203 protein-coding genes, 4 tRNA genes and 1 pseudogene (2 of these 208 running past the window's edge) are annotated in these 230,686 nt (G+C 56.1%); 83 read left to right on the top strand and 125 right to left on the bottom strand.

Annotated features, from left to right (window positions below; all coding sequences use genetic code 11):
* Nucleotides 1-827, bottom strand: the 5' portion of a protein-coding gene (locus tag RBB44_RS02005) for a M42 family metallopeptidase (protein WP_306148201.1). It extends 217 nt beyond the left edge of the window; 827 of the gene's 1,044 nt are visible here — the first part of the coding sequence; it begins with the start codon at nt 825-827; its stop codon lies off the left edge, out of view.
* A gap of 285 nt (nt 828-1,112) precedes the next feature.
* Between RBB44_RS02005 and RBB44_RS02000 the strand changes: the two genes are divergently transcribed.
* Both RBB44_RS02000 and mepA read left to right on the top strand, forming a co-directional pair.
* Nucleotides 1,113-2,198: a patatin-like phospholipase family protein gene (locus RBB44_RS02000; RefSeq protein WP_306148200.1), complete on the top strand. Its 1,086-nt coding sequence runs from the start codon at nt 1,113-1,115 to the stop codon at nt 2,196-2,198.
* A gap of 149 nt (nt 2,199-2,347) precedes the next feature.
* Nucleotides 2,348-3,352 (top strand): penicillin-insensitive murein endopeptidase, encoded by a 1,005-nt coding sequence (mepA, locus tag RBB44_RS01995; protein ID WP_371932263.1) that lies wholly within the window; start codon nt 2,348-2,350, stop codon nt 3,350-3,352.
* 20 nt (nt 3,353-3,372) lie between these two features.
* On the opposite strand, the gene RBB44_RS01990 is transcribed toward mepA, so the two are convergent.
* Entirely contained in the window at nt 3,373-3,891 is a 519-nt protein-coding gene (locus RBB44_RS01990; protein ID WP_306148198.1) for a GNAT family N-acetyltransferase, read from the bottom strand.
* A 241-nt stretch (nt 3,892-4,132) separates the two neighbouring features.
* Between RBB44_RS01990 and lepA the strand changes: the two genes are divergently transcribed.
* Nucleotides 4,133-5,938, top strand: coding sequence for a translation elongation factor 4 (lepA, locus tag RBB44_RS01985; RefSeq protein ID WP_209172353.1), 1,806 nt, complete (start codon nt 4,133-4,135; stop codon nt 5,936-5,938).
* A 151-nt stretch (nt 5,939-6,089) separates the two neighbouring features.
* On the opposite strand, the gene RBB44_RS01980 is transcribed toward lepA, so the two are convergent.
* Nucleotides 6,090-6,260, bottom strand: coding sequence for a hypothetical protein (locus RBB44_RS01980; RefSeq protein WP_306148197.1), 171 nt, complete (start codon nt 6,258-6,260; stop codon nt 6,090-6,092).
* Nucleotides 6,261-6,361: 101 nt separating this feature from the next.
* On the opposite strand from RBB44_RS01980, the gene RBB44_RS01975 reads away from it, so the two are divergent.
* The 5 genes from RBB44_RS01975 to RBB44_RS01955 all read left to right on the top strand — a co-directional run bounded on the left by RBB44_RS01975 (nt 6,362) and on the right by RBB44_RS01955 (nt 13,125).
* Nucleotides 6,362-7,297, top strand: a complete 936-nt coding sequence (locus RBB44_RS01975; RefSeq protein WP_306148196.1) for a LysR substrate-binding domain-containing protein — start codon at nt 6,362-6,364, stop codon at nt 7,295-7,297.
* A 328-nt stretch (nt 7,298-7,625) separates the two neighbouring features.
* Nucleotides 7,626-8,708: a phenylalanine--tRNA ligase subunit alpha gene (gene pheS / locus RBB44_RS01970; RefSeq protein ID WP_306148195.1), complete on the top strand. Its 1,083-nt coding sequence runs from the start codon at nt 7,626-7,628 to the stop codon at nt 8,706-8,708.
* Nucleotides 8,709-8,735: 27 nt separating this feature from the next.
* Nucleotides 8,736-9,401, top strand: a complete 666-nt coding sequence (locus RBB44_RS01965) for a phenylalanyl-tRNA synthetase subunit alpha (RefSeq protein WP_306148194.1) — start codon at nt 8,736-8,738, stop codon at nt 9,399-9,401.
* A gap of 56 nt (nt 9,402-9,457) precedes the next feature.
* Nucleotides 9,458-11,875, top strand: coding sequence for a phenylalanine--tRNA ligase subunit beta (gene pheT / locus RBB44_RS01960; protein ID WP_306148193.1), 2,418 nt, complete (start codon nt 9,458-9,460; stop codon nt 11,873-11,875).
* Nucleotides 11,876-12,468: 593 nt separating this feature from the next.
* The gene (locus RBB44_RS01955) at nt 12,469-13,125 is read left to right on the top strand and encodes a nucleotidyltransferase family protein (RefSeq protein ID WP_306148192.1); all 657 of its coding nucleotides are present in this window, start codon (nt 12,469-12,471) and stop codon (nt 13,123-13,125) included.
* Between the two features lie 8 nt (nt 13,126-13,133).
* On the opposite strand, the gene pabB is transcribed toward RBB44_RS01955, so the two are convergent.
* The 5 genes from pabB to RBB44_RS01930 form a co-directional block, all read right to left on the bottom strand.
* Nucleotides 13,134-14,993: an aminodeoxychorismate synthase component I gene (gene pabB / locus RBB44_RS01950; protein ID WP_306148191.1), complete on the bottom strand. Its 1,860-nt coding sequence runs from the start codon at nt 14,991-14,993 to the stop codon at nt 13,134-13,136.
* A gap of 228 nt (nt 14,994-15,221) precedes the next feature.
* Nucleotides 15,222-16,712: a methyl-accepting chemotaxis protein gene (locus tag RBB44_RS01945; RefSeq protein WP_306148190.1), complete on the bottom strand. Its 1,491-nt coding sequence runs from the start codon at nt 16,710-16,712 to the stop codon at nt 15,222-15,224.
* Entirely contained in the window at nt 16,712-17,032 is a 321-nt protein-coding gene (locus RBB44_RS01940; RefSeq protein ID WP_306148189.1) for a hypothetical protein, read from the bottom strand. Before RBB44_RS01940 ends, RBB44_RS01945 begins: the two co-directional genes overlap by 1 nt.
* Nucleotides 17,033-17,243: 211 nt before the next feature.
* On the bottom strand, nt 17,244-17,909 hold the full coding sequence (msrA, locus tag RBB44_RS01935; protein WP_306148188.1) for a peptide-methionine (S)-S-oxide reductase MsrA: 666 nt from the start codon (nt 17,907-17,909) through the stop codon (nt 17,244-17,246).
* Nucleotides 17,910-18,053: 144 nt separating this feature from the next.
* A complete protein-coding gene (locus RBB44_RS01930; protein ID WP_306148187.1) occupies nt 18,054-18,509 on the bottom strand; it encodes a hypothetical protein in 456 nt (151 codons plus the stop codon).
* Between the two features lie 358 nt (nt 18,510-18,867).
* On the opposite strand from RBB44_RS01930, the gene RBB44_RS01925 reads away from it, so the two are divergent.
* Nucleotides 18,868-18,957: transfer RNA gene (locus tag RBB44_RS01925), tRNA-Ser, on the top strand.
* 168 nt (nt 18,958-19,125) lie between these two features.
* Here RBB44_RS01925 and RBB44_RS01920 read toward each other — a convergent pair.
* Nucleotides 19,126-21,543 carry a hypothetical protein gene (locus RBB44_RS01920; protein WP_306148186.1) on the bottom strand — a complete coding sequence of 806 codons (2,418 nt, stop codon included), beginning with the start codon at nt 21,541-21,543 and terminating at the stop codon, nt 19,126-19,128.
* A 518-nt stretch (nt 21,544-22,061) separates the two neighbouring features.
* Between RBB44_RS01920 and RBB44_RS01915 the strand changes: the two genes are divergently transcribed.
* Nucleotides 22,062-23,351, top strand: coding sequence for an Hsp70 family protein (locus RBB44_RS01915; protein ID WP_306148185.1), 1,290 nt, complete (start codon nt 22,062-22,064; stop codon nt 23,349-23,351).
* Nucleotides 23,352-23,403: 52 nt separating this feature from the next.
* On the opposite strand, the gene RBB44_RS01910 is transcribed toward RBB44_RS01915, so the two are convergent.
* From RBB44_RS01910 to RBB44_RS01900, 3 genes are all read right to left on the bottom strand, one after another.
* Nucleotides 23,404-24,810 carry a PepSY domain-containing protein gene (locus tag RBB44_RS01910; protein WP_306148184.1) on the bottom strand — a complete coding sequence of 469 codons (1,407 nt, stop codon included), beginning with the start codon at nt 24,808-24,810 and terminating at the stop codon, nt 23,404-23,406.
* A gap of 86 nt (nt 24,811-24,896) precedes the next feature.
* Nucleotides 24,897-25,298, bottom strand: a complete 402-nt coding sequence (locus tag RBB44_RS01905) for a DUF2946 family protein (RefSeq protein WP_306148183.1) — start codon at nt 25,296-25,298, stop codon at nt 24,897-24,899.
* 102 nt (nt 25,299-25,400) lie between these two features.
* Nucleotides 25,401-25,919: a glycine cleavage system protein R gene (locus RBB44_RS01900; protein WP_209179072.1), complete on the bottom strand. Its 519-nt coding sequence runs from the start codon at nt 25,917-25,919 to the stop codon at nt 25,401-25,403.
* A 248-nt stretch (nt 25,920-26,167) separates the two neighbouring features.
* Between RBB44_RS01900 and RBB44_RS25495 the strand changes: the two genes are divergently transcribed.
* The 9 genes from RBB44_RS25495 to RBB44_RS01850 all read left to right on the top strand — a co-directional run bounded on the left by RBB44_RS25495 (nt 26,168) and on the right by RBB44_RS01850 (nt 34,639).
* Nucleotides 26,168-27,730, top strand: coding sequence for a PP2C family protein-serine/threonine phosphatase (locus RBB44_RS25495; protein WP_371932256.1), 1,563 nt, complete (start codon nt 26,168-26,170; stop codon nt 27,728-27,730).
* A 472-nt stretch (nt 27,731-28,202) separates the two neighbouring features.
* Nucleotides 28,203-28,448: a DUF6732 family protein gene (locus RBB44_RS01885; protein WP_306148182.1), complete on the top strand. Its 246-nt coding sequence runs from the start codon at nt 28,203-28,205 to the stop codon at nt 28,446-28,448.
* 89 nt (nt 28,449-28,537) lie between these two features.
* Nucleotides 28,538-29,203, top strand: coding sequence for a precorrin-8X methylmutase (locus RBB44_RS01880; RefSeq protein ID WP_306148181.1), 666 nt, complete (start codon nt 28,538-28,540; stop codon nt 29,201-29,203).
* A gap of 1 nt (nt 29,204) precedes the next feature.
* Nucleotides 29,205-29,435 (top strand): hypothetical protein, encoded by a 231-nt coding sequence (locus RBB44_RS01875; RefSeq protein ID WP_306148180.1) that lies wholly within the window; start codon nt 29,205-29,207, stop codon nt 29,433-29,435.
* The gene (gene cbiE, locus RBB44_RS01870; protein ID WP_306148179.1) at nt 29,432-30,631 is read left to right on the top strand and encodes a precorrin-6y C5,15-methyltransferase (decarboxylating) subunit CbiE; all 1,200 of its coding nucleotides are present in this window, start codon (nt 29,432-29,434) and stop codon (nt 30,629-30,631) included. Before RBB44_RS01875 ends, cbiE begins: the two co-directional genes overlap by 4 nt.
* Nucleotides 30,628-31,353 (top strand): precorrin-2 C(20)-methyltransferase, encoded by a 726-nt coding sequence (gene cobI, locus RBB44_RS01865; protein WP_306148178.1) that lies wholly within the window; start codon nt 30,628-30,630, stop codon nt 31,351-31,353. The genes cbiE and cobI overlap by 4 nt, the downstream gene beginning before the upstream one ends.
* Nucleotides 31,323-33,167 (top strand): precorrin-3B C(17)-methyltransferase, encoded by a 1,845-nt coding sequence (gene cobJ, locus RBB44_RS01860; RefSeq protein ID WP_306148177.1) that lies wholly within the window; start codon nt 31,323-31,325, stop codon nt 33,165-33,167. Before cobI ends, cobJ begins: the two co-directional genes overlap by 31 nt.
* Nucleotides 33,164-33,937, top strand: coding sequence for a precorrin-4 C(11)-methyltransferase (gene cobM, locus RBB44_RS01855; protein WP_306148176.1), 774 nt, complete (start codon nt 33,164-33,166; stop codon nt 33,935-33,937). The genes cobJ and cobM overlap by 4 nt, the downstream gene beginning before the upstream one ends.
* 72 nt (nt 33,938-34,009) lie before the next feature.
* Complete coding sequence (locus RBB44_RS01850) at nt 34,010-34,639, top strand: class I SAM-dependent methyltransferase (protein ID WP_306148175.1); 630 nt, start codon at nt 34,010-34,012, stop codon at nt 34,637-34,639.
* Here the strand turns inward: RBB44_RS01850 and RBB44_RS01845 are convergent.
* Both RBB44_RS01845 and cobA read right to left on the bottom strand, forming a co-directional pair.
* The gene (locus RBB44_RS01845) at nt 34,612-35,949 is read right to left on the bottom strand and encodes a cobyrinate a,c-diamide synthase (RefSeq protein ID WP_306148174.1); all 1,338 of its coding nucleotides are present in this window, start codon (nt 35,947-35,949) and stop codon (nt 34,612-34,614) included. The genes RBB44_RS01850 and RBB44_RS01845 overlap by 28 nt on opposite strands.
* Entirely contained in the window at nt 35,939-36,805 is an 867-nt protein-coding gene (gene cobA / locus RBB44_RS01840) for a uroporphyrinogen-III C-methyltransferase (RefSeq protein WP_306148173.1), read from the bottom strand. The genes RBB44_RS01845 and cobA overlap by 11 nt, the downstream gene beginning before the upstream one ends.
* Before the next feature lie 120 nt (nt 36,806-36,925).
* Between cobA and RBB44_RS01835 the strand changes: the two genes are divergently transcribed.
* The 3 genes from RBB44_RS01835 (at nt 36,926) to RBB44_RS01825 (ending at nt 39,968) form a co-directional block, all read left to right on the top strand.
* A complete protein-coding gene (locus tag RBB44_RS01835; RefSeq protein WP_306148172.1) occupies nt 36,926-38,020 on the top strand; it encodes a cobalt-precorrin-5B (C(1))-methyltransferase in 1,095 nt (364 codons plus the stop codon).
* On the top strand, nt 38,010-38,765 hold the full coding sequence (locus RBB44_RS01830; protein WP_306148171.1) for a cobalt-precorrin-6A reductase: 756 nt from the start codon (nt 38,010-38,012) through the stop codon (nt 38,763-38,765). Before RBB44_RS01835 ends, RBB44_RS01830 begins: the two co-directional genes overlap by 11 nt.
* Before the next feature lie 180 nt (nt 38,766-38,945).
* Nucleotides 38,946-39,968 (top strand): glycoside hydrolase family 5 protein, encoded by a 1,023-nt coding sequence (locus tag RBB44_RS01825; protein ID WP_306148170.1) that lies wholly within the window; start codon nt 38,946-38,948, stop codon nt 39,966-39,968.
* A gap of 15 nt (nt 39,969-39,983) precedes the next feature.
* Here the strand turns inward: RBB44_RS01825 and RBB44_RS01820 are convergent, their stop codons facing one another.
* From RBB44_RS01820 to RBB44_RS01805, 4 genes are read right to left on the bottom strand one after another with little or no spacing between them, the layout of a single operon-like run.
* On the bottom strand, nt 39,984-40,778 hold the full coding sequence (locus tag RBB44_RS01820; RefSeq protein ID WP_306148169.1) for a class I SAM-dependent methyltransferase: 795 nt from the start codon (nt 40,776-40,778) through the stop codon (nt 39,984-39,986).
* Nucleotides 40,775-41,833: a glycosyltransferase family 4 protein gene (locus RBB44_RS01815; protein ID WP_306148168.1), complete on the bottom strand. Its 1,059-nt coding sequence runs from the start codon at nt 41,831-41,833 to the stop codon at nt 40,775-40,777. The genes RBB44_RS01820 and RBB44_RS01815 overlap by 4 nt, the downstream gene beginning before the upstream one ends.
* A 1-nt stretch (nt 41,834) precedes the next feature.
* A complete protein-coding gene (locus RBB44_RS01810; RefSeq protein WP_306148167.1) occupies nt 41,835-42,233 on the bottom strand; it encodes a 6-carboxytetrahydropterin synthase in 399 nt (132 codons plus the stop codon).
* Between the two features lie 40 nt (nt 42,234-42,273).
* Entirely contained in the window at nt 42,274-43,287 is a 1,014-nt protein-coding gene (locus RBB44_RS01805; RefSeq protein ID WP_306148166.1) for a zinc-binding alcohol dehydrogenase, read from the bottom strand.
* Between the two features lie 97 nt (nt 43,288-43,384).
* Between RBB44_RS01805 and mdoH the strand changes: the two genes are divergently transcribed.
* The gene (mdoH, locus tag RBB44_RS01800; protein WP_306148165.1) at nt 43,385-45,217 is read left to right on the top strand and encodes a glucans biosynthesis glucosyltransferase MdoH; all 1,833 of its coding nucleotides are present in this window, start codon (nt 43,385-43,387) and stop codon (nt 45,215-45,217) included.
* Between the two features lie 61 nt (nt 45,218-45,278).
* Here mdoH and ptsN read toward each other — a convergent pair whose 3' ends face one another.
* The 11 genes from ptsN to RBB44_RS01745 form a co-directional block, all read right to left on the bottom strand.
* Nucleotides 45,279-45,746: a PTS IIA-like nitrogen regulatory protein PtsN gene (gene ptsN, locus RBB44_RS01795; protein WP_133948951.1), complete on the bottom strand. Its 468-nt coding sequence runs from the start codon at nt 45,744-45,746 to the stop codon at nt 45,279-45,281.
* Between the two features lie 68 nt (nt 45,747-45,814).
* Nucleotides 45,815-46,402 (bottom strand): ribosome hibernation-promoting factor, HPF/YfiA family, encoded by a 588-nt coding sequence (hpf, locus tag RBB44_RS01790; protein WP_306148164.1) that lies wholly within the window; start codon nt 46,400-46,402, stop codon nt 45,815-45,817.
* A gap of 302 nt (nt 46,403-46,704) precedes the next feature.
* Nucleotides 46,705-48,267, bottom strand: a complete 1,563-nt coding sequence (gene rpoN / locus RBB44_RS01785) for an RNA polymerase factor sigma-54 (protein WP_306148163.1) — start codon at nt 48,265-48,267, stop codon at nt 46,705-46,707.
* A gap of 82 nt (nt 48,268-48,349) precedes the next feature.
* The gene (gene lptB, locus RBB44_RS01780) at nt 48,350-49,132 is read right to left on the bottom strand and encodes an LPS export ABC transporter ATP-binding protein (RefSeq protein WP_209179432.1); all 783 of its coding nucleotides are present in this window, start codon (nt 49,130-49,132) and stop codon (nt 48,350-48,352) included.
* Between the two features lie 96 nt (nt 49,133-49,228).
* Nucleotides 49,229-49,810, bottom strand: coding sequence for an LptA/OstA family protein (locus tag RBB44_RS01775; protein WP_306148162.1), 582 nt, complete (start codon nt 49,808-49,810; stop codon nt 49,229-49,231).
* A complete protein-coding gene (lptC, locus tag RBB44_RS01770) occupies nt 49,807-50,454 on the bottom strand; it encodes an LPS export ABC transporter periplasmic protein LptC (protein WP_306148342.1) in 648 nt (215 codons plus the stop codon). The genes RBB44_RS01775 and lptC overlap by 4 nt, the downstream gene beginning before the upstream one ends.
* A 65-nt stretch (nt 50,455-50,519) precedes the next feature.
* On the bottom strand, nt 50,520-51,140 hold the full coding sequence (locus RBB44_RS01765) for a ribonuclease D (protein ID WP_306148161.1): 621 nt from the start codon (nt 51,138-51,140) through the stop codon (nt 50,520-50,522).
* A 138-nt stretch (nt 51,141-51,278) separates the two neighbouring features.
* Nucleotides 51,279-51,740 carry a cytochrome c gene (locus tag RBB44_RS01760; protein WP_306148160.1) on the bottom strand — a complete coding sequence of 154 codons (462 nt, stop codon included), beginning with the start codon at nt 51,738-51,740 and terminating at the stop codon, nt 51,279-51,281.
* A gap of 121 nt (nt 51,741-51,861) precedes the next feature.
* Nucleotides 51,862-52,260, bottom strand: coding sequence for a Cu(I)-responsive transcriptional regulator (gene cueR, locus RBB44_RS01755; protein ID WP_306148159.1), 399 nt, complete (start codon nt 52,258-52,260; stop codon nt 51,862-51,864).
* Nucleotides 52,261-52,573: 313 nt separating this feature from the next.
* Nucleotides 52,574-57,790, bottom strand: a complete 5,217-nt coding sequence (locus RBB44_RS01750) for an ExeM/NucH family extracellular endonuclease (RefSeq protein ID WP_306148158.1) — start codon at nt 57,788-57,790, stop codon at nt 52,574-52,576.
* 780 nt (nt 57,791-58,570) lie between these two features.
* Nucleotides 58,571-58,657, bottom strand: a tRNA-Leu gene (locus RBB44_RS01745).
* Nucleotides 58,658-58,832: 175 nt separating this feature from the next.
* Between RBB44_RS01745 and RBB44_RS01740 the strand changes: the two genes are divergently transcribed.
* Nucleotides 58,833-59,813, top strand: coding sequence for a complex I NDUFA9 subunit family protein (locus RBB44_RS01740; protein WP_306148157.1), 981 nt, complete (start codon nt 58,833-58,835; stop codon nt 59,811-59,813).
* A gap of 114 nt (nt 59,814-59,927) precedes the next feature.
* The gene (locus RBB44_RS01735) at nt 59,928-61,181 is read left to right on the top strand and encodes an MFS transporter (protein ID WP_306148156.1); all 1,254 of its coding nucleotides are present in this window, start codon (nt 59,928-59,930) and stop codon (nt 61,179-61,181) included.
* 24 nt (nt 61,182-61,205) lie between these two features.
* On the opposite strand, the gene RBB44_RS01730 is transcribed toward RBB44_RS01735, so the two are convergent.
* Nucleotides 61,206-61,442 (bottom strand): DUF1127 domain-containing protein, encoded by a 237-nt coding sequence (locus RBB44_RS01730; RefSeq protein ID WP_306148155.1) that lies wholly within the window; start codon nt 61,440-61,442, stop codon nt 61,206-61,208.
* 148 nt (nt 61,443-61,590) lie between these two features.
* Between RBB44_RS01730 and RBB44_RS01725 the strand changes: the two genes are divergently transcribed.
* Nucleotides 61,591-62,616 (top strand): YafY family protein, encoded by a 1,026-nt coding sequence (locus RBB44_RS01725; RefSeq protein WP_306148154.1) that lies wholly within the window; start codon nt 61,591-61,593, stop codon nt 62,614-62,616.
* On the opposite strand, the gene RBB44_RS01720 is transcribed toward RBB44_RS01725, so the two are convergent.
* Nucleotides 62,608-63,414, bottom strand: a complete 807-nt coding sequence (locus tag RBB44_RS01720; RefSeq protein WP_209172272.1) for an undecaprenyl-diphosphate phosphatase — start codon at nt 63,412-63,414, stop codon at nt 62,608-62,610. The two genes, RBB44_RS01725 and RBB44_RS01720, sit on opposite strands and share 9 nt — an antisense overlap.
* A gap of 191 nt (nt 63,415-63,605) precedes the next feature.
* Between RBB44_RS01720 and RBB44_RS01715 the strand changes: the two genes are divergently transcribed.
* The 3 genes from RBB44_RS01715 to RBB44_RS01705 all read left to right on the top strand — a co-directional run bounded on the left by RBB44_RS01715 (nt 63,606) and on the right by RBB44_RS01705 (nt 67,751).
* Nucleotides 63,606-64,298 carry a glutathione S-transferase family protein gene (locus tag RBB44_RS01715; protein ID WP_306148153.1) on the top strand — a complete coding sequence of 231 codons (693 nt, stop codon included), beginning with the start codon at nt 63,606-63,608 and terminating at the stop codon, nt 64,296-64,298.
* A gap of 18 nt (nt 64,299-64,316) precedes the next feature.
* Nucleotides 64,317-65,456 (top strand): tRNA epoxyqueuosine(34) reductase QueG, encoded by a 1,140-nt coding sequence (queG, locus tag RBB44_RS01710; protein ID WP_306148152.1) that lies wholly within the window; start codon nt 64,317-64,319, stop codon nt 65,454-65,456.
* A 183-nt stretch (nt 65,457-65,639) separates the two neighbouring features.
* On the top strand, nt 65,640-67,751 hold the full coding sequence (locus tag RBB44_RS01705; RefSeq protein WP_306148151.1) for a hypothetical protein: 2,112 nt from the start codon (nt 65,640-65,642) through the stop codon (nt 67,749-67,751).
* 69 nt (nt 67,752-67,820) lie between these two features.
* On the opposite strand, the gene fdhF is transcribed toward RBB44_RS01705, so the two are convergent.
* The 19 genes from fdhF to RBB44_RS01610 all read right to left on the bottom strand — a co-directional run bounded on the left by fdhF (nt 67,821) and on the right by RBB44_RS01610 (nt 87,099).
* Nucleotides 67,821-70,592, bottom strand: coding sequence for a formate dehydrogenase subunit alpha (gene fdhF, locus RBB44_RS01700; protein ID WP_306148150.1), 2,772 nt, complete (start codon nt 70,590-70,592; stop codon nt 67,821-67,823).
* Nucleotides 70,585-71,064 carry a GNAT family N-acetyltransferase gene (locus tag RBB44_RS01695; protein ID WP_306148149.1) on the bottom strand — a complete coding sequence of 160 codons (480 nt, stop codon included), beginning with the start codon at nt 71,062-71,064 and terminating at the stop codon, nt 70,585-70,587. Before RBB44_RS01695 ends, fdhF begins: the two co-directional genes overlap by 8 nt.
* 4 nt (nt 71,065-71,068) lie before the next feature.
* Entirely contained in the window at nt 71,069-72,739 is a 1,671-nt protein-coding gene (locus tag RBB44_RS01690) for an NAD(P)H-dependent oxidoreductase subunit E (protein WP_306148148.1), read from the bottom strand.
* Between the two features lie 136 nt (nt 72,740-72,875).
* The gene (locus RBB44_RS01685; RefSeq protein WP_306148147.1) at nt 72,876-73,406 is read right to left on the bottom strand and encodes an RNA pyrophosphohydrolase; all 531 of its coding nucleotides are present in this window, start codon (nt 73,404-73,406) and stop codon (nt 72,876-72,878) included.
* 56 nt (nt 73,407-73,462) lie between these two features.
* Complete coding sequence (locus RBB44_RS01680) at nt 73,463-74,614, bottom strand: divergent polysaccharide deacetylase family protein (RefSeq protein ID WP_306148146.1); 1,152 nt, start codon at nt 74,612-74,614, stop codon at nt 73,463-73,465.
* 104 nt (nt 74,615-74,718) lie between these two features.
* Nucleotides 74,719-76,050, bottom strand: coding sequence for a S41 family peptidase (locus RBB44_RS01675; protein WP_306148145.1), 1,332 nt, complete (start codon nt 76,048-76,050; stop codon nt 74,719-74,721).
* Nucleotides 76,047-77,429, bottom strand: coding sequence for a murein hydrolase activator EnvC (locus RBB44_RS01670; protein WP_306148144.1), 1,383 nt, complete (start codon nt 77,427-77,429; stop codon nt 76,047-76,049). The genes RBB44_RS01675 and RBB44_RS01670 overlap by 4 nt, the downstream gene beginning before the upstream one ends.
* Before the next feature lie 180 nt (nt 77,430-77,609).
* The gene (rlmH, locus tag RBB44_RS01665) at nt 77,610-78,092 is read right to left on the bottom strand and encodes a 23S rRNA (pseudouridine(1915)-N(3))-methyltransferase RlmH (RefSeq protein ID WP_306148143.1); all 483 of its coding nucleotides are present in this window, start codon (nt 78,090-78,092) and stop codon (nt 77,610-77,612) included.
* Between the two features lie 83 nt (nt 78,093-78,175).
* Complete coding sequence (gene rsfS, locus RBB44_RS01660; protein ID WP_286182741.1) at nt 78,176-78,559, bottom strand: ribosome silencing factor; 384 nt, start codon at nt 78,557-78,559, stop codon at nt 78,176-78,178.
* A gap of 236 nt (nt 78,560-78,795) precedes the next feature.
* Nucleotides 78,796-79,425, bottom strand: coding sequence for a nicotinate-nucleotide adenylyltransferase (locus RBB44_RS01655; RefSeq protein ID WP_306148142.1), 630 nt, complete (start codon nt 79,423-79,425; stop codon nt 78,796-78,798).
* Nucleotides 79,422-80,702 (bottom strand): glutamate-5-semialdehyde dehydrogenase, encoded by a 1,281-nt coding sequence (locus RBB44_RS01650; protein ID WP_306148141.1) that lies wholly within the window; start codon nt 80,700-80,702, stop codon nt 79,422-79,424. Before RBB44_RS01650 ends, RBB44_RS01655 begins: the two co-directional genes overlap by 4 nt.
* A 52-nt stretch (nt 80,703-80,754) precedes the next feature.
* Nucleotides 80,755-81,894: a glutamate 5-kinase gene (gene proB, locus RBB44_RS01645; RefSeq protein WP_306148140.1), complete on the bottom strand. Its 1,140-nt coding sequence runs from the start codon at nt 81,892-81,894 to the stop codon at nt 80,755-80,757.
* Entirely contained in the window at nt 81,894-82,940 is a 1,047-nt protein-coding gene (obgE, locus tag RBB44_RS01640; RefSeq protein WP_306148139.1) for a GTPase ObgE, read from the bottom strand. The genes proB and obgE overlap by 1 nt, the downstream gene beginning before the upstream one ends.
* Nucleotides 82,941-82,986: 46 nt before the next feature.
* A complete protein-coding gene (locus RBB44_RS01635) occupies nt 82,987-83,532 on the bottom strand; it encodes a GNAT family N-acetyltransferase (protein WP_306148138.1) in 546 nt (181 codons plus the stop codon).
* A complete protein-coding gene (locus RBB44_RS01630; protein WP_306148137.1) occupies nt 83,529-84,098 on the bottom strand; it encodes a GNAT family N-acetyltransferase in 570 nt (189 codons plus the stop codon). The genes RBB44_RS01635 and RBB44_RS01630 overlap by 4 nt, the downstream gene beginning before the upstream one ends.
* Entirely contained in the window at nt 84,095-84,700 is a 606-nt protein-coding gene (locus RBB44_RS01625; RefSeq protein WP_040451371.1) for a GNAT family N-acetyltransferase, read from the bottom strand. The genes RBB44_RS01630 and RBB44_RS01625 overlap by 4 nt, the downstream gene beginning before the upstream one ends.
* A gap of 141 nt (nt 84,701-84,841) precedes the next feature.
* On the bottom strand, nt 84,842-85,111 hold the full coding sequence (gene rpmA, locus RBB44_RS01620; protein WP_008192734.1) for a 50S ribosomal protein L27: 270 nt from the start codon (nt 85,109-85,111) through the stop codon (nt 84,842-84,844).
* A 57-nt stretch (nt 85,112-85,168) separates the two neighbouring features.
* Nucleotides 85,169-85,765: a 50S ribosomal protein L21 gene (gene rplU, locus RBB44_RS01615; RefSeq protein WP_306148136.1), complete on the bottom strand. Its 597-nt coding sequence runs from the start codon at nt 85,763-85,765 to the stop codon at nt 85,169-85,171.
* Nucleotides 85,766-86,106: 341 nt separating this feature from the next.
* Nucleotides 86,107-87,099: a hypothetical protein gene (locus RBB44_RS01610; RefSeq protein ID WP_306148135.1), complete on the bottom strand. Its 993-nt coding sequence runs from the start codon at nt 87,097-87,099 to the stop codon at nt 86,107-86,109.
* Between the two features lie 320 nt (nt 87,100-87,419).
* Between RBB44_RS01610 and RBB44_RS01605 the strand changes: the two genes are divergently transcribed.
* Nucleotides 87,420-87,509: transfer RNA gene (locus RBB44_RS01605), tRNA-Ser, on the top strand.
* Between the two features lie 406 nt (nt 87,510-87,915).
* On the top strand, nt 87,916-89,661 hold the full coding sequence (locus tag RBB44_RS01600; RefSeq protein WP_306148134.1) for a hypothetical protein: 1,746 nt from the start codon (nt 87,916-87,918) through the stop codon (nt 89,659-89,661).
* Between the two features lie 294 nt (nt 89,662-89,955).
* On the opposite strand, the gene RBB44_RS01595 is transcribed toward RBB44_RS01600, so the two are convergent.
* Both RBB44_RS01595 and RBB44_RS01590 read right to left on the bottom strand, forming a co-directional pair.
* Nucleotides 89,956-91,095, bottom strand: coding sequence for a hypothetical protein (locus tag RBB44_RS01595; RefSeq protein WP_306148133.1), 1,140 nt, complete (start codon nt 91,093-91,095; stop codon nt 89,956-89,958).
* Complete coding sequence (locus RBB44_RS01590; protein WP_306148132.1) at nt 91,092-92,984, bottom strand: DNA cytosine methyltransferase; 1,893 nt, start codon at nt 92,982-92,984, stop codon at nt 91,092-91,094. The genes RBB44_RS01595 and RBB44_RS01590 overlap by 4 nt, the downstream gene beginning before the upstream one ends.
* Nucleotides 92,985-94,601: 1,617 nt before the next feature.
* On the opposite strand from RBB44_RS01590, the gene RBB44_RS01585 reads away from it, so the two are divergent.
* The 3 genes from RBB44_RS01585 to RBB44_RS01575 all read left to right on the top strand — a co-directional run bounded on the left by RBB44_RS01585 (nt 94,602) and on the right by RBB44_RS01575 (nt 97,743).
* The gene (locus tag RBB44_RS01585) at nt 94,602-95,309 is read left to right on the top strand and encodes a hypothetical protein (RefSeq protein WP_306148131.1); all 708 of its coding nucleotides are present in this window, start codon (nt 94,602-94,604) and stop codon (nt 95,307-95,309) included.
* A 180-nt stretch (nt 95,310-95,489) separates the two neighbouring features.
* Complete coding sequence (locus RBB44_RS01580) at nt 95,490-96,758, top strand: plasmid recombination protein (RefSeq protein WP_306148130.1); 1,269 nt, start codon at nt 95,490-95,492, stop codon at nt 96,756-96,758.
* 625 nt (nt 96,759-97,383) lie between these two features.
* Complete coding sequence (locus RBB44_RS01575; protein WP_306156086.1) at nt 97,384-97,743, top strand: hypothetical protein; 360 nt, start codon at nt 97,384-97,386, stop codon at nt 97,741-97,743.
* A 266-nt stretch (nt 97,744-98,009) separates the two neighbouring features.
* Here RBB44_RS01575 and RBB44_RS01570 read toward each other — a convergent pair whose 3' ends face one another.
* The 8 genes from RBB44_RS01570 to RBB44_RS01535 all read right to left on the bottom strand — a co-directional run bounded on the left by RBB44_RS01570 (nt 98,010) and on the right by RBB44_RS01535 (nt 107,580).
* Entirely contained in the window at nt 98,010-99,071 is a 1,062-nt protein-coding gene (locus RBB44_RS01570; protein WP_306148128.1) for a bifunctional transcriptional activator/DNA repair enzyme AdaA, read from the bottom strand.
* Between the two features lie 71 nt (nt 99,072-99,142).
* Nucleotides 99,143-100,210 (bottom strand): hypothetical protein, encoded by a 1,068-nt coding sequence (locus tag RBB44_RS01565; RefSeq protein WP_306148127.1) that lies wholly within the window; start codon nt 100,208-100,210, stop codon nt 99,143-99,145.
* Nucleotides 100,211-100,491: 281 nt separating this feature from the next.
* On the bottom strand, nt 100,492-101,301 hold the full coding sequence (gene panB, locus RBB44_RS01560) for a 3-methyl-2-oxobutanoate hydroxymethyltransferase (RefSeq protein WP_306148126.1): 810 nt from the start codon (nt 101,299-101,301) through the stop codon (nt 100,492-100,494).
* A gap of 38 nt (nt 101,302-101,339) precedes the next feature.
* Nucleotides 101,340-102,191 (bottom strand): pantoate--beta-alanine ligase, encoded by an 852-nt coding sequence (panC, locus tag RBB44_RS01555; protein WP_306148125.1) that lies wholly within the window; start codon nt 102,189-102,191, stop codon nt 101,340-101,342.
* Nucleotides 102,192-102,569: 378 nt separating this feature from the next.
* Nucleotides 102,570-104,186, bottom strand: coding sequence for a thiamine pyrophosphate-binding protein (locus RBB44_RS01550; protein WP_306148124.1), 1,617 nt, complete (start codon nt 104,184-104,186; stop codon nt 102,570-102,572).
* 6 nt (nt 104,187-104,192) lie between these two features.
* Nucleotides 104,193-105,464: a CaiB/BaiF CoA-transferase family protein gene (locus RBB44_RS01545; RefSeq protein ID WP_306148123.1), complete on the bottom strand. Its 1,272-nt coding sequence runs from the start codon at nt 105,462-105,464 to the stop codon at nt 104,193-104,195.
* A gap of 130 nt (nt 105,465-105,594) precedes the next feature.
* A complete protein-coding gene (locus RBB44_RS01540; RefSeq protein WP_306148122.1) occupies nt 105,595-106,428 on the bottom strand; it encodes a PHB depolymerase family esterase in 834 nt (277 codons plus the stop codon).
* 369 nt (nt 106,429-106,797) lie between these two features.
* Complete coding sequence (locus RBB44_RS01535; protein ID WP_209172226.1) at nt 106,798-107,580, bottom strand: ion transporter; 783 nt, start codon at nt 107,578-107,580, stop codon at nt 106,798-106,800.
* A 218-nt stretch (nt 107,581-107,798) separates the two neighbouring features.
* Here RBB44_RS01535 and RBB44_RS01530 point away from each other — a divergent pair, with 218 nt between their 5' ends.
* A complete protein-coding gene (locus tag RBB44_RS01530) occupies nt 107,799-108,560 on the top strand; it encodes an SDR family oxidoreductase (RefSeq protein ID WP_306148121.1) in 762 nt (253 codons plus the stop codon).
* A gap of 277 nt (nt 108,561-108,837) precedes the next feature.
* Here RBB44_RS01530 and RBB44_RS01525 read toward each other — a convergent pair whose 3' ends face one another.
* Complete coding sequence (locus RBB44_RS01525; RefSeq protein WP_306148341.1) at nt 108,838-109,308, bottom strand: DUF302 domain-containing protein; 471 nt, start codon at nt 109,306-109,308, stop codon at nt 108,838-108,840.
* 109 nt (nt 109,309-109,417) lie between these two features.
* Nucleotides 109,418-110,569, bottom strand: a complete 1,152-nt coding sequence (locus RBB44_RS01520; protein ID WP_306148120.1) for a YeeE/YedE family protein — start codon at nt 110,567-110,569, stop codon at nt 109,418-109,420.
* A gap of 243 nt (nt 110,570-110,812) precedes the next feature.
* On the opposite strand from RBB44_RS01520, the gene RBB44_RS01515 reads away from it, so the two are divergent.
* Nucleotides 110,813-112,198: a tetratricopeptide repeat protein gene (locus RBB44_RS01515; RefSeq protein ID WP_306148119.1), complete on the top strand. Its 1,386-nt coding sequence runs from the start codon at nt 110,813-110,815 to the stop codon at nt 112,196-112,198.
* Nucleotides 112,199-112,318: 120 nt separating this feature from the next.
* Nucleotides 112,319-113,530, top strand: coding sequence for an OpgC family protein (locus RBB44_RS01510; RefSeq protein WP_371932262.1), 1,212 nt, complete (start codon nt 112,319-112,321; stop codon nt 113,528-113,530).
* Nucleotides 113,531-113,593: 63 nt separating this feature from the next.
* Here RBB44_RS01510 and RBB44_RS01505 read toward each other — a convergent pair whose 3' ends face one another.
* Both RBB44_RS01505 and RBB44_RS01500 read right to left on the bottom strand, forming a co-directional pair.
* Nucleotides 113,594-113,878, bottom strand: a complete 285-nt coding sequence (locus RBB44_RS01505; RefSeq protein ID WP_133949052.1) for a DUF1150 domain-containing protein — start codon at nt 113,876-113,878, stop codon at nt 113,594-113,596.
* Between the two features lie 33 nt (nt 113,879-113,911).
* Nucleotides 113,912-114,340, bottom strand: coding sequence for an Hsp20 family protein (locus RBB44_RS01500; RefSeq protein WP_133949054.1), 429 nt, complete (start codon nt 114,338-114,340; stop codon nt 113,912-113,914).
* Here RBB44_RS01500 and RBB44_RS01495 point away from each other — a divergent pair.
* From RBB44_RS01495 to RBB44_RS01480, 4 genes are all read left to right on the top strand, one after another.
* Entirely contained in the window at nt 114,330-114,533 is a 204-nt protein-coding gene (locus RBB44_RS01495) for a hypothetical protein (RefSeq protein ID WP_306148346.1), read from the top strand. The two genes, RBB44_RS01500 and RBB44_RS01495, sit on opposite strands and share 11 nt — an antisense overlap.
* A 211-nt stretch (nt 114,534-114,744) precedes the next feature.
* Nucleotides 114,745-115,104 carry an MmcQ/YjbR family DNA-binding protein gene (locus RBB44_RS01490; protein WP_306148117.1) on the top strand — a complete coding sequence of 120 codons (360 nt, stop codon included), beginning with the start codon at nt 114,745-114,747 and terminating at the stop codon, nt 115,102-115,104.
* Nucleotides 115,088-116,290: an MFS transporter gene (locus tag RBB44_RS01485; protein ID WP_306148116.1), complete on the top strand. Its 1,203-nt coding sequence runs from the start codon at nt 115,088-115,090 to the stop codon at nt 116,288-116,290. Before RBB44_RS01490 ends, RBB44_RS01485 begins: the two co-directional genes overlap by 17 nt.
* 66 nt (nt 116,291-116,356) lie before the next feature.
* Nucleotides 116,357-116,989 carry a glycoside hydrolase family 25 protein gene (locus tag RBB44_RS01480; RefSeq protein WP_306148115.1) on the top strand — a complete coding sequence of 211 codons (633 nt, stop codon included), beginning with the start codon at nt 116,357-116,359 and terminating at the stop codon, nt 116,987-116,989.
* 17 nt (nt 116,990-117,006) lie between these two features.
* On the opposite strand, the gene RBB44_RS01475 is transcribed toward RBB44_RS01480, so the two are convergent.
* Nucleotides 117,007-118,137: a DNA alkylation repair protein gene (locus RBB44_RS01475; protein ID WP_306148114.1), complete on the bottom strand. Its 1,131-nt coding sequence runs from the start codon at nt 118,135-118,137 to the stop codon at nt 117,007-117,009.
* Nucleotides 118,138-118,442: 305 nt separating this feature from the next.
* On the opposite strand from RBB44_RS01475, the gene RBB44_RS01470 reads away from it, so the two are divergent.
* On the top strand, nt 118,443-119,204 hold the full coding sequence (locus RBB44_RS01470) for a hypothetical protein (protein WP_306148113.1): 762 nt from the start codon (nt 118,443-118,445) through the stop codon (nt 119,202-119,204).
* A gap of 146 nt (nt 119,205-119,350) precedes the next feature.
* Here RBB44_RS01470 and RBB44_RS01465 read toward each other — a convergent pair whose 3' ends face one another.
* The 7 genes from RBB44_RS01465 to RBB44_RS01435 all read right to left on the bottom strand — a co-directional run bounded on the left by RBB44_RS01465 (nt 119,351) and on the right by RBB44_RS01435 (nt 125,205).
* On the bottom strand, nt 119,351-120,427 hold the full coding sequence (locus RBB44_RS01465) for a sn-glycerol-3-phosphate import ATP-binding protein UgpC (protein WP_306148112.1): 1,077 nt from the start codon (nt 120,425-120,427) through the stop codon (nt 119,351-119,353).
* A gap of 8 nt (nt 120,428-120,435) precedes the next feature.
* A complete protein-coding gene (gene ugpE / locus RBB44_RS01460) occupies nt 120,436-121,278 on the bottom strand; it encodes a sn-glycerol-3-phosphate ABC transporter permease UgpE (protein WP_133949066.1) in 843 nt (280 codons plus the stop codon).
* Between the two features lie 10 nt (nt 121,279-121,288).
* Nucleotides 121,289-122,170, bottom strand: a complete 882-nt coding sequence (locus RBB44_RS01455; protein ID WP_133949068.1) for an ABC transporter permease subunit — start codon at nt 122,168-122,170, stop codon at nt 121,289-121,291.
* A 106-nt stretch (nt 122,171-122,276) separates the two neighbouring features.
* Nucleotides 122,277-123,587 (bottom strand): extracellular solute-binding protein, encoded by a 1,311-nt coding sequence (locus RBB44_RS01450; RefSeq protein ID WP_133949070.1) that lies wholly within the window; start codon nt 123,585-123,587, stop codon nt 122,277-122,279.
* A 499-nt stretch (nt 123,588-124,086) separates the two neighbouring features.
* The gene (locus RBB44_RS01445) at nt 124,087-124,509 is read right to left on the bottom strand and encodes a YqaA family protein (protein WP_133949072.1); all 423 of its coding nucleotides are present in this window, start codon (nt 124,507-124,509) and stop codon (nt 124,087-124,089) included.
* A gap of 78 nt (nt 124,510-124,587) precedes the next feature.
* A tRNA-Ala gene (locus RBB44_RS01440) sits at nt 124,588-124,663 on the bottom strand.
* Between the two features lie 149 nt (nt 124,664-124,812).
* Complete coding sequence (locus RBB44_RS01435; RefSeq protein ID WP_306148111.1) at nt 124,813-125,205, bottom strand: TIGR02300 family protein; 393 nt, start codon at nt 125,203-125,205, stop codon at nt 124,813-124,815.
* A gap of 266 nt (nt 125,206-125,471) precedes the next feature.
* On the opposite strand from RBB44_RS01435, the gene aroA reads away from it, so the two are divergent.
* The 3 genes from aroA (at nt 125,472) to rpsA (ending at nt 129,414) form a co-directional block, all read left to right on the top strand.
* Complete coding sequence (gene aroA, locus RBB44_RS01430; protein WP_306148110.1) at nt 125,472-126,827, top strand: 3-phosphoshikimate 1-carboxyvinyltransferase; 1,356 nt, start codon at nt 125,472-125,474, stop codon at nt 126,825-126,827.
* Entirely contained in the window at nt 126,824-127,444 is a 621-nt protein-coding gene (cmk, locus tag RBB44_RS01425; RefSeq protein ID WP_306148109.1) for a (d)CMP kinase, read from the top strand. The genes aroA and cmk overlap by 4 nt, the downstream gene beginning before the upstream one ends.
* Nucleotides 127,445-127,716: 272 nt before the next feature.
* Nucleotides 127,717-129,414, top strand: a complete 1,698-nt coding sequence (rpsA, locus tag RBB44_RS01420) for a 30S ribosomal protein S1 (RefSeq protein ID WP_209172203.1) — start codon at nt 127,717-127,719, stop codon at nt 129,412-129,414.
* A 110-nt stretch (nt 129,415-129,524) separates the two neighbouring features.
* On the opposite strand, the gene RBB44_RS01415 is transcribed toward rpsA, so the two are convergent.
* The gene (locus RBB44_RS01415; protein ID WP_306148108.1) at nt 129,525-131,540 is read right to left on the bottom strand and encodes a bifunctional UDP-sugar hydrolase/5'-nucleotidase; all 2,016 of its coding nucleotides are present in this window, start codon (nt 131,538-131,540) and stop codon (nt 129,525-129,527) included.
* 207 nt (nt 131,541-131,747) lie between these two features.
* Nucleotides 131,748-132,974: an MFS transporter gene (locus tag RBB44_RS01410; RefSeq protein WP_306148107.1), complete on the bottom strand. Its 1,227-nt coding sequence runs from the start codon at nt 132,972-132,974 to the stop codon at nt 131,748-131,750.
* A 22-nt stretch (nt 132,975-132,996) separates the two neighbouring features.
* Here RBB44_RS01410 and RBB44_RS01405 point away from each other — a divergent pair, with 22 nt between their 5' ends.
* The 6 genes from RBB44_RS01405 (at nt 132,997) to RBB44_RS01380 (ending at nt 137,672) form a co-directional block, all read left to right on the top strand.
* A complete protein-coding gene (locus RBB44_RS01405) occupies nt 132,997-134,334 on the top strand; it encodes an SLC13 family permease (protein ID WP_306148106.1) in 1,338 nt (445 codons plus the stop codon).
* Between the two features lie 136 nt (nt 134,335-134,470).
* Nucleotides 134,471-134,899: a peptidylprolyl isomerase gene (locus RBB44_RS01400; protein ID WP_133949084.1), complete on the top strand. Its 429-nt coding sequence runs from the start codon at nt 134,471-134,473 to the stop codon at nt 134,897-134,899.
* Nucleotides 134,900-135,023: 124 nt separating this feature from the next.
* Nucleotides 135,024-136,010 (top strand): signal peptide peptidase SppA, encoded by a 987-nt coding sequence (gene sppA / locus RBB44_RS01395; protein WP_306148105.1) that lies wholly within the window; start codon nt 135,024-135,026, stop codon nt 136,008-136,010.
* Between the two features lie 15 nt (nt 136,011-136,025).
* Nucleotides 136,026-136,325 (top strand): integration host factor subunit beta, encoded by a 300-nt coding sequence (locus RBB44_RS01390; RefSeq protein ID WP_008191762.1) that lies wholly within the window; start codon nt 136,026-136,028, stop codon nt 136,323-136,325.
* Nucleotides 136,326-136,387: 62 nt separating this feature from the next.
* On the top strand, nt 136,388-136,753 hold the full coding sequence (locus tag RBB44_RS01385; RefSeq protein WP_306148104.1) for a DUF1049 domain-containing protein: 366 nt from the start codon (nt 136,388-136,390) through the stop codon (nt 136,751-136,753).
* A gap of 10 nt (nt 136,754-136,763) precedes the next feature.
* The gene (locus tag RBB44_RS01380; RefSeq protein ID WP_306148103.1) at nt 136,764-137,672 is read left to right on the top strand and encodes an ornithine cyclodeaminase; all 909 of its coding nucleotides are present in this window, start codon (nt 136,764-136,766) and stop codon (nt 137,670-137,672) included.
* 291 nt (nt 137,673-137,963) lie between these two features.
* On the opposite strand, the gene RBB44_RS01375 is transcribed toward RBB44_RS01380, so the two are convergent.
* The 16 genes from RBB44_RS01375 to RBB44_RS01300 form a co-directional block, all read right to left on the bottom strand.
* A complete protein-coding gene (locus tag RBB44_RS01375) occupies nt 137,964-138,338 on the bottom strand; it encodes a VOC family protein (RefSeq protein ID WP_306148102.1) in 375 nt (124 codons plus the stop codon).
* A gap of 90 nt (nt 138,339-138,428) precedes the next feature.
* Nucleotides 138,429-139,040, bottom strand: coding sequence for a trimeric intracellular cation channel family protein (locus RBB44_RS01370; RefSeq protein WP_306148101.1), 612 nt, complete (start codon nt 139,038-139,040; stop codon nt 138,429-138,431).
* 76 nt (nt 139,041-139,116) lie between these two features.
* Nucleotides 139,117-139,752: a nucleotide exchange factor GrpE gene (gene grpE / locus RBB44_RS01365; RefSeq protein ID WP_209172194.1), complete on the bottom strand. Its 636-nt coding sequence runs from the start codon at nt 139,750-139,752 to the stop codon at nt 139,117-139,119.
* 151 nt (nt 139,753-139,903) lie between these two features.
* Nucleotides 139,904-140,224 (bottom strand): thioredoxin, encoded by a 321-nt coding sequence (gene trxA, locus RBB44_RS01360; RefSeq protein ID WP_008194002.1) that lies wholly within the window; start codon nt 140,222-140,224, stop codon nt 139,904-139,906.
* Nucleotides 140,225-140,309: 85 nt separating this feature from the next.
* Entirely contained in the window at nt 140,310-143,825 is a 3,516-nt protein-coding gene (gene addA / locus RBB44_RS01355) for a double-strand break repair helicase AddA (protein WP_306148100.1), read from the bottom strand.
* On the bottom strand, nt 143,822-146,962 hold the full coding sequence (gene addB / locus RBB44_RS01350) for a double-strand break repair protein AddB (RefSeq protein WP_306148099.1): 3,141 nt from the start codon (nt 146,960-146,962) through the stop codon (nt 143,822-143,824). The genes addA and addB overlap by 4 nt, the downstream gene beginning before the upstream one ends.
* A gap of 3 nt (nt 146,963-146,965) precedes the next feature.
* A complete protein-coding gene (locus RBB44_RS01345) occupies nt 146,966-147,706 on the bottom strand; it encodes a nucleotidyltransferase family protein (protein WP_306148098.1) in 741 nt (246 codons plus the stop codon).
* 39 nt (nt 147,707-147,745) lie between these two features.
* Entirely contained in the window at nt 147,746-149,272 is a 1,527-nt protein-coding gene (gene tsaE, locus RBB44_RS01340) for a tRNA (adenosine(37)-N6)-threonylcarbamoyltransferase complex ATPase subunit type 1 TsaE (protein WP_306148097.1), read from the bottom strand.
* A 13-nt stretch (nt 149,273-149,285) separates the two neighbouring features.
* Nucleotides 149,286-151,799, bottom strand: coding sequence for a PAS domain-containing sensor histidine kinase (locus RBB44_RS01335; protein ID WP_133949105.1), 2,514 nt, complete (start codon nt 151,797-151,799; stop codon nt 149,286-149,288).
* Between the two features lie 250 nt (nt 151,800-152,049).
* Nucleotides 152,050-153,438, bottom strand: coding sequence for an adenosylhomocysteinase (gene ahcY, locus RBB44_RS01330; RefSeq protein ID WP_306148096.1), 1,389 nt, complete (start codon nt 153,436-153,438; stop codon nt 152,050-152,052).
* 264 nt (nt 153,439-153,702) lie between these two features.
* A complete protein-coding gene (locus RBB44_RS01325; RefSeq protein WP_306148095.1) occupies nt 153,703-154,977 on the bottom strand; it encodes a cyclopropane-fatty-acyl-phospholipid synthase family protein in 1,275 nt (424 codons plus the stop codon).
* Nucleotides 154,978-155,047: 70 nt separating this feature from the next.
* A complete protein-coding gene (locus tag RBB44_RS01320; RefSeq protein WP_209178923.1) occupies nt 155,048-155,317 on the bottom strand; it encodes an HPr family phosphocarrier protein in 270 nt (89 codons plus the stop codon).
* A 21-nt stretch (nt 155,318-155,338) separates the two neighbouring features.
* Complete coding sequence (locus RBB44_RS01315; protein ID WP_008193884.1) at nt 155,339-155,743, bottom strand: PTS sugar transporter subunit IIA; 405 nt, start codon at nt 155,741-155,743, stop codon at nt 155,339-155,341.
* A gap of 120 nt (nt 155,744-155,863) precedes the next feature.
* A complete protein-coding gene (locus tag RBB44_RS01310; RefSeq protein WP_306148094.1) occupies nt 155,864-156,331 on the bottom strand; it encodes an HPr kinase/phosphorylase in 468 nt (155 codons plus the stop codon).
* Nucleotides 156,328-158,151, bottom strand: coding sequence for a sensor histidine kinase (locus tag RBB44_RS01305; protein WP_306148093.1), 1,824 nt, complete (start codon nt 158,149-158,151; stop codon nt 156,328-156,330). Before RBB44_RS01305 ends, RBB44_RS01310 begins: the two co-directional genes overlap by 4 nt.
* A 32-nt stretch (nt 158,152-158,183) precedes the next feature.
* Nucleotides 158,184-158,882 (bottom strand): response regulator transcription factor, encoded by a 699-nt coding sequence (locus RBB44_RS01300; RefSeq protein WP_133949114.1) that lies wholly within the window; start codon nt 158,880-158,882, stop codon nt 158,184-158,186.
* A gap of 739 nt (nt 158,883-159,621) precedes the next feature.
* Between RBB44_RS01300 and RBB44_RS01295 the strand changes: the two genes are divergently transcribed.
* From RBB44_RS01295 to RBB44_RS01265, 7 genes are all read left to right on the top strand, one after another.
* Complete coding sequence (locus RBB44_RS01295) at nt 159,622-161,232, top strand: phosphoenolpyruvate carboxykinase (RefSeq protein ID WP_306148092.1); 1,611 nt, start codon at nt 159,622-159,624, stop codon at nt 161,230-161,232.
* Nucleotides 161,233-161,360: 128 nt separating this feature from the next.
* Nucleotides 161,361-161,696, top strand: coding sequence for an XdhC family protein (locus RBB44_RS01290; RefSeq protein ID WP_306148090.1), 336 nt, complete (start codon nt 161,361-161,363; stop codon nt 161,694-161,696).
* Between the two features lie 13 nt (nt 161,697-161,709).
* Nucleotides 161,710-162,339, top strand: coding sequence for a LysE family translocator (locus RBB44_RS01285; protein WP_306148089.1), 630 nt, complete (start codon nt 161,710-161,712; stop codon nt 162,337-162,339).
* A gap of 1 nt (nt 162,340) precedes the next feature.
* Complete coding sequence (locus RBB44_RS01280; protein WP_306148088.1) at nt 162,341-163,036, top strand: XdhC family protein; 696 nt, start codon at nt 162,341-162,343, stop codon at nt 163,034-163,036.
* Nucleotides 163,037-163,049: 13 nt separating this feature from the next.
* Nucleotides 163,050-164,669, top strand: a complete 1,620-nt coding sequence (locus tag RBB44_RS01275; protein ID WP_306148087.1) for a molybdopterin-binding/glycosyltransferase family 2 protein — start codon at nt 163,050-163,052, stop codon at nt 164,667-164,669.
* Between the two features lie 289 nt (nt 164,670-164,958).
* Nucleotides 164,959-165,165, top strand: a complete 207-nt coding sequence (locus RBB44_RS01270) for a hypothetical protein (RefSeq protein ID WP_133949130.1) — start codon at nt 164,959-164,961, stop codon at nt 165,163-165,165.
* A gap of 328 nt (nt 165,166-165,493) precedes the next feature.
* Nucleotides 165,494-168,115 (top strand): PAS-domain containing protein, encoded by a 2,622-nt coding sequence (locus RBB44_RS01265; protein WP_306148086.1) that lies wholly within the window; start codon nt 165,494-165,496, stop codon nt 168,113-168,115.
* Between the two features lie 96 nt (nt 168,116-168,211).
* Here the strand turns inward: RBB44_RS01265 and RBB44_RS01260 are convergent, their stop codons facing one another.
* The 6 genes from RBB44_RS01260 to RBB44_RS01235 form a co-directional block, all read right to left on the bottom strand.
* Nucleotides 168,212-168,619, bottom strand: coding sequence for a F0F1 ATP synthase subunit epsilon (locus RBB44_RS01260; RefSeq protein WP_040451346.1), 408 nt, complete (start codon nt 168,617-168,619; stop codon nt 168,212-168,214).
* Between the two features lie 103 nt (nt 168,620-168,722).
* The gene (atpD, locus tag RBB44_RS01255) at nt 168,723-170,147 is read right to left on the bottom strand and encodes a F0F1 ATP synthase subunit beta (protein ID WP_133949136.1); all 1,425 of its coding nucleotides are present in this window, start codon (nt 170,145-170,147) and stop codon (nt 168,723-168,725) included.
* A 25-nt stretch (nt 170,148-170,172) separates the two neighbouring features.
* Complete coding sequence (locus tag RBB44_RS01250; RefSeq protein WP_209172164.1) at nt 170,173-171,057, bottom strand: F0F1 ATP synthase subunit gamma; 885 nt, start codon at nt 171,055-171,057, stop codon at nt 170,173-170,175.
* 33 nt (nt 171,058-171,090) lie between these two features.
* Complete coding sequence (gene atpA / locus RBB44_RS01245; protein WP_133949140.1) at nt 171,091-172,620, bottom strand: F0F1 ATP synthase subunit alpha; 1,530 nt, start codon at nt 172,618-172,620, stop codon at nt 171,091-171,093.
* Complete coding sequence (locus RBB44_RS01240; RefSeq protein ID WP_040451344.1) at nt 172,620-173,180, bottom strand: F0F1 ATP synthase subunit delta; 561 nt, start codon at nt 173,178-173,180, stop codon at nt 172,620-172,622. The genes atpA and RBB44_RS01240 overlap by 1 nt, the downstream gene beginning before the upstream one ends.
* 395 nt (nt 173,181-173,575) lie before the next feature.
* Nucleotides 173,576-175,771 carry a primosomal protein N' gene (locus RBB44_RS01235; protein WP_306148085.1) on the bottom strand — a complete coding sequence of 732 codons (2,196 nt, stop codon included), beginning with the start codon at nt 175,769-175,771 and terminating at the stop codon, nt 173,576-173,578.
* Between the two features lie 274 nt (nt 175,772-176,045).
* On the opposite strand from RBB44_RS01235, the gene fsa reads away from it, so the two are divergent.
* Nucleotides 176,046-176,699, top strand: a complete 654-nt coding sequence (gene fsa, locus RBB44_RS01230; RefSeq protein WP_133949144.1) for a fructose-6-phosphate aldolase — start codon at nt 176,046-176,048, stop codon at nt 176,697-176,699.
* A 315-nt stretch (nt 176,700-177,014) separates the two neighbouring features.
* Entirely contained in the window at nt 177,015-178,868 is a 1,854-nt protein-coding gene (locus tag RBB44_RS01225; RefSeq protein ID WP_306148084.1) for a dihydroxy-acid dehydratase, read from the top strand.
* Between the two features lie 77 nt (nt 178,869-178,945).
* Here RBB44_RS01225 and RBB44_RS01220 read toward each other — a convergent pair whose 3' ends face one another.
* A complete protein-coding gene (locus RBB44_RS01220) occupies nt 178,946-180,094 on the bottom strand; it encodes a pyridoxal-dependent decarboxylase (RefSeq protein WP_306148083.1) in 1,149 nt (382 codons plus the stop codon).
* A gap of 234 nt (nt 180,095-180,328) precedes the next feature.
* Between RBB44_RS01220 and RBB44_RS01215 the strand changes: the two genes are divergently transcribed.
* The 6 genes and pseudogenes from RBB44_RS01215 (at nt 180,329) to RBB44_RS25490 (ending at nt 185,230) form a co-directional block, all read left to right on the top strand.
* Nucleotides 180,329-181,324: a nitronate monooxygenase family protein gene (locus RBB44_RS01215; RefSeq protein WP_306148082.1), complete on the top strand. Its 996-nt coding sequence runs from the start codon at nt 180,329-180,331 to the stop codon at nt 181,322-181,324.
* Between the two features lie 18 nt (nt 181,325-181,342).
* Nucleotides 181,343-182,125, top strand: coding sequence for an enoyl-CoA hydratase/isomerase family protein (locus RBB44_RS01210; protein ID WP_306148081.1), 783 nt, complete (start codon nt 181,343-181,345; stop codon nt 182,123-182,125).
* Entirely contained in the window at nt 182,122-182,625 is a 504-nt protein-coding gene (locus tag RBB44_RS01205; RefSeq protein ID WP_306148080.1) for a helix-turn-helix domain-containing protein, read from the top strand. Before RBB44_RS01210 ends, RBB44_RS01205 begins: the two co-directional genes overlap by 4 nt.
* Nucleotides 182,622-183,506 carry a haloalkane dehalogenase gene (locus tag RBB44_RS01200; RefSeq protein WP_306148079.1) on the top strand — a complete coding sequence of 295 codons (885 nt, stop codon included), beginning with the start codon at nt 182,622-182,624 and terminating at the stop codon, nt 183,504-183,506. The genes RBB44_RS01205 and RBB44_RS01200 overlap by 4 nt, the downstream gene beginning before the upstream one ends.
* A 90-nt stretch (nt 183,507-183,596) precedes the next feature.
* Entirely contained in the window at nt 183,597-184,241 is a 645-nt protein-coding gene (locus tag RBB44_RS01195) for an NADPH-dependent FMN reductase (protein ID WP_306148078.1), read from the top strand.
* A gap of 99 nt (nt 184,242-184,340) precedes the next feature.
* Nucleotides 184,341-185,230 (top strand): annotated as a pseudogene (locus tag RBB44_RS25490) (DUF5996 family protein).
* An 11-nt stretch (nt 185,231-185,241) separates the two neighbouring features.
* Here RBB44_RS25490 and RBB44_RS01180 read toward each other — a convergent pair.
* Nucleotides 185,242-185,664: a helix-turn-helix domain-containing protein gene (locus RBB44_RS01180; protein ID WP_306148076.1), complete on the bottom strand. Its 423-nt coding sequence runs from the start codon at nt 185,662-185,664 to the stop codon at nt 185,242-185,244.
* A 74-nt stretch (nt 185,665-185,738) separates the two neighbouring features.
* Between RBB44_RS01180 and RBB44_RS01175 the strand changes: the two genes are divergently transcribed.
* Nucleotides 185,739-186,407, top strand: coding sequence for a cation transporter (locus RBB44_RS01175; protein WP_306148075.1), 669 nt, complete (start codon nt 185,739-185,741; stop codon nt 186,405-186,407).
* A gap of 57 nt (nt 186,408-186,464) precedes the next feature.
* On the opposite strand, the gene RBB44_RS01170 is transcribed toward RBB44_RS01175, so the two are convergent.
* Both RBB44_RS01170 and RBB44_RS01165 read right to left on the bottom strand, forming a co-directional pair.
* A complete protein-coding gene (locus tag RBB44_RS01170) occupies nt 186,465-186,698 on the bottom strand; it encodes a hypothetical protein (protein WP_306148074.1) in 234 nt (77 codons plus the stop codon).
* A 114-nt stretch (nt 186,699-186,812) separates the two neighbouring features.
* Nucleotides 186,813-187,244: a serine/threonine protein kinase gene (locus RBB44_RS01165; RefSeq protein WP_133949735.1), complete on the bottom strand. Its 432-nt coding sequence runs from the start codon at nt 187,242-187,244 to the stop codon at nt 186,813-186,815.
* 145 nt (nt 187,245-187,389) lie between these two features.
* On the opposite strand from RBB44_RS01165, the gene RBB44_RS01160 reads away from it, so the two are divergent.
* The gene (locus tag RBB44_RS01160) at nt 187,390-187,896 is read left to right on the top strand and encodes a GNAT family N-acetyltransferase (protein WP_306148073.1); all 507 of its coding nucleotides are present in this window, start codon (nt 187,390-187,392) and stop codon (nt 187,894-187,896) included.
* Between the two features lie 7 nt (nt 187,897-187,903).
* Here RBB44_RS01160 and RBB44_RS01155 read toward each other — a convergent pair whose 3' ends face one another.
* A complete protein-coding gene (locus tag RBB44_RS01155) occupies nt 187,904-188,857 on the bottom strand; it encodes a tyrosine recombinase XerC (RefSeq protein ID WP_306148072.1) in 954 nt (317 codons plus the stop codon).
* Nucleotides 188,858-188,934: 77 nt separating this feature from the next.
* The gene (locus RBB44_RS01150) at nt 188,935-189,816 is read right to left on the bottom strand and encodes a LysR family transcriptional regulator (RefSeq protein WP_306148071.1); all 882 of its coding nucleotides are present in this window, start codon (nt 189,814-189,816) and stop codon (nt 188,935-188,937) included.
* Nucleotides 189,817-189,935: 119 nt separating this feature from the next.
* Between RBB44_RS01150 and RBB44_RS01145 the strand changes: the two genes are divergently transcribed.
* Nucleotides 189,936-190,505 carry an NADPH-dependent FMN reductase gene (locus RBB44_RS01145; RefSeq protein ID WP_306148070.1) on the top strand — a complete coding sequence of 190 codons (570 nt, stop codon included), beginning with the start codon at nt 189,936-189,938 and terminating at the stop codon, nt 190,503-190,505.
* Nucleotides 190,506-190,579: 74 nt separating this feature from the next.
* Here the strand turns inward: RBB44_RS01145 and lpdA are convergent, their stop codons facing one another.
* The 12 genes from lpdA to RBB44_RS01085 all read right to left on the bottom strand — a co-directional run bounded on the left by lpdA (nt 190,580) and on the right by RBB44_RS01085 (nt 204,782).
* Nucleotides 190,580-191,983, bottom strand: coding sequence for a dihydrolipoyl dehydrogenase (lpdA, locus tag RBB44_RS01140; protein WP_306148069.1), 1,404 nt, complete (start codon nt 191,981-191,983; stop codon nt 190,580-190,582).
* Nucleotides 191,984-192,089: 106 nt separating this feature from the next.
* On the bottom strand, nt 192,090-192,704 hold the full coding sequence (locus RBB44_RS01135) for a LysE family translocator (RefSeq protein ID WP_306148068.1): 615 nt from the start codon (nt 192,702-192,704) through the stop codon (nt 192,090-192,092).
* Nucleotides 192,705-192,744: 40 nt separating this feature from the next.
* The gene (gene odhB / locus RBB44_RS01130) at nt 192,745-194,271 is read right to left on the bottom strand and encodes a 2-oxoglutarate dehydrogenase complex dihydrolipoyllysine-residue succinyltransferase (RefSeq protein WP_306148067.1); all 1,527 of its coding nucleotides are present in this window, start codon (nt 194,269-194,271) and stop codon (nt 192,745-192,747) included.
* 63 nt (nt 194,272-194,334) lie between these two features.
* Complete coding sequence (locus tag RBB44_RS01125) at nt 194,335-197,322, bottom strand: 2-oxoglutarate dehydrogenase E1 component (protein ID WP_306148066.1); 2,988 nt, start codon at nt 197,320-197,322, stop codon at nt 194,335-194,337.
* Nucleotides 197,323-197,542: 220 nt separating this feature from the next.
* Nucleotides 197,543-198,451 carry a succinate--CoA ligase subunit alpha gene (gene sucD, locus RBB44_RS01120; protein WP_209172144.1) on the bottom strand — a complete coding sequence of 303 codons (909 nt, stop codon included), beginning with the start codon at nt 198,449-198,451 and terminating at the stop codon, nt 197,543-197,545.
* Nucleotides 198,452-199,651 (bottom strand): ADP-forming succinate--CoA ligase subunit beta, encoded by a 1,200-nt coding sequence (gene sucC, locus RBB44_RS01115; protein WP_306148065.1) that lies wholly within the window; start codon nt 199,649-199,651, stop codon nt 198,452-198,454.
* Nucleotides 199,652-199,722: 71 nt separating this feature from the next.
* Nucleotides 199,723-200,685 carry a malate dehydrogenase gene (mdh, locus tag RBB44_RS01110; RefSeq protein WP_306148064.1) on the bottom strand — a complete coding sequence of 321 codons (963 nt, stop codon included), beginning with the start codon at nt 200,683-200,685 and terminating at the stop codon, nt 199,723-199,725.
* Between the two features lie 173 nt (nt 200,686-200,858).
* Entirely contained in the window at nt 200,859-202,016 is a 1,158-nt protein-coding gene (gene zapE, locus RBB44_RS01105) for a cell division protein ZapE (protein ID WP_371932261.1), read from the bottom strand.
* A gap of 310 nt (nt 202,017-202,326) precedes the next feature.
* Nucleotides 202,327-203,073 carry a hypothetical protein gene (locus tag RBB44_RS01100; protein WP_306148062.1) on the bottom strand — a complete coding sequence of 249 codons (747 nt, stop codon included), beginning with the start codon at nt 203,071-203,073 and terminating at the stop codon, nt 202,327-202,329.
* A 112-nt stretch (nt 203,074-203,185) separates the two neighbouring features.
* Nucleotides 203,186-203,719 (bottom strand): protease inhibitor Inh/omp19 family protein, encoded by a 534-nt coding sequence (locus RBB44_RS01095; RefSeq protein ID WP_306148061.1) that lies wholly within the window; start codon nt 203,717-203,719, stop codon nt 203,186-203,188.
* Nucleotides 203,720-203,818: 99 nt separating this feature from the next.
* Nucleotides 203,819-204,274 carry a low molecular weight phosphatase family protein gene (locus RBB44_RS01090; protein ID WP_306148060.1) on the bottom strand — a complete coding sequence of 152 codons (456 nt, stop codon included), beginning with the start codon at nt 204,272-204,274 and terminating at the stop codon, nt 203,819-203,821.
* A 133-nt stretch (nt 204,275-204,407) separates the two neighbouring features.
* Entirely contained in the window at nt 204,408-204,782 is a 375-nt protein-coding gene (locus RBB44_RS01085) for a carboxymuconolactone decarboxylase family protein (RefSeq protein WP_306148059.1), read from the bottom strand.
* Nucleotides 204,783-204,908: 126 nt separating this feature from the next.
* Here RBB44_RS01085 and RBB44_RS01080 point away from each other — a divergent pair, with 126 nt between their 5' ends.
* The 3 genes from RBB44_RS01080 (at nt 204,909) to recQ (ending at nt 208,290) form a co-directional block, all read left to right on the top strand.
* A complete protein-coding gene (locus tag RBB44_RS01080; RefSeq protein WP_306148058.1) occupies nt 204,909-205,286 on the top strand; it encodes an MAPEG family protein in 378 nt (125 codons plus the stop codon).
* Between the two features lie 116 nt (nt 205,287-205,402).
* Nucleotides 205,403-206,302: a GNAT family N-acetyltransferase gene (locus RBB44_RS01075; protein ID WP_209172136.1), complete on the top strand. Its 900-nt coding sequence runs from the start codon at nt 205,403-205,405 to the stop codon at nt 206,300-206,302.
* A 98-nt stretch (nt 206,303-206,400) separates the two neighbouring features.
* On the top strand, nt 206,401-208,290 hold the full coding sequence (gene recQ, locus RBB44_RS01070; RefSeq protein ID WP_306148057.1) for a DNA helicase RecQ: 1,890 nt from the start codon (nt 206,401-206,403) through the stop codon (nt 208,288-208,290).
* A 34-nt stretch (nt 208,291-208,324) separates the two neighbouring features.
* Here the strand turns inward: recQ and msrA (RBB44_RS01065) are convergent, their stop codons facing one another.
* Nucleotides 208,325-208,969, bottom strand: a complete 645-nt coding sequence (gene msrA, locus RBB44_RS01065) for a peptide-methionine (S)-S-oxide reductase MsrA (protein ID WP_306148056.1) — start codon at nt 208,967-208,969, stop codon at nt 208,325-208,327.
* A 177-nt stretch (nt 208,970-209,146) separates the two neighbouring features.
* A complete protein-coding gene (gene creD, locus RBB44_RS01060; protein ID WP_306148055.1) occupies nt 209,147-210,565 on the bottom strand; it encodes a cell envelope integrity protein CreD in 1,419 nt (472 codons plus the stop codon).
* 529 nt (nt 210,566-211,094) lie between these two features.
* Between creD and RBB44_RS01055 the strand changes: the two genes are divergently transcribed.
* The 5 genes from RBB44_RS01055 (at nt 211,095) to RBB44_RS01035 (ending at nt 216,942) form a co-directional block, all read left to right on the top strand.
* Nucleotides 211,095-212,288: an S-adenosylhomocysteine hydrolase gene (locus RBB44_RS01055; protein WP_306148054.1), complete on the top strand. Its 1,194-nt coding sequence runs from the start codon at nt 211,095-211,097 to the stop codon at nt 212,286-212,288.
* Entirely contained in the window at nt 212,285-213,070 is a 786-nt protein-coding gene (locus RBB44_RS01050; protein WP_306148053.1) for a class I SAM-dependent methyltransferase, read from the top strand. The genes RBB44_RS01055 and RBB44_RS01050 overlap by 4 nt, the downstream gene beginning before the upstream one ends.
* 242 nt (nt 213,071-213,312) lie before the next feature.
* Nucleotides 213,313-214,695 carry a glutamate decarboxylase gene (locus tag RBB44_RS01045; RefSeq protein ID WP_371932260.1) on the top strand — a complete coding sequence of 461 codons (1,383 nt, stop codon included), beginning with the start codon at nt 213,313-213,315 and terminating at the stop codon, nt 214,693-214,695.
* 4 nt (nt 214,696-214,699) lie between these two features.
* The gene (locus RBB44_RS01040; protein ID WP_306148052.1) at nt 214,700-216,190 is read left to right on the top strand and encodes an amino acid permease; all 1,491 of its coding nucleotides are present in this window, start codon (nt 214,700-214,702) and stop codon (nt 216,188-216,190) included.
* 239 nt (nt 216,191-216,429) lie between these two features.
* Nucleotides 216,430-216,942 (top strand): hypothetical protein, encoded by a 513-nt coding sequence (locus RBB44_RS01035; RefSeq protein ID WP_306148051.1) that lies wholly within the window; start codon nt 216,430-216,432, stop codon nt 216,940-216,942.
* A 95-nt stretch (nt 216,943-217,037) separates the two neighbouring features.
* Here RBB44_RS01035 and RBB44_RS01030 read toward each other — a convergent pair whose 3' ends face one another.
* Nucleotides 217,038-217,238: a hypothetical protein gene (locus RBB44_RS01030; RefSeq protein ID WP_306148050.1), complete on the bottom strand. Its 201-nt coding sequence runs from the start codon at nt 217,236-217,238 to the stop codon at nt 217,038-217,040.
* A gap of 264 nt (nt 217,239-217,502) precedes the next feature.
* On the opposite strand from RBB44_RS01030, the gene RBB44_RS01025 reads away from it, so the two are divergent.
* Nucleotides 217,503-218,627 (top strand): FAD-dependent oxidoreductase, encoded by a 1,125-nt coding sequence (locus RBB44_RS01025; RefSeq protein WP_306148049.1) that lies wholly within the window; start codon nt 217,503-217,505, stop codon nt 218,625-218,627.
* Nucleotides 218,628-218,710: 83 nt separating this feature from the next.
* On the opposite strand, the gene RBB44_RS01020 is transcribed toward RBB44_RS01025, so the two are convergent.
* Nucleotides 218,711-220,408 (bottom strand): methyl-accepting chemotaxis protein, encoded by a 1,698-nt coding sequence (locus RBB44_RS01020; protein ID WP_306148048.1) that lies wholly within the window; start codon nt 220,406-220,408, stop codon nt 218,711-218,713.
* A 243-nt stretch (nt 220,409-220,651) separates the two neighbouring features.
* Here RBB44_RS01020 and RBB44_RS01015 point away from each other — a divergent pair, with 243 nt between their 5' ends.
* The 5 genes from RBB44_RS01015 (at nt 220,652) to RBB44_RS00995 (ending at nt 224,480) form a co-directional block, all read left to right on the top strand.
* A complete protein-coding gene (locus RBB44_RS01015) occupies nt 220,652-221,629 on the top strand; it encodes a DUF808 domain-containing protein (protein WP_306148047.1) in 978 nt (325 codons plus the stop codon).
* A 142-nt stretch (nt 221,630-221,771) separates the two neighbouring features.
* Nucleotides 221,772-222,101 (top strand): PepSY domain-containing protein, encoded by a 330-nt coding sequence (locus tag RBB44_RS01010; protein WP_306148046.1) that lies wholly within the window; start codon nt 221,772-221,774, stop codon nt 222,099-222,101.
* An 88-nt stretch (nt 222,102-222,189) separates the two neighbouring features.
* A complete protein-coding gene (locus RBB44_RS01005; RefSeq protein WP_306148045.1) occupies nt 222,190-222,873 on the top strand; it encodes a response regulator transcription factor in 684 nt (227 codons plus the stop codon).
* A complete protein-coding gene (locus tag RBB44_RS01000) occupies nt 222,857-224,164 on the top strand; it encodes a HAMP domain-containing sensor histidine kinase (protein ID WP_306148044.1) in 1,308 nt (435 codons plus the stop codon). Before RBB44_RS01005 ends, RBB44_RS01000 begins: the two co-directional genes overlap by 17 nt.
* Nucleotides 224,165-224,243: 79 nt before the next feature.
* Complete coding sequence (locus RBB44_RS00995) at nt 224,244-224,480, top strand: hypothetical protein (RefSeq protein WP_306148043.1); 237 nt, start codon at nt 224,244-224,246, stop codon at nt 224,478-224,480.
* A gap of 148 nt (nt 224,481-224,628) precedes the next feature.
* Here the strand turns inward: RBB44_RS00995 and RBB44_RS00990 are convergent, their stop codons facing one another.
* The 7 genes from RBB44_RS00990 to sdhC form a co-directional block, all read right to left on the bottom strand.
* Nucleotides 224,629-225,141 carry an Hcp family type VI secretion system effector gene (locus RBB44_RS00990; protein ID WP_306148042.1) on the bottom strand — a complete coding sequence of 171 codons (513 nt, stop codon included), beginning with the start codon at nt 225,139-225,141 and terminating at the stop codon, nt 224,629-224,631.
* 491 nt (nt 225,142-225,632) lie between these two features.
* Nucleotides 225,633-226,415 carry a succinate dehydrogenase iron-sulfur subunit gene (locus RBB44_RS00985; protein WP_133949223.1) on the bottom strand — a complete coding sequence of 261 codons (783 nt, stop codon included), beginning with the start codon at nt 226,413-226,415 and terminating at the stop codon, nt 225,633-225,635.
* A 73-nt stretch (nt 226,416-226,488) separates the two neighbouring features.
* Nucleotides 226,489-227,334 carry an FkbM family methyltransferase gene (locus RBB44_RS00980; RefSeq protein ID WP_306148041.1) on the bottom strand — a complete coding sequence of 282 codons (846 nt, stop codon included), beginning with the start codon at nt 227,332-227,334 and terminating at the stop codon, nt 226,489-226,491.
* Nucleotides 227,331-228,221: an FkbM family methyltransferase gene (locus RBB44_RS00975; protein WP_306148040.1), complete on the bottom strand. Its 891-nt coding sequence runs from the start codon at nt 228,219-228,221 to the stop codon at nt 227,331-227,333. The genes RBB44_RS00980 and RBB44_RS00975 overlap by 4 nt, the downstream gene beginning before the upstream one ends.
* A gap of 20 nt (nt 228,222-228,241) precedes the next feature.
* On the bottom strand, nt 228,242-230,068 hold the full coding sequence (gene sdhA, locus RBB44_RS00970; RefSeq protein ID WP_209178870.1) for a succinate dehydrogenase flavoprotein subunit: 1,827 nt from the start codon (nt 230,066-230,068) through the stop codon (nt 228,242-228,244).
* A gap of 5 nt (nt 230,069-230,073) precedes the next feature.
* A complete protein-coding gene (sdhD, locus tag RBB44_RS00965; RefSeq protein WP_306148039.1) occupies nt 230,074-230,457 on the bottom strand; it encodes a succinate dehydrogenase, hydrophobic membrane anchor protein in 384 nt (127 codons plus the stop codon).
* Nucleotides 230,458-230,467: 10 nt separating this feature from the next.
* On the bottom strand, nt 230,468-230,686 hold the 3' portion of the coding sequence (gene sdhC, locus RBB44_RS00960; protein WP_209178869.1) for a succinate dehydrogenase, cytochrome b556 subunit. Its footprint extends 180 nt past the window's final position; only the last 219 of its 399 coding nucleotides appear in the window; the start codon falls outside the window, past its right edge; it ends in the stop codon at nt 230,468-230,470.

Below are 230,686 nucleotides of genomic sequence, written 5' to 3'. Positions count from 1 at the left end.
ATCTCTTTCACCAGATCACGGTCGGCGATGAAACTGGAATCCTTGACATGGAGGCCGAACCCTTCGCCCTGCACCGTGGTTCGGTCCTGTTCCGGAACTCCCGGCGTATCGCAGGCCAGTGTTACGTCGATGCCCAGCCCGATGTCCGGTTTGATAGCAAACGATGCTGTGCGTGCGCCCCGCAGACCCACCTCTTCCTGGCAGGTGAAGGCGACATGGATTTCACATTCGTGCTTGGACTTGCCCAGCGCCTTGATGGCCTCGATCCCGAGCCAGCAGGCAATCCGGTTGTCCAACGCCTTTGACACGATCTTTTCGCCGATTTCGATCAAAGGCTCATCCATGGTGACCATATCACCGACCTTGATGAGATCCTTGGTGCTCTCTCCAAGACCCAAGTCCACAACAAAGTCCTTGGGCTCCGGAACCTTCTTGCGTTCCTCGGGAGAAGAAATATGGATCGGCTTGCCGCCTGGGTTCATGACACCCTTGTAGTCGCCATCGTCCGTCGAGACGAGCACGCGGCGGGAGAACAGGTTGCGCGCATCAAAGCCGCCGACCGGCTGAACATGCACAAACCCCTTGTCGGTCACATGCGAAACCAAAAAACCGATCTCGTCCATGTGACACAGCAACATGACCTTCTTCGGATCCCCTTTCTTCGGCTTCTTGCGAGAGTTCCGGCGGCAAAGCAGCGAGCCCATGGGGTCCGTTGTCACCTCATCAAAGAGCCCTTCGATTTCGGATTTGATCAAGTCCCGAACCCGATGCTCATGACCCGGCACACCTGGTGTTTCACAAAGACGTCGAAGCAGATCGATATTCATGGAATGTCCTGTTTGATATGAAAATCGCCGCGATCCTAATCTGAAATTTCAGCCTGGACAAAGGCTGAGTGGAAACATGCCACCTGCTCTCGCGGCAAAAAGCGCCACATGCCGCGCAGTGATTTACCAAAATCAAGTTATGTCGGCATTTTGCGGCTGAATCTCACCAACTGCCATTGCTGTGACGCAATTCCCGTCAAATAATTGATTTTGGTATAACAAGGCATTCAGACGACGTCACGGCAGATCGACTGGAAACCCATCAATTGAACAAGGGGATTTTTCATGACCCAGAAGAAGCGCTTCATACTCTCCATAGATGGTGGTGGTGTCCGGGGTCTGATCCCGTTGCGCATTCTGGAGTCCCTGGAGAGCCGCCTCGTGCACCGTGGCGTCACGCAGCCGATGCACGAGCTCTTCGATCTCATGGCCGGCACCTCGACCGGCGGTTTGATTGCAGCCGGACTCTCCGCCCCGAGGCCTGGCGGCAACAAGGGGGAAGCCGCAGCAACGATCTCAGAACTTAGGACATTTTATGAGCGCGATGCCCGCGAGGTTTTTTCATATTCGCTAAGTGCACGCCTTGCCCGTGCATTCACCAATCCGCTTGGTCTGTTCGATGAAACGTATGATGCCCGTCCTCTCGAAAAGATCCTGAAGGAGCAATTCGGGTGGACCTCCATGGCAAGCGGCCTGTGCAAGCTGGTTCTCACCGCCTACGACATTGAGCAGCGCAAAGCCGTGTTCATGACCAATGGACTGGAGCAAAACGGCAGCCGGCCTGACGATTATTATTTCTGGCAGGCCGTGCGGGCGACAACCGCAGCCCCCTCCTATTTCGAACCGGCAAAAATCGAAAACCTGACCCGCAAGCGCGAAGAACCCATGGTGGACGGCGGCGTCTTCATGAACGACCCAACCATTGCGGCCTATCTGGAAGCGCGCAAACTGGGTTGGGATACTGAAGAACTGGTCATCATTTCACTCGGGACGGGACGGGCCCAGGAACGAACCTTCTCCTATCAGGAGGCCGTTGGTTGGGGAGCCCTTGGTTGGATGCAGCCATCAAAGGGTGTGCCTATCCTTTCCATCTTCTCAGATGGCCAAACCCAGACGGCATCTTACCAGGCGACCCACTTGTTCAATGAGTTGCCCAATGTCACCTATCACCGGATCGAAGGGGAGCTTGAGGCGAGCGCTGAAGACTTCGACAACGCACGACCGGGCAACATTTTGACCTTGAACGGTGCGGCCGATCGCATGATCCGAGACAATACCGTGCTTCTGGATAACCTTGCTGATCTGTTGAAGGATCACGTGGAAACGCGCGAAAAAGATGCCAGCGATGCCGTTTTGGGGCATGCTGCATAAAAGGGCGCTCGAAACCTCAGGAGCCAGCATCTTTGTGCACTTGGTTTCGGCCACAGAGCATGAGGTCCGCCGTGACGCATCGCAACTTCGCAAGCCGGAAGAAAACCACACTTAAGGCAATCGTCTTTGCTTTTGGCGCACTGCCGTTTTTGCCTTTGAAAGGTGTTGCGGCAGAACCCGTTCCGTCTGCAAAACCCGGCACAGTCAATCCACCGGCGGCTTCAACGGTCCAGAAGGTAGCCGGAATACCAATCCCGGCTGAAAAGCGGGCCGTCCCGGAGGGGTATCAACCATCCAAGCCCAAACTCGTGTTGCGTGGCAGTCAGCCGGCCAAGGACTATTTTGGCTATGTGGACGGACCAGCCCCTTTGAAAGCCCGCGCCATTGGCTCTTATGCAAAGGGATGTCTTGCCGGCGGCGCCATGCTGCCAACCGATGGACCGACTTGGCAAGCAATGCGCTTGTCACGCAATCGCAACTGGGGCCATCCAGAGTTAATCGATTTTCTGAAAGACCTTGCCAAGGACGCACCGGGCCTAGGCTGGAACGGACTTCTCGTGGGTGACCTTGCACAGCCGCGCGGTGGGCCTATGGTGTCGGGACATGCCAGCCACCAGATTGGTTTGGATGCCGATATCTGGCTGACCGAGATGCCGCAACGGCGGCTGACACCCGAAGAGCGGGAACAGATTTCGGCAATTTCCATGCTGAAAGGCCGCCTTGATGTGAAAGGGGCGGACCGCAGCGTCGATCCGAAGAAATGGACCGATATACATGCACGGCTGATCCGGCGCGCTGCATCAGACAAACGTGTTGCCCGGATCTTCGTGAATCCAACCATCAAAAAGGCACTGTGCGAGTTTGAAACCAGCCGCGACCGGGCCTGGCTTCGCAAGGTGCGCCCATGGTGGGGACATCATTACCACTTCCATGTGCGGCTCTCCTGCCCGTCAGGAAGCGGCGGCTGCAAAAACCAAAACCCGCCGCCACCGGGCGATGGATGCGGTGAACACCTGACCTACTGGCTCTCCGATGAGCCTTGGGTTCCAAAGAACCCGCCCAAAGCCGGTGAAAAACCGAAAGTCGTCAAGAAACGCCCAATGGCCCTGGCAGCGTTACCAACGGCTTGTCAAAGTGTTCTGACTGCGAACTGATAGGGGCAAAATGCTCACCTTCACACGTCAGGACTGTCCAAGCCGGGCGTGACGATTTTCGTCAAGAAAACCAGATCAAGCCAGCGACCAAACTTTGTTCCAGCCTCCGGCAACCTACCGGCGACTTCAAATCCAAGCGTCTTGTGAAGAGCAATTGACGCGGCGTTGTCTCCATCGACCACCCCAACAAGCACGTGCACCTCTTGTGTCTGCGCCTTTTCGATGAGCTTTTGCAAAAGCTTTGCCCCGATCCCCTGCCCTTGGAACTTAGGATCAACATAGACTGTGTGTTCGAGGGTCTTGCGATATCCCTCCCGCGGGCGAAACGCTCCATAGCTGGCAAAGCCAATCACTTTGTCTTCCGGGCTGGTCGCGACGATGACCGGCCAGCCTGCGTTCTGACGCGTTTCGAACCAGGTGATGCGCTCATCCAGAGTTTCTTCTTGTGACGTCCAAGCCGCTGTTGTTTCCCGGACGGCTTGATTATAAAGCGCAAGAATCGCCGGTATATCGCCCGGCTCGGCATCTCTGAGCGGCATAAAACGATCATCTTTTTTGTAAAGGCGCACGACAGAATACCGACGGCCACATGTTTCGTGCCTGATCGTAATGGTCGAGCCGAAATTACGCAATAATGTCAGGCATCCGCGGCCAATACGCGCACCTTGAACGAGGTGCCGAGCCTGAAAACAGAATCCAGCATAATTATTCCTTCGCTTTTCCGCAGTAACGCGCCGCAATCCTCTGGTAGAAACGGGATTGCGGTGGTAAATGGGCGCCATGACGACGAAGACGCTTTCCAACATCCGCAATTTCTCAATCGTTGCCCACATCGATCACGGCAAATCGACCCTTGCTGACCGGCTGATCCAGATGACAGGCACCGTGACCGATCGGGAAATGACCGAGCAGCTTCTCGATTCGATGGACATCGAGCGTGAGCGCGGCATCACAATCAAGGCGCAGACCGTGCGGCTGATCTACGATGCCAAGGACGGTCAGCAGTATATCCTGAACCTGATTGACACTCCGGGTCACGTCGACTTTGCCTACGAAGTGTCTCGCTCGCTGGCGGCCTGTGAAGGCTCCCTGCTTGTGGTCGATGCCTCCCAGGGCGTGGAAGCGCAGACCCTTGCAAACGTTTATCAGGCAATCGACAACGACCACGAAATCGTTCCGGTCCTGAACAAGGTCGACCTGCCAGCGGCAGAGCCGGAACGGATCCAGGAGCAAATCGAGGATGTGATCGGTATCGACGCGTCCGAAGCTTGCATGATTTCGGCAAAGACCGGGCTCGGTGTCGAAACGGTTCTGGAAGCAATCGTCGAAAAACTGCCTGCCCCGCAAGGTGACCCGGACGACACGCTGAAGGCGATGCTGGTTGACAGCTGGTATGACACCTATCTCGGGGTGATGGTTCTGGTACGCGTGATCAATGGCTCGCTCAAAAGGGGCCAGAAGATAAAGATGATGGGCACTGGTGCTGCCTATGACGTCGACCGGGTCGGTGTCATGACACCGAAATTCATGCAAGTTGACGAACTGAAAGCGGGTGAGATCGGTGTGATCACCGGGTCCATCAAGGAAGTGGCCGACACACGCGTCGGCGACACCATCACCCTTGAGAAGAAACCTTGCACAGAGGCACTTCCCGGCTTCAAACCGGCTCAGCCGGTGGTCTTCTGCGGCCTCTTCCCTGTGGATGCCAACGACTTTGAAGACCTGCGAGCGGCGATGGGCAAGCTTCGCCTCAACGACGCCAGCTTCTCCTATGAAATGGAAACGTCGGCAGCGCTCGGCTTCGGCTTCAGGTGCGGTTTCCTCGGCCTCTTGCACCTTGAGATCATCCAGGAACGTCTGTCCCGTGAGTTTAATCTCGATCTGATCGCGACAGCGCCATCAGTGGTCTACGAAATGACCATGACGGACGGCACCGACATTGATCTGCATAACCCGGCCGACATGCCGGAAGTGGTGAAGATCTCTGAAATCCGCGAACCCTGGATCCGCGCGTCCATCATGACGCCGGACGAATATCTTGGCGGCATTTTGAAATTGTGCCAGGAACGGCGCGGCATCCAGGTGGATCTTTCCTATGTGGGCAGCCGTGCGCTGGTTGCTTACGATCTGCCGCTCAACGAAGTGGTGTTTGACTTTTATGACCGGCTGAAGTCGATCTCCAAGGGCTACGCGTCCTTCGACTACCAGATCTCCGACTATCGCGCGGGCGATCTCGTGAAGATGTCGATCCTTGTCAATGAGGAACCCGTCGATGCCTTGTCCGTTCTGGTTCACCGCTCGCAAGCTGAGCGCCGCGGCCGGGCGATGGTGGAGAAGCTAAAAGAGCTAATCCCACGGCACATGTTCAAGATCCCAATCCAGGCGGCCATCGGCGGCAAGGTGATTGCCCGTGAAACCCTGTCTGCGCTGCGCAAGGACGTGACCGCCAAATGTTACGGTGGCGATGCGACGCGTAAGCGGAAGCTTCTGGAAAAGCAGAAGGCGGGTAAGAAAAAGATGCGCCAGTTCGGCAAGGTGGAAATCCCGCAAGAAGCGTTCATTCAAGCTCTTAAGATGGATGAGTGAGCGGATCCAATTCCAATTCCAATTCTATAGAATAAAACAGAAACGGCGCCGGGTATCTACCGCGGCGCCGTTTTCTATTTTTTCTGGGTGTTACCGACCGGCCATGGCCGATCAGAAGTCTTGAGGCCGGTTCGAAAACCGGCCGGTTGGCTTAGCGCCGGTTAAACGGCAGATCTGCCAGTTCACGCGGACTCATGCGCTGGATTGCCGGGTGCGCCAGCGGGTCGCAGCGGTCAAGGCTGTTTCCAGATTGAGCAGTCAAATGACGACGTTTAAACAAATTCAACATGATCATTATTTTCCTTCTTGTTGTTTTTCTCATGGCCAAATTCCTTAATTTTTGAATTTAGCATGACTATATATAGGCGCATATTTTCCAAATAAAAATCGACTTATTCTGATTTTCAGTTTAGATTTTCTAATATGAAAACACTCAATCAAGTGCATTTGTCAGGCCTGCGCGCTGTGGAAGCTGTCGGGCGCCTGGGCTCTGTTAAAGCGGCAGCAAACCTGCTGGGCGTGACCGTCGGAGCGGTCAGCCAGCAGATCCAGAAAACAGAAGCCCAGCTGGGCGTTCAGCTGTTTGAACGGAAGAACAGACTGCTCGTCCCGACCCCGCATCTTCAGGCAATGCAACCCCATCTGACGTCCGGCATGTCCTCCCTCTCAACGGCCGTTGCGATTACCCAGCGCGGCCGCGAGGATTCATTGACGATATCTGTCGCGCCGGTTTTCGCCGGTAAGTGGCTCGTCTGGCATCTGAAACATTTCAACAAAATGCACCCGGGCATTCGGGTCCGCGTGGAAGCAACCGTCGATCTCGTGGACCCGAACACAAGTGATGTCGATCTTTGCATCCGCGTGGGCAACGGCCCCTACCCGGACGTGAATGCGGAAAAACTACTCAATCAACGGGTCTTCCCGGTCTGCAGCCCTGCACTGGCGGAACAGATCAAGCGCCCTGAAGACATTGGCAAGCTGCCCATTATTCGCGACCCCGGCCAGATGTTTACCTGGAAGACCTGGTTGGACCTCTTTGACCTTGACGAAAGCATACTGCAGGATGGCCCCAGTTTTTCCGACGGCTCTTTATGCATGGACGCTGCAATCGCGGGCCAAGGGGTTTTCCTCGCATGGGAAACACTGGCCGTTTACGCCGTCAGTTCCGGGCAGGTGATCGCACCATTTCCTGAACGGCCAGCCACGGGTCTCGGCTATTGGCTGATCAGCGGCAAGAATGTGCCTCGGACACGAGCAAAGGATGCATTCGGCTCCTGGCTCACGAGCGAACTGCAGCGATCGATTGGCCGTCCCAAGGGAAGCGATGTGGCCCCGGCGCAACGCCAGGTCCCCGACTGATCCCCCGCTGATGTTTCTTCTTGTTTTGATCAAGCATCTGCTTATGCTGACTGCATGATTTATCTGGTCCACACAGACGCATCTGCTTGCCATATATGCGCTCCGGTTGCTGACGCATCGGGGAGGCGGCAGTTTGCCGAGTGCCAGGGTCCCGCTTGCGGGCGATTTATGCGCTGACGCGCCAGATTTCTCCAGCGCGAACGTCATCCTTGGGGCTCCCGCAATAATGCGTTTGAAGCCGTGGCATTGTGCGCCATTATTCGCTAAAAGACCCCGACTTTCTGTTTCGAAGACACCGCGCACCGCGCGCGAACCGACCTGAGCACGCATGTCCAATCTCGATACTCTTGAATCCGAACTCCTCACAGCCATTGAAAACGCCGGCTCCGAATCCGCACTGGAAGAAGTGCGGGTCGCCGCGCTTGGCAAGAAAGGCAGCATCTCCGAGCAAATGAAGACGCTCGGTAAGATGACGCCGGAAGAACGCCAGGTGATGGGACCGGCGCTGAATGGCCTCAAGGCGAAAATCACTGATGCCGTCGCGGCCCGCAAAGACGTCCTTGCGGAAGCCGCGCTGGAAGCCCGGCTGGCAAGCGAGACAGTCGATGTCACATTGCCGATGCGGCCGTCCCCGACCGACACCGGACGCATTCACCCGGTCAGCCAGGTCATCGACGAACTGACCGCAATTTTCGCCGATATGGGCTTTTCGATTGCGGAAGGTCCGGACATTGAGACGGATGAACTCAACTTCACCGCTCTCAATTTTCCGGAAGGCCACCCTGCAAGGGAAATGCACGACACCTTCTTCTTCAATGAAAAAGAAGACGGTGAGCGTTTGCTTTTGAGAACCCATACGTCGCCTGTTCAGATCCGCACCATGCGTACCGAGGAACCGCCGATCCGTGTGATCATTCCCGGCCGGACCTACCGCTGTGACAGCGACCAGACCCATACGCCGATGTTCCACCAGGTCGAAGGCCTCGTGATCGACAAGGAAAGCCACCTCGGTCACCTGAAGTGGATTCTGGAAGAATTCTGCAAGGCGTTCTTTGAAGTCGACGACATCAAAATGCGCTTGCGCCCGAGTTTCTTCCCGTTCACCGAACCGTCCATGGAAATCGACATCCAGTGCGACCGGTCCGGCGGGGAAGTCAAAATCGGCCAGGGCGATGATTGGCTGGAAATTCTCGGCTGTGGCATGGTGCATCCGAACGTGATCCGCAACTGCGGACTGGACCCAGACGTTTACCAGGGTTTTGCCTGGGGCATGGGCATCGACCGGATCGCCATGCTGAAATACGGTATGCCCGATCTGCGCGCGTTCTTTGATGCAGATGTCCGCTGGATCCAGCACTATGGTTTCCGGCCGCTCGACTTGCCGACCCTGTTCGGCGGGCTGTCCAGCTAACTTGGGATCTTTAAAGGGGCATTCTTCATGTCAGTCCTGACCCGCCTTTGTGTCGCAACTGTTTTGATTGTCGCAAGCCTTCTGCCGGCGGCCGCACAGACAGCAAGCCAAACGTCTGATCGTGACGCGCGCGTTGCTGCACCCACGTCGTTCCTGGAGGCCTGTGCCGAGAAGATCGAAGAACGTGGCCGACTTCGTTTCTGTGACACCTATTTTCGCGACAAGCTCGGAACTGAAGCTGACGCGCTACTGTACCTCAGAGACCGGATCACACGTCTGCGGGCTTCTCACGAAACCAGTTCTGCCGATAAGTACGAGAGCTTTCTGCAAGCGATCTATATCGTGGCGTTCCTGACGATCGCCTCGATCGTGCTGATTGCGAGTGAACGCCGTATTGGCGGCACTGCAAAGTGGGCAAGCCTGTCCAGCACAGCCGCTTTGCTTGTGATGGTGATCATCGTTGCCATGGGCTGGCTCGGTAAGTATCGGGCCGAATACGCTGCTCAAGTCGAGCTTGGCATCTTGCGTGACCGGATCGAAACGGAAGCAGCACAGTCGATCGCAACTGGTCAGCAAATCACACCGGCAATGGTAACCGACTGGACACGCGACTTGTCCGCAATCGGGCGCCGGTTTGCGGAGAACTACGGCGAAGCAACGGTTATCCCGGAAGTGGACCGCTTTAGCCAGTAAGCGCTTCTAGAACAAAATTCGCGGCCTGCGCCGCATGATTGATAAAGAGACTTGTTATGAAATTCACTCTGTCCTGGCTCAAGGACTATCTGGACACGGATGCCAGCCTTGAGGACATCTTGGACCGCTTGAACATGATCGGCCTGGAGGTGGAAGAGGTTACGAACCGCGCCGACCGCCTCAAGCCTTTCAAGATCGCGAAAGTCCTGGAAGCCGAACAACATCCGAACGCAGACCGTCTGCGCGTCTTAAAGGTCGATATCGGGGACGGCGAGCCGGTTCAGGTTGTCTGCGGTGCGCCCAACGCCCGTGCAGGCCTCGTCGGTGTTCTTGGAAAACCTGGCGACTATGTACCCGGCCTGGATGTTACGCTATCCGTCGGCAAGATCCGCGATGTGGAAAGCTTCGGGATGATGTGCTCGGAGCGCGAGTTGGAGCTTTCCGACGAGCATGACGGCATCATCGATTTGCCAGACGATGCCCCTGTTGGTGTGAACTATGCCGAATGGGCAGGTCTGGACGAACCTGTGATCGAGATCGGCCTGACGCCGAACCGTCCTGATTGTACTGGCGTTTACGGTATTGCGCGCGATCTCGCGGCGGCCAGCCTTGGCAAGCTGAAGGAACGCTCGCATGAGCAGATCCGCGGCGCTTATCCCTGCCCCGTCGACGTGACGTTCGACTTCGGCGACACCAAGCCGATGTGCAAGGCTTTCGGTCTGCGGATGGTCAAGGGCGTCAAGAACGGCCCGTCACCACAGTGGCTTCAGGACCGCTTGGTGGCGATCGGCTTGCGGCCGATCAACATCCTGGTCGACATCACCAACTACATCACCTTCGACCAGGGGCGCCCACTTCACGTTTTCGATGCGGACAAAGTGCACGGCAACCTTGTTGTGCGCCGGGGCAAAACTGGCGAGAAGATCGACGGCCTCAATGCAAAATCCTATGACGTCGACGACACAGTTTGCGTGATCGCGGATGACAATGGCGTGGAAAGCCTTGGCGGGATCTTGGGCGGCGAACCCTCCGGCTGTACTGAGGAGACGGTCAACGTACTGATCGAGTCTGCGCTTTGGGACGAGGATGATATTGCGGCCACCGGTCGGAAACTGGGCGTCAATACGGATGCCCGCTACCGCTTTGAGCGCGGTGTCGATCCGGACTACATGATGCCTGGTCTCGAGTACGCGACCCGCATGGTGCTGGACCTGTGCGGTGGTGAGCCGTCCGAAGCCATTCGCACCGGTGACATCCCCGACAGCACAAACATCATCGATTTCCCGTATTCCGAGATCAGACGGCTGTCTGGCATCGACCTCACACCGGCTGAGGCAAACGTCACCTTGAAGGCGCTCGGTTTCTGGATTTCCGGTTCCGGAGACACTGTCAAAGTGGCCGCACCCAGCTGGCGCCCGGATATTGAAGGCAAGGCCGATCTGGTTGAAGAAGTGACCCGGATCGTCGGCCTGGATCGTGTCCCGTCAACGCCTCTGCCACGCCTGGGCACTGTCACCAAGACCGTGCTGACACCGAGCCAGATCCGCCGCAACAAGGCACGCCGTGCCCTGGCCGCACGCGGGTTCAACGAATCCGTCACATGGTCCTTCATTCCAAAAGACCATGCCGTTCTGTTCGGTGGCGGCAACGAAACGCTCGCTTTGGCCAATCCGATCTCACCGGAGATGTCAGACATGCGTCCGAGCCTGCTGCCTGGCCTTTTCATGGCAGCGCAGCGAAATGCCGATCGCGGCTATGGTGATGTCGCTCTCTTCGAAATCGGCCAGGTCTTCGAATCCGATGCCCCAGAGGGACAAAAGATCGTGGCTGCTGGCGTGCGCCGTGGAACCGCGAAGATGTCTGGAAGCGGACGCCATTGGTCCGGCACATCAGCCTCAGTTGATGTATTTGATGCCAAAGCGGACGCGGAAGCAGCGCTGGCAGCAATTGGCGCGCCAGTCGACAAGCTCCAGGTATTCACCGATGCTCCGGATACATTTCACCCTGGTCGCTCCGGGTGTTTGAAGCTTGGTCCAAAGAACACGCTTGCCGTGTTCGGTGAAGTCCATCCGCGCATTTTGCAGAAGATGGACATCGAAGGGCCGCTCGTTGCTTTCGAAATCCATCTTGATGCTTTGCCGCAGCCAAAAGCCAAGGCAGGCCGCTCCAAGGGGTCCCTGAATGCTTCCGATTTGATGCCGGTTCGCCGCGATTTTGCGTTCCTCGTAGATAGCACGGTCACCGCCGACAAGATCCTCAAGGCCGCCCGCGGGGCCGACAAGAGCCTCATCGAAGACATTACACTCTTTGATATCTACGAAGGGGCCGGTGTTCCAGAAGGGCAAAAGTCTGTTGCGATCGACGTTGTTCTGCAACCCCGCAAAAAGACGCTGACGGATGAAGAAATCGACGCGGTTGCCAAGAAGGTGATCGCCAACGTTGAGAAAGCCACCGGCGGCACGCTGCGCGGCTAACATTTATTGCGCTGCCGCACGTTGATCGTTGCGGCAGCGCAAATCATTTGGTTCCGGCCTTACGGGACCGAAAACGGTGTAATGCTTTCACAGCGTTTCACCGCGCACTTCTTTTTGTCCTTCGTAGGAATGAAGTCGGTTTTCGCATACTCGTTGACCTGACAAGACCCACGATCATTGACGTAACGGTCAAATGTGTTCGGACCGGTGTTCATCAGCACAGCGCCGCGCTGAGCAATCAAAGATTGCGCTTGCGCGCAAGTCAATGATGTAGAATTCGCGCGCCGGCTCTGTGCATCTGCCGGAAGGGTCAGGATTGCTGTTGCGACCAACGCTGTTACTGCGGGAACGGCCCGGGACCAAAACCGCTTAGATGTATTTCTGAATTGCCGTGCCATAGGCGCCTCCTCAAAATCAAGATGAAACAACATTGGCGCCGTGGCCAATCAGATCAAGTTGAAACACCGCGTCAATTTTAACCGCTCTGCCACTGCGTGAAAGCAGGTTTGGTAGCTGGCGTGCACAAGCCTGCGTGAAGACAGGCAGGCGAGAATCGCCTAACGATAGATGCCTTTCTCGCGTAAGGACATCGCATGCTCCCTTCCGAAACGTGCACAAGAGACTTTTGTCTTCTTGCGGATATTGCCGCAACAACGGAGCTCGAGCGCGTCGAAGCGTTGGCCGATATTCTCCAGGAAATACCGCGTGTTATGGATATTCTCCGATGCATCAGGGATCTCCAGATTCGCGATGGCTGGCTTGTATCGGGCGGCATTTACCAGACCATCTGGAACGTCATCACAGACAGACCTATAGATCTCGGGATAAAGGACTACGACGTCATTTATTTTGATGGACGCGACCTTTCTTACGAAGGTGAGGATGCGGTGATCCAACAGGTGCAGTCCGCACTTCCGGACCTTCGAGAGCTCTTGGAAGTCCGCAATCAGGCCCGTGTCCACCTCTGGTATGAACAAAGATTCGGAAGGCCCTACAGGCCGCTCGATTGTGCGATGGATTCGCTCACGACTTACGCCGCGCGGACCCATGCTGTTGCTGCGCAACTCGGTAAGGACGACCAGATTTGCATCCACGCGCCATTTGGAATTGCAAACATTTTCGCGATGCGGCTGGTCCCAAACTATAGCCAGCCCAATCCGGAAACCTACGCGGAAAAGGCGACACGAATGAAGGCGCTATGGCCCGAACTGGAAATTGTCCCGTGGGATGTATCAGCAGCATCAGGCTGACAGCAGAATTATCCCAAGCGCCGTGTCTCTTGCACCGGAATGCCCTCAAGTGCCGACGATGACGGTTCGGCTTTCTCGGCCGCAATCATGCGAGCCCTGACCAAACCGCGGACAGAGTTTCCGACAAACACCGCCTCGGCTCTTTCCAAATCTTCCGGCGTCATATCGGCCTCAACTGCATAACCGGCCTCCAGCAGCCCCGCACGAAACGTTCCGGGTAATACGCCGTGTTCCAGCGCCGGTGTCAGCAGCTTGCCGTCGACCTTGAGGAACAGTGTTGTATAGGACCCTTCAGTGAGATAGCCGCTTTCATTCAAGAAAATAACTTCCTGGCACCCTGTATCGGCTTGATACCTAGTTCGGGTCTCGTCGTAGAAGGACCGGTTGGTCGTCTTGTGATAGAGGAACCTATCACTGGAACGCGTGGTTTCTGTTGCGAGCACCAAATTGAAAACAGATCCGCGGTCCGCCGGCGGCAACTCGGTTGCTGATATGGAGATGTCGCCTGCACGGCCCAACAACAGCCGGACACGTTGCGAGCCGCGACAGGCTTCGCCGGCGGTCTCCAGTCGATCCAGAACGGTTTGCAAATCAAACTGAAACCCGAAGTATTCTGCGGACTTTTGTAGCCGCTGCATATGACGCTCAAGCAGCAGGTACCCAACGTCTGGATCATACGCCATGGTCTCTATGAGGTCGAACTCAGGCAGATCTTCCGTCATGAATTTCAATTTCAAAGCACATTCGTCGTATTCGTGCTGCGCCTTGGAATCAAAAACAACGCCGGATCCGGTCCCAATTTCTCCCGTTCCATCTTGCCGCAGAACCAGTGTGCGGATCGCCACGTTCAAGCAGAAATCACCAGTTGGTGCGAGAAATCCAATCGAGCCGGTGTAAACCCCGCGCGGTGCCGTTTCCAGGTTATGAGCGATCTGCATGGCGCTTAGTTTAGGTGCGCCTGTGATGGAACCACACGGAAACAAATGCCGGACGATATCGGAAAATCCGGTTGTCGCCGGAACCTGAGCCTCGATGGTCGACGTCATCTGCTGGACGCTCTGATACCGCTCAACATCGCATAGTTTCGTGACCTTGACGGATCCTGTTTCTGCAATTCTGGAAAGATCATTGCGCATCAGGTCAACGATCATGATGTTCTCAGATCGCTGCTTGGGATCCTGAGCAAGGTCTCGTGCAATGCGGGCATCTTCAGATGCGAACCTGCCGCGCGGCTCTGTGCCTTTCATGGGCCGTGTCCGCAGCGTGGTCCCTGTGCGCTCCAAGAAGAGCTCCGGTGACAACGACAATACGGTCCGGTCTTCCAACTTCAAATAAGCTGCAAACTCCACCGGCTGGCGTTTCAGAAGGTCCTGGAACAACAGCGCCGGGGCGCCTTGATGGCCGAATTTGGCCCGGAGCGTCAGATTGACCTGATAGATATCACCTTTTGAAAGGTGATCCTGGACCTGTGCAAACGCACGTTCGTAGTCTTCGATCGCCATATCGAAAGATGGCTTGTTGAAGCCTCGCGGAGCATCCGCGGTGTCCGCGTTCAGGACGTCAAAAGCCTCATCGAGAGTGAGATCCTGGCGCTCTTCATACAGGCCAAACCATAGAAGCGGCTCGCCGGTTTCTTCAAAGCGCGTTTTTAGTTTTTCCTCAAAGGCAAACCCGAGTTCATACGCCAGATAACCAGCACAATGGTAACCGTCCTGCTGCGCACGCTCAATCTGCCTTAGGCAATCGTCGACCTCTTCCAAACGCGCGCAGGTCACCACGTCGACCGGCGCTTCGAACAAGGTCGCCGTCTGGCGCTTCAAAACGTCGAGCAGCAAGACTGATCCGGTTTTCATAGTGCGCGTTGACATCTGCTGACGCCGAGGTTCGAGAGGGTGGTTTATGCCGTAAATTAGACCGAACTTAGCGAAGACCAACGGTCCATAAGAGGCGGCAGATTGCACTCATGCGTCATGTGGTCAAGTCTTTCGTCCCGGAAATACGAAAATGACCGGCAAAACTCTTTGCCGGCCATCTAATTGTTTAACACGCAACTGGACATGAGCCGCTGCAGTCAGATCAAAATAGTCCGTTGCGGTTTAGGCAGCAGCAACGTCCTTCAGGAAGGTATCAATTGCACGCTTCACATCATCAGCTTCTTCGTTGAGCATCTGGGTTGCATCAACCATCAAGCGCGCCGAGGCGCCCGTACGTTCTGCCGATTCTCGAACATCGCCAATGTTGGTCGCCACTCGGCCGGTGCCGTCCGCAGCTTCAGCAACATTGCGCGAGATCTCCTGTGTGGCACCACCTTGCTGCTCAACCGCGGCCGCGATGGCCGCAGTGTAGCTGTTAACCTCATCCATTGTGGACGCGATGGCCCCGATGGATTCAACGGCACCTTTGGTTTCCTCCTGGATGGCGGAAATCTGTGCCCCGATTTCTTCCGTTGCTTTGGACGTCTGAGTTGCCAGTTCTTTGACTTCAGCCGCAACAACAGCAAAGCCCTTGCCCGCCTCGCCGGCACGTGCGGCCTCGATCGTGGCATTGAGCGCCAGCAAGTTTGTTTGCTCAGCGATTGCCTGAATGAGGGTCACAACCTCGCCAATCCGGTTCGCAGCTTCTGCAAGCCCAGCAACTTTCTGGTTGCTGGTCTGTGCGTTTTCAGTCGCCTTCATCACGATGCCGGTCGTCTGTTCAACCTGACGCGAAATCTCGCTGATCGAACTGCTCAGCTCTTCGGCCGCTGAAGCAACTGTCTGGACATTGGACGAAGCCGTTTCGGAGGCATCAGAGACAGAAGTGGCTCGAACCGTCGTGTCTTCGGCAATTTGGCCCAGTTCCTGTGCTGAGCCGCGCATCTCTTCGACTTTCGCCGTTACGCCGTTCAGCTTTGTAGCAATCTCCGACTGGAACTGCCCGATGCGTTCTGTAATGGCCATTTGCTTGGCACGCTCGACTTCTGCGCGTTCCTCGTCCTGCGTTTGCAGAGACTGTGTTTCAGCTTGCGCGGCCTCGGCTTCCTCGCGAGCTTCATCCGATGCTGCGAATGCCTTTGCGATGAAATCTGTGATCCACCAAAGCGCAGCTACCTCGGCAACAACGATGATCGCATGGAAGACCACCCGGCCAAAGTCTGCCCCCGCCGGAAACACCGCCCAAGGCATTGCAAAGTTCAAACCCAGGTGATGCACAGCGACCACGCCCGCGTATGCCACAAGAGCGCGCCAGTCGACCCACCCCGTCAACACCGCCAGAACGGCAAAGAAATACATGTGCCCATCAAGTTGGTAAGAGGCTTCGACATTCGGTGTGTGAAGTGCTGCAACGAACAAGGCCGCCAATCCAGCCAGTGACATAGCAGTTGCCAAACGCGTTTCCACGCCAATGCCAAACCGGACCCAGGTGGCTGTTGCTGCAACGCCCAGCAAAAGTGCGCCGCCGCACATGGTCACGAAAGAGACATTCCCCACGACCCACGCAGTTCCGATGACCAGAAAGACGTTAAACCATGTGAAAAAAATCACGATCCGGGAGAACTTTTCCCGTAAGACGTCCAGGCCAGATGCGGCCGATACCATGTTGTTCATTACTGGGTCTCCATGGGTGTGCCAGTTATTCGTGCACAGGCATAGGCAACGGCAGAGGACGCAACAAACCCTGCGCCCGACTGATAGAGGCGCTGAACAAAATCACTGTCTGCACTTTGGCTCAAAGCAAACCAGGTTGCAGTTGGCGCCGCCATGATCCGACCTTCCGCTTTCGCGACAACCTCAAGGGCGGATGCCCCCCATGGCTTCGCAAATACGATCACCGGACCGTTCCCTGATGGCACCAATGTCCCGAGAAGCACGATAAAACAGCTTCCCAGGAAATAAAGGGCCACGAAGCGCTTTGTGGAATTGCTCAACTTTTTGCCAAATCACCAACACGTTTTGGCGTAATTATCCCTGCGGCAATTTAATAAACTCTGAAATTTCGGAACTTTATGTTTGGACACACATGCCGGATTTTCGCCGCTTCCAAGCGCTTTGTCACAGTTGAAAACGGCCTGACGAATTCGTCAGGCCGTCTGAAAAAACCCATTTTAGAACCGGGATGCGGCTCGTCCAAGACCGCTCCTATTCAGCCGAGGTGAGCCCAACTGGACACGCGACACCGGTTCCACCGATCCCACAATATCCGCCCGGATTTTTCGCAAGATACTGTTGATGGTAATCTTCGGCGAAATAGAACTCGTCGAGCTTCTTGGTTTCAGTCGTGATCGCATTCTTGATACCGCTGTCATGGAGCGCTTTCTGATACGCGACCATGGATGCATTGGCTTCACTCAACGCCGCGTCCGTCGGAACGTATATCGCCGAGCGGTACTGGGTGCCGGTATCATTGCCCTGCCTCATGCCTTGTGTTGGATCGTGATTTTCCCAGAAAACCTTCAAGAGATCTCCAAGCGTGACCTGAGCGGGATCGTAAACGACCAGTACTGCCTCCGTGTGCCCTGTCCGGCCGGTGCAGGTTTCATGGTAGGTTGGGTTCGGTGTGATCCCGCCTGCATAACCGACAGCTGTCACATGGACGCCGGGCAACGTCCAAAACAGGCGTTCAGCGCCCCAGAAACATCCCATCCCGAATAGAACGGTTTCCAACCCTTCCGGATACGGCCCCGTCATCGAATTTCCATTCACAAAATGCGCCTCACCCGGCACAATGGCCTCTGCGCGGCCTGGAAGTGCCTCTGCAGAGGTCGGAAGTGAAAACTTTTTGCTCAACATTGTCATGAAAGACATGATCGCGCTCCAGGTTTTGATGACAGGCGTACGCACCTGCGATCCAGAGCAGGCGAATACCGATTGACGGATTATGTGGATCTATTTTGCAGCTTGTCTACGGTCAGACGCCAATGCTCACTGAAGCTCACTACGCTATACACGCTAAGCATAGCGAAAACGGCGCTTTTGCCTTCTGGCGCCGATGAGCAAGAATAGCACCCCGATCCCAGCAAAGACGGCCCATGCCGGCCACGTCAAAACCGTTTGAAGCATCGGATCCCAAACAGTTGGATGGACATACCGCTGAATCACAGCTTGAGATAAATTAAGCGTTTCAGGTGACATCTCGAACCAAAGCTGCCCGAGTGGCTTGAACATAATTTGCGATTCTGCAATCGAACGGCTTGCGTCTGCAATGCCAACAACAATCGCAATTGCTAGCAACCCGAAACCGAACATGCGTAATAAAAACTTCACAATACTTATCATTGCCGTACCGTCATATTTTATATTTTGCTGTGTTATTTCAAAATTCCAGATCTGACCTTGTTTGCTGCACATATGCAATTTGACTAAAGGCGAACAGACCTCAAATAATATCGTTAATTTCTTGATCAAGTATTGTCAGCTAACACTTTTGTGTTTCCGGCTTTAGCACTGCAATCATGCTCTGCCCTAACGTTATGATGGGCATGGCTATTGGACCACCGAGATTCCATCGACCAAATGAGTTCGATCATAATAGCCAACTCACATCCATAGGAGCGCCTGCTTTCAGCGAAAATCTCCGACTTCATTGCTTCAAAAATCAGATAATCAAACCCGCATTTTTCGGCATAAATTCAAACATTTCGCCGTGTTCCAATCAGCTATCCCCAAGCTCAGACCGATTGGATAAAAAAAACTTCATGAGATGCTTGCCTTCATCCGCCGCATCAGTATATTGCGCCCACTCAAGCGGGACACTGCTTGCAACGGACAGGTGGCCGAGTGGCTGAAGGCGCACGCCTGGAACGCGTGTATACGGGCAACCGTATCGAGGGTTCGAATCCCTCTCTGTCCGCCATTACCTCTTAAAACTGAATTTAGAAAACACCGCTGATTATTGCAGGCGGTGGCATTTGGCATGACTTATGAACCGCCCGAAGACGGGTCCGGTGCCAAGAATTCGTTCAAGACTTCCCAAAAAATTGCCCGCCAGGTTATGGAGACCCGACGGGCAACGATCTTACGCTTAGTCGAACATCAACGAGTGTGCAGCGAAGTTGTCGTAGTCTGCTGCCGTCATGCCGACACTTGCAATCGTATTGACGGTGTCTGTGGCGTCTAGGAGGTTGTTGCCACCCAGATCGTCGACATATCCGATAATCGCGGCACCAGCATCCGAATCAAAATACGTGACAAGAACTGCGGTGTCAGCGGCCAAGGCTCCACCATCATTGACATCAACAGTTCCAGCACCGATTGCGTCCGCGAAGCTTATGCCACTGGTATCAGTGAAGTTGATGATATGGTGCTCTGCGGCATCATCGACATCAGCGCCCGCAGCAACATCCAGAACGGACACGGAGCCACGATCGATCAATGCAGATATGTCGGTATTGGCCTCATCGCCGTGAATGGTCGAGAAGGTGAGCTCTGTCGTATCACCAAAGTCCACATCGTCTCTAGAGAATGAGATTGCGTCGCCGGAACTTGGATCAACTCCAACCGTGAACCCGTTGATCGTGTCTGCTCCGAAGACAAGCGTGCCGTTTTCGACTTCGACAATCTGCACCACATCATCACCGCTGCCCAGCGTGGCGGTATCCGCGCCCGCACCGAGGATGATGAAGTCCCCGAAGTTCGAGCCAAGCACTTCAAGAGCTCCATCAAGCTCATCGCACCCGCAGAAGAACAATCCACCGGTAAGACCAGAGGCATCAAATACCGTTGTTGCGCCAGATGCGGTGGTATTGTCGGAAATGATCAGTCCCTGATCACCACCTGTCAATTGGATGGTTTCAAAGTTTCGAACGGCATCCAGATCAAACGGATCTTCAAGCTCATCCGCCATTATCAGTGTGTCAGTGCCATTGCCGCCATCGATAAAGCCGCCATCGTCAGCGACATAGAAGGCATTCTCTGCGCTCAGGGTCAGCGAGTCGTTGCCGGAGGACAACAACACCCCGCCTGCGCCTCCAAAGCCCAAACCGGAGAGGTCAACATCATACCTTGAAAAGTCAATGTCCCCTTCTGCCGTCAGCACAAGAGTTTTCGCTGCACCTGTGTCTTCGAAGTTGGTCTCAAAGATGTTGTTCCATTGGTCTGCGGTACCGTAAATCCAACTGTCTTGGGGTCCACTTCCCTCAAACACGCCGAGAAACCTGATACCATCAAAGAGATCGACCGACGTTGTGTGCGAATCGTCTTCATAGATGTCCAGGTATTCAATTCCGCTTGCATCGGTGAAGACATAATGCGTGTCCTCAGTGATATCCGCGTCAATGATCAACGCATCCTCGCTGCCATCGCCACCGATTATCGTGGCAGTTTCCGCAGCTTCGGCACTCACGACAATCAAGTCGTCTCCGCCACCAGCATCAACGTAGGCATCTCCGGTCTGGAGGGAGATGATGAAATCATCACTTGCCCCAAGCGTAACGGACAGGTTGGAATGATCTGACAGAAAAATCTCGGAATAAAAACTCCCACTTGTGTTCTCGACAACCAAAGTCTGGCCATCGGCTTTCGTAAGAGCTTCCAAGGCACCGGATTCGCCCTGAACTTCTATGTTTTCACCGTTGTGTTTATCCTCGATGTCGACCTCACCGATCACATCCTCAAAGATAATGTTTTCAACGGAGGTCAAGCTCATATCAAGTTGGTCGGACACGTCAGTTGCGTCGTCCGTCCGGACATCGTCGATTATGAAGGTGTTGAAGCCGGTGATGATGAGTGTATCCTCACCATTTCCGGCGTCGATAACACTCAGATCCGCATTGTCGAATGTGCTGTAAATCGTGTCGTTCAAATCCGTTGCGGAGTTTGTTGCATTCACCGGCACGCCGCCCACCAACACTTCAGATACTCCCGCTTCGAGAATGATCGTATTGCCGGTCGGGCTGCTTCCGCCGCCGCCACCGCCACTGCCGGTACTGCCACCAGTATCGCCATCATCGGGATCGCCATCGCTCCCCAAAGGCGTGTCCAGAACTATGGACGACAGATCCGTCCCGCTTAAAGTTTGTGCGCCATCCCGGTTCTCGAACTGACCGTAAAGCACCCAATGCTGATAGGCCGTGAACGATCCGGCATCAACAGCCGCCTGGACGTCTGGATTGGCGGCAAGATACGTCGCAGAATCGAAGGCATCGTCGCCACCACCAATCTCAGGTTGGCCCAAGAGTGTATCAATTGTTTGGTTCGGGATGCGTCCCTCAGCCGCGCCGTAAGTCCAAAAATGGTCCAGCGGATTGACACCAGCGGCCGCCACATCCGGATTCTCAGAGAGATAGAACGATGTATCGAAATTCTCGTTTGGGTCACGCCCTTCTGACCAACCGAACAGATTGAAGTGTTCTTCTGCGGACTGGAACAGGCCCGCATCAATTGCGGCAGCTACATCCGGATTGTTCGCAAGGTAATACGCTTCGTTGAACGCAATAGACATTTTATTCCTTTGTTATTCGACACGATTACCCCCTGCCGGGTTTCGCTTAGTCCCAATGAGAGCCGCATCGTCCCTATGCGGTTAGGGCTTTTATAACCTTAACAAGACCTTAAGTGGCTAAAAATTTAAATTAATGCGATGTATTTTGAACAACTTCGTAAACACGCCTCAACAACAATTATTTTTTGAGCCGTTAACTATAAATTTTGGCGCGTTTTCTTCTTACCGTTTTGAGCTCAAAATACCTTTTATTTCGAAAATTCGAATTTATTTATCTTTTTAACGCTGCAGTTTTGCTTTGAAGTTCCAGTCGTATAGGAATCCATTAAGGCGGTCACCAAAGACGAGCCAGGCGGCTATCACTGCGAGCCGATCATTCGAGGTGTTAACGCCTCGCTTGCCTTTCGCATCAAACAAGCGTACTCCGCACGGCCCATATTACTGACACGAAGACTGCGCAACTGATCGTCATTATCGCGATCGGTCTTTATTACGCGTTTCAGAAGGACACCGCTTTCATGAACACCGTCGGTCTTGATTTCGGCACATCGAACACCGTGGCGATGACGGCTTCCATGTCCGGCACTCCAGAAGCGGTCACATTTCTCTGCGACCGGGAAACCGTGACCTCGTTGCCATCCGTCCTGAGCTTTCTCGACAAGGGAGCCGCAAAAGCGCCCCACCCTGAAGTCGGCCCCTGGGCGATCCGTCAGTTCCTTGATAGTTTCGGTGATGTTCGTTTCATTCAGTCACTGAAAACCTTTGCGGCGAGCGCGGCTTTTAAAGGAACGGGCATTTTTGGCGTCCCGTTTGACTTTGAGAGCCTGATGGCGACGTTCTTGACGGCCGCTTTTGAGCGCGCCCATCCTCAGATCAATCCATCTCAAACCCGATTGGTGGTAGGTCGGCCCGTTGAGTTTGCCGGCCACAATCCGGATGAACAGCTCGCGATGAAGCGGTATCGCTCAGCTTTCCGCAAACTCGGCTACGACGACATCCTTTTTGTCATGGAACCTGTTGGCGCCGCATTTTCCTACGCTCAGTCCCTCAAGCAGGATACGACCATCCTGGTGGCGGACCTTGGCGGCGGCACCACAGACTATTCGCTCATGCGGTTTGAGACCTCAGCAGGTCATATGCACGCGCACCCGCTGGGGCGTGGCGGCATAGGCATCGCGGGAGATACCTTTGACTACCGGATCATTGATAACGTTGTATTGCCGAAACTCGGCAAAGGGTCTCAATACAAAAGCATGGGCAAGACACTGGACATTCCACCCAACCTTTTCTCAAACTTTGCCCGCTGGCACATGCTGTCCATCTTCAAGACATCCGATGATTTCAAGGAGATGAAAAAGCTGCTCCGCTGGTGCCTCGACCCAGACCAGATCGAGTTGTTCATTGAGCTCGTCGAGGAAGATCAAGGCTATCCGCTCTACAAATCGGTTTCGGAGACAAAGGCACTTCTTTCAGCAAACGAAGAGGCCGGACTTACCTTCAAACCACTCGGCCCTGATTTCAAAGCAAGCGTTGCGCGGAAGGACTTTGAGAGCTGGATCGCTCCGGATCTCTTGAAGATGAATCGCGCACTCGACAGCACACTGGAACGCGCCAAGTTGAGCGAAGACGACATTGACCGGGTGTTCATGACCGGCGGCACGTCGTTCGTGCCTGCGGTGCGGAAGATGTTCGCAGACCGTTTTGGTGCCGAGCGGATTTCAGGCGGCAATGAACTGACATCAGTGGCCAACGGCCTTGCTCTCATCGGCGCCCGACAGGATGCGGCAGATTGGTCGGTGGCAGCATAAAACGGTCTGATTAAGACAGACCGGGCTCTCAGAAGAGAGCCCGGTCCATCCATTAGCCAAAGGCCTTTCTGAGAACCGGTATGCGCTTGACCAACACATAATCGAGCGCCAGGACTGTCAAAAGGGTCACTCCGGCAAGCGGAAACGCCAGCGACAGAAACAACATTAAAATCATGGCGCCACGCCAATGCGGCATGTTTTCCGGTGTCTTCGGCGCGATGATCCGGAGTGCTGCACCTTTCGGGCGGCGCATCCACCACATGACAACACCACTCACACACAAGAAGATCACGGACAGGCACGCGAGTGTGTTGAGCACCAGGTTCCAAAGTCCCACCAATCCCATATGCAGGGGTATGCCAACAGCCATTGCTTTTGCGGCAAGCGAATAGTCGGCAAACCCAACAGACGCCAGAATCTTGCCGGTATACTGATCAATGTGGACAGTGCGATCTGAGAAGGGATCTTCAGCATCAGAACTCATTGTGTCCTGATTGATGGTCCACACACCCGTGTCTCCTTGGGGAGAGGAAATACGGTATCGGGCATTGAAGCCGATTGCCGCCGCCAAATCCGCGATGCTGTCGATCGTCACAGGAACGCCCTCGGGCGTTCCGGAAACCCCGGATCCTGAGCCGGAAGCCGGCATTGGTGTCTGCTCCAGAGCCCAGGGCACTTCACCAACGGGACCGTGGTTCATTGCAGCGTGTGTGCTGTCGGACAAGGGAACATTGTTCCATTTTTCCGCAGGAAACGTGTTCCAAGCCTGAACGATCTTGCTTCCCCAAATACCGGTCCAGGCCATGCCGGTGATCAAGAACGCCAGCAAAACAACTGACACATACATCCCGATACAGGAATGAAGCCCCTTCCAGAAGTCGCGTCCCCTGGCGGTCAAGTTTGGAACGACGGACTGGACAAAGGACCGGTCACGCGGCCACCAAAGGTAAAGACCCGTTACCACCAACACGATCGACAATCCGGCTGCAATCTCCAGAAGACGGTCGCCGGGTGTTCCAAGCAGGAGATCACTGTGGATGCCGTCAGCAAAGTCGTACCAGCCTTTTCGCCGTTCCCAGCTTTCAACCACGTCTCCAGTATACGGATCGACAGCCACCATTGACTGAACACCGTCGGCTTTGACGCGGAAAACAGAGACGTTGTTGTCAGCGCGCCCCTTGAGCCACTCCACTACAATCCCGTTTGGGTGTTGCTTGAGGGCGTAGCTCGCTTGTTCGGACACACTCAACATCTGAACATTTTGAGGGACGGACACAGTAATTTTTTCGCCGTCACGTCCATCTATGTAACCGATGAACATCATCATCATGCCTGTGACCGCGAGGATCATAAGGAAGGGCACGACAAACAATCCGGCATAAAAGTGCCAACGCCATGCAGCGCGATAGAACGCGTTCGGTGCAGACGTACCTCGAACGTCATGTGAGATATCACTCATGGGATCTCCATACCGGATGCCCCACCATTCAAAGACAGTTGGAGGCAGTCCGGTTCATATCAATTTCAAAATGGATTTCGGGAAGATCAGATCCCAAGAGGCGGAGCGCGTGCCCCGTTCTGGCTGCGGTTCAGCGAGCTTGTCCGTGGCGCTTCGGCAAAGAACGGAATTGCCAGCGAAGCGAAGACCGGTAAGGCGCTGTCCGATGCCAAGACCGGCACGACCACCGCTCCAACACCGGAAAATACACAGTGGTTTGATGCTTTGCCTTCATCATCACCCATCGGTCCAGACGGCAGTTCTTTACCGTCGGCATCTAGGGTGATGGTTCTCATGCCGTCCGGTGTACACAGGACGACCGTAAAGCCCTGATCCTTTTGCAGCGATGGCATGAAGCCTTGCGGCAAAAGGGCAGACAGCAGGAATGGCAGCAGCAGCACAAACACTGCTGCATTCATTTTCCGGATGTTTTGCCGGAGTTCGCCCAAGTTCCTGATGCCCCTCAATTCAGAACGGCTGAGTGCTTAAGGTAGATCCCGAGCAAAGACAATTCTAAAAATCAGATGTGCCGGAACAGCCAGCCTGCCGCCTTACTCGGCAAGGCTGATGTCGGCCATCAGATCCGCCGCTGTTGCTTGCAGTGCGTCGCTCAATTGAGCAGGTGTCAGTCCGGTTGGGAGCCTCAAATCCGCCGAGGCCTTGAACAGGAAACCACCCTGCATCGATCCCGCTTCAACAGACGTTTCCAGGTGCTCGATGCTGACCTTGTGCTCGCTGAGAATGTGGGTGATATCGCGCAATATACCCGGGTGATCCTGCGACACCAGATCGAGGTGGGCGGACGCTCCAAGCGCTTCATTGTCGCTGCCCTGGCCGGACCGCAGCGTGATATCGATCCCATCTGATCCAAGTGCCTCCAGCGCCGCAGTCAACTGGCTGGCGTTTTCGGCAGGAACTGAGATGCGGACGATGCCGGCAAACTCGCCACCAAGTCGGGCCATTGAACTCTCGATCCAATTCCCGCCTGCGCCTGCGATGACGTCAGCGATCTTCTCGACAAGCCCAGAACGATCTTCGGCAATGACTGTGAACACGAGATGGTCTTGCATGATACGGCACCCGTTTGATCGAGGTTGTTACAGTTCTTGTTGACATTTCAGGATTGAGAAAACAAGGGACTGCGCAAAATAGCTAAGGACACCGTCCGTCTCTATAACGTCTCTAATGCGACCCGGGATCCGCGGTTTCAACAGTGGTCATTTAGAATTTACCAGGGCACCCCTATATTCATTTCGAGGCGCAGACATGTACAAAACAGCCAAATACAGATGGCACTTCAGAGAGCGATAAACGCAGTATGCAGACCCACAACAGTTTGAAAACACTGGATCGCTTCTGGCTCAAATTCATGGACCGCCCGCTTGTCTTCGCAGTGGTTGTTCTGCTGGCGCTCGCTTTGTTGCCGATCGCCGTTTGGATGGACCTGCGCACGATTTCCGACCAGTCTCTCCGCTCTCAAGCCATTGATCTCGACAAGGCAATCACCGAGATCCGGACGTACTACGCCCGCAATGTCGTCGGGCGCGTGCAAAGCGCAAGTGGTGACATTCAACCAACGCATGAATACCACGAACGGGATGGCGGAATTCCCATTCCAGCAACGCTGTCAATTGAGCTCGGGGACGTCATCGGCGATCAAGGTACGCTTGAATACCGGTTCGTCTCCGATCTGCCGTTCACAGAACGCGAGCCCTACGAACTCACCGCTTTTGAGCAAAAGGCCTTGGCTGACTTCCGGGAGACCCGGGATCCCAAGGACCTGGAGATCGGCTTCACGGGTTCCTTGTTCGACCGCCAGGTTCAAATCGCCTCTCCTGTCTACATGGGAGCTTCATGTGTCGCTTGCCACAATACGCATCCTGAGAGCCCAAAAACGGACTGGGTGGTCGGCGATATCCGCGGCATCCAAGCCATCACAATTGACCAGCCCATCGCGGAAAATCTTTGGTCCTTCAAGTATTTACTGACCTATTTCGCAGGCGCTGGTGCTTTCGGGATTGCATTTGCCGGTTTGCAATGGCGTCAGGCGTATCGTTTCCACAAGATGAACGGCGACCTAGAAGCGGCGAACTCTGAAATCAGCCACCTGAACGAACAGCTGGCTTCTGAAAATGTCCGTCTCGGAGCCGAAATCGAAGTTGCGCGGCAGATCCAGATGATGGTCCTACCCACGCAAAACGAATTGGGTGAGATTGATCAGCTGGAAGTCGCCGCCTTCATGGAACCCGCCGATGAAGTTGGCGGAGACTACTATGACGTTCTGCAACTTGGGGACCGCGTCAAAATCGGCATCGGCGATGTCACCGGGCATGGTCTTGAAAGCGGCGTCCTCATGCTGATGGTGCAGTCGGTGGCCGTCGCCCTTCAAGAACAGGGCCCGAGCGACCCAAAACAGTTTCTTGTTGCGCTCAACAATGCGATCTGCCGCAACATCAAACGCACAAAGACCGACAAGCACCTGACCTTGTGTTTCCTGGATATTGAGCACGACAAACTGACGCTGACTGGCCAGCATGAAGAGTTGATACTGCTGCGGCGCTCAGGTGCTGTGGAGACGGTCGACACACTGGATCTTGGTTTTCCGGTTGGATTGGAAGACAACATCTCGGAATTCGTGCGCCCGCTGCCCATGCCCTTTGAGAGCGGAGACACGGTTGTCCTCTATACGGACGGTGTTACAGAGGCGGAAAACACCAAGGGCGAGATGTACGGATTGGATCGGTTGATCGCGAGCACCAAGGACCATGGCCACAATGACGCCGCACGGATGTTGGAGGCGATGATTGCCGATCTTAGATCGCATATCGGGTCGGCAGCGGTGTTTGACGACATCACTCTGCTCGTCGCCCGCCGCAGATAAGGAAAAGGTTTGAGCACTTAGGAGTGGCGGATGACCAAATCAGCCACCCGCCGTTTCCAAACGCATCGGAGCGCTGGAAATACCGGCAAGACGCCGGCCTGAGCCCCTCCACAGGCTACGTAAAAACCCCTACCGCCTTTAACAGGCGTTGTAAATTGGCTGTTTGACGCAACCGCTTACTCACCCCTTCTCTTCGCATTGGAACGCTGTGGCGGTGCCCGCCAATATCATGTCGGATTGGTGCTTGATCCCCACATGACCCTCCCGTACTGTGCGCCGATCTGACGGCGTCCTATTAGGGACTGAGAGAGATTCTGGATGCGGCTGACCCATACCGGGGGCCAATGCCGGAGCTGTTGAAGGCAAACCGCCGCGCATGCAGTCGAAGCTGCAGCCAAGACGGTGTGTCTTTCTTCCTTTCCGGACAGCCGCATCCTTGTTTGCCTAAACGGCACTATGATTGGAAGAGACCATGACCCGCAGGATAATCCTGTCTGCCGTGTTTGCGTTATCAGCACCTTCAGCCGCATTTGCGCACGCGGGCCACTTGGGCGAACTTGCCGGGCACGCACATTGGGCTGGTGCCGCTGCGCTTGCAGGTGCGGCTCTCATTGCCGGTGTCGTTGCTTGGGCGGGCCGGAAAGACAACGACAGTGCAGCCGACAGCGACGAAGCAGAGGCTGAGCCCGGTGAAACTGCGGAAAATCCGGCGTCATAATCCCAAACAAGCTCCTGCGAATTGCTGTTTTTGGGGCACCCGTATTTAGCCTGACACTTACCGCGCAACCCGACAACACGGACACCTGAGTGACGCTTTTGCCAGCCGATGACACGCCGCAATACGCATATGAGACGGACCCGGCGGCAATCTACCGCCAATCCTTTTCCATCGTGCGGCAGGAAGCAGACCTTTCGCATTTGCCAAAGGCCTTGCATCCAACTGCTGTCCGTTTGATCCATTCCTGCGGCATGACCGATCTACCACAAGATCTGATGTGGTCGGATGACGTTCTGGAAGCAGCACAAGCAGCTTTCTCACAGAGAGCTTCGGTATTTTGCGATGTGGAGATGGTTGCACATGGCATTATCAAGAACCGCCTCCCGGAAGGCTCCGAAGTCATCTGCACATTGAATGACCCTTCGGTCCGCGGCCTTGCATCTGAGCTCAAAACGACCCGGTCAGCCGCTGCGGTCGAGCTCTGGAGCGATCGGCTGGACGGGGCAATTGTCGCGATTGGCAATGCCCCAACAGCGGTATTTCATCTTCTTGAGATGATTGCTGCGGGCGGACCGAAACCTGCGGTCATTCTTGGCTTCCCGGTCGGCTTTGTCGGCGCTGCAGAATCCAAGGACGCGTTGGCCAGCAATCCGTTTGGCGTTCCCTATCTTGCCGTCAAGGGCCGCCGGGGCGGATCAGCCATGGCAGCCGCTGCCGTAAATGCCCTTGCCGCCGGTTTGCCGGAAGAGGGGTGACATGACCATCGATGATCGTAAGCCCACAATGAAATCCGTCAGCAAACCAAAAGCCTTGCGTTCCCGTGGATTTCTTTCCCAGCCGAGCGCTCACGCCCCTTCCGGCGATAGTTCTTCGGGCAAACCGAACATGTCTCGCGGCAAACGACAGCCGGTTGTGTCGGATGGGGGAAAACCAGCAAACTTGACCACCAAAGTCGCCATCCAGCCCTACAAACTGGGGGACACATGAACGCCCCCTGGCTGACCCTGATCGGACTGGGTGAAGACGGCTCCTTTTCGGCCGCCGCGCAAACTGCGCTGGACGGGTCGGAAATCGTCTATGGCAGTGCCCGTCACTTTGATCTGGTTCCGGGAATATCTGGTGAAAAACGCCTATGGCCCTCGCCATTTGCCAAGGTTTTTGAGGACTTGGCTGCTGTGAAAGGCCGCTCTGTCGCCGTGCTCGCGACCGGTGATCCGCAGTGGTACGGAATTGGCTCCAGCCTCGCGCGGTATTTCCCGTCCCAGGAAATGACCGTTTTCCCGGCACCTTCCGCGTTCCAACTGGCTGCAGCGCGTCTCGGCTGGGCGGTTCAGGAGTGCGAATGCCTTTCGGTTCACGGGCGGCCGGTTGACCGGCTGCGCTGCCATCTTTACCCCGGAGCACGTTTGTTGGTTCTGACCAGCAATGGCCATGCGCCGCGCGAAATTGCCAAGCTTCTGCAAGACGAAGGTTGTGGTGCAAGCCGCATGACCGTCCTTGAACATCTTGGCGGTGAAAAGGAACAAGTTTTCTCGAGTGTTGCTCATGCTTGGTCGGAAGACGCCGCTGACTTTCACACCCTTGGTATCGAAGTTGTTGCGGCCCGCGGTGCCGCTGTCCACTCTCGTGTTCCAGGCCTTCCAGATGAGGCCTTCCGTCACGATGGCAAGATGACCAAACAGGAAGTGCGCGCGGTGACCCTCGCAGCACTTAAGCCCTATCCAGGTGCGCTTTTGTGGGATGTTGGCTCCGGATGTGGGTCAGTGGCGATCGAGTGGCTGCGCGCAGCGGATCGTACGAAAGCGATTGGTCTCGAGCCCCATAAAGAACGGCGATTGATGGCGGCGGAAAACGCGAGTTCCCTTGGCGTCCCGCATCTTGACCTGATTGATGCGACCGCGCCGGACGGATTGCACGGCTTGTCTGAGCCAGATGCGATCTTTATCGGCGGCGGCCTGACTGCGGACAACATGGCTGAAACATGCCTATCTGCGTTGAAACCTGGGGGAACCTTGGTCGCGAACGCTGTCACGCTTGAAAGCGAAGCAGTTCTCCTGAATGCCTATCAGCAACACGGCGGCGATTTGAAACGGTTGTCCGTTCAGCGCGCCAGCGCTGTTGGCGGGCTAACCGGATGGCGGCCGGCAATGCCGGTTACTCAGTGGAGTTTTGTGAAGTCATGAGCGGCACGCTCTATGGAATTGGTCTTGGACCGGGTGACCCGGAACTGATGACCTTAAAAGCGCATCGGCTGATTTCATCGGCCAGGGTGATTGCCTATCCGGCTCCAGATACCGGCGAGAGTTTTGCCCGGTCAATCGCAGCTGGCACGATCCCACAAGGCGCTCGGGAGATCCCGATTGTTGTGCCCATGCGCGTCGACCGCTTTCCCGCCCAGGAAATCTACGACAAGGCCGCAGAAGAAATCGCAGAGGTTCTGGAAACCGGTGAAGATGTGGTTGTCCTGTGTGAAGGCGATCCATTTTTCTTCGGGTCCTTCATGTATCTGTTCGACCGTCTATCCGGACGTTTCCCTTGTGAAGTTGTGCCCGGCGTCACCTCGTTAACTGCCTGCGCGGCACAACTGATGCGGCCGCTTACGTCCCGCAATGACGTTCTGACTGTCATTCCTGGCCCGCTGCCCGATGTTGATATCCGCGCCAAGATCGAAGAAGCCCAGGCCATTGCCATTATGAAGGTGGGCCGACATTTGCCGCGGTTGAAAGCACTTCTTGACGACATGAACCTTCTCGACCACGCCGGGTACGTTGAACGCGCAAGCCTGCCAGAGCAGAAGGTCTACCGGCTTCAAGATCTTGATACGGACAAAGCCCCGTATTTTTCCATGATCCTCATCTACAAGGGAGACGAAGCGTGGACGCTTCCCCCATCCTTCTCGTCCTGAACCAAGCTGGTCTGGATACGGCAGAAGACATCGCCAAGCGGTTTTCAACGGCGCGCATCCATGGCCTTGCCGGCCGTGTGCCGACCGCCGACACGCAGTTCAACGAGACGATTGAACACATTCAGATGCTGTTCAGGGCCGGGCATCCGATCATAGGCTTTTGCGCCAGCGGCATTCTGATCCGGGCCTTGGCTCCAATCCTGTCAGACAAGCGGACCGAGCCGCCGGTTGTGGCCGTGTCCGAAGATGGCTCCAGCATCGTCCCGCTGCTTGGCGGTCATCGCGGAGCCAACGAATTGGCGCGCCTTCTCGCAAAAGCCCTTGGCGGCCATGCGGCGATCACCACCGCAGGCGACACCGCCCTTGGTATCGCGCTGGATGCACCGCCCAAGGGCTGGAAACTTGCAAATCCGGAAGACGCCAAGCCGATCATGGCTGAGCTCCTTTCCGGCGCGCCGGTTCAGGTATTGGGCTCCGCAGACTGGCTGAAGCGGGACAAGCTGACCATTTCCGAGGATGCCGAACTCACGTTGCTGGCCACTGATGAACCTGTCGATGGGGCGCCAACTCGGCTTGTCTATCACCGGCAGCGGTATGTGGTTGGCGTCGGCTGTGCCCGCGGCTGCGATCCGCAAGAACTGATCGACCTGGTTGACACACATCTGGCGGTTCAAGGTGTCGCAAAGGGCGCTGTCGCCTGTGTCGCAACCATCGACTTGAAAGCCGATGAGGCTGCCATGAATGCGTTGGCCGCCCATTTGGATACCCCCTTACGCCTCTTCCCGGCGGAAACGCTGGAGCTTGAAAAGCCGCGCCTCAAGAACCCGTCGGAAGTGGTCTACTCTGAAGTGCGCTGCCATGGTGTGGCCGAAGGCGCGGCACTTGCGGCCGTTGGCCGCGAAGGCCGATTGGTGGTCGAGAAACAAAAAACCGCAAACGCCACATGCGCCATCACGCGCGCGCTGGAACCGCTTGACGGAATGACAGTTGGCCGTGGCCGCGGCCACTTGTCGGTGATCGGCATTGGCCCGGGGAAGGACGACTGGCGCACACCGCAGGCAACCCGTCTTCTCGCCGCCGCGAGCGATGTCGTGGGATACTCGCTTTACCTTGAAATCGTCGCCTCTCACATCACAGGCAAGACCCACCACAATTTCCCTCTTGGCGCGGAAGAAGACCGCGTGCGGTTTGCGCTCGAAGAGGCAGGCAAAGGCAAGAATGTCGCGCTGATTTCGTCTGGCGATGCCGGTATCTACGCGATGGGAGCCCTTGTTTACGAACTTCTGGATCGCGATGCCGATAATGGCGGCGTGTCCGATGCCGCTAAACGAGTCAGCATCACGAACGCACCCGGCATCTCCGCCCTTCAGGCGTGTTCAGCACAGATCGGCGCGCCCCTCGGCCATGACTTCTGTGCAATCTCGCTATCCGATCTACTCACTCCATGGGAAGCGATCGAAAAGCGCCTCAACGCAGCGGCTGAAGGGGACTTTGTGATTGCTTTCTACAATCCAGTGTCAAAGCGGCGTAGGACACAATTGGCCGCTGCCAAGGATATTCTGCTGAAACATAGGCCGCCAGAAACGCCGGTTGTGCTCGGTGTAAATCTGGGCCGTCCGGAAGAAACCTTGCGCGTGCTGACACTGGCCGAACTTGAGGTGGATGATGTCGACATGCTGACGACAGTCATGGTCGGGTCGTCCAATTCGAAGGCGGTCAAACGCGGAGACGGCAACAAGTTCGTTTATACACCGCGCGGCTATGCAAAACGTATCGACGCCCCAAAAGACCAGAAATCGGAAGAAACCGCATGACCGTTCACTTCATTGGCGCCGGTCCCGGCGATCCGGATCTCATCACCGTTCGTGGCTTGAGGCTCATTCAGAACTGCCCGGTCTGCCTTTATGCAGGCTCCTTGGTACCGGAACAGATTGTCGCCGCAGCGCCGAAAGCCGCGCGGGTGATCGACACGGCGCCAATGACCCTCGACGAGATTATTGCCGAAATCCAGGCCGCCCACGAGAACGGCCAGGATGTGGCCCGTGTCCACTCCGGCGATCCATCGATCTACGGCGCGACGGCCGAACAGATGCGCCGCCTGGAAGCGCTCGGCATCGACTATGATGTGACGCCAGGCGTCCCGGCCTTTGCCGCGGCAGCCGCAGCGCTGAAAACTGAACTCACCATACCTGAAGTCGCGCAAACCGTGATTGTGACCCGGACGGCCATGAAATCCTCGGCAATGCCAAACAACGAGGATCTCGACACGCTTGGAAAAAGCGGTGCAACGCTTGCAATCCACCTGTCGATCCGGAACCTGCGCGAAGTCGAGCGGCAACTCGCACCACATTACGGCGCAGATTGCCCGGTTATCGTTGCTTATCGTGTCGGATGGCCGGATGAGGCCTTCATTCACGGGACGTTGTCCACGATTGCGGAAAAGGTACGGGCAGCAAAGATCACACGCACTGCGTTGATCTTCGTTGGTCACGCCTTAAAGCCCGGTCAGGATTTCAGAGACAGCGCGCTGTATGATGCAGATCACGTGCATGTCCTACGACCGAAGAAAAAGGCCAAAGGCTAAGCGCTTCGCCAATTGCCTTTCACCTGGCTGATCCCGTAGGTTTCTTTAAGAACATCTGACGGGAGACGCCGCGTGGCTGAACGAAATCCGCTTCTGGAACATGCGCTGTCGCTGAACGGCGATCCTCTCGCGATCCGGGAGTTCTATGCCAACTGGGTGCAGACCTACGACACGGATCTCCTGCTTGCGATCGGGTATGTCGCTCCGAAAGTCGCTGCTGAGGCTTTGGTCCGGCATCTGGGTGACGGCAATTTGGTACTGGATGCAGGTTGCGGCACCGGACTCGTCGGACTGGAGCTTTTGAAGCTTGACTATGAGCTGACCATCGACGGGATTGACCTCACGCCGGAAATGCTGGCTGCGTCGCGTAAAAGCGGCGCTTATCGGAAACTGAATGAAGCCGACATGTGTGGTCCGCTGCATGAGATCGATAATGACTTTTATGATGGCATTGTCAGCGCGGGCGTGTTTACCAGCGGCCATGTCGGACCAGACGGCCTCGATGCACTGATCCGGATTGCCAAGCCCGGTGCTCCAATCGTCTTCACGGTGCGGGACACCACATGGGACACTGACGGCTTTGCGCAAAAGATCGAGAAGCTGGAAACTGATGGCGTGGTGCGAATTGTCGATATCCAGCTTAGCCCGTATCACACAAAGGAAGACGTTTTCTGTCAGCTCTGCGTGCTGGAAGTCGTTTGATAGCGTGAAATCACATGCGCAAACGACCCCATCACATTGTTTACGCGCAGCCCCATGTCGGGAAGACTGTTCCCGGAAGCGTCGCTTGCCGAAAATAGCCGGTCGACGGTGCCCTCATTCACAACACTGGCATAGTGAAACTCGTGCGCTGCCAGCGAACCTGACCATGGCGCACCAGTTTTTGGGGTGACAATCCGATAGCCGAGGTGCCGTTTGCGGGTTTGGAACGACGTTTCCAGTGGCAGAAGCCCAAGCATTTTGTGCCGGCAACCATCTGCATCGACCAGCCCATCGCCGAGGATCATATAGCCACCGCATTCGCCGTAGATCAGCGCGCCGTTTTCAGCGGCTGCTTGCACTCCGGAAAGGAAGGTCTGCGCCTCTGAGAGTTTGCCGGCATGGAGTTCGGGATATCCGCCCGGCAGATAGATCGCATCGGCGTCAGACTTCGGTGCTTCGTTGACGAGCGGCGAGAAAAACGAAATCTCCGCCCCCATACGCCGCCAATGGTCCAGCAGGTGAACATAAGAAAAGGCGAAGGCAATGTCCCTGGCAACCGAGATTCGTTGTCCAAGAGGTGTTGGAAGTTGGGGCACTTCATCACCAGGCGTGGCAATGCTTTGCGCCAGCGTTCGAATTCCATTGAGATCTAGATGATCTTCACAAATGCGCGCCGCTGCGTCCAGAAAAGCGTCCAGTTCTGGATGTTCCTGAGCCTGAACCAAGCCGAGATGGCGTTCCGGCAGAACCAAATCGCTCTTGCGCGGGATAGCCCCAAGGACTGCAATATCGAGCCCGCTCAGGGCTGCCCGCAGCATCTCTTCATGGCGGGCGCTGCCGACCCGATTGAGGATGACACCGGTCACTTTCACATCGGACCGGAAGTCTTTGAAGCCACTGACGAGAGCAGCAACCGACTGCGCCTGTTTCGCACAATCGACAACCAACACCACCGGGATTTGGAGCGACCTTGCCAAATCTGCGGCAGACCCTTTCCCGTTTGCAGCGCCATCAAACAGACCCATGGCCCCTTCGGCGATAAGAAGATCGTGTCCAGCAGCGTGGGAACCGGCCAGCGTTCCTATTGTTCCTCCGTCCATCGCCCAGGCATCAAGGTTGATGCAGGGCGCACCACTTGCAGCTTCATGGAACTTGGGATCGATGTAATCGGGTCCGGACTTTGCCGAAACAACGGAAAGGCCCGCGTTCTTGAAAGCCCGCAGCAAGCCTAGCGTCACAGTAGTCTTGCCAGCGCCGGAGGATGGCGCTGCGATCAGGAGTCCCTTCGATCCGCCTGGATTAACCTGCATCGGCCTGTCGGGTCGCCTCGCGCAGCCCAAGTGGATCGGGTGTCAGAACCTTCCCAGACAGGGCGCCCAGCCAGTCGAGCCCAGCGCGCAAACGGACAACTTCACCAACACAGACAATGGCGGGCGGGCTGAGACCAGCGCGCTTTGCTTCTTCTGCGCAGTTTCCGAGTGTCGTTTCCAGAACTTCTTGCCCGGCTAAGGACCCGTTGCACACGATTCCCACAGGCTCATCCACCGACCGTCCACCGGCAATCAGTTTGCCGGCGATCGTCTCAAGATGCTTCATTGCCATGTACATCACGATGACTGGAGAGCCTTGTGCAATACCTTCCCAATTGATCGCATCCGGCATCAAACCAGTCTGGTCATGGCCGGTAAGAAACGTCACAGCCTGATTGCAATCCCGGTGGGTCGCCGGGATACCGGCATAGGCCAGCCCGCCAATGCCGGCAGTAATGCCCGGTATGATCCGGAAATGAACCCCGGCCTCGACCAGTCCAAGCGCTTCTTCACCGCCCCGACCGAAGACAAACGGATCACCGCCTTTAAGGCGCAAGACACGTTTGCCGGCCCGCGCATAGTCAATGAGCTTTAGAGTAATGTCCCGCTGTTTCGGGCTCGGCTTGCCACCGCGTTTACCGGCGTAGTCAAGAACGGCTCCAGGTCTTGCCCAGCCTAGAATGCTCTGATCCACAAGCGCGTCGTAAACAACCACATCCGCCTGCCGCAACCCATTGACGGCGTGCAGCGTCAAAAGGCCAGGATCCCCAGGCCCCGCTCCGGCCAGCCAGACCCATCCGGCTTCGAATTCCGGCAGAGACTGTGCAGGCAATGTCATGTGTTGTTCAGACTGCATGAATCTTGTTTACAGCGGGGATAGAAAAGCGCCAAGTCCTTCGCCGGTATAAAGCTCTCCGAATGCGACATTTCATCTCTCGATCTGCGCATTTTTGAAAAACTCGGTTATAGACATTTCATGGTCAGACCTGACGGCAAAGAATTGCGGCGCGGCTGGACGACGGGGGCATGTGCCACGGCGGCGGCGAAGGCTGCCTACCAGGCTTTGCTCACGGGTACGTTTCCGGATCCGGTCGAGATAACCTTACCACAAGGCAGAACCACGGACTTCGTTCTGACCCGCCACGCATTGGCTGACGGATGCAGCTTAGCCACGATTACGAAAGATGCGGGCGATGATCCGGATGTGACCCACGGCGCCGAAATCACGTCAACTGTCAGGCTTCTGCCAGAGGGAAGCGGTGTCCAGTTCAAGGCCGGGGTCGGGGTTGGCACCGTTACCCGGCCCGGCTTACCGATCCCGCCGGGTGAACCTGCAATCAATCCGGTGCCCCGCCAGATGTTGCAAACTGCCATTGAGGAAGTGACCCGCCTTTACGGCGGCACAGGCGATGTCGAGATCGAAATCTCGATTGCCGGCGGCGAGGAATTGGCTTTGAAAACCATGAACCCGCGCCTTGGCATCGTTGGCGGATTGTCGGTCCTCGGAACAACCGGGATCGTGCGCCCGTTCTCCTGCGCAGCGTGGATCGCATCCATCCATCGCGGGATCGATGTCGCGCGTGCAACCGGGCTTGAGCATGTCGTGGGCGCAACAGGCTCTATGTCGGAAAAGGCCGTGCAATCCCGTCATGACCTCGACGACAGCGCCTATCTCGACATGGGCGATTTTGCCGGCGGACTCCTGAAATACCTGCGCAGTCACCCGGTCCCGAAAATCACCATGGCCGGGGGCTTTGCCAAGTTCACCAAGCTTGCCCAAGGTGCGCTCGACCTGCACTCGGCCCGGAGCTCGGTCAGTTTTGAGTTCCTTCAGGACTTGCTTCGTGAGGCCGACGCCCCAACCAGCCTCATCGCCCATGCTGGAACATCGAATACGGCGAAGGAAGTACTCGATATGGCGGCTGCAGAGGGGATCAGTCTGAGCGCCCCCCTTGCAAGGCGCGCAAAAACAGCGGTTCGAACAGTTCTGCGCGATGCGCCTATCGACGTGGAAGTCATAATCGTGGACCGCCAGGGCAACATCATTGGGGAGTGCGGATTTGACGGCTGATCAACCGCATATTCTGCTGCTGGCCGGGACCTTTGAGGCCCGCGAACTTGCAAAAAAACTCTTGGAGAGGTTTCCAACTGTTCGCCTAACAGCGTCCTTCGCGGGCGCCGTGAAAGATCTGCCAGACCTTGGTGTTCCGACGCGCATTGGCGGGTTTGGCGGCATTGAGGGGCTTTGCCAATACCTTCAGACCGAGAAGGTTTCGCTCATCATCGATGCAACACATCCGTTCGCGGCCCGCATGAGCTGGAACGCCTTCCATGCGGCGGAGCGTGAGGACGTTGCGATCCTCCGGCTCGAGCGACCTGCCTGGAAGCAGGCGCCGAATGATCTTTGGCATCCGGTTGCCTCCATGGATGACGCCGCCGATGCGATACCCGATGGGGCCCACGCTTTTCTGGCCGCCGGGCGCAAGGAGATCGCAACGTTTTACCGGCGCAGCGACATCGTCGGCACCGCCCGGATGATCGAACCACCTCCCGCTCCCTTGCCGGACCACTGGTCGCTCGTGCTCTCGCGTCCGACCCAATCGGCTGAAGAAGAAGTCGAGCTGTTCCAAGAAAAAGGCATTACCCACGTGGTGACCAAGAACAGCGGCGGAACGCGAGCCTATGCAAAAATCGAGGCCGCGCGGCAGATGCAGCTTCCAGTTATCGTTGTAGACCGGCCTGAATTGCCATCAACGGATACTGCAGCTACGGTCAATGACGTGCTCGACTGGACCGACAGGTTTCTGAACACGTGATTCCACTGCCGAGGTTCCCGAGTGAACCAGAGAACTTGGAATGACGGGTTTTTCTTGCAGTTTCGCCGATTATCGCGCTTTTGTTGTATTTCGATACCCTTATGCAAGATCACAACGATCCGCAGCATGATCAACAGATGTTTGATGAAAGCGCTGAGTGCCGTCGCAGCGAATGGCGTAATGTCATTCTTGATATTGACCGGCGCCTTTACGGCTGCAAGCGCTCAAGAACGGACCTGCCTGCGCGGTGTCAATATCGCCGGTGCCGAGTTCGGCGGCTATGAAGGGCCCTACGGTGAAAGCTACATCTATCCTTCAGATGCAACGCTGGCGTGGGCCGCCTCCGGGCAAATGACCGTAATTCGTCTTCCGTTCCGCTGGGAACGTCTCCAGCCTGAGCTGCATGCGGCACTGGATCACGCCGAGCTCGCCCGCCTCAAGAAGACGGTGGCCAACGCCAAACAACACGACCTAACTATCATTTTGGATCCGCACAATTTTGCTGAATACCGCGATGTGAAAATCGGTCAGGAACCAGTGACGGTGGAGGCCTTCGCAGACTTTTGGCGCAAACTTGGCTCGGAATTTTCCGGTGACCCGCGTGCCCTCTATCTTTTGATGAATGAGCCGGAAGGTGTCACGGCCGCCACGTGGTTCAAGGCCGCCCAGGCCGCAATCCTTGCGATCCGGGGCGTTGGTGCAGACAACCTCGTCCTTGTTCCCGGCACCATTTGGACCGGGGCCTCTCATTGGTTCGATGATATGCCCGGAGGATCCAATGCTGACGTCTTCAAGGGCATCGCAGACCCGGACAACAACTTCGCCTTCGACATTCATCAGTATCTGGACACGGATTTTTCCGGCAGGAACGCCACCTGTCCGCGAACCAAAGATGCCCTGAAGGCCCTTGAAGAGGTCACGATATGGATGCGGCAGTTCGGATTTCAGGCGCATCTTGGCGAGTTCGGCGGGACCGCGTCGCCCGATTGCCTGGACGGTCTTGCAAAAGTGGCGGCTTACATCAATGGCGAAAGTGATGTCTGGATCGGCTGGACAGCCTGGGCTGCCGGTGACTGGTGGGGAGACTACGCCTTGTCACTCCAGCCTCAAAATGGGGTCAACACTCCTCAGATGATGGTCCTAGAGCGGTTTATGACAGCGTCAGATGGGTCCCCCACAGTCTGCGGCGCAACTTCAAACTAGGTTTGAGAGATTGCCTCAAGTGGGCAGCGCAGCAAAATCGAGATGGCCGACTGTCATGTTCAACGCGCTGTCCGCGATCTGCGAGCGGCGGTTCTGAAGCCAATGATCTGCTGCGGTTTTCGCAACGCCCTGTTTCACGCCAATCCCGACCCAGCCGGGCAGGAATTCACCCAGAAAGTCCGCATGCTGTGGGCCAATCATCCAATCGGATGTATCGCTGACCACCCTGTATCCCCTGGCCTCGAAGAGCGCAATTGCCTGTTCGGCAGCCTTGGGGCCAAGCGCCGGACCAAATCCCTTGTCAGTCTTCTGGTCGCGGTTCATCGCATCACAGAGATCCTGATCGAGCGGTTCGGCAGGTTCAAATCCCGTCCGACCATCATAAGTCAGGCTGGCCAAAAACGGTTTTCCGGATGCGACGATCGCTTCAACAAGTTGCGTCAGAAATTTTTCCGAGACCAAGTCAAGGAATGCGGATGTCGTGATCGCATCGACCGCGTCAAACGGGAGTTCCTTAAGGTTGGCCGCTAGATCGATTTCCCGAGTTTGAAGCGACCCAGGTTTTGTCGCGTAGTCACGGCTAGCCGCCACCGACAGAAGATCGGCATCGTAGTCGGACAAAATCCAATGAATGTCCGGTTTTGCACCTGCCAAAGCAGCAACGGTCGAACCTGCACCGCTTGCAAGGTCCAGGATTTTTGGGGGGGCAGCCGACAAGGCTCCGAAAAACGCAGCTTCGACATCATTGTTGCGGGCCGCAAGGTCCAGAGGCTCGCGCAAGGCCAACCAATTTGCTGAAAATCCGCTCACTGCGCCACCTTCTCAATCACTGTCTCGAAAACCCTCACCGCGTCCTCCCAGCTTGGCAAGGAATGAGCGGCCTGCCGGGCCTCTGTGGCAAGGCGTTCCCGGGCCTCGGCATTAGACATAATAGTGGTAAGGGCAGCGGTTAAAGCCTGCACATCTTCCACGCCGGAATAGATCGCCCCCCCGACCGAGAGGGTGTCCTTAACCGCTCCAGCACCGCTGCCGATCACCGGCAAACCATGCGCCAGCGCTTCCGCATAGGCCATGCCGTACCCCTCATAGCGGCTCGCCAGAACGAAAACGTCCGCCGAGCAATAATAATCGCTCAGCTGTTCCTGCGGCACCGCCCCACGGAACGTGACTCGGCCGGTAAGCGCCAGACTTTTGATCTGGTGCTTCAGAGCCATGACACAGCCCGGATCCGCCTCCAGTCCGCCAACGACATCGAGATGCCAATCCATCTCTTTCAATTGGCTGAGCGCCCCAAAGAGCAGATCGTAGCCCTTTCTCTGTGTGACGGTACCTATGGAAAGGAGCCGCAACGGGCCTTCTGACGCTTTACGCCCCTGTGCGGGAAGCTCCGTGCCCGGAAGAGCAGTACTGATCGCATCCATTGAGATCCCGAACAGGTCCTCGATTTGAACGGCCGTCGCCGGACTTGTCACGATCACATGACGGGCATGACTGAGAGCTGCGCTTTCCCTGGCTTGCAGCCGCGCGGCGACGTCGCTGGGCAAGCCGTTTTCCCGGCAGAGCGGGTGGTGAACCAGGGCGATTAGCCTCAGTCTCTTGCCGTGCTTTTCGGCGGTCTGATCCATAACGCCGTAGGCCAAGCCATCGACAATGACCACGGTATCGTCCAGGAGAGCAGAAAAAGATGCGTCAACGGACTGTAAAGTCTCTCCTGATGGGAAAGGAAACCCCGGTCCAAGCGACTGCGGCCTTACATTCCAGCCATTGGCAGCAAGACCGGTAATCACGCGCCGGTCATACCCGTATCCGCCCGTGAGCGTTTCCAAGTCACCCGGATAGGCAAACACGAGCCGTTTGTCCGGCATGTCAGATCTTTGCCTCGTACCACGCACGGGCAACATGGGATTCGGAGATCGTCACCCGGATCGACGCAAGCTCGCCGCACTTGCGGCCGAGCCGGTCCTGCCGCGCTGCCTCGGCCAGGTGATCATGGATGTGTTTGGTCAGGAATTCCGTGGTCGTATTGATCCCGGCAAACTCGGGCACCTCATCAAGGTTCTTGTAGTTGAGCGGCGCCAGCACTTCCTTGAGCGCTTCATGCGCCCGGCCGATATCGATCACAACACCGTTTTCATCGAGTTCTTCTGACAAAAAGGCCGCGTCTACGACAAATGTCGCTCCGTGCAGCGCCTGTGCCGGACCAAATAGTTCCCCTTTGAAGGAGTGGGCAATCATCACGTGATCGCGAACTTCTACAGCAAACATATTATATTCCTAAGTTCCTGAGTTTTCTGCCAAGCTGGCATCATGCCTCGCCGGCTTGGTCATAAACGATGACCGCAGCCAAGACATCTGATGCCTTGTTCAATATTTCGGGAACGCGCACTGCCGCGTCTTCAAATGGGATTTTGTGGCTGATCAGAAGATCCAGACGTGGATCATCCAGTAGGGAAAGCGCCAATTCCATTCGCCGCCGGTAAGTCCAGCGCGCCTGCCGTTCGGCCGGAATAGTGCCCACTTGGCTTGAGATCAATTTGATCCGGCGGCTATGAAAATCAGCTCCGAGCGGCACCCTGACGGTCTGATCGCCGTACCAGCTCATTTCAATAACCGAGGCTCCGTCACCGGCGCTGGAAAGCGCCGTTTTCAGCCCGGCTGCGCTCGCACTTGTGTGGAACACGAGGTCCTGGTCTCGCGGCGCATCCCCTGGAAGGCTGAAACGAAAACCAAGGCCGGATGCGATCTCAGCGCGGGTCGGATTTATATCCACCAAAGTGACATTTGATCCGGGAAGCCGTGCACACACGTAAGCAGTCAAGAGCCCGACAACGCCGCCGCCGACCACGCAGATGTGATCCCCAGGTGATGGTTTTCCATCCCATAAAGCATTGAGAGCGGTTTCTAAATTGGCCGCAAGCGTCGCCCGCTCGGCCGGAATGGAAGCAGGCACAGGGACACAGGCATCCGACGGGAGAGTGTAGAGATCTTGATGCGGAAAGAGCGAAAAGACGAGCTTACCTGCAAGTTCAGCGTCTCCGTCAACAACGGTTCCCACGCTGGCGTAGCCGTATTTCACCGGGAAGGGAAACTGTCCCTCCTGAAAAGGCGCCCGCATGCGATGCCATTCTGTTTCCGGAACCGCACCGCGGAGCACAAGCCCTTCGGTTCCACGGCTGATTGCACTGTTCGAGGCTTTGATCAGTACCTCTCCCGGCTGCGGCTTCGAGAGCATAGCCGACCTAACCGCACACCCACCGTCGCCGACATACCAAACGGCATGAGCTTCGTGGAGATCAGCTTCTTTAGCGGGAGTTGGCATTCTGCAATTTCTCCGAACCGTGACACGCTTTTGCCACCACATCCACTTATCGCTACGCCCATTCATGCCATGTTTGCAAGGATTGGAAGTCCGAAAAATGTTGCAAGTCATTGATAAACCTAACCCGGCCTTGTCCAAAACGTCCATGACCGGTCGCCGGGTTCTGTTCGCCTTCCTGTTGGCGGCAAGTTTCGTTGCCTTGTCGGCGTTAATGTTCGTGACATTATCACCCGGCGGTCACACGCCTTTGGACTTCTTTATCCTTGGCTGTTTCATGGTCACACTTCCGTGGACCATTATCGGTTTTTGGAACGCAGTGATCGGTCTTTTGGTCATGCGGCTTTCCAAGGATCCTGTCGCAGCCGTGTGCCCGATTGCCCCAGGAGATGCGTCTCAATCGATCTCCAGCTCAACAGCGCTCCTCTCCTGTATCAAGGATGAGGACGTCGACGCGCTGGAGACCAATCTCACCGCGATGGCCAGCAATCTGATCCGCGCAGGCTCCGGCCATAACTTTACGCTCTATGTTTTGAGCGATACGTCCCGGGACGACACAGCGCAGCAAGAACAACAAATGTCGGCACGGCTGTCCGCTCGGTTTTCTGGGCAAATGGATGTCGTTTATCGGCGCCGGGCCGAAAACACCGCGTTCAAAGCTGGCAATATCGAAGATTTTTGCGAACGTTGGGGAGGTCGTCATGAGTTTGCGATCGTCCTGGATGCGGACAGTTACATGTCCGCCTCAGCGATCATCGATCTGGTACGGCGCATGGAAGTCAATCCGCAGATCGGTATCCTTCAAAGCCTCGTGGTTGGGCTGCCGACAGACAGCGCCTTTGCACGTATTTTTCAGTTTGGGATGCGTCTTGGAATGCGCTCCTACACGATCGGAAGTGCATGGTGGCAGGGGGATTGTGGGCCCTACTGGGGGCACAATGCCATCTTGCGGCTAAAGCCGTTCAAAGAGCATTGCAAGCTGCCAGTTCTGCCTGGAACAGGCCCGTTGAGCGGTCCGGTTTTGTCGCATGACCAAGTCGAAGCTGTTCTAATGCGCCGCGCCGGATATGAAGTTCGTGTCCTGCCCCAAGAAAGCGGGAGTTATGAGGCCAATCCGCCACATCTCTTAGAGTTCATCCGCCGCGATCTTCGCTGGTGCCAGGGCAATTTGCAGTACCGTAAACTGCTCGGTCTCAAGGGCCTTAAGCCCGTCAGCCGGGCCCAGTTGGTGCTCGCCATCCTGATGTTTCTCGGGTCACCCGCCTGGATCGGATTTATGGTAGGGGCAGCAACCCTTGGAATGACCACGGATTACGCTCCTTATCGGGCGGATACCGGCGCTGTTTTGTTTTTCTCCGTGCTGACAATGGTTTTTGCACCGAAGCTGGCAACTGTCGCGGATATCATTGCACGCACGGATCTTCGAAAGGCGTTTGGCGGCCCCATCCGAATACTGCTCAGCGTGATGGCTGAGATCGTCTATGCGGCCATGCTTGCGCCAATCATGGCGGTTGCTCACACCGTCTTCATGGCTGGTCTTGCTTTCGGAAAATCTATTGGTTGGGGTGCGCAAGCACGTGGTGTTGCGCGCTTGCCGGTTTTGCTTGTCGCTTCCAAACTCTGGCCGCAGACCCTTTTCGGTGCAGCGGGTCTTGCCTGGATCGTTCAGCAACCCATTGATCTGGTTTGGCCGGTCATCCCTGTCGCGGTGGGGCCACTGCTTGCCACGATACTGGCCGTTATGACCTCGACGAAAACGCTAGGTACCTTGGCAATCCGGTCCACACTCTGGCAAATCCCCGAGGAGACCGCGCCTCCTGCCGAGTTGCTGCAGCTTCAACTTCCGGCTTTGCAAAAAGGCAGAGGGGCCGAGTTTCAGCCGCAGGACTTGCCGACAGCTGCCGCCGAACCTGAACCCGTCGAAGCGCGCTGATCAGACAAAACGGGCCACTCTGAGGTTTCATTGATCTCAGTGTGGCAACGCCCCTGGCGGATCAGGCAGCGTTGGACGATGCTATTGGCTGGGTGAGAAGTTCGTAAATGTCTTCAGCTTCAGCGGCAGACCGGATCCCCTCAGTGACCGTCGCATCGCGCAATTGCCGCGCAATGCGGGCAAGGGCCTTTAAGTGGTCAGCTCCGGCCCCTTCAGGCGCCAGAAGTAGGAACACAAGATCCACCGGCTCTTCGTCGAGTGAATCAAAATCGACCGGTTTGTCCAGACGCGCGAATACCCCGACAAGGCGGTCGAGACGGATAAGCTTGCCGTGCGGGATTGCGATACCTTGCCCGACGCCGGTGGAACCAAGCCGCTCACGCTGCAGCAACGTATCAAAGACTTCCCGCTCAGAAAGACCGGTCAGTTCAGCCGCCTTGGCTGCCAACTCCTGGATCGCCTGCTTTTTGCTCTTGGCTTTGAGCCTGGAGATAACCGCGTCTTTGCTCAGAAGATCACTAAGATCCATTCCTTCGCCTATCCGTTTCGGGCGCCGGCTTCCCGCTTACAAGGAAGCCGGACCCTAGCGCATCAGTGTTATTCTGCGGCGGCGCTTGCCACTAGTGCAGGGTCTATCCACCCTATATTGCCATCCGCCCTGCGGTAGACAACGTTGACACCACCATTTGCCGCATTTTTGAACATGACAACCGGCGCTTCCGTCAGATCAAGTTCCATAACGGCCATGCCTACGGTCATCGTTTTCACTTTTGCAGATGTCTCTGCAATGACCAGCGGATTGAAATCTGCCGGGACTTCCTCGTCTTCCTCCGGCGAGGCCAACACGTAGGACGCTGCTTCGAACGCCTCGCGGCCATTGCCGTTATGACTGTGATGATCCTTCAGTTTACGCTTGTAACGGCGTAATCGTTTTTCGATCTTGTCAGCAGCTTGATCAAAGCTGTTTCTAGGATCCTGATCCTGAGCTGAAACTTGCAGCACAATTCCAGTGTCCAGATGCACGGTGCACTCGGATTTAAAACCCGTGCCCTCCCTGCTCAGCGTGACGTGGCCAGTGAAACCGCCCGTGAAGTATTTCGAAAGGGCGTCTTCGATTCGGTCTGTGATATGGACACGCATTGCGTCACCAACATCAACATTTTTACCCGAAATCCGCAAAGCCATGGGGACCTCTTCTTTTTCTATTGACCGACAGGTCACCGGCGGAACCGCCGGTGCGGAAACGAGAAACGTTTCACACCTATACAATGGACCAGTCAGCTCTAAAGTGCCATCCCCCTCATGGTCACAAGGGCGGTCCTATAATCGGCACCTGCATGAGAGTCAATCGTCTAATGAAATGAGAAAGAATCCGATAAAACCAACAAAGAAAACGGGGTAATATTGCGAAAAACGCTAAAGAAACCGCCGTTTCTTACAGTACACGCCAACAAAACTAGAAAGAGTTCGGCTGAAATCCATGGCGTTTACATCTTTGCGTTTTTTTCCCGCCGCCGTTGGACGGAAGAGCCGATTTTCATGGCCTCGCGATATTTTGCGACTGTGCGGCGCGCAATATCAACGCCCTCATCTTTGAGGACCTTCACGATCGTGTCATCGGAAAGAATCGCCTTTGGATCTTCCGCGTCGATCATCTGTTTAATCTTGTGGCGCACAGATTCGGCGGAATGCGCATCGCCACCGACGGTCGCGGAGATTGCCGAGGAGAAAAAGTACTTAAGTTCAAAAATGCCACGCGGTGTCGCCATGTATTTGTTGGACGTCACCCGGCTGACCGTCGACTCGTGCATTTCGATCGCTTCAGCAATCGTTTTCAAATTAAGCGGGCGGAGGTGCGCAATTCCATACGTCAGGAAACCATCCTGTTGACGCACGATCTCGGTGGCAACCTTTAGAATTGTCTTGGCACGCTGGTCCAGGCTTTTCGCGAGCCAGTTTGCGGTTTGCAATGACTCCGTCAGGTATTCTTTCTCGGTCTCATTGCGGGCTGTTTTCACGACACGCGCAAAATATGTCTGATTGACAAGAACCTTCGGAAGCGTATCGGAGTTCAGTTCGACCGCCCAAGTGCCGTCGTTGGCCGGGCGCACGAAAACGTCCGGGACCATTGGCTGAACCAAAGCCCCGCCAAATACAGAGCCGGGTTTTGGATCCAGGGCTCTGATCTCGTGGATCATATCCTTGAGGTCTTCTTCGTCGACACCACAGATTTTTTTAAGCGCCGCAAGTTCCCGCTTGGCAAGCAACTCGATATTGGCGATCAACGCTTCCATCGCCGGGTCATACCGGTTCTTCTCAATCAACTGGAGCTTGAGACACTCGGCCAAGTTTCGGGCAAAGACGCCGGCGGGCTCGAACGTTTGCAGGATACTCAGAACACTCTCAACCCGTTCCGGCTCAACACCAAGTTGCTCAGCGGCTTCAACCAAATCGAGATAGAGGTATCCGTTTTCATCCAATGAATTGATCAGGTGACCGGCAATCAACTTGTCCACCTCATCGGATATCGAGAGGTTCATCTGCTCCTCTAAAGAAGTGGTTAGAGACCCCTCTTCGGCGACAAAAGCTTCAAGATTGTAGTCTTCGGAGGCCGCGCTCGACCCCGCATTCTTGTAGCTGTCGCCACCCTTCAGCTGAGCCGGGTCCGGAGAGGCCGGCACTCCAGGCTCATCCGGAAACACGTTGCTCAGATCTGTATCCATCCGCGAGGCAATTGCCTCTGCACCGGTTTCCAAATCGCTCTGCATCCAGTCGCCGCTGCCAGGCTCGCTATCGCCGCCCGCAGGCGTCTCTGACCGTTCCGAGCGGGCATCACCGGGTGCTTCAGACTGGGTATTGGCGTCGCTGGGAGCGCTGTCACCTGTATCGGTCTCGCCTTTTTCCAGAAGCGGATTGCGTTCCAGCTCAGCCTCGACATAGGCAACCAGATCGAGATTGGACATCTGCAGCAGCTTGATCGCCTGCATCAATTGCGGCGTCATGACAAGCGACTGGCTCTGTCGCATCTCCAATTTGGTTGATATTGCCATTGATGTCCCGGGCGCTCGTCAGGTTCGGTTGGTCTGCTTCTTGCTTATGATCACAAGATACAAACTTGCACGCGCCTTGTCATCAAAGGGTAAACTGCTCGCCAAGATAAAGTCGGCGGACATCTGGATTTGATACAATGTCCCGCGGAAGCCCTTCGGTCAGAACCTCTCCGGCAGCAATAATATAGGCCCGGTCGATCAGCCCGAGCGTCTCCCGGACATTGTGATCCGTAATCAACACGCCAATACCGCGCTTTGTGAGATGGCGGACCAGCTGCTGAATGTCACCGACAGCAATTGGATCGATCCCCGCAAACGGTTCATCGAGCAGCATAAATGATGGACGGCTTGCCAGAGCGCGGGCAATTTCCACACGGCGGCGCTCACCGCCAGACAGCGCGATACTTGGAGATTTGCGTAGGTGAGTCAGACCGAATTCCGCCAGAAGGGAATCCAGGTCTTCCTTGCGCTGTTTCCGGTTCGGCTCGATCACCTCAAGGACCGCACGTATGTTTTCTTCCACGGTCAATCCGCGAAAGATGGATGCTTCCTGAGGCAGATAACCAATCCCCAGCCGAGCCCGGCGGTACATCGGCATGCGGGTGATGTCGAATCCTTCGAGGTAAATCTTGCCCTGGTCCGGCCGGATCAAGCCGGTGATCATATAAAAGGTCGTTGTCTTGCCGGCACCATTCGGGCCGAGCAGACCCACGGCTTCCCCCGGCCGAACCATCAAGCCAACATGCTTCACCACCTGACGGCGGCCATAGGTTTTACCAATCCCGTCAACCACGAGTGCGTTGGACAGATCTTCAGCTGGTGCTGCGGCACCGGTAAGGCCATGTTCGAAATCGTAGTTGTCCATAGGAGGCCGGTTCACTGATGTTCTATCCATTCGCACCGCATTTGGGCGCTGTTGAAGTCATTAGATACGAAAAACACTACCGATGACTGTCCGGCACTACTGCTGTGTGCTGGGCGCTGAATTGGGAAGGATGCGCACCCTTACACGCCCGTCGTCAGCGGGAGCGTTCAAATTGGCCTGACCGGTCTTCAGGTTTACCGTCAGACGATTGCCAACAACGACATTACCGCCTTGCTTGAGGATAACTTCTTTCCCCGTCATGACCATAACTTCGGTTTTCATATCGAAGTTTGCAGCATCGCCGCTCGCGGTCTGGTCCTTGGAGGAGATATGAACACCGCCACTTGCCTCGAGTCGCGAAATCTCCTGTTGAGCTGGAACAGCGCCATTGCTTGTGTCCGCGCCCTCAGAACTCTGACCATCGCCGTCGTAGAAAACCTTCAGCTGCGATGTTTCAAGACGTGTGTCTCCCTGGATCACCACGACATCGCCGATGAACGTCGCGACTTTGGTCTGGTCTTCGACCTTGAGTTCATTTGACTCGATCTCGATCGGTTGACCGTCGCTTGACCCAAATCCGGCGAAAGAATCCGAAAAAGTCTGCGCGGATAGAGGCGCAATAGCCAGCATCAACACTGAATAAGCAACCAAGCCGCATTTAAAGACCGGTTTCATCATTGGTTTTCGTCCTCGGTCGCCGGGTAAAGGATCAGCTTGACGCCCTCTTTAAACCAAACGATTTGCTTGTCTTTGTCGTAATCGATTTTTCCGGCGGTCAACTGAGCCTCACCGGACCCAATGGTAATAGGATCGTCGGACGATATCGCACCTGTTTTCAGGTCAACGTCGACCGTCTCAACATCCACTGTATACCCTTCACTCCAGTTCAGCTGCACCCCCTCATAAAGGCGCAGGGTTTCCGCAGCGTTATTATAAATGCCTTTAAGGGAAATTATCCGCGCGCCCTCGTCCGGTGCAAGCACGATATCGGCGCGAATTTCCTCCAAATCAATGATCCTAGGATCGGTAAGCCGCTGGATCGCCTTGCGCGCTGTCACCTGATAAGAGCGCTCGCCATCATTGCCGGACAGTTTTGGGTGATCCATCACGATGCCGTCGCTGGTCAAAACGAGATTGGCTGCGCCGAAAGACCCGAGAACATTGAACAACACCACAGCGCCGATCATGCCGGCCAAGATGAGAATCCCTATTGCGGGAAACAGAAAGCGCAGAAGGCGCACCAGTGTACTGTGCCGTCGTGCGGATCTCTGGACCCGGCTCTCCATGTCGCGTGGTCTTAGCCCGCCGAACTGTTGGTTCACTGCGCTCAAAGGCAACTCCAGCACTCCCGAACTCAGTAACGCAGCTTTCCGGCGGCGAAAGCTTCTCAGGAATGAGCAAAAATGTCGTTTTCTTCCCAGCCCTTTAGATCGAGTTCCGCACGAACCGGCAAGAAGTTAAAGCAGGCATCTGCAATATTCGTACGCTCCTCGCGCTCAAGCATTATCTCAAGTTTTGCCTTCAGATCATGCAGATGCAATACGTCTGATGCTGCATAGGCCAACTGCGCATCCGATAATGCTTCAGCCGCCCAGTCTGAGCTCTGCTGCTGCTTCGACAACTCAACCCCTAAAAGCTCGCGAGTAATATCTTTCAATCCATGGCGGTCAGTGTAAGTGCGCACCAATTTCGAAGCGATTTTGGTGCACCAGACCGGGGTTACATGAATCCCCAGATAGTGACGAAGAACAGCCACGTCAAACCGCGCGAAGTGGAAAATCTTCGGTTTGGATGGATCGGTGAACAGCGTGGCTAAATTGGGCGCTTCCGTTTGCCCGCGAGCGATCTGCACCACGTCGGCAGACCCGTCGCCAGGTGAGAGCTGCACAACACACAAACGGTCACGATGGGGGTTCAATCCGAGCGTTTCTGAATCTACAGCCACGGCGGATGCCGTCTCATAGGCACTCAAGTCCGGCAAGTCACCTTTGTGGTAGCGGATTGTCATATCGCCATTTCCTTCTGGATTTTTCTCGGGCCGAATAAGTGCACGACACATACGCAGAGGCCGCCACTTCTCGTCACGTAAAACATGCCACGAATGGGCGCAAGTGGCTGGATGATGCGTCGACCGAAAACTGTTGCGTTACTTCTTGACCCGAAACGTCTCGTGGCAAGCCTTGCAGGTTTGGGCGAGACGACCAAACGCGGTCGCTATCTGGTCACGGTCGGCATCACTTTGAACTGCATCCGTGACGCTCATAGCCGCAGTTTCCATGTCATTTGCGGTGCCTGAGAACTGTTCCCATTTTTCCCAAATGACCGGGCTCGCTTCAGTTGGCGGCATCAGGCTATCCGGCGGGAATTGCCGTGTCAGATTGTCACCGCTGTGCCCCGCGATGATCACTGCGGCTTTCGCGATAGCAGATGCATCGAAGGGCTTCTGGCCTCGGAGCATCTGCCCAACTTGTTTCATGCTGGCGCTAATTTCCTCCATAGCATCCATCCGCTCTTTGACAATTCCAGTCGCACCCCCATGCGCAAATGCCAGTGCAACACTTAAGGCCAGCATTGCAGCGGAAATGCTTGCAGTCTTTCTGATATTCATTGATGCGCCTTCCACTTCCAAACTTTGCCCGCGCGCTAAAGGGCGGTGTATCGCCGGTGGAATTGACAAGATACTCACCAAAGACTGCTACCGCCTAGCAGCGATTGCCATCCGATACCGTTTAACCGCTCGAAATCGCTCCCGCCAGATCATCAATGATCGGACAGTCCGGACGATCATCACCCTGGCAACTCGCCACCAAGGACTTCAGGGTTTTCTTCAAGGATTTGAGTTCGTTGATCTTGGCATCAATCTCGTCGATCTTCAGGCGCGCGATTGCTTTGACATCTGCGCTTGCCCGATTGCGATCATCATAAAGTGACAAGAGCTCACGACATTGATCAATGGTGAAGCCGAGACCTCGCGATCGTTGTATGAACGCCAAACGCTGGACATCTGTCTCCGAATAATCCCGGTAGCCATTTTCAGAGCGCATTGGTGCGACTAACTTGATGTCTTCGTAGTATCGGATCGTTTTCGTCGGCAGCCCGGACTGTTTTGCAGCATCGCCAATGTTCATGAATGCACCCTCACAAGCTTATAGGTTTTATGACGCAAACCTCTGGCGACCACGAGTCTTGGCGAGAGCCTCATGGTGTTTCTGGCCGGTTCTTGAAACGCCAACGGCTGCGGTGGGACCGGCATCATTAACCTGCCATGTTGGCCCTTAAACGCAACTTCACTTTTTATTCTTAAACCCTCCAGTCACAGGAAGGTCAAGCGCTCCGCTCGGCTGATCGAGGGTGCTTTCAGAACATCGATAACCTGGGTCAATGTAAACAAAAACGGCCGGGCAGTGCCCGGCCGTTTCAACGTTCTAGAGCCCTCTACAATCAGCCGACGAACTGGATCGTGTCGGATGTCAGATCCAAGCCGATGAGCATCGGGTCATGGTCAGATGCCCGGTACTGATCTGCCGCGTAAAGATCGGAGATCTGACTGTCCGGCTTGAAGTTCGTGTTGTAGTCGAGCGCCGATGCTTCGAACGCGTTGATGTTCCATTCCTCAGCCCCGGTGACCTGGGCGAACAACGTGTTGCTCGCCAGGGCGTAATCGAGTGCGCCGAAGGACTGAACGGACGGAGCCGTATCCAGATCGATCGGGAAACCGAATGATGTCTGATTGAGACCGCCCAGCAGGCTAAAGTCAATCAGACCTTGATCCTGGCTCAGGAAGTACTGGATCGGATCTTCCATGAGATAGGAGTTCAGATCTCCTAGGATCAGGATATCCGTGTCATCAGATCCGGTCGGGTTCGTGGCAAGCCATGTATCCAGAGCTGTCGCGGCCTGAAGACGGGCTTCGTTGTTGTTGCCGGTGCCATCGCCAATACCTTCGTTGGTGCCAAACGGGCTAACTGAACCCTTGGACTTGAAGTGATTGACCGAAATGGTGACGTTTTCGCCTGTTGCCAGTTCGGTGAAGGTTGCAGCGAGTGGTGCACGGCTGGTGCCAGCACCATCAAATACCGTGTCAAAGCTCAGGCCAAGGTCTGACAGATCGTTGTCTGTCAACATGGCCACTGTAGTGCCGTCGGCGATTTTGACAGCGTCAGCATCGTAGATCATGCCAACCATGATCGCATCGCTGGTGTCGCCATAATCGACACCCGGATCAACGAAGGTGTAGTTTCGACCAGTTGCCTCGTTCAAGGCATTCACCAGATACTGAAGTGCGAACTGACCATCACCGTTTTGGTCACCATACTCGTTCTCCAGTTCCTGAAGCCCAATGATGTCGGCATCCATTTCGGCGAGGGCTGCAATCATCTTGTCAACTTGGCGCTCGAATTCGGCAGCACTTTCCGCACCACGCGGATCCAGACCACTCGGCCCTGATGTGTTACCGGTCTGATCAAGCGTGGTGAAGAAATTGAGCAGGTTAAACGACCCAACTTTCAATGAGCCACCAACATCCGGCACCTCAGAGTCACGTGGCGCAGTGTCCGCAAATTCTGGTGTTTCCGTTGGATTGATACGGAAGGCAGCATCCCCGAACTCACCGGATCCAGTACCGAAGCGGAGCACGCCCGTCAGGCCAGAAACGGTGTCGCCAGCACTTAATGCATCGCCTGCATCAAACTGTCCGGCAATGTTGCCTTCTTCACCGAAGATCTCGAACGAGATCGTGTCCGGGTTCTGTGTGGTGAAGCCATCATCCAGAAGGATGGAGTTGCTAACAGCCTCTTGGATGAATGCGTTGAAGCCTTCAACACTGGGCGCATTCCCTTGCGTGTAGGTTTCAAGCAGACCGCCCGCCTGAAGACCTACATCTCCAAACCGGCCAAGTGTGAACAGATCCGAGACGGTCATTGTCTCCGGGATCGTGACCAGCATGCCTTCGTAGGCCTCGAGGTCCGGAATGAATTCGCCGTCGCTGTTCTGGATAACATCTGCGACTGGGAACTTGATCTCAGATGCAGTCGGTAGAGTGTTTTCAGCGCTGACGATCTCGATGTTTGTGACATCGCTGATCTGCGTTTCTCCAAAGAACTCTGCAACGGTTCCGGTCACCCTAACAAGATCACCGACTTTGACATCAAGATCTGGTTCGAAGCCGTCAAATACAAAGATACCCTCAGATGTCGCAGCATTGTCATCCGCATCCTTATCCTCTTCCTGAAGGAAGAACCCGTTAAGGTCACCATTGATGCCATTGCCACCGTCTTGGAAGTCACCAACGACAATCGCCTCGACCGTTACGCGCTGACCTTCGAGCAAAGATCCTGTGGCTGTGCCCTGGATGGACGAAATCAGCTCAAATGTCGGCTCTTCACCGCCACCGTTGTCTGGCGGCGTAACATCGCCACTGATCAGCTGAATGTTGTCGATTGCAATATCTTCGTCGCCAGCGTCGAGATTGTCGAACGTCACACGGAGATCGAGGGAATCTCCTAAAGCGTCAATTCCTGCGACGAATTGCGCAAACGTGTCGGAGAGCACCGTGCCGTCACCGACGCCGTCTCCATTCGTGTCTACAGCTGGCTCTGTATTTGTTCCGCCAGACGCTTCGACCCTGAATATCTCAGCATAGTCGCCACCATCGATCGATGCTTCAATATAGAGCGCGCTGTCCGCATCCCAGTCTTGGTTTGATCCGTCATCATCTTCAGCAAGAAGGAAAGACAAATTCAGGTTTGAGTAACCGGATATATCAATGTTTTGGAACGAGAGGGTTTGCGTACCAGCGTCACCTTCCCCATCAAGATCCATGCCCGCGAAGAAGTAATCTCCGTCCTGGCCTTCGACTTGGTAGAAGCTGCCGATGTTGTCGCCGTCAGTGCGCGTGAAGAAATCACCGGCACCATCTGAGAACTCATCGACAGATGTATTGTAACGATCCCCGTTTCCGTCGGTTTCAAAGCTTTCTTCAAACAATTTGACCGGCGTACCGTCGAAGACATCGTCTTCACGGAATGTGAGGTTCTGGATGCGGTCATCAGAAGACGGGCCGCTATCGGCTTCATTGAAGGCTGGTCCGCCTTTTTCCGGATTGTGATTGTCGTCCAGATATTCGGCCAGTGCATCTTGCTCAGTGCCGTTGGCCGCAAAGACTGCATCGCCAGAGAACAGGCCATCGTTCTCGTTGTTGCCGTCCAGGTCGATCAGGTCCACCCGGTTCGGGTTGGACAAGTTCGAAAGGACAGGATCGCCGCTGTTTACCAGGAAGTTGAGCGTCACAATACGGAAGCTCTCTGAACCATCGCCAACGATATCCCCGTCGCGGACCAGCTCAGCAACCAGTTTGTCGCCGTCGAAGATCCCGGCAGAGACCACGCGGCTGCCTGCCGGCTGTGTTTCGTCAAAGGAGAACTTCAGGCCGGAGATCTGCGGGAAGCCGCCAGATGCGTTGCCCGGCAGTGCGCTGACGGCGCCTTCCAGGAAGTCGACCAGTTCCGTTTTGGTGATATCCAGAAGCGTCAAACCGTTGTTAAAGGCCAATGTTGTGGCAATGTCGTTTTGACTGATGCCGCCGGTCGGCTTGACGACCTGATTGTTCTCATCAAGAACCTGCGAGTTCGGCAAACGGATGGCTTCCGTACCGCCAGCAGGAACAACAATTTCACCGATGTTGGCGCGAATGCCGCCACCGTTCTTGATCGATACCACAACCGCGTCACCCAGATTATTGTCTGCAATCATCTGGTTGGCATAGGCGAGGTTTGCATCCGCAGTCAGGTTGCCAAGGTTGGTTTCCTGCGTGCGGACACCGTCTGGATCCTCTTCGGTGAAGGTGCCGGAGCGGTTCCCGTTCAGGAACACATCGGAAACACCGAACACATTCGATTCTGTCGCCACGATCTCCGCCTGGATGGCGTCCGTGATCGCATCCACTTCAGCATCGATCAGGTTCTCCGCGCCGAGAGCTGCAACGCCAGCATCATCGGTGGCATAAGCACCTGAAACAGTTTCATCATAGCTGTCTGCAATGATGTGACCGTCTTCGTCAAAGTCGACGACAAGTCGTCCAACATATTTGTAATTACCGTCTGTGTTGACGACCGCCGTCGTGGTTCCGCCAGCATTTTCCACCATGATCGGGTATTGGCCCTGATCACTGTCACCGTCACGCGCACGGTCATTGTCATCGAAAAGGCGGGTGTTCGAGCCACCAGCAACGATGATATCAACGTCGGTCAGACGTGCAGCCAACTCCTGCTCGATAGAGATCTGCTGCATGTGGCTCAGCAGGACAACCTTGTTGAGGCTCGGGTTTGCAGCCAGCAGCGCATCCACTTCGCTCTGTAGAACTGCGGCCAGCGCATCCAATTGCTCTGGTGTCGGGTTGCTGTCGAAGTCTTCTGGCAAGATACCCAAATCCGCGCCCGGGCTGGAAATTGCGCGGATAGTCGGAACGGTCGCACCAACGATACCGACGAGCTCGCCGTTGACATCGGAGACGCTGGACGACGTCACGACGTTTTCAAGAGTTGCCGTGTCCTGGCCACCTTCAACGGCAAGCGGAGCAAGGTTGGAATCGGTAGAGAAGTCGAGGTTCGCGGAAAGGTACGGGAACATCGCGCCACCGAAATCAGCACCTTCCAGATCCGTTCCGTTGAACAGAGGGTCGGTGAAGCCGCCGGTTGCCGAACCGTCAATCAGGCCCGCCAGCAAGCCAGTCCCGAGATCGAACTCGTGGTTGCCAAGCGCGATCGCCTGAACACCAAGTTCGTTCTGGATCTGGATATCCGCAATACCCGCAGATCCGAAAACCGCTTCCGATGCATCAAAAAACAGGCCCGGGATGATGGCATCGCCGGAGGATAGTGTCAGGGTGTTGTCAACCTCGCCGTCGTTCCCGAGGTCTTCTTCACGCAAGGCATTCAGAACCCCAGAAAGATTATCGATGTTGTCGATGGTTGCAGCGTTCGCTTCCTGATCTGTGAAATGCAAAAGCTCAAGCGTAAATGGTTCCGGGGTTGGCGTGCCGCCACCGCCGCCACCGCCGGTTCCACCGTCGCCGTCGCCAGGTGCGGCATCAGGATTATCTCCCGGGGCGCCATCACCAATTGAAATCACATCACCATTTGTGTTTTGAGCGCCAGACCGGTCTTCTTTGAAACCAAACAGGCCCCAGTGTTCGTAGGCGGATGCGAACAGGCCGTTTTCAATCGCTGCGGCGACATCAGGGTTCGCAGCCAGATAGGCTTCGGTATCAAAACCGCTCTCGAGTTGGGACGCGATGCTTGCATTCGGCGAACGCCCCTCGGACGCGCCAAAATTGATAAAATGTTCAAACAGGCTGACACCGGCCGCAACGATATCCGGATATTGCTCTGCATAAAATACAGGGTCGAATAGGGAGTTTGGGCTCCGGCCTTCGCTTTCACCTAACAGATTATAGTGATCGAACGGATTCACACCTGCAGCCGCAACATCCGGGTTCTGCTCAAGATAGAATGATGTGTCGAAGTGAGCATTCGGATCACGACCTTCCTGAAAACCAAAGAGGTTGAAATGCTCCTCGGCGCTGCCGATCACGCCAGCTTCAATGGCCGCGGCCACGTCCGGATTTTGGGCTAGATAAAATGATTCATTAAACTGCAACATCGTGCGATCCCCTACGCAAGACAAAAAGAGACCGGCAGCCTTGATAAGAATGCGAGCCGCCGGACCGTTTCATTAACGGTTTATTAAATTCTGCCTGGGGAGTTTCAACGTAGTATTTTTTGAATTTTTGATGAATAATTTCATTTATTATTACAGTCTTATCATTACTGTTTCAAATATATTACATTCATTTTGCCGCCTATTTTATTTAATCAACGTTCCTGCGGCTTGTCGACTTTCCTTTATTTTTCAATTTCATTGCAGTTTTGTATTTTTTTAGAATTTTCTTCTATTTTTTATTTTATACTTCGCTGTATTTCGCAAATGAACGGTCTACCCAGTTCGTCAAGGTGAACCTCAAATGTACTTTTCTCATCAACTCATGATTGCTTTGGAGCGGTAGACCGCGTCACCGTACTGCCACATCACATAGCCATGCAAAGGTTGAGTAGATCGACGTTTTCTCCCCTTACGGAACATCGAGCCGCGCATCCGAAACCCGTCAAAAACAAGATATGATTAAACATTCGATACCTAAAACAAACGCGCATGCGGGGTACACTTTGCATCCCCAGCAAGACACAAAACGTGCGTAAAATGCTACTGAAAGTGTCGCCAGAGCAATCCAACGGGCATGATGGCGTAGGACCCCCGGCGACCACTGTCCTTAGTGTCTGAACATGACAGGAAGTAACCGGACACTAGATACGAAAAAAGCTCCGGAAACCGGAGCTTTTTCGAGAAGTTTCGGATCGAACTGGATGATCTGAAACGTATGATTGGTGCCCAGGAGAGGACTCGAACCTCCACGCCCGTAAGGGCACTAGCACCTGAAGCTAGCGCGTCTACCAGTTCCGCCACCTGGGCCGTGAGGGGGGCTTGTAAGGGGCAGCCCGCAGCTTGTCAATCGCCGTCTTATACTTTTTTCGATCCTTTTCCTCCAGCCCTTCACACACCGGACGCAACGGTCTAAGAGACTGTTGGAAAGTCCCGGCCTTTTTGCCGGGTAAAGCTTTTGGACGCGACAAAGGGCCTTCTCACGATGTCCACACCCCTTAACGGAAAACTCGTCACAGTCTTCGGTGGATCCGGCTTCCTCGGCCGGCATATCGTTCAGGCATTGTCTAAGCGCGGCTACCGTGTACGGGCGGCCGTGCGGCGGCCCGATCTCGCCAGCCATTTGCAACCACTCGGCGCACCCGGTCAAATCATGGCTGTGCAAGCCAACTTACGCCACCGCTGGTCCGTCGATCGCGCCGTTCAAGGGGCCGACGCTGTTGTCAATGCGGTCGGCATCCTTGCGCCAACCGGGAAACAAAGTTTCGATGCTGTTCAGGCCTTCGGCCCCCGCGCCATTGCCGAGGCCGCCCGCGCTGCCGGACTGAACGGCATTACCCACATTTCAGCAATTGGCGCCGATCCTGACAGCGCCTCTGCCTATGCCCGGTCCAAAGCCATCGGCGAAACCGGTGTTCTGGAAACCCTGCCCGACAGCATTATCCTGCGGCCCTCGATCGTCTTTGGGCCGGAAGACAATTTCTTCAACCAGTTTGCCGGGATGGCTCGAATTTCTCCGGTCCTACCGCTGGTTGGCGGCGGCGAAACCAAATTCCAGCCGGTCTATGTTTGTGATATCGCCGAAGCTGTTGCACGTGCTGTTGACGGTACTCTTCAGCCCGGCTCGGTTTATGAACTCGGCGGACCAGAGATCAAGAGTTTCCGGGACTGCCTGGAAGACATGCTGGAGGTCACACAGCGCTCTCGCGTTCTGCTGCCGATCCCCTTCCCTGTTTCCGAAGTTATGGGCAAGGTCATGCAGTATCTGCCCGGGTCCCCGCTAACGGCGGATCAGGTGGAGTTGCTCAAGAAAGACAATGTGGTGTCTGAAGCTGCGATCTCCGAAGGCCGAACCCTCTCAGGCATTGGCATCGAACCAACGACCCTGGCTGCTATTCTGCCGTCTTATCTCGATCGGTTCCGGGAACATGGCCAGTATGACGCCCACAAGGCCAATCGCACCTAAGCCCGGTTGGGCTTCAAAAGCGGAAGATCAGGCGGGCTTGGCCCGCCTTTTTTGTTTTCACCGCATTGCGGTCATCCTGTGCTGCACATAGGCTGACCAAGTGGAGACGGATACATGCCGGTTGTTGCCAAGATCACCTTGTTGTTTGTCGTGTTTGTCGACTTGCTCGGACAAGGCTTGGTGTTTCCAATCATCAATAGCTTAATCATGACCCCGGATACGGCACTGCTCCCGGCCGCAACCTCTGAGGCCACACGGCATTTTGACTATGGCCTGATCATAGGCGTCTTTTTCTTGTGCTGGTTTTTCGGGGCTCCCTATATCTCGAAGCTTTCCGACAGCATCGGCCGCAAAAACGCAATCCTCATCTGTCTCGTCGGAGCCCTTGCGGGCTACGCGTTGACCATTGCTGCACTTTACATGAAGAGCTTCACTCTTCTGATCGTCGGCAGAGCGATCACGGGACTGACCGCCGGCAACCAACCGATTGCGCAAGCGGCCATGATTGATGGCAGCGTTGATGAAGAGGATCGCAACCGGAACATGGGCTACATAATTACCGGCGTCAGTTTCGGATTGGTCGGCGGCCCCTTGATCGGCGGATTTCTCTCAGATCCGGTTATCCTGGGCAGCTATGCCAGCTTGCAGATGCCGTTTTATGCCTGCTTTGTCCTGGTCGCGATTGCTATAGTCCTGGTTCTCGTCTTTTTTAAGGATGAAAAGCAGGATCTTGCGCCGTTTGTTTTCAAGCCGTCAGAGATCTTTGAACTGCTATGGAGGATCAAAAACTATCCCGTTGTCGTCCGGCTTTCCGTGGTGTTCCTGTTCTTCCACATAGCAAACCTGTCCTTCTACATCTTCGTTGACAACTATCTGACAAGCCGGTTTGGGTATGGGACGCTCGGCGGCAGCATGATCATGCTGACGATTGGAGTGGCGCTTGCTTTCTCCAGCACGTTCCTTGTTGTTCCAGTCCAGAAAAGGTTGAGCAAAGAGGCAATTTTGAGTTTGACGTTTATCGTCTGGGCGCTATCGGCAGCTGCGTTTGTGGCAGCGCCTCACCCAATTTTGACGTTCGTACCGGTTTTCTGTTTCTATTTCGTCTTCGGCATCGCCTATCCGACGTTCCTCGGCCTGTATTCGGCGGCGGTGACTGACGAGGAACAGGGCTGGATCATGGGTGTCACAATCGCCGTCTTCACATTGGTCGCTGGCGTTATCTCGCTCTTGGGCGGCCGGCTAATTGCGATTGATCTGGACCTGCCATTCTTCACTGTGATGGCCGCGTCCATTATCGCACTGATTGTCATGCTCATTGTCTGGAACCGGCCTGAGATAAAAACCCTGACACGGAAATCCGGCGCATAAGATAGCGCCGGACTTCTTGTTTCTTCAGTCATTCCAATAGCTCGCGCCGAGGCGGTCATGGTGCAGCTCGCGGTATCCGCGATTCGTTCGCACAAGACCGATGTCATCCAGTTCCTGATTGCTCAAACGTGCAAGAGCCCGCTCAGTTAACCTGCGGCGCAGATACAATTGAACGCCTGCGGCCAAAGTACGAATGGCAGTGAGGAGCAGACTGCGGTTATGGGCACGGCGGCGGAAAACGGTATCAATCTCAAGGCTCATCTCTCTTCTCCGGGATCATTGTCACCCCGTCTTGTCCGGGGATGAAACCATCCTGGCAGAACAATCCTGACAGCAGGGAGTCAGGTTTGATCTTGTTCTGTTCTCAGGATATGATTTTTTTCGCTACAACTCTGAAGAGCCCTGTTTCATGAACCCGATTGAACGCGCACTCGGCATTTTGCTGCTGTTGACCGGCGGCAAACTCGTCCCGGCAACTGTTCTGGCAGACCGGTTTCACGTCTCCTTGAGAACAGTCTACCGGGATATCGACAGACTGATCGCCCTCGGTGTGCCGATCGATGCAGAACGCGGGGCTGAAGGCGGTTACCGGCTGGCCAAGGGATATTTGCAGCCACCTGTCGCGCTTACCCGGAACGAGACCGCCGCCCTTCTCACGGCCATGGCCCTCGTCCGGTCAAGCAGAACCGTTCCGCTGGCAAACGATCTCTCCTCGGCGGAACAAAAACTTCTGGCGACACTTCCAAAGGCGGTCCACGGACTGCTTAAGGATGCCGAACGGATTGTCGGGATCGAACCGATCCCGCCCGATATCTTTCACTCCGGCACAAAAGCCGAAGCAACCGACGCATGGCAAAGCGCGCTCGACGGGTTCATGACGGGCATCCTGGAGGCAAGACGGGTGCGGTTCGATCACGTCAATCCGTCGCGGCAAACCCGCAAGTCCCATGATGTCGAGCCGCAAGGTGTCATGTTTGACCGGGATCTTTGGTATCTTGCCGGCCGGTGCGTCGACACGGACACCTTGAAAGTTTACCGCGCAGACCGTGTTCATGATCTCGAGATTAGCGGTTTCCGGTTCCGCCCGCCACAAGACTTTTCGATCCAGTCCCTCTTGGGTGGCGCGTGGTTGTCACATGCAATGCGGCGCTGGGAACAGGAAGACAAGATCAGCAAGGTCCGTTTGACCGCAAGGCAGGCCAAAAGGTTGAGTGCAGACTGGTATTACCGCCACGCGGTTTTCACACCAATTGCCAACGGTGAGATCCTGATCAGCATCCCGAGCGTCGACCCGGGACGCATCCTGCCACTTGTCCGTTGGTTGGGACCCGGAGCTGAACTGTTGGAACCCGCTCACCTGCGCGAGGAAATCGCATCGGAGTATGCGGCGCTTGCAAACGCGCACGGCTCACCCCGACTTGAAAAATCAGCCTAGGAAATAAAGACCGGCAAAACCGGCAAGGCCCACAAAAATGCGCCACCAGGCAAAAGGCGCAAAGCCATGACGGGAGACGAAATCGAGGAGCCCTTTGACAACAAAGAAACCCGCGATGAAGGAGGCGACAAATCCAATACTGATCAGGACGACATCGTCCGTCGAAATCACATTCCGGTTTTTATAAAGATCATAGGCAAAGGCCCCCGCCATGGTCGGCATGGCGAGAAAGAAGGAAAACTCGGCTGCAGACCGCTTGTCCGTGCCCATCAACAGCGATCCGGCGATGGTTGCGCCGGACCGGGAGACACCAGGGACCATGGCCAAGCACTGGCAGAACCCGATCTTCAGGCAAAGAGACAGCGGATAGTCCATCACGTTGGTGTATTTCGGTGAAAGCTCGAGGCGGTCGATCCACAACAAAATGATACCGCCAACCAACAATGTCGTGCAGACGAGTGCTGGAGTTTCAAACAGCACCTCTTTGATGAAGCCATGCGCCATGACCCCGATGATGGCAGCCGGAAGAAAGGCAATCAGGATGCCGAACACAAACCTTCGGCTGGCCGCATCACTGGGTAAGGACGTCGCAAGTTGCCACAGCCGTGCCGAATAAACGGACAGAATCGCCAGAATTGCTCCAAGCTGGATCAACACCTCAAACGTTTTGCCGGTGCTCTCAAACCCCAGAAAATGACCAATGAGGAGCAAATGCCCTGTTGAGGAGACCGGAATGAACTCGGTTAGCCCCTCAACCACTCCCAAAATGAGAGCATTTACAATTGTTTGGCCATCCATTGTGTATCAGGTCTCCAAAAGCCTTGATGACAGGCGGGGTGATCCGCTAACTGTCGCGACGAATTCCGACCGCCTATTTGCCGGACCCGGAGACCTCCGTCAAACCCTTGATAACCAGTTCTGAGGCAAACTTCTCGTCTGCCACTGCCATCGGGCATAGTCTTGCCACAGTTCAGGCTCTATACGCTTTCATGCTGACCCTTTATCACCACCCGTTTTCACCTTCCTCCCGGTTTATTCGCCTGATCTTGAGCGAGTATGGTGCGGCTTTCGAGGAGCGGCATATCAACCCGTGGGAACGGCCTCAGGAATTGCTCATCCTGAACGCTGCAGGCACAATTCCGGTGATGGTCGAGAATGAAGGTCCGGCAATTTGTGGCCCTGGTCCGATCATGGAGTACCTTGATGAGACCCGCGGATATGCGATCGGCGATCGCAGGCTGATGCCCGATCATCCCGATGCACGTGCGGAAACCCGCAGACTGGTGGATTGGGCACTGGCAAAATTTGACGTCGAAGTGATCGGTCATCTGGTGCGGGAGCGGATTTACAAACAGATCATGCCGAAATCCGCCGGTGGGGGCGAGCCGGATTCTGCAGCTTTACGCGTCGCCCGGGCCAACATCGACCATCATCTGAAATACTTTGGCTACCTCGTCGCATCCCGCCGCTGGCTTGCTGGTGACCGTCTCTCTTTTGCAGATTTTGCGCTGGCTGCATCACTGTCTTGCGCTGACTATCTCGGCGAGGTGAAATGGAACAACGAAGAGGATATCAAGAACTGGTATGCGCGGGTAAAATCCCGCCCCAGCATGCGGCCTCTTCTGGGAGAAAAGGTTCTGGGAATGCCACCCGCATCGACCTATGCGGATCTCGATTTTTGAGCACCGTTGGGGCACGCCTTGGACACCAAGACGCAAAAACTTGTTGCAGCTCTCCAAGCAAAGGCAACCGCACTCGGCTTTGATGCCTTAAACATTGCAGCCGCGGACAGTATTCCGGACGCAAGAGACCGGCTGAATACGTTTCTTGAAAAAAACTATCATGGCTCGATGAGCTGGATGGTCGAAACTGCCGAACGCAGAGCGGCGCCGAAAGCGCTTTGGTCAGAGGTGAATTCCGTCATCATGCTGGCCATGAACTATGGCCCTGACGATGCCCCGGAGAACCATCCGCTGGCCCATTTGAGTGACAAGGGCGCTGGCGGCATCTCGGTTTATGCCCGGCACCGCGATTACCATGACATCATCAAAGGGCGCCTTAAGGAACTTGCCAGCTTTCTGATCTCGCGTGCGGGCGGAGATGTGAAGGTGTTCGTCGATACAGCGCCCGTCATGGAAAAACCTTTGGGTCAGGCGGCCGGGCTTGGCTGGCAGGGCAAACACACCAACCTGGTTTCCCGGGAGCTCGGATCCTGGTTCTTCCTCGGCTCTATCTTTACGACACTTCAATTGCCGGAAAGCGGCGCGGAGACCGATCACTGCGGGTCCTGCAAGGCCTGCCTTGATGCTTGTCCGACAGATGCCTTCCCGGCGCCTTACCAGCTGGATGCGCGGCGCTGCATATCCTATCTCACCATCGAGCATGCCGGTCCCATTCCAGATGAATTTCGAAAACCCATCGGCAACAGGATTTATGGTTGTGACGATTGCCTGGCGGCCTGTCCCTGGAACAAATTCGCTCAAGCGGCAAGCGAGGCAAAACTGGTGGCCCGGGAGGATTTGAAGTCTCCCCGGCTCGCCGACTTGTTGAAATTGGACGACCCAACGTTCCGGAAACTCTTTTCCGGATCTCCGATCAAACGGATTGGCCGAAACCGGTTCCTGCGCAATGTTCTGATTGCAGCCGGGAATTCCGGAAAACCGGATCTCGTACACTCTGTTGAGCAGCTACTGGATGATCCGGATGAAACCGTGCGTGGCACAGCGGTCTGGGCCTGGCGCCAACTTGTTCCAACTGACATGTTCAAACAAAAGAGCCATTCCGCGCTGGCATCCGAAACCAGCGCTGAAGTCCGCAGCGAGTGGCAGAAGCAAGGATAAAAAAGTGATCGCCAGCTTTGGGCCATCTTCTCGTGAGAATGGTCTATAGTTTATTGAAAGGTCATCACGGCAAGAGGTGTTTTTCCTCGGATATGCCAGACCTCTATCCCGGATACCGGAGCCAAGATGTTGTATTTTTCCATCCCTCTGTCCAAATGCCCCCGCCCCGCCTACCTGGCGCCCATGAGAACGACCGTGCTTTCGGTCGGTTTTGCTCTTGCAATTACTCCTGGAATAGCCAGCGCGCAAACGACCGGGCTCGAAGCTTATAACGCTTATGTTGCCGGCCTAAGGGAACTTGGGTTTACAGTTGAGGACGGTGCGATCAACTATGACGGCACCACAGATACACTCACGATCTCGGGCGCCAGTCTCGGTTTCAAAGGCGTTATTACAGATCTTCCTGCCGAGGGATTTGACGGTGATGACGCTGACGCAGACGCCTCCGAAAACACGAACCTTTCCTACGACCTGTCCCTATCATCGGGCACGGTGACAATTGAAGGTTTGAGCGAAGACAATAACGTCTTTTCCGCAGACCGATGGTCATACTCGGACGACACAAGCCTCAGCATATCAGCCGCCATTGACGGTGAAGGCCGTTTTTTGGCTGACGCACGTCTGGCCGGAGCAAAAGCTGAAAACTACAGCTTCGCCATACCCGCTCTACCTGCCGAAGATCCGGATAAACAAGCCAGCCGATGGTTGCCGTTTTTCAAAACCTTCCTGCAAGCTTCCTATGATGAGGTTCGGGTCGATACGACAGCCATGACGCTGGAAGCATATGCAGACGAAGACGGCAACGAAGCCCAAGTCATGTCTGGAACCGTTCAGCTGGACGGGTATCTCATGGCCGGGGCGGTCGACGGAAAGATCGCACGTTATTCGCTCGACAAGATGACCCAGACCCTCGAAACCCGTGATGAGACCAGCGGGCAGACACTCACCCAAACGACGTCCCAGGGAAAGACTGTCTACGAGGACATGGATGCAAACGCGCTGATTGCGCTGCTCGATCCGGATGTTCCGGAGACCGGTGATCGAGTAACAGTTATCAGGACGGCTTCTGCGGTTGATTATTCCACTCGGCAGGATCTGGGCGACGGGACGACGATTGCCTTCAAGATCGACCGGAGCTCGATGGATGATCTGACCTTCGTAAAATGCGAAAATGATTTCCTCGATCTGATGGACAAGATGATTGCCGGAGAATTGCCGGAGCCTGTCGACATCATCACCAATGTTTTCCAGATCTACCGCTCCTTTGCGATCGCAGACGCGCGTGTTTCCGGAATTGACGTCAGCATTGAGCAAGCAGGCGTGGATACACCTGCGAAGGTAACCATCAAGGAGGCCGCACTGACAAATGTCAGTTCTGATGGCATCGGGGAAATGATGCTTGTCGGTGTTGCCGCCCCAGACCTGCCCGAGGGTGCAGCCATGTCTCTGGAATGGGCCGCACTTGGCGATATTGAATTCGCCGACTTCGCTCCGATGGAAAGCATGATCGCAACGTTGGTCGACAATCCCGATTATGGCGAGGAGAACCCTTTGGACGTCCTTCGGGCCTTCATGCCGCGGTCCATTTCGTATGAATTGGAGGGGCTTAAGGTCGCCGTGCCGGATGCTGGTGTGACCAGTGTGAACCGTGCTGAGATGCGGATGTCTTCAACGGTGCCGCCCATCCCTACAAGCTATTATGCCAAAAACGACGGCATTCAGATCCCTGCGAAGGCTTTGGGCGATCCGGAAGTGGAAGCATTTTTGGAAGCGCTTGGGATCTCCGAGATCATCTGGTCTGATGAAACGCGTCTTTATTGGGACGAAGCCACAAAGGAACTCAACCTCGAACGGCTTACGTTCGAAATGGAAGGGGTTGGACGGGCGGAGGCTTCCGCGCGGTTCGGCAATGTTCCGATAGAGCTTTTTGAAGATCCCGAAGGCCAAGGTCAGATGGCATTGATCGTTGCCCAGTTCATCGATGCCCGCATCCGGTTTGTCGACGATGGCGTTACCGAGAACGGTCTCGCTCACATCGCCAATGACCAAAACATACCGGTCAATGTGTTCCGCGAAGCTCTGACGGAACAGGCAGCCGAAATGACGGCGCCAATCCAAAATGCTGCTTTCACCGAGATGGTTCGATCAGCGGTTTCAAAGTTTCTCGAAAATCCAGGCGAGATCACTTTGAGCCTCAAGCCGCAAGCACCTGTCCCGCTGGCGCAAATTGTCGGCAGCTTGGCGGCGCCTCAAACCCTGCCGGATCTCTTGAACATTCAGGTCAAGGCTAACTAAGACTTCGGGAAACGCAGAAACGAAAAGGGCGGCCGCCGGGCCGCCCTTTTTGTCTAATGATCGGGAGATCTATTCCGCAGCTTCCTGGTGTTCGGCGGTTGAAATCCGGGCCGCGCAGAACTTGAACTCCGGGATCTTGCCGAACGGATCGAGCTGCGGATTTGTGAGGAAGTTCGCCGGCGCCTCATAAAAACAGAAGGGCACGAACATCATCCCAGTCGACACGTCACGGTCCGCTCGAAGTGTCAGCGTGATCGCCCCCCGGCGTGTTTCCACAGTCACCTGCTGACCAATCTCCAGGCCATGGAGCTTGATGTCGCGCGGGTTCATCGAAACAACCGGTTCCGGTTCGATCGCATCCAGAACTGCCGCCCGGCGGGTCATCGCACCGGTATGCCAATGCTCCAGCATCCGTCCGGTGGTCAGGACCATCGGGAAGTCCTCATCCGGCGTTTCATCCGGCGGGACCAGGTCCGTTGGCACGATCTTGCCACGGCCATCAGCTGTCGGGAACGACTGACCGAACAGGATCTCGTTGCCGGGCTTGTCCGGGCTGTCTGCCGGATAGGTCACCGTGCCATCGCGCTCCAGACGCTCCCAGGAGATATTCTGGATGGACGCCATGTGGGAGCGCATTTCCTCGTAGATCGCCGGCACGCCGTCATAGGACCAATCGAGCCCCAGCCGGTTGGCGATTGCAATAATCAGCTCCCAATCTGCGCGCGCTTCGCCCGGCATCGGGACACAAGGCCGGCCGATTTGAACCTGGCGGTTGGTGTTGGTGTAGGTTCCAAGCTTCTCCGCATGTGCGGAGGCGGGCAGGATCACATCCGCATGCCAGGCGGTTTCGGTCAAAAAGATGTCCTGAACCACCAGATGCTTCAGGCTGGAAAGGGCCTTCCGTGCATGGTTCTGATCCGGATCGGACATAGCCGGGTTTTCGCCCTGGATGTACATGGCCTCAATGCCGCCGGCCAGGATGTCGTCCATGATCTCGACGACGGTCAGACCGCGAACCGGGTCCAGTGTACGGCCCCAGGCATCTTCATATTCCGCCCGGATGTCGACGTTTTCGACGGACCGGTAGTCCGGAAACACCATCGGGATAAGACCCGCATCGGACGCGCCTTGCACGTTGTTCTGGCCACGCAGCGGGTGGAGGCCAGTGCCCGGACGGCCGATCTGGCCGGTCGTCAGCGCCATGGCGATGAGGCAGCGGACATTGTCGGTGCCATGAACGTGCTGGGAAACACCCATGCCCCAGTAAATGATCGAGCGCGGGCTGGTCGCGTAAAGACGCGCAACGTCGCGCAAGGTGCCGGCATCAATGCCGCAAACCGTTTCCATGGCTTCCGGGGTGAAGTCCTGGATCTTTTCCTTCAGAGCTTCGAAACCGTCCACATGCGCGGCGATATACTGCTCATCATAGAGCTTTTCACTCACGATGACGTTCAGGATGGCGTTGAGCATGGCAACGTCCGTCCCGGGCTTGAACTTGAGCCCGTAATCGGCGTGGCGCATCAAGCCCTGGCCGCGCGGATCCATGACGATCAGCTTGGTGCCGTTCTTTGCCGCCTGCTTGATATAGGTCGCAGCAACCGGGTGGTTCTGTTCGGGCCGGGCGCCGATCACGATCATGCAATCAGCATCCTCCGCCGCGTTGAACGGTGCAGTGACGGCCCCGGAGCCGATGCCTTCCATCAACGCTGCAACCGACGAGGCATGACAAAGCCGTGTGCAGTGGTCGACATTGTTCGTCTGAAATCCCTGACGAATGAACTTCTGGAAAAGATAGGCTTCTTCGTTGGAGCCCTTTGCAGACCCGAACCCGGCGATGCCCGCACCGCCCTTGGTCTCAAACGTCGCTTTCAGGCCATTTGCCGCCCGATCCAGCGCCTCGTCCCAGGTCGCTTCGCGGAAGACCTCGAGATAGTTGTCGAGGGTTAGCGAGATGCCGGCATCCTTCGGCGCATCGTCTCGGCGGATCAGCGGTTTAGTCAGTCGCTCAGGGCTTGATACATAGTCAAAACCGAAGCGGCCTTTGACGCACAACCGGTTTTCGTTGGCCGGGCCATCGCGGCCTTCAACGCTCACGACCTTTCCGTCTTTGACCGAAACAGATGTCAGACAACCGACACCGCAGAACGGGCACACACTGTCGATAGTTTCATCCGCGTAGACTTCCCGGGATCTCGCGTCTGCGTCGAGCAGGCTCTTTTCCATCAGCGCGCCGGTCGGACAAGCCGAAACGCACTCGCCGCAGGCCACACAGGTGGACAGGCCCATGGGGTCGGCAAGGTCAAAGACCGGAGCCGTATGGGACCCGCGATCCGCCATGCCGATGACGTCGTTCACCTGGACTTCCCGACAGGCTCGTTCGCACAAATTACAGGCGATACAAGCGTCGAGATTCACGGCAATTGCGGGATGCGACACATCTTGGGCCGGCTTCTCGCACGGTGCAAAACGGCTGGAGGTGACACCAATCGCATCGGACCACTTGAAGAAATCGCTCTCCGGGTCCGGGTGATGATCGCGGCTCGGCTGGTCAGAGGCAAGAAGCTCGAACACCATCTCGCGCGCCTTGGAGGCTCGTTCCGTCGCAGTCTGGACAACCATGCCTTCAGCCGGTGTGCGAATACAAGAAGCCGCCAGCGTGCGCTCGCCCTCAATATCGACCATACAGGCCCGGCAGTTTCCATCAGACCGGTATCCCGGCGCATCCTTGTGGCAGAGATGCGGAATGGCAACGCCTTCTCGTTTGGCGACTTGCCAGATGGTTTCGCCGTCTTCGGCCGTTACGGTTTTCCCGTCGAGAGAAAAAGTAATCTGCTCAGTCATTCTGAGTGTCTCCTGCAAGCGAGTCGAGGCTTGCGCCGTCCCACCGCAAATAACGCTTTTTTGTATCCACCGCGCCGAGGCGCTCATATAGCCGAGCCGCATCCGGATTGTTGGCATCCACCGTCAGGTCGAGACGCGGGGCGCCCCGATTGCGGGCCTCAACCGCACAGGCACGCAGAAGTGCCTGCCCAAGCCCCCGTCCGCGCGCGGCCTCCGTCACAAATATATCCTTGACGAAATAGGCTGGATTCGTCCCGCCCGCTGGAAACAGCGGCGACATCGTGGCATGCCCCAATAGTTCCTCGTGTTCTTCGGCAATCAGAAACACAAGGTCAGAGTATTCTTGATGACGCTTTGCCAACCGTTCAGTCACGACTGCCAAATCACTGTCCGCCCCATAGTGGCGCTCCATCTGGGCAATTAGGTCGGCGTACAGTTCAAGATCATCAGCAACAACAGGACGGATTTTCATGCGGCTAAAGCTCCTCAGAGAAGAATTTTAGCACGGACGCCACCGGGTTGCTGGCGGCTTGTCCAAGACCACAAATGGACGCTGAACGCATGACTTCGTCCAGATCAGCAATCTTGTCCTGATCCCAGTCGCCCTCAGCGAGCAACTTTTCCATTTTTTCAGTGCCAGACCTGCATGGTGTGCACTGACCACAGCTTTCATGCTTGAAGAACCGCATCAAGTTGAGCGCCGCATCGCGCATGACATCCTGATCGGAAAAGACAACAATCGCGTGGCTGCCAATGAAGCAGCCGTGTTTGTCGAGCGTGCCGAAATCAAGCGGTTCATCTGCGAGCGAAGCCGGCAGGATGCCACCGGATGCACCACCCGGCAGATAGCCCTTGAAGCTGTGGCCGTCTTCCATACCACCGCAATACTCTTCAAGCAGTTCGTTCATGGTGATCCCGGCCGGAGCCAGTTTCACACCCGGCTCCCTGACACGGCCAGATACCGAGAAAGACCGGAAACCCTTGTGCCCCCGGCGCCCTTGTTCGGCAAACCACTCCGGCCCTTTTTCGACAATGTCGCGGATCCAGAAAAGCGTCTCGATATTGTGGTTGAGGGTCGGACGGCCAAACAAACCGACCTGGGCAATGAACGGCGGGCGATGACGGGGCAAACCACGCTTGCCTTCGATCGACTCGATCATTGCGCTTTCTTCGCCGCAAATGTACGCGCCAGCTCCCCGGCGAATCTCGATATCGATCGTTGTGATGATCCCGGCGGACCGCAGCGTCTCGATTTCCGTGTTCAAAATCTCCAGAACGGCAGGGTACTCGTCCCGCATGTAGAGATAGATCCGATCAGCGGAAATCGCATGGGCAGCAACAAGAGCACCTTCCAGGAGCCGGTGCGGATCGCTCTCCAGGTGATACCGGTCCTTGAACGTGCCCGGTTCGCCTTCGTCGCCATTGATCGTCAGGTATTTCGGCCCCGGAAGATCGTGGACAATCTTCCACTTGGTGCCGGTCGGAAAACCAGCACCGCCAAGGCCGCGCAGACCGGCGGCCAGTACAAGATCTGCCACGGATTCAGCGGTCAGTTCGCCAGATCTGACACGCTCCAGGACCTTGTAACCGCCTGATGTACGATAGGCCTCAAAGCCGGTGTATTGCGGGATCTCCGGCGTAACTGTTCCTTCAAACAGCAGAGAGCGGACAGACATCTCGTTTGCATGATCGACCGCCCGCTTGCCCACTTGAGCGGCCGGGGCAGCTGCGCACCGGCCTATGCAGGGCACTTTCTGTATCCGGACTTTGCTCGGGTCCACACCACTTTCCAGAGCCGCCGCCAAGGCTTCCGCGCCTTTGAGCGAACACGTAATGCTGTCGCACACACGGACAGTCACCGGTGCCGGTTTTGCCTCGCCTTCGCGGACAATATCGAAGTGGTGGTAGAAGCTCGCGACTTCATAGACTTCAGCCTGAGAAAGACGCATCTCCTCTGCCAGCGCACGCAGATGCCGCGCCTCCAGACACCCATATGCATCTTGGATTTTGTGCAGATATTCAATCAACAGATCGCGGCGGTGCGGCTCGTCTCCGAGCAGCGCCTGCACTTCTGTAAGTGCCGCATCCTCCAATTGACGCCCTTTTGGCTGGGACGGCTTGCGTGAAAGCCCCTTGCCGAAAGACATTGGCGTTTACTCCCAGAATGATTTCGTTGGCCGGATGTTATCCAGCGATCTCAGGGCTGTCTGTTTGAAAAACGACAAGCGCGATCCCAAAGCTGACGCTTTGGAACAACAGACCCGACGAAACCTAAGCTCTGGGTTATATCGTCAGATGCGAAAAGGCGGCGACAACCTTCTCGTAAACCGGGCGTTTGAAGGGGACGATCAATTCCGGCAGCCGGGATACATCTTCCCAGCGCCATTTCTCAAATTCGGCTGAATGACCATCAGGCGGGGTCAAGATATTGATCTCGTCATCGGATCCTTCAAAGCGATAGGCAAGCCAGCGTTGGGCCTGCCCCCGGTACTTGCCCTTCCGGCTCGAACGGGCAATCTCGTCCGGGTAGTCATAGGCGAACCACTCCGGCGCTTCTTCCAACAGCGTCACCGACTGAATGGATGTTTCTTCATAGAGTTCCCGCCTGGCGGCCTTTTCCGGCGTTTCACCGGCATCGATCCCACCTTGGGGCATCTGCCACTTGTACTGGTAGCCATTTTTGTTGGCCTCCGGTGACCTGCTGCCGACCCAGACTTTTCCGTCACGATTGATCAGCATGATCCCGACACAAGGGCGGTAGGGCAGGCCATCCACGCTTTCAGGATAACCCGGTCCAAGATCCAGTTTTGTCACCAGAAACCTCACTCAATACGCAAAAGAAAACCGTGGATGCGACGCTGCCGCGTATATTATTCGTCGCGGTCGATGGTTGCACTGACTGGAACCAGCTGCAAGCCGCGTTGCTCGAGATCCTGCACCCATTCCTGCAACTGCCGGACGGTGACGGGCAGCGCAGACCCGGCAGCCACGGCATATCCGCGTGCACGGGCAACGCTCTCAAGCTGCAGAAGTTTTGCATCGATATTGCTTTCCCTCGGCACTTCATCAAGCACAACATCAACACCGCTGAAGGGCATTCTGAGTTCACCGGCGACCTCATCAGCAATGCTGCGCGAGGTTGTGCCGTTGTCGACAAACATGAGACCTCGGGATTCAAGCTTTTCCAGAAGGTACTGCATGGACGGGCGGGTCGATGAAAATCGAGCTCCCATTTCGCCAATCACACCGACATAGTTGGTTGCCCGAGTGAGCAAAAACGCCAGCCGGTCCAACAGCTCCGTGGGCTGCAGGCTGACAAGAAGCGTGTGCGGGCCGGGATCATTGTCCGGAAAATCGAATGGTTCCAAAGGCAGCTGGAGAAGCAACTCGTGCCCTTTCATCCGGGCTTGCTGCATCCAGAGGTCCAAATCGGAACCATAAGGCGCCAGCGCAAAAGTCACATCCGCCGGAAGACTGTCGATCGCATTTTGCGTCCCCGCCTCACTCAGCCCGAGACCAGTCACAATGACTGCGATCTTCGGAATAGAAGTGAACTGCGTCACGATTGGCCGCGCGTAGGCATCCAGCGGTCGGACACCAGCGTCGCTGACCATCGGCAAGAAACCATAGTCGGAGCGTTCGCTCACGCGTGTATCCGGATTGATAGCCAATCCTGTCACCGGCGCGTCGGGCCCCAATCCATCGGGACGGATGATCATTTCATAACGCGGGCCAAGATAGTCTCCGCTGGACTGCTGACGGAGATTTGGGCCGAGATCATCGCCCACGGTCGGACGGATCTCGACAACCTCAATGTCCTGGGAGGTAATCCCTTCGACAACCTCATCAAGCGGCAAGACGGCAAACGGTTCCCCGCCATAAGGGTCGTCAACCACCAGAATCCAAATAAGCGCCGTTGTAAAAACGACACTTATCAATCCTGCACCAATGAGGCCAAACGGCAGCCTGACAAGCCGCCGCTTTCCCATTCCTAAGGGAGCTGTGAGATCTTCGCTCGACATATCGTCCAGTGCCTTTACGCCGGCAACGCGCCGGCATGATCATTGTTTTTTGGATACGCAGAACGAGTGGAGAAGGTGCGCCGTGGCCGGCGCACCTTGGAGTATTAGTTTTTCGGAACCGACGCTGTATCAGCAATCGGTGGGAACGCGCTGTTCACCTGAACGCCGCGCAGAAGATCAAGCGCCAGGTTCAACTGGGTGTCGTCTTCCGGATCCGGCGGGATGTAAGCCTGGCTTCCGGACTGTTCTTCACCCTCGGCTTCAAGGTGGCCGCGAAGACCTGCTTCACCCCGTGTTTCAACACGGCCAACAAGCTCCTCCGGAAGTTCCTGAAGGGCTTCGATGTCCGGGACAATACCTTTGGCCTGGATAGAATTTCCTGATGGCGTGTAGTAGCGCGCCGTGGTCAAGCGGATTGCACCATTGGCACCCAGCGGAATGATCGTCTGAACGGAGCCTTTCCCGAACGAGCGTGTTCCGAGGATTGTTGCCCGGCGGTGGTCTTGCAAGGCACCTGCAACAATTTCAGACGCTGACGCGGAGCCGCCATTGACCAGTACGATGACAGGTTTGCCGTCTGTGAGGTCACCGGCGCGCGCGTTGTAGCGCTGGGTTTCATCTGCTTCCCGGCCTCTAGTGGACACGATTTCACCACGATCAAGAAACGCGTCGGACACAGCAATTGCCTGGTCCAAAAGGCCGCCCGGATTGTTCCGCAGATCAATCACGAAACCCTTGAGCTTGTCTTCGCCAATGTTTTTGGCGGTTTCCTCAAGCCCTTTTTTCAAACCATCGAAGGTCTGCTCGTTGAACTGGGTTACACGAACATAGCCAACATCATCCTCTTCCCGCCAGCGGACGGACCGGATGCGGATGATGTCGCGGGTGATCGTGATATCGAGCGGCTGTGTCTGACCTTCGCGGCGGATGGTTACCACGATATCCGTGTTGACCGGACCACGCATTCTTTCAACAGCTTCGTTGAGGGTCAGACCCTGAACCTGTTCGCCGTCAATATAAGTGATCAAGTCACCCGCCAATACACCGGCCTTGGCCGCAGGTGTTTCGTCGATCGGCGAAACGACCTTCACCAAACCGTCTTCCATGGTCACTTCGATACCCAGACCGCCGAACTCACCGCGGGTCTGCACCTGCATATCGCGGAAGCTTTTGGGTGACATGTAACTGGAGTGCGGATCCAGCGATGTCAGCATGCCATTGATGGCGCTTTCAATCAGCTGTGCATCATCGGGAACTTCAACATAATCCGAGCGGACCCGTTCAAACACGTCCCCAAATAGGTTCAGCTGCCGGTATGTATCAGTTGCCGCAGCATTTGCTGCTCCTGACACATGGAATGGCATTTGGGACAAGGTTGTCACAGCCGCGGCCCCCAAAAGGGCACCTGCCAGCAGCAAGGAAGCTTTCCGTATCATCCGCGAGCCTTTTCTTCTTCTGTGCGTGCCCACCATGGTGTGGGATCGACCGCACGGCCGTCCTTCCGAAATTCAACATATAATATCGGCTGGGTCGAGCCCATACCGAATGTTGATGCGCTTGCCCATTGGGTCGCGCCCATTACACCGACCGGTTCGCCGGCCAAAACAAATTGTCCGAGCTCCGCATCGATCCGGTCCATTCCGGCCAGGAGCACATGGTAGCCGTCACCCGTGTTCAGGATCAAGAGCTGGCCATAAGACCTGAAAGGGCCAGAATACACCACCCATCCATCTGCTGGCGATGTGACATTCGATCCGGGGCGTGTGGCGATCGACTGGCCTTCCGTCACACCGCCAAACTCATCTTTTTGACCGTAATCCTTCAGCACAGTGCCGGATACGGGTTGAGGAAGCCGTCCTCTGGCGTCCTCAAAAGCAATCGCAGGCGCTAAGCGGCCAGGATCCGAAAACGGATCGTTATCTCGCGGCGTCCGGTTTTGATCCAAAGCAGCCTGCCGGGATTTCTCAGCGGCTTCCCGGGCGCTTTCGATCTCAGATTCCAAGTCTGCAATCAATTCCTTGAGCGAACCTGCCCTTGCCGCCAATTCTGCTGCACGGCGCTTTTCATCCTCAAGGCTACGGACCGTTTCAGTATGTTCCAGCCTTTTGGCGCTTAAGAGAAGTTCCAGCCGTGACTTTTCCTCAGCCAATCGCATGGCATCACCGCGAAGCCGGCGTTCCTCATTTGCGATGACTGTCTTCAAGCGCTGAAGCTCCTCCAAATCAGCGGCCAAGGCCTCCGTTTCCACCCGCAGTTCCGGCATGACCGCATTTAAAAGAATCGCGCTGCGAACCGCCGAAAGAGCGTCACTTGGGCGAACTGCCAATGCTGGTGGCGGCCGGCGGCCAATACGTTGAAGCGCCGCCAACACTTCAGCTAGGACATCGCGGCGCGCGATCAAGGACAAGCGAACAGCGTCTTCATTCTCGCCAAGACTGCGCAACCGACGTTCAGTGTCCGTCAGCTCTGTTTCAAGACCGCGAATTGTGTCTGCCGTGTTGATGATCTTTGCATTGAGGGTGTCGCGGTCCCGGTCAAGGGACTGGATTTCTCGGGCAATCGCCGCTTGCCGATCCGACGAGACAGTGATGTCTGACGTAAGCGCGGCGAGCTCCTGTTCGCGCTTCGCCTTTTTCTCAATCGCAGCTTCAATTTCCGGTGAGCTGACCGCAACCTCGGACGGATCTACCGTCTCGGTGACGTACCCTGGCACTGGCCACAGAAACGCACAGGCAAAAAGGCCGCTGAGAAGTGCCGAATGACCAGCTTTCTTCCACCGCCGTTTTCTAATTCCCCTGCCCGGATCTGATCTCAAGTTGCGCGATCTCCAATACGCCATACGAACTGCGATACCGGCATGGCGTTAACGAAGTGTTTACCGTAGTGGCCAAACCGTTAACACCACGCCCTTATCCACCGTTCGCAGCATTATGAGCACTATCGGCAGAATGCGGCGATATGCTGGCGCTGCGTTTTATGATCGAGGATCAGTTGATCAAACGCGATGATAAGGATGGCCGGACTGGATCGTGATCGCCCGGTAAATCTGTTCCGCAAGAAGAATGCGGGCAATTTGATGCGGCCAGGTCATCGCCCCTAACGCCAGTTTGAAATCGGCGCGGGCCAAAACCTCTTGACCATGCCCATCGGCACCACCAATGGCAAAAACGATGTCCGGCGCGCCGTCATCCTTCCACCTCTCCAACCGCTCCGAAAAGGCTGGGCTGGTCAGGTTCTTGCCGTTTTCGTCCAGCACGATCAGCTTTGCGCCAGCCGGTAGAGACGCTAAAATCGCCCGTGCTTCATCAGCCTTGCGATCTTCGGCGCGCTGAGCGCGGCTTTCCTGCATTTCTGAAAGACCGACATCGGTAATTCCGAGCGCGCGACCAGACTTGCGCGCCCTGTCCATGTACCGGTCGAAAAGATCTTTGTCCGCACCAGCCTTCATGCGGCCAACGCAGATAAGTGAGAAGCGCATCAGATCCTCGCCGGACGAATATCCGGTGCCACTACTGCTTCGACAATATCACGGGGCTCCTGGACGGAACCCTCGTGCCAGGTTCAGCCGATATACTGCGGTGCGTCGTCTTCTTCCGGGGCCCACATCTTTTCCAGATTGTAGAAACCACGGACTTCCGGACGGAAGATGTGAACGATCACATCACCGGCATCGATCAAGACCCAATCACAGGTGGTTTGCCCTTCAACGGTCGCATTGCCGTGTCCTGCAGTTTTCAGGTCACGCTGCAAATGATCCGCGATTGCCCCGACATGACGATGTGAACGGCCGGACACAATCACCATGTGATCGGCCAGGGAGCTTTTTCCTGCGATGTCGAGAGTAACAAGGTCCTCTGCCTTGGAGTCTTCCAGACTCGCGAGAACCGTATCGAGGAGGCCGGCCGTAAGGTCTGCACTTACGGAAGCCTTCATAGGAGTGGACATTTCTGTCCGCCCGCTTTCAAGGGACATGGTCAGGTGGAATGCCTTTCGCTGTCTTCAATGGCCTGTGTCCAACGTCGTCACGAACATGATTGTCCGACTTTGCACGTCACCCGTTTTGGCTACAGGCCGGTTGACCAATGTGCGGCCGCCCCCTTAGCAGCCACACTACATAATACCGCGTCTGACTTGGCAATTTCAAGACAACGGAATTTTCACTAGGCTGTTTGCCTTATCCGTCACCCCTTGCGCCTCAGATCAGTTGATGAAGTCTGATCCAAAGGGGTGTGCAGAAACGTCCATACCGGAGGGTCCATATCGGGAAGAAGACCTGCATCCTCTTCTGGAAGCCGATATTTTTCATAGGCTTTTGCCATTGGCGACGACAACATCGAAAGCGATGCGCCCGGTCTGTCGACGACTGCGACCGGCACGGTGCCGAGAATACCTCGCCAATCCTGCCAATGATGAAACCCTGCCAAATTGTCAGCACCCATGACCCAAACGAATCGGACCGACGGGTTTCTGGACCGCAGTGCCTGCAGTGTCTTGGCCGTGTAGGGCGTGCCCAACACTTTCTCATAAGCGGTCACTTTCATCCGCGGATGATTGGACAACGCACTCGTCAACTGAAGCCGCATTTCAAGCGGCGCCAGCTCCGAATGGCTCTTCAGTGGATTGCCCGGTGTGACAAACCACCAAACTTGATCCAGCCCAAGACGCTTCAGAACAGTGTCGGCAACCATCTTGTGACCGGAATGCGGCGGATTGAACGACCCGCCGAAAATTCCGATCCGGTTGCCCGCTTCACAATGGGGCAATTTCAACCAGTCCTGATGACGGTCCTGGCCGGTGGACAATTTGCTCATGGACGGATTTGGCCCGTCCCATGCACCTTGTATTTGAAGCTTGTCAACTGCTCGACGCCAACGGGCCCGCGCGCATGCATCCGTCCTGTGGCGATCCCGATTTCCGCCCCCATCCCGAATTCGCCACCGTCCGCGAACTGGGTCGAAGCGTTATGCAATACGATCGCCGAATCCACTTCCGCCTGGAACCGGTCCGCGGCAGCTTGATCCTCGGTGATGATGCAATCGGTGTGATTGGACCCGTAATGGGCAATGTGCGCGATGGCAGCATCGAGATCCGGGACAATCATCGCAGAGAGGATCTTGTCCAGATACTCCGTTGACCAATCCTCTTCACTTGCTTCCAAGACACCTGAGCCAATTTTCTGGACTTCGGCATCGCCGCGGATCTCGCAATCACCTGCGTTCAATGCATCCAAAATTGCCGGCAAATGGCTCTCCGCAACATCCTTGTGAACCAGCAGCGTTTCCAAGGCGCCGCAGATCCCGGTGCGGCGGAGCTTGGAATTCTTCACAATCGACACGGCCTTTTCGAGATCGGCAGCCTTATCGACAAAGATGTGTACGAGCCCCTCAAGGTGCGCAAACACCGGAACACGCGCCTCGGTCTGAACCCGTTCGACCAGACTGCGCCCGCCACGCGGAACGATCACATCGAGGTTTCCGTTCAATCCCCGCAGCATTTCACCAACTGCCGCCCGGTCGGTCACCGGTACGATCTGGATCGCATCTTCAGGCAAACCAGCCCCAATCAGACCTTTTTGCATCGCTGCGTGAATAGCCTTGTTGGAGTTCACGGTGTCAGATCCACCCCGGAGTACGACAGCATTGCCGGCCTTCAAGCACAGCGCACCGGCATCGGCGGTCACATTCGGACGGCTTTCATAGATCACACCAATCACACCGAGCGGTGTGCGGACCCGTTCGATCTTGAGACCATTCGGCCGTTCCCATGCCGCAATCACGCTTCCAACCGGATCATCCAGCGCAACGATATCCTCTAGAGCTTTGGCAATCGCTTCAACGCGCTCTTCGTTCAAGGTGCCGCGATCTAGAAACGCTGCGGTCTGGCCATTGGCCTTCATGGCTTCGACGTCTTTGGCATTGCCTTCAAGGATTTCCGGCGTTGCGGCCCGCACCGCTTTCGCCATCGCCACGAGCGCATTGTTTTTTGCCTTGGTTGGGGCATTGGCAAGCACCCGGCCAGCCGCCCGCGCCCGCGTGCCGATCTCCGCCATCAAAGCTTCCGTCGACTGTGCCTCAACCTTGTCCAGCATTCCTTCAACTCCCGTTTGGCACGTTCATCAGCGCCACCTTGAATTGGTGTTTTTAGCTTGTTCCGTTCAAAAAGCCATCTTCGAGCACAAGATCATCCCGGTGGATCATCTCGGCCCGGCCCGGATATCCGACAATTGCCTCGATTTCGCGGCTGTTACGGCCAGCAATCAGCTGCGCCTCATCCATGTCATAGGCAATGAGACCCCGCCCGGCCACTGCACCGTCCGGCGCCAGGATTTTCACTGCGTCTCCACGGCTGAACTGACCGGAAACGCTGGTCACCCCTGCAGGCAACAAGCTTTTTCCGGACTTTAGGGCACGAACGGCACCCGCATCCAGAAGGATTTCGCCGCGGGGCTCCAACGTCCCGCCAATCCAGGCTTTACGGGCGCTTGCCGGTGTCGCCAATGCGGGGAACCAGGTGGCCCGTGAGCCCTCGTTCAGGCGCTTCAACGGATTGAGTTCCTTGCCGGATGTAATCACCATTGACGTTCCTGCGGCGGTCGCGATTTTCCCGGCATCGATTTTGGTCTTCATCCCCCCGCGGGAAAGTTCGGACCCGGCACTGCCGGCCATCGCTTCAATCTCTGGCGTAATCCGCGAGACTTCCGGCAAGAACACCGCAGACGGATCAACATGCGGCGGCGCGGTGTAAAGACCGTCGATGTCCGATAGCAGGACAAGACAATCGGCGCTCGCCATGGTCGCAACGCGTGCGGCCAGCCGGTCGTTGTCGCCATACCGGATTTCGGACGTAGCAACGGAATCATTTTCATTGATGATTGGAACCGCACCGAGCTTTAACAGCGTTCCGATGGTGGCACGCGCATTGAGATATCGGCGCCGCTCTTCCGTATCTCCGAGTGTCAGGAGAATTTGACCGGCGCGCCGATTGTGCGCGTCCAGCGCCTCGGCATAGGCTTTGGCCAATGCGATCTGGCCTGTTGCAGCCGCCGCCTGGCTTTCTTCCAATTTGAGAGGCCCTTTTGGCAACCCAAGGATCCCACGGCCAAGCGCGATAGACCCAGACGACACCAGAAGCACCTCAGCTCCGGCATCCATCAGGTCAACCACGTCGGAGACCAGAGCCTCCAGCCAGTCTTTCCGAAGCGCTCCATTGCCAACAAGCAGCGCCGAGCCGATCTTGACCACAATCCGGCTATGGGTCTTGAGGATCCGCTGCGCCGACATCAGGGATGCCACCCCTCCTGCTCGGGAGACGGTACCTGATTGGCAGCTTCTTCCTTGTCGCGATCGATGGCCCGGACAATCATCCGCAGGGCGCGGTCAACATTCAGACCGCTGGCAGATGACAGGATCAAGGGTCTTTGACCACAGGCAGCCTCCAGGCTGGCCGACTTTTCTGCGATCAGATCTTCGGTCAAGGCATCGCATTTCGACAAGGCCACGATCTCGGGCTTATCCGTCAGACCAGCTCCATAGGCTTCCAGCTCTCCGCGGACGACCTTGTAGGCCTCGCCAGGGTCTTCTTCACCCGATCCATCAACCAGATGGAGGAGAACGCGGGTCCGCTCCACGTGACCCAGAAAGCGGTCACCAAGGCCGGTGCCTTCGTGGGCACCTTCAATCAGACCAGGGATATCGGCCATGGCAAAGCTGTTGCCGTCGATCTGCACAATACCAAGGTTCGGGTGCAGGGTGGTGAAGGGATAATCTGCGATCTTGGGCTTCGCTGCCGATACGGTTGCAAGGAAGGTGGATTTGCCTGCATTCGGGAGACCAACCAGACCGGCATCCGCAATCAGCTTCAGCCGCAACCAAATCCATTTCTCTTCGCCTTCAAGACCCGGATTGGCGCGGCGCGGCGCTTGGTTTGTCGAAGACTTGAAATGCGCGTTACCGAAACCGCCATTGCCGCCCCTCATAAGGTGGACCTTTTGGCCGATTTCCGTCAGATCGGCGATGATGGTTTCGTTATCTTCTTCCAGGATCTGCGTCCCGACAGGCACTTTCAGAACGACATCGTCGCCATGCGCTCCGGTCCGGTTCTTACCCATCCCGTGAACGCCCGTTCCTGCTTTGAAGTGCTGTTGGTAGCGATAGTCGATCAGCGTATTGAGGCCATCAACGCATTCGACAATGACGTCACCGCCCTTGCCGCCGTCGCCACCATCCGGTCCGCCGTATTCAATATATTTCTCGCGGCGGAAGGAGACACAGCCCGCACCGCCGTTTCCTGATCGCACGTAGATCTTTGCCTGATCGAGGAATTTCATTTTTCTTCTCTTTTCATCCTGGACCAGGACATGATCTTCGTTTCGATCAATAACCGGTCGTAAAGTCTGCGCGCATCAATTCGGTTTGCAAGGCTGGCACTGGCCCGGAGCGCGCGGCACTGTCACAGAGGCTTTCTCCAACCTGGCGAAAGCCCATTTTATTCATAACCGCCAAGGACGCGGCGTTTGTCTTCATGGCTTCGCTGACAACCCGATTGTGATCCGTTGTCCGGAAAAGCCATTGAAGCGCAGCCAGAACGGCTTCGCTCATAAACCCTTGCCCCCAATAAGGCTGCCCCAGCCAATAGCCGATCCGGGGCGTTTCCTGCAACTTCCGAAAACCCACCGCGCCAATCATTTGGCCATCATGGTCAACATGAAAGGGCAGTTCATCGGCCTCTTCCGGTGCCTTCCAACTCGCAGCCGCCCTGTCCAGAAATGCCCGTCCGCCCTCCAGATCATAAGGATACGGCACCCGGGACAACATCTTGACGACCTCGTAGTCTCCGAGAAGCGCAGCGCAGGCATTCAGGTCATCACTTCGCGGCGGCCGGAGCACCAGCCGCCGGGTCCGGATCTCTGACGGGATCATGCCACTTGCCGTCTGGCTTCGTAGTCAGACCGCTCCAGGCAGACGACGACATTCGAGACCTTCCGGTCAAGCGCCTTGGCATACCGTTCGGTCATGGCATAGGGCTTGAACCCGAACTTGCGTAACAATCCGCGGGACCGGGTATTCTCTTCAAATGCCCGGGCACCAATCGCATCGGTTTTGTAAACGTCGAAACCCCACTCCAGAACGCTCTCAACAGCTTCCGAAGCATAGCCATGACCCTGGAAGGCCCGCCCGATCCAATACCCGATTGAAGGCGCATTCGGCAATTCATCGAGATCACCAGGCGCAATGATGCTGACAACACCGATGAAAACACCGCCGAGCGTGATCGCGAAGGCAGCTTCATGTGTGAGCGGATCGACCCCCACAACAGTTTCCAGATAGGCTTCCGTCTCGCCTTCCACAAACGGCCAGGATACAGCGCTCAGCCAGCGGACAATTTCAAAATCCTTACCGCCAAGCTGTGCAATTGCCGAAGCATCATCGGCGGTCAGCGGCCGCAGAACCAGACGGCGCGACTTCAATTCTGGCAACGTCATCATCGGCCTTGCCCCCATCCTTTCAGAGATTTCCAGACGGCTTTTTCAAGCGTGTACCGCTCGATCGGCACAGACCCGCCGGCCCCGAGCGACCGGATCATCGACTGATCGCGATACTGGAAACCCGATTTGATCAAAACCCTGCGCGAAGCCGGGTTGGTCACTCGACAAGAGCCCTGCAATTCTTCGGCGTCTGTATGCGTGAAGGCATGATCAACAAGCGCATGGACCGCCTCGGTCGCATAGCCCCGTCCCCAGAAGGGTTCACCGAGCCAATAACCAATATGCAGAGGACCATCCGGCTCGACATTGGCGTAGCGGGTCAGACCGATGAGGCGGCCCGTGCTTTTCAACCGGATCGCAAACCCGGCGTTCAGCGGACGGTTGCGCTCAGCCTTTTCGATCAACGCGCGGCCGTCTTGCGCCGTGAAAGGATGCGGCATGGTGGACAGGTTTGCCGCCACCTGTTTGTTGTTCGCCAGGAACACCAAATCAGCCAAATCGTCCACACGCGGCGTGTCGAGCCGCACATGAACCGCTTCCTGCGGCAACGGGGCCGCGTACAAACTGCTTTCGTCTAACAGACCATCGCTTTCAACAACCATTTTTTCCTCCAGCCAAAACAAATCAAGGGAAAGATGGTGCCCCATCTTCCCCTTGGATCTTTGACTGGTCTTGGATGCTGACCTGTCTCGAATTGCCGGGGTCTGGATGGGACACCGGCGCTTCGAAACGTCACGTCGGCTTTACTCCGCAGCTTCCGCCACTGGGACCACATTGATGAAAGTTCGTTTGTTGGCTTTCGCCTGAAACTCAACTTTGCCTTCAACGGTCGCAAAAATGGTGTGGTCCTTGCCCATGCCTACGCCGGTGCCAGGATGCCAGGTTGTGCCACGTTGACGAGCAATGATGTTGCCCGGGATTACGGCTTCGCCACCATATTTTTTGATGCCAAGACGGCGGCCGGCTGAGTCGCGGCCGTTGCGGGATGAACCGCCTGCCTTTTTATGTGCCATCGTTAGAACTCCTCGTTCTTCGAATACTTATAATGTCAGGTCTTAAGAAACAGCAGCTCAGTTGCCAGCCAGTTCTTTCGCCTGCTCAACCCAGTTACCGCGTTCGAACTTGCCCTTCAGGCCGGTCTCTTCTTCAACGCGAGCGATGTCATCAGCGCTCATGGCTGCGATCTGAGCGAAGGTGGTGATGCCAGCTTCGTTCAGTTTCTTCACAGCAGCCGGGCCAGCGCCGTCCAGTTTCTTCAGGTCGTCCGCGCCAGCGTCTGCAGCCGGTGCGTCTTCCTTGACTTCAGCCTTCGGCGCAGCCGCTTTCGGCGCAGCCTTCTTGGCCGGTTTTGCACCACCGGTCAGGATGTCGGTCACCTTAACGAGGGTGAATGCCTGACGATGGCCATTGCGGCGGCGGGAATTCTGACGCCGGCGCTTTTTGAAAATGATAACTTTGCGGTTGCGGCCCTGATCGACCACTTCTGCAACAACGCTGGCACCTTCAACGGTCGGAGCGCCAACTGTGGTGTCTGTGTCGTTGCCCACCATCAGCACTTCGTCGAAAGTTACGGTGCTGCCAGCTTCGGCATCGAGTTTTTCGACCCGGAGCAGGTCGTCAGCGGCAACTTTATACTGCTTGCCACCAGTTTTGATCACTGCGAACATGTCTCGCACGTCCTTCTTTTCGTTTTTTAAATCCAACAACTCGCTTGACGCCAGTTGCGGAAACCGCGTTGAACAAAGGCGCCGAAGCAGCAAACATCTGCTCTCGGTCTTTGGCAGGTCATTACAGCGGCTTGAGTAAAGCGCATTCCTGCGGGCCCGGCCCAACACGAAGGCCGGAGTCTGGGCAGACCCCGGCACTTCGAACAGCGCGCAATATATGTATCGGCATCGGCATGTCAATCTTTTCTTGGAATTGAAACACGTAGTGGAGTTGACCGCAAAAGCACCGCGCGCCGATAATCCCAATCTCACGCACCAAAAGATGCACGGTGGGCGACTACCTACATATGGACATCCATGTCTCGAACTGCCGCACGGACTCCTCCCATTTCCGCCTCCAACTGACGCACCTTACTCTCGAGTATTGCAACTGCTGCCAGGTTGTCGCGCGCTTGAACTGTCGTTTGGCTTACGGTGACGTCTGTCGCATAAATTTCAGCCTCAAGTTCGTTCACCTTGGTCGACAGACCGGCAACGCCAAACCAGCTTTCTTTTATGTCCGTTGCACTGCCCTTCAGCTCAAACAGTTTGCCAATTACTTCGAACTGGATGCCCGTCAAAACGACGTTGAGGATAGGCTTGACCATACAAGATCCGCCAGCAAGCAAAGTGAAGTCTGCATCGACCTGGACTGTAGACGTTGCCCCAAAAAAGAAGTTGTTTGATACGCCGGTCACATAGGTGTCCTTCGCCGTACTTTTCTCATATTGGTGACCGCCGATGACCTTGTAATGGTCCTGCGAGCTTTCGTAGATCGTCCCGTTTGCTGATCCGGAACTCGTCTCGCCGGCTGTGATGTATATGTCCTTGCTGTCCGCGCTCGCGATCTTCACATCGCTTCCAGTTGAGGAAATGGAAACCGTCCCTGCTGCTGCGGTCGTATAGGAACCTGTTGCATCAAGCTCGTAGTTCCCATTGACCGCCTGATTATAGGCTCCGGTCTCAATGTACATTTTCTCGCCAGCCTTAACGAGGATCCGTCCATCGCAGGACAGTAAGATGCCTTTCAGTGTTTCACTGTCGCTCACACCAGCCGCCTGGTCGACCGCAGTATCGCTGTCGCCAGCGTCACTTATGTGCTGCTGCGGGTAGTAAGCTGCGAGTTCACTGGACGTGCAATCGTATTCAAGATCGGACGCCTCGCCGAGCCTTAGGATAGCGCCGAGCTCATCATCGTCCCCGTCATCGTCCACGTTATAAGGTACGAAGAAGTATACGTGTGGCGTGCTGTATTGAACGTCGCTTTCGCTCGATATTGTGGTTTCCGAATCCATGTCCGCGTCCTGTGCTCTAAAATAAGACGCCGGACATGGCCGGCAGGTAACCGCTAGCGACTGATGTGTCCTTGTCTTTGTTAGGAGTTGATACCAGACCTTCCTATCGACAAGGGAACAACCAACAGATGACTCAGATTTAATATTGAAGATACAAAACGGCAATATTGCGCAAACCAGCCGCAATTGGCTTCGCCGTGCCTGTACCAGACTAGCGGGCAGAAACTCAGAAATGGGAACTTCGAAATCGGGACTTGCGGGCATGGGCAGGTTTGTCTATGTTCCGCGCCGCTTAAGACCCGTTTGTCGATAAGCATCGCGGAGAGGTGCCGGAGTGGTCGAACGGGGCGGTCTCGAAAACCGTTGAGCGCGCAAGCGTTCCGAGGGTTCGAATCCCTCTCTCTCCGCCAGCCACTTTTTCACTCTCCGCCATTTCGGCGAACCGCAGACTTCCGCGAATCTTCAAAAACGGCCAACCTCGAACAGAGGCTGGTATCGTCCATGGTATCGCGCAAGGTATCGTCCTTCGTCTCCCTTGAGGCAGTTCGTCAGGAACACCGGAATAAGTCGTCTGCTCCCCCTTCCGGAACGCAAAAAACCCGGAAACCAAAACGTCCCTCCCCTGGCCCCAATCTGGTTCGCTCGGGAAATATTTATCTTTTTCAAGTTCGATGGCCGAAACAGCTGGACCCGGACCGCCGAGCGGCCCCGATCCGGATCAGCCTTGGCGCTTGTCCTCACCGCGAAGCGCGCCGCCAGGCTGATCTTTTGATCGGATACGCGCGGCACCTCTTCGGGCTGACGGAGCTTAGGTGCGTGACAGAAGAACAGTCTAAAAGTAACGAGGCTTCCGAGGATAATGATGAAGACTTTCAGCCCGCGCTGGGTGACCCAATTGTGCAAGCTGAGTTCATTGGCGAGTTACGAGCCTATCACAGGATCATTTCCAGACCACCGCCGCCTGACAGTCCAGCAGACGAGAAGATGTTCGCGGCCATGCGCGGCTTTGTAGGTTTGGCAAAAGAAATTGCCGAACCGGAAAGCGCTAATCCGCTCATCATGGACAATTTTGAGGAACTTCGGTCGAGATATACGAACGACCAAAAAGCCGCAATTGCTGAGAAGGACAATACGGCACGAGCGCCTGACCCAAGAGAAGAGACAGCCCGCAAAGCCAGAGCACTGGCTGAGCGCACAGGTATTTCGACAGAATATGCCGGAACAGCGGAAAAGACATTACCAGCTGAGACACCGCCAAAGGCTGGATCGACTTCGGACATCAAACCCACATCGCAGTCGGCGGGAAAAGCTCCCGTCGCAGAAGTGCTTCCAACATCTCCGGTAGCACCCGCGCCAGTTCAAGCTCCTACACCACAGAAGACAAATTCACCCGAACGCCCTCACACGCCCGTCCACCAATATGACAGGCGTACCGTTCAGCGAGCCCACTCAACAAAACCACTCTTCTCATATGTGGCCGAGGAATACCTGTGCTCATGGCTCGGCCGAAATCCGGAAGCATCAAAGGATATTGATTCAGCCCGCACCCGGAAAGAACTTTTCATTGAATTGATCGGCGATCACCCGGTCGATACATACACTGGTGCGGACCTCCAGGCTTTCGTGGAGTTCTTGAAATTCTACCCTGCAAATCCGAACGCGCGTTCTCCGGCCCTATCCGCCCGGGAAATAATTTCCGCGAACCAGACATTTGAACTACCACCGCTTTCAAAAGCATCAGTCCAGAACGTATATGTGTCGAACATCAAATCCATGATCCGACATGGAATGGTCGATTACGAATTTAAGGATCCATTTGATGGCGTCCGATTGCGTTACCCGAGTACCGCATCCAATCAGGTCGAAACGGAACCGCTGAGTTCTGATCAAATCACCCGGATATTCCGCACAGGTGTAGACACTGGCCTGTTGGACAACACCATGCTGCCGTTGCTGGGCCACTTGACCGGGAGACGGCTTGGTTTGCTGACCTACCTGAAGGGCACGGACATTTGGGAAAAGTTTCCCGGGGTTTGGGTCGCGCAAACCTCGGGCATATATTTCGATGAAAATGAGAACCGTTGGAAACGGGTTCCCTATAAGACAGGGGCAAGCACCCGGTATTTCGTACTCCACCCCTTCCTGAAAGAGATTGGGTATATCGACTGGGCATTAAAACAACAGGATTGGCTGTTTCCAGGGCTAATGAAGCTCGCAGACCCCGCAAAGTCTGCATCGCAGTACATGGGGCGGCTATTCAAGAAAGCCGGAGTAAAGACCCGCGAGGACGGCGGGCGAGAAATTTTCCATTCCTTACGGGGCGGACACATCGAAGACCTTCGTGAACAAGGGATTGATGCTCGCGACCGTCGTCTTCAGGTCGGTCACAAGTTAACCGATATCCACGAGGAATACGGTTTCAAGTCACTGACAGAAAAGGCCGCGCGTCGTTTAACGCAAGCTTCTCTGAATGAGGAAATCGACTACTCGATGTTTCAGGGACTGGATTTCGAGAAGATTGCGAATAACAAGCGATCCCGGGGGAGGAAACGAAGCAAATAGCGCTATTAGTTCTAATCCTGCCGCTTTGAAATGAGCTGCGCAAGGCTCTGCATCCGAAAAGCCTTGAAAGCATCGTCATTTACAATGAACTTGTGGAGTTCTGCCTCATCTGGAAGGCGCTTACGCATGAAGTCTTTGTTATTCTTCAAAGAACCACGCTCAATCGATAGGGTCGGGTTACTTTTGCACTTTTCCTCAAACTCAGTCTGAGGACGGGAAAACGCGTGGCTGATCAGAAGTTCGTTGAATTGCCGCCTTACTAATGGAAGGCTGTTTAGTTCTCAGTTTTAAGTGTCAAATCGCCGCGCAACACTCGTTCCAGGCAATGCGATGCTCATAACCAACGTCTTCGTCTTTTTCGAGAATTTCTGCATAATAGTTTAGGAACTCTGTTGTGTTCGGAAGAAGCCGTAAATAATATTTAATAGTTTCGAAAACGCCGTTCACGATAATCTCGCATCCATTCTGCTTCTCGAACTCGTCCGCCTTCGCGAGGATGCTATCCTGTTCTGATGAATCAATCCCCGCGGTCGATAGAAGATAGTATCTAGAAACGCTTTCAGCGCGCACCTTATCTATGGCCTCAAGAACATTGATAAGGGTGATTGGCTGGTTGAACTTGATTTCTACAGCTTCAATTGGCTTGCCGTCCTCGATTACAACAATATCACCAACTGTTCCCGCTTTTCTGTCCGCCGATTTCATACGCGCTAAAGCTTCAAGTTGTTGCCCGCTGAAACGGTCCATTTGTTCAAGAATACAACGATAAATAGCATATATGGCAATCTGCGGCAGCCTTGGCGCTCCCGTTTTATATGAAACCGACATATGGCTTCGCAGCAGTTTCTCAATCGTCACAATCGGTAGAGATTTGGGTCTAGTGAGGACCACTCTTTCTTTATTTCTAATTTCGATCAGTGCAAAGATGATGAGTGTTAATAGTGACTTCGCTAGTGACCCAGTTTCATCACTATTGGCAGCATTCACGACCTTTATGAACAAAGGCCCAATTTTCTTTGGTTGTGTCTTGAGAACTAGGGTTGTTTCAAGCGGACCCGCAAATGACAGTGTCTGCGTCAGCCAGTGTGACTCAACGCTACGAGGAAGTGATTTATCAATTAGAAATGGTATCGTAGCGCGTGTGTCATATGTCCTTGCAGCAAAGCCTCCAGCATACTCTGACTTATGCGCACGAATATCCTGGGTAGGGTTTAAATGCTTTACAGCTAGTAGAGTTAACGCTGCACCACGAAATGCATGCTTGGCCCGCGCAAGTTCCAAGGTATCCGCTGCGACTGACTCCGGTATCCCTTGCATGGCAATATAATCTACTGCACCAGTGTCAAGTAGGCTTTCCGCAATCTTATAGCCCTCGTCAAAAAGAGCCCTCATAAGAGCGAGATTGCCTGCTACGTCTGTTTCGGACCAGCTCATTTGACTGTACTTAGAGACTTTTCGTCGCTCGCGCGTTCGATCAATTCAACTCTACTTTCGACGAGCGCCCGTGGGGACAATAGCGGAAATGGATAAGTGCAAAGAAGTCTCTCTTTCCCAATGATTGGGTGTGTCTTGCTCGTCCTGAAATCGTACCTTAACGCACGCAGCGCTTCCGTCATCGATGGCAACTCTTTACTGCTTATATTTATACTGCCCAGAAGGACTTCGGTACCAAGAAAATCACCGCAGTTGCGTGTCTGCGAGAAATACTCTAGCGCTTTCGTCAGAGGACTACTTTTGCACGAAAAGTCAAAGTTTGAATTCACATCAACTACATCGCCACGATTAGCGTAGTGGCCGTATATATCAATTAGAGTGAAGAAGCGTGACCTAGCGGTGAGTGCTTTTTCAATTTCCTGCCAAATATGGAAAATATCAGTCACTTGCGTCATCCTGCACGTTGCAATCAGAGCGTCATACTCAGGCAGGTACTTCCTTAGCCCCGTTATTGAAATCTCCACAGTTCCTATGGATTTTGAGGCACTCTTAGATTTGAAATCCATCAAGACAGAGTTCGATTTATCGACTAACGTGATTTCTGCTCCCGAGAACCCAGGTCGTGCCTCGCCTTTGACCACAGAGCGTGAGAAAAGATTGATGTACTCGGTATTGTAGGTCGTCTTAACCGCCTTGGACTTACCTCTATCCATATGCTTTGGCTTGTTGCCATAGCGGCTTTCAATTGCCGCTTGTGCGATTGATCGAAAGCGCTTCGAGCGCTCCCTTTGTCTTTGTCGAAATGTCGATTTGAACCCGTCAGGCCGCAAGGGGTAGGTAAAGTCATTCACCTTCTCGAATACCTGTTCTCGGAGCGCAGTCGCGATGACTGACGCTAGCCGCGGTGGCACCGAGTTTCCAATCTGTTCAAGCTGGACGCCATAAGTACCCTGCAATATGTAATCGTCGGGAAAAGTTTGAAGTCGCTTGAGTTCGTCTAGTGTGAAATGTCTGTTCTTCCAATGAAACGGACCAGTAAATTTCCCAGGCTGGGCCTTGATGGTTCTACAGGGCTCATTGCGATTTACTTTGTATAGGAGATCGTGGAACTTGGAACGCCAAGCAAATACGGGCTCCGGATGACCCATCTCGGCGGTGAAGTATGCGTAATTTAGTCCTTCTGGAACATCTGGTAGGAGATGACCGTACATGCCGCCAAGATCGTCATGATAAGGCTCCTTGGGGTCTTGAAGGTCATTGACCGCGTCGAGTACAGACACCAACGGAGTGTCTGTCGGTGCGTCTGGGCCGTGTGTCGGACAAGGGAAGCCAAAATTCCCTTCGCGCAGGCCAACCATTATTAGCCTCTCTCTGTGTTGAGGCGCGCCGAAGTCAGCAGTGTCCACAACCTCATAGAAAAGCTTATATCCGTGTTCCGCAAAGGCGCTCACAATCTCACGCCAAGGGCCTCCGCCGTTTGCCCCCGGAAGACCATAGACATTTTCAAATACAAACGCCTTTGGTTTCAAACGGTCGAGAATCCGGCAGTACGTAGAATAGAGCTGGCCTCGAGCATCCTCGGTACCAATAACTCCCCCTGCTCTCCGGCCCGCAGCGGAGAAGGTTTGGCACGGCGGACCTCCGATAATACAATCAATTCCTTCTGATACGTATTCGGTCTCATCGAACTGGGTAACGTCGATGTTGAATACCTTCGTGTCGGGTGAAAAGTGACTGCCACTATCTATGTTTGCCTGCAAAGTGGCGCAGTACTTAGCTTCTATTTCGACACATGCCCGGATGTCGAAACCAGCTTGCTCGAAGCCAAGGTCGAGGCCCCCGGCTCCGCTGAACAGACTAAGGGTTCGGATAGGTCGGTCGATACTCATTCTTTTTCTAATGGCTCATAAGCTCGAATCACCACATTGATATCCCAACATAACGTTGTCCTAAGAGGTGCGAAAGCGCCGATGTGTAGTAGGCGGCGATAAATGTTCACTAATTGTACACGCACTTCGAACTCTGTTCATTGTTGTGAACTGCGTGAACCATAGATACCGAATGCTACCCATTTAGGTCGGTAAGACTGCTTGGTTACGCGAATTAATAATGATAATTCGATCCTGAAAATCGCAACCGGGAATACAGGCTTGAGTTACGATTTCTAAACCAAACAACACAAACTCAGCGGTTTAAAATCCTAGGCCAAAAGGTCACTATCAAGCATAGACTAAAACTGGAGCAACAGCGGGTGATTGACGCGCGGACGGCCCGCCATGCTCGGTTCCGGGCATGCCCAACAAGGGCGTGCCCGCAGGCCGCAGGCCGACCGAGCGGGCCGTGAGAGCGTCAAAGAGGATGACAGGCTCCCGCGCGACCGACAGCCGAATCCTTGGCCGCAGGCCGAAGAAGGATTCGTCCGTCGGCTTGTCCTGACGCACAGCGGCAGGATCGCCGGGACATCGGCTGGATCACCCCAGCGGGCAACAGGCACTAAACCCTTTCCTGCATCATTTTTTGTTGGCATTGCGTTCGCAGTTTCTCGGCTGCCTAGCTTGACCTATTCAGCGCCGACAGAAACCCTGAATGGATAGATCCGCTGGTCATAGCGCCTGGCAGCGCTCGCAGCGGGTCATCATTGGAACGGGTTTCATGGTCGAACACATCGACATATCCGTCAACACGCCGACGGCTGGTGACGGTTGACTTCCCGGCTCGGATACACCCCATCCGAGCCAACGCCGAAAACTTCTCCCTCAGTCAAAAAAGTTGACGCGGCCAGCGCTGCGCAGCGGTTGGAAACAATTTTTGCTGCTGCTTCAAACGACGGCAGTGGCCGTTACGCACGCTCTTCTACGGTAGCTCCCGGTGGTGTCCAGCCACCGCTTGATAAGATAAGGAGCTGCGTTGGTACTTCGTCTGAGACGAAGAGAAAATCCGAGCAAAAACCGAGGGTTCTTGTCAGTCGCTGGAGACTGAAGCATCAAATCTCCGCTCTCCTTCGGCCACAAGAAGACGAGCAAAAATGTCCATCGGTCTGTAAATGCGGTACTGCCGGACATGAAGTCGGCCAGGTTGGTCTTCACCGGACTACTGAAGGTAAGCCGCGGGTGTCCGGAATCCTTTCCTGTGACAGTCCTTGGCTCTGTCCGACATGTGCCCCAAAGCGCGCGGGAGAGCGCGCCGAGCGCGTCCAGCAAGTATTTAATGCTATTGATGATCTAGACGGCCGAGCGGTCTTCCTGACAATGACGGCGGGACACGGACGACGGGACCCCTTAGAGGCTCTAAAGTCTCTGATTTCCGGCGCTTTCCGGCTTACCCGACAAGGTCGTTCTTGGCGTCTCGCTGAAGAGAGGTTCGGTATCATCGGCGTCATGACATCGCCTGAAGTGACTTGGTCACAACGGTTCGGTTGGCACTACCATCTACATATAACTTTGATCCTGCGCCGGGATTGTTCTGACAATGCCCAAGCGGCAGGCGAATGGCTCTTGGAGAGGTATATGCACCTTTTGAAGGCCGCAGGCGGCAGATGTTCCCGGAAGGCGCAGGATGTCCAAGTCATCGACTTCGGCGAGGACCTAGCCGAATACATGGCTAAAGGCTCGGCGGCGTGGGAGGTGTCGAATGCCGGAGCGACGAAAGAAAGCAAGGGGGGCCTGACCCCGTGGGATCTTGCAGTTACGGCAGCCAACGGCAACCACCAGGCGGCTCGGCTTTTCCGGGAGTACGCGGCCGTAATGCCAGGCACGAGATCTTGCGTGGTTTCCCCGAAAATTGCCAGGGAGCTCGGTCTTGCCGAAACAGATGACGCCGATCAGGAGGCCATCGAGGAAGAAAAGGCCGAAGAGGAACTCGTCACCGATGTCGGCCGCGCCGACTGGCACAGAATCCTTCGGAACGGTCATGTGCCGACGGTCCTGTCGGCCATATGGGATGGTGCAGGCAAGGCGAGGATTGATGAACTGATCGATCAGCTGCTGGGGAACCCGAAGCGGCCGCCGCCGCTTCCAGTCGACGACGGGAGGCCCATTCTAGAACGAGTTCATGCGCCATCTGTCAGCGAGCTCGTGAAGGAGATTCAGAGCACCTGGGGGTTGAAAACGAAAGATGCTATTGAGACCGTGATTGGTAACCATCGATCTACTGCCAAAGCGACGAGGCAGCGGCTTGTTATGCCGGATATGACTGAAGTTGTCCGGCGGCTCTAGCTTCCGGCAGGGTCCGGCTGAAGGCCCCCACGGGGTGCCCGCGGAGCGCCGATGCTTAGGAGGTGACCGGAGGTCTGCGGATAAGCTTTAGTCGGTCACTAAATCTTATCTTCAACGCCCACAGGCAATAAATTCGGTCGTCGAGTTGCGCCGGTGACTTTCTTAGCAACAATTTCCCCTATGGGATACCAGTTCATACATCTCGAGACCTATTCAAGAAAAGCAGATTCAGAAGGCCGTTCAGTCGAGTGGATCCTTGCGGAAGCACGTCGCGATCCGGACGCTTCTCTGCATGTTGAATTTCCCCAAGCACCCGAGGTCGTCCTCGGCATCAGTCTTGACCAACTAGCCACTCGCCACTCTGAGCTCGCAGAGGGTGCCACGACGACGCTGAAGTCAGGGAAAACCCGGAAAATCCGGAAAGATCAGAAAAGCCTTTTGACGATCGTCGCCTCTTACCCGGTACCGTTCAAAGAACTGACCAAGGATCCGGAGGGACTTAAATCCCTGAAGAATTGGGAGCGCCGGACAGTCGAATGGCTTCAATCCCTGTATGGTGACGACCTTGTTTCGGTGGTCCGGCATACGGACGAGCGGTATCCGCATCTGCACGCATATATCCTTCCCCAGTCCGATCCGGAGCTCCGGGCGCTACGGATGCATCCTGGGCACGAAGCGAAGCGCATCGTGATGGAATCGGATTCAGCGACAGACAATAAGAAAGAGCTCAACCGCCGCGGGGATCGTGCATACCGTGAGGCGATGAGAAGTTGGCAAGACTCGTACCATCACGCAGTCGGTATTCCTTCCGGACTCACACGGCTTGGACCTAAACGTCGGCGGCTCTCGCGGGAAGCATGGCATGCCGAGAAACAGGCCGCGAAAGCCGTAAAAACAGCTGAAGTGCAGGCGGCCAAATATGTCGAGGCGGTCAAAACCAGGAGCTCCGCCTACGCGGACCGCGTAAGGGCGGAAGCTTCGGCAATCCGCAGTTCTGCGAAGCTTCATGCCGAGGAAGCGAAAGCTGCCCAAACCCGGGCAACTCGCCTTGAACGACGGGCACAAAGAGTTCTTGAACGCGCAAGAGCGGAGGCCACCCGAATTCTTGAGGCAGCCGCCCCATACCGGAAACTGGGTTCTCTTTTCCGATCAATCTGGGACGGCCTCAATTCGTCAACGCTCAAGAATCGCATCCGTTCGGAGCTTAGTACGCATATCGAACACATGTCCCGGAAAACATCCGAGGAGCGAAAAGCTCGACGTCACGCCGAGCGACGAGCAGAAGGACTCGAGAAAGAAATCCAGAATTCGAGGGTTATTCAGGCCGCATCGTCTAGGGAGATATTCCGGCTAAAACGTCGCCTGGAGGCCGAATTGGGGTCAAAAGCCAAAGAGTTGACGCCTAATAGTCCACGTACAGAGCCTTCCGGAGGTGTCCATGGGTACTAGGTCACGGAAAAATAGTTTGAATTTCGAAGTGTTCCGGAAACAGCGCCGACCCCGCACCTGTGCCGACAGATGGCGCCTACATGCTCTCGCCAATTTCCGGCAGCGTCGCCAAGCAGAGAAACGCAGGAGGCTCCTGTGGCTCATCGTTTTGGTCGCAGGATTTCTGTCCGGAACAAGATCACCAGCAATCACACCGAGGAAGAATTGCCATGCCAAATACAGATACCCATCACTCCATGGGGCGGCTCGTCAGAGACCTGATGCGCGCGCGCCATGGGCACAGAGATTTTCTCGAGCACCCGTCAGTCGCGGCTATTCATTCGAGGCTTCCGGAAGACTTACTCGCCTGGTTCGAGAGAGTCGTAATACTCAATCGCGACCCCCTAACGATCCATTGTGTTCCGACACACAAGAGCGATCACGCGTATTTTGAAATCTGGAGATTCATGAGAGACCGGGACTTCCCTGCCCCGGATCCGGAAGATCCGGATAACGGTCCTGAGGACGGTAACGGAGTGAGTTCAAGTGGTATCAATCAGCCCCCGCCCAAAAAACCGCCTTCGGCATTTTGAGATTGCCGCCGGTCGCCAGAAGATGGTCTCAGACAGGCCAATTACCGGAGACCATGATGAATATTGATTTGACTATCCTCACCGACGCAGTTGCTCGTGATCGAGCTTCTTCAATAGGATCGGTAAGAATGAGGAATGCGCGCATCAATCAATTGCCTGACAACGAAATTGACCATGCTCAACGAGCTTTGCTCGAGGACTTTCGCGGCCTGTATGCTAGGCGTTGTCTTGTACACAACCCCAAATGCCAATTCCTGTTCCAGAGTTGGCGCATTGGTTTTGGCGACAATTTTACGAGAGCGGTAAAAGTCTCAAACGACTATCTCCTAGATGAGGATGCTGAGCATATTGCCGAACTTATTGCGGAGAAATGGAACGAACAATTCGATTTGTATATTGAGCGCGACTATTGATGTCGTGAGCAGGGAGTTTTTCTGAAGTTCTGCAATAGTCGGTGCGGTCTGACAACTCGTTCCTTGACGCTCGGTATCGGCTGCGGTATCGCTTCGGGTATCGTAACTCGTTGGCCGCCTTGAAGAATTGGCGGAGTCCTGCGCTCGGATGGTATCGCGGAGTGGAATCCCTCTCTCTCCGCCATTTTCTATGCTTGCGCTAGCGCATTTGGCTGCTTGAGCACATGGCTCCAGGTACGGACCGTTCCCACGCAAACAATGCCCAGCTATGAACCTGCGGCTTGATAGTTGCGTTCCAGCTCGATCAGTTTTTGTTTGCGCCAGAGGCCTCCGCCATAGCCCGTGAGGGATCCGTCAGCGCCCATGACGCGGTGGCAGGGAATGACGACGGCGATCTGATTGGCGCCGTTTGCGCGCGCAACGGCCCGCACCGCCTCCGGCCGGCCAATAGCCTTTGCCACATCCGAATAGCTTCGGACACCACCTGCCGGGATTTTCAAAAGTTCGCGCCAGACATCCCGGGTGAAGGGCGTGCCGTGCAGCGCCAAGGGGGTCTCGAACACTGCTTTCCTGCCCTCAAAGAAACCCGTCAACTCATCCTGGATCTGGTCGATGATTTTTGTCCGGCCAAATCCAAGACTGCCGTTGGCATTGCGCTGCAGTTTTTTGACTTCCGAAGGCAAGGCCTTTCGGTCCAAAAACTCCAAGAGATGCAGTTGGGAGTGGTCCGCGATTGCGATCATGGGCCCGAGCGGCGTTGATACCCAGTCAGTTTTCAGTAGAGGATCAGTCGAAAACATGCCGGGCGCCTGACCCAAGATCTTTGCAAAGGCCTCCCGGAACGCGCTGGCAGAGTCAAATCCGGCCGAGACCTGCGCCTCAATCACCTTGCCGCCATCCGCCAAGGCCGAAAACCCTTCCTGAAGACGCCGCTGACGCGCCATTTCCAGGAAGGTCATGCCGAAGTGCCTCTTGAATGTCCGGCGTACAGTCGACGGGTCCAGCCCCATCCGGCGCAAATCCGGTTCGCCCCAGCGATAGGCCGGCCGTCTTTCAAGTTCGGCTATCAATGCCTTGATGACTGGATCGGCACTCGCCTCCGGGGTCGTCGGCTTGCACCGCTTACAGGGCCGGAAACCGGCATCTATGCATTCTGCAACGGTCTCATGAAATGTGCAGTTTTCCCGCTTGGGTTTGCGGGCCGGACAGGTCAACCGGCAGAAGATCCCTGTCGAGGCAACGCAAACAAACGCCCGCCCGTCATAGGACGGATCCCGGTTCAAGAGCGCCTCGTAAAGCGTATCGAAATTAGGACTAATCTTCAGCATTCCGGCACCATAGGACGAAGCTTAGAGCAGTGCAGCCGGAAATCGGGCGTTTATTTGCTGGAGTTTAACATTCAAACAAACAGGACATTCCGGACATCAGCTTTCAAGTTCCCGACATCCGCCTGTATCGCTTTTTGATTTGCCTCGATTGAAGCAGCCTTGGTTGACAGGGCCGCAGTCCCGGTCGAGAGCGTTGAAATGTTGTTTTCTATCGCGGCCAATCGGCTTTCTGCGGCCGTACTCTCGGTGGAAACACCGCGCACCATGACCTCGCCAGTACACATGTTGATATGCGTGTTTTTGAATTCCACATCGATCCCCACAATCCCGAGATTGAAGACGGACATGGAGAGACTTGCACTGATGTTTATGGCACCGAACAGGCCAGCGGTGATCAGCATATGAACGCCGGTGTTCAAGGTGAAGGTCCCGGCAAGGGTCACATCAAGCTTCCCGCCCAGGAAATAGGTTTCCGTTGCGCCATGATGGACAGCGCGGGTTGTGCCGGTCGTCTTCTTGAAGTCATTGCCGTTGATCTTCGTTGTTGACTCTTTGACGTTCAGATCGAAATCGCCCGTCCCATTGCCTGCCGAAACGCTTACATTTTTGTTCTGCCCGGATTTAATCTCGATCTGATCGTCGCTGTCGGCCGTCAGCTTGCCCGTCGCCTTGATATCGTATGTACCCGATGCCTTGTGCCTGTACTTCTTGCTTTCCAGGTACATTTCCTCGCCAGCTTTGACGAGAATGCGCCCATCACACGCCAGCAGAATACCGTTATTCGTCGACGGGTTAGGACCAGCGGCATGTTGCGCGGTCTCAGCGTTGCTGCCAGCTGTGTCACCTCTGTCTGAAAGATACCCTTCCGGAAAATATGATGTCGCGGTCTGGCTGGTGATCGAAGCTGTTTCAACGTCGGAATAGCCACCTAAACGCAAAAAGGCACCAAGCCCAGAATCGTCCGCTGATGTGGCGGTCGACCCTTTGGCTGCCGGGACATAAAAATATGTGTAGCTGGTCTGGTAGTGCGTGCCCGTATCAGCTTCTTCGATCGCGGGCGTGTTCACCAACGCCTCCACACTCGCAACCCTTGCATCCAGGGCCGCTATGTCGGCGGCGTTTTGTGTCGCGTCTGCCATTTGCTTTCTCCAGCCAGCACAAATCTGCTTACCTAGAGTTTTCGCAAATGGCTCAATTTTCAATAGTTATTATTTTGCAACCGAAGTTTTCACACGTCCCGCAAGCCGCTTTGTATTCATTATTTTCCGGTCATCGGGATTATTCACGATGGATTTAGCACTACAAACGAGAAATTACAGCCTTATCGTGCGTGATCTACAGAACCAGCAATGAAAATCGCTTTCATGGCACGAGAAGATCGATAAACAAAACAGCCGCTGAGCGGATATCTCACCCCGGCTTATCGATATACTTGCTCTTCGGTCGGGAAGCTGCGGTCTTTCACCTCATCGGCATAGGATTTTACAGCCGCTTCGATCTGGCCACCCAGATTGCCATAGACCTTGACGAATTTCGGCGGCGCGGGATTGAGACCCAGCATGTCTTCAAGAACCAGGATCTGTCCGTCGCATTCGGCCGAGGCACCAATGCCGATGGTTGGTATCGGGATCTGCTTTGTGATCTTAGCTGCGAGCGGTTCGACCATACCTTCCAGGACGAGCGCAAAGGCACCGGCCTCGGCCACCACTCTGGCGTCTTCTTCATGGATCGACCAGGTTTCTTCTTCGCGCCCTTGTGTCTTGAACCCACCCATGACGTTCACCGATTGAGGTGTCAGCCCGATATGCGCCATGACCGGGATGCCGCGCTCGGTCAGGAAGCGGATCGTCTCGGCCATGCGCCGCCCGCCCTCCAGCTTGACGGCACCGCACTGGGTTTCTTTCATCACTCGAGCCGCATTGCGAAACGCCTCGGCCGGGCTCTCCTCGTAGGTGCCGAAGGGCATGTCGACAACGACCAGCGCGCGCTGTGTGCCGCGTACGACTGCCTTGCCATGCATGATCATCAGGTCGAGTGAAACGCCGACTGTGGACTCCATCCCGTGCATGACCATGCCGAGACTGTCGCCGACCAGAATGAAATCCGCGTATTTGTCAACAATCGCCGCCGTATGCGCGTGGTAGGAGGTCAAAGAGACAATCGGCTCCACGCCCTTGCGCTTGGCGATCTGCGGTGCGGTGATGCGGCGGATTTGTTTTTGAGCGCTCATGGTTTGAGCTCCTTGGGAATTGCGACTGATGGCTGGATTTAGGCAGCGGGTCTGACAACGCGTTGATCGATCAGAAGGACGGACCCGAAGCGAACGGCGAGAAGAACAACGGCAGGCCTGTCCAACGTACCGCTCAGCTCGGCAAGGGTTTCGGCATCGCGGATGTCGATGCTTTCTATTTGTCCGGACGGCGCGTCCGAAAGGACGCCGCGAACGGCCGCTACAAGGTCATCAATTCGCGGTGCAGTCTTTGCAAGCTGCTCGGCCTGATCCAGGGACCGGCTCAAAGCGACCGCTTCGGTACGCTGGGCGTCCGTCAAACCCACATTCCGCGAAGACATGGCCAGGCCATCGGCTTCCCGCACCGTTGGATGACCAAGTATCTCTAGGGGCGCATCGAGATCCCGCACCATCTGTTTGATCAGGGTCAGCTGCTGGTAGTCCTTTTCACCGAAGACGGCGATATCCGGCGTCACGATATTGAAGAGTTTGGTCACGACCGTTGAAACACCCCGAAAGTGTCCGGGCCTCAATGAACCCTGCAAGACGGCCGACAGACCAGGCACTTCGACAAAAGTGTCTCCACCTGCGCCGTACATTTCATCGACGCTGGGCATAAACACAGCGTCCACGGCTTCAGCGCGCAAAAGCGCGAGGTCGCGGTCTTCGTCCCGCGGGTAGGTCGCCAGATCCTCATTCGGACCGAATTGGGTCGGATTGACGAAGATCGTCGTGACTACACGGTCCGCCTCGGTTTTTGCCTTGCGAACCAGCGACAAATGACCTTCGTGCAGATATCCCATTGTCGGAACAACAGCGGTGGTTTCCCCGCTCTGTCTCCAGACGCGCACAAGGGCACGCATATCCGCCTTGGTCCGGCAGATCCTCATTGGCTCTCCTCCCAGTCCCTTTTCGGGACTTTATTCTTTTCGCAGGTGCAACATAGCCACCCCGCCTAGGAAGGTCCAGTATCCGTTCGTTGTCTAAAAAGTCAGGTTGCGCGCCGAGGGTCAGGACCCATTAAATTGGACGAACTGGTGGGAATGAATTTGTTCGGATACAAGGCGCAAAGCTGCGGGAAACCGTCCGGTTTCCAAAGGTTTACAACGATGTTGCCGGACATATTCCTATCCCAAAGGGACGCAAAAAACGGCTTCAATCTGCTGCGTCGAACCGCTCAACCGGGCAGCCAGCCCGCTTGTTGCGTTTTTCCTTGCAGCTCATTGCCGTTTCTTGCGCCAGCTCATCAAATTTAATGGGTCCTGACCCTAAAACGCACCGTCATAGGATCGTTGCGCGATGCGGCACGCAAGAAGTGTGAAGCCATCCCGGTCCAGGGCTGCGCCAGCTTCCTGACGCAAAACTTCCGCACTCTCGATCCAAACGCCATAGCCGCCATAGGCCGCCGCGATCGCCGGAAAGTCGGTTTCGCCAAAGTCGACGCCGACATTCGGCCGCTGGCTGTTGCGCTGCTTGAGTTCGATGAGCGCAAGGCTGGTGTCCACAAGAACACAGATGATGACCGGGATTTTCAGGTCCCGAAGCGTAGAGAGTTCACCGAGGCACATTTCAAGCCCGGCATCGCCGACAAATGCGATCACCGGCGCTGTCTGGTCCACCAACCGATGGCCCATCGCCAAGGGAACGGCGCAGCCCATGGTGCACAAGGCGGACGACTGGAGCATCTGTCTTGGACCAGAGCAGCGCCAGATCTGGCTGACCAAAATACGGTGTGCGCCACTGTCGGCCGTGGCAACGGTGTTCTCAGGCATCACATCTCGTAGCACGTGGAACGCTGTGCCCGGGCCCCAGCCTGATTGTTCCGGCGCGAACGCTTCAGCAAGGTCCTTGCGGACTGCGGCCGGCTCACCGCCTGACCAGGAAGAAGCGGTTGTGTCACGTGCTTCAGCCAGAAGGTTTAGCGCAGGTTCGACGGCGCTGCGGAGCGTTACTGCGCCTTCATGCATGCCATGGGTCCTTAAAACCGGCGTCACATCAATCACCGGCGCGTCAGACGGCCAGGGATTTCGCCAATTGATGCGCATTTCAATTGGGTCATAGCCAAGCGACAAGATGCAATCGCTTTGATTAACCAGCGGCAGAAGGTGGCCGTCGGCCTTTGGCGACAGGCCCGCGCCGCCCAGCGCGAGCGGGTCATTCTCATCGAGAAGCCCCTTGCCCTTGTAGCTTGTTACGAGCGGGATTTTGTAGGTGCGGCAAAACTCGGCAATAGCTTGCGAAGCGCCCTCATTCACAGCATCCACCCCGGCAATGGCGATGGGCCGCTCCGCCTTTGCAAACAACTCAATTGCGGTGTCCAAATCGGAACCGGACGCAGGTGCGGAGGCGGCGGGGCTTGAGCGGAACTTTGAAGACCAAGCTTCCGAAGTTACTGTTTCGGCGACCTTGATCGGGACGTCGATGTGAACAGGACCGGGCTGACCGTCGAGCGCGATCGCCAAAGCTTTTTCCATCATCACATCAAGCGCTCCGAGGCGGGCGGAAAAGCTGGCCTTCACAATCGGGCGCAGCAACTGTTGGTGATCAAAGACCTGGTGCGTGTAGCTTTCCGCCTCGGCTTGATCGACGCAGCCGGTCAGAAAGATCAGCGGCACCCGATCCTGCCAGGCATTGGCGACGACATTAATGGCATTGGCTGCGCCCGGCCCAAGTGTGGCGAGGAGCACTCCTGGTGCGCCGTCGGCATGCCAACCGCCTTCCGCCATGAACCCGCCGGCATTTTCGTGCTTCACCAACACGAACTTCAGACCCGCTTCATCAAGCGCCTGCATCAGTGCCAGCACCTCGCCTCCAGGAATTCCGAAGGCATGACGGCAACCTGCACCGTGAAGCTTTTGTGCAATGATATCAGCACCAGTGGTCATGGTAATTCAGTTTCCTTTTGCCGGTGTGTCTTTGCCAAGATCAAGGATGCCCCGTTGGGCCAACTCCCTGATCTCGCTGTCACTCATTTCCAAATGCCGTTTCAAGACATCTTGCGTATCCGCCCCGAGCACCGGCGGTGCTTTGCGGTAGTCGATCGGCGTCTTCTCCATTTTGATTGGAGATCCAATCAGATCCACCGATCCGCTGACCGGGTGCGGCAAGGTAATCTTCATCTCCCGCGCCAGAACCTGAGGATCTGTAAAGACCTGCCCCAGATCGTTCACCGGGCCGCAGGGCACACCAGCTGCTTCCAGATCCCGTATCCAATCCGCAGCGTCGCGCTCAATCGTCAGACGACGGATTTTTGGGACCAATGTCTTCCGGTTTCGAACCCGGTCAGCGTTTTTTGAAAAGAGTGGATCTGTGGCCAGGTCCGGTGCACCTGCAACGTCACAAAACTTCTGAAACTGACTGTCGTTTCCAACCGCGAGAATGAACGGGCCATCGGCACCCGGAAACGTCTCATACGGCACAATGGTCGGATGCCCGTTCCCAAGCCGTCCGGGAATTTCTCCAGAGACCAGATGCGCAACACCCTGATTGATGAGCCAGGACACCTGAGCATCCAACAGCGAGATGTCGATGTATTGCCCCTCGCCGGTCTGATGCCGATGATGAACTGCGGCGAGTATCGACACGGTCGCATACATGCCGCACATAACATCTGCGATCCCAACGCCGCACTTGGTTTGCGTTCCACCATCCTCATCGTTAAAGCCGGTGAGCGACATGATCCCGCCCATGCCCTGGATTAGAAAGTCATAGCCGGCACGATGTGAGTAAGGCCCGGTCTGACCAAACCCGGATATCGAGCAGTAGATCAGTTTTGGGTTGATCGCCTTCAGGGTCTCGTAGTCGAGTCCACGCCTCTTGAGATCGCCGACCTTAAAATTCTCGACCAGAATATCGGCCTTTGCAGCCAGCTTCCGGATCAGATCCTGACCTTCCTCGCTTGCCAGATCTATGGCCACCGACTCCTTGTTGCGATTGGAAGAGAGATAGTAGGCGCTCTCAGAGGTTTCTTCGCCGTCCGCATTCTTCAGGAACGGGGGGCCCCATCCCCGGGTATCGTCGCCCCGGCCCGGCCGTTCGATCTTGATGACTTCTGCTCCAAGATCACCAAGGATTTGGGTGCAGGTCGGTCCTGCTAGAATTCGGGAAAGATCGAGGACAAGGAGACCTGAAAGTGCTCCCTTCGATGGAACGGTTTGCTGCACGGATCACCCTGTTGCTGATACTTCCGCGAAAAGGACATGAGAGGCAGGCCGCCGTCAACTCTGGTGGTCTTGTCATGAGATCGCTTTGTCTCAATTTCCCGTCACCGCCAAGTGATGCGATAAGCTCATCTCAGCTTTCCCATCCGCGCATTTCGGACAAGAGCGACCAGGCACGCTCGATCCACTCCGCACGCACACTGTGGCCGCCATCATGAAGACACAACTCCAGCAGTCCGGTGACTGGCTTCCATCTTTCGCAAGACAAGGTTCCATCTGTCAGGGTCTCCGGTGCGGTCTCGGATAGGCCAGTCTGTTTGCGCCAGATATCGAAACTTTCAAAAACATCCCCCTGTTTCCATTGCCCGCCGCCGAGCCAACGCCCTTCCAGGGGAACAACAGTGTCGGTGGTGCCATGGACATGAAACAGGTACGGGGGATCTGTTGGGCAGTCTTTCGGAAGCGGCTCCCAGAAGGCGCCAGCAATTGGCGCATAGCCTGAAAATCGCTCCGATTGTTCGCAGGCCAAATACCAGGTCATGAAACCGCCGGAGGAAAAGCCGGTGAGCATGGTGCGCTTCCGATCAACTCCAAAACGCTTCGACAGATCGTGAAGGACGCTGTCGAAAAACACCGATTCATCACGGAGATTTCTCGGAGCTGTCGGAAAAGACCAGGTTCCGTTCACGCCTTGAACAGCGACGAAAGCAACGCCCAAGTCATCTGCCATCCGCTTAAAGCTCTCGTTTTTCAGCGCATTGACTGCTTTGCCGCGATGCCCGTGAAGATAAAGGATCGCTCCGAGTGGTTTCGACGGGTCGCGTTTTTCCGGCATATGGACGTAATAGGCACCATCACTCAACGTGCAGGGTGTTTCGCCGCCGCAGCTCGTCTCTGAGGCGAAAGCAGGTGAGCTCATCGCTGTGGCGACTGCAAGGCTGAGAACCCAGTTTCGTTTTTGTGTCATGCATGCGCTCCCGGCGGTATTGGTTGTTGCCAATTGGAGAGTGACCAAACGCGCGCAGATTTCCAGCACCTGATGGATCACAAGCGCGCGATTGCGGAGACCTAGGCCGTGTGGACGAATTGGAGACGTATTTCGTGAGACAAGTGCCAAGGTATGGCGGCGACGGTCCTGCAGAGCGTATCGATATACGGTCAAGGGACCGGCGGTGCCAGATCGTCGGCACTTGTCTCACCCTTTGGGCCGTATTTGCATTGCTCAATTCCAGCGCAAATCCGTCTTGATGATGCGCAAGCATCACCTTCACCGGATTTACTTGATCTTGAACGATGCAAATCCCGGCGAAATGCATCTCCAATTCGTCCACACGGCCTAGTCCCAGGTTCCTTCTGTCGGGATGTTGAGCATCCGTCCGCAGTGCTTGCAATGCACGGCGTCCGGATCATGACGGTTCAAGCCGCAATCCGGGCACGGCAGATTGACCTTAGAGGGACGGAAAATGGTCTGAACTAGCCGCAGAAACAAAGCCACACCAAAAATCATGATCAGGACCGTCAGCAGACGCCCGACCGTATCGGTCATGGTGATGTCGCCGAACCCGGTCGTCGTCAGCGTTGTGACGGTGAAGTAGAGCGCATCCAGATAGTTGTTGATGTTCTCGTTCCGATCATGCTCCAGCACAAAAACGATCGCTGTGATCACGAAAATGAAAACAAACAAATTGACTGTCGACTGGAGGATTTCCTCATTGCGGCGAAACCATTTTGACGTGTCGCGCAGCTCCTTCAAGAGGTGGTAGGACCGCAGCAAACGCAACATGCGGATGACTCTCAAAAAGGCGAAATTCTCAAAAAATGCCGGAATGATCAACGAGATCACCACCACGACATCGGCCAGGGACGTAAAGCTTGCCAAGTATCGCCAGCGGGAGCCCGCCGCAATGAGTCGGGCAACGAAGTCCAGGGCAAGGACCACCGCGATAGCGTAATCCACTTCGTGATGATGCCGGTCCGGATCGGCGATCGCAGACACAATGAAATACGCAATTGTGATGAGATCGAAGGCCAACAGCACATAGCGAAAGATCCGCGCGCTGTTGGAATGGCCAAAATACAGTTGACGCAATCGCGATTGCAGATCCGATTTTTCTGCCATTCGTTCAGCCCGCCAACCTATTCCAAAAACATATTTTCACCCGACAAGAGCGCAGATGAAATGTCAATTGAGTGACTGGTTTAACATTGGATTTTTCCAATTGATGAAGATTTTGCACGGCATCCATGATGCGAGACGGTTTATTCCGCGCGCGCCGCGCAGTAGGGTCTGCTTCAACAAAACCTGCCGGTATCGGCGATAAAAAATGAGGTTCTTGAATGTTCGATCTGAAAGGCAAAGTTGCCCTTGTAACCGGCGCGAGCCGCGGGATTGGTGAGGCCGGTGCCCGCAGCCTTGCAAAATACGGTACCAAGGTTGTTCTTGCAGCGCGGTCCAGCGGTAACATTACAAAAATCGCGGAAGATATCTGCTCCGATGGCGGTGAGGCGATTGCAGTAACCTGCGACGTTGCGAACTACGCTGAAGTTGAAAAAGCCGTTCAAACCGCGATCGACACGTTCGGTGGGATCGATATTCTGGTGAACAATGCTGGTGTTATTGAGCCAATCAGCCGTATCGAACACTCTAATCCGGAGGCCTGGGGTCAGGTGATCGATATCAATGTGAAAGGCGTCTATCACGGCATTCGCGCTGTCGCGCCGCATATGCTCGCAAAAGGTTCCGGCACAATCGTCAACATTAGTTCCGGTGCCGCTGTCAGCGCATTGGAGGGCTGGAGTCAGTACTGCTCGTCCAAGGCTGCCGCACTCTCCCTGACCCGATGCAGCGACAAGGAATTTGGCGAAAAGGGTGTTCGCGTGGTGGGCCTGAGCCCAGGGACCGTTGCCACACAAATGCAGGTCGATATCAAAGCATCAGGGATCAATCCGGTCAGCCAGCTTGATCCGTCCGTGCACATCCCTGCCGAATGGGTCGGCGAAACGATCTGCTGGCTCTGTACTCCGGCGGGAGATACCTATCGCGGTATCGACTGCTCTTTGCGCGATGAAGATGTGCGCAAGGCGGTTGGCTTGATTTGATCCCTCCGGAATCAAAAGAGGGCCGCTGAGCGGCCCTCCCATGAGATCGTTTGACCTTTGTTCCGGATTACATCCCGGCGAAACCGTTCGATACCAGAGGCTGCTCCAGCACCGTTCCATCCCGCCCAGATACAAGGGCCAAATTCCGATACTCACTAGACATGGGCACACCTCCTTTCTAACGTTGAAGACAAGGAGATTGTTCTTGAGAATCAGCAGTATGACAAGCACAAAAACTGGTCATGCATGCCTTCCAAACACGCAAATCCACAGACCGTTACTGAGGAGCAACAGCCGCGTCAGCAATGCTTTGGAAGACGCCATCAAGCTCTGCTGCCAAGCCAGCCAGTTTTTCGCCGCCCTCATCCATGTATGGCGCGAAGATAAAACTCGGCGTTTTCCAGGATAGGGTTGCAGTCTTGTCCGCATTCTCGGTCACATAAAACCGGATTGGGGCCTCAATGCCGGCAGCGACGGACGCCTCCAGCATTCGTACCGCATAGTCGTTCCGATAAACGCCGAGAACACGATTGCCCGGGATTGTCAGCCCCCTACCCTTTGCACCGGCCGAGGCGCTTGCCTGTGTTACAAGCAGCATGCCGGCCTCTTTCACTGCTGCTTTGAGGCCGTCAACCAGTTCTTGGTAGGACTGGGATGTCGATCGCACCTGCCACCCCTCACGAGGTGCAATGCTGTCAGCTTGAACGGGGCCAAGCCCCAGGAAAACCGTCAGCAGGATTGGAAACATATAACGCAAAGGCTAATCCTCCACTGGAAAACATCGAGTGGCGCGCACAATAACCAGTGGCTCTTTCACACACGTCTCACAATCGGGTGTGGGGCTTGCTGTCGGAGTCTCAGCCCATACCAAGTTTCAGACGCACCCGGACCCCGACCATCGACCCCACAAATCCGAACAGCAGCCAAAGCCAACCGTGCAGTGAGCCAGATACCAGCCCGCCAAGATAGGCTCCAATGTTGCAGCCATAGGCGAGCCTTGCCCCATATCCCATCAACAAACCGCCGGCGATCGCCGTCAAGACATCGCGGCGGGTAAGCTTCCAGAGCGGCGCATATTTTCCAGCCAGTGCGGCCGCGGCCATCGCGCCAAAAATGATCCCAAAATTCATGACCGATGTCGTGTCTCTCAAGACACTGTTTTCAAGCGCGCCTTTCTGCCAGGTCCAATACGGCCAGGTTTCCACCGGAATCCCGATGAAATGAAATGCCTTCGCGCCCCAAAGGGCGAAGGCGGATGTAATGCCCCATGGCCGGCCAACCACGATAAAAGTTGCGATTCCAACAACCGCTAGCATCACCGCACCGAACATCGGTGACCATGGGCCTTGCAGAACGGATTCGGTTTTACGGGCCGGCGCGATATCCCCATGCGCGCGGCGCTCCAGCCAGACGGTCAAGAGCGCAATACCCCCAAGCACCAAAGCGGTCAGCAAAAACGCCCCTTGCGGACCAAACTCGCGGATCAGCGAAACCGGCTGTAGCTTGGGCAATTGCCCCCACAAATGGAGATGCGCGGTTGCAAACACGGACCCGAGAATAAAGGCGGCCAACGTGATCATCATACGCGTCGATCCACCGCCCGCGGTGAAGAGCGTCCCCGACCCGCAACCGCCTCCGAGCTGCATGCCTGCGCCAAACATGAAGGCTCCGATGGCGGCAGCGACGCCGAACGGAAAGACGAAACCGCCCGCCGGCCATCCAAGGGTATCGCCCCATGCGATCAACGGAAAGGAAACGGCGCTTGTCAGCAGGATGAGGACGAACTGCGCCCGCAAACCGCCGCCCCGTTTCTCCGTCACAATGCGCCGCCAAGCAGCGGTAAACCCGAAGCTCGCATGATACAGCGAAATGCCGGCAAGCCCGCCAATCAGGACAGCCATGCCTTGGCGGGGACCCGCAGCTGCATGTGCGCCGATCGATATCAGCCCGATGATACCAAACGCGATGACTGCAATCGCAGTTTGAGGACTTTTCAATGACACGGCCATAGTCGCTATCTCTTCAAACTTAAGGACACTCGGTCAAAAACAAGCACACACTCACTATCTCCCAAAAACGCGCAAGGAAAGCCCCGCCGTGGCAACACGCCGCCAACACCATTTTGTGTTTTGCAGTTCAGGACACAGCTGCGGATCTTGGGTTCAATAGCGTTCAACCTCGTTGAGGCTCAGTGCTGCCACGTTTTCTTGCAAACGTCAGCGCGTTCAACGGAACAGCAACAAAGGCTCAGCATGCGTCTTAGCGATCAATTTGGATACGATCTCACCTTGACCAGCCCTGCAGCCGCAGAAGCATGGGACAAGACGGTTCTAGCGTTTCTGGCCCATGGCAAGACAACGCCCGCCCACTTGGAAACCTGCTTGACCGAAGAGCCCAATTTCGCTCTCGGCCATGCGACACGCGGACTGTTTTGTCTCCTGCTCGGCCGCAAGGAATTGGTTGAGACTGCGCGGGAATGCCTATCGATTGCTCGATCGTCTGCTGCAAATAGTTCCGTGACCGAGCGCGAAACCGCGGTGATTGAAGCGTTGGCTGCCTGGCTCAACGGATTCCCGAGCCGATCCGCAGATCTCCTGGATGCTGCCCTTTCGAAGGCGCCGCGCGATGCGCTGCTCTTGAAACTCGTGCATGCAATCCGGTTTGTCCTCGGCGATGCCACGGGGATGCGGTCCTCAATCGACGGCGTTTTTGATGCCTATGACCCGCAAAATCCTGCATTTGGCTACGTTCTTGGATGTCGTGCCTTTTCGCTTGAAGAAACGGGCGAATACCGGCTCGCTGAAGCTGCCGGTCGGCTCGGTCTCGAACATGCCCGCGACGATGCATGGGGACTTCACGCTGTCGCGCATGTTCATGACATGACAGGCCGAACCGAAGAGGGCGCCGGCTGGCTTGAAAACCATCCGGACGGCTGGGCGCATTGCAACAACTTCGGCTATCACGTTTGGTGGCATCTGGCGCTCATGTATCTCGATCAGGGTCAGGGCGACAAAGCCTTGATGCTGTATGACCGCGACATTCGGAAAGACAAAACAGACGACTATCGCGACATTTCGAACGCCGCTTCGCTGCTGGTGCGCCTTGAGCTGGAGGGGATCGACATCGGCAGCCGTTGGGATGAGCTTGCGCTGATTTCCGACAAACGCGCCGAAGATGGCTGCAACGTTTTTGCGGACTTGCATTATTTGATGGCCCTGTTGAACGGGGGCCGCCGAATGGGCGCCGACCGGCTCATCGCTGGTCTCAAGCAGCGCGCAGACCAGGAAACCGACATCGGGCACGTGTCATCTGAAGCTGGTCTGCCCGCTGGGCTTGGCCTGGAACAGTACCGAAAAGGCAACTATGCCTCAGCGTTTACACTGCTCACATCCGCCAGAAGCAACATGCCCCGGATTGGCGGGTCGCACGCCCAGCGCGATGTTTTTGAGCGGATAACAATTGATGCCGCCTTACGTGCCGGATTGTCTGTAGAAGCTGAGACCCTTATCAAGGACCGGTCCCGCAAACGCGGTGCGCTCGACCGGTTCGCGGAACAACGCCTTGAAACTTGCCAGAAAATGCGGCGCGCAGAAAAGGTGATGCAGGCCGATAGTCTGCGTGCAACGAACAGCTACTGACGGTTCGCCGGTGATCCGGCGGACGATTTCATCTACACTTGCCATGTGACAAACGTGACTTCCCAGCCTCATACCAAACGCCCCCGGGACCCGCGGCTCGACTTTTTCCGCGGGATCGGGATGTTCATCATCTATATTGCCCACGTTCCCTGGAATTGGTGGACGCTTTGGATTCCGGCGAGATTCGGCTTTTCCGATGCGACGGAAATGTTCGTATTCTGCTCCGGGATGGCATCGGCACTCGCGTTCGGCAAGATCTTCGATTTGCACGGCTTGGGGATAGGCGCTGCCCGCATTCTGCACAGGATGTGGCAAGTCTACTGGGCGCATATCGGTCAGCTTCTGGTAATTGCGGTCGGCTTGGTGATGGTGCACGAAAGCGGCTATTTACAGAGCTGCTGCGACCTCACCCAGGACTACGTTGTTTCCTTGAACCTGTGGCATCTGTTTAACAACACAGCCGTCGCATTGCCCGGCATCATGACACTGACGTGGGTGCCGAACTACTTCGATATCCTGCCCATGTATATCGTGATCCTGGCGCTTATCCCGGTGATCATGCTGGCATCGCGGATTTCGGTGAAGGCCGCTTTTGCAGTGTCGATCAGTCTTTGGCTGGCGTCGCAGTTCGACCTCTTGAGCCTGCCGGCGGAACCTTGGTCTGATCGGGAATGGTTCTTCAACCCATTTGCCTGGCAACTTCTGTTCTTTACTGGATTTGCGTTCATGCGCGGCTGGATACCGGCCCCTCCAGTGAATGCAAAGCTGCTGATCCTATGCACGGTAATCGTACTGGCAACGGTGCCCTTCGCATACTTCCGCGTATATGGCGAAGCGCACCTTAACTGGGTGTGGGCGCGGGAAGTCCGTGGATTCATCAAGCCGCTCTGGATCAAGACTGAGTTCGGCGTGCTGCGGTATATTCATTTCCTGGCACTTGCCTATCTTGCCTGGGCGGCGGCCGGCGAACATGGCAAATATCTTCTGGGTCATGGCAAACTTTGGGGCGGATTTGTGCGGGTCGTCCAAAAAGTCGGACAGCAGTCCCTCGCCGTCTTCATGGCTAGCCTCGTTGTCGCTCAAGCGGCTGCGATCCTGCGCGATATGGTCTGGGGCCGGGGTGAATGGATCCCGCAGATCCTTTCCAATCTTCTTGGGTTCGCCGCCCTCATAGCCGTCGCCTATGTCGTGTCCTGGTACAAGAGCGAGCCCTGGCGCAAACCTCCGGGAAAGGCGACACTCCAGCCGGAGTTCACGCGCCAACCAAATAAGCCTCCTGTAGCCGGTGACGGATCTCATGCAGCGAAGGATGCGGACAAGGTGCTTAACTGACAAGAAAAACCCGGAAGCAAGCTCCCGGGTTTTTCTTGATCAGGACGTGACGTCCAACAGGCCTCAGTTCAACGAGACCATTTCGAGTTCCTGCTCAAAGGCGTTGGCAAGTGCCGCAGCGCGGCTGTCCGCCAAGAGGATCGGCGTTCCATCCGCATTGAGGAGCGCATAGAGCGTCAAATCATCCTCTAGCGGCGGAACGTCCGGGAACATTTCTTTCAAGTCACCGGCTTTCACCGGCTTGATGTAAGCCACATCGCCCGTACCAAGTTCGCTCAGTTCGTCGACCGTCATGACTTCGGCGATGTCGTTGTCGTCAGCCCAGAAGGGTGAATTCGTGTTGTGCATCAGTGTTTCTCCATTTTGGTTATGCAGCGAGGGTCATTCGCCGCTGGAGATTTCTATTTTTCTTATGACACGTTCCGGCTCCGGTCGTGCCAAGTCGATGGACAGCAAGCCATCTTTCAAGTCCGCACCGAGTATTTCGATCCCCTCGGCGAGAACAAATGCCCGTTGAAACTGACGGGCCGCGATACCGCGATGGAGATATTGACGGGTCTTATCGTCAATCTGCCGGCCACGGATAACGAGCTGGCTTTCTTCCACCGAGACATCAAGCTGATCACGGGTAAACCCGGCCACAGCCAACGTAATTCTAATTACATCGCCCTGACTGTCGGTTTTCGGCAACCGTTCAATGTTGTAGGGCGGATAGCCGTCATTTGCGGCCTTAGACACACGATCAAGCACACGCTCGATATCATCAAACCCGAGCATAAACGGGCTGGAAAACGCTGACATGCGCGACATCCTCAAAGTCCTTGTCGAAGCGACCTTGCATCCGGACCCTTTTCGTAAGGCACCCGGACAGGAGCATCTTGCTCCCTTCATCATTAAATATGGAGATATGTTAAAATTGATTCAAGGACACTGCCGAATTCGGCTGTTTATGCTTTGTTTTCCAATGGCCGTACACAAGCTGGCTGCAACGTCAATTGGCTAAGAGGTCAGGGCGGTGAGTGACCGTTATTGCAAAAACCGCCTCTCGACTAAGTGGGGAGCGGCTCGCTCTTTACCAAGTCCGGCTCTGGCCTTCGCCCACCGACATCATATCAACAACACGAACCCTTGTTCTGATTTCCCTTTTTCGCCTTTCCTCCATGGGCTATCACTTCCCCCGCATTTGTTTTTCCTCTTAGTGATAGTCAGTTCTCATGAACCGGAACGAATTCGACGCTTACTGCAAAACGCTTCCCGCAACCACGAACGTCGTCCAGTGGGGCAATGCGTCCGTCTGGAAAGTTGGCGGCAAGATTTTCGCCATCTGTTCCGGCTGGGGCGAAGGCACCCACGAGAAATTCAGCTTCAAGTGTTCGGACATTTCCTATTCCCTCTTGATCCAACAGGACGGCGTCATTCCCGCCCCCTATCTTGCGCGGGCGAAATGGGTTCAACGGGAAGACGACAGCAGTATTTCGGACGATGATCTGAAAGCGTATATTTCGGCGGCGCACGAAATCGTAGCGCGCAAGCTCTCCAAAAGACTCCAGAAAGATCTTGGCCTTGCAGATTGATGCCACAGCAAAGTGGCGGTCCTTAGGCCTTCTGATGGTTGCCGAAATCGCGGCCATGAGCCTTTGGTTCATGTCTGCAGCCATCCTGCCGGATTTGACTCGCGAATACCCGATTTCCGAGTTCCGGCAGGCCGCTCTATCAAGTGCGGTGCAGATCGGCTTTGTTGTCGGGGCGCTGGCCTCGGCCCTTTTGGGACTTGCCGACCGCATTGATCCCCGCCGGTTTTTTGCGTTCTGCGCGATTACCGCCGCTCTTTTTAACGCCAGCCTGCTTGTCTCCGAACCAGGTGGAGTTGTTTCCATCTTGGCCCGATTTGCTACAGGAGCCTTGCTAGCAGGTGTTTATCCCGTGGGTATGAAAATCGCTGTTGGCTGGGGTCAAAAGGACCGCGGATTTCTGGTGGGAACCCTCGTCGGCGCCCTCACCTTCGGATCTGCAGCACCGCACCTCTTGGCGCTCCTTGGGGGAACCGACTGGCGCTGGAGCCTGACGGTTGCCTCGATCGCTTCGGCGTTAGGCGGGTTATTATGCCTTGCGACCACGCTTGGGCCGTTTCATGGCACAGCCCCAAGGATGGACATTAAGGCTGTGTTTTCTGCGTGGACGAACCGCAAAATCCGGTACGCTTACCTCGGCTATCTCGGTCACATGTGGGAGCTCTACGCGATGTGGGCCTGGATAGGGATCGCGCTGACCGTTTCCTTTTCTGCGCATATGGCGGCCGAGGATGCGGTTTCGCTTGCGCGTTTGATCGCTTTTCTTGCGATTGCAGCGGGCGGTGTCGCCTGCATTGCCGCTGGTGTTCTTGCAGACAAGGTCGGAAAGGCCAACATCGCGATCCTTGCGATGGCAGTCAGTGGAACGGCTGCTGTTTTAAGCGCCATCACCTTTGGCGGCCCAGTCTGGCTGACAATCCTCTGCGTCTTGATCTGGGGCGCGGCCATTTTGCCTGATTCCGCACAGTTCTCAGCCCTCGTCGCGGATTTTGCGCCTGCCGAACAGGCCGGAAGCCTGATGACCTTCCAGACCGCACTTGGCTTTGCGTTGACTTTCCTGACTGTCCAGGTCACGCCCATGCTTGCGAACGGTATTGGTTGGCCCGCAGTTTTTGGGATCATGGCAATCGGACCAGCGATTGGCATTGCCGGTATGCTGAGACTGAAACGGCTCGCACCGGAAAGTTAAGCCTTTCTTCACAACACGGCCTGTGCCGCGTCTCTCACTTCGTAGGCAACAGACGGAGTGTAACGCATGGACACAACGAGTGGACGGGGCATCGACGTTTCCCATTACCAAGGGACGGTCAATTGGGCAGGTGTTGCTGCGGACGGAACTGAGTTTGCCATGATCAAGGCCAGTGAAGGAGAGAGTTCACCGGATCCGATGTTCTTGTCGAATTGGGCCGGGTGCAAGAACAACAGCGTAAAGTGCGGCGCTTACCACTACTTCCTTCCGACAGACTGTTTCTTGAAACAGGCAGACCTTTTGATCCAGCAGTTGAGATCCGCGGGCTATGATCCAACCGCCGATTTGCCGCCGGCGATAGACTGTGAGGATATGGAAGGCGTCTCTGCTTCCACATACATCTATGCTTTAAAAGAGCTTCTCCAAAGCCTGAAGACGCAACTCAAATGTAACCCGATGATCTATGTCTCCCCGGCGTTTTGGCAGGGGTTGGGCAGTCCCGACTTCTCCGATTATCCGTTGTGGGTCGCGAATTACACAACGGCGAGCGCGCCCGAGATTCCCTCCCCTTGGAAAACCTATGCCATCTGGCAGTACTCGGACGACGGCACGGTGGGTGGCATTGCAGGGGATGTCGATCTCGATCTCAGCAATCCAGGGGCTGGTGTTTCACCAGAACCAAAACTGAACTGGTTCTAGAGACCTAATTGGAACCGTCAGCCGTCCGGCATTTGAAGATCGAACTCTTGATACCCAAAATCCTGACCGTTGATACGCAAGCTCACGGCCTGTGTGCCGCCGTAGTAGGTCCGTGTCGTGATCGGTCGGATCGGATGAAAACGGGAAAGCCGGTGAACGGTGCCGGGTTCCAATGTGGCTTTCGTCCATTTGAATACTTTCGGCGCCAGTTTGCCGTTGGCCTTTCGAAAGTGCAGCACATAGTCAATGATCAGATCCTGAGACCTCATTGCTGTCGATTTCAACGCAGCCGAAAAGGACAATGAACTGCCGAAGCGGATCTTCCCCGTTTCAATGCTCAAGTCTGCGAGTTCAATTTCTGGCGCGTTGAGACCAAAAGCGCGCAAGGCCGGTTCATAGCCACTTTTGATCAAAGACCGGCAGGCATGCCGAACTAACTTCTCCCGCTGTGGCGTAGCATCTTTGAGCCAGTTAGCCGCGATGTCACTCACCAATGCCGGATGATCCTTTGCGATATCGTTCAGATGGTTAGCGACAGACCGGCGCACATACTCTTCCGGGTCGTCTTTCAAGGCCTCTAGCAACGGCAAGGTCGGTGTTGGATCCTCAATCAACTGATTTAGCCGCATGCCCCAGGGCAATCGCGGACGTGTGCCCTCAGAGACCAGACGCCGGACATGCACGTTGGGATCCTCTGTCCAAGGTGTCATGATGGAGAGCGCTCTTTCCTGGTCTTTTGCCAAAAAGGGCCGGACATCGAATTCGGCAGTCGCCCGCTTGGTCATTTCCTTCATGAGATCGAACGAAGCGTCAAAGTCATTCAGACCGGAGTCAGAAACAATCATACCCAGCGGCATCATGCCCCAGCCGCAGATCCCGTTCTCGTCGCTGTCCCGATCGACCGCGCCCTCCGGATCGGAATGAAGAAGCGAGCGCAAGATCGAAAACCGGCTCTCGAGCGCGTCAGGCAAATGCTTCGTGGTGACATCTGCAATAAGCCGGGCTCTCTGCTTCAGTTCAAGTTGCTGCAGTTGGCCCAGAATTTCCCTTTCAAAGGCCGTTTTTTGAAACCCAACAATGGTCCGGTCAAGATGGCTGGCCAGACACTGAACAAACTCCGGCGAGATTTTGTTTTTGAAGGGTTCCAAGTGCAGCTCCTGTTCTTCTGAAGAGCCTACATCGCATGATGACTGTGGTTGTTCCAGCCGACACTCCAGGGCTCCTGACAAGTACCGTCAGGAGCGCACTATTCTGGTTCATTTGCCGCCAGATGGTGATCGCTCAAAGCTTTCAGCCCGCACGCGCTGTTATCCTTACCATCATCCATTTACACAATAACAATTCCGGTCTGCCTCACTTATGTTGGGTAACAGAGCAGCAGGTCTCGCAATCTGAACCAGCTGAAAAGCTTCAACAATCGAGATGGCGTTTATCTCACGCCAAGCACAGAACCATGTCGGCCACTTTTGAATTTTTGTCAGTCCCAATCCTGAAGGCCGCGTACCTGGCTGTGTCAGTTTTGATCACCTCTGTTTCGGTGACCGGAATAGCGCAAGCCGACCCCATTACAATCTTCACGACCGAGCTGGACGGACACCACCAACCGGATGCCCGTGGCCGGTATGATCAGATTGTTTTGTCCGCCGCCCGGCAGCAAAACCTGCAAGTAGACTTCCGCTTCATGCCGCCGGCCCGCGCGATCCTCCAGTTCTCCAGATGTGAAGACTGCTGCGTCAGTCCTTGCAATCAAGACCCCGAGATCAGCCATTGCCCCGGCGCTACACTTTCGGATGTGTGGGACAAAGTGGAGCTTCACGCCTTTTCACTCAGACCTGACGCTCCAGATCTCGCAATCGACAATCTCAAAACTCTTGATGTCGGAGCTATTCAGGGAATGCCGCTGGGGACCAGGGTCGAAACCAACCTGACTGATATTCGGCGGGTCGACACACCCCGCGCAGCGGTCAACATGCTGACACTTGGCAGACTTGATGTGTTTTTGGGGTGGATACCTGAAACACTTGTCTACTTTAGGGTCAACGACATACCTGTGCCGAACTACGACGCAAAGAACCCTTTGAAAAGCGTCCCGATCGGTATTGCCTGTAAGGGATCGCAATCCCTTCGGCTCATTGACGCCGTCAACACTTACCTGCGCCAGGCGCCGCAGACCTCCGGGACCGAACCAATCAGTTCCTCAAATCCGGACGGGTAGAAAACCTGACATTCATTTGTCGTGCCGTGCTACCGGAACCTCGACAGCAACGGAGTGCCAAATAAAAAACCACCCCGATTGCTCGGGGTGGTTTACTCGAGGCAGGCCGACCCTCGTATTGCCGCCTGCCTCAAAAACGGTTCGATTTAGTCGATCCGTTTGCCGGTCTCAGCGTCAAAGAAATGAACGTTTTCCGGAGCTGCCGCGAGATACATGGTCTCGCCCGGTTCATGACGCGCATGGCTGGAGACGCGGATCACGATTTCCGGTCCGCCATCTTCGAAGCTCGCATAGACATAGCTTTCGGCGCCAACCGGCTCCAACACGTTTACTTTGACTTCAAGTCCAATGCCGTCACCGGAATGCGGACCTTCTACAACGGTGAGATGCTCCGGACGGATCCCGATCTTGTAGGCGTCCTTGCCCTTGGTGTTCGCGCCCGAAAGACCGGAACCCGCTTTCAAGGCCAAACCTGATCCGTTTGCTGCAACGTCCAAGAGGTTCATTGCGGGCGAGCCAATGAAGCTCGCCACAAATGTGGACGCAGGCTTGTCATAAACGTCGATCGGAGCTCCGATCTGTTCGATGTTTCCACCGTTCAACACCACCAGCCGATCAGCCAAAGTCATGGCCTCGAGCTGGTCGTGGGTCACATAGACGCTGGTGGTGCCGAGCGACCGCTGCAGACGCTTGATTTCAACACGCATCTGGACACGCAACTTGGCGTCCAGATTGGAAAGCGGCTCGTCAAACAGGAAGGCGGCCGGTTCGCGGACGATCGCCCGGCCCATGGCCACGCGCTGACGCTGGCCGCCCGACAGAGCCCGCGGCTTGCGATCCAGATAGTCGCCGATCTCAAGGATCCGTGCGGCTTCCTTTACCCGGCGGTCGATTTCCGCCTTGTCCATACCCCGGTTCTTCAGGCCATAGGCTAGGTTGTTGTAGACCGACATGTGCGGATAAAGCGCATAGTTCTGGAACACCATGGCAATGTCACGGTCGGCCGGATCGACGTTGTTGACCAGCCGATCGCCAATCTTGATTTCACCGGTGGTGATGTCCTCAAGACCGGCAACCATGCGCAATAAAGTGGACTTGCCGCAGCCGGACGGACCGACAAGCACGATGAACTCGCCATCGGCGATGTCGATGGAAACGCCCTTAACCGCTTCCACATTGCCCGCATAGACCTTACGGACAGTGTCGAGAGTAATCGTTGACATTCAAAACCTCACTTATCGCTCTCGACGAGCCCTTTGACGAACCAGCTCTGGAAGATCACCACGATGAGAACGGGCGGCACGATGGCCAGGATGGCAAGCGCCATCGCCTCATTCAGCGCCGGGATCTGTGCGCCAACCCAGACCTGCATGATCTGTTTGATGCCGCGAACCAGCGTGAACAGGGATTCTTCTGTGGTGATCAATGTCGGCCAGAGATACTGGTTCCAGCCATAAACGAACATGATGATGAAGATGGCCGCGATCATTGTTTGTGACAGCGGCACCAGGATATCCTTGAAGAACTTCCAGGGACCTGCGCCATCGATCCGGGCCGCCTCCAAAAGCTCGTCGGGGACGGACATGAAGAACTGACGGAAGAAGAAGGTGCCGGTCGCAGATGCGATCAACGGAACAATCAGGCCGGTGTACGTGTTCACCAGACCCAGCGACTGAACGATCTCGTAAGAAGGCAAGATGCGCACTTCCAGAGGAAGCAGCAGCGTCGCGAAAATGATCCAGAAGCAGAAAGTTGCCATTGGAAACCGGAAGTAGACGATCGCATAGGCCGCGATCATCGAAATGATGATCTTGCCGATGGCAAAGCCGAACCCAAGGATCATCGAGTTCATCAGCATGACAAACCCGTCGACTTCCTTGGTAAACCCGCCGGCACGGAACAGAACCGTCTCGTAGTTTTCCAGGAACTTGTCACCCGGAAGGAACTGGATGCCTTCCTTGTAAATGGTGATAGCGTCGTGCGTGCTGGTCATGAATGCAAGCGCAACGGGCGTTACCATGAAGAAGACACCCAAGAGCAGGATCACGTGATCCAGAATTTGAACTTTTCTCATCTCTCGCCCCTCAGGTGTAGTGAACGCGTCGTTCGATCAGCCTGAACTGAACGACGGTAAGTATGAAAACCAGCACCATCAGAATGACCGACTGCGCGGACGACCCGCCAAGATCATTGCCACGGAAACCATCAAGGAAGACCTTGTAGACGAGGGTTACAGGGTTGTTGCCCGGCTCCTGTTTCACAATGATGTCGACGATACCGAACGTGTCGAAGAACGCGTAGGTGATGTTGATGATCAACAGGAAGAACCCGGTCGGCGCGAGCAGCGGGAACGTGACGGTCCAGAACCGGCGGAAGCTGGACCGGCAATCAATGCTGGCAGCCTCTTGAACCGACTTGGAAATGCCTTGAAGGCCGGATAGGAAGAAGATGAAGTTGACCGGAACCTGTTTCCAGACCGCTGTTACGGTCATAGCAAAGCTCGTGTCGAAGTAGTCGACCCCGATCTGCATTTCCCAACCGAAAAGCGCAAAAAACTCCACGATTGGTCCCACGTGCTGGTCGAACAGCATCACGCCGATCAGACCCGCAACCGGAGGCGCAACCGCGTACACCCACATCAGAAGCGTCTTATACGAGGAGCCTCCCCGCAAGACCTTGTCGGCCTTCACGGCTAGAAGCAACGCGATTCCGAGGGAGAGGAAGGTTACAAAGAAGGTAAAGACAGCCGTGAAACGCGCCACACGGCCATAATCCGTTGAGGTTACGGTATCGACGAAATTGTCGAAGCCGACAAATGTTGCGCCGAAGCCAAAGGGGTCTTCCAGATAGAAGGAAGACTGCACGGCTTCTGCGGCCGGCCAGAGGAAGAAGACTGTTACGATTACCAGCTGCGGTAAAAGCAGCATGTAGGGAACCCATCCAGTCTGAAATTGAACTTTTTTCATCACGTCACCGCAACGGAGAAAGCGGGTCTCCAGAAATCTGTCGACCCGCCATCAGCCCTAAAGAACGGGGACGCGTGTTCTGCGTCCCCGCATAGATTCGTCAGCCTTAGTTGCTGGTGGTCTTGGCGAAACGCTCAAGAAGCTTGTTGCCGTCAGCTTCAATGTTCTTGAAAGCGTCTTCAACAGTGGTTTCACCGGCAAGGATCCGACCGTATTCACGGTTCATGATGTCGCGGATCTGGACGTAGAAGCCCATGCGGTAGCCTTTGGTCCACTCACCACCTGGGAGGGTCAACTGCTTGATACCAACTTCAGCGGCCGGGTTGCGGTCGTAGTGACCGTCTTTCTTGGCGAGGTCGTATGCAGCATTTGTGATCGGCACATAACCGGTTTCACGGTGCCACATGTACTGGACTTCCGGTGAAGTCAGGTACTCGAAGAAGGAAGCAACACACTTGTTTTCTTCTTCCGGCTTGCCGGCCATTGCGAACAGAGCGCCGCCGCCGATGAACGTGCCGGTGCCTGCGCCTTCAACTGCATCCCAGTAAGGCAGGTATGTCGCAGAGAACGGGAACTCAACGGTCTTCTGGATACCACCGAAAGAGCCCGAAGAACCGAGCCACATGGCGACTTTGCCTTCGTTGAACGGTGTCTGGTTGTCGCCCCAGCCTGTGCCGTAATAACCGAAAAGACCATCGTCGAGCCAGCCTTTGACAGCGGTGAAGTGGTTCTTGATCGGCTCACCGAACACCAGTTGAGTGCCTTCAGCACCATCAAAACCGTTGTTGTTCGTTGCGAACTGCAGGTTATGGCGGGACTTGAAGTTCTCTGTGAAGATCCACGGCAGGTGAGACTGAGCGAGCGGCACATAGCCAGCTTCTTTCAGCTTCGGTGCGATTTCCTGGAATTCTTCCCAAGTCTTCGGAGCTTCAACACCGGCTTTTTCGAGAGCTTCTTCGTTCACGTACAGGATCGGCGTGGACGAGTTGAACGGCATGCCGATCATCTTGCCTTCGCTGTCTGCGTAAAAGTTGCGGACGCCTTCGATGTAATCTTCGCTGTTGAACTCAACACCGGCGTTTTCCAGGATGTCCTGTGCCGGAACGACAGCACCCTTGGCGCCGATGATCGTTGCTGCACCAGCATCGAACACCTGCAGGATGTTCGGCTGCTCACCTGCGCGGAACGCGGCGATGCCGGAGGTCAAGGTCTCTTCATAAGTGCCCTTGAAGACCGGAGTGATCTGACAAGCATCCTGAGAAGCGTTGTAGTTTTCACCGATTTGGTTGACCACTTCACCGAGATGGCCGCCATGGGCAAACCACCAGGAGATTTCGGTCGCCGCGTACGACGCGGAAGAGGTACCCAGAAGGGCCGCAGCAGCTACGAGGCTGGCGACTGTCTTACGGTAAGCCATATTGTTTGCTCCCATCTAGCAGGGCTGGCCGCCCTGATCAGCAGTTGGTTTGTCATGGCGCTGACGGCTTCTTCAACGCCAAAAGGATAACGCCTGCGTTTCGTATTGTTTTCATATGAACGTTATATGACGCTCATATGAACATTAAACGACGGCTTGAGACCTGCTGCAAGAGGGAAGTGCTCAGAAACGACAATTCTTGCGACGCCTAAGCTTTCGGTTGTATTGATCAAAAACCACGCCTCATGGCGTAGTAATGGAAAGCGGCGGCTCCCCGCAGAGGTCTCGCCGTTTCAAGCCGTCAGATTTTCTGCGCAAATATAGGGAGTTATACGTAGATTGCCGAAGACCTTAATTAGGAGCTTCGAAACAATTGCGATCTCAACAGCCCGCTGTTGAGCAACCACGCTACTGTTGCAGGGACTGCTGATTTATTTGCTGGCAAACGACTGAATCAACCGACATCACAAAGAGTTTGATTTCAATCGCCATCAGACGATCAGATGAACTGAAGAGCAATCGCGGCAACCACGATGTACCGGACCGTTTTCGCAATCGCCACCAACAAAAAGAATCGCCACAGGGGCTCCCTGAACACACCAGCGACGAGCGTTACCGGGTCTCCAACAAGAGGCGCCCAACTGATCAACAAACTCCAGTAGCCATACTTCTCATACCAGTGCTGCGCTTTGGCATACCATTTCGACGCCTTCCCGGAATGCTCTGCGGGACGGGCAAACCGGATCAGTCCCAGACCGATGGCCCAATTCACAACCGATCCAAGGGTGTTACCAACACTGGCAACTGCAATCAGAGCCACCAGGTCTTCCGGGTAGTTGGTCACCAGATAGACGAGCCCCAACTCCGATTGAGCCGGAAAAAACGTTGCAGCAAGAAAAGAAGATAGGAACAGCGCAATCATCGTGCGCCGCGATATAAGTCACTTCGCTTCAGAAGCAACCGCTCAACGGGGTCAGGTAGTGTAAATTGGTAGAGAAAATGGTGGAGCCTAGGGGAATCGAACCCCTGACCTCTTCGCTGCCAGCGAAGCGCTCTCCCAGCTGAGCTAAGGCCCCATTTATGTCCGGGAACGTCGGGATCGCTCCGGCTGATGGAGGCGGAACATAGTCGCACCTCCTGGCAAGATCAAGCGGAAATTTGAATGATTTCAGCCTGCCCTTGTGGAAAAGGCCGGGAGCGCAAAAAACACTTCCCGGCCAGTCACTTAACGATCAGGATCGTCGTCTACTTCAACCCGGATACCCGGAACAGCTTCATCGTCTTCATCGTCTTCATCAATAAAGACGTCATCATCGGCGCTGTCGTCATCATCAAGTTCAACATCATCGCCATCGATGTCCGGCACATCATCATCGCCGCCTTCGGCTTCCGCGTCGGCTTCTTCCAGCGTTACGATTTCCGGAGCCGCTGCATCGTCTTCGTCTTCATCATCTTCCGGCTTTTCTTCAACCTTGGCGGCTTTCGCCGCGCGAGAGGTCATTACAGCCTCGAAGATCGTCCCGCATTTCGGGCAGGTAATCGGATCGCGGTTAAGATCGTAATATTTGGCGCCGCAGCCCGGGCACAGCCGCTTTGTGCCAAGTTCAGGTTTTGCCACTGTGCTCACCCTTCATAGCTTGGATGGTCGATTTGGAAATTTGAGTTCGCCGCCCTTAGCGCTAACTCAGGGCCGATGTCAAAGCCAAATCGCCGTTTTTTCTTTTCGGTTCCACTTTTCTGCACGATGCGTGGCAAATTTCAAGCAGGCTCACTGCATCCATACACATAAAGGATTGTTATCTGGCGCTAATGGATGACGCAGCCGCCCTTGCGTGATAGGACGTGGCACCTTTTGACAACCTAACAAGCTTGCGGACAAACATAATGTCACACACTTCCGCACCTGTTCCGCTCACTTCAGCGGCAGGCAGCCCGCTGAAAGGCACCATTCGCGTGCCGGGCGACAAATCCATCTCCCACCGGTCCTTGATGTTTGGCGCCCTTGCCGTTGGCCGCACCACAGTTCAAGGCCTTTTGGAATCTGAAGACGTTCTTGCCACCGCCGATGCCATGCGGGCCGTCGGTGCCAAGATCGAAAAACAGGACGACGGCTCCTACACCGTCGACGGGATCGGCCTCGGCAGCCTTTTGGAGCCAGAAGGCGTTATTGATTTCGGCAATGCCGGAACCGGCGTGCGCCTGACGATGGGCATTTTTGGCAGTCACAACATTGCAGCAACCTTTGTTGGAGATGCGTCTCTCTCCAAACGGCCGATGGGCCGTGTTCTTGATCCGCTGCGTGAGATGGGGACCAACGTGATTGCCCGCGATGGCGATCGCCTTCCAGCGTCGATCCGTGGTGCAGAACAAGCTCTGCCGATCACTTACCGCGTTCCGATGCCTTCAGCTCAGGTGAAATCCGCTGTGCTTCTAGCCGGTCTCAATGCGCCAGGCGTCACAACGGTCATTGAACCGATTGCAACACGGGATCACACGGAAAAAATGCTGAAAGGCTTCGGCGCAGACATTTCCGTGTCTTTGAATGAAGCCGGAGAGCGGGTAATCAAGCTCACCGGGCAGCCTGAACTGAAGCCACAGGACATCGATGTTCCGGCTGATCCGTCATCCGCCGCATTCCCGATTGTTGCCGCTTTGATCGTACCGGGCTCTGATGTCACGATCGAGAATGTCATGCTGAATGAACACCGCACCGGCATCATCACAACGCTGATCGAAATGGGCGGTGATATCGAACTCCTCAACAAGCGCAGCGCTGGCGGCGAAGAGGTCGCCGATATCCGCGTCAAGCACAGCCTGCTGAAGGGAATTACAGTTCCTGCCAAACGCGCACCGTCCATGATCGATGAGTATCCGGTTTTGGCAATTGCTGCTGCGTTTGCTGAAGGCGACACCTTCATGCTGGGTCTTGAGGAGCTGCGTGTAAAGGAATCCGACCGGCTTGCAGCTGTTGCCCGTGGCTTGGAGGCCAACGGCATACCTTGCGTTGAAACCGAAGACACTTTGACTGTCACTGGCGGTGCTTCCGATATCGGCGGAGGTACGGTTGTAACCCATCTTGACCACCGGATCGCCATGTCGTTCCTGATCCTCGGTATTGCAGCACATAAACCTGTGACGGTGGATGACGGCGCGGTGATTGCGACCAGTTTCCCGACCTTCACGTCGTTGTTTGAAGAGCTTGGCGCAAAGATCTCTGCAAACTCGAGTGAGGCCGCATGATTATTGCAATCGACGGTCCGGCCGCCTCAGGAAAGGGCACCCTTGCACGGCGGCTCGCCGAACATTTCGAGCTGCGCCATCTGGATACGGGCCTGACGTACCGGGCCGTGGCTGCCGCACTCTTGGCGAAGGGGTTGCCTCTGGGGGATGAGAGTGTTGCGATTGAAATCGCGCAACATCTCGATCTTGCTCAGATGGACAAGTCGGTTCTGTCCGCTCATGAAATCGGCGAAGCAGCATCCCGGATAGCCGTCCTCGGTGGCTTGCGGGAGGAGTTGGTCAACCTGCAGCGCAAGTTTGCCGAAACTCCTCCGGGGGCCGTTCTGGACGGTCGGGATATCGGCACGGTCGTCTGCCCAAATGCAACCGTAAAGCTGTTTGTCACGGCCAGCCCGGAAGCAAGGGCGCGGCGCCGGACACACGAAATGATCTCCAAAGGCAATGAGGCAAATTATGCCTCAGTCCTGGACGATCTGAAGCGCCGCGACGAACGGGATAGCCAAAGAACCGTGGCTCCGATGAAACAAGCGGACGATGCGGTCTTGCTTGATACGACGGAAATGGATATAGAAGCAGCGTTCAAAGCGGCTGTGGACATCGTTTCCAAAGCTGCATAGGCATCAGATGATGCGGGGCTCACTCCAGAGTGTGCCCCTTTTTGCGCATCTAGGCCGGAACCCGCCCTCAGGGCCTTTTGTTCAGAAATGGACACAATTTTTCGGCAGGACACGCGTGTGGCCTGTGACGAGACCGGATTTTCTGTTTCTCGCCCCGCCGGCCCGCTTGATTAAAGCGGAAGAACCAGACGAAACGTCGGTTCCGGGAGGCAGAAGCTCCGGAGTGCAACACCAACCCGCCGGCGGCGCGCCAAAAGGCGCTAGGAGTATCTATGTCTGATTTTAATCCCTCCATGGAAGACTTTGCGGCTCTTCTCGAAGAGTCCTTCGTCCAGAACGACCTTTACGAAGGTGCTGTTGTCAAAGGCACCGTCGTCGCTATCGAAAAAGACCTGGCCGTCATCGACGTTGGTCTGAAAGTTGAAGGCCGCGTGCCGCTGAAGGAATTCGGTGCCAAAGGCCGTGATGGCGAAATGAACGTCGGCGACGAAGTCGAAGTTTACCTGGAGCGTGTCGAAAACGCCCTCGGCGAAGCTGTTCTGTCGCGCGAAAAAGCGCGCCGCGAAGAGAGCTGGGTTCGCCTGGAAGTGGCTTTCGAAGCCAACGAAAAAGTCAACGGCCAGATCTTCAACCAGGTCAAAGGCGGCTTCACCGTCGATCTGGATGGCGCTGTTGCCTTCCTGCCGCGTTCGCAAGTGGACATCCGTCCGGTGCGCGACGTCACTCCGCTGATGCACACACCGCAGCCGTTCCAGATCCTGAAGATGGACAAGCGCCGCGGCAACATCGTTGTGTCCCGCCGGGTCGTTCTGGAAGAAACCCGTGCCGAGCAGCGTTCGGAACTGGTCCAGAGCCTGGAAGAAGGTCACACTGTCGAGGGTGTCGTCAAGAACATCACCGACTACGGTGCGTTCGTCGATCTCGGCGGCATCGATGGCCTGCTGCACGTCACCGACATTGCGTGGCGCCGCATCAACCATCCGTCCGAAGTCCTCACGATTGGTCAGACCGTCAAGGTTCAGATCATCCGCGTGAACCAGGACACACACCGTATCAGCCTTGGCATGAAGCAGCTTGAAGCTGATCCGTGGGATGGCATCGAGGCCAAGTACCCGATCGAAGCCAAGTTCAACGGCCGCGTAACCAACATCACCGACTATGGTGCATTCGTCGAACTGGAGCCGGGCATCGAAGGTCTGATCCACGTTTCCGAAATGTCCTGGACCAAGAAGAACGTCCATCCGGGCAAGATCGTTTCCACTTCTCAGGAAGTCGAAGTGATGATCCTGGAAGTCGACCCGGTCAAGCGCCGCATCTCTCTCGGCCTCAAGCAGACCCTGCAGAACCCGTGGGATGCGTTCGCTGAGCAGTTCCCGATCAACACCGAAGTTGAAGGCGAAGTGAAGAACAAGACCGAATTTGGTCTCTTCATCGGTCTCGACGGCGACGTTGACGGCATGGTTCACCTGTCCGATCTGGACTGGAACCGTCCGGGCGAGCAGGTCATCGAAGAGTACAAAAAGGGCGACATGGTCAAGGCCATCGTTCTTGACGTTGACGTTGAGAAAGAGCGCATCTCTCTCGGCATCAAGCAGCTCTCTGGCGACCCGATGGAATCCGGTGCTGCTGGCGAAATCCGTAAGAACTCGATTGTCACTTGTGAAGTCATCGAGATCAAAGACGGTGGCCTGGACGTGAAGATCGCAGATAGTGATCTGACTGCATTCGTTCGCCGCGCTGACCTTTCCCGTGACCGGGACGAGCAGCGTCCGGAGAAGTTCTCTGTCGGCGACAAGTTCGATGCACGCATCACCCAGTTCGACAAGAAGACCCGCCGTGTTTCCGCCTCTATCAAGGCGCTGGAAATCGCAGAAGAGAAGGAAGCTGTCGCACAGTACGGTTCTTCCGACTCCGGCGCGTCCCTCGGCGACATCCTGGGTGCTGCTTTGAAGCAGCAAGGTGACGACTAAGTTACCTGCTTCTTTTCCGGAAGCTAAAACGCGAAAGCCCGGCAGCGATGCCGGGCTTTTTTGTTTGTTGCTGTGTGGCCAGAACGTTCAAGAGATCCGGTCAACTCGGATCATTGAACGATCGTCAGACGACCGTCCTTCTTTGCGCCGGTCTCCGGACCGACGGCTCCAGTCTTGCGAATGTGGGATATCACTTCGTTCCGGTAAACGAGGCCAGTGTGTTCAAACGGCAGCTGACGCACGTCAAAGCTCGCAATATTGCCCGGAACATCCGCACCGATCGGCTTGCCGTTCCAGGTTTCACCGAAGGCGCCCAAAGCGATGTAGGTGTTGAAAGCAACTCGGAAGGTTTTGTCCAACTGCTCATCCAATGGCTTGCCCTGGACCGTGATATCAACAGCCCGCGCATCCGCTGCCGTCGCTCCAAGTGCGATCTTGTAGCGCAGATCCTTAGAGAAATGCAGGAAGCCGCGCGACACAAAGCCCTTCATATCAACGTTTTCCGCTTCTTCAGGGCGCAGAAGACGCTTGGCATTGTTGTTGAGCATTTCCTTAAGCTGAGCGCCGGTCATGGTCGCAACATGCACCGCATCCGCATACGGCATGACGTCATACCAGCCTCTGAAGGTCAGATCGCCCTCGGCGATACCGGCTGACAATCCGGTTGCATTAAAGATTGCAAGATCCACCGGGCCACCAGGGTAGGCCTTGGACGCCTCAACCAGCGCATCGTTCATGTAGTTCGCAAGCGCGACTTCACCAACATAGCGGTCAGCAAACGTTTCTTCCGAGGTCAGGCCCTTATCGTCAGACACCCGTCCAATTACTCCCGCCAGTTTGGTATCCAGCGCCTTGATCATCGGAGCGATATGCGCTTCCTCGAATGCTTGATCGTAGTCTTCAGGCTGTTCGAGAGAGGCAAACTTAGGATCGTCCGCCGCCACACGCTGGTCGCGCTTCTTGGTCGGGTGCAAACCGACGGAAGTGAACCAGCCTTTGCGCCCCTGATCCGCTGCGATCGACATGGCGACATCGCCCAGAAACTTGCCGTGGGCATTGGCCTGGGTGATCAGGACGCCGTTGACGACATTGTCGGTGTTGATGCCACTTTCGTTCAGCGTTGTGTGCGAATGACCGCCAATCAGGACCACCGGCTTGTCGGTCAGCCGGCCAACGGCATCCGCAATTGCAAAGTCGCCTTCTCCGATTGTGCGGGATGTTGCAGCTTTACCGCTCTTGTGTTGATCGCCGCCATAGCCGCAATGCGATAGCACAACAATGACATCACAGACTTCGGAGAGTGCCGGGGTCAAGTTGCGGGCGGCATCCACCGGGCTCGCAACGGCAAGATCCGGATCATCCGGCTGGCCAACACGGGTATCAACCGTTGTTGTCAGACCGATGAAACCCACCCGAAGGCCTTTCACTTCGGCAATGGCCGCGGCCACGTAGTCTTCGTCACGCGCTATATGCTTCGAGCCATGAGTGTTGGCTGACAGGACCGGGAAGTCGGCATCGGTATCGATACCCAACTTCAGAAGTTCCGCACCCCGGTCAAATTCGTGATTGCCAAGGACGGCGATGTCGACACCGGCGGCGGAATTCGCCCGGTAACCCGCATCGGCAACAAACTCCTCCGGGGCCCACCCCATCAGTTCATCAAAGATCGAACCGGTGTGGTCGTCGCCGGCAGACACGAAAAGAACGATCTCGTCCTCTTTTGCCGCGCCGCGGATGTCTTTGACCATCTTCACGATTTGGGAGAACCGGTGCGTGTCGCCCCGTTTGCCATGCATTTCTGTCAAGTGATTGTGCATGTCATTGAAATGCAGAACCCGAAGTATGCGCCGCTCACCATCTTCAAGCGCCGGCATCGGGACAGGATTGCCTTCTTCGGTCACGATCTTACCGATCGGCCCTGCAAGCGGATCGCCTTTCAAAAGAAACAAGCGCTCGAATACCCCGTTCGGGTTTGGCTGAGCTGGAACCATGGCGAGTTCACCGGGTCCAGCCTTGGCATGGGCACGGAAGGAAACAATGGATGGGACAAGCGCCGTGCCGGCGACGACAGCCCCAGTTTTCAAAAATGAACGGCGCGACGGCCCAGATGAAACCGGGTTCGACATAATAACCTCCTTGGCCGGATCGGCAGAATGGATTGGAAAGGACGCGTGTCCTCTTCCACGGCCAAGTGTCAGCAAAATGAATAGCCTGATAAGGATCTTTGGTGTGTCGGCGCGGTCAATTCCGGCCATCGTCACGCGATGCAAAGACTGACGCAGCGTTTCCCGGGACTATCGGAAAAACAAAATCTTACGGGCTTTTGGCGAAGGCTAAGACCGCGGTGCTTCCGGCACTTCTGCCGGTGTCTGCTCAAGTGTTTCTTCCATGAAAAAGTAAAAGAGAATGAGACCGATCACGGCAATTCCGGCGAGAAAGCCGAATGCAACGGAGTAGCTGGTGAACTGAACCACATATTCCGCCGCAATGTTGCTAAGGCTTGCTCCGATGCCGACCAGCATCGCCAACACACCCTGGGCGAGGTTAAAGCGCCCTGATCCGTTTGTGATGTCTGCAAGGATTAGTAGAAAGAGGATCGCAAATATACCGTTTGCAACACCATCCAATGCTTGGACGGCAACCAGTGCATACGCGCTATCTAACTGGCTGAAGAGCAGGCCACGGATTGGCAGAACAAGAAATGCAATTAGAAACAAAGGCTTGCGCCCCCAAACATCTGCTTTCTTGCCACAAAATAGAGCCATGACGATCATGACCAGCTGCGCCGCGATCACACACGCCGCGGTAAAAGCAATTCCATGTTCCGCATCGCTCTGCGCCGAGAGTTTTTGGCTAACTAGGGGCAACATTGCAGCGTTCGCGAAATGGAAAAGAAAGATACAGGCCGCAAACACGACAAGGCGGCGATCTTCAAAAAGGCTCAGTATGCTCTCCGGTTTTGCATCGCCGGAGACTTCCTCATCGATGCCCCCTCGTGCCAGATCATGGTCAATCGAGTGCCGGTCGATCATCAGGGCACAGATAATCATCCCGAACGCCATGGCCGCAACGAGCCAGAAGACCCCCAGCGCTGACCATGTCAAAGCAAGAACTAAGGCCAATGCGGCGGCGATCATATTGCCCGCATGGTTCCAGGCCTGATTTGAACTCATCTGCCTGGTAAAATGCGCATGTCCGACGATGCCGAGTGTCAAAGCAGCCATCAACGGCCCGAGAAATGCCGATGCCGACCCGATCAGTATCTGCGCGACGTAAACGGCCGCTGTATCGTTGAACGCAAGGATCGAGAGCGTACTCACGGCGATTGCGAGCGCACACCCAATCAACAGCGTCCGTTTCCAAGTCACAGTATCGATGATGGCGCCTGCCGGAGCTTGCATTGCCACTGTGGCGAGGCTGCCGGCCGCAAGGGCCACGCCGATCGCGCCTGGCGACCAATGCTGAAGTGTAAGTAGGTAGATTGCCAAATATGGGCCAATCCCGCCGACAACGTCGCCCGCAAAAAAATTGACACCCAGAAGCGGACGATTCAGTTGCATCGACTTTGTCTCCAACAAGCCCTTGAACCGTAGTACACCCGCGCGCAAGATAAAAAGTAAATTCGAACTATTTATTCAGCGGCAATTCGGAGATCCACTGGGAATGTCATTTAGCTTAGCCGTATCAATTGCTGTTTTTATAGCGATTGCGATCAGACAGTGGCTTCCTGAGTGGATAAAGATCTGGCAAATCATGAGCGCTGGCGCGGTTGCTGTTTTAATCACCGGGAACCTGGCGCCCACAGAAGCTTTCAATGCAATCGACTGGAATGTTATTGCGTATTTGTTCGGAGTTTTCGCGATCTCTCACGCCTTGTTCGCGTCAGGGATCTCTGAGAAGGTGAGCAACAAGATCTGCACGCCCGGCAGGTCAATCCCGCTAATACTGTTACCCTTCATCTTGTTTGTGACCGCCATCTCAGCGGTTCTAACCAATGATGCTGCGGCGGCAATTGGCACGCCGATCGCCATCGCGATTGCGGCACGGCTTCAGATCAAAGCCTCCCTCCCGCTGATCGCCCTGTGCGTTACAGTCACCATCGGCAGCATGTTCTCGCCTGTCGGCAACCCACAAAACCTGCTGATAGTGGCCGATGGACACTTCGATAACCCGGTTGGAACGTTTTTGATATGGCTGGCGCCTCCAGCAATCGTATCACTCGCCTTCACCCTGCTCTGGTTTTGGTATCGGCTGAAGACGGAAGAGACCGGAGAGGCACCAGAGGCGGTCACCCCAAAAGATGTGACCGTTCACCCGGCACCGGCTCTCATTTCCACAGCCTTGTTGTCGGTACTCGTCATCCTGGACAGTGTTGCCGGCGGAGCAAGCTGGTTTCCAGACCTGCCGCTGGGTTTGATCAGTCTGATCGCTGCAATCCCTTTGTTCGTTCTGTCTTCAAATCGTGTGCAGATCCTCAAGGAGGTTGACTGGCACACGCTGATCTTTTTCGTGGCCATGTTCATTGTGACGGGAGCTGTTTTGAAATCCGGCGTGCTGCAGGAATGGCTGAGCCCCTGGCGCCACCAACTGGGTGATCCGCTCTTGCTCAGCTCCATTGCATTTTGGGGCAGCCAGCTTTTTTCGAATGTTCCTTTGGTCGAGATCTATCTCAACCTGCTGGAAAAACACGATGTCGCAGTGTTGATGTTGCTATCCGGTATCTCCACACTTGCGGGCAATCTCTTCATCATCAGCGCGGCGAGCAATGTCATAATCATTCAGCAGGCTGAAAAACACGGCATAAAACCATTTCAGTTCTGGCAGTTCACAGCGACGGTTTTACCCGTGACTATTGTCTCACTCATAGTCTGTTATGGCTGGGTTGCACTGATGCGCGTGCTTCTGAACGGTGGAAGTTAGCTTTGAGCAGGTTACTGCGAGCGGACATGACCTTTACTCCTGACACCGCGATGCCTAGGTTTGATGACAAGAGACGAGCACCTGCAGCAGATTGCGGCCTCAAAACCCACCCCAAGACAGAATTGCGATACGCCTCATGACCGAAGCCAAACAGGGCGATACGGTGCAACTTCACTACAAGGGAACTCTGGACGACGGGTCCGTTTTCGACAGTTCAGAAGGCCGCGAGCCGCTCGAATTCACCGTCGGTTCCGGCCAAATCATCACGGGGCTCGACCGCGAGATCCCGGGCATGAAGGTCGGTGACGAAAAAACCGTCACGATCGCAGCCGAAGATGCGTACGGGCCACACAATCCGGATGCTCAGCAAACAGTGCCGCGGACGCAGATCCCGGAAAATGTTCCGCTGGAAATTGGAATGCAGCTGCAAGGTCAGACCGCGGACGGCCAGGTGATGAGTGTTGTGGTCGTGTCATTTGACGACGACAACGTTGTACTGGACGCAAACCATCCGCTTGCTGGCAAAAACCTCACATTCGCGATCCAGCTGACGGGCATCAATTGAGATAAGGCGGTAAATTCGCCTTATTCAACCCCTACGTATTGATCCAGTGTTTGCAATTTGGGTGCCTCGGGCCTAGGGTCCGAGCCACTTGGATTGTGATGATAAATTTGGAGTTTTTCGCGCAATGGCGATGGATGTCGATGCATTGGTTGATCGCAGGCGTTTGCGGCGGAAGGTGACATTCTGGCGGGTGGCAACGTTTCTTGTCGCCGCCTTGGTTCTGATCGGCGGCCTGGTGTATTTTGCGGGCGCTGCGAACATGTCGAAACGGTCTGCCCACATCGCGCGCATCCCGATTGAAGGCATGATCCTGGAAAACCGTAAAACTCTGGAGATGCTGGAGAAGATCGGTAAATCCGACGCTGTGAAGGGCGTGATTGTCTCGATCAATTCTCCCGGCGGCAGTACAACCGGAGGCGAAGCGATTTACATCGCCTTGCGCAAACTCTCGGAGAAAAAGCCCGTTGTTGCCGAAATGCGGACAATCGGGACCTCCGCAGGGTACCTGATCGCCATGTCTGCTGATCATATTGTCGCCCGATACAACACCATCACCGGCTCGATCGGTGTCCTCTTCCAATTCGGCAACTTTGAAAAGCTGCTTGAAACCGTCGGCGTTTCCATGGAAGCGGTCAAAAGCGCGCCACTCAAAGCCGAACCGGATTTCTATTCTCCTGCTACACCCGAAGCCAAAGCGATGTTGCAGGCAATGGTGACTGATTCCTACAATTGGTTTGTCGACATCCTCGCTGAGCGCCGAGACCTGGACAAATCGAAAGCCCTTGAACTTGCCGACGGTCGTGTTTTGTTGGGTCAACGAGCCCTTCAGGAGAAGCTCGTAGACGCCATTGGCGGTGAGGAAACGGCGGTATCCTGGCTCGAAACGGAAAAAGGCGTTGCCAAAGACCTTCCGGTCATCACCTGGACAACAACAGAGAGCATCGAAGAACTGCCATTTGCGTCCCGGGTCTCCCGGGAAGTCGGCAAAGGCTTCGGTTTGGCTGTCTTGGAGCCACTAAATGAGGCTAAAGGGCTGATTTCTCGGGACCTTATGCTTGACGGGCTCGTGTCGGTTTGGCAGGCTCCAGTGGCGGCAAACAAAAAACCGTAATCGAGGGGGCTCTTCATGATCAAATCAGAGCTTGTTCAGCATATTGCCGAACAAAATCCACATCTCTATCAGCGGGATGTCGAAAACATCGTCAATGCGATTCTTGATGAGATCACTGAAGCGCTGATGCGCGGAGACCGCGTTGAACTCAGAGGTTTTGGGGCCTTTTCGGTCAAAAACCGCCCTGCCCGGATCGGGCGCAATCCACGAACCGGCCAAAAGGTGGAAGTGGATGAAAAACATGTTCCGTTCTTCAAAACCGGCAAAGAAATGCGTATACGGTTGAATGATGGTGTCGACCACGGGGACGACTGAGTCCCCTCAAGGTTGCCTCATCGCCGCAATCGCGTTTTGCTCAGACCGTCAGGGAGACTGCTTTGACCCGCTTTATCAAGAACTTGATCTTGCTCGCCATTGCAGTTGTTCTCGTTCCCTTATCCGTTGCCAATCGGCACACGGTTTCCCTGGCCCTCAATCCGTTTGATCCGCAAGACCCACGCTTGACGATCCCGGATATCCCCTTGTTCTGGATCATCTTTGCAGGCCTTGGCTGCGGCATTATCGTCGGTGGCATCGGGGCCTGGGCGAAGCAAGGCCGCTGGCGCAAGGAAGCCCGTGTCAAACGCCGCGAAGCTGACAAGTGGCACAAGGAAGCCGATCAGCTGCGCGAACTAACCGCAGACGGACAGGGCAGCTCTGCGGCCGCAAGCCTGCCACGGCCGGGCAACCGCACCGCCGCATAACCGCTTTCCAATGCGGATCATTTCCAGCAGCACCATTGACCTGTGCCTGAGCGATCGGGACGCAATAGAGATCCTGCGCCAAGGTTACCGGTCCTCTGCTCAGGTCAGCGCACCACTAACGGCAAGCATTCCGCGCCCTAACATGCAGGCCGGTCAATTGGCTGTGCAGCCTGCGTGGTCCGACTTTGCCGGACAGGGGCACATAGATCGCGGCTATGTCGGCTGTTCTTTATCGCTGGCACTACCAGAACAAACCGGCGACCCTTCCGGTCTCTACGTGTTGTTCTCAGGCAGTGGCGGGCAACCGATCGCACTTTTGGACGGGGTTCGCCTCGCCACCTGGCGCGACGCCGGTTTACATGCACTGGCTGCGGCATATCTTTCCCGTGAAGATGCCCACCGTTTGCTCGTGATTGGCAGTGACCCGCGCCTGCCACGCCTGATATCTGCCTATTCAGCTGTCCGAAACATCACCTCGGTCCTTTTTGCTGGGACGGACAAGGAGATCCGTCGGAGGATCGCTGGGATTTCAGAGCTCTCTCACGTTTCGGCAGGCGTCACAGACGACATTTCCAACGCTCTTGAGGGCGCAGACATTGTATGTCTGGCGGGACCGGTGGCGGGATCTGATGACTGGATAGATCTATCCAAATTCGATCCTCCAGCTGGATGCCACGTAGATGCTTTGATGGCCAATCCACCCCTCCCGGACACGCTTTGGCAAGAAGCACGTCTCTTCACCACAAATCTGAAATCAGCGCCGCGAACCGACTGTGAATGGACGGCTGGTCTGGAAGAATTGGCGCGCGGTGAACGCGCCGGACGGCGGTACTATGGACAAAGAACACTTTTCGTTCCGTGCCCAGACACTGGGCTCGCCGATTTCGTTCTGGCTGCACACGTTTTCTTGAAGGCCTGACGTCTGGATTTCAGACGGCGGCCATCCCATTTCATTTGCTATCCGGGGGCGTCCATAAGAACAAAAAGCCGCCGCTCGCGCACATCCGCATGTGCATGGGCACCGATGTCGCACAATGTCGTTTTGCAAAGGAGCAGGACATGCTGACGACACTTGCCTATTCAGCAAGTCTACCGGCAATCACGATCGGTTTGATCGTGATCGTCGCAACAACCTATGGACTTGTTTTCTAAGATGAAGGCGCGAAGCCGGTTCCAAGAAAGCCGGCTTTTTTGCTTTCAAAATGCCGCGCTACGCAGGGGTCATCCAGCCCTGTGCGGCGCCGCCTGCATCTTTGAGCAACGCAATCCGGCCAATACCCGGCACGTCGAAGGGCGGCCGTGTGACCGAAGCACCGTGGGCTTTTGCCAATTCAAGACGTTCGTCGATGTTGTCGACGGCGATGTAGGAAAACCAGTGTTCCGGCAGCCCGTCGAAATCCGGGCCTCTCATCTCGAAGATTCCACCGGCCGGCTTGTCACTTAGATTAGCAATCCAATAGGTTCCGCCACCTTCCACCGGCATCTCAGAAAAGGTCCATCCAAGCGTGCTTCCGTAAAAAGCTTTTGCCTTTTCAGCATCCCGGGTCATCAGTTCATTCCACCAAAACTGACCGTGTTCCCACATGTCACCCTCCTGACCACTCAACCGCAGGGGAAGACATAACAGCTTTTGATTGTAGTTGCATATGGCGATCCTAAGCCTCCGGCGTGATGATCAAGGCCGGCGCCGATGGCCGTATCCCGGCAAGCTCCAACCATAGAGAATAGCTCCGCCACGCAGGAGCATCGCAACGCTTCCCGCAAGAATGGCCGCTGCCCATGGAACAACACCAACTTGGGCCAGCAAAACATAGCTGCCAGCACCTGCAAACGCGGCACTGACATAGATCTCCGGTTTGACAATCGATGAGGGTTCTTGCGCAAGCGTATCCCGCAAGACACCGCCGAAAGTCGCTGTTGAGACGCCCATCAAAACAGCAACCAACAGAGTGTCCCCAACGTTTAGGGCCTTTGCCGCGCCCATTACGGAATAGGCTGAAACACCAATGGCATCTGCCCAGCGCAAGGGCTTGTTGAAGCGTTCAATCCAATGGGCGAAGAACCAGAGGACCACGCTGACAACGAGGCAGACGACAAGATAGGCTTCGTTGACCACCCAGAAGACCGGCACACCCAAAAGAAGATCGCGTAGCGTGCCGCCTCCAATACCGGTCAGCGTTGCGAAGAACAAAAAAGCTATGAAGTCCAGTTGCTTGCGTGAGGCGACGATTCCCCCGGTCACGGCGAACACGGCAACCCCCAGATAGTCAAGCAACTGCAACAGCATTCCTGCCCCCCAAAAAGAAAGCCGCCCGGTCCGTGTGGAAGGGCGGCCTGCTTCAATTCATTGATCTTAGGGCGCTTTAGGCGCTTTTATCAACCGTTTCGCCGGGTTCTGCTCCGGCGTCTGCTTTCGGAGCCTCTTTCGGGCCGCCTTTGGAGACGCCCACCATGGCCGGACGCAGAACGCGCTCGCCAATCACATAACCAGCCTGCACGACCTGAACGACGGTGTTGTTCGGAACCTCGGTGTTGGGTACCTCAAACATGGCTTGGTGGAAATTCGGATCGAACTTCTGCCCTTCCGGCTCCAGCTTGCGCACACCGTTTTTCTCAAGCTGGTTCAGAAGGTCCCGCTCGATCATCTCCACTCCCTCGATGAGGGAGGCGACGCCGGCGTCTGCATTCTTGCGATCGTCTTCCGGCAGAGCCTCCAGCGCACGGCTAAGGTTGTCGGAAACAGTCAGCATGTCGCGGGCAAAGCCAGACACTGCGTATTGGCGCGCGTCCTTGACCTCTTTTTCAGTGCGGCGGCGGAGATTTTCCATTTCCGCCATGGTGCGCAAGGCCCGATCTTTCAGATCCGCGTTTTCGGCCATCAGAGCTTCCACCGGGTCGACCGCGCTTTCCTCAGCGGCCGCGGCAGCTTCATTGACAGCTTCAGCTTCTGGATTCAGCCCGTCCGGCTGATTTTCCGGCGATTTGTTTTCTTCACTCATTGGTGTTCCGTTTGGCTCAGACACATCTGGCGTTGCTTATACGTCCGGGGACGGCAAAATCAAAGAGAAACGGCGGATAAGCGTCATCCTTACCCGCCGTTCTGCAAAGCTCGCCTGCAGCGCCCGGCGGCAACCACAGCAATTCAAGGTCTTAAAGGGCGCTCTTGATCCAGTCGGAAAGTTTGCCTTTCGGTGCCGCGCCAACCTGAGTGGCCATCGGCTCACCGCCTTTGAAGAGGATCAGCATCGGAATGGACCGGACGCCATATTTCATGGCCATGTCCTGGTTTTCATCGATGTTGAGCTTTGTGATTTTGACCTGACCGTTCATTTCTTCGGAAATTTCCTCCAAAGCCGGCGCGATCATCTTACACGGGCCACACCATTCGGCCCAAAAGTCCACAACGACCGGCTCGTCGGAATTCAAAACATCAGCTTCAAAGGAAGCATCGGTGACTTGGGTGGTAGCCATTACAACATCTCGTGGTTCGGTGGTTCACACATACCCAGTTCAGGTACGCCAGTTGGTTGGAACGTAGGTAGCCGAAGCGGCTCCGTCAAGCAGGCCGGACCTCTGGCGCCAATCCGGCAAAAGTTTCATCAAGAAGTTCGCCCGGAATCTCCATCAACGATGGCCCTGTTGTCCAAAGCAATTGGCATCGGACTGTCTTTGCCGGATAGATCTGCCGCAGCAACTCCCTGTAAACACTAAGCTGCGCCCGATACTCCAACGGCACTTGATGAAGTGTCTCCGGCGGTTTGAGATTGGTCTTGTAATCCACAATCACAACTTCGTTGCCGTCCACAATCAGGCGGTCAATCTGCCCCGACACCTCAACGTCCGTGCCATTTGCAGAACGAATCGTTCCAGCCAGAGCCACTTCCGCCCGGCCATTTTCTGAGAACACGGGCTGAAACTCTGGTTCCTTCAGGACCTGCTCAAGCTCTTTCAGCAAAGTGTCTTTGAAAGGAGCGAAGACCGGCTTCAGAGCCTGATCAAGAAATCTCTCCGCAGCCGCCATCCGTGACACTGCCGCCAAGTCAGGCAGCAACTCTAATAGCCTGTGGACCAACCGCCCCCGTTCCAATGGCCAAGAATCCGGCTGGCGCCCAGCTGCTAGGCGCGCCACAGCCGGAACCGGTTCAATACCGTCCTTGTCTTCCATGTCTTCAAACGCCTTTGACGGTTGAAGCCGGATTTTTCTGGAAACAGGTTTGACAGGTTGATGTGCCCAGTCAGGCAGTACGTGCTCGTCACCAGATGCACTCGCATCCGTTCGAGGATGGCCAGGTGACGGTGCGCTGCTCGTATCTGCGCTGGGATCTTTTTGCCAACGCCACCCGACAACATCACCCTTGGCATCGTGCAACTCTTTGGCTTGTGGCTTCAAGGCAGCAGACACGAGCGAATACCAGCAATCGTCATGTGCGCCGCGTTTCGGCTCCCAGCCGCAAACAACCAATCGGTCTTCGGCACGTGTGAGCGCGACATAAAGAAGTCGGCGGTATTCTTCTTCCTGCCCCTTTCGGAGTGTTTCGACCGCTTCGTCATGCCAGCTGATGCGATCTGTTTTCGGAGGCAGCCAAACAAGAGCAGGCGGTGATAAGTCGTTTCCGGGACGCGGCCGCGGCAAGAAGCTCGGATCATGGATCGCACTCACCGGCGCGCCACCTGGATCAACCAGAATAACAATCCGAGCTTCCAGCCCTTTGGAGCCGTGGACCGTCATGATGCGCACCATACCCTTGGTGTTGGTCAGCTCGCGCTTGATCTCAGTCGGGGCAGCCGCCATCCAGGCGAGGAACCCTTCCAGACCGGGCGTTCCGGCCTGCTCATAGGCAATCGTCAGTGCTAGGAATTCATCCAGGACATCATCGACCTCGACACCGAGGCGGCGGCGGAACGCATGACGCCCTCCGTCCGCCCCAAGCAGTCGGGCGTAGAACTCATAGGGAGGCACAAAGTCCGCACGTGCGCGCCAGTCCTCAAGCTGCTGGCGAACCTCCTGCCATTTTGAAGAGGCCTCGGATCGCTTGACCAGCATCTGCCAGAGCGTGCCGGGCCGGATTTTTTCATCTGTTTCGCGCGCGACCTCCAGAAGATCCATGTCATCGAGACCGAACAGAGGGCTTTTCAAAACAGCCGCCAGAGAAAGATCGTCTTCCGGCAAGAGAAGAAAACGCCCGAGAGCTGCGAGATCCTGAACAGTGATATGATCTGTGAGGATCAGCCTGTCTGAGCCGGCCGCAGGGATGTTGAGATTTTTCAGCTCCCGGTTCAGCGCCTCTACGAACGGACCACGCTTGCGGACCAGGATCATGACATCGCCCGGCTCTGCAGTCCCATCCAGCATCCAGCCTTTGATGGTTGCAGCGATCCGCTTGGCAACCTTCAACATAGGGCTGCCTGAGCCGACTTGATCGACCGGCAACCGCCAGTCATCCGGTTCGCTCACCTCAGCCTCAGCTTCCAGCGGCCAAAGATCAACAATCCCGGGATCCAGCCGGATCGCCTCATGAATCGGGGCCACGCCCTCTTGCGATAGCCCTTGATAAGCGCCGGCGTCTTTGAAGACCTCATCGACCGCGCCCAGAACATCCGGTGTCGAACGGAATGAGAGCTGAAGGTTTACAGAGTGAAACTCCTGCTCCGCGCTTTGTGCCTGCTTGGAAAAGGCCCGGCGCATTTGGTCGAAATAAGCCGGAACAGCGCCTTGAAAGGAATAGATCGACTGTTTCTCGTCCCCCACTGCAAAGAGGGTCCGAACCTTTTCACGCCCGCTGTCACCGACGAAGAACTCGGCGGCCAAAGCGTTGACCACCTCCCACTGGCGCGGGCTCGTGTCCTGTGCCTCGTCAACGAGGATATGATCCAAGCCCTGATCGAGCTTGTATTGCACCCACTGAGCCGCATCTGATTTGGCAAGCAGCGTGGCCGTCTTGACCACCAGATCCTCAAAATCAAGGTAGCCTTTGGCCGTCTTTGCCCGTTCGTAATACGTGATCACGGCATCCGCGAGCCGCAACAGCGCAACAGTGCCAGCGTAGGTTACGACCTTCCGGCGTCTATCCAGAAGCTCCAAAAGCCGGGCTTGTTCAGCAAACAGCGCATCGACCATGTCCGGAAACGCTTCCGTGACTTTCTTGGTCGCCAGCGAATTCCGTGCGTCCAGCTTGCCGGTCAGGAAGACCGGAAGCCAAGCCTCGCGGAAAAGGCCTGGATCGGTCTGGCGGATCGCCGCAACAAGCGCCTCTGCCTTGCCCTGATCCGTTTTCGTGCCCGTGTTCAGCGCTTCCGAGTAGCTTAGGCAGGTGTTCAAATCGAACGGACATTCAGAGCGAAAGCGGCAATCGAAATCGGAAAGCTGCTGGGCCGGATCAATTTCAAGATCGCTCGCCAGGGCCTGTAATGCTGGTTCCAAACCACCCGCATCGACCGTCCAGCGTCGGAACGCATCGCGGTTCTGAATGAGTTCATCCAGAGCCTTTTGCGCACCGCCATCGCTCATCAGATCGATAACAGATGCAAGCGCCCGGCCGAACGGACTTTCCGGCTCCATCTCTGCCTTGTGCAAGACGCTGGCGCGCGCTTCCGCCATCAACTCTGCGGCGATACGGTCATCCAGAACGTTGAAGTGACCGGCGACATTGGCCTCGAGCGGGAACTGATGGAGAAGTGCTTCGCAAAAGCCATGGATGGTCTGGATCTTAAGGCCGCCCGGTGTTTCGAGCGCACGCGCAAACAGACGCCGGGCCATCGCGATCCGGGCGGCATCCGGATGACGTCCCTCAATCTCAAAGAGCTCTTTTGCAAGATCCGCATCGTCCATCGTCACCCAGGTGCCGAGGATCTTGAAGACGCGGGTCGCCATTTCAGCGGCCGCAGCTTTAGTGAAGGTCAGCGCCAGGATGCGGGATGGATCGGTGCCATCCAGCAGCAGCCGGACAACCCGGCGCGACAGGACAAAGGTCTTCCCTGACCCAGCGTTTGCACTCACCCAGGCGGACGCACGGGGGCGCGATGCAAGATCCTGACGCTGCCGCGTGAGGTCGGGGATCTGGAAGCCGCTCATGCCGGGTCCTCCCCGCCAAGGGCCCATTCTTGCGCGCGTGCCAGATGGTCATAAGGACCATCGATCTGACGGCCCTGCATGACGCGGGCCCGGGAGAGATAGCCGGTCTCTTCCTTGGCATAATGGGCGATCAGTTGTTCGAGACGCTGCCAGGCATCCTCGATGAGCTCTTCCAATGCCGCGTCTTTCGGGTTTCGGCCGACTTCGAGCACGGCGTCAGTCCCGCCTTTCAGCTGCAGGTAAAGCAATTCACCGACCGGGTCACCAGCTGGCACATCCTTGAAACCACCGCGCTGGATCATCGCAGCTTCCAGTGGCAGCTGCGGGGACAACAAAGCATCCACCTGTTTCTGTGACGGCACCTGGCCAGTCTTGTAGTCAATGACCGAAAGAGAGCCGGAGTTCATCAGGTCGATGCGGTCCGCCCGCCCGCGCAGGCGGAAATCCAGACCCGGCAGTTTTAGCTCGACACCGCCGCCGATCTCCAGGAACCGTTTTTCGACGTCCAAAGACCTCTTGGCCTCAAACGCGACAAACCCTTCGGCGATCCGTTGGAACCGCGGCCACCAGAGCGCCCGAATTGCCGGGAACGCATCCAGCGGTTCGAACAGCTCTTCTCCGATCTCAAGCAAACCCGTCACCGCCGTTTCGTCAAACGGTCCGGTCCAGGTCGACAAAAACTCTGCAAGTGCATCGTGAATGAGATTGCCCTTGTCGGCGGCTCCCGGTTCCCCGCCGATCGGATCAACCGGCTGCAACTCCAGCGAATGCCGGGCAAAGATCGCGTAGGGATCCCGCACAAGCCGTTCGATTTCAGTCACCGAAAGCGTTTTCGGCCGCGCTGCCAAAGGAGGTTTCGGGGCAGGCCGCTCCGCAGGACGCACATCACCTGCCTGGCGATCCAAAAGCGCAGCGAGTTGCAAATAGCGGGTGCCCCGCGCCTCCATCGCAGCTGCGATCTCCGGTCCGGCCAGTGTGGTCAGACGTTGCAGCCATCTTGATGCGACCGTTGGAGCCCCATCAGCCCTTGCGGCACGGGAAAGAAGGACCCGCTTGGCACCCATCCCTTGTGCAAAATCATGGGCTGCTGCTCCCAGGCGCCGCTCCGGGGGTTCCAGCCCCATATCCCGTTTCATTGGCCGATTGAGCCAGGGATCGTTGCGGGTACGCTGCGGCCACGTGCCCTCGTTGAGACCGCCAAGAATGACAAAATCAAATGCTTGCAGGCGTGCTTCCATTGGCCCGAGGATTTGCACCCGCGGATCCCCCGGCAAGCGCCGGCGCACTGCTTCTCCAGACATTAATGCCGACAGAACGGATGGCCATTCGTGCGGTGGCACAGAAAGACCGCTGGCCTCTGCTTCCAACAGCCCGGACCAGAACGCCGCCAGCGCTTCACCAGCCTCGGCCGCATACAGCTCATCCGCGGCGCCTGTCTCATCCGCAGAAATCGCCTGCATGACATCGACATGCGCCTGAACCAGGTGTTCCACCGGCACCGGGTCCCGATCTCCGGCCATGCTTTCCAGCGGCGTGAGAGCTTGCTGCAAGCGTGCCGCAAGGTCTGCGATCACATCCCAATCGCCCTCGTGCACCTTCTTCCAGCGCGGCGTGTGTGCATTCTCTGCCGCGGCTCTGCAGGCCTCTACCGCCATGATCAAACCACTCGTACCGGGGCGAGGCCGCTCGCCGCGGATCACCCCACGCTCCAAGGCTCGAGCCGCCGCACGGATGTCCTTGATGGGCAGACCGAGCCGCGCCAGCGGATGTTTCAGAAGCGCCAGAAGATCAATCGGCTCACAGCCATTGAGCGCAAGCTTTGCGGCCAGGATCGCCAGGATGGCGGGTGCGGTCTGATCGAGCGGCCGGCCGGCACTGTCGTCAGCCTGGATGTTCCAGCGCGCAAGCTCCGCCGCCACGCGGCGGGTGAGCATCCGGTCAGGGGAGATCAGCGCTGCGGCCTCGCCGAGTTCGATTGCCTCCCGCAAGGCAATTGCCAGGCTCAGCGCTTCGTCTGCCTCGTTGCGGGCTGTCATGAGAGCGACATTGCCGAGTGCAACCGCTCGGACATCCATCGTGGTCGCATCCAGATAACTTGTCCAGCCGTCTGAGGTGTCCGCAGGGCGCAATGCCTCCGAGACCAGTTTCTGACGTTGGCGCTGCACATCATCAGCTTCACCAAGCTCGCAAACATCCGCCCGCGTGACGCCAAGCCGATCAAGCAGCTGTTTCAGGGAATACTGCGGATGAGAGGACAAGGGCGGAGGTGTTTTTGTCCCGCTTCCATGCCGTGTGCCGGGTACAAACCGCTTGCCAAGCGCCTCCCAGGACCGGTCATCGAGGTCCAGATCCAACCCGGGCAGCACAATCACCCCCTGCTCCAACCCGGCCACGGCTTTCAGAAGTTCAGCCGTTGCCGGCACCGAGCCGGTTACGCCTGCCACAATGACCGGACCTTTTGGCAACGTCGTGGAAATGCGTTGGGCTTCCCGCCGGATCAGCGCGGACCGGCGGGCCTTCGGGTCCATCTTGCCGAGTTCTGCCAAATGCGCCGGCCAGGCCTCCTGAACAATCTGCAGAAAGTCCAGCGTGATCTGCCAATAGCGAGCATGATCGTCCGGCACCAGCCCGGCAAGCTCGCTCCAGTCCGCCTCCTCTGTTTCCACTTCATCCATCAGGGTCAGGAGATCGCCAGCCAGCCAGGCTGCATCGGCGGTCGAAGCGGGAAGCCCAAGCGGCTCATCGGACCGCAGGGCCAGAGCTTCACGGCGCAAAGCGCCTTTCCAGGCCATAACCAGCCGGGTCATCGCCAGATGCCGGTCGATCAGCGGCATTGCCGGCGGCAGCGGTTCCAGGTCAGGGCCGGAACTCAGAGATTGGATGTCCTCGTCGGCATCACCGACCGGCCGGATAATTGGCAAAAGCACCGGCTTGCCGTCAAAAGCCTTTTGGAACAGGTCTGGCAGCTGGCGGGCGGCACGGCGCGTCGGGAGGTAGAGCGTCGCTGACGACAACAGCAATGGATCATCCAGCGGCCGGAACCCTGGAACGAGTTGCCCATAAACAAGCTTGTCTACAAAGGTCTCAAGAAAGGATACGGCGGGCGGGACTGTAAAAAGACAGGGCTGATCCGGCATCTCTTAGGCAGCGCTTTCGCGAACTGCATATTCGGCAGCCCGGATTGCTTCCGGCGTGCCAATATGCAGCCAGACACCTTCCATCTGGACACCAAACAACCGACCGTTTTCGATTGCACGGTCGAACAAGACATTCATCGAGAATGGTCCATCCGGAGCCCCTTCAAACAAACGGGGATGCAAAATCGCAGCACCCGCATATGCGAATGGGGTGACACCTTTTTCCGGCCTTCGGCTGAGCGAGCCATCACGTGCCATTTCGAAATCGCCACGGCCGGTATAAGCCACAGCCTTCACCGTTTCAGCGACCAGGAGCAATGCGTCCATGCGGCTGTCGTCCCAGGCATCAATCATATGCTCCAGGTTTGGCTTGACGCCCTCAACCCAGTAGCAGGTGTCCGAATTCAGCTGGAAAAAAGGATCCTTCCCGAGCAGTGGCAGCGCATTTTTGATCCCACCACCGGTCTCCAGAAGCTGCGCGCGCTCATCAGAAATCACGATGTCCATATCGAGCCGCCGCCGGACATGGACCTCAACCAGGTCGGCGAGGTAATGGACGTTAACCACGCATTTTTTCACGCCTGCAGCCGCCAGCCGGTCCATTCCATGATCGACCAGAGCTTGACCATTTACCTCAATGAGCGGTTTAGGTGTGGTTGCAGTCAGCGGGCGCATCCGCTTGCCAAGGCCGGCGGCCAGGATCATGGCATTGGTTGGGCGAAAGCGCGTGTCTGTCATCGTCATACTCGGTTGTCTAATCAGCTCTTCAGCGTCCGGTCAGTATCATCCAATATGTCTTTGATACCAATCTTTTAAATCGAACAATATGGGTGCCGTCATCACCCGGTCGAGGTACCCTTCCATCCTTGGCAAGTGCTCAAGATAAGCAGGCTTATTGTCCCGCCTTGCAAGGCGGACGAAGATGCCGAGGATCTTGGAAATCCTCTGCGCCCCCATAACGACATAAGCCTGTTTGAACGCCTCCAGATCGACTTCTTGGCCAAGCCCCTTCCGCTTTTGGAGATAAGCATCAAAAAGGGCATTTTCCAGTTCAGGGTTGATGTCCGTTCGCGCATCCAACAGCAAGGAAGCAACATCATAAGCGACTGGTCCGATCAACGTGTCCTGAAAATCAATCAGGCCAATGCGATCAGTGCCTGATGCCCCGACCTGCCAAAGCAGGTTTGGAGAGTGAAAGTCTCTAAGGACCCAACCGCTTTGGGCCTCTGATATTCCATCCAGCAAACCTCGCCAAAGCGCCTCAAATTCCGCTCTGGTTTGATCGCTCGCTTCAGTTCCGGTTTTCTCTGGCAGATACCAGTCCAGCAAGAGATTCGCTTCAGAGACCAGTGCGTCAGCGGAGTACGCCGAAACCTGGTAGGTTTCACCCGTGTCCAGATCCACTGTTTCCGGAAACTTCCGGGCATGCATGGCCGCAAGGACATCGACGGCGGCGAAGTACCGCTCCGCGACAGGCTTGCCGTCAACGACGATCGTTTCGCTGCCGAGAAACTCAGACAGGATCAGCCCCTTGTCGAAATCCGTTTTCTTTATGGCCGGTGCGCGGAGGCCACTCTTGCGCAGTTCGCCGCCAATTGCAGCAACCGCACGGCAGTCCTTCGCAAGGTGCACCTTGTCCATGTAGGACCGAATATCCTCGGGCAGTGTTGCATCAGAGAAGGGCCATCGCATGAGAACTAGATGCTCGTCACCGGCCTCGATTTTCTCAAACGTACGAAGAGACGCATCGCCAGCCAGATGCTGCCGTTTGATCTGCCCTATGTTCAGCGCGGCCTTCAAGAACGCGCGAACCTCAAGTGTCGCGGTAATCCGGTTTTCCCATTCCGGATCCTCGGAGTAGAACTCAACCTGGCGGGTGTCCTCATCCTCCACATGGCGGAACTGAAGCCAAAGCGCTGACTTGGGCAAGAGGTCTTCCGCCATCTCCGGCCACTCAATCAGAGCGGCACTGTCCTCCAGGATTTCTTCCAGGCCCAGCTCCTCAAGTTCTTCCGGCTCTTCCAGCCGATACAGATCGAAATGGGCAAGTGGAAGCCTTGGCAAATCGTAAGGCTGAACCAATGTGAAGGTTGGACTCGGAACTTCCAAAGCCGGGTCGCCGGCGATATTGCGGATCAGCGCACGACTGAAGGTGGATTTACCAGCTCCGAGATCCCCGGAAAGACACAACAGGTCTCCTGGTTTCAGGATTGCCGCAAGATCTTCGGCGAGTTGACGCGTTTCGCTTTCGTCTTTCAACGACAAAGACAGAAAGGTTGCGGTCAGATCGCGAAGCGGGTGGGACGCCATGGGGACGCGAACCTTATTCGGCCGCAGCCTGATCAGCCAGATCCGGATGCGCTGGGAAGACACAGGTTACGGTCGTACCCTTGCCGACGACGCTGTCGATGTCGACCGTTCCGCCATGAAGCTCAACGAAGCTTTTGACGATGGCAAGGCCAAGGCCCGCACCCTGGCGGCGCGCGCCCGTGTCATGACCGACAAAACGATTGAAGACCTGGGTTAGAATTTCCGCAGGGATACCGAGACCATGATCCTGGACAACAAAGGTTACCTTGTCGTCGTCCCGGTCGCAGCTGATGTCGACAATGCCGTCGGGCTCAGAATACCGCACAGCGTTGGAGATGAGATTGAACAGGACCTGACGCAGGCGTTTTTCGTCCGCGATCATATTGCCGATGTTGTCCGGAACCTGGGTCCTGAGATTTATGCGTGCTTCGGCGATCCGGTCTTTCAACCCTTCGACTGCCGCTTCAACGGTGCTTGCAAGATCCACTTCGCGCAGATCCAGCTCCATGATCCCGGCGTCAAGCGTGGCAAGGTCCAATATGTCGTTGATGATGGCAAGCAGCGCCGACGAGGAAGACTGGATGTAATCGGCGTATTCGCCCTGCTTTTCGGTGAGATCGCCAAACTTCGGATCTGCCAGAAGCTGCGCAAATCCTATGATGTTGGTCAAAGGCGAGCGCAGCTCATAGGAGACGTGCTGGATGAATGCGTTCTTGATCTGGTCGGCCTGTTCAAGCGCCTCGTTTTTTTCAAGAAGCGCCCGCTCCACATTCACACTGTCGGTCACATCCACGAACGTGACGAGGGTCCCACCATCCGGCAAAGGCACCGTTGCATAGTCCAGCACGGCACCATTGTGGCGCTCCAATCGGCTGACGTTCTGCGTTCGGTTGTCGACCAAGCCCGTTACATTGCTGGCGAGTTGCTCCCAGGCCGTTTTCTCATAGTCGTTCAACGCGCACGCGCTGACCACTTCATTGACATGCGGGAACTTGGAAAGTTGGTCTTCTTCGAGATCCCAAATCCGGCCAAAAGCCGGGTTCCAAAGCCGTAATTTTCCGTCAGACCCGAACACTGCGACGGCTTCAGACAAATTGTCCAGCGTTTCACCTTGAACTCGCGTCAGGGCGTTGTAGCGACTTTCGAGATCCAGCTGCTCCGTGACGTTCTCATAGATATAGGTCACACCGCCTTGCGGATGCGGGTTGGCGATCACACGCAGGGTGCGGCCATCCGGCAAATGCCACCAGCTTTCACGTGCTTCGAGCGACTGATAGCCTTCCAGCATCTTGTTGCGCCAGCCGCGGTAATCCGCCTGTTCGGGCAACTTCCGAGCAGCCCGCAAAGCGTCAAGGACCGCGCCATCTTCCGGGTGGCTTTCCAGAAAGGCCGGATCAAGGTCCCAAAGCTGACGGAAGGCAGCATTATAGAACTGCAGCTTCCGGTCGCCGCTATAAATCGCAACAGCGGCGGCCAGCTGATCCAGTGTCCGGCCATGGAACTCTTCTGCACGGCCAAGTTCTTTTTGCGCCTGTTCCAGTTCGCTGATGTCCACGGCAATACCGGCACCGCCGACATTCGCGTTGACATCGGTGATTTCAAACACCCGGCGCTGACCGGATGCAACGATTGGAATGCGCGCACTGAAGCAGCCATCTTCGTTTCGCTGAACGGCCATTGCAGTGCGCGCCGCGGCATCGAGGAAGGTCGCCCCTTCTTTGACGGCCGCTTGCGCATCGGGCATCTCGACCGCTTCTGCATAAGCGTCATTCGCCCAGATGACATTACCCTCGGCATCCCGTTGCCAAGCAGGGGCCGGCATCGCGTCGAGGAGCGCATGCAACATGTGCAGCTCACCAGAGATCTTTGCGTTGCGGGTTTGAAGTTCAGCCTGCGCCTGGCGCTCACCCGTGAGATCCCGGAGTCGCAACACCACCGCACCACCCGTCGTGCGGCCAAGTGCTTCCACGTAACTGCCAGTGCGGGTCTTGAGTGTAGTGTTGAACGTTTCGCCTGTGCGGAACAGAAGGTCCAGATGACGCTCAAGATCGCCTGCGCATTTTGCCGTCAGCCAACTGCCGAAAGCTAGCAGCTGGGCCGGTGGACGCGGAACACCTGACTTTTCAGGAAGAATGCCCCAGATCTGTGGCATCGCGCCATTGCCCGTCCAGACAATGACGCGCTGTTCATCTGTATTCAGCATGGCTTCAAGGCGGTCGACGCGAAATTTGAGATCGCGCTTTTCCTGTTCAAGCGCCTCTGTCAATTGGCCGGATTGAGCACGGTGCCGCACCAGCGCAATAGCTGCAGTGACTGCAAAGGCACACATGCCGCCAAGGGCGCCAAACATGACCATTGTGTCGGGATTGATTGCCGCAAGTGTGCCGGACAGAAAATCCGCGGCCGCAGCAGGGCTGCCAGACAGAGCCATCGCCAATCCCGACACACTGCCGAGTTTGATCGTTTTAAGACTCCAATCCTGCCACGTCGTGCGGCCTCGCACGCCGTTTCCGCTGCCTTCCGGCATTCCAAGATCCCCTTACACCGCCTTCGCCCGCTAATTCTAGCGGGATGCAGCCCCCGATTATTGGGAGCAAATCAAAGACATCCGCCTTCTGGCCTCTGATTCGCTAAAACCATAACCTTTTTGAGAATCGCGCAGAAGAGTCCCTTGCTGAAAAGTTAACAGGACCCTTCAAATTGAAGGGTCCTGCATTTTTTTGTTCACAATGCCGAATCGCAGCCCTCACCATATCTAGTATGGCGAGGCGCAGGAATCAGTATTTGTAGTGTTCCGACTTAAACGGACCGGACTTGTTAATCCCCAGATAATCCGCTTGGTCGTCACTCAATTCGGTTAACGTCACACCAAGCTTTGCCAGGTGCAGACGGGCAACCTTTTCATCGAGGTGCTTCGGAAGCACATAGACTTCGTTCTTGTACTGATCTCCCTTAGTGAAGAGTTCGATCTGCGCAAGCACCTGGTTGGTGAAGCTTGCAGACATAACGAAGCTCGGGTGCCCTGTCGCATTGCCGAGATTTACCAGACGCCCCTGAGACAGCAGGATCATCCGCTTACCATCCGGGAACTCATACATGTCGACCTGGTCCTTGACCGGACGCAGTTTGGTGTTTTTCAGAGCGGCAACCTGAATTTCATTGTCGAAGTGACCGATGTTACAGACGATCGCCATGTCCTTCATGCCACGCATGTGGTCGAAGGTAATGATGTCCTTGTTGCCGGTCGCGGTGACATAAATGTCGCCTTCCGGCAGAACCTGTTCCATGGTCTTGACTTCGAAGCCGTCCATGGATGCCTGAAGTGCGCAGATCGGGTCGATCTCTGTAACGATGACCCGGGCGCCAGCGCCTGCGAGAGATTGCGCCGAGCCCTTGCCGACATCCCCATAGCCGCACACAACAGCGACCTTGCCGGACATCATAACGTCGGTACCGCGGCGGATGCCGTCTACCAGAGATTCGCGGCAGCCATACCGGTTGTCGAATTTGGACTTGGTCACGCTGTCATTGACGTTGATCGCCGGGAACGGCAGCTTGCCGTTTTTCTGCATTTCATAAAGACGCAGAACGCCAGTGGTGGTTTCTTCCGTGACACCCTGCAGCATGTCGCGCTGCTTGGTGAACCAGCCCGGATTGGCCGCTGCGCGCCTCTTGATCTGCGCGAAGAGAGCTTCCTCTTCTTCGGACTTCGGATTTTCGATCAGATCCGTTTCACCTGCCTCAACGCGGGCACCGAGCAAGATGTAAAGGGTAGCGTCGCCCCCATCGTCGAGAATCATGTTGGCGCCGTCTTCGAAATCGAAGATCTTGTCGGCGTAGTCCCAGTATTCCTCAAGTGTTTCGCCCTTTACAGCGAACACCGGAACGCCGGAAGCGGCAATCGCAGCTGCTGCCTGATCCTGTGTGGAGTAGATGTTGCAAGACGCCCAACGGACTTCCGCGCCCAGCGCAACCAGCGTTTCAATCAGAACCGCCGTCTGAATGGTCATGTGCAAGGAACCGGCGATGCGTGCGCCCTTGAGCGGCTTGCTTTCGCCGAACTCTTCCCGGCACGCCATCAGGCCCGGCATTTCGTGTTCCGCGATTTCGATTTCGGTGCGGCCCCAGTCTGCGAGTCCGATATCCTTGACGATGTAATCAGCCATGAAAGTTTCCTGCTGTTTGCGCCAGCCTCTGTTGCCGGGCCAACTCGATTTTGCGCCGCGTCTGTCGGAACACAGATCCAGTCGATTGACTGCTGCGCGGCAAGTGGCCGGATTGCGAGCAACGCCACAATCCATTGCCGGGGTTATAACCCCGCACCGCATGTCATGCAATAAAGATATAAAGAATTCTTTATATGATTAAGTCATCGTTAGGATGGGGCTTCGAAACATGGGTTCGACTGAGCTCCAAATCGCCGATACCGTCTAGCTCAGGTAAAGATCTTCACGTGTCGGCGGCATAGACGACGGGCCCTTTGTGCGTTTGGTCGACACAGTCTGGAAGATGTTGATCGTGCCGCGCTGGAAGCCAAGGGAGACACCCGTCAAATAAGCCAGCCACAAGCGATATTTTTCTTCCCCCACCTCGGCAATTGCTGCCTCTTTGGCGCGCATCAGGTTCTCAGCCCACAGTCGGGTTGTGCGTGCATAGTGCTCCCGCCAACCTTCGACGTCGTGCACTTCAAAACCCCAGGATTCCAGATTGGTGAGGGTCCATCCGATGTGGTCGACCTCGCCGCCAGGAAAAATGTATCTGACGAGCGCCTTATACTCCGCACGCTTGCGTCGGAAGTTCTTGAGGCTCTTTTTGCCCCGGCGCGTGATCGCATGGTGGAGATAGATCCCGCGCGGTCTCAGAAGACGATGAACGGCCTGGTAGTATTCCTCGTGATGATCCAGGCCGACATGCTCAAACATCCCTATTGAGGAAATCTTGTCGAACTCGCCCTCCATCTCACGGAAGTCCTTTAGCTCGACAGAAACATTACCTTCCAGGCCCTTGGCCTTGATCCGCTCGCGGGCGAGAACGGCCTGTTCTTCCGACAAAGTCACGCCTGTTGCCGTCACACCATAATGCTCGGCCGCGTAACAAATCAGAGCCCCCCAGCCGCACCCGATGTCGAGCATTCGGTCCCCCGGCTTCAGGCGCAGCTTCCGGCAAATCATCTCCAGCTTGTCTTTCTGTGCCGTCGCAAGATCTGTGTCCCATGACTTAAAATATGCGCAGGTGTAGAGCATCTCCGGATCCAGAAAGAGCCGATAGAACTCATTGGAGACATTGTAGTGAAAGGCAATGTCGGTCTGACCGCTCCCGGACTGCTGAGCCGCATTGCCGCCGTCCAGTTGCGCTTGTTGTTTATCGGATGCGCGCGGTGCAAAGAACAGCTTTACCGCTGACCCGACAACAAGGCGTTTGTTCAGACGCTTCAACAGTATCTTTGATTTGACCGACGGACGCTTGTCCGCGAAATCAAACAGCGACCCGCCCCGTGGCTCGACTTCGCCGCGCGCATAAAGCTCAAGAACCGTCTTTAAGCTGGGACGCCGCAAAAGCGCAGGGATCGCAGTGCCGGAAATGAATAGGCGGAGTTCGCTCTCCTGGCTATTTTCCGGTATGACCGTTCCATCTGGAAGCTCGAAAGAAAAGTCGGCCCCCAATGCATCATGAACATGGGCCAGCAGGTCTTTCGTTACCTGCATATTCCGATCCACAACCGCGTCCAACTTGCCCTCCAACTCAATGGTCAAACCTTGCGGTGTGTCGAGACGGTCAGTCTTCTTCCCCGAAGCCGCTTTCAACCAAATCCGTGATGGCCTCAAGCGCAGGTTCGGCTTGCGCGCCGCTTGTGCGGACCTTAATGCAGCAGCCGGGGCTGGCTGCGAGCATCATGAGACCCATGATCGAGGTGCCGCCTACTGTCTGGCCATCTCTTGAGACTTCCACGTCGGCGTCGAAAGTCTCAACCAGCTTTACCAATTTTGCCGATGCACGGGCGTGCAAGCCGCGCCGGTTTACAATCGTCAGGTCTTTTTCCAACACGCTTTTCGCGTCCTGTTCTTGTTAATTCTGTCCCGACAGCACCTGGCTCGCGACGGAGATATATTTTTGTCCAGCCTGCCGCGCCTCGTCAACAGCCTGCGGAAGCTCGCGATCGGCACGAACGCTGGCCAATTTGATCAGCATCGGCAGGTTTACACCTGCAACGACTTCAACGGACTTGCTGTCCATGACCGAGATAGCAAGGTTGGACGGTGTGCCTCCGAACATGTCTGTCAGAAGAACCACACCTTTGCCTGTATTTGCGGCATCGACCGCCGCCAAAATGTCCTGCCGGCGCTGTTCCATATCGTCATCCGGGCCAATGGAGATGGTCTCGACCTGCTCCTGTGGGCCAACAACATGTTCCAGTGCTGCCTTGAATTCCTCGGCGAGGCGCCCGTGAGTGACGAGGACAAGTCCAATCATACGTATAAAAACCCGATTATCGAGATTTGCTTCAGCTCATTTGAGAGCCGGGCGTTTACCAGCCTGCTGCACTCTCGGCAACCGTATCGCCAGTTGCAAGCAAAAAAGGAAAGGTCCGCCTTAAAAATAGTCAGGGCTATTTAAGTAGAGATGCCTGAAGGCCCAGCGGATCAATCGTACACTTGAAAAAGTATCATCTTCGGGGCAACGAAGAAGCGGGCAGACTACGCCCAAAACGGTTTCCTTTTTGCAAGGCTCATCCGGAAGGCGTTCTAACGCTTCACTCGGACACAAATCAACAATCAGGTGAACTTGCGCATGGCGTAAAAACCCTGTCCGCACAATTCCGCCACCACGCACTTCCATCAGGCCTTCAAGCACCTTTGGCGGCTCCGCCAGCAATCGCCCGGTTTCTCCGTTCAAGAGCACGCGATCATCCGCGACAAGAGCCGCGAAGTGCCCGCGTGATCGCGCCGCCTCGAGAATTGTGTCACTCAACAACGACTTGCCGCTCCCGGACTTGCCGCGGATCAGAAGTCCCTTGGTTCCGACAACAAGGCAGTTGGCGTGGATGTTGTTGGCTGTCACTTCTTGCGGCCTACGGGCAAAATGATCGTGAACCGGGCGCCGGCGATCCGGTCCATCCCGTCTTTGCCAGCTTCTATCCGGTTGGTTGCCGAAATTGATCCGCCGTGCGCATCAATGATCTGCCGTGAGATCGAGAGACCAAGGCCAGAATTGTTACCGAAGCCCTCGCCGTCCGGCCTGTCGGTGTAAAACCGCTCGAAAATCCGCTCGGTGTTTTCCGCGCGGATACCGGGCCCATCGTCGTCCACGGTGATTTTGATTTCCCGTCCATCGCGGCCAAGATCCACCCGGACGGTTCCCTTCTTCGGTGAAAACGAACGAGCGTTGTCAAGAAGGTTACTGATCACCTGACCAAGCCGAATGTCATGGCCCTGGACTTCGTAAGGTTTGGTGCCGGGCGCGTCAGCGACAGTGAGTTTAACTCGCGGGTCCCCCTTGTCGGACCGCTCATTTGCTGCGTCCGCCATATTCCGAAGAAGCCCGGCAATGTCGATCGTTTCCGATTGCGCCCGGGCAAGTTCTGCATCCAGGCGGGACGCATCGGAGATGTCGCTAATCAGCCGGTCGAGACGGCGGACGTCATGCTGAATGACTTCCATCAGCCGGTTACGCGAATCCTCGTTTCTTGCAAGTGGCAAGGTCTCAACCGCGCTTCGCAGGGACGTTAGCGGGTTCTTGAGTTCATGTGCAACGTCAGCTGCAAAACGCTCGATCGCATCAATCTTGTCATAGAGCGCGTTGGTCATTTCCCGGAACGAACGCGCCAGGTGACCAATCTCGTCCTGCCGATCTGAGAACTCCGGGATTTCTTCACGCGACGTTGTTGATCCGGTCCTCACGCGATCCGCTGCGGCTGCAAGACGGCGCACAGGTCCTGCAATGGTCCCGGCCAGAAGGATCGACAAAAGGATCGTGACAGTCGCAGCAAACAAGAAAACACGGATGATCGCGATGCGCTCGGCCCGAACAATGGCATCAATATCACCGCCCTGCGTTGACAAGAGCAAAGTGCCAAGCACGGCACGAAACCGCTGGATCGGAACCGCCACGGAGACAATCAGTTCACCACGCTGGGATATCCGGGTCACACTGGCCGGAGATCCTGCAAGGGCCGCCTCCACCTCGGGATAAGCTCGGCCATCGCCCGCACCAACCTCCTGATAGAGCGGCAGGTCGCCCTGCTGCATCCATCGCTTGCTCCACTGCCAGAGTGTATCCCAAAAGCCTTCTTCCTCGACATTTGGCGGCGGCAGATCAAAGCGCAAAATCTGCGCACTGGAATAAAGGTGCCGAGAATCGAGGATCAAAATCCCCTCCGGATCGTAGATCCGCGCACGGGTTTTTGTCGGAGAAATCAGCCGACGAAGAACAGGGCCGACACGTTCAGGATTGATTGGAAAGTCCAGGCTTTCAAGATCATCACCAGCCGTCGGCGTGATGCTCTCGCCGGCTTGAAGCTGCAACAAGCGTTCCGGATCGACCGTGATCGTCCCGGTATCGACGGTCGCCGATGCCGCAATCGCACCGGCAATGATCTCCCCTTGCGTGAGGAGGCTTTGCACCCGTGCATCAATGAGACCGGCACGGAACTGATTGAGGTAGAGGATCCCGATCACGAGAGCGATAAGCCCAACCAGATTGATCGCAATAATCCGGCGCGTCAGGGAAGACAGCACGTATGTCCCGAAGACCCGGCCCACCCGGCTCAAGATCCTACGGCGAACGCGCTTCTTGCTCAAACGGCGCAGCTTGGAGCGCTCCGAACCGCCTTCCGGTTCAGAGATCTGCACGTCGTCCAGATGTTCGCTTTCCACCGCCATTCAGGCCCACCTTCAGGTCTGTGGCCTCCAGCTCAAACCTCTCTGAACCGGTACCCAACACCATAAAGGGTTTCGATCATGTCGAAATCGTCGTCAACCACTTTGAACTTCTTACGCAGGCGTTTGATATGGCTGTCGATGGTGCGGTCATCAACATAGACCTGATCATCGTAGGCCGCATCCATCAACGCATTCCGGCTTTTGACGACCCCCGGACGTTGGGCCAGGGCTGATAGAATAAGGAACTCGGTTACGGTCAACGTAACCGGCTTGTTGTTCCAGGTGCAGGTATGTCGCTCCTGATCCATGACCAGTTGCCCGCGCTCCAGCAACTTGTCTGCATCATCCCTTGGTGCTGATGCATCGCGCGGTTGGGCACGGCGCAGCACCGCGCGGACACGCTCGACCAGCAACCGCTGTGAAAACGGCTTCCGGATGAAGTCGTCCGCGCCCATTTTAAGACCGAACAGCTCATCGATTTCATCGTCTTTGGACGTCAGAAAAATGACCGGGAGATCGGATGTCTGACGCAACCGGCGCAGCAATTCCATGCCATCCATTCGCGGCATCTTGATATCGAAGATCGCCAGTTCGGGCGGATCGCTTTGCAGGCCGTCAAGCGCGGAGGTTCCATCCGTGTAGCTCTGGACCCGATATCCTTCCGCCTCCAATGCAATTGATACGGAGGTCAGGATATTGCGGTCGTCATCAACCAGGGCAATCGTAGGCATATTTGTCTTCGTCCACTTCCGGAAACGCACCGACGGCACGCGTCGGTCAAACAGTAACACAATGCCTTTGGCCTGCTAAATGCGCAAAAATTAAGGCGATCGGGCCATTTACAATCTGCAAGGTAAGGCGCGTATAGCCGAGGCAGCCCTTCTGCCGGGCTAAAACGTTTCTCCAGATGGCGGGGATAGCTCAGCGTTACAAGCCCGACTCCTAAAGCACGCAATAATAAGCTGAAACACTTTCAGCTGTTGTCCGAGCGCCAAACGCAAATGCTGTCAGTTTCATTGGTGACATCAGTTGAGCGATCAGGTTCTCTTCTTACCCCGCCTGCCGCTGCGGGAACAAACTGATAGGCGGCAACACGCCGCTTTAAATGAATTTTGCGTGCGCTTGCGATCTCTATGCTCTGCCGCAGCGTTCTCAAATAAGGCGAGAATGAGATCGCCACCCTCGGCACAATCACGTCACAGATCGAAAAAGCGCGTTTCAGCCGCATATACTTTCGCCTCAACAGACAAGTCGAAGAATTCGAAAGTTTCGTTTTTTTGTTTGCCGCCCAAATTAATTAAGCGGTATTTATTCGCGCATTTTAATCGATTAAACAACCACATAGCCCTTTGGCCGCCTTGCTGCATTTCTGCGCATCCACTAGGTTCGCAGCCCTTAAGACCGGGTTCAGTATTTGTTAACACTGCCCGGCCGCTAACAAATAGCTCCCACAACAAGGATCTCGGGATCATGCAGGAAGTAGGCGATAGGAATTCAGCCATTGGCAGCGAAACGTTCGGCTTCAAAGGACTGAAAGCGCTCTATTGGAACCAGAGCGAGCCTGCGCTTTATGAGTATTCCCTGAACCGAGGTGAAAGCCAGCTGGCCGCTGGCGGCGCTCTGGTCGCAGAAACCGGCGTACACACCGGCCGCTCGCCGAAAGACAAGTTTGTGGTTGTCGATGACCAGACCAAGGACGCCGTCTGGTGGGACAACAATGCACAAATGTCCCGGGATCAGTTTGATCTCCTGATGAGTGATTTCCTGGCACATGCTGAAGGAATGGAGCTCTTCGCGCAGGACCTTTACGGCGGAGCGGATGCCGCCCACCGCCTGCCGGTCCGCGTGTACACCGAATATGCGTGGCATTCTCTTTTCATCCGCAATCTGCTGTTGCGCCCGGAGCGCAGCGACCTTGCAGGTTTTGCGCCAGAAATGACGATTGTCGATTTGCCGAGCTTTACGGCCGACCCGGCCCGCCACGGCTGCCGCAGTCAGACCGTGATTGCCGTTGATCTGACACGCAAGATCGTTCTGATCGGCGGCACGTCCTACGCTGGCGAGATGAAGAAGTCGGTGTTTACCGTTCTTAATCACCTTCTTCCGGAAAAAGGCATCATGCCGATGCACTGCTCGGCCAATGTTGGCGACAACGGCGATACAGCGGTCTTCTTCGGTCTGTCCGGCACCGGCAAAACAACCCTGTCCGCTGATCCGTCACGCACTCTGATCGGCGATGACGAGCACGGCTGGAGCGAAAACGGCGTCTTCAACTTTGAAGGTGGCTGCTACGCAAAGACCATCAAACTGTCTGCAGATGCAGAGCCGGAAATCTATTCCACCACTCAGCGGTTTGGCACGGTTCTGGAGAATGTTGTGCTGGACGCAGACCGGGTTCCGGATTTCGACGATGGTTCGAAAACAGAAAACACCCGGGCCGCTTACCCGATCCACTTCATTTCCAATGCCAGCGACACTGGCTGTGCGCCGGTCCCGAAGACGATCATCATGCTGACGGCAGATGCCTTTGGCGTCATGCCTCCAATCGCCCGGCTCACCCCGGCCCAGGCAATGTATCACTTCCTATCCGGTTACACGGCGAAGGTGGCGGGCACAGAAAAAGGTGTGACCGAGCCGCAAGCGACGTTCTCAACGTGTTTCGGTGCGCCGTTCCTGCCGCGCCATCCGTCCGAATACGGAAATCTTCTTAAGGATCTGATCGCCAAGCACAATGTCGATTGCTGGCTGGTGAACACCGGCTGGACCGGCGGCGCGCATGGTGTCGGCCACCGGATGCCGATCAAGGCGACCCGAACCCTTTTGCAGGCTGCACTCTCCGGTGATCTTTCGAACGCAGAATTCCGGACAGATGCAAACTTCGGCTTCGAAGTTCCTGTTGAAGTTGCTGGTGTCGATACCGAGATCCTGACGCCGCGCGACACTTGGTCCGACAAAGAGGCTTATGACTCACAAGCTGCAAAACTGGTCGACATGTTCGTAAACAACTTTGAGACCTTCGAACCACATGTCGACAAATCTGTCCGCAGCGCAGCCCCATCCGTCCGGCTCGCGGCAGAATAAACATCCGCTGACAAGTGGACCAATTAAGGAGCACCTGCCAACGGGCAGGTGTTTTTTCTTTGGCAGCTTCTTCTTTCATCCGTTTGTGGACCCGCTATATTTACGAATGGATCCAAGGAGATTGAACCATGCAGGATGGCAACAGCCGCACCGCTCCCGACATTTTGGCAACCACTCAAACGTGGAAAGAAGCGGGCCGATCGGTGGCCTTGGCGACTGTCGTTGAGACCTGGGGGTCCGCGCCCCGCCCCGCCGGATCGCATCTGGTGATCGATGCTGATGGCAATTTTGAAGGCTCAGTGTCTGGCGGCTGCGTTGAAGGCGCGGTGGTCGCGGAAGCCATTGATGTGATTGAAACGGGTAAAGCGGCGATGCTTGAATTTGGCGTTGCCGATGAAACAGCTTGGCGGGTTGGTCTGTCTTGTGGCGGCCGCATTCGCGTTTACGTCGAGCCGGTAAACTGATTGAGTATTGTCTATGCCACCTATTGAGACGTTATTGGCCTTTTTTGCCGCGACTGCCCTTTTTGCTTACATGCCAGGCCCTGCCCTGCTTTACACCGCCGCTCAAACGATCGCGCGGGGACGCCGCGCCGGATTTCTTGCAGCTCTTGGCATTCATATGGGCTGCTACGTGCACGTCTTTGCAGCAGCTCTCGGGCTCTCCGCGATCTTTTCTGTCGTTCCGAGTCTTTACTTCACGCTGAAAATCATCGGCGGCGCCTATCTGATTTTTCTCGGCGTTCAGATGATCCGCGCACGGGCGGACAGCGGAGCAATACCCAACCTGCCTCAAAAAAGCGGTCGGCGGGCCATGGTAGACAGCTTCCTCGTGGAAGTCCTCAATCCGAAGGTCGCCGTCTTTTTCATAGCATTTCTGCCACAGTTCGTTAGCCCGGAAGCGGTCCTTCCGGTCTGGGCACAGTTCCTCATTCTCGGGACGATCGTCAATTTTGCATTCACGTCCGCAGATATCGTCACCGTGCTCTTTGCATCAGAAGTCAAAAAGCGTTTCACGCGACGATCCAGAATGCAGGCAATCACCAGATGGGCCGGCGGCTCAATGCTTGTCGGACTGGGGCTGAAACTGGCAACGGATCGCACCTGACATGGACCTTTCACTCCTTCGCCAAATGAATGTGGAACGGGCTGCCCGCAGGGCGGCTATCCTGGTCACGGATATGACGGCCGGCAGTCAACGGCTGATCAAGAGGGACGTTGCTTACCGAGACGACCCTCTGGCTGAAGAATTCGACAAGCGCTTCCTGTCCGGCAAATCCGGCCTAGTCAAAACCGATGCTGGCGAGGCTTTTCTTACGGTCTCTGTTCCCGCACCCCGGCTTGTCCTCATCGGCGCCGTACACATCAGCCAGGCACTGGTTCCCATGGCTGAAATTGCAGGGTTCAATGTCAGCGTGATTGATCCGCGCACGGCCTTTGCGACCGAAGACCGGTTTCCTGGATCCAGCTTGTTGGCTGAGTGGCCGGAAGATGTCCTGAGAGTTGAGCCATTTGACCCTTACACCGCCGTCGCGGCGGTCACCCATGACCCCAAGATTGATGATTACCCGCTCATGGAAGCGCTCAAGACCGGGTGCTTTTATGTGGGTGCTCTTGGCAGCAAAAAGACCCATGGCAAGCGCCTGGAGCGGTTTCGGGAAGCGGGATTTTCAGAGGATGTAATGAGCCGGATTGAAGCGCCAATCGGTCTCGACGTTGGTGCAGCCTCCCCTCAAGAAATTGCAGTTGCAGTCCTCGCCTCCGTGATCAAGGCCTTACGAAAACCCGAAGGGGTTTCGCCATGAAGAGGGGCCCGGAATGAAGTTTGGCCCCGTTGCGCCGATGAAAGCTGAGGGCTGTGTGCTCGCCCACTCGACCAAACTGCCTGGCCTCATCCTCAAGAAAGGGCATCGCTTAACAGAAACTGACTGTGCTCTTTTGAGCGAGGCCGGCTTGGAGACGATTGTTGTTGCGCGCCTTGAAGCCGGAGACCTGGACGAAGATGCAGCGGCAGCCCGACTAGGAGGCGCTGCCAAAGGTGCCGGCCTGTACACGGACGCGCCGTTTACGGGCCGGATGAACCTGTTTTCAGACACCGACGGTGTTCTGGTTATTGATGAGGCCGCGGTCACAGATGCCAATAGAATAGATCCGGCAATTACCTTTGCAACGCTCGCAAATCATACTCGGGTCACGCCGGGCCGGATGGTTGCCACTGCCAAGATTATCCCGTTCGCTGTGGCCGATGACTTGCTCGAGAAAGCCGAAACCGCGATTAATGGTGCGGTCCGCGTCGCCCCGTTTTCTGCCCGCAAGGTTGGCTTGATCGCGACATGCTTGCCCCATTTGAAACCTTCCACGATGGATAAGACCCGCCGGATACTCGAAGACCGACTTCGGGCAAGCGGCAGTCAGATCACGGCTGAATTGCGCGTCGACCATACCGAAGAGGCTGTTTCTGCTGCCATCTCCCAAATGAATACCAGCGGCGTGGACTTGCTGATCCTGTTTGGCGCGTCAGCAGTTGTTGACCGGGAAGATGTTCTTCCTGCAGCGCTGGAAAGAGCTGGCGGCGACGTTCGACACCTCGGCATGCCGGTGGACCCGGGTAACCTTCTTATGCTGGGCGATCTCAACGCCACACCTGTGATCGGCGCACCGGGGTGCGCCCGCAGCCCAAAGGAAAACGGCTTTGACTGGATCCTTGATCGCCTGCTCGCCGGATTAGCAGTTTCAACCCAGGACATTACTGGCATGGGTGTTGGAGGCCTCTTGATGGAAATCGGAATACGGCCGCAACCAAGGGCCCCAAAGCCCTCCAGGTCGAAGCCGAAGATCGCAGCGATCATTCTGGGCGCCGGTAAGTCCTCCCGCATGGGTGGACCGAACAAGCTGCTGGCGCAACTGGATGGCAAGTCGTTGATACGTCACGCTGCAGAAACGGCTTGCGGTGCTGATCTGATCGAAACCGTTCTAGTCACTGGTCATCTTGCTGAGAGGGTCGAATCCGAGGTTGATGATCTTGATCTGAATGTCACTTTTAATCCCGACTATGCAGATGGTATGGCAGGCTCGATCCGCGCTGGCATGAATGCTCTAAAAACTGACCCGGACGCCGTTGTGATCCTTCTCGGCGATATGCCGCGCATTACGCCAGAGGATTTGAACCACCTCATTGGTGCCTACCAGGAAAGCTCCAGCAACCTTATCGTCACAGCGACAGCCGACGGGAAACGCGGCAATCCGGTACTCTGGGACCAGCGATTTTTCGATGCGCTGAAATCCTTGACCGGTGACATTGGCGCTCGACATGTTATTGCGGAGAACCCGGGCTTCGTAGCGGAAGTCGAGCTTGGCGATGCGGCCCGGCTCGACTTGGACACACCCCAAGCACTGTTTGCAGCCGGTGGGCAGCTCCCGCCAGATGACCAGCAATAAAGCACTAAACAACGGAAGTTGTTTGGCTTTCTGAGCAAAGGTAAATCAGGCTTAACCGGCTATGCAGGAAATGCAACGCCGACATGCCTGCTATTCTATTGCAATTTTGTGACATCCGACCTATGTACTCGGTGCGCTTGCTGAAAAGCTCTCTGCTTGCAGGGGTGGGCCATGAAAAACGTCCCGGGCGTCTGCTAAATCCGATTTATTTCAAAGGCTGTTCGGATCCTCACTTGAGGAGGATGCTCGAGCGCTTTTGTTGTGTGCGTATAGAATAAAGGAAACTGTCATGGCTGACTTGTCTCTCCCGCGCCCGGGCTGCTGTAAATGGGCAGAAGGCGACGCTGGAAATTACACCTTTCCGTGCTCCAACCGGGTCGAGCCGGGCGTTTCTTACTGTGACGACCACCGCTCCATCGTTTACATCCCACCGGAAGAGCGCCGCCGCAACCGTTCTGGTGGTGGCATGAGCTTGTCCTTCCGTCGCGCGGCTTAAAACTACAGCTGCTTGTTAAAAAAAGCAGTTCTCCGTGGACCATCCACGCGCCTCAAACCCGGCCCCAGGCCGGGTTTTTTGTCGGCGCCCTGGCACTTTTGACGATCGACATTCGCGCCAATACATTCCATTTTCCGTATATTTTACCTATTCATTCAATTTACCCTGCGTTCTTTGCGGCCTATTTACTGCTCCCTCAAAGCTTTTGTTGTTTCATTTTTAGATATTTTTTATTCAATTATTGGAGCCAGTTAAGACTTTGTTTTTAACCGACCGGTACTTTTTTCCTTACTAGATTTGTTGCAAAGCAACCTAGACGACGGGCAGGATGGGTATACACCTGGTTGAAAATGAGAGGGAACGTCTGGACGCGCTGCACGCACTGCAGATCGTGGGCTCTGAGCGTTTGCCGGAATATGATGCGGTAGTGGAAGCCGTTGCAGCCATCTTCGATTGCCCCATCGCATTGATTTCTCTGGTAGATGAACGGGTTCAATGGTTCAAGGCCGCCTGCGGCGTTGATATCGAAGGCACTGCGAGAGAAGTTTCCATCTGCCAACATGCCCTTTCAGCTGATGATCTGTTTGTCGTTCCAGATACACTGAGTGATGAAAGATTTCGCGACAATCCGTTGGTCATGGGCGAGCCGAATATCCGGTTCTATGCCGGTTGTCCTCTAAGTCTGGATGGAAAGAACAGGCTCGGCACTCTCTGCGTTATCGACCAAAGACCGCGCAAGCCGGCCCGGCAGCAATTGAACCAGCTGCGACGTATGGGCCGGGTGGTCGAGGGGCTTCTGAAATCTCATCAGGCAAATGTAGAAAAAGAAGCCGCGCTTGCGCGTGCAGAAGCAGAACATGAAGAGGCCGTGGGCAAAGGCCGGCTGCTTGAGGAGATTGCCGCCGTATCGGGCGTTGGTGGCTGGGAGTTGTGCATGAACTCTCAAAAGCTGACATGGACGCGGAAGACCCACGAGATCCATGACGTGTCTGATGACTATGTCCCGAACGTCGAAACAGCCATTGACTTCTATGCGCCAGAGGCCCGGGGGACAATCACCAAGGCGGTTGCGCGTGGTATTGAGCAAGGCCGCGGCTGGGATGCTGAACTGCCCCTGATAACCGCCAAAGGTCGCCAAATCTGGGTGCGCGCTGTGGGCCGCCCGATCGAAAAGGACGGGGAAACCATCAAGCTTGTTGGCGCATTTCAGGACGTAACTGAGCGGAAACAAGTTGAACAAGCGGTGCGCGAATCCGAAGCCGCACACCGAACGACGCTTGAGACGCTCAGTGAAGGTGTCCTGGTTCTGACCCGGTCCGGCATCATCCAGTCCTGCAATCCGGCAGGCGCGAAACTGCTTGATTCTACGACCGAGCGTCTCGTCGGCCGAAACGTCAAAGATCTGACAGTCGCTGTTATTTGCGACCTCGGGGTTACACACCAAGAGGTTAATACGCTCGAACTTGCGGCGAAAGATCCGCTCCTCGTCTGCGATGCCACGGCCGAACTCAAACACAGTGGAAAAGCGGCGTCGCGATGGTTGCGTGTCAATGCAAGACCCATTGCACAAGGCGGCGATTACGCCCTTGATGGGGTCGTCGTTTCACTGACCGACATCACGGAAACCAAACGCCAGGCGAATACGCTCCAAGGCATTTTCGACAATTTCCCGGGCGGTGTGGCGCACTACAGCGACAACTTCCAGCTCGCATCTTACAACGATGAATTCGGCAAACTGCTCGGTTATCCCGCCGATATGTTACGGCAGAAGTTGCATATTCTTGATTACCTCAAGTTTTCAGCCGAAAGAGGTGATTATGGCCCCGGGGACCCAGAAAAACTTGCTCTGGAGAAGTTCCGGCTAAACTCTCCCTCCGAAGCCTACAGCTATGAGCGGCACACCGCTGATGGGCGATACCTCGAAGTCCGCTACACCCCATTGCCAGCGGGCGGTTCCATTTTCAACTTCTTTGACGTGACCGATCGCAAGGAAATGGAGAAAACGCTGGCCGAGAGCGAACGTCTGGCCCGAGACAGGCTTGCAGAGCTCGAGGCTGTCCTTGGTAACATGCGCCAAGGCGTGAGCGTATTCGACAAGGATGGCAAGCTCATCTTGTGGAACCAGCAATACCTGGACATCTTCCGGAAGCCCTACGGCGAGGTGCGTGAAGGTGTCAGCCTGATTGATTTGCTTCAGGCAGAAAAAGACCGTGGCGATTTCGACGGCGACGTCGAAGAACACTATAATTCGCTCTATGAAAAACTGTCCCGCGGCGAGGTTGTCCGATCGAAATTCACACATCCCGACGGCAAGGTGATTGGGGTGGTCCATGCCCCATTGCCGGACGGTGGATGGATCGGGACCCACGAAGACATCACTTTGCGCGAAGAAGCCGCAGCGCGCATTACCCATGCAGCCCACCACGATGACCTGACTGGTCTCGCCAATCGCGCACTCTTCACGGCACGCCTTCAAGAAGCCCTGCTTGATGCCCAGATGCAGGGGACGGGCGGACATCTATTGTTGCTGGATCTTGATCGCTTCAAACCAGTCAACGACACCTATGGGCATGATGTCGGGGACGAGCTGCTCTGTCAGGTTGCGCAGAGGTTCAAGGAGTGCGTACGTGCAACCGACCTTGTTGCACGCATTGGCGGGGACGAATTTGCAATCATCCTACAAGGCGGTGGGCCAAGCGAGCCCTGGGTGACCGAGATCGCGGAGCGGCTGGTTGCGGCACTCAATGAGCCCTTTGATGTCTTTGCCCATAATGTTTCGATCGGGATCAGCATCGGGATTTCTTATATTGGTGCAGACGCAGCATCCATTGAATCCCTGCAGAAAAAATCGGACATCGCGCTTTATGAAGTCAAGCAGAATGGGCGCAATGGATTCCGTTTCTACGAAGCTGGCCGCGCCCATAAGGTTATTCGCGGCGGTGCGGCCTGAACGAAACTCCGCAAGCGTTTTTTTCTCAAGTAAAAAACAAAAACGCGATCCAATCCGGACCGCGTTTTCAAAAATGCGTTTCTGAGTGTTAGCTGATTAGGCAGCCTTGAGAGCTTCTGCGACGTCCTTCAGCTGAGACAGGGTCATTTCTGCCTTCTGCTTGGTGTCGTCGTCTTTCGCGTCAGCAACATCCTCTTCGGCGTTCTTGATCGCCTGAGCCAGTTGGTCTTCGCTGATTTCAGACACAGGGATCGCCTGTTCGGCCAAGACGGTCAGACCGCCTGGAGCAATGTCAGCAAACCCGCCGCGCACGAAATACTCATCCCAGGATCCAGCATCCGTGCGGACTTTCAGAATGCCCGGCTTAATGGTGGACATGAACGGGCTGTGGTTCTTCAGAACGCCAAACTCGCCTTCGGTGCCCGGTACAACGACCTCGGCAACCTGTTCGGACAGGAGCTGGCGCTCCGGCGAGACCAACTCAAACTGGAAAAGTTCAGCCATTTGGCGTCTTCCTTGTCAGTCATCGGTTCAGATGGCAGGCAGAAGGCCGGGCCATCAAACAAGAGAAAACCGGACGCCGTTTTCCGGCGTCCGATCCAATGCCTTAAGCAGCCTCTGCAGCCAGCTTCTGAGCTTTCTCGATGGCTTCCTCGATGGAACCAACCATGTAGAAAGCAGCTTCCGGCAGATGGTCGTATTCACCGTCAACAAGGCCTTTGAAGCCCTTGATGGTGTCTTCCAGAGCAACCAGCTTGCCCGGAGAACCGGTGAAGACCTCAGCCACGAAGAACGGCTGCGACAGGAAGCGCTCGATCTTACGGGCACGTGCCACGGTGAGCTTATCTTCTTCAGACAGTTCGTCCATGCCGAGGATGGCGATGATGTCCTGAAGTGCCTTGTAGCGCTGCAGAGTACCCTGAACAGCACGGGCTGTTTCGTAGTGCTCTTCACCAATGATACGGGCATCCAGCATGCGGGATGAGGAATCCAGCGGATCCACAGCCGGGTAGATGCCTTTTTCAGCGATTGCGCGGTTCAGAACCGTGGTCGCATCCAAGTGAGCAAAGGTCGATGCCGGTGCCGGGTCGGTCAAGTCATCGGCAGGAACGTAAACGGCCTGAACCGAGGTGATCGAGCCCTTGTTCGTGGTGGTGATCCGCTCCTGCATGCCGCCCATGTCCGTGGCAAGTGTCGGCTGGTAACCCACAGCAGACGGGATACGACCGAGAAGCGCGGACACCTCAGAACCAGCCTGGGTGAATCGGAAGATGTTGTCCACGAAGAACAGAACGTCCTGGCCTTCATCACGGAAGTGTTCCGCAACGGTCAGACCGGTCAAGGCAACACGGGCACGCGCTCCGGGAGGCTCGTTCATCTGACCGTAAACGAGGGCCGCTTTGGAGCCTTCTCCGCCGCCTTCCTTGTTCACGTTGGACTCGATCATTTCCCAGTAAAGATCGTTACCCTCACGGGTGCGTTCACCAACACCAGCGAATACGGAGTAACCGCCGTGCGCCTTAGCGATGTTGTTGATCAGTTCCATGATGAGAACGGTTTTGCCAACGCCGGCGCCGCCGAACAGACCGATCTTACCGCCCTTTGCGTACGGTGCGAGAAGGTCAACGACCTTAATACCCGTCACAAGGATTTCAGCTTCGGTCGACTGCTCGATGAATTCCGGAGCTTCCTGGTGAATACCGCGCTTCTGCTCGTGCTTGATTTCGCCAGCATCGTCAACCGGCTCACCAATCACATTCATGATGCGGCCGAGTGTACCGTCCCCAACCGGAACCATGATGGCAGAACCGGTGTCGACAACTTCCTGACCGCGGACCAGACCCTCGGTGGAGTCCATCGCGATGGTACGTACTGTGTTCTCGCCCAGGTGCTGAGCAACTTCGAGCACCAAGCGGTTGCCCTGGTTGTCCGCTTCAAGAGCGTTCAGGATCAACGGCAGATGGTCATCGAACTTGACGTCGACAACGGCGCCGATGACCTGGGTGACCCGTCCGACTTTTTTGTCAGCCATATCCCTAATCCTCGTCTCGATCCCGTTACAGCGCTTCAGCGCCTGAGATAATTTCAATCAATTCGGTCGTAATCTGAGCCTGACGCTGGCGGTTGTAGTTGATCGTCAGCTTGTCGATCATGTCGCCGGCGTTGCGCGTCGCGTTGTCCATTGCGGACATACGAGCGCCCTGCTCAGATGCAGCGTTTTCCAGAAGCGCCCGGAAAACCTGGATAGAGATGTTCCGCGGCAGGAGATCAGCTAGTATCTCAGCCTCATCCGGCTCATACTCATAGACCGCGCTTGCACCACCTTCATCCGTGCCTTCGCTTGCCTCAAAATGGGCCGGGATCAACTGCTGGGCAGTCGGAACCTGAGCAATAACGGATTGGAAGGTCGCATAGAACAATGTGCAGACGTCAAACTCTCCATTTTCATACATGGAGAGAACCTTGCGCCCAATTTCATCCGCATTGGAGAAACCGACGTTTTTGACGCCGCGCAGCTCGATGGTCTCGATCACGTGCTGGCCAAGGTCGCGCTTGATCGCGTCGAAACCTTTTTTGCCAACACACAGGATCTTGACCGTCTTGCCTTGGCCGATCAGGCTTTTGGCCTTTTCGCGTGCCAGCTTAGCGATGTTAGTGTTGAAGCCCCCGCAAAGACCGCGTTCGGCCGTTGCAACGACCAGGAGATGAACCTGGTCATTGCCCGTACCGGACATCAGCTTCGGAGCGTCGTCGCGGCCTTCGAAAGCCACGGCGAGGTTGGCCAGCACGCTCTCCATGCGTTCCGCATAGGGGCGCGCGGCCTCCGCAGCTTCCTGGGCACGACGCAGTTTCGCCGCGGCCACCATCTGCATGGCCTTGGTGATTTTCTGCGTCGCCTTTACGGAAGCGATGCGGTTTCGTAAGTCCTTCAGGCTCGGCATGGCCGCCCCTGCTCCTTATCCCGGCGTGTGGTCTTAGGCGAAGTTCTTAGCGAACGCGTCAAGCGCAGCTTTCAGCTTGCCAGTGAGGTCGTCGTCGAGGGCTTTCTTTTCCCAGATCGCGTCGAGCAGTTCTTTGTGCTCACCACGCAGGAACAGAAGCAGACCTTCTTCGAATTCCTTCACACGATCAACCGGATGGTTGTCGAGGTATCCGTTCACGCCAGCATAGATCACGGCGACCTGCTCTTCAGTCTTCAGCGGCGAAAACTGCGGCTGCTTCAGAAGTTCGGTCAAACGTGCACCGCGGTTCAACAGGCGCTGAGTGGTGGCGTCAAGGTCGGAGCCGAACTGCGCGAACGCAGCCATTTCACGGTACTGAGCCAGCTCACCCTTAATGGGGCCAGCAACCTGCTTCATCGCCTTGATCTGAGCCGAGGAACCCACGCGGGAAACCGACAGACCAACGTTCACAGCCGGGCGGATACCCTGATAGAACAGGTCCGTTTCAAGGAAGATCTGACCGTCGGTGATCGAGATTACGTTGGTCGGAATAAACGCAGACACGTCGTTGCCCTGAGTCTCAATGACCGGAAGTGCGGTCAGGGAGCCCTTGCCATGGTCTTCGTTCAGCTTCGCAGCACGTTCCAGCAGACGGGAGTGCAGGTAGAAAACGTCGCCCGGGAAAGCTTCACGTCCCGGCGGGCGGCGCAGAAGCAGTGACATCTGACGATAAGCAACAGCCTGCTTGGTCAGATCGTCGTAACCGATCACGGCGTGCATGCCGTTGTCACGGAAGAACTCGCCCATTGCACAGCCGGCAAATGGTGCCAGGAACTGCAGCGGAGCAGCTTCGGACGCGGTCGCGGCGATAACGATGGAGTATTCCAAAGCGCCGTTGTCTTCCAGTGTCTTGACGAACTGAGCAACGGTGGAACGCTTCTGACCGACAGCGACGTAGATGCAGTAAAGCTTTGCGTCTTCGTCGTCGCCGGCATGAAGCGGCTTCTGGTTGAGGAATGTGTCAAGGATGATCGCGGTCTTACCGGTCTGACGGTCACCAATGACGAGTTCGCGCTGACCGCGGCCAACCGGGATCAGGGCGTCGATGGCTTTCAGGCCAGTAGACATCGGCTCGTGCACGGACTTACGCGGCAGGATGCCCGGCGCTTTAACGTCCACACGGCGCTTTTCAGTAGCTTCGATCGGGCCTTTGCCATCGATCGGGTTGCCGAGCGGATCGACAACGCGGCCGAGAAGACCTTTACCAACCGGAACTTCCACGATGGCGCCGGTCCGCTTAACGGTGTCGCCTTCTTTGATATCACGGTCAGAACCGAAGATAACGACACCGACGTTGTCGGATTCCAGGTTCAGGGCCATGCCCTTGATACCACCCGGGAATTCGACCATCTCACCAGCCTGAACTTTGTCCAGACCATAAACACGGGCGATACCGTCACCGACGGAGAGCACCTGACCAACTTCAGAAACTTCGGCTTCCTGGCCAAAGCTCTTGATCTGGTCCTTGAGGATTGCGGAGATTTCCGCGGCCCGAATATCCATCAGCCGACCTCTTTCATCGCGAACTTGAGTGAATTGAGCTTGGTACGCAGCGACGTATCGATCATGCGGGACCCGACTTTGACCACAAGGCCGCCGATCAGGGCAGGATCAACCTTAGCTGCGATGTTTACGGATTTGCCCGTTGAAGCAGAGAGCGCTTCTTTCAGGGCAGCGACATGTTCGTCGGACAGAGCAGCGGCAGACACCACTTCAGCTGTTTCTTCGCCGCGCTTTTCTGCAAGCAGAGCGCGGAAAGACTTGATCATGTCAGGAAGGACGAAGAGGCGCCGGTTACGGGCTGCCAGCTTCACGAAATTTGCGGCCAGGCCTTTGATGCCAGCCTTGTCGAGAAGTGCTGCGAGCGCTGCAAGCTGCTCTTCAGCACTAAATGCCGGGCTTTTCACAAGACGGACGAGATCTTCGCTTTCGGAAAGCATGCCTTCAAAAGCAGTCAGATCCCGTTCCACGTCAGCCGTTACGCCGTCGCCTTCAGCTAGATCGAGAAGGGCGGACGCATAACGCTGTGCCACGCCGGATACGAGAGATACGTTGTCAGTCACCAGGTCCGTGCTCTCTGACGTTTTTCATGTCTGCAAAACGGCTAGCGTCCGCAAGACATTGAAAAAATGAATGATTTCAAGGTCAGAAGGTATGACGGTTAAACCGTTCCCCCAAAGCCGCGCCTCAATTAGCACAGGGTTTCCCAGTGTGCAACGCCGCGGGGAGGCTGTTCTTGCCGATTCATTGGTGTTTTTTACCCATCCGCGACAAAAAGCCTTGCAGATCAATGTGTCACCGGCCGTATAAACCTTTAGACGGTGGCCGCTTTTGAGACCGTGTTTGCAGCCGTTCTCATTGCGGGTCTACCACGAAAGACCAACACATCCTGCGACGGCTAAGCCACCGAAAGCCTTCTATACCAAAGCAGCCCATCCGTTTCGGACTATGCGCTGTGTTAGAGAAAGTGCTGCGGATCAATATCGATCTGTACGCGAAGGCCCTTCGTCGGCTTCGGGCCGCTTGAAAGCCAGCCTCTAATATAAGACTGCAAGTCATATTGCTTCGGCGCCATCGCCAAAAGGCGAAACCGGTAGCGTCCTCGAACCATGGCCAAAGCGGCTTCTGCAGGCCCAAGCAGCGTAACGGCCGGGTCCAGCGGCGCCACCCGCGCAAGCTGGCGGGCAAAACTTTCCGCAAAATTCCTGTCAGGACCAGAGATTACGACAGCTGCCAATCGACCAAATGGCGGCAGCCCAGCGGCGCGGCGCGCTTCGATCTCCGCCTGATAAAACGCGTGTTTATCGTTGGAGAGCAACGCCTTGATGACGGGATGATCGGCGCTGTAGGTCTGCAAAAAGCCTTTGCCGCCACCGGTGACGCGGCCTGCACGGCCCGTGACCTGGGCAAGCAGTTGGAAGGTCTTTTCGGCGGCACGCGGATCCCCATGCGCCAGGCCGAGATCCGCATCAACCACGCCAACCAGCTTCAGTTTCGGGAAATTGTGGCCTTTGGCGACCAACTGCGTTCCGATGATAATATCAGCGCCGCCCTCTTCGACGACTTTCATTTCCCGCTTCAATCGCTCAGGCCCACCAGGCAGATCAGACGACAGAACCAACGTCCGCGCCTGTGGGAAGATATCGCTCACTTCTTCTGCAATCCGCTCTACACCGGGGCCACAGGCAACCAGCGTATTGGTGCTTTGGCATGACGGGCAGCTTTCCGGCACACGTTCGTTATGCCCGCAGTGGTGACACACCAGTTTCTTTTGAAACCTGTGCTCAACCAGCCACGTGCTGCAATGCGGACATTGGAACCTGTGACCGCAGGTGCGGCATAATGTCAGAGGGGCATATCCGCGTCGGTTCAGGAACAACAGCGCCTGATCCCCGTTGGCGTAAGTTTCCTTGATTGCGCCCACCAAACCCGGTGCGAGCCAACGCCCCTGTTCCGGTCCGTCCAGGCGCATATCAATGGCCGATAGATCGGGAAGTGCAGCGCCGGACGCCCGGTCAGGCAGTTCGACCAGACCATACCGGCCCTGCTCAGCATTGACCCGGCTCTCGATCGACGGTGTCGCGGAGGCCAGGACTACCGGAAACCGGGAAATATGCCCGCGCACGACGGCCATGTCCCGCGCACTATAGGGCACACGGTCATCCTGCTTGAAGGCAGCGTCATGCTCTTCGTCGACGATGATCAGCCCCAGTTCCTTGAATGGTAGAAAGAGAGAGGATCGCGCGCCGATCACGACACGAACATCGCCAGATGCAACACCGCGCCAAACCCTTGCCCGGTTCTTTGGTGTAATTTCAGAGTGCCACTCAGCCGGATAAACGCCGAACCGTTGTTCAAACCGCCGCAGAAACTGTTCGGTCAGCGCAATTTCCGGCAGGAGCACCAGTGCCTGCTTATCCCGCCGCAAGGCTTCCGCGATTGCTTCGAAGTAGACTTCGGTCTTGCCCGACCCGGTCACTCCATCAATCAAGGTCACCGCGGCGCCCTTGTCGAAACTATCTTGCAAAGTTTCTGCAGCGGCTTGCTGGGCCGGTGTCAGATCCTTTTGCGCATAGTCGATCTGAGGACGTGGCGGTGGGGGTGCTGCCGGCATGGAGACGATCTCCAGCACCTCTTGTTGCACCAGTCCGTCAATGACGGATGCGCTGACACCGGCTGCATGTGCGAGGCCGCTTTTTGTCCACGCAAATCCGTCTTCCATTTTTTCGAGAACACGGCGGCGTGCGGGCGTCATCCGCTCTGGCTCCGCACCTTCGATCCGCCGGACACCTGGAACCGGGGCTTCCGGTTCAAGTGCCTCTTCAGACCGCAGCACCATGCGCACAACCATGCCCGGTGCACCGAGCGTCCAGCCGGCCACCCAATCGACAAACCGCCGGAGATCTTTGTCGAGCGGCGGCGTGGTGTCGTAAACGTGGGAAATCGATTTGAGTTTGTTGGAATTGATCGCCGCATCCGGCTCACCGTCCCAGACCGCACCGATGACCTCGCGCGTTCCCAACGGCACCCGGACGATCGTGCCCGGCACCACCGACTGCCCAGCAGGGACCTTATAAGTGTAGGCAACCGGCACGGCGACGGGTACCAGCACGCTGGCAATCGTGTCTTTCGGCTCCAAATCGTCAAATAGCACGGCAGGTCACATTTTTCGGCATGGCATTTCGTGGTCCACACACCCACGGATGAGAGATGCGGTACGCTCTTCGGAGATCGCCTGGATCCTTGTTCCGTTCAAGCGGAATAATTTTTGAGGTACGTACCGCAAAAAGGCTTTCACCAGAGAATCAGGGCTTCAGTTAGACAGCATCCTAGGCTAAAGAGAGCGCAGCTGACCATTCATTCGTTCGCTTGCCGACGGAGGCAGGCTGCAAAGGCGTACACACAAGCGCCATTGGGAGAAATCATTCATGAAGTTTTTCGTCGACACCGCGGATACCGCGGAGATCCAAGAACTCGAAGCCACGGGCCTCTTGGACGGCGTCACCACAAATCCGTCCCTGATCGCCAAGTCCGGCAAGGATTTCAAAGACGTGATTGCCGAGATCTGCAAGATCACAAATGGTGACGTTTCAGCAGAAGTCGCAGCAACCGACTTCGACACCATGATCAAGGAAGCCCATGTCCTGCGTGCGATCGCAGACAACGTGGTCATCAAGCTTCCGCTGACATTTGACGGTCTGAAAGCCTGTAAGCAGCTGACGAGCGAAGGCACGAAGACAAACGTCACCTTGTGCTTCTCGGCCAACCAGGCCCTGCTCGCAGCAAAGGCTGGCGCGACATACATTTCGCCGTTCATTGGCCGCCTCGACGATATCAATCTTGATGGTATGGAACTGATCCGCGAAATCCGCGTCATCTACGACAACTATGGCTTTGACACCGAGATCCTGGCCGCGTCGATCCGCACACCCAATCATGTCAAGGACTCAGCGATCATTGGCGCTGACGTGGTCACCGTTCCGCCGGCAACGCTGAAGTCCCTGGTCAAGCATCCGCTGACCGACAAGGGCCTTGATGCGTTCTTGAGCGACTGGGCCAAGACCGGTCAGAGCATCCTTTAAGGCGCTCGCGGATCGGGTGCAGCACGTGTTGCATCCCGGTTCGCTTAAGACACACGATCAAAGGCTCCGGTTCATCCGGGGCCTTAATTTTATGTTGCTAAGCCGACGATCAAAAAGCGGTGGCACTCGGCTCTTCATTTTTCTATTTTGAGCCGCGGTTCCGGCATTTGACGGCCGGACAGCCCAGCCATTCAGGCAAATCTCGACCCCAAGTGGCCCGACCCCGGTGACAGACGGAAGCGCGCAGGGTATTCGTGGGTTTGAAAACAGACAGCAAGAGCGCGGGTTAAAGCGCTGAAGGATAGGAAACACACAATGACGGGTTCGAGAATCGTCTTGATTGACCGCCACCCCGGCCGGTCCGCGCAAACCATTGGCGTGGCGCGGGAATTGGGCACCGACCCCGATCTCATCCATGAACCGTCTGTGGGCGTGGTTGGCACAAAAGGCGACAGCCAGTGTTATCTCGGTGTGGCGCGCAAGGTCGATGCCATTCATGAGCACCTGAAATCGCGCATCGGGAGCGGCGAAGGTCAGCTGAAATACCGGCTGGTCCAACCGGAATACACGATTGCAACGTCCGACGGCATCCGCAACGGCACGCGTGAAATGCGCTATTCGCTCATCGGGCGCGAAGTCACCAACGACGGTTTGTGCGAGCACCTAGAAGCATCAGGTCTGGCTGGCACGATCGCCGTCGTCGCCTGTGACAAGCCGCCGGTCGGTACCATGGCTGCAGTTCTTGAGCGTAATGAACCGGCGATCATCATGTCCGATGGCACAATCCGCCCGGGCAAGGATCCGGAAACCGGTGAGATGCTGGATATTGTCAGCGCTTATCAGGTGGCCGGACACCCGGACAAGGCCGTACGGGACCGCATTGCCTGTAACGCATGTCCCGGCATTGGCAGCTGCGGCGGCATGTTCACCTACAACACCATGCAGACCTTCATCGGCGTTGTCGGCCTGCAGCCGCTGCACATGGTTGCACCACCATCCGATGATCCGCGCCGCCTCGAAGAGTTCCCGCAGCAGCTCGTTTCCTATCTCGCTGACATGATGGAAAAGGGCCTGAAGCCGCGCGACATTGTCAAACGCGATTCGCTGCGCAATGCGATCATCGTCGCCATGGCCATCGGCGGATCCACCAACGTTGTTCTGCACGTTCCGGAAATTGCCCGCGCAGCAGGTTATGAACACTTCTGGCGCGATGTGATGACCCCGGAAGAGTTCAATCATCTCTCCCAGCACGTGGTCCCGGTTCTGACCAACGCCCGGCCGTACGGCAAATACTCCATGCTCGACATCGATCGCGTTGGCGGGGTCCAGGTGATCGTCAAGGAACTGTTGGATGCCGGTCTTCTGAATGGCGACATGATGACCTGCACCGGCCGTACCTTGGCCGAACAGGTTGCGGACCTCAACGCAGCCGCCCCAGACGGCGACGTCATTCATTCGGTTGCCGAGCCGTTCAAGCCGACGGGCGGCCTTCGCATGCTCGGCGGTAATCTGTCGCCGGATTTCTCTGCCATCCTGAAACTTGCCGGTGTTGAAGGCGGCCTGGAAGACAACCTCTTCAAGGGTCGTGCGCGTGTGTTCGAACGGGAAGCCGGTCTGATCCAGGCCCTTGATGAAGCACCAGAGAGCTTCCAGGACCATGACATGGTCATCGTCCGCTATGACGGCCCAAGCGGCGGTCCGGGCATGCCGGAAATGCTCGACCCGACATCCCGCATCACAACGCTGTGCCGGGAGCGCGGCATTGTGATCGCCCTTATGACAGATGCCCGCTTCTCGGGCGGCTCGGTCGGTCTTGTCATTGGTCACGTGGGTCCGGAAGCAGCCCTTGGCGGTCCGATTGCCTTTGTCGAGGACGGTGATGAGATTGTCGTTGACCTCAACACCAATACCCTGAATTGCCCGGCGCTGGACGATGCAGCAACGCTCGCAGCCCGCAAGGCCGTTTGGGACAAGGCTGTTGCAGACAACGGCGGCATTCATCCGAACTGCGGCATTGCTGACACCCGTCTTCTACACCGGGCCCGTCACACGGCTGTTCCGGCCGTCCGTGGCGGTGGCCTGCACCCGAACCGGGAAGTCTGGGTGCGCGACCCACGCCCGGCTGAAAAATCCGGGTTTGAACCGCGCAACCGCCATCGGAGCGCCTAAACGCTCTAGCATCAGCGTCGAAAACAATAGAACGCCCCGGCCAGATCAGGCCGGGGCGTTTTTTTGGGATCCACGCTTCAATCCGACGGTCCGAGAACTCTGGAGATCCGTGCCCAAACAGCATCAATATCTGCATGCATGTTTGCTGCGACTTGCCGGACCCAAGGTTCCCCCTTTATGGCTGTGCGTGATGCAGCCGGACCAAGTTCGGAAATCACCATCTCAGTGTCGCGCAGCAGCGGCCGCCAATTCACTACTCCGGTTTCAGGGAATTGCTTCAATTCCGTGCGGCGATCCTCCTGCAGCCGTCTGGCCAGCTCTTCGGACTGCGCCATGCCGGTCTCTATCCGCTTTGCCACCCCCTCCTGCCCCCAGGCCAGCAGCGTTCCAAGAAGCGCGATACCGGCAGCGCTCCGGGAGCCCTGAACACCGATATTTGGATTTGCCAAATAAGAACTGCCGAAAGCGATTGCCTCCTGGGCAGTCGGGTCAGCAAAAAAGACCAGTGCAGAGTCCTTTGGTTGAAACAGCCACTTGTGCGCTGAAACGGCAACACTGTCAGCACGCTCGATGCCCGACAACCGATCCGCATATGTGGTCAAACGCAGCGGGCCGCCCCACGCTGCATCCACATGGACCCAAATAGTATGGGTAGCACTACCACTCTTAAGCTTGGCAATGTCCAACTCATCTATCACTCCGCGCCCGGTGGTTCCGGCGGTTAGCACAAGCATTGCTCCGGAAAGCTCTGTGAGCGCGTCGATTGTCATCCGGCCATTTTCGGCGACGGGTAGCGATTCGAAGGGTAGACCCAATATCTGCGCACATTTTGGCACGGATACATGGGCATCGGCAGAAGCAATTACCCGTGTTGCTCCATGCTCCCGCGCGCACCAAAGCGCAGCCAGGTTGGCAAGGGTCGAACCACAACACATGTGGCCTGTGGTCATGCCGAAATAAGGTGCAAGCCAGGCAATGACCCGGGCTTCGGCTTCTGTCGCGAACGGGCTGAGATCCGGATGAAGAAGGTTTTGATTGTATTCCGCATTCAAACCAACAAGGCGTGCAGCGATTCCTGCCGGGGCTGGATCCATATGGGCAAAGGCGTCCGGTGCACCCAGGTCTGCGGACCGGGTTCGCACTTGCTCGGCCAGCACTGAAAACGCTTCCTCATCGCCAAGTCCTTTGGCTGGCAATTGATCGGTCAAATCGGACACGTCAACCATTTCTCAATCGCACTCCCGGATCTGTTTCGAAACGGCAGACCGCCAAACAACGAAATTGTCTTTTCGCAGTATGGCACATCAGAGAACTGATGGCAGGTTCGTCGCTTCTCGTCCGGAATGACCAATTGCACCCTGGCAAAAACAGAGATAGCTTCGATTATAAAAGCTATTTCCAGAACGCCGGAGGGACCCGGTCGCCTGCGGAAAATGGCATGGACAACGGAGGTTCCTTTTATGAAAACGCGGATTACCGAGCTCTTTGGAATTGAACATCCGATCATTCAGGGCGGCATGCACTATGTCGGTTTTGCAGAGCTCGCGGCGGCTGTTTCAAATGCCGGCGGGCTTGGAACGATCACGGGTCTAACTCAAAAGACACCGGAAGCCCTTGCCAACGAGATCGCCAAATGCCGGGATCTCACCGACAAGCCGTTTGCGGTGAACCTCACCTTTTTGCCGACGGTGAACGCACCTGACTATCCAGGCTATGTGAAGGCGATCATTCAAGGCGGGGTCAAGGTGGTGGAAACCGCTGGCCGCAATCCGCAACAGGTGATGCCCTACCTGAAAGACGCGGGCATCAAGGTGATCCACAAATGCACCTCCATCCGGCATTCCCTGAAAGCCCAGGCCATTGGCTGTGATGCGGTCTCGGTGGATGGCTTTGAGTGCGGCGGCCACCCGGGCGAAGACGACATTCCGAACATGATCCTATTGCCGCGCGCTGCAGATGAACTGGAAATCCCCTTTGTGTCCTCCGGCGGCATGGCCGATGCCCGCAGTCTCGTCGCCTCGCTCGCCATGGGTGCGGAAGGCATGAACATGGGCACGCGCTTCATCGCCACGAAGGAAGCGCCGGTGCATCAAAAGATCAAGGATGCGATTGTCGCCGCCTCCGAACTCGACACCCGTCTGGTCATGCGCCCGCTGCGCAACACGGAACGCGTCCTCAACAATGCCGCTGTCGAGCGTTTGCTGGAGAAGGAAAAGAGCCTCGGCGACGATTTGAAATTCGAGGACATCATCGAGGAAGTCGCAGGCGTCTATCCGAAGATCATGATGGACGGCGAAATGGATGCCGGGGCCTGGTCTTGCGGGATGGTGGCCGGTCTGATCGATGACATTCCAACCTGCAAGGAGCTGATCGACCGGATCATGAGTGAAGCCGATGCCCTGATCCGCCAGCGGCTGGAAGGCATGGTTGGCGGCGTTGCCGTCGCAGCTGAATAAGTGTCAGGGGAGAAAGAGATGGACTATCAAACGATCCTTTGGAGCCATGAAAACGGCGTTGCCGAGATCACCATGAATCGGCCGGACAACGCCAATGCGCTGAGTGCCCGCATGTCGGATGAACTCTTCGATGCGGCTTGCCGGTGCGAGGCAGAGGGTGCGCGCGCGGTCATCCTCACCGGATCCGGCCGTATGTTCAACGCGGGCGGTGACTTGCAGGAATTTGATGACGCTGAGGACAAGGCCGACCATGTCACCCGCATGGCGACAATTCTCCATGCAGCGCTTTCCAGGTTCTCGCATATGGATGCGCCGGTGATCATGGCGGTGAACGGCTCGGCCGGTGGTGGCGGGTTTTCCATCGCGATTTCCGGCGACATCATTCTGGCGTCCGAAAAGGCAAAATTTGTCTCCGCTTACACGGCCTCCGCGCTGACACCTGACGGGTCGTCGTCCTATTACCTTGCCAAGCACATTGGTTTGCTGCGGGCGAAGGAGCTGATGCTGACCAACCGGGTATTGACCGCCAAGGAAGCCTGCGAGTGGGGGCTGGTGACCCGTGTGGTCGCCCCGGATGATTTGATGGCGGAAGCGCGTGCACTCGCAGCCCAATTTGCCACCGGACCAACCAAGGCCTACGGCGGTGTGAAGCGCCTTTTGCAGACCGCGTATTCCGAAGGGCTGGAAACCCAGCTCGACAAGGAAAGCCGGTCGATTGCCGCCATGATGAAAACCCATGACGGCGCGCATGGGATCGCCTCGTTCCTTGCCAAGAAAACACCGGAGTACAAGGGCAAATGAGCCGCGCGCCGATTGAAGATGACTGTGGCATTGGCCAGGCGCTGAACATCGTTGGCGAATGGCGCACGCTCTTGGTCCTGCGCAATCTCTTCAACGGCATGCGCACCTATGATGCCATGCAGACCCATCTCGGGATTTCGTCGAGCGTGCTGGCAGCCCGCCTCAAAACCTTGAGTGAGGCGGGCATCGTGGAGAAGCGACCCTTACCGGAGGATGGCCGGTCTCATGAATACCGGCTGACAGAAAAGGGACTGGATCTTTATCCCGTGCTCGTCGCCTTGCTGCATTGGGGGGAGAAATGGACCCCCAACGGCCGGGGACCGCGCATGACCCTGACAGAACGCGCAACCGGTTTGCCGGTCCGCGACATGGCGGTGACGGCCCAGGACGGGCGGCCGCTTGGGCCCCAGGAGGTCACACCCGTACCGGGCCCGGGCGCGAGCGACTATACCCGCGTCCTGACGGCCCGCTGGGCAAACAAGAAGGAGGAAACCGCATGACATCCGACTGGGCAGCTGCAAAGAAAAAGATCAGCGTCGAAGGTCATGACATGGCCTATGTGGAGCGCGGGCAAGGGCGCCCGATCGTCTTTCTCCATGGCAATCCGACGTCCTCCTTTCTGTGGCGGGACGTAATCCCGGCATGCGAACATCTCGGGCGCTGCATTGCGCCGGATCTGATCGGTATGGGCGACAGCGCCAAACTGCCGAACCCAGGACCGGACACCTACACCTTCCAGACCCACCGGCGTTTTCTGGAAGGGTTTCTGGCTGCTGTCGGTGTCGACAAGAACGCGATTTTCGTCATTCACGACTGGGGCTCTGCGCTCGGCTTCGACTGGGCGAACAGGCACCGGGATGCTGTTGCAGGCATCGCCTATATGGAAGGCATCGCGAAGCCACTGGCGGATTGGTCTGAGTTCAATCCGGACGCGGCGCCGATCTTTCAAGGATTTCGATCCGAAAAAGGTGAAGAGCTGATTCTCGATCGCAATCTTTTCGTCGACCGTGTTCTGCCCGGATCGATCCTGCGGGACTTGAGCGCCGAAGAACAAGCCGAATACCGGCGGCCCTTTCGAAATCGGGACGATCGCTGGCCGACTCTGACCTGGCCGCGCCAAATCCCGATAGGCGGCGAGCCGGCAGACGTTACCCAAATCGCTTCGGACTATGCAGCCTGGATGGCGGAAAACGACTTGCCCAAACTGTTCATCAATGCAGATCCCGGCGCAATCCTGATCGGTGCCCCACGCGACTTCTGCCGGACCTGGAAAAACCAGCAAGAGGTGACTGTCAAAGGAAGCCACTTCATCCAGGAAGACAGTGGTGCAGAGATTGGCCGCGCTGTCGCGGGTTGGCTTGAAGATGCTGTTGGCTCGTAGCCCTTACATCGAAGATCCAACAATTTCCTGTTCACGGTTGCAAGCATCCCGCATTCTTCGACGGCAATGCCATCGGATAAAGGGCAGGTCATGAAACTGTTGGTTTTTCTAGGGTCGGTGCGACAGAGCACGCCGCCAAGGCCAGCGCGGCTCGGAGAGCGGGTGGCCAAGGCCTGCGCGGCGCAACTCGTCCGGGCCGGGGCCGACGTCGAGATCATTGATCCGCTCACGCTCCAACCTCAATTGGTGTTCAAGCCGCATTTCTCCTATGCGGCCGGGCGGGCGCCCGAAGCGCTTGAAGTTCTCTCGGACAAGATCAAGGATGCTGACGGCTATGTGATGGTCTCGCCGGAATACAATCACTCCATGAGCCCAGCTCTTGCGGATCTACTCAACCATTTCGGCAGTTCCAGTTTTTCCTTCAAGCCGAGCGCCATTGCAACGTATTCCGCCGGTCAATGGGGCGGCGCGCGGGCAGCCGTCAACATGCGCACCTATTTGAGCGAGCTCGGCTGTCTTCCGGTTTCTGCCATGATCCATGTGCCGAAAGCGCAGAACGTGTTTGATGAAGAGGGTCGCTATCTTGAAGGTGTCGATGCGGACAAATGGAACGGGTACATTGGCCGTACACTGCGCCAGCTGACCTGGTGGGCGGAGGCCGCCAGCCGCCAACGCCAGCAGGCGATAGCAACGGAGGCGTTTGACAGGGATCCGTCGCAACGCAACGCGCCCTGAATTCCGTGGTTTTGGCTGGGCTTGGCAGATCACGCGCCTATATGCCGGTCAGGAAGTGCCTGTAACGCCATTGTTCAAGAGATTTGTCAGGAGATCAGCATGCTGCCCACACTTCCCTACCAGGACTGGTCGGAAACGAAGGACACGTTGCACCTGTTCCTGCAGATGATTGGCAAGATCCGCCTGAAGGTGCATCCGAAGCTGAACCACTGGTGGCATGTGACGCTCTATCCGCATGTGCGCGGCCTGACGACCGGGCGCATTCCATATGGCACCAGCGGCTTTGAAATTTTCTATGACACGCTTGATCACACAGTGACCATCAGCCGGAACGATGGCCAAAGCGCATCGTTTTCAGCTCCAGGTCTCACTGTTGCCGGCTTTTATGAGGAGCTTTTCTCCGGGCTTGAGCAGCTGGGCATCTCAGTGAAGATCGTTGCCGTTCCGTACGACAACAAATCTAAGGTGCCCTTTCCAGAAGACACCGCACCGCGCGCTTACGACCGAAAGGCCGTTTCCGATTTCTGGCGGGCGCTCTGCTCAATCTCCAGCGTCTTTGAAACTACCGCTCGGGATTTGTCGGCAAACAGACACCGGCTCAGCTTTACTGGCATTCCTTTGACCTCGTTGTGACCCGTTTCTCCGGGCGGGCACATCCACTGGAGAGTGGCACACAATCCGATCGCGAGGCCTATTCCCACGAGGTGATTTCAATCGGGTTCTGGCCCGGAGATGATAGCTTCCCGGAAGCCGCGTTCTACGGATATGCCTATCCGGAACCGCAGGGCATGAGCCAGGTTCTCCTGAAGCCAGCTGACGCATTTTGGGCTGAAAAGAACGGCGGAGCTCTGGCGATCCTGAAATACGAAGATGCCCGCACGTCCGCAGACCCGGCAGCGGCAATTCTTTCTTTTCTCAACAGTGTCTATGACGGTGCGGCGGTCAAGGCCGATTGGCCGGTTAAGGATCTTTGCCATCAGCACAGCTGATTTCTTTGCGATCACTTGTGATCTGACAAACACAGATCATGATCGCCGAAGGCTTTCAAAATGTTACAATCGGCGGCCGGGTGCTCGCCTATGCAGCTTGCGCTGATCCGGGCCAGTTCCTTCTCCAGTTTTTTCAAATGCGCAATGCGCGCGCGGATGGCTTGAAGCTGGTCCGCAGCAATCCGGTTAGCATTGCCGCAGGGTTTTTCCGGGTGAAGGCTGAGGTCAATCAGTTCCCGGATGGCCTCCATCGGCAAACCAAGATCCCGGCAGTGTTTTAAAAACCGAAGCCGGTCGAGGTCCCGCTCCTGGTAGCGCCGCTGATTGCCCTCGGTGCGGATCGGGGCTTCGATGAGCCCTTCTTTTTCGTAGTAGCGGATGGTTGGAACTTTCACGCCTGTCGCCTTTGACAATTCTCCGATTGAAAAATCCATAAAACCCTCTTGAACCTCTAGCCGCTATAGGGATTACACAGAACCAAGGAATAAAAATCAAGGAGTTCAGTGGTATGGCCGGGTGTTGCGGATCGAACGCAAAATTCGATGGGGTTTCCCAGGATTACAAACGGCGGCTGTGGCTGGTGATCGCCCTGAATGCGACCATGTTTGTCGTGGAAATGGCCGCCGGACATGCGGCGCGCTCCCAGGCACTACAAGCCGATGCGCTCGACTTTTTCGGCGATGCGATCACCTACGGTATTTCGCTGGCCGTTATCGGCGCATCTTTGAGAACCCGAGCAATTGCGGCGTTGTTCAAAGGAGGAAGCCTGTTGCTGATGGGTCTCTGGGTCGGCGGATCGACCGCTTACCAGTTTCTTGTCCTTGGAACTCCAAAAGCTGAAATCATGGGAGCCATCGGGTTCCTGGCCTTGGCTGTAAACCTGATCAGCGTCCTGGTTCTGGTTCGCTACAAGGATGGTGATGCGAATGTCCGCTCGGTCTGGCTCTGCTCCCGCAACGATGCGATCGGCAACGTCGCGGTTATGCTGGCGGCACTTGGAGTTTGGGGAACGGCGACCGGTTGGCCGGATCTCATCGTCGCCGGTCTGATAGCGAGCCTCTTTGTCAACTCCGCGGTACAGATCCTCAAACAGGCGATCGCAGAGTACAGGCAGACGGACATTGAGACCGGCTCGGACCACGAACATGGCACTGCACCTGATAGTGTTGTCCGCTAGGCATAAAAAAGCCCGCTGCCATAGCAGCGGGTGCTTTGGAGCATTGAGTGCTGTCGTTTATTCCGCTGGTTCCTCGGTCTCAGCTTCCGGAACTGTCATTTCCTGAAGGACTTGATCGCTGAGGTCATTTGTAGCGATCGAGATATCGGTGTCGATCTCAGGCGCCACAGTCGTTTCGGCAACGGTCATGTCTTTCGCTTTTGCGGTTTTGCCCCAAGAGCAGGCATGGGCCGGGGCAAGTGCGAAAGTGCTGACCGCAAGGGCCGCGATACCAGTAGTTAATAGACGCATAGTCTGTTCCCTCTGTTTGCTCGTGCAATCCCTCTACGTAACCTAACGTAACTCAGATCGAAGTGATGACCAAGAAAAACCTTCCAGCTGTTTATGCCAGAGTTAAGATCCGAACTATTTGCGGCGGAGATTGTAAACTTTTGTTTCGTTTGGCTCAGACAAGTCATTCAGGATATTGACGACACGGACGTCGAGCAAATCCCCAAAGGCTTTTAAAGTCATATCCTTACTACTCAAAAACCCGATCAACAGGACCCGCACGGCACCATCGGAGCGGAGTTCCCCCTTGGTCCATCCCCACTTGCAGTCACGGGGGATACAGGAGGTAAACGCCCGAGCGCGAACAAATACCTGTTCATTTTCGCATCGGCTTTCTACCTCAACCCGGCTGATTTCCTTGGGAGCTGCGTCCGGATTGACCCACACACCGTCCTCCGGAATCGGACAGTAAATTCTTTCGGTTCCTGATCCCGTTTGTGCCTGTGCAGGCAAAGATAAGACCGCCAATCCGGCCACGAAAGCGACGGCTAAAAGCGTTCCTTGCATCCTGCTCCTCCGCTCCATGATGCGTTGCGCTTGCTTCAGTGCAAGACGGTGTTTATCACAACTGCCTTGTCCGAAACGTTTCCAGTCATTCCGTTTCGCCCCACTCCATGATGCCGGGTCTGGCCTGCCAATCAAGTGGAATGCTATGCACAGTCTTAAAAGCCCGCGCTTTTTATTACGGCCACCGTCTGCCGACGATCTGCCTGTCTACCAAGAGTTCTTTTTTGACCGAAAAGCTTCCAGCTTTTACGGCGGCCCTCTGCGCGCCGATCAAACCTGGCGGGTCTTGGCCGGTCACCTTGGGCATTGGCTCTTGCGCGATTACGGCATGTGGATGATTTCACCCCGTGAGGGTGGATCAGCTTTTGGCGGATGCGGTTTTGTCTGGCCGGAAGGCTGGCCCCGGCGAGAACTCACTTGGTGGCTTTTGCCTAAGGCACGAGGTCAAGGCGTGGCCATCGAAGCCTCACATGCTGCAATCCGGCATGCCTACCTCAGCTATGGGTGGCCCCTGGTGGAAACGCACTTGGACGATGACAACATTGTGGCTTGGAAGCTGGTTTCAGAACTTGGTGGAGAGCTCATTGCCCGCGAAGCGTTTCCGGATGGCAAGTCCCGTAACGTTTATCGTTTGCCTCAACTAACGCAATAGCATGGGATCACCGCCGCGGATGCGCCTTGTCATAGGCGGCCAGCAAATGGGCGCTGTTGATCTCGGTATAGATCTGGGTGGATGCCAGGCTCGCATGACCGAGCAGTTCCTGAATGGTCCGTAAATCTCCCCCACCTGCGAGAAGATGGGTCGCGAACGAATGCCGAAGGGCGTGAGGTGTGGCTGTTTCAGGAAGACCAAGTGCGCCGCGCAGTTTGGCCATGGACAGTTGAACCATCCTCGGATTGAGCGGACCGCCGCGCGCCCCGAGAAACAACGGACCGTCTGGTGAGATCGCATAAGGGCAGAGCTTTATGTAATGAGCCACCGCCTCACACACAGCCGGCAGTATTGGCACGATCCGCTCCTTACGGCCTTTGCCGACAATTCGCATAGATTTCGTACCTGGCTGCGGGGCCATCTTTCCAGTCAGTGACAACGCTTCGGAAATGCGCAGTCCGCATCCATACAGCAGCGTCAGAACAGCTGCATTGCGCGACTCCACCCAGGCCTCTGTTTCCATCGCGAGATCACCACGGGTAATGTCGATGGCATCCTTTGCAGACACCGGTTTGGGCAAGGAACGGGATTGACGTGGTGGCCGGACGGCATCCGAGGCGGCTGCGTTGATCTCCCCCCGGCGTTCCAGGAATTTCAGGAACGAGCGGATGCCAGCCAGGCCGCGTGCCAGCGAGCGGCTTTGGATCTTGTTGCGGCGGCGTTGTGCCAAAAACCCGCGAAAATCTGCCGGACGCAGGTCGGCAATATCCTTAACCTCCGGCGCACCACCCAAATGATCTGTCAGAAAGCGCAAGAACTGGCGAAGATCCCGCTCATAAGCAATCAGCGTCTTGTCGGACAAGCGCCGTTCGTCGGACAAATGATCCAGCCATTTGGCGATCCGGTCATTCAGATCCGGTTTGGCCGTGACAAGCAGAGAATCGGTTCCACTGTGAGACATCTGCTCAGACTAGTGAAAACTCCCGATCGTTTCGTTAATCCGGTAGCGGGCTGCCCGGCTTAGTTAAAGAATTTCCTTTAGAGCCAATCGCCGGTCCGCCGCAGATGGTCCAACTCCTTCAAAAACGCCTGCACTTTCGCCGAGCGGTGCAGATCAACATGGGTGACCATCCACATCATCGAGAGCCAATCCGGATCCGGGGGAACAATTTCGACCAGGTCCCCGCGTTCGAAAGCGGCCTCACGTGGCAGAAACCCAATTCCGTTACCGCAGAGAACAGCTTCTGCCAGCGTGCCCATCGAGTTGGAACGGAATGCAATACACTCAGCCGGGACATTTTCGTGCAGCCAACGCTGGAACCCTGCCCTCGTGTTCGGATCCACGGTTCCGGCGAACCGGTGCTTTGGGAAGTCAGCTGCCCCGTCGGGCAGGCCATGCCGGTCAATGTAGGTTTGATGGGCAAACAGACCGATTTCAATTCGTTCAAACTCCCGAACCACATTGTCCGGGTTTTCCGGCCGGCCACCTGCACGAAACGCGACATGCGCCTCGCCATATTCCAAGCGCAGGAGGCTGTCGCTAACCATGAACCGGATGGTAAGGCCCGGGTGCTTGTCGCCAAAGGCGCGTAAGATCGGCATCAGGGTTGGCGCATAGGTCGCTATGGACGTCACGATGAAGTCGCCCCTCAGCGCATCTCCCTGCCCTTGCGCCTTGCGATGTAATTCCTCGAACTGCTCGTCAGCGGTATCGGCAATGCGAAGCAGTTCGCGCCCGAGATCGGTTGGCGTAAAGCCCTTTGCATGGCGTTGAAACAGTTTGCCACCAAGCGCTGCCTCTAGAGTGTCGACGTGGCGGTTGATGGTCGCCCGGTGAACGCCGAGCGATTCGGCGGCAGCGCTTACGGTCCCCAAACGCGCAACACGCGCGGCTGTTCGAATCTCGGTCCAGTGCTGCATAATCTTATGTCACATTTTCGCGCATTAGATGCGGATATTGATATCTTTAAAGCAAATATACAACATATTAGATTGGGTTCAACACGATGACAGTGGGACATCACCAAAGAGGTTGAGCCATGAAAATCCTAGCATTCGCAGCAACAAACAGCCGCCAATCCATCAACAAGCAGGTGGTTCAAGCCGCAAGCGACATCATCACCTCTGATCTGGACCCAAATGCGGAGATTGAGATCATCGATCTGAACGACTACGAGATGCCAATCTACAGCATTGACCGGGAAACCGAGGGCGGCATTCCAGAAGAAGCCAAACGGTTCCATGAAAAGATCGGTGCTGCAGATGCTCTGATCGTTTCCTATGCCGAACATAACGGCACATATACCGCCGCCTTCAAAAACGTTTTCGACTGGGCCTCCCGCGTCAACATGAAGGTCTTTCAGGACAAGCCGCAAGTTGCTTTGTCCGCGTCCATGGGACCGGGCGGTGCTGCCAGCGTCCTGAAATCAGCGGTCGGGTCGGCGGGCTTCTTCGGAGCCGACATTCGGGGCAGCCTCTCGATCGGGCCATTCACCGAGAAGTTCGACACGGAAGCGGGTAAACTGGCCGATGAGGACCTGGAGCACTCCTTGCGCGAAATCCTGTCGGATCTGGTATCTGCTGCGCAAGGCGCCAAGCGCGCCGCCTAAACATCTTCAGGACAGTACTCAAAAAAAGCCCGGGTGCTTACCCGGGCTTTTTGATTTCAAACTTTCCAGACCTCTTAGGAATGGATCGGCTTGGCGAATGCCCCCATGGCGGCTTCCTTGACGGCTTCCGACATGGTCGGGTGCGCATGACAGGTACGGCCGAGGTCTTCCGCGGAACCGCCGAATTCCATGACAACGCAGGCTTCGTGGATCATTTCACCGGCACCGAAACCGACGATATGCACACCGAGCACCTGATCGGTTTTTGCGTCGGACAGAACCTTGGCAAAGCCGTCGGTCGCGTTCATGGCGCGCGCGCGGCCATTGGCCGTGAAGTTGAACTTGCCGGTCTTGTACTCAACACCAGCCGCCTTCAACTCCTCTTCCGTCTTGCCGACAGAGGCGACTTCCGGCTGGGTGTAAACAACACCCGGAATGACATCGTAGTTCACATGGCCAGCCTGGCCTGCGAGGATCTCTGCAACCGCAACACCTTCATCCTCTGCCTTGTGCGCGAGCATCGGTCCGACGACCACATCGCCAATTGCGTAGATGCCGTCGACATTGGTCTTGTAGTGATTGTCAATCTGAACCCGGCCACGGTCATCGACAACAACGCCGGCCTGATCAAGCCCAAGACCTTCTGTGTACGCGCGGCGGCCAATGGCAACCAGGACGATATCGGCTTCAAGAACTTCCGCATCGCCGCCGGCTGCGGGCTCAACGGAAACCGCAAGGCCCTTGCCCTTCTTCTCAACGCCCGTGACCTTGGAAGACAGCTTGAAGGCCATGCCCTGTTTTTTCAGGATCCGCTGGAAGTTCTTGGAAACATCGCCATCCATGGCTCCAAGGATCTTCGGCATGAACTCGACGACGGTAACTTCTGCGCCGAGGCGGTTCCAGACCGAGCCGAGCTCCAGACCAATCACACCGCCGCCGACGACAATCATCTTGCCCGGAACTTTTTCAAGGTCCAACGCGCCGGTGGAGGAGACGATCTGCTTTTCGTCGATTTCCACGCCCGGCAGCGGCATCACATCGGAGCCGGTGGCAATCACGATGTTCTTCGTTTCGATAACCGATGCCTTGCCGTCGTTGTCGGTGACTTCGACTTTTCCGCCACCCAGGATCTTGCCCAATCCGCTGTGGACGTCGATCTTGTTTTTCTTCATCAGGAAAGAAACGCCGCTGACATTGGCGTCAACAACGTCGCTCTTGTGTTTCATCATGCCAGGCAAATCGAGTTTCGGCTTGGCAACCTTGATGCCGAGCTTCTCGAATCCGTGGCCCGCTTCATGGAACATTTCTGATGCGTGCAGCAGAGCCTTGGACGGGATACAGCCGATATTCAGGCAGGTGCCGCCAAGGGTCGCTTCTTTTTCAACAACAGCGGTTTTCAGGCCGAGCTGGGCCGCCTTGATTGCGCAAACATAGCCGCCCGGGCCGGTTCCAATGACGACAAGATCATATTGGGACATTTGGGTCGCCTTAGCCTCTTTCTCTCTATCCCTTACGGACACTTTTAAAACCGGTTGTCAGAACAGAAACCGGAGAATGAAATTCGAAGGTCTTTCAAAGACCTCATCACTGCTCTGCAAGCGCAAGGCGCAAGCCAAAACCTGCAAAAGCTGTCGCAACAGCACGGCGCATCCAGAGCATGACCGTATCACTGCGCAGCACCTTTTCCCCGACAAGTGCCGCAAACATGCCGTAGACGATGAACACCGCGAAGGTCATCGCCATGAACACACCGCCGAGCAATGCCATATCCAGAGTTGGATTGGCTGCTTGCGGGCTGACAAACTGCGGCAAAAACGCCAGGAAAAACACGGTCAGTTTCGGATTAAGGATGTTGATCAAAAACCCGGTGCGAACCGTCCCGATCATGCTTTTACGGTTGGACTTGTCCGCCTTCAACTCCAGCGGACCGCTGTCTTTCAGCGTTTGCCAGGCAAGATAAAGCAGGTATGCCACGCCAGCGTATTTGACCGCCGTAAAGACCAGCGCGCTGGTGTGCATCAGCGCGGCCAGTCCAATGACAGACGCCAGGATTGCTGGAATAATGCCCAGCGTGCAGCCGAAGGCGGCAGCGATTGCCGCCTGCCGGCCTTTGCCCAGACCGACCGCCACCGTGTAGACGACCCCGGTTCCAGGGACCAGCACCACGATCAAAGCGGTGATCAAAAACTCCAGGCTCATTGTCCGGCTCCTTTGAGCATGACAGGAAGACTGGTCCGGATCAGAGATCCAGAACCAGACGCTGCGGATCTTCCAGGCTTTCCTTGACGCGCACCAGGAAGGTCACGGCTTCTTTGCCGTCGACAATCCGGTGGTCATAGGACAGCGCCAGATACATCATCGGGCGGATCACCACCTGACCGTTCACAGCCATCGGGCGTTCCTGGATCTTGTGCATGCCCAGAATACCGGACTGCGGCGCATTCAGGATCGGCGAAGACATCAGCGAGCCGTAGACACCGCCGTTGGAGATGGTGAAGGTCCCACCGGTCATGTCGGCCATGCCGAGCTTACCGTCCCGCGCCTTGCGGCCGAGGTTGCCGATTTCCTGTTCGATCTCGGCAATTGACATCTGGTCCGCATCCCGGACAACCGGAACCACCAAGCCTTTGTCCGTACCAACCGCAACGCCGATGTGGGCAAAGTTCTTGTAGATGATGTCCGTGCCATCGATCTCGGCATTCACAGCCGGGATCTCTTTCAGCGCATGGGTTACAGCTTTTGTGAAGAAGCCCATGAAGCCGAGCTTCACGCCGTGTTTCTTCTCAAATAGATCCTTGTACTGCTTGCGCAGTTCCATGACCGGACCCATGTCCACCTCGTTGTAGGTAGTCAGCATGGCTGCAGTGTTTTGCGCATCTTTCAGGCGGCGCGCGATGGTCTGGCGCAGCTTGGTCATGCGCACGCGCTCTTCGCGGACTTCGTCTTCGGCTGCAACCGGGCCACGGGCAACAGCTGCCGGCGCCGGAGCAGAGGCCGATGTCGCGCCGGAGGCGATGGCGTTGATGACGTCGCCCTTCAGGACCTGACCGCGTTTGCCAGAGCCAGCAACCTGATCACCAGAGAGACTGTTTTCCGCCATCATCTTGGCAGCTGACGGTGCCGGCGGCATGGAGGTGCCAGTGTTCTGTGCTGGAGCGGCAGCTGCTGGAGCCGGAGCACTTGCTGCAGCCGGGGCGGCGGCGGCAGCGCCTGCACCGGACGGATCGATCTGACACAGCAGAACGCCCGGCTCGACGGTTGCGCCGGTTTCAGCCGCGATCTTGACAACGGTGCCTGCGACTGGAGCTGGAACTTCCTGAGCGGCCTTGTCGGTTTCCAGTTCGACAAGCGTGTCGTCCGCCTTGACGGTATCGCCAACCTTGACGCTCCATTCGCCAACTTCAGCTTCGGTCACGCTTTCGCCCGCGCTCGGGGTGACAACGTCAACGAGCTCAGCTTTGGCCGCCGGAGCTTCTGTCTTGGCAGGAGCCGGCGCGGAAGCCGCCGGTGCGGCAGCTGCAGCGCCTGCACCTTCTGCGATTTGACCAAGCAGAGCGCCAACTTCAACGGTGTCGCCTTCCTTGACCACGATGGATTCCAGTGTGCCGGATGCCGGTGCTGGAACTTCAACGGTTACCTTGTCCGTCTCCAGCTCGACCAGCGGCTCATCCTGATTGATGGCGTCACCCGGTTTTTTGAACCACTGAGCAATGGTTGCCTCAGATACGGATTCCCCAAGCGTTGGGACGCGAATTTCGGTTGCCATGGTTGCCTTCTCTTAAATTTCCCAGGCCAATTTCGATGAAGGGGGCCACCGCCCCCTTCGTGATCAGTTTCCGAGTGCCTCTTCGAGGAATGCCTGCAGCTGGGCCAAATGCGCGGACATCAAACCCGTAGCCGTGGACGCCATTGCCGCGCGGCCTGCATAACGCGGGCGCTTGTGCTTGGCATCGATCTGTTCCAGGACCCACTCGATATAAGGCTCAACGAAGAACCAGCTGCCCATGTTCTTCGGCTCTTCCTGGCACCAGACCATTTCCGCTTGCGGGAAACGGGCCAGCTCCATCATCAGAGCCTTTTTCGGGAACGGGTAGAGCTGTTCGACACGGATCAAGTAGACATCATCGATGCCACGCTTTTCGCGTTCTTCGTAAAGATCGTAGTAGACCTTGCCGGAACACATCACGACACGCTTGATCTTGTCGTCAGACACCAGTTTGGTTTCTGCCGCCGGGTTGGATTCCGCATCGTCCCACAGCAAACGGTGGAAGGTGCTGTCCGGTCCAAGTTCCTCGATCTTCGACACCGCTTTCTTGTGACGCAGAAGCGATTTCGGCGTCATAAGGATCAGCGGCTTACGAATATCGCGGCACAGCTGACGGCGCAGGATGTGGAAGTAGTTCGCCGGTGTCGAACAGTTCGCCACCTGCATGTTGTCTTCCGCACACAGCTGTAAGAACCGCTCAAGCCGCGCCGAAGAGTGTTCGGGGCCCTGACCTTCATAGCCGTGAGGCAACAGACAGACCAAACCCGACATACGCAGCCATTTGCGCTCGCCAGACGAAATGAACTGATCGAACAGAACCTGCGCACCGTTGGCGAAGTCACCAAACTGTGCTTCCCACAAGGTGAGGGCACGAGGTTCAGCGAGCGAGTAGCCGTATTCAAAACCGAGCACCGCTTCTTCGGAGAGCATCGAGTTGATGACCTCGTAGCGCTGCTGGCCTTCCCCGACATGGTTCAGCGGAATGTAGCGGTTTTCGTTCTCCTGATCATAGAGCACGGAATGCCGCTGCGAGAACGTGCCGCGCTCACAATCCTGACCGGACAAACGAATTGGATGGCCTTCCTTTAGCAAGGTCGCAAACGCCAATGCTTCCGCGGTTGCCCAATCTATGCCTTCACCCGTCTCAATCATCCGCTCACGATTGTTCATGAACCGTGCGATCGTGCGGTGTGCGTTGAAGTCGTCCGGGATTTTGGTCAGCTTGCGACCGATGTCTTTCAGCTCATCGATTGCAACACCGGTTTCACCGCGGCGCGGATCTTCTTCGTCATCCGCCCGTTTCAATCCGGCCCATTTGCCGTCGAGCCAGTCGGCCTTGTTGGGCTTGAACGCCTGACCGGAGTCAAACTCAGTGTCCAGATGCGTACGCCAAGCCGCTTTCATGCGGTCGACGTCTTCCTGGCTCATCACACCTTCCTTGATCAGCCGGTCGGAATACAGCTGCAAGGTTGTCTGATGTTTGCGGATCTTGCGGTACATGATCGGCTGCGTGAACGCCGGTTCGTCGCCTTCGTTGTGGCCAAAGCGGCGATAGCAGATCATGTCGATCACAACCGGGCGACCGAAAGTCTGCCGGTATTCGATTGCGATCTTGGCTGCAAAGACAACGGCTTCCGGATCATCCGCATTCACGTGGAAGATCGGTGCCTCGATCACCTTCGCCATATCGGACGGATACGGCGAAGAACGCGAGAAACGCGGGTTCGTCGTAAAGCCGATCTGGTTGTTGATGATCACATGGATCGAACCGCCCGTGCGGTGACCACGCAGTGCGGAAAGGCCGAAACACTCAGCAACCACACCCTGACCAGCAAAGGCCGCATCACCGTGAAGCAGAAGCGGCAGAACGGTGCTGCGTTCGACTTCTGTTGTTTCAACAAACGTGCCGTCTTCCTTCGCCGCCAGCTGATCCTGCTTCGCCCGCGCCTTACCAAGAACGACCGGGTTTACAATCTCGAGGTGAGACGGGTTGGCTGTCAATGACAAGTGGACATTATTGCCGTCAAAGTCGCGATCCGAAGATGCGCCAAGGTGATATTTCACATCACCCGACCCTTCCACATCGTCCGGCGCGTAAGAGCCGCCCTTGAACTCGTGGAACACGGCGCGGTGCGGTTTGCCCATCACCTGGGTCAGCACGTTGAGGCGTCCGCGGTGGGCCATACCGAGGACGATGTCCTTGAGGCCCATCTGACCGCCGCGCTTGATAATCTGTTCAAGCGCCGGGATCAGTGCTTCACCGCCATCGAGGCCGAAACGTTTGGTGCCGGTGTATTTGACGTCCAGAAACTTTTCGAAACCTTCAGCTTCAACAAGTTTGTTGAGGATCGCCTTCTTGCCTTCAGAGGTGAAAGCAACTTGCTTGTCAGGACCCTCAATGCGCTCCTGCAACCACGACTTTGCTGCCGGATCAGAAATATGCATGAACTCAACGCCCAGCGTCGAGCAATAGGTCCGCTTCAGGATGTCCAGCATCTCGCGGATGGTTGCGTATTCCAGCCCCAGAACATGGTCGATGAAGATCCTGCGGTCCCAATCAGCTTCGGTGAAGCCGTAGGATGAGGGGTGCAGCTCTTCGTGATCCCCGGGCGTCGCAAGTTGCAGCGGGTCGAGATCTGCGTGCAAGTGACCGCGCATGCGGTATGCCCGGATCATCATCAGCGCCCGCACGGAGTCGCGTGTTGCCTGATGAACTTCGGCATCCGACATTGGTGTGCCGGTCGTATCCGCTTTCTGTTTGAGCTTGGTTTCGAGCTTCTGCTCGATTGGCGCCCAATTGCCGTCAAACGCGTTGACGAGGTCGCCACTGGCCTCCAGCGGCCAGTCTTTCCGTTTCCAGGGCGCGCCGCGGGCTTCTTTCAAAACCGCGTCTTTTTCATCCTGGAATGCCGCGAAGAAATCCCGCCACTCCGGATCAACCGAATTGGGATCAGTCTTATAGCTGGCGTAGAGGTCTTCGATATAGGCTGCGTTGGCGCCGTAAAGCAACGACGTCAGTGCGAATACGTTGTTCGCTTCCTGCCGTGCCATGTTCACTCAGCGGAGGGCTTCTCCGCCCTTATTCTTTGGCGAGCCAAAAAACTGGCCCGCGGCCGGTTCCCTACAAAGACCGATGCGCACCACCGGCCCCTCGAAATATTGGGTGTTTACCCAAAGGTCACGGCACGTTGCCGCGCCGTAACCTATCCTTTCACCATGCAGCAGGAAACGTAAACAGTTTCCGTAATCCGCAGTGGATTTTCTTTTGTATTTAGCCCTTCAACACTTCGAGAAGTGTTTCACCGAGCTTCGCCGGGGACGGAGACACCTTGATACCGGCCTCTTCCATCGCAGCGATCTTGTCTTCAGCGCCGCCTTTGCCACCGGAGATCACAGCACCTGCGTGACCCATGGTGCGGCCCGGAGGCGCCGTGCGGCCCGCAATGAAGCCAGCCATCGGCTTCTTGCGGCCTTTCTTGGCTTCGTCCTTCAGGAACTGAGCCGCTTCTTCTTCCGCAGAACCACCAATTTCACCGATCATAATGATCGACTGTGTTTCGTCGTCGGCCAGGAACATTTCCAGGACGTCGATGAATTCGGTGCCTTTGACTGGGTCTCCGCCGATGCCGACAGCCGTTGTCTGGCCGAGGCCTGCGTTGGAGGTCTGGAAGACCGCCTCGTAGGTAAGTGTGCCGGAGCGCGATACAACACCTACGGAACCCTTCTTGAAGATGGAGCCCGGCATGATGCCGATCTTGCATTCTTCAGGGGTCAGGATACCCGGGCAGTTCGGGCCGAGAAGACGGGACTTGGATTTCTCCAGCTTCGCCTTGACCTTGACCATGTCGGCAACCGGAATGCCTTCGGTGATGCAGACGATGAACGGGACTTCCGCATCGATCGCTTCGATGATCGCTGCGCCCGCGCCTGCCGGCGGAACGTAGATCACGGATGCGTCAGCACCGGTCGCTTCCTTTGCCTCACCTACGGAAGCAAAGATCGGCAGCTCTGCGGCGCCTTCGACGCCGGCAGACCATTTTTCACCACCCTTTTTCGGGTGCACACCGGCCACCATCTTGGTGCCGTAGTACTCAAGAGCCTGTTCCGTGTGGAACGTGCCGGTCTTGCCGGTCAGGCCCTGAACGATAACTTTCGTGTCTTTATTGACGAGGATCGACATTTACGCGCCCCCCTTAACGGCTTTCACGATTTTCTGGGCGGCGTCGTCGAGATCGTCTGCAGCGATCACATTCATTCCGCTTTCGGAAATGATCTTTTTGCCGAGCTCAACATTGGTGCCTTCAAGGCGCACAACGAGCGGGACCTGCAGACCGACTTCGGTCACAGCGGCGAGGACGCCTTCCGCGATGATGTCGCAGCGCATGATGCCGCCGAAGATGTTGACCAGGATGCCTTTGACGTTCGGATCAGACGTGATGATCTTGAATGCAGCCGTCACCTTCTCCTTGGTCGCACCACCACCAACATCAAGGAAGTTGGCAGGCTCTGCACCGTAGAGCTTGATGATATCCATGGTCGCCATGGCAAGGCCGGCGCCGTTGACCATGCAGCCAATGTCACCGTCGAGAGCAACGTATGCGAGATCGTATTTGGACGCTTCAATTTCCTTGGCGTCTTCTTCGGTCTCATCGCGCAGGGCCATGATGTCGTCGTGGCGGAACAGCGCATTGCCATCGAAGGACACTTTGGCGTCGAGAACGCGCAGGTGGCCGTCTTTCATGACAATCAGCGGGTTCACTTCCAGCAGCGCCATGTCTTTTTCGACAAACGCCTTGTGCAGGATCGGGAAGAGCTTGAAGCCGTCTTCGCGAGCCGCGCCGGTCAATTCGAGAGCATCGCAAAGCTTGGCAGCATCCGCCTCAGTGACACCCGTGTCAGGATCAATCGGAAGCGTGATGATCTTTTCCGGGGTCTCTTCGGCGACAGCTTCAATGTCCATGCCGCCTTCGGTGGACACAACGAATGCCGGACGGCCGACGGTGCGGTCAACGAGGATGGAGAGGTAAAGCTCACGCTCAATGTCCGCGCCATCTTCGATGTAGAGACGGTTGACAACCTTGCCAGCTTCCCCGGTCTGGGCTGTCACCAGCGTGTTGCCAAGCATTTCTGCTGCATGCACTTTAACTTCGTCCAGAGAGAAGGCGAGACGGACACCGCCCTTGGCATCTGCATCCAATTCCTTGAACTTGCCCTTGCCGCGGCCACCAGCGTGGATCTGGGATTTGACGACCCAAAGCGGGCCCGGCAGGCTTTTGGCAGCGGCTTCTGCTTCATCAGCAGAAAAGATCGCAACGCCCTCGGCCACTGGTGCACCGAATTCCTTCAGCACGGCCTTGGCCTGGTATTCATGAATGTTCATGTGTTTCCCCCGTTGTCGGAGGACCGCCCCAACACAGGGCGGCCGCTAAAACTCGTCGGCAGGCGCTGATCTTATGCGAGCGCCGGCTGGATCTTTTTGCAGGCCTCAACCAGGCCATCGACAGACGCGACCGACTTTTCAAAGCCGGCTTTTTCGTCGCCCTGCAGGTCGATTTCGATGACGCGCTCAACACCCTCTGCGCCGATCACCACCGGAACGCCGACATAGGTATCTTTCAGGCCATACTGACCGTCGAGGGCAGCTGCACATGGCAGAACGCGTTTCTTGTCCTTCAGGTAGCTCTCGGCCATCTGGATCGCGGAAGCTGCCGGTGCGTAGAAAGCGGAGCCGGTTTTCAGGAGGCCAACGATCTCTGCGCCACCGTCACGGGTGCGCTGAACGATCTCTTCGAGACGCTCGGCTGTGCACCAGCCCATTTTCACCAGATCGGTGAGCGGGATGCCTGCAACAGTGGAGTAACGGGTCAGCGGCACCATGGTGTCGCCGTGGCCACCAAGGACGAATGCGGTAACGTCTTCAACGGAAACATTGAACTCGTCAGCCAGGAAGTAACGGAAGCGGGCGCTGTCCAGAACACCAGCCATGCCGACGACTTTGTTTTTCGGCAGGCCGGAGAATTTCTGCAGAGCCCAGACCATTGCGTCGAGCGGGTTGGTGATGCAGATGACAAACGCGTTCGGAGCGTATTTGGAAATACCTGCGCCGACCTGCTCCATCACCTTCAGGTTAATTTCCAGAAGATCGTCGCGGCTCATACCCGGCTTGCGCGGCACGCCTGCGGTAACGATGACAACGTCGGAGCCTTCGATGGCTTCGTAGGTGTTGGTTCCTGCCAGCTTGGCATCAAAGCCGTCGACCGGAGAGGACTCTGCGAGATCGAGAGCCTTGCCTTGCGGCATGCCTTCCGCGATGTCGAAGAGAACGATGTCCCCCAGTTCCTTCAAGCCTGCCAGGTGAGCGAGCGTGCCGCCAATCTGACCCGAGCCGATCAAGGCAATCTTGTTCCGCGCCATATCGAAAGTTTCCCTTTACGTAAGATGGAACTCCATGCCATCCGCCGATGACTGACGATGGCACTACTCCCTTTGTTCCGCCCGCGCAACCTCGCCAGAAGTATATTGCGCCAGCAAAACCAAATTTTTTCATTTATTCCCGCACACATTCCTACCCTTTAGGGAATGCGTACCTATGCGTGTCTTTCCCGCCGTTCACCCGCCAGATAGGCCTCTGAACGCATCTCGATCAGCCGCGAGGCCGTCCGGTCGAATTCAAAGGCCTCCGTTCCGTCTGTCGACACGTAAAGATCGGCCGGCTCGGCCGCAGCGGAGATGATCAGTTTGATGCCGTTATCGTAAAGCGTATCAATAAGTGTGATAAATCGCTTGGCTTCATTGCGCCGGGCTTTCGACAGCACCGGCACATCGTCCAGAAACAGCGTGCTGTAGGCATGCGCAATGCGCAGGTAATCACTTGCTCCGAGCGGCTGCATACACAAATCGTCGAATGTGAACCGCGCCGCGCCGGCTGCCGTGCAGGGAACGGGGATCTTCCGGCCCTTGTTTTCCAGCTCTTCCTTGTGCGTCGGCATACCGTGAGTCAAACGTTGCCAGAGATCGTCTATCTGAGCGCGCGCCTCATCCCCAAGCGGCGTCAAATAGACGGGAGATCCTGCAAGTTTTTCAAGCCGGTAATCGGTCGGCGAATCCAAATGCAAGACGCTGACTTTGGACTTTAATAGCGAGATAAATGGCGTGAAAAGCTGCCGGTTCAAACCATCCTTGTAGAGGAGGTCCGGGTTCACATTCGAAGTGGCAACAACGATGACCCCCAACTCGAACAGCTGTGTGAACAATCGTCCCAAGATCATCGCATCGGCAATGTCGGTGACGGAAAACTCGTCGAAGAGGAGCAGCCGGGTCTCTTCGGCGATTTGCGCCGCCACGGGCGGGATCGGGTCGTCGCCCTTGACTTCGCCCCGCTTGTGCGCCTGCCGGTGTGCATGGATCCGGTCATGCACATCGGCCATGAATTCATGAAAATGCACACGCCGTTTGCGCCGGATCACGGTGACCTCATAGAAGAGGTCCATCAGCATGGTTTTGCCCCGGCCGACTCCGCCCCACATGTATAGCCCCTGAACGGAGGCCCAGAGCTGGTTCTTTTTCTTGGCAAACAGCCAGCCAAGCGAGCTCTTCTTAGAAGCCAGTCGTGTCTCGCCAAGGCGGGTGTTGAGAAGATCAAGATGCCGGACTGCCTCGCGCTGAACCGGGTCTTCAGAAATATCACCGGATGCGACAAGCGCATCGTAGCGGGCGCCCAAGGCGCGGTTGACCGGCAATTCCAGCTTCAAGTGCTGAGCTCCATCCTGCAAGTCCATGGAGGGTAAGGCGTGACCTTTTGGGGGCGGGGATACTGTCAAAACGTCGCAGATGCAAGCTATCAAAAAGCGTTACGGCTCTTCTGACATGACATGTTTGCGGGACTGCCAGTTGGAACCACGCGAAGTGAGTTTTGCCCTTAAATCAATTAAAACTCCCGATCTCTGGCATTCGTCTGCCAACGACTTGAGAGAGACAAAAAATCCTCTCCAGCAGGCGCTGGAGAGGACCACCCTGAGAAATTTTGGAGGACATGGTCAGGGTGCGGCGGCCCCGTCAAACCTGCAAAAGCTTGCTCGTCCGGCCAGATTGAAGCTCTTGCACGTAAAGGAGTTGCGCCACGAGATGACATTCTGTTTTGTCATCCATTTTGGCTTTGCGGCCGCGCCCATCGGTGAGCAGCCAAGCATTTCCAGATTTCACAACATCGCACTCAATTGGCTGCTTCGGGTCAAAATCGGATTTGTTGATGAGTTTGAGTGCTGGCAAATCTTCATCAGACCCAGACATGCCCTTCATCTCCAAACGAAGAGCGCGGTACAGTTTGTGGATCGATTGCGTTGCAATGATCACTGTCCTGACCTCTTCCCCATCCATGGCGGCGAAACGGACGACGCCCGCATCCCTCGGGATCGTTGAATTTGAACAGGGTGTCTTTTGAACGTCACCAAGGGTCGTCCATTCGGTCCGCAGGGTCACGGTCGCCGGCTGCCGCAAGGAAGCCATTTCCCGGGTCAAGCGCTTTTCAGCAGCGCGCTGAGGGTTTCGAACATCCTTTTGCGCGCGTTGGCTCTGGGCTGCGATGCTGGTTCCCCCGATCCGGAGGCGCCGGAAAATGATGACGTCCCGGTTCAGGTCCGTCCGCTCGACACGCCATCCAGCATCCAGCCAAGCATTTTGATGCACCAGACTACCGCCGGAATTGGCCCACCAGGTGCGATGCTCTCTGGCACTGCGCGGCAGGTTTGATCCGATGATCTCCTCGACCTCGTCCAGCTTCGCGGCCCATACCACGTCGTCCATTCTGGCCAAGTGTTCCCGCAAAGGTTCATATTTTGACATTTGCACAGTCCTTAGTTGACCATGCAAAAATACACGCATTGCGCGTATTGTCCAGAAAAAATACTGAGGGCTGTTAACGGTAAAGAGAGACCGGCACTCCAGTAGCCGTCTGGCCGTCGAACCGCCCGGATTGGCTGGAGTAGAGCTGCGCAACAGTTTGCCCACTCCCGTCCTTCAAGACCACCTGATTACCATTCAGATCCCATGCGGAAATTCCGGTCAGCACAGGCGTGGCACAACCTCTGGTATTTGCACGGTAGCCACCAGACCAGGTCGTCAAGGTCATGAATGCCATGCAATTGTCGGCGCCAGAGGCCAATTTCCAGCCGCCAAGGAGATCGGTACGGCCTACTTGTTGAGCGTTCGCAGGAGGTGTCACGGCTGCCACGGCACCGTCGGTTGTGGGGGCGGCTCCATCAAGCCCGGCTGTCGCGGTTTCAGATCCCGGGACTGCAGGGTCAAGCGGCTGCAAAGCACCGGAGTTAACCGGCGTCGTCGGCGTGGCGGGCAGCGGAGCAGCATAATTTGGTCCGCCGGAAAGCCTCTGGCATCCCGCAGCGAGAATCACCAACCCCACAACCAAACCCAAGTTTGCCGCACGCTTCATAACGAATCAGTCCCTGAATGACGTCCCAATATGCCGCCACTCTTAGCCTACAATTTGGCGAAAATCCAAAGGCTCCCGCGGAAACTCTACAAATTTCCGTCAGGCAACCTTGTTGCCGGTGGAAAGCTCCGATGGAACGGACGGATCAATCAGGCCGTCAATCGCTTGCCAGATAAGTTTAAGGTAACCAGAACAGGCCGCAAAATCATCGCTCAAGGCGCCGCCATCCGTCACGCTCCACCAATGGCTTGATGTTGTCCCCTTCCAGGACGACGGTTGAAGGATCGCCTTTACGTCGCTCAGATAAATGATCCGATCCGGCACGATTGCATATGGCATCAAAAACACATCAATGGATTTCGGCGAAAGGCCTTGCGCGCTCACGCCATGTTCCGACAAAAGGCGGCTGACATTCTTGCTGATCTGCGCCGCAGGCTGAAGGCCTGCTGAGAAAGCCCTCATAAGACCGCTGCCTCTGGCGTTGAGGCAGGCTTCGGCCATCGGCCCGAGCAAACTGTTGTCGGGACACACAAACAACACGGTGGTTTTTGGCACAGGGAATCCTCTTGCGACGTTGGGGCATGTTTCCCAATTTCGCGGATGCCATAGCCAAAGGTTCAGACCCTATTATGACAGTTTAAGGCTGCGCCCAACATTCTCAGCGGATAAACAGCCAATCTTCTGAATACTACTTAGGGTCTTGGGCCTCGGACGCGCCGTGTCCGGAAAGTGCATCGAATGCCGCCAGCGCTTCGGCTCCATAGATCATCGACGGGCCGCCGCCCATATAAACCGCGACACCGATCGTTTCCATGATCTCTTCCCGGCTCGCACCATATTTTGCGGCCGCCTTGGAGTGGTAGGCAAGACAACCATCGCAGCGCGCCGCAATTCCAATCGCAAGAGCGATCAATTCTTTGGTCTTCGAATCCAAAGCACCCGGACTGATGGCCGAGCGAGCCACGTCGTGAAACCCTTTAGTGACACCGGGGATGCCACTCCGAAGATCGGCCATTCTCTTGTCGGTCTGTGAAATAAAGGACTGCCAATCGCAAACGGACATGTTCGCTCCTCCGCTGTTTTGCTGACGGATGGATACTTAAAGACGCACTTGCGCGATTGGCGTTGATATCACTCAATTTGCATGCGAATGAAGGCGCACCCCAATCTCGACGTCATGGAGATAACTGTGCCGCTTGCCATCTGGTGCATCCTTGCCGCCGCCATTCTTCCGATCCTTTCGGCCTTTCCGGCAAAGCTGAACAAGGACTTTGATAACGCCAATCCGCGCGATCCTGACTATTGGAGCGAGGGGTTCCGGGCACGGGCGCAAGCAGCTCAGGCCAACGGCTTTGAGGCTTTTCCTCTTTTTGCCATCTCTGTCATCGTCGGGATCGGTCAAGGCGGGTCCGACTACTGGATCAACCAGCTGGCAGTCCTATTTGTGATGCTGCGGGTGATTTATGTGTTTTGCTACTGGACGGATCGATCAAACCCACGCTCACTGGCCTGGACCGCAGGCTTCCTGACCTGCGTCGCAATATTCACAAGCCCCGTGTGGAGCTAAAACGCAACAGCCTGACATTTAAAAACCCAATTCTATTTTGAACATTTGCATGGCCGGACTGCTTTCGCTAACCATGGCAGTGTGGATCGAGCATCGAAACCGGCAGGGGTTAAAGAGTGCGGACGACAGACCAGACGACCACCACGCTTCCCACCCGTCATGAAAATGAAGCGGTGGCAACGCGCCTTCCCGCCGATCCTCATATAGTGGATGTGCTGATCGCAGAACGCGGCAAACAGGTGATGGCGAGCCCATGGTGGCCCCTCATTCGTCCCTTTGCCTTCAAAATCCTGCGCTACCGGTCAGCCGTCGAAATGGCCAACACCATCGATCACATGAGCGCGGTGGACGTTTTCCGGCACCTCAGCGATTTGTTGCAATTGAACGTCACGACCCTCGGCCTGGACCGCGTTCCAACGGACGGTCCAGTCGTCCTGGTCTCAAATCACCCCACAGGTATTGCCGATGGTGTCGTGTTGTTCGATGCCATAAAGGAGCGGCGTGAAGACCTGGCAATCTTCGCCAATCGGGACGCGATCCGCATCAATCCGCAGCTCGCGGACATGATCATTCCGGTGGAGTGGCGGGCGGACTTCAAAAGCCGTGAAAAGTCAAAAGAAACGCTCAAGATTGCGTCATCCGCATTCTCCAAGGAGCGCGTCGTTGTCCTGTTCCCGTCCGGACGTCTTGCCTATTGGCACGAGGGCAAGCTCACCGAGCGCCCATGGATGACATCCGCGTTGGCTCTTGCGCGCAAGAACAAGGCGCCGATCATTCCCATGCATATGGGCGGCCGGAATTCTGGGCTGTTTTATTTCCTGGCCCGGGTGTCGACAGAACTGCGCGACATGACCGTTTTCAATGAGCTGCTGAACAAGAAAAATGCCGAATTCCGGGTGCACTTCGGCAAGCCGATCCGTCCGGAACGGCTGGACGGCGACCTGACAGAGCTGACCGAGCAAATGCGCATCCACTGCGCAGAAACCCTGGCGAGTGACCCGGACGCGGAATTTTAGGTTTTCCGCAGTCAACGCCCGGTCATCCACAGGCGGGGCAATTGCCCTGAAGCGGCGAATAAGACATGGTGCGATGAGTTCAGGAGAATCATTCGAACATGTCCGCTTCACCTGCGCCTGCCGCAGAGGAACCCAATACGATTCAGGCCACGCTTGCACCGCCAGTGACCGGCGAGGCGCGCCCTTTGGCTGTGCTGCAGAAAATCTTCGGCTTCAGTGATTTCCGGGGAAAGCAACAGGCGGTCATCCAGTCGCTTGTCGACGGCCGGGATGCAGTCGTGCTTTTTCCAACAGGTGCCGGCAAGTCGCTTTGTTACCAAATCCCGGCGCTTTGCCGCCGCGGTGTCGGGATCGTCGTTTCTCCTCTGATCGCGCTAATGAAGGACCAGGTCGGTGCGTTGACAGCCGCCGGTGTCAACGCAGCAGCCTTGAATTCCACGCTCACGCCTGGCGAACAAGCTGATTTGCGTCTGGAATTGCAACGCGGACAAATTGATCTCCTCTACGTCACGCCGGAACGGCTCGGCATTGAGAGTTTCCGCAAGCTCCTCGATACGCTCGACATTGCGCTCTTTGCCATTGACGAGGCGCATTGCGTGAGCCAATGGGGCCACGATTTCCGCCCGGAATACTTAAGCCTCTCCACCCTGGCGCAACGCTATCCGGGCGTCCCCCGTGTGGCGCTGACCGCGACAGCCGATCCGCACACCCAGAAAGACATTCAGGCACGGCTGAAGCTGGATGAGGCTGAAGTTTTTTCGACCAGTTTCGACCGGCCCAACATCCGGTATGAGATCGTCGAACGGACCAATCAGCGCCAGCAGCTTCTGGATTTCCTGAAGAAACACAAGGGCGAATGCGGCATCGTCTATTGCCTCTCCAGGGCGAAGGTCGAGGACATCGCCGAGTGGCTAAATGCCAAGGGCATTCGTGCACTGCCCTATCATGCGGGTTTGCCTGCAGAACAGCGGGCAGCCAATCAGGATGCGTTTTTGCTGGAGGAGGATCTTTGCCTGGTGGCCACGGTGGCCTTCGGTATGGGGATCGACAAGCCGGATGTGCGCTACGTCGCCCACTTGGACCTGCCCTCATCTGTAGAGGCCTATTATCAGGAGACAGGCCGCGCCGGGCGGGATGGTGCGCCGTCCGAAGCCTTCATGGCGTATGGTATGGCGGATCTCGTGCAACGTCGGCGAATGATTGCGGAGGGCGATGCCCCGGACGAGGTCAAACGCGCGGAAAATGCCAAGCTCAACGCACTCCTCGGAATTTGCGAAACGGCGGGCTGCCGACGCCAGGCCTTGCTCGCCCATTTTGGCGAGACCTACCCGGAACCTTGCGGAAACTGCGACACCTGTCTGTCACCCGTGGAAACATGGGATGGCACGGAACCTGCGCAGAAGCTCATGTCGGCGATCTACCGGACCGGCCAGCGCTTCGGCGCTGGACATGTGATCGATGTTCTACTGGGCAAGACCAGCGAGAAGTCCGCCCGCTTCGGCCACGACAGTCTCTCCGTGTTCGGTATCGGCCAGGAGCACTCTCTCAAAACATGGCAGTCGATCACACGGCAGATCGTTGCTGCCGGATATGTCGACGTTGACCACACGCAATATGGCGCATTGGTCTTGACCGAAAAGGCGCGGCCGGTTCTGCGGGGTGAAGAGAGGATTCGTCTGCGCAAAGACCGCAGCGCCTCTGGCCTCAAGAACACCCGGACATCGCGGGCTGCCTCTCTGGCGGATGAGCTGGACCAGGAAGACCAGTTGCTGTTTGATCGGCTCCGCCGGTTGCGCACCCAAATTGCCCGGGATCAGAGCGTGCCGCCTTATGTGGTGTTTCCCGACGCCACTCTTGCCGGGATCGCTGCGGCGCGCCCGGTCACACCCGACAGCCTTCTATCGGTCTCCGGCATTGGCCAATCAAAACTGGACAAGTATGGCGAAGCAGTTCTGGATCTGGTGGAAGCCTTCGAGGCCGGCGTCTAAGCCAGCCTCAAAGTTTGAGGAGATCGTGGTTAGATCAGGATCCGGCTTGCGGGAGTCCCTTGAAGGCTTCAGAACCCCAGACTTGCTTTACACGAGCATCCCGGCCACAGGCCTTTCGGTAACCTTTGTAGGCATCGGCACGGGTCACATAGCCGAACCGGGTCAAGGTGCGTTGATTGCTCTTGTAATAGCCTTGGTGATAGTCCTCAGCTGGCCAGAAGACTGCGGCGTCTTCAATCGGGGTCACCACTTTACGGCCAAGTGCCTTTTCCGCTTTTGCCACTTCCTGCTTCGCCGCTTTTTCCTGCGCTGCGTTCAAAGGATGGATCGCAGTGGAGTATCCAAAACCCCGGTCACAGAATTGCCCGCCGCTGTCGGTCACATCAACTGTTCTCAGGAAAATCGCCAAGAGCTCGCTATAGCTAATCTTGGTCTCATCAAAATCGACCTGAACGACTTCGCGGTGACCACCACGTTCGTAGTTCTTGTAGGTCGGGTTTTGCGTGGTTCCGCCAGCATAACCGGACACCACATCGCGAACGCCCGAAAGCTGTTCCAGATCTGATTCAACACACCAGAAACAGCCACCGGCAAACACCGCCGTCTCGGCGTTCGCCGGAACCGTATAGGCGGCACCGGTCATCAGAGTTGCAAGGGCGAGCGGGGCAAGACGCTTCATGAGAAATCCTCCGTATGTTGGTATCAGAGCTAACGCATCTGCAGCTGGAGGCAACTCAACTCCATTGTCATTCCCGCACAAGCCCGTGAGGGATGTGTGACTCGCGTTGCTTCTGACCAATGCAATGCCCCGACAGGTGGATCGCCACCCGCCTGACAGGCATCGCTGTTTTTCTTGCTAGACAGCCTGACGGTGAGATGGTGAGCGCGGTGCGTCCAGCCCCGACCAGTCGATCCTCTGCGTTACGAACATGGTCACGGCAAGAGCTGCAAATGCGATCACGGATCCGATCAGCAAGGCGTAGTCCTGTTCCCGCATCAAAGCGTAAAGGGTCGCAAAGATACCGGTCAGGACAGCTGCGATCACAAATCCTGCAATTCGGCTTTTCAGCGAGGTCCCAACGTAGATGGCGTTCAACAGCGTCGCCGAACCTGCAGCGAGCAGGTAGGCGGGCCCGTAACCAATATGCTCAGCGAAGGCCAACAGCATCACGTAGAAGATGATTAGCGCACAACCAACCAACCCATATTGTATCCAGTGAAATTGCCAGCCCGATCGCATCTCCAAAACGAAAACTGCCAGAAAGGTCAGGCTGATGAAACCGATGGCATATTTCAATGACCTCGAAATCGTCTGATAGAAGTTCACCGGCTCGACAAACTTCACACCCATCAGTTTGCCGGACAGCGGCAAACTGTCGATCTCCATCGTCTTGGGAATGCCCCGGGCCAAATAAGGGACGGTCCAGTTTGCGGTAAACCCACTGTCCGTGATTGAACGCTGTTCAGGCAGGAAAGCTCCTGTAAACCCTGGATGCGGCCAATCGGACTGGAGCGTGACCAGCGTCGTCTGCCCGGCCGGTGCTGCAAAAAGGGCTGATGAGCCGTTCAGGTGCATGGCCAGATCAAAGGAAAAGCCTCTTTGCCAGATATCAGCTGCGACTCGTGCGTTGATACCGGAACCGCCGTGCTTGGCCAGGACACCAAGGCCAGGCTCAAACTGCACGGGTTTTGCCATATCGAGACGGATCGCGACTTCGCTGCGCAGCGCGCGGACATCCGATATGCCAACGACAACCATGGCTTTGTCCGTTGCGATCTTGATCGTGCCGCCGTCTTTCGGTTCAAAGATGCCGGAGGGCGGCGCAGCAAACCGGCCCTCCATGGACATCTGACCACTATAGACCGGCAATGAGTAGATTGATTTTTGGCGTTCTTCGACGCCTATGTCTCCTTTCAATTCCAGACGCTCGGGAAACAACACCACCGTTCTATGATGGACGGTTCGCTGCCGATTCTCGCCTTCTCCGGAAATGACGGTCTCCGTGAATGGAATGGCGAGATAAGGACCATTGATCGACTGCGTCCCTCCCCAGGACCGTGCGATATCCGCCGCCACGCCCTTGGCGCGGACGGCACGCTCTTCCACGAGCAACCAAACAAACGTCGTTGGTATGAGAAGAAGAACAGTCAGGAAGCCGATCAGGAAAACCTTGACCGCGGGCGATTTCAGAACTGCTGGTAGTTTCGGTGACTGTCGGTTCTGGGGAGATCCGTTTTCGTCGTCTGCGGTTGGTGCCGATGTTGCGTTCGCCATTTTCTGCAATCCTTTGCCAAAGGGTTGCCCACAAGCACTATCAAATCGGAACAATCAGCACATTGTTCGAACACCCGATGATTTTTCGGCGGAGGAAATGTGGCTTGAATATGCCGGCGGCTCGTGAATTTAGGCAGTTTGGGCCAAGGCAAGTCTGCCGAGCAGCATAGTTTGCTGGCTAAACAGACTTTTCCAATCCTCTACGTGCCGCATATTTGCCCTTGTAAATATTACATAAAACTTGAATACTTTTGACCTGTTTCGGAATTCACCCCCCGGATTGGCAATCAATCCTCACAAGATCTGTTGTGAACAAGCTGTGGACCAATTGTTGGCAACGGAACGAACTCAACTGAGAATCCGAACGGATTTTCAGTGTACTAGCCAAGGTATCAACTCAGAGTAATCGAGTTACCACAAAAGCGGGTTAACCATGAATCCGGTTTATACCAAGATTTTTGGCAACCCCTGCTTGTCTTCTGCTGCATGGCCAGTTCTTAATAATTCGTTAACAAAGGACACTTTGTGAATGACACCGTTAAACAACATGGCTCTTGGCGCCAGCGCTGATTATGTGCGCCGGGCGAATTATCTTCCGGCGCTGGTCGAACGCCTCGACCTGTGCCAGGCAGAAACGCATCGCTTCATGCTGGTCGCGCATCTGTTCGACGACACCATGCGGATGATTGATGCCTTGGCTGGGATCATGGATTTCGATGCTATCATCGGTATTCCATACTCTTCCGGCAGCGATGCGACACGCACGAAATGGCAATCGCGTTATGGCTCTATCGTGCATTGCCCGAAGACCGAGGATGATTTCAAAGAAGCGCTTGCAGCTGCCATTCAGAAAAGTTTTCTGCAGTGCCGCTCATCTGGTCAGAAACTGGTGATCCAGGAAGTTGGCGGCTATGTCGTTGAACTGCTTCATGAACGTTTTGCCGATCAGTTGGACCTTGTTGAGGGCGTCGTCGAGATCACCAAACAAGGTGTGTGGCGAGCCGAACAGCTCAACCTAAAAATACCGGTGCTGCATTGCGCCGACAGCGAACTGAAGCGGCTGGAAGCCAAACGATGTGGTGAAACCATCGTACGCTGCATGGACGGCCTGTCCAGGGATCTCGGCAACTCCCTTGCGGGACGGCACGCGGCCGTTTTCGGAGCGGGATGGATCGGCTCCGGTGTTGCCCATGCGTTCCGCCGCCTTGATGTCATTCCGATGGTGATCGATACCGACCCGCTTAAGGTGGCAGAAGCGCGCCTCTCCGGTCTTCAGGCGCACATGTCACCAAGGGAGTTGGCCAAGTGCGATCTGATCGTCGGCGCAGCTGGCAGATTGTCGATCACGGAACAGGTGCTGCGCCAATTGCGAAGCGGCTGTATGGTCGCAAGCGCCAGCTCGCGGCGCATTGAGATTGATGTCGACTATCTGGAAACCGCGCCAAGCGCCGATATTCATCCATCAATCCGGGCCTTCCAGTTCCAGAACGACAATGGCTACGGCGAGCGTCAGATTTGCCTCGTCAACGACGGCTATCCAGCAAACTTCATTCCGGGATCTGGCAGCGTCGCCGATGAGATCGTCGAACTCATTCTGGGCGAACTGATCGTCCTGATGTCGGACATCACCTTTTATCCGTACGAGCCGGGAATTCATCGCATCACGCCAGCCAGCGAGGCGTTGTGTACACAGCTGTGGATTGAGCAGAGGGACCAGCTATGACCGATACAACCAACGAGTTGACAGTACACTCACAATACCTTGTGAAGAAGCTGTCGAACTCAAAGCAAAATCTCTACGGGACCGTGAAATTCGATACGGTTTCGCGGAAAATCAAATCCTGGGCCAAAGGCCGCACGGACACACCAAAGATCCTGGATATCGGCTGCTCGACTTCGATCTCCAAGGAATATCTAGCCGCAACCGGGCTGGAGTTTGAATATTGCGGCGCCGACTACGAAGCCGCTTTCCAGCCGGACATCGTGCTTGATGCCACGAAGCTGTCCGAGCACAAGGAAGACCTGCCCTGGCGCCCGGATGTCATTACCCTGCTGGATGTGCTGGAGCATCTTCCGGGCAAGGCCGAGGCGATTGAATCCACCATGCGCCAATGCTGCGAAGTGGTCGCACCGGGTGGCCTGGTGCTTGCGGTCGTGCCGCAACTCTACCGGCTCGACCGGCTGAAATTCGGCCACCTGCACTATCCGGAACACCATGTCCGCTTCACACTCAAGGAATGGATGAATATCGTCGAAAAGGCCGCCGATATCGAAGAAGTCCATGGCATCGGTTACCTCAGCGTTCTGCCTTATACCCCTATGTTCAGCCCCTGGTATAAGGAACATAACCGGCATGGCAAACTCTTCCATCACCTGCGTTCCAAGACATTCGAGTGGGGTCCACTAAAACCGGCGGAAATCGGATTGACCAGGACCCTTGGCCGCTTGCCCGGCCTGCGCGGCTGGTGCAACAGCACCCTGTTGGTCTGCAAGGCCAAAGGCTGACCTAGGCCACCCACAAACCGAGAATTTCCTCCGCTCAATCAAGCGCCCCGGGAAGCTGTCCGGGGCGTTTTCTTTTTTCGCATCAATAGAATCTTTAGTGGCCACCACCGAATGGCACACTTGTGACGCGGGTCACAGGACAGCATGCACTGCCCAGGGTAGGCATTGCACATGATCTGAATTCTATGGTCGTATGGGGCATCCATCACACGCCTGTATTCACAGGGAGGTTTCCAGTGGCATTGCATCAATCCCAACCCGGTCGGCGGGACGACGTTTTTGACCTTTATGCCCGCGACTTGTCCGAACAGCCGTTGCCGAAGTTCCGGATGCCGGAGAACTCTTCGCTCCCCGATACGGTTTACAATCTGATCCACGACGAATTGCTTCTTGATGGCAACTCTCGCCAAAACCTGGCGACCTTCTGCACAACCTATGTGCCCCCACAAGCCCAGCAGCTCATGCAGGACTGCGTCGACAAAAATATGATCGACCAGGACGAGTACCCGCAGACGGCCGAGATCGAGCACCGCTGCGTCCACATTCTTGCCGATCTGTGGAACGCCCCGGACGCAAAAACGACGCTTGGATGTTCAACGACCGGGTCCTCTGAAGCGGCGATGCTGGGCGGCCTGGCTCTCAAGTGGAAATGGCGCAAGCGCCAGGAAGCCGCCGGCAAACCGGCCGATAAACCCAACTTGATCTGTGGGCCGGTACAAATCTGCTGGCACAAATTTGCGCGTTATTTCGATGTCGAATTGCGGGAACTCCCTATCTTTGACGGCGAGCTTTGCATGACCGCTGCACAAGTGGCTGAGGCAGTTGATGAAAACACCATCGGCGTTGTGCCAACCTTGGGCGTGACCTTTACTGGCGTTTATGAGCCCGTCGAAGCAATCTCGAAAGAACTCGACCAGATCGAAGCTGAACGCGGCCTTGATATCCCGATCCATGTAGACGCAGCCTCTGGCGGGTTCATTGCACCGTTTCTGCACGAGGATGTTGTTTGGGATTTTCGTTTGCCTCGCGTGAAATCAATCAATGCATCCGGCCACAAATATGGCTTGTCCCCGCTCGGCGTCGGCTGGGCCATCTGGCGGGAACCGGAGGACTTGCCGGAAGAATTGATTTTCAACGTCGACTATCTGGGCGGCCAGGTGCCAACATTTGCGCTTAACTTTTCCCGCCCCGCTGGCGAGATCGTGGCGCAATACTACCAGTTCCTGCGCCTCGGCCGGAAAGGGTATACCGAAGTACAAGGCGCCTGTGCCGACACAGCTCAGTATCTAGCCTCTGAGCTAGAGAAGACCGGGCATTTCGACATGCTCTACAATGGCGATGGTGGTCTGCCGGCTGTCTGTTATTCCCTGAAGAACAGCGCCGACCGCGGCTACACGCTCTACGACGTGTCGGAGCGGTTGCGCATGCGCGGTTGGCAAATTGCCTCGTATCCGCTTCCGGCAAACCGGCATGATCTCATTGTTCAGCGGGTTATGGTCCGCCATGGGATCGGCCGCGATCTTATGGAACTGTTGATTGAGGATATGAGCCGGACGATCGAATTTCTCGATCGGAATCCGATGAGCAACCGGGAAGCCAAAGCCTCCTTCCACCACGGACGATAGACCGATGTCAGATCCCGCTCAGGCTGGCACGGAGCGTCCGGCCAAGGACAGCTCAGCGACCGGAACAATCACCGTTCTCGGCCTTGCCATGATGACAGTCGCTGCCGTGGTCAGCCTGCGCGGCCTGCCATTGATGGCCGTTGAAGGTACGACGCTGCTGTTCTACATCGGCTTCGCCGCCTTCATTTTCCTAATACCAGCCGCTTTGGTCGCTGCCGAACTGGGCGGCATGTTCGCCCATTCAACCGGCGGGATCTACGATTGGGTGAAAGCCCCGTTTGGCGCCCGGGCGGGTTTTGTCGCCATCTGGCTGCAATGGATCCAGAACGTGGTCTGGTACCCGACCGTGCTTGCTTTCGCAGCTGCGTCCCTTGCCTATGTCATCGGACGGCCAGAACTTGCCGATGATGGCATCTATACCGGGTCGGTCATCATCGCGGCCTATTGGTTTGCAACCTTTATTGCTTTGACCGGAACCAGTGCGGCGGCGCGGTTCACCTCGGCCGGGTTTCTACTCGGGACCGTGATCCCTGGACTTCTGATCATCGCTCTCGGTGCGGCCTGGATTGCGGATGGGCAAACGATGGCCTTTTTGGACAGCACATCAGTGAGCGGCAGCGATGCGCATTTGCGGTTCTTTCCTCATATCACCGGCCTGTCATCCCTGGCTTTTCTCGGCGGTATTGTGCTCCTGTTTGCCGGTGTTGAGGTTCATGCCGTTCACGCCAACGAACTCAAGAACCCGGCGCGGGACTTCCCGAAAGCCATACTCCTGTCTGTCGTGATCATCGTTGCACTTTTCCTCCTGGGCTCGTTGGCGCTTGCATCCATCGTTCCCGCAAATGAGATTGCCCTCGACCAAGGTCCGATGCAGGCCTTGCAGATCGCGCTTAAAGAATTCGGCCTCGGCTGGCTCGTGCCTATCCTTGCCCTGTTGATCGCTCTTGGCGCGCTTGCAGGAGTGATGTCTTGGATCACCGGCCCAAGCCGCGGTCTTCTCCGAACTGCCCGTGACGGCGAGTTGCCGCCTTTCCTTGCACGGACCAACAAGAATGGAGTGCAGGTAACGATTCTGCTCATTCAAGGCGGCATCGTTACCGTTTTGGCACTGCTCTACTTTGTCTTGAAAAATGTCTCCGTCGCCTTCTTCCTGCTTTCGGCAATGACGATCACGCTCTACTTGGTGATGTATATGATGATGTACGCGGCCGCGGTTCGCTTGCGGCTAACCCGGCCTGACGCAGAGCGAAGTTACAAAGTGCCCGGCGGCCTCGGCGGATTGATCGCTGTGGCCGGGATCGGTTTTGCCGGAGTGGCCTTTGCGTTTGTCACCTCGTTCTTCCCGCCAAGCCAGCTCCCCGTGGGCAGCCCGGCGACCTATGTCGGTGTGGTAACGGCCGGGTTTGTTGTTTTCATTGGCCTGCCGATCCTGATCCACGCTTTGAAGCGCCCGTCCTGGGCCCAAGATCAGGCCAAAACGGACGAACAAACCTGACGATTGTGGGCTGGTAGCGTCATTTGCAGGTCTAATCGACTTCACGGCTGCTCACGCCCCTGTCATGGCAGGTGATGCACAACTTGACAATTCGGGCTGCCGTGGAGCGGCTTCACATAAAACACATTGATATCTTGAAGGAAATCAGGTCACGGAAGCGTGGCACACCTTGATTTCAGTGCCAGTGATCTCGCTCCCACATGTGGTCTATCGCAATCGGATTTGGGAGCGCAGAAATCATGACGACACTAACAGCAGATAGACACCTGACCGCAGCCGCACCGGCTGTTTCGGTCAGCACCGTAGGCCTGATGTTCATTTCAGGCTTTTTCGCCACCATCGCTTTTGATCTTTGGGGGCAAGTCATCAGCCCGGGATTGGGTTTTGCAAATCTTTCACCTCACGGCTTGGCACAAAGCCTTCTGGCAAGCCTCGGCCTGCCCAGCAACGCCTTTGCAGGGTACTTTGTTCACTTCTATCTGGTGGGCCTTGTCGGCTATCCGATCGGCTGGATGTACGTTTTCGCACCGATCTGGCAACGTGTTATCGGCGACACACACTGGCTCCTGCCAGCCGCGATCTACGGTGCTGGTCTTTGGGTCTTTGCCATCGGCGGTATCACGGCAATCGCAGGTTTGCCGTACTTCCTGAACTTTACCGGCATCACCTGGGTCGCCCTCGTTGGCCACGTGCTTTATGCCGTCGTGATGGCCGGTGTTCTTGATCTCATTGAGCGTCAAAAACAAGCCTAGGCTTTCTGATACGCCTTAAAAAAGAAAACCGCTGCGACACCTTCGCAGCGGTTTCTTTTTTTCGAATCAGACCAACAATTGTCAGATCAACTAAACTAGTCAGCGAAAATGCCGTATTCCGGGATGGAGTCCAGTTCGATCTGGGCCAGCAGAGCCCCTTCGACGATCGCCTGTATGCTGACATTCTTTCCCATGATCGGATAAAAGCGGCTTTCAACCGCCCGGCCTTGAGGTTCACCAAATTCCGTATGTGACGCATTTCCAAGTGTTTCAAACTGTGACGCTGTTTGAGACATGACCACTCTTTCCCCTGCAGTACCATCGCCAACTATGTGGCGTTAAAGGCACCCTAGGGACAATTCCCAAAATTGGCGCTAAGGGCTTTAGGCAAATTGTTTCTGCTCTGGGCGCAAATTATTAACTACGCCATATTGCGAGCTCTTTTCCCATGTGAAGATCTGACAAAGACTGGATTGAACAATCACGCGATCCATATTGACGCTGAACGCGAGTGGTTTGCCTGTGGGCATTTTGTGATACTCGCACAATAGGTGCCGCTGATGTCCAAACACTCGACAGACATTGCTATCATCGGGGCAGGTCTCTGCGGATTGGCCACGGCAGCTCTGCTTTCGAACTTGGGCGTCGACGCAAGGGTGTTTGAAGCAAGCAAGACGGCTGGTGGACGCATCCGGTCTCTGCCCGGACCCTCGTCTCCTGGTCTGCGCTATGATCTCGGCCCCGCATGGATCTGGCCGCATAATCAAAGAATGCTTCAGTTGGCGGAACAACTTGATTTGCCCCTGATACGTCAGCACTCAACCGGGAACCTCATATTTCAAGATCAGACAGGCAGCATCCGCCGCGATCTCGCTTTTGCAACGATGGGAGATGCTTTACGGATACCTGGCGGTCTGACACGCATTACAGACGGCTTGGCTGCTCGGCTTTCTGACGGCACAGTTGCCTATCAGCACGCCGTCACCGCAATTGAACAACACACCTCTGGCCTGTCCGTGTCGGGAAAGACACCTGAAGGTCCCTTCCGTGTTTCCTGCCAGCGAGTCATCCTTGCCTTACCTCCGCGATTGGCCGCTTCACGTATCGCCTTTTTGCCGGATCTTGTCGCTGAAACGAAACAGGATATGTCTGCAGTTCCAACGTGGATGGCCGGACATGCGAAACTTGTCGCTGTCTATGATCGACCCTTTTGGCGCGCTCAGGGCTTTTCAGGCGATGCTATCAGCCATGTCGGTCCTTTGGTCGAAATCCACGACGCTTCAGCGGAAGAAGACCCTCAGGGCGAGGCAGCATTGTTTGGTTTTGTCTCCCCTCACGACATTCAAAACACGGCAGATCGTGAGGCCTTTGTTTCACGGGCGATCACTCAGTTGAAGGAGCTCTTTGGGCCCGAAGCTGGACGCCCGTCAAAGGTCTTCTTGAAGGTCTGGGCAACGGACCCGTTGGTGGCAACTCAGCGTGATCAAGAAACTCTGACGAGCCACCCGCAATACGGACCGTTGCCAATTGTTGAATCATGGCATGACCGGCTGTTCCTGTCAGGCACCGAAACCGCCCCGGAGAACGGTGGTTTCCTGGAAGGCGCCTTGGAGGCTGCGGAGCGGTCCGTTGCTTGGGTGCGGCGTCACTTGGCCAAGTCAAACAAGGCTGTGCCGGGCTTGTGAGCCGGCCCACAACTCAGGATCAGTGAATGTGAAATGGCGGCTGACATTTGCGCGCCGCCAATTCAAAGGATACAGGAGGCGGTCTAAGCAGCGTCGGTCGTCGCGTTGGCTTTGACACCTTTCAGGAATGCGCCAACGTTTTCGCGCAGTTCCCGAGCTTCTTTTTCCAGGCTGTTGGCAGCCGTGAAGACAACATCTGCTGCCTGGTTGGTCACCGTTGCAGCCTGCGACACTCCACCGATGTTGTCAGAAACCTGCTGCGTTCCGGCAGCAGCCTGCTGAATGTTGGACGCAATATCGTTGGTCGCGGCACCTTGCTGCTCCACAGCCACTGAAATGCTCGTGGTGATCTCATTAATCTTGCCGATTGTGCTGGTGATCGCCCCGATTGCCTCAACAGCGTGATGGGTTTCACCTTGAATGCTCGAAATCTGGGTTGAGATTTCTTCCGTCGCTTTGGAAGTTTGCGTTGCCAGCTCCTTCACTTCAGCAGCCACCACGGCGAACCCCTTGCCTGCTTCGCCGGCTCTTGCCGCTTCAATGGTCGCATTCAACGCCAACAGGTTGGTCTGTTCGGCAATCGCTTGAATGAGCGTGACTACCTCACCGATTTTCGCAGCGGCCTCAGAAAGGCCCTGAATGCGCTGGTTGGTTTGGGCTGCCTGGCTTGCCGCCTCGGAGGCGATTTCGCTGGATGACGACACCTGACGGCTGATCTCCGAAACAGACACCGCAAGTTCCTCCGCCGCGGCAGCCACTGTTTCAGTGTTTGCCGATGCGATGGCTGCTGCCGATGCAACCGCTTCACTTTGGCTTGTGGTCTGTTGAGCTCCGGAGTTCAGATTGGTGGACGCGTGCTGCAGGCTCTCAACGGACCCGCCAATCGTCTCAAGCAGACCGGAGACCTGCACATCAAAATCGGACGAGAGGTTCTGGATTGCCCGCGACCGCTGGAGATCTAGCTCCTGACGATTGGTCTGCTGGTCTTCCAGGTCGCGCCGCATGTTTTCATTGGCCACAAAGGTCTCCATGGCCTCGGCCATATCGCCGATTTCATCGCGCCGGTCAGTGCCCACAATGGGGAAATCAGTCTTGCCGTCTGCGAGCTGCTTCATGCCCAATGTCAGCCCCTTCAGCGGTACCGAAATATTGCGGATTGCGGCGACGGCAATCGCTGCAGCAATCAGACCTCCGACAATGAGCACGCCAATCAGGGCGCTGGCCTTGGACCAGAAAGCGGCGGACACATCATCCACATACACACCAGTCGCCGTGACCCAGCCCCAAGGCTGAAAGACTTCCGACCAGGTCGCCTTCTGAAGAAGTTCTTCTTCTCCCTTGCGGTTCCACATATAGCTGCTGACACCGCCACCAGACTTGGCAACCTCAATCATTTCCCGGACGTGATACTTGCCGGTCTTGTCTTGTGAGTTCCACGCACTCTTGCCCTCGGAAGACTGCTTCGCACTCACAATACGGGTGCCGTCCAGATCAAAAATGAAAGCGTAGTTGTTGCCATCGTAGTGGATGGCGCGAACAACGTTACGCGCCCACTTCTGGGCTTCGTCCTTGGAAAGTTCGCCGGAGGCTTCCAGCTCATGAAAGTATTTCAGAACCGAATTGGTGACTTCAACGACGGTCTGGGTCTTGTGGGTACGTTCGCCATACAAGATCGAGCGCAGAGATACGAGATCATAAGTCACCAAGGCCAGCGTGAAGACAGCCAAGCTGATAACCGGGATCCAGATCTTGAAGCCGATTTTGAAATTGTCGAGAAACATAATGACTGACCTGAGAAAATTACGGATGGTCCCTCTTTGCATGATTTGATTAAACAAACTTAAAGCTGACAAATACGAATTAGTGTTTTTTTTGAGTAGTTTATCTGGCAAATAAACTCCCAATTTCCTCCATCATTCACCACCCTTCTCTTTCATCGTATTGCTTGTCATCCGGCATTTGGCCTGTCGTGAAAAGACTGTATGGTCAACGCAACTGACAGGAAGAATAACTCAGGAGCGGCCATGAGCGGTCTTCTCGCCCTACTTGACGATGTGGCAGCAATTGCCAAGGTGGCCGCAGCGTCCGTGGATGATGTGATTGGTCAAGCGGCCAAGGCTGGGTCCAAAGCGGCCGGGGCTGTCATTGACGATGCAGCGGTGACGCCGAAATATGTTGCCGGGTTTTCCCCGGCCCGCGAGTTGCCGATTGTCTGGCGCATTGCCAAAGGGTCGCTAAAGAACAAGCTGATCTTCCTGCTGCCCGTGGGCCTTTTGCTCAACACATTTTTGCCCGGCATCATCACGCCCTTGTTGATGCTCGGCGGAGCCTATTTGTGTTTCGAGGGGGCGGAGAAGGTCTATCACCTCTTTGTTCCCGGCCATCACGACGCGGACCAACCGAAAGACCTGGTGCAGGACCCAACCCATCTGGAAGAACAGAAGGTCTCCGGAGCAATCAAGACAGACTTCATCCTGTCCGCCGAAATCATGACCATTGCGCTGTCCGAAATCCCGGACAGCAATATCTGGATGGAGGCCTCCACACTGGCGGTGGTCGCGATCGGCATCACGGTCATGGTCTATGGCTCGGTTGCGCTGATCGTGAAGGCAGATGACTTTGGACTGCACTTGTCCCGCGAGGGGCGGTTCGGTGTGACCCGCGCAATTGGTATTGGCATCGTGAAAGCAATGCCCGGCGTCATGAAATTTCTTATGACGGTCGGAACGGCAGCCATGCTCTGGGTCGGTGGGTCCATTGTGATTCACGGCTTGAAAGAACTCGGCGTGAAAGGCCTCTACAACACCATTCACGACATCGCGCACAATATCGCCCACACCATTGGCGTTGCCGAAGGTTTCCTCGGTTGGTTCGCAACAGCAACAATGGACGGAATTTTCGGGCTGATCCTCGGACTTATCCTGATCCCTATCGTCACGAAGGTCATCGAACCAGCCTGGCATATGGTGAAAGGCAAGAAAGAAGAAGCCAGCGGGCACTGAGGTGCGTAAGTCTCTAAAATATCGAAATCTTCTACGCTTTACACAAATGTAAACTTCGCTCAAGAGGCCTGCAAACTGGCTGTCCCATCTTTGTTTCATCGGAAGGCAGGGAGCCTTTCACACACAAAGATGGAGACGCGTAATGAACATGAAGATCATCGCAGGTACGGTTGTTGCAGGTATGGTTCTGGCCACAGGTGCGGTTGGCGCGGTCGCTGCACAAACAGCGACATCACCTGCTGCCATAAGCGAAGCACAGGCCATCGAAATCGCCCTGAAAGAGGTTCCGGGAACTGTTCAGGAAACCGAATTTGAGCGCGAAGACGGCAAAGAAATCTTTGAGATCGAAATCGTCACGGCCGACGGTGTTGAAATGGAAGTTGAAATCGACGCGGCGTCTGGCACGGTCCTGGAGATCGAACAGGACGACGATGATGATTGCAAGAAAGGCGACAACAAACGCGCCGGGTAATCCGTAACAGAACGTGTTAGGGAACAGGCTGCCTGGGATGGCGGCCTTTTTCCTGTTTTGACGCCATGCAACGCGGTAAGGATTTGCAATGCGGATACTGCTTTTGGAAGATGACCGGCAACTCGGGCCGTGGGTGGCGGGCGGCCTGCGCGAAGAAGGCCACGTGGTCGATCATTTCACCGATGGCAAGGAAGCGCTTCTTGCTGCCATGGGTCAGGACTATGACGTTTTGATCCTCGACCGGATGGTGTCCGGTCTCGACGGCCTCTCCGTGTTGAAGTCTTTACGAGCCTCCGAAGACACCACCCCGGCGCTGTTCCTGACCGCCCTTGGGGAAGTGGACGCACGGGTGGAGGGTTTTGACGCGGGCGGTGATGATTATCTCACCAAACCCTTTGCCTTTGCAGAGCTTTCGGCCCGCGTGAATGCTCTTGGCCGCCGACGGGACAGTAGCGGAACCAGCACTGCCGAGCCCACCACACTGCGCTATGGAGATCTCAGTCTGGACCTTTTGGCCCGCCGCTGCGAACGCCAGGGACAGGCGATCGACCTGATGGCCAAAGAATTCAAACTGCTGGAATATTTCATGAGGCGCCCCGGCCGCCTCGTGACCCGCACAATGCTTTTGGAGCAGGTCTGGGACATGAGTTTTGATCCGACGACTTCGGTCGTGGAAACCCATATCAGCCGGCTGCGCTCCAAGATCGACAAACCGTTTGACGATGAGCTGATCCGCACCAGACGGGGCGAGGGTTATGTCTTCGGCAAGTAAGGTACTCGACACAGTTAGAGCCACGCTGACACGCCGCGTCCGATGGCTGCTCCGCTCCTCCACCTTGCGGCTAGCGTTGCTGTTAACTGCCATTTTTGCCGTCGGCATGGCGGTTGCCATTCTTTTGGCACTGACCTTTGGCCGGGAAGCTGTTCTCAACCGTGTCGACACGGCCCTTGAAGGTTTGGCCGCGACGGTCGAAGCCGACGACACCGAAACAGATACATTCTCCGTCATCATCCGCCCGCTTTCTGAAATCGGTGACTTGCCGAAGGAATTTGAGAAGGTCGTGCGCACAGGTGGCGGCACGGTTAGTCTCAAACGGGACTTCCGGCGCGCGGAAGACTGGCGGGTCCTGATTTCACGGGACAAGGAAGGGGAACCGGTTCTGATCGCTGTTCCGCTTGATGCCAGCGAAGACGCCCTGGAGCTCCTGGGCAACGCGCTTTGGAGCACTGCCGGGGTGGTGCTCGTCCTGGTGCTCGTCATCGGGCTCGGCGCCGGTTTCCTTGTTCAGCGGCGCCTTGCCCGGATCGCGGGGGTTCTGGATCGGTTGGCGACGGGAGATCTTGAAGCGCGCATCGGCGTTGCCAGCTCCAGTGATGATCTCGATGATCTTGCCGGGCAAATCGACCGAACCGCACAAGAGCTGGAGCGCCTTGTCGCCCAGACCCGCAATCTCAGCGCCAGTATCGCGCATGACCTGCGCACGCCCCTTGCCCGCCTTCGCGCCCAACTTGAAAGCCTGCCGAACGGCGAAGAGCGCGGCGCAGCGCTGGAAGAAGCCGAACGACTTTCTGGCATCTTCGACACCATCATGCGGGTTGCCAGGATCGAGGCAGCTCACGGCACGGAGGGCTTTGAACAAGTCGATCTGAGCGCCCTCATTGACGAAGTCGCGGAGATTTATAGCCCTGTCGTTGAGGACTCGGGCAAATCGCTTGTCCTTTCGGCAAAATCAGTTGAAAGCGTTCTGGCAGACAGGAGCATGCTGATCCAAGCGCTTGCGAACCTTATTCAGAACGCCTTGGTCCATGGTGGTCCGGACATCACACTGTTCGCACGTGGTACGGAAATCGGCGTATCGGACAATGGACCTGGCGTTGATCCTGATCTCTTTGACGAGATCATCAAACCCATGGTGCGTCTGGACGCTGCCAGGGAAAGCGAGGGCACTGGTCTTGGCCTTGCGCTGGTGCGGGCCGTCGCCGATCGTCACACCGCGAAACTCGAGCTATCTTCAGTTAAGCCGTCCGGTCTGCGCGTCGCGCTCAACTTTACAAAAATGTAAAGCCCGGCGGAGCGGAACGTAAAACCGGGTCTCCATATCCAGTTTATCGAAACAACGGGACAAACTGGAGATACTGGAAATGAAATCCATTCTTGAAAAAACCACTGCCACCTTTGCCGGCGCCATCGTCGTCCTGGTTGGCTGTGTGATGGCCGGCCTTGGCTTCACCGTGATCGCCTTCTTGGCAATGTTCGCGTTGGCCGCCTATGGACTGGCGTTGATCGCAGCGCCCTTCCTGACCATGGCACAGAAACAGACTGAAACATCCGAACCGCAAGACATCGACATGCCGTCAGATGCTCAAACAGCCGCGTAAGGGGAGCGGGGCAAGTCAATTGACGTATCCTAAAGGGCGCAGGTATCCCGGTTCGGCCGACATCCTGACGCCCTTTGTGTTTTGATAGTGCCTAAACCAAAAACCCCGGCCAAAGTGACCGGGGTTTTCGTTAAAGACCAAAGACCGATCAGGTGACCGGAGCGCGCCAGTCGTCGGAAGCGGATGTGCCGGCCTTTTCGTGTGTCCACTCCGCCTTGCGGTAAGTGAAGGACCACTGCTCCTGATCGCCGCGGGATGCGTTCGCATCATCGAAGACGTCCGGCAAGATGGTTTTACCTTCAACCAAAATCGCATCGGTGTACTTGATCGTGTAGTAGTGCTCCTGAACGCCAGAAGTCGACGTGCGCCAGAAGTTGATGGTGATCTCCAATGATTCACCGGTGGCCAATGCCTGCCACATCAACGGCGACGCCTTGTCCAACGGCTTGATGATGGTTGTCGGCTGGTGGCGGCGGGTGCCGATGGCGGTACCTGAGTTCGGGTCACGCGGAACAATTGCGTTGCTCTCGAACTTGTAGACCAGGGATTCACCCTCATGGCCTTCCTGCCAATTGTTGCCGATAGAGTCTGCCGTTGTAGCATCGGAGGTGATTTCACCTTGGGTGGACCCGCTGATGGTCATGTATGCAACGTTTGCCATTTTTCCGTCTCCTGCTCTTAAAGCGGTTGGTCTGTAACTTTCGAAGTCTGGGGCGCCGTTAGATTTCCGTTCGGTGCCGATGCCAACAACTTTGCAACGGGTGTGCCAGTTTCGGGAATTTTCTTTATCTCACTGTTTTATATAGTGATTATCGATTTGATCCGGGGTTAACGATTTTGCCAACTGTGCAGATTTCTGCACACTCTTCCAGAGGGCGCGCAGGAACGTGCACACAGGCCGTGTGATGAGGATCACAAAATGCGCGGGACACCGCCGCCAGTCCGGATCTGGCACGTCAACTTAAGAGCCATCTGCGGTTCAGGAAGCGATCAAAACCGGACAGGGTGTGCGAAAACTGCGCAGCCGGAGAGCAAATCGCTGATTTTTATATTAGATCCAAAAGCACCCTTCAGACCGAACAAAAAACCGCCCCGAACTCCTCCGAAGCGGTTTTCTACTTTTCGGTTCCCGAAGCAAACGCTTCGACAGTGTTAGACGCGGCGTTCGACCATCATCTTCTTGATTTCGGCGATGGCTTTCGCAGGGTTCAGACCTTTCGGGCAGGCCTGGGAGCAGTTCATGATGGTGTGGCACCGGTAGAGGCGGAACGGGTCTTCGAGGTTATCGAGACGCTCGCCGGTTGCTTCGTCCCGGCTGTCGATCAGCCAGCGGTAAGCCTGCAACAAGATAGCCGGGCCGAGGTAGCGGTCGCCGTTCCACCAGTAGCTCGGGCAGGAGGTGGAGCAGCAGGCGCAGAGAATGCACTCGTAAAGGCCGTCCAGCTTCTGACGATCCTCATGGGACTGGCGCCATTCCTTTTCCGGAGCCGGGGTCACCGTTTTCAGCCACGGCTCAATGGAGCGGTGCTGGGCATAAAACCGGGTCATGTCCGGAACCAGATCCTTCACCACCGGCATGTGCGGCAGCGGATAGATCTTCACCACGTCGCCAGCGATCTCTTCCATGCCCTTGGTGCAGGCCAGGGTGTTGGTGCCGTCGATGTTCATCGCGCAGGAGCCACAAATTCCTTCGCGGCAGGACCGGCGGAACGTCAGGGTCGGGTCGATCTTATTCTTGATGTAGATGAGACCATCCAGCACCATCGGACCGCAGTCGTCACGATCGACGAAGTAGGTGTCCACGCGCGGGTTTTTTCCCTCATCCGGGTTCCAGCGGTAGATCCGGTATTCGGTCAGGTTGGTCGCCCCTTCCGGTTTGTCCCAAACCTTGCCGTCCGTCACTTGTGAGTTCCGGGGTAGCGTCAGCTGAACCATCTTTTCAATGCTCCGCGTTGGGCCCTTGTTCGCGCCAGATAAGGCTATTGGGCCAATTTCTTGAATTCACCGCTCAGGCGGCCAACTCAAAGATCATGTTGTCGTTCGTTCGGCCGGTCACCTTGTAGGACCGGTTTGCCAGTTCCATCAGGCAATCCTCGGACCAATAAGGCCGGCAATTGGTTTCAAGCAGGATCACGCGCGGCCAAAGGCTCTTTTCCGCGTGACGCAGGAAGGGAAGAAGAACCCGGTCTTCAAAGCCTTCCACATCGATTTTCAAAACGTCTATTTTCTTAACACCCGCCTCATCAACGATGGTTGTCAGCGGCCGCATCTTCACGGTCGAAGGTGCCCAGTCTCCACCCCATTCACCATTGGTGACCCGCTTGTCGAGCGTGCCAAAACCGCGATTGGAGGTTTCCGAATAAAGCTCAAGAACATCTTCGCGCGGACCGGCGGCGGTCGGGACAATGGTCACGTTCTGAAGCCCGTTGGCGTCAATGTTACACTGTAGCTTGTCGACCGAATGGGCGTTAGGTTCCAGCGCAATCACACGGGCCCCATGATGGGCGGCAAAAACCGTGTAGACCCCGATATTCGCTCCGACATCGACAAACACCGCATCGTCGGACAAGAACGGTTTGATGAGCTTGTGTTCCTCCACCTCAGGCAACCGGCCTTTGATCAGAACCTTACGGTCATCGTAATTGTCCGAGGGGTACACCCGGAATTTCAGGCCGTCTGCCTCAAGGTCGTAAGGACCTGTGAAGATTTTGCCCAGAAACAGGCGCACATACCTGCGCAAGCCTTTCGGCAGCCTGGCCTGACTTGCCAGCCGCCATGCTGTTCGGACCAGCCCAATTGGCGGATAGGTGCCGAACGGGCTTCTGGTGTCGAGCACCATTGCGTCCCTCTTCATTCGGCGAGCTCCTTAATTCCGGATGCCGGAGCCTGATCGATTTCACCCGGCATTTCAGTCAATTCCAGCATGATATTGGCACCGGTTGTTCCGATTTCCCGGTATCCGATCGTCGCCATTTCTGCGAGGCAATCCTCTTTCCACTCCGGCTGATGATCGACTTCGATCATCACCACGCGCGGCCAGTTGTGCCGTGGCTGCGTCCGGAAATAAGGCAGGATCGCCTGATCTTCATAACCTTCGACATCCAATTTCAGGACGTCCACCTTGTCCACACCGGCCTCCTGAAGGATTACCGCCAGCGGACTGACCCGGATCGACGTGGTCGTCCATTCAGACTTTTTCAGCGATGGCGCAAGGCCTTCTGACAATGTCGACAGGTTCAAATTGGACGGGCAAATCACCAGATCGAACGTGCCTTCTTCAGGACCAGCGGCAACTGACATGACCGAGACATTGTCGAGCTTGTTCAGTTCAACATTGTAGGCCAGCTTTGCTGCAATATCCGGATTGGCTTCCACCGCGATTACCCGGCCACAGAGTTCTGCTGCGGAGAGCGTATGGGTTCCGATGTTTGCACCCAAATCGACAAAAACAGCGTCCTTGTTGAAGTGTTGTGCCAGCATCCTGCGCTCGGCCTTTTCCGACAGCCGGTCCTTGGCAACGATCTTCCAGTCGTCCCGGTTGACACCCGGGTAGATCCGGAAGGTGAGACCTTCAGCACTTGTGTCGTAGGGGCCAGGAAACCGGTCGGCAACAAAATGGCGGATCTTGTAGCGCAGCCAGTCGGGCAGCCGATGGGCATCGGCTGCTCGCCAAGCAGCTTTGGCAAGCCATCCGGCACGGTAAGTGCCGAATGGACTGCTTGTATCCAGGATTGCCGCCATTGGAGCCAACTTCGTTCCGATCAGTAGACGCGTGCTTTCGGCGCGATCTTCTTCGGATCGATGCCGCCGTTCTGGAACGGGGTCAGCGGCTCGGTCACGACCGGACGGTAGTCCAGCTTGACGTCGCCCGCCTCGTTGACCCACGCCAGTGTATGCTTGCGCCAATCCGCGTCGTTCCGGCCGGCAAAGTCGCCGTCCTTGTAGTCTTCGCGGGCATGCGCACCGCGGGACTCTTTCCGAGCTTCGGCGCCGTAAACGGTGGTGATCGCGTTCGCCATCAGGTTCTCCAGCTCCAGCGTTTCCACCAGATCGGAGTTCCAGATCATGGAGCGGTCAGAAACCTTCAGATCGCTCATGCCCTTCCAGATGTCATCGAGCCGCTTGCAGCCCTGAGCCAACGTTTCCTGGGTCCGGAAAACCGCTGCATCTTCCTGCATGGCACGCTGCATCTGGTCGCGCAGCTCGGCTGTTGGTGTGGAACCACTGGCGTTCCGGAGCTTGTCGAAACGATCCATGATCCGCTCACAAGATGCTTCATTTGGCGATGGAACGGCTTCCTTCGGATCGACAACCTCACCGGCTTTGATCGCTGCTGCACGGCCAAAGACCACCAAGTCGATCAGTGAGTTGGAGCCAAGGCGGTTGGCACCATGAACGGACGCACAGCCAGCTTCGCCGACCGCCATCAAGCCCGGCTGGATGCGGTCAGGATGATCGGAGTTGGCGTTGAGCACTTCGCCCCAATAGTTGGTCGGAATGCCGCCCATGTTGTAGTGCACCGTCGGGATAACCGGGATCGGCTCCTTGGTGACATCAACACCGGCAAAGATCTTCGCGCTTTCCGAGATCCCCGGCAGACGCTCGGCGAGGATCGCCGGATCCAGGTGGTCCAGATGCAGGAAGATGTGATCCTTGTTCTTGCCGACACCTCGGCCTTCACGGATCTCCATGGTCATGCAACGGGACACAACATCGCGCGATGCCAGATCTTTCGCGGACGGTGCATAACGCTCCATGAAGCGCTCGCCTTCGGAGTTGACCAGATAACCGCCTTCGCCGCGGGCCCCTTCCGTGATCAGGCAGCCGGAGCCATAGATCCCGGTCGGGTGGAACTGGACGAATTCCATATCCTGAAGCGGCAGACCAGCGCGGGCCACCATGCCGCCGCCATCACCCGTACAGGTATGCGCGGAGGTGGCAGAGAAATAGGATCGGCCATATCCGCCGGTCGCCAGCACAACCATCTTCGCCGCAAAGCGGTGGATGGTGCCATCGTCAAGGTTCCAAGCAATCACGCCCTGGCACACGCCATCTTCAGACATGATCAGGTCAAGTGCGAAATACTCGATGTAGAATTCCGCGTTGTGGCGCAGGGACTGGCCGTAAAGCGTGTGCAGGATCGCGTGACCGGTCCGGTCAGCAGCTGCGCAGGTGCGCTGTACTGGAGGACCTTCGCCATAGTTCTGCATGTGACCGCCAAACGGGCGCTGATAAATACGGCCGTCTTCGGTCCGGGAGAATGGAACGCCGTAGTGTTCCAGCTCATAAACCGCCTTGGGCGCTTCGCGGGCGAGATACTCCATGGCGTCGGTGTCCCCGAGCCAGTCGGAGCCCTTGACCGTGTCGTACATGTGCCATTCCCAGCAGTCCGGCGTCATGTTGGTCAAAGAGGCGGCAATGCCGCCCTGGGCAGCAACGGTGTGCGAGCGGGTCGGAAACACCTTGGTGATGCAAGCGGTGCGCAGTCCCTGCTCGGCCATGCCAAGCGTTGCGCGCAAACCAGCACCACCGGCGCCAACAACAACTACATCATATGTGTGGTCGACAAATTCGTAGGTCTTGGCCATACGGGTTAACCTCCAAAGCCAATCTTAAGCACTGCAAAGATGCAGCCGAAACCGATGAAGACACAGAAGAATGTGTTGGCCATTACCGAGAGGAACTTCAGGGCTTCGCCGTGAATATAATCCTCAATGATGACCTGCATCCCGAGCTTCATGTGATAGACGCCGGATAGGATCACCAGCAAAAGGATGATGGAGACCAGCGGGTTCTGCAGAGTCTCGACAACATCACCGTGCGAGGATCCTTGCATCGAAATCACCAGGATCACGAAGAAGGAGATCAGAAACACGTTTGCAACTGCAGTCAGGCGTTGTTTCCAGAAATGATCAGTACCGTCCTTGGCAGAACCGAGGCCGAGAACTTTGCCGAGGGGCGTGCGCATATCGCTCATGACGGTCTCCTTAGCGAACTGCGTAGCCGATGATCCAAAGGATCAGCGTCAGGGAAACAGAACCGATGATCGTCGCCTTGGCGAGCCACTCGCGGGCATCTTTTTCAAACCCGGCACCCATGTCCCAGATGAAGTGGCGGATGCCACCCAGCATGTGATGGACCAGCGCCCAGGTGAAGCCGAACAGAACCAGCCGGCCGAAAATCGAACCGTAGATCGCGTTGACGAA

Origin of the sequence: Roseibium sp. MMSF_3247 (assembly GCF_030733765.1) — a bacterium.
Classification (GTDB): Bacteria; Pseudomonadota; Alphaproteobacteria; order Rhizobiales; family Stappiaceae; genus Roseibium.
This window is presented reverse-complemented; position numbering and strand designations above follow the sequence as displayed.

Coding starts and splice junctions, on each gene's coding strand:
- RBB44_RS02000 (WP_306148200.1), top strand. CDS start 1,113: ATGACCCAGAAGAAGCGCTTCATACTCTCCATAGATGGTGGTGGTGTC.
- RBB44_RS01990 (WP_306148198.1), bottom strand. CDS start 3,891: ATGCCGCTCAGAGATGCCGAGCCGGGCGATATACCGGCGATTCTTGCG.
- lepA (WP_209172353.1), top strand. CDS start 4,133: ATGACGACGAAGACGCTTTCCAACATCCGCAATTTCTCAATCGTTGCC.
- RBB44_RS01980 (WP_306148197.1), bottom strand. CDS start 6,260: ATGAGAAAAACAACAAGAAGGAAAATAATGATCATGTTGAATTTGTTT.
- RBB44_RS01975 (WP_306148196.1), top strand. CDS start 6,362: ATGAAAACACTCAATCAAGTGCATTTGTCAGGCCTGCGCGCTGTGGAA.
- pheS (WP_306148195.1), top strand. CDS start 7,626: ATGTCCAATCTCGATACTCTTGAATCCGAACTCCTCACAGCCATTGAA.
- RBB44_RS01965 (WP_306148194.1), top strand. CDS start 8,736: ATGTCAGTCCTGACCCGCCTTTGTGTCGCAACTGTTTTGATTGTCGCA.
- pheT (WP_306148193.1), top strand. CDS start 9,458: ATGAAATTCACTCTGTCCTGGCTCAAGGACTATCTGGACACGGATGCC.
- RBB44_RS01955 (WP_306148192.1), top strand. CDS start 12,469: ATGCTCCCTTCCGAAACGTGCACAAGAGACTTTTGTCTTCTTGCGGAT.
- pabB (WP_306148191.1), bottom strand. CDS start 14,993: ATGTCAACGCGCACTATGAAAACCGGATCAGTCTTGCTGCTCGACGTT.
- RBB44_RS01945 (WP_306148190.1), bottom strand. CDS start 16,712: ATGAACAACATGGTATCGGCCGCATCTGGCCTGGACGTCTTACGGGAA.
- msrA (WP_306148188.1), bottom strand. CDS start 17,909: ATGTCTTTCATGACAATGTTGAGCAAAAAGTTTTCACTTCCGACCTCT.
- RBB44_RS01920 (WP_306148186.1), bottom strand. CDS start 21,543: ATGTCTATTGCGTTCAACGAAGCGTATTACCTTGCGAACAATCCGGAT.
- RBB44_RS01915 (WP_306148185.1), top strand. CDS start 22,062: ATGAACACCGTCGGTCTTGATTTCGGCACATCGAACACCGTGGCGATG.
- RBB44_RS01910 (WP_306148184.1), bottom strand. CDS start 24,810: ATGAGTGATATCTCACATGACGTTCGAGGTACGTCTGCACCGAACGCG.
- RBB44_RS01900 (WP_209179072.1), bottom strand. CDS start 25,919: ATGCAAGACCATCTCGTGTTCACAGTCATTGCCGAAGATCGTTCTGGG.
- RBB44_RS25495 (WP_371932256.1), top strand. CDS start 26,168: ATGCAGACCCACAACAGTTTGAAAACACTGGATCGCTTCTGGCTCAAA.
- RBB44_RS01885 (WP_306148182.1), top strand. CDS start 28,203: ATGACCCGCAGGATAATCCTGTCTGCCGTGTTTGCGTTATCAGCACCT.
- RBB44_RS01875 (WP_306148180.1), top strand. CDS start 29,205: ATGACCATCGATGATCGTAAGCCCACAATGAAATCCGTCAGCAAACCA.
- cbiE (WP_306148179.1), top strand. CDS start 29,432: ATGAACGCCCCCTGGCTGACCCTGATCGGACTGGGTGAAGACGGCTCC.
- cobI (WP_306148178.1), top strand. CDS start 30,628: ATGAGCGGCACGCTCTATGGAATTGGTCTTGGACCGGGTGACCCGGAA.
- cobM (WP_306148176.1), top strand. CDS start 33,164: ATGACCGTTCACTTCATTGGCGCCGGTCCCGGCGATCCGGATCTCATC.
- RBB44_RS01845 (WP_306148174.1), bottom strand. CDS start 35,949: ATGCAGGTTAATCCAGGCGGATCGAAGGGACTCCTGATCGCAGCGCCA.
- cobA (WP_306148173.1), bottom strand. CDS start 36,805: ATGCAGTCTGAACAACACATGACATTGCCTGCACAGTCTCTGCCGGAA.
- RBB44_RS01835 (WP_306148172.1), top strand. CDS start 36,926: ATGGTCAGACCTGACGGCAAAGAATTGCGGCGCGGCTGGACGACGGGG.
- RBB44_RS01825 (WP_306148170.1), top strand. CDS start 38,946: ATGTCATTCTTGATATTGACCGGCGCCTTTACGGCTGCAAGCGCTCAA.
- RBB44_RS01815 (WP_306148168.1), bottom strand. CDS start 41,833: ATGCCGGACAAACGGCTCGTGTTTGCCTATCCGGGTGACTTGGAAACG.
- RBB44_RS01810 (WP_306148167.1), bottom strand. CDS start 42,233: ATGTTTGCTGTAGAAGTTCGCGATCACGTGATGATTGCCCACTCCTTC.
- RBB44_RS01805 (WP_306148166.1), bottom strand. CDS start 43,287: ATGCCAACTCCCGCTAAAGAAGCTGATCTCCACGAAGCTCATGCCGTT.
- mdoH (WP_306148165.1), top strand. CDS start 43,385: ATGTTGCAAGTCATTGATAAACCTAACCCGGCCTTGTCCAAAACGTCC.
- ptsN (WP_133948951.1), bottom strand. CDS start 45,746: ATGGATCTTAGTGATCTTCTGAGCAAAGACGCGGTTATCTCCAGGCTC.
- hpf (WP_306148164.1), bottom strand. CDS start 46,402: ATGGCTTTGCGGATTTCGGGTAAAAATGTTGATGTTGGTGACGCAATG.
- rpoN (WP_306148163.1), bottom strand. CDS start 48,267: ATGGCAATATCAACCAAATTGGAGATGCGACAGAGCCAGTCGCTTGTC.
- lptB (WP_209179432.1), bottom strand. CDS start 49,132: ATGGACAACTACGATTTCGAACATGGCCTTACCGGTGCCGCAGCACCA.
- RBB44_RS01775 (WP_306148162.1), bottom strand. CDS start 49,810: ATGATGAAACCGGTCTTTAAATGCGGCTTGGTTGCTTATTCAGTGTTG.
- RBB44_RS01765 (WP_306148161.1), bottom strand. CDS start 51,140: ATGACAATCCGCTACCACAAAGGTGACTTGCCGGACTTGAGTGCCTAT.
- RBB44_RS01760 (WP_306148160.1), bottom strand. CDS start 51,740: ATGAATATCAGAAAGACTGCAAGCATTTCCGCTGCAATGCTGGCCTTA.
- cueR (WP_306148159.1), bottom strand. CDS start 52,260: ATGAACATTGGCGATGCTGCAAAACAGTCCGGGCTGCCGACGAAAACG.
- RBB44_RS01750 (WP_306148158.1), bottom strand. CDS start 57,790: ATGTTGCAGTTTAATGAATCATTTTATCTAGCCCAAAATCCGGACGTG.
- RBB44_RS01740 (WP_306148157.1), top strand. CDS start 58,833: ATGTCCACACCCCTTAACGGAAAACTCGTCACAGTCTTCGGTGGATCC.
- RBB44_RS01735 (WP_306148156.1), top strand. CDS start 59,928: ATGCCGGTTGTTGCCAAGATCACCTTGTTGTTTGTCGTGTTTGTCGAC.
- RBB44_RS01730 (WP_306148155.1), bottom strand. CDS start 61,442: ATGAGCCTTGAGATTGATACCGTTTTCCGCCGCCGTGCCCATAACCGC.
- RBB44_RS01725 (WP_306148154.1), top strand. CDS start 61,591: ATGAACCCGATTGAACGCGCACTCGGCATTTTGCTGCTGTTGACCGGC.
- RBB44_RS01720 (WP_209172272.1), bottom strand. CDS start 63,414: ATGGATGGCCAAACAATTGTAAATGCTCTCATTTTGGGAGTGGTTGAG.
- RBB44_RS01715 (WP_306148153.1), top strand. CDS start 63,606: ATGCTGACCCTTTATCACCACCCGTTTTCACCTTCCTCCCGGTTTATT.
- RBB44_RS01705 (WP_306148151.1), top strand. CDS start 65,640: ATGAGAACGACCGTGCTTTCGGTCGGTTTTGCTCTTGCAATTACTCCT.
- fdhF (WP_306148150.1), bottom strand. CDS start 70,592: ATGACTGAGCAGATTACTTTTTCTCTCGACGGGAAAACCGTAACGGCC.
- RBB44_RS01695 (WP_306148149.1), bottom strand. CDS start 71,064: ATGAAAATCCGTCCTGTTGTTGCTGATGATCTTGAACTGTACGCCGAC.
- RBB44_RS01690 (WP_306148148.1), bottom strand. CDS start 72,739: ATGTCTTTCGGCAAGGGGCTTTCACGCAAGCCGTCCCAGCCAAAAGGG.
- RBB44_RS01680 (WP_306148146.1), bottom strand. CDS start 74,614: ATGTCGAGCGAAGATCTCACAGCTCCCTTAGGAATGGGAAAGCGGCGG.
- RBB44_RS01675 (WP_306148145.1), bottom strand. CDS start 76,050: ATGATACGGAAAGCTTCCTTGCTGCTGGCAGGTGCCCTTTTGGGGGCC.
- rlmH (WP_306148143.1), bottom strand. CDS start 78,092: ATGCGCTTCTCACTTATCTGCGTTGGCCGCATGAAGGCTGGTGCGGAC.
- rsfS (WP_286182741.1), bottom strand. CDS start 78,559: ATGTCCACTCCTATGAAGGCTTCCGTAAGTGCAGACCTTACGGCCGGC.
- RBB44_RS01655 (WP_306148142.1), bottom strand. CDS start 79,425: ATGAGCAAATTGTCCACCGGCCAGGACCGTCATCAGGACTGGTTGAAA.
- RBB44_RS01650 (WP_306148141.1), bottom strand. CDS start 80,702: ATGCTGGACAAGGTTGAGGCACAGTCGACGGAAGCTTTGATGGCGGAG.
- proB (WP_306148140.1), bottom strand. CDS start 81,894: ATGTCGGCGCAGCGGATCCTCAAGACCCATAGCCGGATTGTGGTCAAG.
- obgE (WP_306148139.1), bottom strand. CDS start 82,940: ATGAAATTCCTCGATCAGGCAAAGATCTACGTGCGATCAGGAAACGGC.
- RBB44_RS01635 (WP_306148138.1), bottom strand. CDS start 83,532: ATGATCCCGTCAGAGATCCGGACCCGGCGGCTGGTGCTCCGGCCGCCG.
- RBB44_RS01630 (WP_306148137.1), bottom strand. CDS start 84,098: ATGATGACGTTGCCAGAATTGAAGTCGCGCCGTCTGGTTCTGCGGCCG.
- RBB44_RS01625 (WP_040451371.1), bottom strand. CDS start 84,700: ATGGTTGTTGAAAGCGATGGTCTGTTAGACGAAAGCAGTTTGTACGCG.
- rpmA (WP_008192734.1), bottom strand. CDS start 85,111: ATGGCACATAAAAAGGCAGGCGGTTCATCCCGCAACGGCCGCGACTCA.
- rplU (WP_306148136.1), bottom strand. CDS start 85,765: ATGTTCGCAGTGATCAAAACTGGTGGCAAGCAGTATAAAGTTGCCGCT.
- RBB44_RS01610 (WP_306148135.1), bottom strand. CDS start 87,099: ATGGATTCGGAAACCACAATATCGAGCGAAAGCGACGTTCAATACAGC.
- RBB44_RS01595 (WP_306148133.1), bottom strand. CDS start 91,095: ATGAGCTGGTCCGAAACAGACGTAGCAGGCAATCTCGCTCTTATGAGG.
- RBB44_RS01590 (WP_306148132.1), bottom strand. CDS start 92,984: ATGAGTATCGACCGACCTATCCGAACCCTTAGTCTGTTCAGCGGAGCC.
- RBB44_RS01585 (WP_306148131.1), top strand. CDS start 94,602: ATGCACCTTTTGAAGGCCGCAGGCGGCAGATGTTCCCGGAAGGCGCAG.
- RBB44_RS01580 (WP_306148130.1), top strand. CDS start 95,490: ATGGGATACCAGTTCATACATCTCGAGACCTATTCAAGAAAAGCAGAT.
- RBB44_RS01575 (WP_306156086.1), top strand. CDS start 97,384: ATGATGAATATTGATTTGACTATCCTCACCGACGCAGTTGCTCGTGAT.
- RBB44_RS01570 (WP_306148128.1), bottom strand. CDS start 99,071: ATGCTGAAGATTAGTCCTAATTTCGATACGCTTTACGAGGCGCTCTTG.
- RBB44_RS01565 (WP_306148127.1), bottom strand. CDS start 100,210: ATGGCAGACGCGACACAAAACGCCGCCGACATAGCGGCCCTGGATGCA.
- panB (WP_306148126.1), bottom strand. CDS start 101,301: ATGAGCGCTCAAAAACAAATCCGCCGCATCACCGCACCGCAGATCGCC.
- panC (WP_306148125.1), bottom strand. CDS start 102,191: ATGAGGATCTGCCGGACCAAGGCGGATATGCGTGCCCTTGTGCGCGTC.
- RBB44_RS01550 (WP_306148124.1), bottom strand. CDS start 104,186: ATGACCACTGGTGCTGATATCATTGCACAAAAGCTTCACGGTGCAGGT.
- RBB44_RS01540 (WP_306148122.1), bottom strand. CDS start 106,428: ATGACACAAAAACGAAACTGGGTTCTCAGCCTTGCAGTCGCCACAGCG.
- RBB44_RS01535 (WP_209172226.1), bottom strand. CDS start 107,580: ATGGCAGAAAAATCGGATCTGCAATCGCGATTGCGTCAACTGTATTTT.
- RBB44_RS01530 (WP_306148121.1), top strand. CDS start 107,799: ATGTTCGATCTGAAAGGCAAAGTTGCCCTTGTAACCGGCGCGAGCCGC.
- RBB44_RS01525 (WP_306148341.1), bottom strand. CDS start 109,308: ATGTTTCCAATCCTGCTGACGGTTTTCCTGGGGCTTGGCCCCGTTCAA.
- RBB44_RS01520 (WP_306148120.1), bottom strand. CDS start 110,569: ATGGCCGTGTCATTGAAAAGTCCTCAAACTGCGATTGCAGTCATCGCG.
- RBB44_RS01515 (WP_306148119.1), top strand. CDS start 110,813: ATGCGTCTTAGCGATCAATTTGGATACGATCTCACCTTGACCAGCCCT.
- RBB44_RS01510 (WP_371932262.1), top strand. CDS start 112,319: ATGTTCATCATCTATATTGCCCACGTTCCCTGGAATTGGTGGACGCTT.
- RBB44_RS01505 (WP_133949052.1), bottom strand. CDS start 113,878: ATGCACAACACGAATTCACCCTTCTGGGCTGACGACAACGACATCGCC.
- RBB44_RS01495 (WP_306148346.1), top strand. CDS start 114,330: ATGCGCGACATCCTCAAAGTCCTTGTCGAAGCGACCTTGCATCCGGAC.
- RBB44_RS01500 (WP_133949054.1), bottom strand. CDS start 114,340: ATGTCGCGCATGTCAGCGTTTTCCAGCCCGTTTATGCTCGGGTTTGAT.
- RBB44_RS01490 (WP_306148117.1), top strand. CDS start 114,745: ATGAACCGGAACGAATTCGACGCTTACTGCAAAACGCTTCCCGCAACC.
- RBB44_RS01480 (WP_306148115.1), top strand. CDS start 116,357: ATGGACACAACGAGTGGACGGGGCATCGACGTTTCCCATTACCAAGGG.
- RBB44_RS01470 (WP_306148113.1), top strand. CDS start 118,443: ATGTCGGCCACTTTTGAATTTTTGTCAGTCCCAATCCTGAAGGCCGCG.
- RBB44_RS01465 (WP_306148112.1), bottom strand. CDS start 120,427: ATGTCAACGATTACTCTCGACACTGTCCGTAAGGTCTATGCGGGCAAT.
- ugpE (WP_133949066.1), bottom strand. CDS start 121,278: ATGAGAAAAGTTCAAATTCTGGATCACGTGATCCTGCTCTTGGGTGTC.
- RBB44_RS01455 (WP_133949068.1), bottom strand. CDS start 122,170: ATGAAAAAAGTTCAATTTCAGACTGGATGGGTTCCCTACATGCTGCTT.
- RBB44_RS01450 (WP_133949070.1), bottom strand. CDS start 123,587: ATGGCTTACCGTAAGACAGTCGCCAGCCTCGTAGCTGCTGCGGCCCTT.
- RBB44_RS01445 (WP_133949072.1), bottom strand. CDS start 124,509: ATGATTGCGCTGTTCCTATCTTCTTTTCTTGCTGCAACGTTTTTTCCG.
- aroA (WP_306148110.1), top strand. CDS start 125,472: ATGTCACACACTTCCGCACCTGTTCCGCTCACTTCAGCGGCAGGCAGC.
- cmk (WP_306148109.1), top strand. CDS start 126,824: ATGATTATTGCAATCGACGGTCCGGCCGCCTCAGGAAAGGGCACCCTT.
- rpsA (WP_209172203.1), top strand. CDS start 127,717: ATGTCTGATTTTAATCCCTCCATGGAAGACTTTGCGGCTCTTCTCGAA.
- RBB44_RS01415 (WP_306148108.1), bottom strand. CDS start 131,540: ATGTCGAACCCGGTTTCATCTGGGCCGTCGCGCCGTTCATTTTTGAAA.
- RBB44_RS01410 (WP_306148107.1), bottom strand. CDS start 132,974: ATGCAACTGAATCGTCCGCTTCTGGGTGTCAATTTTTTTGCGGGCGAC.
- RBB44_RS01400 (WP_133949084.1), top strand. CDS start 134,471: ATGACCGAAGCCAAACAGGGCGATACGGTGCAACTTCACTACAAGGGA.
- sppA (WP_306148105.1), top strand. CDS start 135,024: ATGGCGATGGATGTCGATGCATTGGTTGATCGCAGGCGTTTGCGGCGG.
- RBB44_RS01390 (WP_008191762.1), top strand. CDS start 136,026: ATGATCAAATCAGAGCTTGTTCAGCATATTGCCGAACAAAATCCACAT.
- RBB44_RS01380 (WP_306148103.1), top strand. CDS start 136,764: ATGCGGATCATTTCCAGCAGCACCATTGACCTGTGCCTGAGCGATCGG.
- RBB44_RS01375 (WP_306148102.1), bottom strand. CDS start 138,338: ATGTGGGAACACGGTCAGTTTTGGTGGAATGAACTGATGACCCGGGAT.
- RBB44_RS01370 (WP_306148101.1), bottom strand. CDS start 139,040: ATGCTGTTGCAGTTGCTTGACTATCTGGGGGTTGCCGTGTTCGCCGTG.
- grpE (WP_209172194.1), bottom strand. CDS start 139,752: ATGAGTGAAGAAAACAAATCGCCGGAAAATCAGCCGGACGGGCTGAAT.
- trxA (WP_008194002.1), bottom strand. CDS start 140,224: ATGGCTACCACCCAAGTCACCGATGCTTCCTTTGAAGCTGATGTTTTG.
- addA (WP_306148100.1), bottom strand. CDS start 143,825: ATGAGCGGCTTCCAGATCCCCGACCTCACGCGGCAGCGTCAGGATCTT.
- addB (WP_306148099.1), bottom strand. CDS start 146,962: ATGCCGGATCAGCCCTGTCTTTTTACAGTCCCGCCCGCCGTATCCTTT.
- RBB44_RS01345 (WP_306148098.1), bottom strand. CDS start 147,706: ATGACGATGACAGACACGCGCTTTCGCCCAACCAATGCCATGATCCTG.
- tsaE (WP_306148097.1), bottom strand. CDS start 149,272: ATGGCGTCCCACCCGCTTCGCGATCTGACCGCAACCTTTCTGTCTTTG.
- RBB44_RS01335 (WP_133949105.1), bottom strand. CDS start 151,799: ATGCCGGAAGGCAGCGGAAACGGCGTGCGAGGCCGCACGACGTGGCAG.
- ahcY (WP_306148096.1), bottom strand. CDS start 153,438: ATGGCTGATTACATCGTCAAGGATATCGGACTCGCAGACTGGGGCCGC.
- RBB44_RS01325 (WP_306148095.1), bottom strand. CDS start 154,977: ATGCAGGTAACGAAAGACCTGCTGGCCCATGTTCATGATGCATTGGGG.
- RBB44_RS01315 (WP_008193884.1), bottom strand. CDS start 155,743: ATGATTGGACTTGTCCTCGTCACTCACGGGCGCCTCGCCGAGGAATTC.
- RBB44_RS01305 (WP_306148093.1), bottom strand. CDS start 158,151: ATGGCGGTGGAAAGCGAACATCTGGACGACGTGCAGATCTCTGAACCG.
- RBB44_RS01300 (WP_133949114.1), bottom strand. CDS start 158,882: ATGCCTACGATTGCCCTGGTTGATGACGACCGCAATATCCTGACCTCC.
- RBB44_RS01295 (WP_306148092.1), top strand. CDS start 159,622: ATGCAGGAAGTAGGCGATAGGAATTCAGCCATTGGCAGCGAAACGTTC.
- RBB44_RS01290 (WP_306148090.1), top strand. CDS start 161,361: ATGCAGGATGGCAACAGCCGCACCGCTCCCGACATTTTGGCAACCACT.
- RBB44_RS01285 (WP_306148089.1), top strand. CDS start 161,710: ATGCCACCTATTGAGACGTTATTGGCCTTTTTTGCCGCGACTGCCCTT.
- RBB44_RS01280 (WP_306148088.1), top strand. CDS start 162,341: ATGGACCTTTCACTCCTTCGCCAAATGAATGTGGAACGGGCTGCCCGC.
- RBB44_RS01275 (WP_306148087.1), top strand. CDS start 163,050: ATGAAGTTTGGCCCCGTTGCGCCGATGAAAGCTGAGGGCTGTGTGCTC.
- RBB44_RS01270 (WP_133949130.1), top strand. CDS start 164,959: ATGGCTGACTTGTCTCTCCCGCGCCCGGGCTGCTGTAAATGGGCAGAA.
- RBB44_RS01265 (WP_306148086.1), top strand. CDS start 165,494: ATGGGTATACACCTGGTTGAAAATGAGAGGGAACGTCTGGACGCGCTG.
- RBB44_RS01260 (WP_040451346.1), bottom strand. CDS start 168,619: ATGGCTGAACTTTTCCAGTTTGAGTTGGTCTCGCCGGAGCGCCAGCTC.
- atpD (WP_133949136.1), bottom strand. CDS start 170,147: ATGGCTGACAAAAAAGTCGGACGGGTCACCCAGGTCATCGGCGCCGTT.
- RBB44_RS01250 (WP_209172164.1), bottom strand. CDS start 171,057: ATGCCGAGCCTGAAGGACTTACGAAACCGCATCGCTTCCGTAAAGGCG.
- atpA (WP_133949140.1), bottom strand. CDS start 172,620: ATGGATATTCGGGCCGCGGAAATCTCCGCAATCCTCAAGGACCAGATC.
- fsa (WP_133949144.1), top strand. CDS start 176,046: ATGAAGTTTTTCGTCGACACCGCGGATACCGCGGAGATCCAAGAACTC.
- RBB44_RS01225 (WP_306148084.1), top strand. CDS start 177,015: ATGACGGGTTCGAGAATCGTCTTGATTGACCGCCACCCCGGCCGGTCC.
- RBB44_RS01220 (WP_306148083.1), bottom strand. CDS start 180,094: ATGGTTGACGTGTCCGATTTGACCGATCAATTGCCAGCCAAAGGACTT.
- RBB44_RS01215 (WP_306148082.1), top strand. CDS start 180,329: ATGAAAACGCGGATTACCGAGCTCTTTGGAATTGAACATCCGATCATT.
- RBB44_RS01210 (WP_306148081.1), top strand. CDS start 181,343: ATGGACTATCAAACGATCCTTTGGAGCCATGAAAACGGCGTTGCCGAG.
- RBB44_RS01205 (WP_306148080.1), top strand. CDS start 182,122: ATGAGCCGCGCGCCGATTGAAGATGACTGTGGCATTGGCCAGGCGCTG.
- RBB44_RS01200 (WP_306148079.1), top strand. CDS start 182,622: ATGACATCCGACTGGGCAGCTGCAAAGAAAAAGATCAGCGTCGAAGGT.
- RBB44_RS01195 (WP_306148078.1), top strand. CDS start 183,597: ATGAAACTGTTGGTTTTTCTAGGGTCGGTGCGACAGAGCACGCCGCCA.
- RBB44_RS01180 (WP_306148076.1), bottom strand. CDS start 185,664: ATGGATTTTTCAATCGGAGAATTGTCAAAGGCGACAGGCGTGAAAGTT.
- RBB44_RS01175 (WP_306148075.1), top strand. CDS start 185,739: ATGGCCGGGTGTTGCGGATCGAACGCAAAATTCGATGGGGTTTCCCAG.
- RBB44_RS01170 (WP_306148074.1), bottom strand. CDS start 186,698: ATGCGTCTATTAACTACTGGTATCGCGGCCCTTGCGGTCAGCACTTTC.
- RBB44_RS01165 (WP_133949735.1), bottom strand. CDS start 187,244: ATGCAAGGAACGCTTTTAGCCGTCGCTTTCGTGGCCGGATTGGCGGTC.
- RBB44_RS01160 (WP_306148073.1), top strand. CDS start 187,390: ATGCACAGTCTTAAAAGCCCGCGCTTTTTATTACGGCCACCGTCTGCC.
- RBB44_RS01155 (WP_306148072.1), bottom strand. CDS start 188,857: ATGTCTCACAGTGGAACCGATTCTCTGCTTGTCACGGCCAAACCGGAT.
- RBB44_RS01150 (WP_306148071.1), bottom strand. CDS start 189,816: ATGCAGCACTGGACCGAGATTCGAACAGCCGCGCGTGTTGCGCGTTTG.
- RBB44_RS01145 (WP_306148070.1), top strand. CDS start 189,936: ATGAAAATCCTAGCATTCGCAGCAACAAACAGCCGCCAATCCATCAAC.
- lpdA (WP_306148069.1), bottom strand. CDS start 191,983: ATGTCCCAATATGATCTTGTCGTCATTGGAACCGGCCCGGGCGGCTAT.
- RBB44_RS01135 (WP_306148068.1), bottom strand. CDS start 192,704: ATGAGCCTGGAGTTTTTGATCACCGCTTTGATCGTGGTGCTGGTCCCT.
- odhB (WP_306148067.1), bottom strand. CDS start 194,271: ATGGCAACCGAAATTCGCGTCCCAACGCTTGGGGAATCCGTATCTGAG.
- RBB44_RS01125 (WP_306148066.1), bottom strand. CDS start 197,322: ATGGCACGGCAGGAAGCGAACAACGTATTCGCACTGACGTCGTTGCTT.
- sucD (WP_209172144.1), bottom strand. CDS start 198,451: ATGTCGATCCTCGTCAATAAAGACACGAAAGTTATCGTTCAGGGCCTG.
- sucC (WP_306148065.1), bottom strand. CDS start 199,651: ATGAACATTCATGAATACCAGGCCAAGGCCGTGCTGAAGGAATTCGGT.
- mdh (WP_306148064.1), bottom strand. CDS start 200,685: ATGGCGCGGAACAAGATTGCCTTGATCGGCTCGGGTCAGATTGGCGGC.
- RBB44_RS01100 (WP_306148062.1), bottom strand. CDS start 203,073: ATGGACGACGTGGTATGGGCCGCGAAGCTGGACGAGGTCGAGGAGATC.
- RBB44_RS01095 (WP_306148061.1), bottom strand. CDS start 203,719: ATGAAGCGTGCGGCAAACTTGGGTTTGGTTGTGGGGTTGGTGATTCTC.
- RBB44_RS01085 (WP_306148059.1), bottom strand. CDS start 204,782: ATGTCCGTTTGCGATTGGCAGTCCTTTATTTCACAGACCGACAAGAGA.
- recQ (WP_306148057.1), top strand. CDS start 206,401: ATGTCCGCTTCACCTGCGCCTGCCGCAGAGGAACCCAATACGATTCAG.
- msrA (WP_306148056.1), bottom strand. CDS start 208,969: ATGAAGCGTCTTGCCCCGCTCGCCCTTGCAACTCTGATGACCGGTGCC.
- creD (WP_306148055.1), bottom strand. CDS start 210,565: ATGGCGAACGCAACATCGGCACCAACCGCAGACGACGAAAACGGATCT.
- RBB44_RS01055 (WP_306148054.1), top strand. CDS start 211,095: ATGACACCGTTAAACAACATGGCTCTTGGCGCCAGCGCTGATTATGTG.
- RBB44_RS01050 (WP_306148053.1), top strand. CDS start 212,285: ATGACCGATACAACCAACGAGTTGACAGTACACTCACAATACCTTGTG.
- RBB44_RS01040 (WP_306148052.1), top strand. CDS start 214,700: ATGTCAGATCCCGCTCAGGCTGGCACGGAGCGTCCGGCCAAGGACAGC.
- RBB44_RS01035 (WP_306148051.1), top strand. CDS start 216,430: ATGACGACACTAACAGCAGATAGACACCTGACCGCAGCCGCACCGGCT.
- RBB44_RS01030 (WP_306148050.1), bottom strand. CDS start 217,238: ATGTCTCAAACAGCGTCACAGTTTGAAACACTTGGAAATGCGTCACAT.
- RBB44_RS01025 (WP_306148049.1), top strand. CDS start 217,503: ATGTCCAAACACTCGACAGACATTGCTATCATCGGGGCAGGTCTCTGC.
- RBB44_RS01020 (WP_306148048.1), bottom strand. CDS start 220,408: ATGTTTCTCGACAATTTCAAAATCGGCTTCAAGATCTGGATCCCGGTT.
- RBB44_RS01015 (WP_306148047.1), top strand. CDS start 220,652: ATGAGCGGTCTTCTCGCCCTACTTGACGATGTGGCAGCAATTGCCAAG.
- RBB44_RS01010 (WP_306148046.1), top strand. CDS start 221,772: ATGAACATGAAGATCATCGCAGGTACGGTTGTTGCAGGTATGGTTCTG.
- RBB44_RS01005 (WP_306148045.1), top strand. CDS start 222,190: ATGCGGATACTGCTTTTGGAAGATGACCGGCAACTCGGGCCGTGGGTG.
- RBB44_RS01000 (WP_306148044.1), top strand. CDS start 222,857: ATGTCTTCGGCAAGTAAGGTACTCGACACAGTTAGAGCCACGCTGACA.
- RBB44_RS00995 (WP_306148043.1), top strand. CDS start 224,244: ATGAAATCCATTCTTGAAAAAACCACTGCCACCTTTGCCGGCGCCATC.
- RBB44_RS00990 (WP_306148042.1), bottom strand. CDS start 225,141: ATGGCAAACGTTGCATACATGACCATCAGCGGGTCCACCCAAGGTGAA.
- RBB44_RS00985 (WP_133949223.1), bottom strand. CDS start 226,415: ATGGTTCAGCTGACGCTACCCCGGAACTCACAAGTGACGGACGGCAAG.
- RBB44_RS00980 (WP_306148041.1), bottom strand. CDS start 227,334: ATGAAGAGGGACGCAATGGTGCTCGACACCAGAAGCCCGTTCGGCACC.
- RBB44_RS00975 (WP_306148040.1), bottom strand. CDS start 228,221: ATGGCGGCAATCCTGGATACAAGCAGTCCATTCGGCACTTACCGTGCC.
- sdhA (WP_209178870.1), bottom strand. CDS start 230,068: ATGGCCAAGACCTACGAATTTGTCGACCACACATATGATGTAGTTGTT.
- sdhD (WP_306148039.1), bottom strand. CDS start 230,457: ATGAGCGATATGCGCACGCCCCTCGGCAAAGTTCTCGGCCTCGGTTCT.